The organism is Sphingomonas sp. BL-S-29, from assembly GCF_055521495.1.
Window position 1 is genome coordinate 2,217,629 of sequence record NZ_CM145482.1, and the last position, 228,486, is coordinate 2,446,114.

General features: G+C 65.5%; 202 protein-coding genes, 1 tRNA gene and 3 pseudogenes. 116 read left to right on the forward strand and 90 right to left on the reverse strand.

Going from position 1 to position 228,486, the window contains the following annotated elements; translation table 11 throughout:
- Window positions 1-188: 188 nt before the first annotated feature.
- The gene (locus ACZ1I2_RS10585; RefSeq protein ID WP_465174150.1) at window positions 189-1,502 is read right to left on the reverse strand and encodes a hypothetical protein; all 1,314 of its coding nucleotides are present in this window, start codon (window positions 1,500-1,502) and stop codon (window positions 189-191) included.
- Between the two features lie 268 nt (window positions 1,503-1,770).
- Here ACZ1I2_RS10585 and ACZ1I2_RS10590 point away from each other — a divergent pair, with 268 nt between their 5' ends.
- The 6 genes from ACZ1I2_RS10590 (at window position 1,771) to ACZ1I2_RS10615 (ending at window position 6,592) form a co-directional block, all read left to right on the forward strand.
- Window positions 1,771-2,601 (forward strand): DUF1444 domain-containing protein, encoded by an 831-nt coding sequence (locus tag ACZ1I2_RS10590; protein WP_465169735.1) that lies wholly within the window; start codon window positions 1,771-1,773, stop codon window positions 2,599-2,601.
- Window positions 2,602-2,920: 319 nt separating this feature from the next.
- Window positions 2,921-3,631: a DUF2490 domain-containing protein gene (locus tag ACZ1I2_RS10595; RefSeq protein WP_465169734.1), complete on the forward strand. Its 711-nt coding sequence runs from the start codon at window positions 2,921-2,923 to the stop codon at window positions 3,629-3,631.
- A 128-nt stretch (window positions 3,632-3,759) separates the two neighbouring features.
- The gene (locus ACZ1I2_RS10600) at window positions 3,760-4,395 is read left to right on the forward strand and encodes a 2OG-Fe(II) oxygenase (protein WP_465181635.1); all 636 of its coding nucleotides are present in this window, start codon (window positions 3,760-3,762) and stop codon (window positions 4,393-4,395) included.
- A 145-nt stretch (window positions 4,396-4,540) separates the two neighbouring features.
- Window positions 4,541-4,825 carry a PqqD family protein gene (locus tag ACZ1I2_RS10605; RefSeq protein WP_465174148.1) on the forward strand — a complete coding sequence of 95 codons (285 nt, stop codon included), beginning with the start codon at window positions 4,541-4,543 and terminating at the stop codon, window positions 4,823-4,825.
- Entirely contained in the window at window positions 4,815-5,759 is a 945-nt protein-coding gene (locus ACZ1I2_RS10610) for an HPr kinase/phosphorylase (protein WP_465174147.1), read from the forward strand. The genes ACZ1I2_RS10605 and ACZ1I2_RS10610 overlap by 11 nt, the downstream gene beginning before the upstream one ends.
- The gene (locus tag ACZ1I2_RS10615; protein ID WP_465174146.1) at window positions 5,756-6,592 is read left to right on the forward strand and encodes a sulfotransferase domain-containing protein; all 837 of its coding nucleotides are present in this window, start codon (window positions 5,756-5,758) and stop codon (window positions 6,590-6,592) included. The genes ACZ1I2_RS10610 and ACZ1I2_RS10615 overlap by 4 nt, the downstream gene beginning before the upstream one ends.
- 247 nt (window positions 6,593-6,839) lie before the next feature.
- On the opposite strand, the gene ACZ1I2_RS10620 is transcribed toward ACZ1I2_RS10615, so the two are convergent.
- The 4 genes from ACZ1I2_RS10620 to ACZ1I2_RS10635 all read right to left on the reverse strand — a co-directional run bounded on the left by ACZ1I2_RS10620 (window position 6,840) and on the right by ACZ1I2_RS10635 (window position 12,841).
- A complete protein-coding gene (locus ACZ1I2_RS10620) occupies window positions 6,840-8,690 on the reverse strand; it encodes an asparagine synthetase B family protein (RefSeq protein ID WP_465174145.1) in 1,851 nt (616 codons plus the stop codon).
- A 73-nt stretch (window positions 8,691-8,763) separates the two neighbouring features.
- Entirely contained in the window at window positions 8,764-10,125 is a 1,362-nt protein-coding gene (locus tag ACZ1I2_RS10625; protein ID WP_465174144.1) for a PepSY-associated TM helix domain-containing protein, read from the reverse strand.
- Window positions 10,122-10,697 (reverse strand): hypothetical protein, encoded by a 576-nt coding sequence (locus ACZ1I2_RS10630; protein ID WP_465174143.1) that lies wholly within the window; start codon window positions 10,695-10,697, stop codon window positions 10,122-10,124. Before ACZ1I2_RS10630 ends, ACZ1I2_RS10625 begins: the two co-directional genes overlap by 4 nt.
- Entirely contained in the window at window positions 10,697-12,841 is a 2,145-nt protein-coding gene (locus ACZ1I2_RS10635; protein ID WP_465174142.1) for a TonB-dependent siderophore receptor, read from the reverse strand. Before ACZ1I2_RS10635 ends, ACZ1I2_RS10630 begins: the two co-directional genes overlap by 1 nt.
- Before the next feature lie 219 nt (window positions 12,842-13,060).
- Here ACZ1I2_RS10635 and ACZ1I2_RS10640 point away from each other — a divergent pair, with 219 nt between their 5' ends.
- The 6 genes from ACZ1I2_RS10640 (at window position 13,061) to ACZ1I2_RS10665 (ending at window position 21,092) form a co-directional block, all read left to right on the forward strand.
- Window positions 13,061-14,605 (forward strand): carboxylesterase/lipase family protein, encoded by a 1,545-nt coding sequence (locus ACZ1I2_RS10640; RefSeq protein ID WP_465181636.1) that lies wholly within the window; start codon window positions 13,061-13,063, stop codon window positions 14,603-14,605.
- An 86-nt stretch (window positions 14,606-14,691) separates the two neighbouring features.
- Window positions 14,692-16,044, forward strand: coding sequence for an MFS transporter (locus ACZ1I2_RS10645; RefSeq protein ID WP_465174140.1), 1,353 nt, complete (start codon window positions 14,692-14,694; stop codon window positions 16,042-16,044).
- Window positions 16,045-16,056: 12 nt separating this feature from the next.
- A complete protein-coding gene (locus ACZ1I2_RS10650) occupies window positions 16,057-16,713 on the forward strand; it encodes an ureidoglycolate lyase (RefSeq protein WP_465174139.1) in 657 nt (218 codons plus the stop codon).
- 343 nt (window positions 16,714-17,056) lie between these two features.
- Complete coding sequence (locus tag ACZ1I2_RS10655) at window positions 17,057-18,232, forward strand: alpha/beta hydrolase-fold protein (protein ID WP_465174138.1); 1,176 nt, start codon at window positions 17,057-17,059, stop codon at window positions 18,230-18,232.
- A 126-nt stretch (window positions 18,233-18,358) separates the two neighbouring features.
- Window positions 18,359-20,257 carry an NPCBM/NEW2 domain-containing protein gene (locus ACZ1I2_RS10660; protein WP_465174137.1) on the forward strand — a complete coding sequence of 633 codons (1,899 nt, stop codon included), beginning with the start codon at window positions 18,359-18,361 and terminating at the stop codon, window positions 20,255-20,257.
- A gap of 133 nt (window positions 20,258-20,390) precedes the next feature.
- Window positions 20,391-21,092 (forward strand): HPP family protein, encoded by a 702-nt coding sequence (locus ACZ1I2_RS10665; protein ID WP_465177152.1) that lies wholly within the window; start codon window positions 20,391-20,393, stop codon window positions 21,090-21,092.
- Window positions 21,093-21,249: 157 nt separating this feature from the next.
- Here the strand turns inward: ACZ1I2_RS10665 and ACZ1I2_RS10670 are convergent, their stop codons facing one another.
- Both ACZ1I2_RS10670 and ACZ1I2_RS10675 read right to left on the reverse strand, forming a co-directional pair.
- The gene (locus ACZ1I2_RS10670; RefSeq protein ID WP_465174136.1) at window positions 21,250-22,959 is read right to left on the reverse strand and encodes an alpha-keto acid decarboxylase family protein; all 1,710 of its coding nucleotides are present in this window, start codon (window positions 22,957-22,959) and stop codon (window positions 21,250-21,252) included.
- A gap of 1 nt (window position 22,960) precedes the next feature.
- Complete coding sequence (locus tag ACZ1I2_RS10675; protein WP_465174135.1) at window positions 22,961-24,715, reverse strand: flavin monoamine oxidase family protein; 1,755 nt, start codon at window positions 24,713-24,715, stop codon at window positions 22,961-22,963.
- A 316-nt stretch (window positions 24,716-25,031) separates the two neighbouring features.
- Here ACZ1I2_RS10675 and ACZ1I2_RS10680 point away from each other — a divergent pair, with 316 nt between their 5' ends.
- Window positions 25,032-27,653, forward strand: a complete 2,622-nt coding sequence (locus ACZ1I2_RS10680) for a glycoside hydrolase family 3 protein (protein ID WP_465174134.1) — start codon at window positions 25,032-25,034, stop codon at window positions 27,651-27,653.
- A 171-nt stretch (window positions 27,654-27,824) separates the two neighbouring features.
- Here the strand turns inward: ACZ1I2_RS10680 and ACZ1I2_RS10685 are convergent, their stop codons facing one another.
- On the reverse strand, window positions 27,825-28,802 hold the full coding sequence (locus ACZ1I2_RS10685; protein WP_465174133.1) for an MBL fold metallo-hydrolase: 978 nt from the start codon (window positions 28,800-28,802) through the stop codon (window positions 27,825-27,827).
- Window positions 28,803-28,940: 138 nt separating this feature from the next.
- Here ACZ1I2_RS10685 and ACZ1I2_RS10690 point away from each other — a divergent pair, with 138 nt between their 5' ends.
- Window positions 28,941-31,079: a TonB-dependent siderophore receptor gene (locus tag ACZ1I2_RS10690; RefSeq protein ID WP_465174132.1), complete on the forward strand. Its 2,139-nt coding sequence runs from the start codon at window positions 28,941-28,943 to the stop codon at window positions 31,077-31,079.
- Here ACZ1I2_RS10690 and ACZ1I2_RS10695 read toward each other — a convergent pair.
- The 8 genes from ACZ1I2_RS10695 to ACZ1I2_RS10730 form a co-directional block, all read right to left on the reverse strand.
- Window positions 31,073-32,980, reverse strand: a complete 1,908-nt coding sequence (locus ACZ1I2_RS10695; RefSeq protein ID WP_465174131.1) for an asparagine synthetase B family protein — start codon at window positions 32,978-32,980, stop codon at window positions 31,073-31,075. The two genes, ACZ1I2_RS10690 and ACZ1I2_RS10695, sit on opposite strands and share 7 nt — an antisense overlap.
- A gap of 214 nt (window positions 32,981-33,194) precedes the next feature.
- Window positions 33,195-33,899 (reverse strand): phosphocholine cytidylyltransferase family protein, encoded by a 705-nt coding sequence (locus ACZ1I2_RS10700; RefSeq protein WP_465174130.1) that lies wholly within the window; start codon window positions 33,897-33,899, stop codon window positions 33,195-33,197.
- Window positions 33,896-34,984, reverse strand: a complete 1,089-nt coding sequence (locus ACZ1I2_RS10705) for an inositol-3-phosphate synthase (protein ID WP_465169713.1) — start codon at window positions 34,982-34,984, stop codon at window positions 33,896-33,898. The genes ACZ1I2_RS10700 and ACZ1I2_RS10705 overlap by 4 nt, the downstream gene beginning before the upstream one ends.
- Window positions 34,981-35,865 (reverse strand): CDP-alcohol phosphatidyltransferase family protein, encoded by an 885-nt coding sequence (locus ACZ1I2_RS10710; protein ID WP_465174129.1) that lies wholly within the window; start codon window positions 35,863-35,865, stop codon window positions 34,981-34,983. The genes ACZ1I2_RS10705 and ACZ1I2_RS10710 overlap by 4 nt, the downstream gene beginning before the upstream one ends.
- Window positions 35,866-36,091: 226 nt before the next feature.
- Window positions 36,092-36,742, reverse strand: a complete 651-nt coding sequence (locus ACZ1I2_RS10715) for a DsbA family oxidoreductase (RefSeq protein WP_465174128.1) — start codon at window positions 36,740-36,742, stop codon at window positions 36,092-36,094.
- 80 nt (window positions 36,743-36,822) lie between these two features.
- A complete protein-coding gene (locus ACZ1I2_RS10720; protein WP_465174127.1) occupies window positions 36,823-38,163 on the reverse strand; it encodes a c-type cytochrome in 1,341 nt (446 codons plus the stop codon).
- Entirely contained in the window at window positions 38,160-40,331 is a 2,172-nt protein-coding gene (locus ACZ1I2_RS10725; protein ID WP_465174126.1) for a xanthine dehydrogenase family protein molybdopterin-binding subunit, read from the reverse strand. The genes ACZ1I2_RS10720 and ACZ1I2_RS10725 overlap by 4 nt, the downstream gene beginning before the upstream one ends.
- A 44-nt stretch (window positions 40,332-40,375) precedes the next feature.
- Entirely contained in the window at window positions 40,376-40,831 is a 456-nt protein-coding gene (locus tag ACZ1I2_RS10730) for a (2Fe-2S)-binding protein (RefSeq protein WP_465177151.1), read from the reverse strand.
- Window positions 40,832-41,098: 267 nt separating this feature from the next.
- On the opposite strand from ACZ1I2_RS10730, the gene ACZ1I2_RS10735 reads away from it, so the two are divergent.
- Window positions 41,099-44,446 carry a glycosyltransferase gene (locus ACZ1I2_RS10735; RefSeq protein ID WP_465174125.1) on the forward strand — a complete coding sequence of 1,116 codons (3,348 nt, stop codon included), beginning with the start codon at window positions 41,099-41,101 and terminating at the stop codon, window positions 44,444-44,446.
- Between the two features lie 379 nt (window positions 44,447-44,825).
- On the opposite strand, the gene ACZ1I2_RS10740 is transcribed toward ACZ1I2_RS10735, so the two are convergent.
- Window positions 44,826-46,148, reverse strand: coding sequence for an alginate export family protein (locus ACZ1I2_RS10740; protein ID WP_465174124.1), 1,323 nt, complete (start codon window positions 46,146-46,148; stop codon window positions 44,826-44,828).
- Window positions 46,149-46,238: 90 nt separating this feature from the next.
- Between ACZ1I2_RS10740 and modA the strand changes: the two genes are divergently transcribed.
- The 4 genes from modA to ACZ1I2_RS10760 all read left to right on the forward strand — a co-directional run bounded on the left by modA (window position 46,239) and on the right by ACZ1I2_RS10760 (window position 49,071).
- Window positions 46,239-47,000 carry a molybdate ABC transporter substrate-binding protein gene (gene modA, locus ACZ1I2_RS10745; protein ID WP_465174123.1) on the forward strand — a complete coding sequence of 254 codons (762 nt, stop codon included), beginning with the start codon at window positions 46,239-46,241 and terminating at the stop codon, window positions 46,998-47,000.
- Between the two features lie 273 nt (window positions 47,001-47,273).
- Window positions 47,274-47,963, forward strand: a complete 690-nt coding sequence (gene modB / locus ACZ1I2_RS10750; RefSeq protein ID WP_465174122.1) for a molybdate ABC transporter permease subunit — start codon at window positions 47,274-47,276, stop codon at window positions 47,961-47,963.
- Window positions 47,953-48,555, forward strand: a complete 603-nt coding sequence (locus ACZ1I2_RS10755) for an ATP-binding cassette domain-containing protein (protein WP_465174121.1) — start codon at window positions 47,953-47,955, stop codon at window positions 48,553-48,555. The genes modB and ACZ1I2_RS10755 overlap by 11 nt, the downstream gene beginning before the upstream one ends.
- A gap of 243 nt (window positions 48,556-48,798) precedes the next feature.
- Window positions 48,799-49,071 carry a hypothetical protein gene (locus tag ACZ1I2_RS10760; RefSeq protein ID WP_465169702.1) on the forward strand — a complete coding sequence of 91 codons (273 nt, stop codon included), beginning with the start codon at window positions 48,799-48,801 and terminating at the stop codon, window positions 49,069-49,071.
- A gap of 185 nt (window positions 49,072-49,256) precedes the next feature.
- On the opposite strand, the gene ACZ1I2_RS10765 is transcribed toward ACZ1I2_RS10760, so the two are convergent.
- Together ACZ1I2_RS10765 and ACZ1I2_RS10770 are read right to left on the reverse strand one after the other, a co-directional pair.
- A complete protein-coding gene (locus ACZ1I2_RS10765; protein WP_465169701.1) occupies window positions 49,257-51,524 on the reverse strand; it encodes a TonB-dependent receptor in 2,268 nt (755 codons plus the stop codon).
- A 137-nt stretch (window positions 51,525-51,661) separates the two neighbouring features.
- Window positions 51,662-52,780 carry a nucleoside hydrolase gene (locus ACZ1I2_RS10770; RefSeq protein WP_465181637.1) on the reverse strand — a complete coding sequence of 373 codons (1,119 nt, stop codon included), beginning with the start codon at window positions 52,778-52,780 and terminating at the stop codon, window positions 51,662-51,664.
- Between the two features lie 290 nt (window positions 52,781-53,070).
- On the opposite strand from ACZ1I2_RS10770, the gene ACZ1I2_RS10775 reads away from it, so the two are divergent.
- The 7 genes from ACZ1I2_RS10775 to ACZ1I2_RS10805 all read left to right on the forward strand — a co-directional run bounded on the left by ACZ1I2_RS10775 (window position 53,071) and on the right by ACZ1I2_RS10805 (window position 62,223).
- The gene (locus ACZ1I2_RS10775) at window positions 53,071-55,497 is read left to right on the forward strand and encodes a TonB-dependent receptor (protein ID WP_465174119.1); all 2,427 of its coding nucleotides are present in this window, start codon (window positions 53,071-53,073) and stop codon (window positions 55,495-55,497) included.
- Between the two features lie 20 nt (window positions 55,498-55,517).
- Window positions 55,518-56,756, forward strand: a complete 1,239-nt coding sequence (locus tag ACZ1I2_RS10780) for a parallel beta-helix domain-containing protein (protein WP_465174118.1) — start codon at window positions 55,518-55,520, stop codon at window positions 56,754-56,756.
- A gap of 10 nt (window positions 56,757-56,766) precedes the next feature.
- On the forward strand, window positions 56,767-57,933 hold the full coding sequence (locus tag ACZ1I2_RS10785) for an SO2930 family diheme c-type cytochrome (protein ID WP_465174117.1): 1,167 nt from the start codon (window positions 56,767-56,769) through the stop codon (window positions 57,931-57,933).
- Entirely contained in the window at window positions 57,930-59,183 is a 1,254-nt protein-coding gene (locus ACZ1I2_RS10790) for a D-arabinono-1,4-lactone oxidase (protein WP_465174116.1), read from the forward strand. The genes ACZ1I2_RS10785 and ACZ1I2_RS10790 overlap by 4 nt, the downstream gene beginning before the upstream one ends.
- A complete protein-coding gene (locus ACZ1I2_RS10795; RefSeq protein WP_465174115.1) occupies window positions 59,183-60,325 on the forward strand; it encodes a DSD1 family PLP-dependent enzyme in 1,143 nt (380 codons plus the stop codon). The genes ACZ1I2_RS10790 and ACZ1I2_RS10795 overlap by 1 nt, the downstream gene beginning before the upstream one ends.
- A gap of 141 nt (window positions 60,326-60,466) precedes the next feature.
- Window positions 60,467-61,591, forward strand: a complete 1,125-nt coding sequence (locus tag ACZ1I2_RS10800; protein ID WP_465169694.1) for a hypothetical protein — start codon at window positions 60,467-60,469, stop codon at window positions 61,589-61,591.
- Window positions 61,588-62,223, forward strand: coding sequence for a TetR/AcrR family transcriptional regulator (locus ACZ1I2_RS10805; RefSeq protein WP_465174114.1), 636 nt, complete (start codon window positions 61,588-61,590; stop codon window positions 62,221-62,223). The genes ACZ1I2_RS10800 and ACZ1I2_RS10805 overlap by 4 nt, the downstream gene beginning before the upstream one ends.
- Before the next feature lie 202 nt (window positions 62,224-62,425).
- Here the strand turns inward: ACZ1I2_RS10805 and rpoC are convergent, their stop codons facing one another.
- Window positions 62,426-66,694 (reverse strand): DNA-directed RNA polymerase subunit beta', encoded by a 4,269-nt coding sequence (gene rpoC / locus ACZ1I2_RS10810; RefSeq protein ID WP_465169692.1) that lies wholly within the window; start codon window positions 66,692-66,694, stop codon window positions 62,426-62,428.
- A 74-nt stretch (window positions 66,695-66,768) separates the two neighbouring features.
- The gene (gene rpoB, locus ACZ1I2_RS10815; RefSeq protein WP_465174113.1) at window positions 66,769-70,920 is read right to left on the reverse strand and encodes a DNA-directed RNA polymerase subunit beta; all 4,152 of its coding nucleotides are present in this window, start codon (window positions 70,918-70,920) and stop codon (window positions 66,769-66,771) included.
- Window positions 70,921-70,950: 30 nt separating this feature from the next.
- On the opposite strand from rpoB, the gene ACZ1I2_RS10820 reads away from it, so the two are divergent.
- The 3 genes from ACZ1I2_RS10820 (at window position 70,951) to ACZ1I2_RS10830 (ending at window position 74,095) form a co-directional block, all read left to right on the forward strand.
- Complete coding sequence (locus ACZ1I2_RS10820; protein ID WP_465181638.1) at window positions 70,951-71,208, forward strand: hypothetical protein; 258 nt, start codon at window positions 70,951-70,953, stop codon at window positions 71,206-71,208.
- Between the two features lie 38 nt (window positions 71,209-71,246).
- On the forward strand, window positions 71,247-72,533 hold the full coding sequence (locus ACZ1I2_RS10825; protein ID WP_465174111.1) for a hypothetical protein: 1,287 nt from the start codon (window positions 71,247-71,249) through the stop codon (window positions 72,531-72,533).
- A 173-nt stretch (window positions 72,534-72,706) separates the two neighbouring features.
- The gene (locus tag ACZ1I2_RS10830; protein ID WP_465174110.1) at window positions 72,707-74,095 is read left to right on the forward strand and encodes a hypothetical protein; all 1,389 of its coding nucleotides are present in this window, start codon (window positions 72,707-72,709) and stop codon (window positions 74,093-74,095) included.
- Between the two features lie 91 nt (window positions 74,096-74,186).
- Here ACZ1I2_RS10830 and ACZ1I2_RS10835 read toward each other — a convergent pair whose 3' ends face one another.
- From ACZ1I2_RS10835 to rplJ, 3 genes are all read right to left on the reverse strand, one after another.
- Window positions 74,187-75,152 (reverse strand): hypothetical protein, encoded by a 966-nt coding sequence (locus tag ACZ1I2_RS10835; RefSeq protein ID WP_465169687.1) that lies wholly within the window; start codon window positions 75,150-75,152, stop codon window positions 74,187-74,189.
- A gap of 307 nt (window positions 75,153-75,459) precedes the next feature.
- Window positions 75,460-75,840, reverse strand: a complete 381-nt coding sequence (gene rplL, locus ACZ1I2_RS10840; RefSeq protein WP_465169686.1) for a 50S ribosomal protein L7/L12 — start codon at window positions 75,838-75,840, stop codon at window positions 75,460-75,462.
- Between the two features lie 63 nt (window positions 75,841-75,903).
- Window positions 75,904-76,425 (reverse strand): 50S ribosomal protein L10, encoded by a 522-nt coding sequence (gene rplJ, locus ACZ1I2_RS10845; protein ID WP_465169685.1) that lies wholly within the window; start codon window positions 76,423-76,425, stop codon window positions 75,904-75,906.
- 439 nt (window positions 76,426-76,864) lie between these two features.
- Between rplJ and ACZ1I2_RS10850 the strand changes: the two genes are divergently transcribed.
- A complete protein-coding gene (locus ACZ1I2_RS10850; protein ID WP_465169684.1) occupies window positions 76,865-79,324 on the forward strand; it encodes a PhoX family protein in 2,460 nt (819 codons plus the stop codon).
- 53 nt (window positions 79,325-79,377) lie between these two features.
- On the opposite strand, the gene ACZ1I2_RS10855 is transcribed toward ACZ1I2_RS10850, so the two are convergent.
- Window positions 79,378-81,102: a VanW family protein gene (locus ACZ1I2_RS10855; RefSeq protein WP_465174109.1), complete on the reverse strand. Its 1,725-nt coding sequence runs from the start codon at window positions 81,100-81,102 to the stop codon at window positions 79,378-79,380.
- A gap of 149 nt (window positions 81,103-81,251) precedes the next feature.
- Here ACZ1I2_RS10855 and ACZ1I2_RS10860 point away from each other — a divergent pair, with 149 nt between their 5' ends.
- Window positions 81,252-81,743, forward strand: a complete 492-nt coding sequence (locus tag ACZ1I2_RS10860; protein WP_465174108.1) for a nuclear transport factor 2 family protein — start codon at window positions 81,252-81,254, stop codon at window positions 81,741-81,743.
- 62 nt (window positions 81,744-81,805) lie between these two features.
- Here ACZ1I2_RS10860 and rplA read toward each other — a convergent pair whose 3' ends face one another.
- The 5 genes from rplA to ACZ1I2_RS10885 form a co-directional block, all read right to left on the reverse strand.
- Window positions 81,806-82,504 carry a 50S ribosomal protein L1 gene (gene rplA, locus ACZ1I2_RS10865; RefSeq protein WP_465169681.1) on the reverse strand — a complete coding sequence of 233 codons (699 nt, stop codon included), beginning with the start codon at window positions 82,502-82,504 and terminating at the stop codon, window positions 81,806-81,808.
- 4 nt (window positions 82,505-82,508) lie between these two features.
- Window positions 82,509-82,940, reverse strand: a complete 432-nt coding sequence (rplK, locus tag ACZ1I2_RS10870) for a 50S ribosomal protein L11 (protein WP_332714652.1) — start codon at window positions 82,938-82,940, stop codon at window positions 82,509-82,511.
- Between the two features lie 123 nt (window positions 82,941-83,063).
- Window positions 83,064-83,600, reverse strand: a complete 537-nt coding sequence (gene nusG, locus ACZ1I2_RS10875; RefSeq protein WP_332714654.1) for a transcription termination/antitermination protein NusG — start codon at window positions 83,598-83,600, stop codon at window positions 83,064-83,066.
- Window positions 83,601-83,615: 15 nt separating this feature from the next.
- Window positions 83,616-83,813, reverse strand: a complete 198-nt coding sequence (gene secE / locus ACZ1I2_RS10880; RefSeq protein ID WP_465169680.1) for a preprotein translocase subunit SecE — start codon at window positions 83,811-83,813, stop codon at window positions 83,616-83,618.
- 163 nt (window positions 83,814-83,976) lie between these two features.
- Entirely contained in the window at window positions 83,977-84,633 is a 657-nt protein-coding gene (locus ACZ1I2_RS10885; RefSeq protein ID WP_465174107.1) for a hypothetical protein, read from the reverse strand.
- 110 nt (window positions 84,634-84,743) lie between these two features.
- On the opposite strand from ACZ1I2_RS10885, the gene ACZ1I2_RS10890 reads away from it, so the two are divergent.
- Window positions 84,744-84,878, forward strand: a complete 135-nt coding sequence (locus ACZ1I2_RS10890; protein ID WP_465169678.1) for a hypothetical protein — start codon at window positions 84,744-84,746, stop codon at window positions 84,876-84,878.
- A gap of 94 nt (window positions 84,879-84,972) precedes the next feature.
- Here ACZ1I2_RS10890 and ACZ1I2_RS10895 read toward each other — a convergent pair whose 3' ends face one another.
- The 6 genes from ACZ1I2_RS10895 to ACZ1I2_RS10920 form a co-directional block, all read right to left on the reverse strand.
- On the reverse strand, window positions 84,973-86,880 hold the full coding sequence (locus tag ACZ1I2_RS10895; protein WP_465169677.1) for a hybrid sensor histidine kinase/response regulator: 1,908 nt from the start codon (window positions 86,878-86,880) through the stop codon (window positions 84,973-84,975).
- Between the two features lie 167 nt (window positions 86,881-87,047).
- Window positions 87,048-87,560 (reverse strand): CinA family protein, encoded by a 513-nt coding sequence (locus ACZ1I2_RS10900; protein WP_465169676.1) that lies wholly within the window; start codon window positions 87,558-87,560, stop codon window positions 87,048-87,050.
- Entirely contained in the window at window positions 87,557-87,760 is a 204-nt protein-coding gene (locus ACZ1I2_RS10905) for a hypothetical protein (protein ID WP_465169675.1), read from the reverse strand. The genes ACZ1I2_RS10900 and ACZ1I2_RS10905 overlap by 4 nt, the downstream gene beginning before the upstream one ends.
- A gap of 390 nt (window positions 87,761-88,150) precedes the next feature.
- Window positions 88,151-89,269, reverse strand: coding sequence for a flavodoxin family protein (locus ACZ1I2_RS10910; RefSeq protein ID WP_465174106.1), 1,119 nt, complete (start codon window positions 89,267-89,269; stop codon window positions 88,151-88,153).
- 82 nt (window positions 89,270-89,351) lie between these two features.
- The gene (gene ligD / locus ACZ1I2_RS10915) at window positions 89,352-91,223 is read right to left on the reverse strand and encodes a DNA ligase D (protein WP_465174105.1); all 1,872 of its coding nucleotides are present in this window, start codon (window positions 91,221-91,223) and stop codon (window positions 89,352-89,354) included.
- Complete coding sequence (locus tag ACZ1I2_RS10920) at window positions 91,220-91,513, reverse strand: plasmid stabilization protein (protein WP_465169672.1); 294 nt, start codon at window positions 91,511-91,513, stop codon at window positions 91,220-91,222. The genes ligD and ACZ1I2_RS10920 overlap by 4 nt, the downstream gene beginning before the upstream one ends.
- 119 nt (window positions 91,514-91,632) lie before the next feature.
- Between ACZ1I2_RS10920 and ACZ1I2_RS10925 the strand changes: the two genes are divergently transcribed.
- The gene (locus tag ACZ1I2_RS10925) at window positions 91,633-92,088 is read left to right on the forward strand and encodes a hypothetical protein (RefSeq protein ID WP_465169671.1); all 456 of its coding nucleotides are present in this window, start codon (window positions 91,633-91,635) and stop codon (window positions 92,086-92,088) included.
- A 5-nt stretch (window positions 92,089-92,093) separates the two neighbouring features.
- Complete coding sequence (locus ACZ1I2_RS10930; RefSeq protein ID WP_465169670.1) at window positions 92,094-92,690, forward strand: alpha-ketoglutarate-dependent dioxygenase AlkB; 597 nt, start codon at window positions 92,094-92,096, stop codon at window positions 92,688-92,690.
- A 37-nt stretch (window positions 92,691-92,727) separates the two neighbouring features.
- Here the strand turns inward: ACZ1I2_RS10930 and ACZ1I2_RS10935 are convergent, their stop codons facing one another.
- Window positions 92,728-93,249: an SOS response-associated peptidase family protein gene (locus tag ACZ1I2_RS10935; RefSeq protein ID WP_465169669.1), complete on the reverse strand. Its 522-nt coding sequence runs from the start codon at window positions 93,247-93,249 to the stop codon at window positions 92,728-92,730.
- 50 nt (window positions 93,250-93,299) lie between these two features.
- On the opposite strand from ACZ1I2_RS10935, the gene ACZ1I2_RS10940 reads away from it, so the two are divergent.
- Window positions 93,300-93,890 carry an SOS response-associated peptidase gene (locus tag ACZ1I2_RS10940; RefSeq protein WP_465169668.1) on the forward strand — a complete coding sequence of 197 codons (591 nt, stop codon included), beginning with the start codon at window positions 93,300-93,302 and terminating at the stop codon, window positions 93,888-93,890.
- A 113-nt stretch (window positions 93,891-94,003) separates the two neighbouring features.
- Here ACZ1I2_RS10940 and ACZ1I2_RS10945 read toward each other — a convergent pair whose 3' ends face one another.
- Window positions 94,004-94,144 (reverse strand): hypothetical protein, encoded by a 141-nt coding sequence (locus tag ACZ1I2_RS10945; RefSeq protein WP_465169667.1) that lies wholly within the window; start codon window positions 94,142-94,144, stop codon window positions 94,004-94,006.
- A 171-nt stretch (window positions 94,145-94,315) separates the two neighbouring features.
- On the opposite strand from ACZ1I2_RS10945, the gene ACZ1I2_RS10950 reads away from it, so the two are divergent.
- Both ACZ1I2_RS10950 and ACZ1I2_RS10955 read left to right on the forward strand, forming a co-directional pair.
- Window positions 94,316-94,675: a hypothetical protein gene (locus tag ACZ1I2_RS10950; RefSeq protein ID WP_465169666.1), complete on the forward strand. Its 360-nt coding sequence runs from the start codon at window positions 94,316-94,318 to the stop codon at window positions 94,673-94,675.
- A 57-nt stretch (window positions 94,676-94,732) separates the two neighbouring features.
- Window positions 94,733-94,978 carry a hypothetical protein gene (locus ACZ1I2_RS10955; protein ID WP_465181639.1) on the forward strand — a complete coding sequence of 82 codons (246 nt, stop codon included), beginning with the start codon at window positions 94,733-94,735 and terminating at the stop codon, window positions 94,976-94,978.
- A 345-nt stretch (window positions 94,979-95,323) separates the two neighbouring features.
- On the opposite strand, the gene ACZ1I2_RS10960 is transcribed toward ACZ1I2_RS10955, so the two are convergent.
- The 3 genes from ACZ1I2_RS10960 to ACZ1I2_RS10970 all read right to left on the reverse strand — a co-directional run bounded on the left by ACZ1I2_RS10960 (window position 95,324) and on the right by ACZ1I2_RS10970 (window position 96,402).
- Complete coding sequence (locus tag ACZ1I2_RS10960; protein ID WP_465169664.1) at window positions 95,324-95,584, reverse strand: hypothetical protein; 261 nt, start codon at window positions 95,582-95,584, stop codon at window positions 95,324-95,326.
- 69 nt (window positions 95,585-95,653) lie between these two features.
- The gene (locus ACZ1I2_RS10965; protein ID WP_465169663.1) at window positions 95,654-95,896 is read right to left on the reverse strand and encodes a DUF6582 domain-containing protein; all 243 of its coding nucleotides are present in this window, start codon (window positions 95,894-95,896) and stop codon (window positions 95,654-95,656) included.
- Complete coding sequence (locus tag ACZ1I2_RS10970) at window positions 95,893-96,402, reverse strand: NUDIX hydrolase (protein WP_465169662.1); 510 nt, start codon at window positions 96,400-96,402, stop codon at window positions 95,893-95,895. The genes ACZ1I2_RS10965 and ACZ1I2_RS10970 overlap by 4 nt, the downstream gene beginning before the upstream one ends.
- 268 nt (window positions 96,403-96,670) lie before the next feature.
- On the opposite strand from ACZ1I2_RS10970, the gene ACZ1I2_RS10975 reads away from it, so the two are divergent.
- Genes ACZ1I2_RS10975 through ACZ1I2_RS10990 form a run of 4 tightly spaced genes read left to right on the forward strand, consistent with a single transcriptional unit; the run spans window position 96,671 to window position 97,734 of the window.
- The gene (locus ACZ1I2_RS10975) at window positions 96,671-96,868 is read left to right on the forward strand and encodes a hypothetical protein (protein WP_465169661.1); all 198 of its coding nucleotides are present in this window, start codon (window positions 96,671-96,673) and stop codon (window positions 96,866-96,868) included.
- Between the two features lie 48 nt (window positions 96,869-96,916).
- Window positions 96,917-97,093, forward strand: a complete 177-nt coding sequence (locus tag ACZ1I2_RS10980; protein ID WP_465169660.1) for a DUF3606 domain-containing protein — start codon at window positions 96,917-96,919, stop codon at window positions 97,091-97,093.
- 48 nt (window positions 97,094-97,141) lie between these two features.
- Window positions 97,142-97,405: a DksA/TraR family C4-type zinc finger protein gene (locus ACZ1I2_RS10985; protein ID WP_465169659.1), complete on the forward strand. Its 264-nt coding sequence runs from the start codon at window positions 97,142-97,144 to the stop codon at window positions 97,403-97,405.
- Window positions 97,405-97,734, forward strand: a complete 330-nt coding sequence (locus ACZ1I2_RS10990; RefSeq protein ID WP_465169658.1) for a hypothetical protein — start codon at window positions 97,405-97,407, stop codon at window positions 97,732-97,734. The genes ACZ1I2_RS10985 and ACZ1I2_RS10990 overlap by 1 nt, the downstream gene beginning before the upstream one ends.
- Window positions 97,735-97,896: 162 nt before the next feature.
- On the opposite strand, the gene ACZ1I2_RS10995 is transcribed toward ACZ1I2_RS10990, so the two are convergent.
- The gene (locus ACZ1I2_RS10995; protein WP_465169657.1) at window positions 97,897-98,670 is read right to left on the reverse strand and encodes an alpha/beta fold hydrolase; all 774 of its coding nucleotides are present in this window, start codon (window positions 98,668-98,670) and stop codon (window positions 97,897-97,899) included.
- An 85-nt stretch (window positions 98,671-98,755) separates the two neighbouring features.
- Here ACZ1I2_RS10995 and ACZ1I2_RS11000 point away from each other — a divergent pair, with 85 nt between their 5' ends.
- Entirely contained in the window at window positions 98,756-98,878 is a 123-nt protein-coding gene (locus ACZ1I2_RS11000) for a hypothetical protein (RefSeq protein WP_465169656.1), read from the forward strand.
- Window positions 98,879-99,097: 219 nt separating this feature from the next.
- Here ACZ1I2_RS11000 and ACZ1I2_RS11005 read toward each other — a convergent pair whose 3' ends face one another.
- From ACZ1I2_RS11005 to ACZ1I2_RS11015, 3 genes are read right to left on the reverse strand one after another with little or no spacing between them, the layout of a single operon-like run.
- Window positions 99,098-102,424, reverse strand: coding sequence for an error-prone DNA polymerase (locus ACZ1I2_RS11005; RefSeq protein WP_465169655.1), 3,327 nt, complete (start codon window positions 102,422-102,424; stop codon window positions 99,098-99,100).
- A 31-nt stretch (window positions 102,425-102,455) separates the two neighbouring features.
- Window positions 102,456-104,009, reverse strand: a complete 1,554-nt coding sequence (locus tag ACZ1I2_RS11010; protein WP_465169654.1) for a DUF6504 family protein — start codon at window positions 104,007-104,009, stop codon at window positions 102,456-102,458.
- Window positions 103,930-104,661, reverse strand: a complete 732-nt coding sequence (locus ACZ1I2_RS11015) for an ImuA family protein (protein WP_465169653.1) — start codon at window positions 104,659-104,661, stop codon at window positions 103,930-103,932. The genes ACZ1I2_RS11010 and ACZ1I2_RS11015 overlap by 80 nt, the downstream gene beginning before the upstream one ends.
- A gap of 192 nt (window positions 104,662-104,853) precedes the next feature.
- On the opposite strand from ACZ1I2_RS11015, the gene ACZ1I2_RS11020 reads away from it, so the two are divergent.
- The 6 genes from ACZ1I2_RS11020 to bamA all read left to right on the forward strand — a co-directional run bounded on the left by ACZ1I2_RS11020 (window position 104,854) and on the right by bamA (window position 111,432).
- On the forward strand, window positions 104,854-105,294 hold the full coding sequence (locus tag ACZ1I2_RS11020; protein WP_465173962.1) for a DUF1810 domain-containing protein: 441 nt from the start codon (window positions 104,854-104,856) through the stop codon (window positions 105,292-105,294).
- Window positions 105,295-105,304: 10 nt separating this feature from the next.
- Window positions 105,305-105,694, forward strand: coding sequence for a thermonuclease family protein (locus ACZ1I2_RS11025; protein ID WP_465169652.1), 390 nt, complete (start codon window positions 105,305-105,307; stop codon window positions 105,692-105,694).
- A gap of 103 nt (window positions 105,695-105,797) precedes the next feature.
- On the forward strand, window positions 105,798-106,523 hold the full coding sequence (locus ACZ1I2_RS11030) for a hypothetical protein (RefSeq protein WP_465181640.1): 726 nt from the start codon (window positions 105,798-105,800) through the stop codon (window positions 106,521-106,523).
- 537 nt (window positions 106,524-107,060) lie between these two features.
- Entirely contained in the window at window positions 107,061-107,861 is an 801-nt protein-coding gene (locus tag ACZ1I2_RS11035) for a hypothetical protein (RefSeq protein ID WP_465169649.1), read from the forward strand.
- Window positions 107,858-108,490, forward strand: coding sequence for an RES family NAD+ phosphorylase (locus ACZ1I2_RS11040; protein WP_465169648.1), 633 nt, complete (start codon window positions 107,858-107,860; stop codon window positions 108,488-108,490). Before ACZ1I2_RS11035 ends, ACZ1I2_RS11040 begins: the two co-directional genes overlap by 4 nt.
- A 176-nt stretch (window positions 108,491-108,666) precedes the next feature.
- On the forward strand, window positions 108,667-111,432 hold the full coding sequence (bamA, locus tag ACZ1I2_RS11045) for an outer membrane protein assembly factor BamA (RefSeq protein ID WP_465169647.1): 2,766 nt from the start codon (window positions 108,667-108,669) through the stop codon (window positions 111,430-111,432).
- 290 nt (window positions 111,433-111,722) lie between these two features.
- On the opposite strand, the gene ACZ1I2_RS11050 is transcribed toward bamA, so the two are convergent.
- Both ACZ1I2_RS11050 and ACZ1I2_RS11055 read right to left on the reverse strand, forming a co-directional pair.
- Complete coding sequence (locus ACZ1I2_RS11050; protein WP_465169646.1) at window positions 111,723-112,655, reverse strand: hypothetical protein; 933 nt, start codon at window positions 112,653-112,655, stop codon at window positions 111,723-111,725.
- A gap of 836 nt (window positions 112,656-113,491) precedes the next feature.
- Window positions 113,492-114,082: a hypothetical protein gene (locus ACZ1I2_RS11055; RefSeq protein WP_465174103.1), complete on the reverse strand. Its 591-nt coding sequence runs from the start codon at window positions 114,080-114,082 to the stop codon at window positions 113,492-113,494.
- A 243-nt stretch (window positions 114,083-114,325) separates the two neighbouring features.
- Here ACZ1I2_RS11055 and ACZ1I2_RS11060 point away from each other — a divergent pair, with 243 nt between their 5' ends.
- The 7 genes from ACZ1I2_RS11060 to tdh all read left to right on the forward strand — a co-directional run bounded on the left by ACZ1I2_RS11060 (window position 114,326) and on the right by tdh (window position 121,083).
- Entirely contained in the window at window positions 114,326-114,574 is a 249-nt protein-coding gene (locus ACZ1I2_RS11060; protein WP_465169644.1) for a hypothetical protein, read from the forward strand.
- Window positions 114,575-114,624: 50 nt separating this feature from the next.
- Window positions 114,625-115,983: a His-Xaa-Ser system radical SAM maturase HxsB gene (gene hxsB, locus ACZ1I2_RS11065; protein WP_465181641.1), complete on the forward strand. Its 1,359-nt coding sequence runs from the start codon at window positions 114,625-114,627 to the stop codon at window positions 115,981-115,983.
- The gene (gene hxsC, locus ACZ1I2_RS11070; protein ID WP_465169642.1) at window positions 115,980-117,065 is read left to right on the forward strand and encodes a His-Xaa-Ser system radical SAM maturase HxsC; all 1,086 of its coding nucleotides are present in this window, start codon (window positions 115,980-115,982) and stop codon (window positions 117,063-117,065) included. The genes hxsB and hxsC overlap by 4 nt, the downstream gene beginning before the upstream one ends.
- A complete protein-coding gene (locus ACZ1I2_RS11075) occupies window positions 117,062-117,685 on the forward strand; it encodes a peptidoglycan-binding protein (RefSeq protein ID WP_465169641.1) in 624 nt (207 codons plus the stop codon). Before hxsC ends, ACZ1I2_RS11075 begins: the two co-directional genes overlap by 4 nt.
- 473 nt (window positions 117,686-118,158) lie before the next feature.
- On the forward strand, window positions 118,159-118,722 hold the full coding sequence (locus ACZ1I2_RS11080) for a helix-turn-helix domain-containing protein (RefSeq protein ID WP_465169640.1): 564 nt from the start codon (window positions 118,159-118,161) through the stop codon (window positions 118,720-118,722).
- Window positions 118,723-118,801: 79 nt separating this feature from the next.
- Window positions 118,802-120,013 carry a glycine C-acetyltransferase gene (locus ACZ1I2_RS11085; protein WP_465169639.1) on the forward strand — a complete coding sequence of 404 codons (1,212 nt, stop codon included), beginning with the start codon at window positions 118,802-118,804 and terminating at the stop codon, window positions 120,011-120,013.
- Between the two features lie 2 nt (window positions 120,014-120,015).
- Window positions 120,016-121,083, forward strand: coding sequence for an L-threonine 3-dehydrogenase (tdh, locus tag ACZ1I2_RS11090; protein ID WP_465173961.1), 1,068 nt, complete (start codon window positions 120,016-120,018; stop codon window positions 121,081-121,083).
- Between the two features lie 358 nt (window positions 121,084-121,441).
- Here the strand turns inward: tdh and ACZ1I2_RS11095 are convergent, their stop codons facing one another.
- The 4 genes from ACZ1I2_RS11095 to ACZ1I2_RS11110 form a co-directional block, all read right to left on the reverse strand.
- Window positions 121,442-124,834, reverse strand: coding sequence for an indolepyruvate ferredoxin oxidoreductase family protein (locus ACZ1I2_RS11095; protein WP_465169638.1), 3,393 nt, complete (start codon window positions 124,832-124,834; stop codon window positions 121,442-121,444).
- A 214-nt stretch (window positions 124,835-125,048) separates the two neighbouring features.
- Window positions 125,049-126,632, reverse strand: coding sequence for a serine hydrolase (locus ACZ1I2_RS11100; RefSeq protein ID WP_465169637.1), 1,584 nt, complete (start codon window positions 126,630-126,632; stop codon window positions 125,049-125,051).
- An 8-nt stretch (window positions 126,633-126,640) separates the two neighbouring features.
- Window positions 126,641-127,780, reverse strand: coding sequence for an aminotransferase class I/II-fold pyridoxal phosphate-dependent enzyme (locus tag ACZ1I2_RS11105; protein ID WP_465174102.1), 1,140 nt, complete (start codon window positions 127,778-127,780; stop codon window positions 126,641-126,643).
- Between the two features lie 124 nt (window positions 127,781-127,904).
- A complete protein-coding gene (locus ACZ1I2_RS11110; protein WP_465169635.1) occupies window positions 127,905-128,879 on the reverse strand; it encodes a LysR family transcriptional regulator in 975 nt (324 codons plus the stop codon).
- A gap of 203 nt (window positions 128,880-129,082) precedes the next feature.
- Here ACZ1I2_RS11110 and ACZ1I2_RS11115 point away from each other — a divergent pair, with 203 nt between their 5' ends.
- The 9 genes from ACZ1I2_RS11115 (at window position 129,083) to ACZ1I2_RS11155 (ending at window position 139,424) form a co-directional block, all read left to right on the forward strand.
- Window positions 129,083-130,096 (forward strand): DUF1611 domain-containing protein, encoded by a 1,014-nt coding sequence (locus tag ACZ1I2_RS11115; protein ID WP_465169634.1) that lies wholly within the window; start codon window positions 129,083-129,085, stop codon window positions 130,094-130,096.
- Window positions 130,093-131,082: a dipeptide epimerase gene (locus ACZ1I2_RS11120; RefSeq protein WP_465169633.1), complete on the forward strand. Its 990-nt coding sequence runs from the start codon at window positions 130,093-130,095 to the stop codon at window positions 131,080-131,082. Before ACZ1I2_RS11115 ends, ACZ1I2_RS11120 begins: the two co-directional genes overlap by 4 nt.
- Window positions 131,082-132,374, forward strand: coding sequence for a peptide MFS transporter (locus ACZ1I2_RS11125; RefSeq protein WP_465169632.1), 1,293 nt, complete (start codon window positions 131,082-131,084; stop codon window positions 132,372-132,374). The genes ACZ1I2_RS11120 and ACZ1I2_RS11125 overlap by 1 nt, the downstream gene beginning before the upstream one ends.
- Window positions 132,371-133,261, forward strand: coding sequence for a M15 family metallopeptidase (locus tag ACZ1I2_RS11130; RefSeq protein WP_465181642.1), 891 nt, complete (start codon window positions 132,371-132,373; stop codon window positions 133,259-133,261). The genes ACZ1I2_RS11125 and ACZ1I2_RS11130 overlap by 4 nt, the downstream gene beginning before the upstream one ends.
- A 56-nt stretch (window positions 133,262-133,317) precedes the next feature.
- Window positions 133,318-134,163: a M55 family metallopeptidase gene (locus ACZ1I2_RS11135; RefSeq protein WP_465174100.1), complete on the forward strand. Its 846-nt coding sequence runs from the start codon at window positions 133,318-133,320 to the stop codon at window positions 134,161-134,163.
- The gene (locus ACZ1I2_RS11140; protein ID WP_465174099.1) at window positions 134,160-135,518 is read left to right on the forward strand and encodes a peptide MFS transporter; all 1,359 of its coding nucleotides are present in this window, start codon (window positions 134,160-134,162) and stop codon (window positions 135,516-135,518) included. Before ACZ1I2_RS11135 ends, ACZ1I2_RS11140 begins: the two co-directional genes overlap by 4 nt.
- Window positions 135,515-135,931, forward strand: a complete 417-nt coding sequence (locus ACZ1I2_RS11145; RefSeq protein ID WP_465169628.1) for a DUF3830 family protein — start codon at window positions 135,515-135,517, stop codon at window positions 135,929-135,931. The genes ACZ1I2_RS11140 and ACZ1I2_RS11145 overlap by 4 nt, the downstream gene beginning before the upstream one ends.
- A gap of 125 nt (window positions 135,932-136,056) precedes the next feature.
- On the forward strand, window positions 136,057-138,330 hold the full coding sequence (locus ACZ1I2_RS11150) for a TonB-dependent receptor (RefSeq protein WP_465169627.1): 2,274 nt from the start codon (window positions 136,057-136,059) through the stop codon (window positions 138,328-138,330).
- Window positions 138,331-138,371: 41 nt separating this feature from the next.
- Complete coding sequence (locus tag ACZ1I2_RS11155) at window positions 138,372-139,424, forward strand: amidohydrolase family protein (protein WP_465169626.1); 1,053 nt, start codon at window positions 138,372-138,374, stop codon at window positions 139,422-139,424.
- A 511-nt stretch (window positions 139,425-139,935) separates the two neighbouring features.
- On the opposite strand, the gene ACZ1I2_RS11160 is transcribed toward ACZ1I2_RS11155, so the two are convergent.
- Window positions 139,936-140,208 carry a PadR family transcriptional regulator gene (locus ACZ1I2_RS11160; RefSeq protein WP_465169625.1) on the reverse strand — a complete coding sequence of 91 codons (273 nt, stop codon included), beginning with the start codon at window positions 140,206-140,208 and terminating at the stop codon, window positions 139,936-139,938.
- A gap of 524 nt (window positions 140,209-140,732) precedes the next feature.
- Here ACZ1I2_RS11160 and ACZ1I2_RS11165 point away from each other — a divergent pair.
- Genes ACZ1I2_RS11165 through ACZ1I2_RS11180 form a run of 4 tightly spaced genes read left to right on the forward strand, consistent with a single transcriptional unit; the run spans window position 140,733 to window position 143,607 of the window.
- A complete protein-coding gene (locus ACZ1I2_RS11165; RefSeq protein ID WP_465169624.1) occupies window positions 140,733-140,936 on the forward strand; it encodes a helix-turn-helix transcriptional regulator in 204 nt (67 codons plus the stop codon).
- On the forward strand, window positions 140,914-141,336 hold the full coding sequence (locus ACZ1I2_RS11170; RefSeq protein ID WP_465169623.1) for a hypothetical protein: 423 nt from the start codon (window positions 140,914-140,916) through the stop codon (window positions 141,334-141,336). The genes ACZ1I2_RS11165 and ACZ1I2_RS11170 overlap by 23 nt, the downstream gene beginning before the upstream one ends.
- Before the next feature lie 46 nt (window positions 141,337-141,382).
- Window positions 141,383-143,158 (forward strand): alpha/beta hydrolase family protein, encoded by a 1,776-nt coding sequence (locus tag ACZ1I2_RS11175; protein ID WP_465169622.1) that lies wholly within the window; start codon window positions 141,383-141,385, stop codon window positions 143,156-143,158.
- Between the two features lie 53 nt (window positions 143,159-143,211).
- Complete coding sequence (locus tag ACZ1I2_RS11180) at window positions 143,212-143,607, forward strand: hypothetical protein (protein WP_465169621.1); 396 nt, start codon at window positions 143,212-143,214, stop codon at window positions 143,605-143,607.
- A 187-nt stretch (window positions 143,608-143,794) separates the two neighbouring features.
- Here ACZ1I2_RS11180 and ACZ1I2_RS11185 read toward each other — a convergent pair whose 3' ends face one another.
- Both ACZ1I2_RS11185 and ACZ1I2_RS11190 read right to left on the reverse strand, forming a co-directional pair.
- A complete protein-coding gene (locus ACZ1I2_RS11185) occupies window positions 143,795-144,514 on the reverse strand; it encodes a hypothetical protein (protein WP_465169620.1) in 720 nt (239 codons plus the stop codon).
- Window positions 144,515-144,706: 192 nt separating this feature from the next.
- Window positions 144,707-145,540, reverse strand: a complete 834-nt coding sequence (locus tag ACZ1I2_RS11190) for a helix-turn-helix transcriptional regulator (protein ID WP_465169619.1) — start codon at window positions 145,538-145,540, stop codon at window positions 144,707-144,709.
- Between the two features lie 97 nt (window positions 145,541-145,637).
- Here ACZ1I2_RS11190 and ACZ1I2_RS11195 point away from each other — a divergent pair, with 97 nt between their 5' ends.
- The 7 genes from ACZ1I2_RS11195 to ACZ1I2_RS11225 all read left to right on the forward strand — a co-directional run bounded on the left by ACZ1I2_RS11195 (window position 145,638) and on the right by ACZ1I2_RS11225 (window position 156,596).
- Window positions 145,638-146,540: an SDR family oxidoreductase gene (locus ACZ1I2_RS11195; RefSeq protein ID WP_465174098.1), complete on the forward strand. Its 903-nt coding sequence runs from the start codon at window positions 145,638-145,640 to the stop codon at window positions 146,538-146,540.
- A 221-nt stretch (window positions 146,541-146,761) separates the two neighbouring features.
- Complete coding sequence (locus ACZ1I2_RS11200; RefSeq protein WP_465169617.1) at window positions 146,762-147,070, forward strand: DUF3601 domain-containing protein; 309 nt, start codon at window positions 146,762-146,764, stop codon at window positions 147,068-147,070.
- An 84-nt stretch (window positions 147,071-147,154) separates the two neighbouring features.
- Complete coding sequence (locus ACZ1I2_RS11205) at window positions 147,155-148,531, forward strand: transposase (RefSeq protein ID WP_465174097.1); 1,377 nt, start codon at window positions 147,155-147,157, stop codon at window positions 148,529-148,531.
- Between the two features lie 1,261 nt (window positions 148,532-149,792).
- Window positions 149,793-150,383 carry an RNA polymerase sigma factor gene (locus tag ACZ1I2_RS11210; RefSeq protein WP_465169615.1) on the forward strand — a complete coding sequence of 197 codons (591 nt, stop codon included), beginning with the start codon at window positions 149,793-149,795 and terminating at the stop codon, window positions 150,381-150,383.
- Window positions 150,383-151,405, forward strand: a complete 1,023-nt coding sequence (locus tag ACZ1I2_RS11215; RefSeq protein WP_465169614.1) for a FecR family protein — start codon at window positions 150,383-150,385, stop codon at window positions 151,403-151,405. The genes ACZ1I2_RS11210 and ACZ1I2_RS11215 overlap by 1 nt, the downstream gene beginning before the upstream one ends.
- A gap of 164 nt (window positions 151,406-151,569) precedes the next feature.
- Entirely contained in the window at window positions 151,570-154,485 is a 2,916-nt protein-coding gene (locus ACZ1I2_RS11220; RefSeq protein WP_465169613.1) for a TonB-dependent receptor domain-containing protein, read from the forward strand.
- Window positions 154,479-156,596, forward strand: coding sequence for an Atxe2 family lasso peptide isopeptidase (locus ACZ1I2_RS11225; RefSeq protein ID WP_465169612.1), 2,118 nt, complete (start codon window positions 154,479-154,481; stop codon window positions 156,594-156,596). The genes ACZ1I2_RS11220 and ACZ1I2_RS11225 overlap by 7 nt, the downstream gene beginning before the upstream one ends.
- Here ACZ1I2_RS11225 and ACZ1I2_RS11230 read toward each other — a convergent pair.
- The 7 genes from ACZ1I2_RS11230 to ACZ1I2_RS11260 form a co-directional block, all read right to left on the reverse strand.
- Window positions 156,567-158,312, reverse strand: coding sequence for an asparagine synthase-related protein (locus ACZ1I2_RS11230; protein ID WP_465169611.1), 1,746 nt, complete (start codon window positions 158,310-158,312; stop codon window positions 156,567-156,569). The genes ACZ1I2_RS11225 and ACZ1I2_RS11230 overlap by 30 nt on opposite strands.
- Window positions 158,309-158,908 carry a lasso peptide biosynthesis B2 protein gene (locus ACZ1I2_RS11235; protein WP_465174096.1) on the reverse strand — a complete coding sequence of 200 codons (600 nt, stop codon included), beginning with the start codon at window positions 158,906-158,908 and terminating at the stop codon, window positions 158,309-158,311. Before ACZ1I2_RS11235 ends, ACZ1I2_RS11230 begins: the two co-directional genes overlap by 4 nt.
- Window positions 158,909-159,007: 99 nt before the next feature.
- Window positions 159,008-159,124 carry a hypothetical protein gene (locus tag ACZ1I2_RS11240; protein WP_465169609.1) on the reverse strand — a complete coding sequence of 39 codons (117 nt, stop codon included), beginning with the start codon at window positions 159,122-159,124 and terminating at the stop codon, window positions 159,008-159,010.
- Window positions 159,125-159,245: 121 nt separating this feature from the next.
- A complete protein-coding gene (locus ACZ1I2_RS11245; RefSeq protein ID WP_465169608.1) occupies window positions 159,246-159,839 on the reverse strand; it encodes a GntR family transcriptional regulator in 594 nt (197 codons plus the stop codon).
- A gap of 5 nt (window positions 159,840-159,844) precedes the next feature.
- Window positions 159,845-160,750 (reverse strand): phytanoyl-CoA dioxygenase family protein, encoded by a 906-nt coding sequence (locus ACZ1I2_RS11250; protein WP_465169607.1) that lies wholly within the window; start codon window positions 160,748-160,750, stop codon window positions 159,845-159,847.
- 22 nt (window positions 160,751-160,772) lie between these two features.
- Window positions 160,773-161,393 (reverse strand): acyl-homoserine-lactone synthase, encoded by a 621-nt coding sequence (locus ACZ1I2_RS11255; RefSeq protein ID WP_465169606.1) that lies wholly within the window; start codon window positions 161,391-161,393, stop codon window positions 160,773-160,775.
- A 78-nt stretch (window positions 161,394-161,471) separates the two neighbouring features.
- Complete coding sequence (locus tag ACZ1I2_RS11260; protein ID WP_465169605.1) at window positions 161,472-162,215, reverse strand: helix-turn-helix transcriptional regulator; 744 nt, start codon at window positions 162,213-162,215, stop codon at window positions 161,472-161,474.
- A 376-nt stretch (window positions 162,216-162,591) separates the two neighbouring features.
- On the opposite strand from ACZ1I2_RS11260, the pseudogene ACZ1I2_RS11265 reads away from it, so the two are divergent.
- Together ACZ1I2_RS11265 and ACZ1I2_RS11270 are read left to right on the forward strand one after the other, a co-directional pair.
- A pseudogene (locus ACZ1I2_RS11265) lies at window positions 162,592-162,651 on the forward strand (hypothetical protein); the annotation flags it as partial.
- A 106-nt stretch (window positions 162,652-162,757) separates the two neighbouring features.
- Window positions 162,758-163,363 (forward strand): DNA -binding domain-containing protein, encoded by a 606-nt coding sequence (locus ACZ1I2_RS11270; RefSeq protein ID WP_465169604.1) that lies wholly within the window; start codon window positions 162,758-162,760, stop codon window positions 163,361-163,363.
- A gap of 114 nt (window positions 163,364-163,477) precedes the next feature.
- Here the strand turns inward: ACZ1I2_RS11270 and ACZ1I2_RS11275 are convergent, their stop codons facing one another.
- Window positions 163,478-163,888 (reverse strand): response regulator, encoded by a 411-nt coding sequence (locus ACZ1I2_RS11275; protein WP_465169603.1) that lies wholly within the window; start codon window positions 163,886-163,888, stop codon window positions 163,478-163,480.
- Between the two features lie 385 nt (window positions 163,889-164,273).
- The gene (locus ACZ1I2_RS11280; RefSeq protein ID WP_465169602.1) at window positions 164,274-165,176 is read right to left on the reverse strand and encodes an endonuclease/exonuclease/phosphatase family protein; all 903 of its coding nucleotides are present in this window, start codon (window positions 165,174-165,176) and stop codon (window positions 164,274-164,276) included.
- Between the two features lie 416 nt (window positions 165,177-165,592).
- Between ACZ1I2_RS11280 and ACZ1I2_RS11285 the strand changes: the two genes are divergently transcribed.
- The 11 genes from ACZ1I2_RS11285 (at window position 165,593) to rlxS (ending at window position 175,034) form a co-directional block, all read left to right on the forward strand.
- Window positions 165,593-166,549, forward strand: coding sequence for an ArdC family protein (locus ACZ1I2_RS11285; RefSeq protein ID WP_465169601.1), 957 nt, complete (start codon window positions 165,593-165,595; stop codon window positions 166,547-166,549).
- On the forward strand, window positions 166,546-166,965 hold the full coding sequence (locus ACZ1I2_RS11290) for a DUF2958 domain-containing protein (RefSeq protein ID WP_465174095.1): 420 nt from the start codon (window positions 166,546-166,548) through the stop codon (window positions 166,963-166,965). The genes ACZ1I2_RS11285 and ACZ1I2_RS11290 overlap by 4 nt, the downstream gene beginning before the upstream one ends.
- A 61-nt stretch (window positions 166,966-167,026) precedes the next feature.
- Entirely contained in the window at window positions 167,027-168,496 is a 1,470-nt protein-coding gene (locus ACZ1I2_RS11295) for a ParB/RepB/Spo0J family partition protein (protein ID WP_465169599.1), read from the forward strand.
- Window positions 168,454-168,792, forward strand: coding sequence for a hypothetical protein (locus ACZ1I2_RS11300; RefSeq protein WP_465169598.1), 339 nt, complete (start codon window positions 168,454-168,456; stop codon window positions 168,790-168,792). Before ACZ1I2_RS11295 ends, ACZ1I2_RS11300 begins: the two co-directional genes overlap by 43 nt.
- A gap of 252 nt (window positions 168,793-169,044) precedes the next feature.
- Complete coding sequence (locus ACZ1I2_RS11305; protein ID WP_465169597.1) at window positions 169,045-170,061, forward strand: LLM class flavin-dependent oxidoreductase; 1,017 nt, start codon at window positions 169,045-169,047, stop codon at window positions 170,059-170,061.
- A gap of 335 nt (window positions 170,062-170,396) precedes the next feature.
- Window positions 170,397-170,699 carry a DUF736 domain-containing protein gene (locus ACZ1I2_RS11310; protein WP_465169596.1) on the forward strand — a complete coding sequence of 101 codons (303 nt, stop codon included), beginning with the start codon at window positions 170,397-170,399 and terminating at the stop codon, window positions 170,697-170,699.
- Between the two features lie 163 nt (window positions 170,700-170,862).
- On the forward strand, window positions 170,863-171,096 hold the full coding sequence (locus ACZ1I2_RS11315; RefSeq protein ID WP_465169595.1) for a helix-turn-helix domain-containing protein: 234 nt from the start codon (window positions 170,863-170,865) through the stop codon (window positions 171,094-171,096).
- On the forward strand, window positions 171,093-171,620 hold the full coding sequence (locus ACZ1I2_RS11320) for a S26 family signal peptidase (protein WP_465169594.1): 528 nt from the start codon (window positions 171,093-171,095) through the stop codon (window positions 171,618-171,620). Before ACZ1I2_RS11315 ends, ACZ1I2_RS11320 begins: the two co-directional genes overlap by 4 nt.
- On the forward strand, window positions 171,608-172,216 hold the full coding sequence (locus ACZ1I2_RS11325) for a lytic transglycosylase domain-containing protein (RefSeq protein WP_465169593.1): 609 nt from the start codon (window positions 171,608-171,610) through the stop codon (window positions 172,214-172,216). Before ACZ1I2_RS11320 ends, ACZ1I2_RS11325 begins: the two co-directional genes overlap by 13 nt.
- Window positions 172,217-172,437: 221 nt before the next feature.
- Entirely contained in the window at window positions 172,438-172,794 is a 357-nt protein-coding gene (locus ACZ1I2_RS11330) for a hypothetical protein (RefSeq protein ID WP_465169592.1), read from the forward strand.
- A 263-nt stretch (window positions 172,795-173,057) separates the two neighbouring features.
- Window positions 173,058-175,034 carry a relaxase/mobilization nuclease RlxS gene (gene rlxS / locus ACZ1I2_RS11335; RefSeq protein ID WP_465169591.1) on the forward strand — a complete coding sequence of 659 codons (1,977 nt, stop codon included), beginning with the start codon at window positions 173,058-173,060 and terminating at the stop codon, window positions 175,032-175,034.
- Between the two features lie 181 nt (window positions 175,035-175,215).
- Here the strand turns inward: rlxS and ACZ1I2_RS11340 are convergent, their stop codons facing one another.
- The 3 genes from ACZ1I2_RS11340 to ACZ1I2_RS11350 all read right to left on the reverse strand — a co-directional run bounded on the left by ACZ1I2_RS11340 (window position 175,216) and on the right by ACZ1I2_RS11350 (window position 178,472).
- Window positions 175,216-176,964, reverse strand: a complete 1,749-nt coding sequence (locus tag ACZ1I2_RS11340; protein ID WP_465169590.1) for a putative bifunctional diguanylate cyclase/phosphodiesterase — start codon at window positions 176,962-176,964, stop codon at window positions 175,216-175,218.
- Between the two features lie 41 nt (window positions 176,965-177,005).
- Entirely contained in the window at window positions 177,006-177,371 is a 366-nt protein-coding gene (locus tag ACZ1I2_RS11345) for a LuxR C-terminal-related transcriptional regulator (protein ID WP_465169589.1), read from the reverse strand.
- Window positions 177,372-177,473: 102 nt separating this feature from the next.
- Entirely contained in the window at window positions 177,474-178,472 is a 999-nt protein-coding gene (locus ACZ1I2_RS11350; protein WP_465174094.1) for a GlxA family transcriptional regulator, read from the reverse strand.
- A gap of 149 nt (window positions 178,473-178,621) precedes the next feature.
- Here ACZ1I2_RS11350 and ACZ1I2_RS11355 point away from each other — a divergent pair, with 149 nt between their 5' ends.
- Complete coding sequence (locus ACZ1I2_RS11355; protein ID WP_465169587.1) at window positions 178,622-179,386, forward strand: TMEM175 family protein; 765 nt, start codon at window positions 178,622-178,624, stop codon at window positions 179,384-179,386.
- 114 nt (window positions 179,387-179,500) lie between these two features.
- Here the strand turns inward: ACZ1I2_RS11355 and ACZ1I2_RS11360 are convergent, their stop codons facing one another.
- Window positions 179,501-180,412 carry a YfdX family protein gene (locus ACZ1I2_RS11360; protein WP_465174092.1) on the reverse strand — a complete coding sequence of 304 codons (912 nt, stop codon included), beginning with the start codon at window positions 180,410-180,412 and terminating at the stop codon, window positions 179,501-179,503.
- Window positions 180,413-180,594: 182 nt separating this feature from the next.
- Between ACZ1I2_RS11360 and ACZ1I2_RS11365 the strand changes: the two genes are divergently transcribed.
- Window positions 180,595-180,753, forward strand: coding sequence for a hypothetical protein (locus ACZ1I2_RS11365; RefSeq protein ID WP_465181643.1), 159 nt, complete (start codon window positions 180,595-180,597; stop codon window positions 180,751-180,753).
- Window positions 180,754-181,240: 487 nt separating this feature from the next.
- Here the strand turns inward: ACZ1I2_RS11365 and groL are convergent, their stop codons facing one another.
- Window positions 181,241-182,860 (reverse strand): chaperonin GroEL, encoded by a 1,620-nt coding sequence (groL, locus tag ACZ1I2_RS11370; protein ID WP_465169585.1) that lies wholly within the window; start codon window positions 182,858-182,860, stop codon window positions 181,241-181,243.
- A gap of 51 nt (window positions 182,861-182,911) precedes the next feature.
- On the reverse strand, window positions 182,912-183,226 hold the full coding sequence (gene groES, locus ACZ1I2_RS11375; protein ID WP_465169584.1) for a co-chaperone GroES: 315 nt from the start codon (window positions 183,224-183,226) through the stop codon (window positions 182,912-182,914).
- Between the two features lie 265 nt (window positions 183,227-183,491).
- Here groES and ACZ1I2_RS11380 point away from each other — a divergent pair, with 265 nt between their 5' ends.
- Genes ACZ1I2_RS11380 through ACZ1I2_RS11390 form a run of 3 tightly spaced genes read left to right on the forward strand, consistent with a single transcriptional unit; the run spans window position 183,492 to window position 184,368 of the window.
- On the forward strand, window positions 183,492-183,728 hold the full coding sequence (locus ACZ1I2_RS11380; RefSeq protein WP_465169583.1) for a hypothetical protein: 237 nt from the start codon (window positions 183,492-183,494) through the stop codon (window positions 183,726-183,728).
- Entirely contained in the window at window positions 183,725-183,994 is a 270-nt protein-coding gene (locus ACZ1I2_RS11385; RefSeq protein WP_465169582.1) for an usg protein, read from the forward strand. Before ACZ1I2_RS11380 ends, ACZ1I2_RS11385 begins: the two co-directional genes overlap by 4 nt.
- The gene (locus tag ACZ1I2_RS11390; RefSeq protein WP_465174091.1) at window positions 183,991-184,368 is read left to right on the forward strand and encodes a hypothetical protein; all 378 of its coding nucleotides are present in this window, start codon (window positions 183,991-183,993) and stop codon (window positions 184,366-184,368) included. The genes ACZ1I2_RS11385 and ACZ1I2_RS11390 overlap by 4 nt, the downstream gene beginning before the upstream one ends.
- A gap of 17 nt (window positions 184,369-184,385) precedes the next feature.
- Here the strand turns inward: ACZ1I2_RS11390 and ACZ1I2_RS11395 are convergent, their stop codons facing one another.
- The 5 genes from ACZ1I2_RS11395 to ACZ1I2_RS11415 form a co-directional block, all read right to left on the reverse strand.
- Entirely contained in the window at window positions 184,386-185,018 is a 633-nt protein-coding gene (locus ACZ1I2_RS11395; protein WP_465169580.1) for a MarC family protein, read from the reverse strand.
- Window positions 185,019-185,131: 113 nt separating this feature from the next.
- Window positions 185,132-185,710, reverse strand: coding sequence for a hypothetical protein (locus ACZ1I2_RS11400; RefSeq protein ID WP_465169579.1), 579 nt, complete (start codon window positions 185,708-185,710; stop codon window positions 185,132-185,134).
- Between the two features lie 101 nt (window positions 185,711-185,811).
- Complete coding sequence (locus ACZ1I2_RS11405; protein ID WP_465169578.1) at window positions 185,812-186,321, reverse strand: Hsp20/alpha crystallin family protein; 510 nt, start codon at window positions 186,319-186,321, stop codon at window positions 185,812-185,814.
- A 77-nt stretch (window positions 186,322-186,398) separates the two neighbouring features.
- Window positions 186,399-186,875, reverse strand: coding sequence for an Hsp20 family protein (locus tag ACZ1I2_RS11410; protein WP_465169577.1), 477 nt, complete (start codon window positions 186,873-186,875; stop codon window positions 186,399-186,401).
- A 62-nt stretch (window positions 186,876-186,937) separates the two neighbouring features.
- A complete protein-coding gene (locus ACZ1I2_RS11415; RefSeq protein WP_465169576.1) occupies window positions 186,938-187,228 on the reverse strand; it encodes a hypothetical protein in 291 nt (96 codons plus the stop codon).
- A 407-nt stretch (window positions 187,229-187,635) separates the two neighbouring features.
- Between ACZ1I2_RS11415 and ACZ1I2_RS11420 the strand changes: the two genes are divergently transcribed.
- Entirely contained in the window at window positions 187,636-188,043 is a 408-nt protein-coding gene (locus ACZ1I2_RS11420) for a response regulator (RefSeq protein ID WP_465169575.1), read from the forward strand.
- A 344-nt stretch (window positions 188,044-188,387) separates the two neighbouring features.
- On the opposite strand, the gene ACZ1I2_RS11425 is transcribed toward ACZ1I2_RS11420, so the two are convergent.
- From ACZ1I2_RS11425 to ACZ1I2_RS11440, 4 genes are all read right to left on the reverse strand, one after another.
- A complete protein-coding gene (locus ACZ1I2_RS11425; RefSeq protein WP_465174090.1) occupies window positions 188,388-189,155 on the reverse strand; it encodes an alpha/beta hydrolase in 768 nt (255 codons plus the stop codon).
- Between the two features lie 444 nt (window positions 189,156-189,599).
- The gene (locus ACZ1I2_RS11430; protein ID WP_465169573.1) at window positions 189,600-190,709 is read right to left on the reverse strand and encodes a S41 family peptidase; all 1,110 of its coding nucleotides are present in this window, start codon (window positions 190,707-190,709) and stop codon (window positions 189,600-189,602) included.
- Window positions 190,710-190,785: 76 nt separating this feature from the next.
- Window positions 190,786-191,451 carry a response regulator gene (locus tag ACZ1I2_RS11435; RefSeq protein ID WP_465169572.1) on the reverse strand — a complete coding sequence of 222 codons (666 nt, stop codon included), beginning with the start codon at window positions 191,449-191,451 and terminating at the stop codon, window positions 190,786-190,788.
- Entirely contained in the window at window positions 191,448-192,860 is a 1,413-nt protein-coding gene (locus tag ACZ1I2_RS11440; protein ID WP_465174089.1) for an ATP-binding protein, read from the reverse strand. The genes ACZ1I2_RS11435 and ACZ1I2_RS11440 overlap by 4 nt, the downstream gene beginning before the upstream one ends.
- A 283-nt stretch (window positions 192,861-193,143) precedes the next feature.
- Here ACZ1I2_RS11440 and ACZ1I2_RS11445 point away from each other — a divergent pair, with 283 nt between their 5' ends.
- From ACZ1I2_RS11445 to ACZ1I2_RS11510, 14 genes and pseudogenes are all read left to right on the forward strand, one after another.
- Entirely contained in the window at window positions 193,144-195,171 is a 2,028-nt protein-coding gene (locus ACZ1I2_RS11445) for a conjugal transfer protein TraG (protein WP_465169570.1), read from the forward strand.
- Between the two features lie 2 nt (window positions 195,172-195,173).
- Window positions 195,174-195,575, forward strand: coding sequence for a CopG family transcriptional regulator (locus tag ACZ1I2_RS11450; RefSeq protein WP_465169569.1), 402 nt, complete (start codon window positions 195,174-195,176; stop codon window positions 195,573-195,575).
- A complete protein-coding gene (gene trbB / locus ACZ1I2_RS11455) occupies window positions 195,572-196,558 on the forward strand; it encodes a P-type conjugative transfer ATPase TrbB (RefSeq protein ID WP_465169568.1) in 987 nt (328 codons plus the stop codon). Before ACZ1I2_RS11450 ends, trbB begins: the two co-directional genes overlap by 4 nt.
- Window positions 196,555-196,896 (forward strand): TrbC/VirB2 family type IV secretion system protein, encoded by a 342-nt coding sequence (locus ACZ1I2_RS11460; protein WP_465169567.1) that lies wholly within the window; start codon window positions 196,555-196,557, stop codon window positions 196,894-196,896. The genes trbB and ACZ1I2_RS11460 overlap by 4 nt, the downstream gene beginning before the upstream one ends.
- Window positions 196,893-197,165: a VirB3 family type IV secretion system protein gene (locus ACZ1I2_RS11465; protein WP_465169566.1), complete on the forward strand. Its 273-nt coding sequence runs from the start codon at window positions 196,893-196,895 to the stop codon at window positions 197,163-197,165. The genes ACZ1I2_RS11460 and ACZ1I2_RS11465 overlap by 4 nt, the downstream gene beginning before the upstream one ends.
- Window positions 197,159-199,597 (forward strand): conjugal transfer protein TrbE, encoded by a 2,439-nt coding sequence (gene trbE, locus ACZ1I2_RS11470; RefSeq protein ID WP_465169565.1) that lies wholly within the window; start codon window positions 197,159-197,161, stop codon window positions 199,595-199,597. Before ACZ1I2_RS11465 ends, trbE begins: the two co-directional genes overlap by 7 nt.
- A 4-nt stretch (window positions 199,598-199,601) precedes the next feature.
- Window positions 199,602-200,351 carry a P-type conjugative transfer protein TrbJ gene (trbJ, locus tag ACZ1I2_RS11475; protein ID WP_465169564.1) on the forward strand — a complete coding sequence of 250 codons (750 nt, stop codon included), beginning with the start codon at window positions 199,602-199,604 and terminating at the stop codon, window positions 200,349-200,351.
- A gap of 122 nt (window positions 200,352-200,473) precedes the next feature.
- Window positions 200,474-201,778 carry a P-type conjugative transfer protein TrbL gene (gene trbL, locus ACZ1I2_RS11480; RefSeq protein ID WP_465169563.1) on the forward strand — a complete coding sequence of 435 codons (1,305 nt, stop codon included), beginning with the start codon at window positions 200,474-200,476 and terminating at the stop codon, window positions 201,776-201,778.
- Window positions 201,778-202,578 (forward strand): conjugal transfer protein TrbF, encoded by an 801-nt coding sequence (trbF, locus tag ACZ1I2_RS11485; protein WP_465173960.1) that lies wholly within the window; start codon window positions 201,778-201,780, stop codon window positions 202,576-202,578. Before trbL ends, trbF begins: the two co-directional genes overlap by 1 nt.
- Complete coding sequence (gene trbG / locus ACZ1I2_RS11490; RefSeq protein ID WP_465169562.1) at window positions 202,575-203,504, forward strand: P-type conjugative transfer protein TrbG; 930 nt, start codon at window positions 202,575-202,577, stop codon at window positions 203,502-203,504. The genes trbF and trbG overlap by 4 nt, the downstream gene beginning before the upstream one ends.
- Window positions 203,501-204,715: a TraB/TrbI/VirB10 family type IV secretion system protein gene (locus tag ACZ1I2_RS11495; RefSeq protein WP_465169561.1), complete on the forward strand. Its 1,215-nt coding sequence runs from the start codon at window positions 203,501-203,503 to the stop codon at window positions 204,713-204,715. Before trbG ends, ACZ1I2_RS11495 begins: the two co-directional genes overlap by 4 nt.
- 9 nt (window positions 204,716-204,724) lie before the next feature.
- On the forward strand, window positions 204,725-204,952 hold the full coding sequence (locus ACZ1I2_RS11500; RefSeq protein ID WP_465169560.1) for a DUF2274 domain-containing protein: 228 nt from the start codon (window positions 204,725-204,727) through the stop codon (window positions 204,950-204,952).
- A gap of 34 nt (window positions 204,953-204,986) precedes the next feature.
- On the forward strand, window positions 204,987-205,232 hold the full coding sequence (locus tag ACZ1I2_RS11505; RefSeq protein WP_465169559.1) for a hypothetical protein: 246 nt from the start codon (window positions 204,987-204,989) through the stop codon (window positions 205,230-205,232).
- A gap of 94 nt (window positions 205,233-205,326) precedes the next feature.
- A pseudogene (locus tag ACZ1I2_RS11510) lies at window positions 205,327-206,298 on the forward strand (recombinase family protein); the annotation flags it as partial.
- Between the two features lie 567 nt (window positions 206,299-206,865).
- Here ACZ1I2_RS11510 and ACZ1I2_RS11515 read toward each other — a convergent pair.
- Window positions 206,866-206,942: transfer RNA gene (locus ACZ1I2_RS11515), tRNA-Trp, on the reverse strand.
- Between the two features lie 45 nt (window positions 206,943-206,987).
- Window positions 206,988-209,345 carry a putative bifunctional diguanylate cyclase/phosphodiesterase gene (locus tag ACZ1I2_RS11520; RefSeq protein ID WP_465169558.1) on the reverse strand — a complete coding sequence of 786 codons (2,358 nt, stop codon included), beginning with the start codon at window positions 209,343-209,345 and terminating at the stop codon, window positions 206,988-206,990.
- Window positions 209,346-209,687: 342 nt separating this feature from the next.
- Between ACZ1I2_RS11520 and ACZ1I2_RS11525 the strand changes: the two genes are divergently transcribed.
- On the forward strand, window positions 209,688-212,690 hold the full coding sequence (locus ACZ1I2_RS11525; RefSeq protein ID WP_465174088.1) for a TonB-dependent receptor plug domain-containing protein: 3,003 nt from the start codon (window positions 209,688-209,690) through the stop codon (window positions 212,688-212,690).
- A gap of 305 nt (window positions 212,691-212,995) precedes the next feature.
- Window positions 212,996-213,250, forward strand: coding sequence for a hypothetical protein (locus ACZ1I2_RS11530; RefSeq protein ID WP_465174087.1), 255 nt, complete (start codon window positions 212,996-212,998; stop codon window positions 213,248-213,250).
- A 42-nt stretch (window positions 213,251-213,292) separates the two neighbouring features.
- Here ACZ1I2_RS11530 and ACZ1I2_RS11535 read toward each other — a convergent pair whose 3' ends face one another.
- The 4 genes from ACZ1I2_RS11535 to ACZ1I2_RS11550 form a co-directional block, all read right to left on the reverse strand.
- Window positions 213,293-214,291, reverse strand: a complete 999-nt coding sequence (locus ACZ1I2_RS11535; protein ID WP_465174086.1) for an alpha/beta fold hydrolase — start codon at window positions 214,289-214,291, stop codon at window positions 213,293-213,295.
- A 161-nt stretch (window positions 214,292-214,452) separates the two neighbouring features.
- The gene (locus ACZ1I2_RS11540) at window positions 214,453-215,136 is read right to left on the reverse strand and encodes an ATP-binding protein (protein WP_465174085.1); all 684 of its coding nucleotides are present in this window, start codon (window positions 215,134-215,136) and stop codon (window positions 214,453-214,455) included.
- 155 nt (window positions 215,137-215,291) lie between these two features.
- Complete coding sequence (locus ACZ1I2_RS11545) at window positions 215,292-215,939, reverse strand: response regulator transcription factor (RefSeq protein ID WP_465169553.1); 648 nt, start codon at window positions 215,937-215,939, stop codon at window positions 215,292-215,294.
- On the reverse strand, window positions 215,936-218,347 hold the full coding sequence (locus ACZ1I2_RS11550; RefSeq protein WP_465169552.1) for a PAS domain-containing sensor histidine kinase: 2,412 nt from the start codon (window positions 218,345-218,347) through the stop codon (window positions 215,936-215,938). Before ACZ1I2_RS11550 ends, ACZ1I2_RS11545 begins: the two co-directional genes overlap by 4 nt.
- Before the next feature lie 410 nt (window positions 218,348-218,757).
- Between ACZ1I2_RS11550 and ACZ1I2_RS11555 the strand changes: the two genes are divergently transcribed.
- Window positions 218,758-219,510 (forward strand): winged helix-turn-helix domain-containing protein, encoded by a 753-nt coding sequence (locus tag ACZ1I2_RS11555; RefSeq protein ID WP_465169551.1) that lies wholly within the window; start codon window positions 218,758-218,760, stop codon window positions 219,508-219,510.
- A gap of 209 nt (window positions 219,511-219,719) precedes the next feature.
- Here ACZ1I2_RS11555 and ACZ1I2_RS11560 read toward each other — a convergent pair whose 3' ends face one another.
- Window positions 219,720-221,489 (reverse strand): fatty acyl-AMP ligase, encoded by a 1,770-nt coding sequence (locus ACZ1I2_RS11560; RefSeq protein ID WP_465169550.1) that lies wholly within the window; start codon window positions 221,487-221,489, stop codon window positions 219,720-219,722.
- Between the two features lie 118 nt (window positions 221,490-221,607).
- Here ACZ1I2_RS11560 and ACZ1I2_RS11565 point away from each other — a divergent pair, with 118 nt between their 5' ends.
- The 5 genes and pseudogenes from ACZ1I2_RS11565 to ACZ1I2_RS11585 all read left to right on the forward strand — a co-directional run.
- Window positions 221,608-222,147, forward strand: a complete 540-nt coding sequence (locus ACZ1I2_RS11565) for a regulatory protein RecX (RefSeq protein WP_465169549.1) — start codon at window positions 221,608-221,610, stop codon at window positions 222,145-222,147.
- 71 nt (window positions 222,148-222,218) lie between these two features.
- Window positions 222,219-222,809 (forward strand): cold-shock protein, encoded by a 591-nt coding sequence (locus ACZ1I2_RS11570; protein ID WP_465169548.1) that lies wholly within the window; start codon window positions 222,219-222,221, stop codon window positions 222,807-222,809.
- A gap of 10 nt (window positions 222,810-222,819) precedes the next feature.
- Window positions 222,820-223,317 carry a DUF192 domain-containing protein gene (locus tag ACZ1I2_RS11575; RefSeq protein ID WP_465177150.1) on the forward strand — a complete coding sequence of 166 codons (498 nt, stop codon included), beginning with the start codon at window positions 222,820-222,822 and terminating at the stop codon, window positions 223,315-223,317.
- A gap of 60 nt (window positions 223,318-223,377) precedes the next feature.
- Entirely contained in the window at window positions 223,378-223,767 is a 390-nt protein-coding gene (locus ACZ1I2_RS11580; protein ID WP_465169547.1) for an NADH:ubiquinone oxidoreductase subunit NDUFA12, read from the forward strand.
- Between the two features lie 185 nt (window positions 223,768-223,952).
- Window positions 223,953-224,186: pseudogene (locus ACZ1I2_RS11585) on the forward strand (DUF2155 domain-containing protein); the annotation flags it as partial.
- Between the two features lie 35 nt (window positions 224,187-224,221).
- Here the strand turns inward: ACZ1I2_RS11585 and aat are convergent.
- The 5 genes from aat to ACZ1I2_RS11610 form a co-directional block, all read right to left on the reverse strand.
- The gene (gene aat, locus ACZ1I2_RS11590) at window positions 224,222-224,893 is read right to left on the reverse strand and encodes a leucyl/phenylalanyl-tRNA--protein transferase (protein ID WP_465181661.1); all 672 of its coding nucleotides are present in this window, start codon (window positions 224,891-224,893) and stop codon (window positions 224,222-224,224) included.
- Between the two features lie 86 nt (window positions 224,894-224,979).
- The gene (locus ACZ1I2_RS11595) at window positions 224,980-225,696 is read right to left on the reverse strand and encodes a ParA family protein (protein WP_465169545.1); all 717 of its coding nucleotides are present in this window, start codon (window positions 225,694-225,696) and stop codon (window positions 224,980-224,982) included.
- Between the two features lie 103 nt (window positions 225,697-225,799).
- Window positions 225,800-226,180: a hypothetical protein gene (locus ACZ1I2_RS11600; RefSeq protein ID WP_465173958.1), complete on the reverse strand. Its 381-nt coding sequence runs from the start codon at window positions 226,178-226,180 to the stop codon at window positions 225,800-225,802.
- A gap of 126 nt (window positions 226,181-226,306) precedes the next feature.
- Entirely contained in the window at window positions 226,307-227,608 is a 1,302-nt protein-coding gene (locus tag ACZ1I2_RS11605; RefSeq protein WP_465174084.1) for a Y-family DNA polymerase, read from the reverse strand.
- Window positions 227,609-227,793: 185 nt separating this feature from the next.
- Window positions 227,794-228,285, reverse strand: a complete 492-nt coding sequence (locus tag ACZ1I2_RS11610; protein ID WP_465169543.1) for a DNA-deoxyinosine glycosylase — start codon at window positions 228,283-228,285, stop codon at window positions 227,794-227,796.
- Window positions 228,286-228,486: the final 201 nt, after the last annotated feature.

Here is a 228,486-nt window from a genome sequence, read left to right on the forward strand (position 1 = left end):
ACGTCTCCGGGGGGGCCATCGTGAACTCGTTTTCGTGAGTCGCAAACCACAAGGAAAGTCACGATGAGCGAGCGGCGTCACGCCACGCGACTTGGCAGCGCCCCGCGACGATCGCGTTAGAATTACTCCGCGGGTTCCGGTGACAGACCACTCAATTGACCGAAGCGCGCGGTCGTGCTTGCACGCTCTTAGATACCTGCGCCGCCACCGGCATTCGCAGCCGCGCGCCGATCGCCCAAAGTCCGCGCGATCAGCACCGCCAGCACCGGAATGAGCACCGCGTAGATATATTGCGTCCGCGAGACCCCGATGCCGAACGGAAACCAGATGCCCGGCACGCCGATCGGGTCCAGCAACTCGCCGCCGAAGAAGGCGAGGGTGGTCAATGCCAGAGCGATGATGGCGTGACTCCGCATCGGCCCGCGCAGGGCGATGCGCGCGCCGATGACGACGAAGAGCGCGATCGATCCGAGGCGGCTGGCGCTTGTCACGCTCGTCGCGTGCGTCACGGCAGCGACGATCTGGGCGGCCGCGAGCGCGAGCGCCGTCACATCGATGATGCGCCATGGACGCTCGCACCAGCGATTCCACGCCAGCGCCCAGGCGGCCACCGTCGGTATCCACATGAACGTCGCCAGCCACGCGTAGGTGGGCAGGTCCATCAGGTCGGTCCAGGCAGTGATCGCGTTATTGAGGCGGCGGACCCCCGCCAGTGCAAGCGCGATGGCGGCAAAGATCAGGAAACCCCGGAAACTGCTGCGCGTCCGGCACCAGAGCGCCAGAGCGGCGAGCAGGAACATCGCCAGCGGCTCGATCGCGTCGACGATATAACCGGCGATCGTCCGCTCCCATTGCGCGCGGTGAAGCCCGTCGCTGACCGGTCGGGGCGCGAGGATGGGCGGGCTGTGCAGGCCGCCGGCTTCGGCACTGGGCGTGGAGCCGGGCAGCATGAGGGTGCGGACGGCGAGTACGCCGCGCGTGCCTGCCGCATCGGCCGGAAGGGCAAAGCGCATCGGTCGCGTGCCGACGACCCTCGGAGGCGGGCCGAGCCTGCCCGAGCCGCCCAGCAGCTTGCCGTTCCAATAAAGTTCGTATCCGTCCTCGACGAGCGTCGGCCCGAGCATGTCCCATGAGGCGCGCCCGGCCGGCACCGTCACCACGCGCCGGTACCAGGCGTAGCCGGTATAGCCCGGATGGCCGTGCGCCATCCAGCCGCCGACATAGTCGGGCAGGCCGACATCGCCGTCATGGCTGCCGGGCGTGGCGGTCAGGTCGATCGTTTCCCAATCGCTGTCGTCCGTTTTGGCGTCTGCCCAGTGCGGATCGCCACCGATGTGGAATCGCCAGGAGCCGTCGAGCAGCGTTGCCGCAGCGCGCAGCGACGGCGGATCGGGCCGGCCGCCGCGCGCCAGATCGGCGATCACGACGGCCCAGGCCAGCAGGGTCGCCAGGGCGATCCAGACGAACAGCGTGCGTCGCGTGGCGTCGATCGGTCTTTGCATGGCGCGGGCAGGTTAGGGCCGGAACGGCCGGAGACGCAACCGGTGCGGGACGAGCGGACCGTTTGGGCATTCGAGCGTCGGGCACGCCTGTCCCAGCTACCCCATCGAAGGGACCGCCACCGAGTTCGGTGGCGTCAAAGCGCTTCGTATCGACCTGTGCCGGCAGTAGAACCGATTGCTTACCGGCAGATGAGTCGTCGGGTAGGGCGATCATGTCGGTACGGGGGCGAGCATGCGGACAATCGGAACGGCAACGTTATTCGCGATCGTGACGCTGGCAAGTGCCTCCGCGACCGCTGCAAAGGCCCAAACCCTGCGCGACGAAACGATCGCCACGATCAAGGCCGCGTTGCCGAGCGCTGAAATAACGACGCCCGACCCGCTGACCATCAAGATCAAACCGCCCGCCGGCGAAGAGATGCAGATCAACCTCGATCGCATCCAGCACTTTTGCGACATCAACAGCGCTGCGGACTGCGCGATGGAGAAACAGCATTTCCTGGGCGGGATCGCCGAGGCCCTGACGATGGAGGAGGCGATCAAGCCGGCGCAGCTCCGGTTGCTCATTCGCTCCAGTGACTATGCCGCGGCCTATGCCAGGGAAATCGGCGATGCCGCAGAAGGGACCAGCGGCAAGGCGGACCCACCTATTGCCAGACCCTTTGCCGAGGGCGTCTCGGTGATTCTCGGCGCGGATTACCCGAATACGACCAAGATCTCCGGTCATGCCCAGTTGAAGGAACTTGGGCTCGGCGAGGACGACGCCATCGCCCTGGCCACGCGACAGGTGCTGGCAACCCTGCCCAAGCTGCCCGAGCCCGGCGAGGTCGAGGGCAAGCTGCTGGTGGTGGCGGGAATCGACTATGGGGCGAGCATGATGCTCGAACCCGAGCGGTGGCGGGCGCTGGCGCTTGCCACCGGCGGACGGCTGTTCGTCGCCATTCCGTCCGACGACAATGTGCTGATCGGCACCGTCGCGCCGGGCAAGGACCTGCGGAAGATCGAAAAATTGGTGGCGGAGAGCTTCGCCACGGCGGGGCGGGGGATATCGCCCTATGTGTACCGGTGGTCGCCGCAGGGGTGGGTGGTGGCAAAGTAAGGGGTAATTTTACGCGTAGCGCCGGCGTGTCAGGCCTGTTGGAAGCGCGTCAGATGGGAAGCCGTGACGCGCCTGCTTCCGGCAACCGCCGGTATCCACCCCGCTCGCGGGAGCACCGGCGGATGACAGGCGGATGGGGTGCGGCTAGTGTCCCGAACCGGCGGTTCGTTTACCTGCCGTCATGCTGAACGCGTTTCAGCATCCAACGCTCCACAAGCGGCGGCATTGGTCGTTGCGCCTTGGATGCTGAAACCAGTTCAGCATGACGGACTTACATATGTATCGAACGGCCTTCGGATTCAGGACATCAGGATCGTTTATGCCCAGCCGTTCCCGACGCCCGGCCCTGCGCCGCCTGCTTCCCGCTTTGCCGCTCGCGCTGGCCTCGACGCCGGCGCGCGCGCAGCAGGAGGACGAGCAGGTCTGGCTGCAGGTCAACACCAATGTGCCGCTCGCGAACCGGGTGCGCGTCACGCTCGAGCAGATCGCGCGGTTCAGCGACCGGCAGGATGGGTTGTACCAGACCGAATTCGGCGCCCTGCTCGGCTATCGCGTGTCGAAGAAGATCGAGCTGGGGTTCGGCTATCGCTGGGTCGGGGCGCATAACGGCAATAGCGGTGCTGACGAGAACCGGTTGCGCCAGCAGATGGTGGGGACGTTCGGGCCGGTCACCACGCGTTTCCGCGTCGACGAGCGGTTCAACCCGCGGGGTAGCGAGGTGGGTTTCCGCATCCGTCCGCTGATCCGCTACAATCACGAGGTCGGCGACAAGGGCGTCGCGCTGTTCGCCAGCCATGAGAGCTTCTTCCTGCCCAACAGCACCAGCTGGGGGCAGCGCAGCGGTTATGAGCGGATGCGCAATATCGTGGGGGTCACCCTGCCGCTGGGGCGGGCGGTGACGACCGATATCGGGTATCTCAACCAATATCGTCCGGGCCGCAGCGGCGCCCGCGCGCAGATGGACCATGCGCTGAACCTGCAGCTGACGATCAACCTGCGCGGTTTTGCCGGGGCGCACATCAACGACTGACGGGCGCGCGCGACATTATTTCGGCCGACGTGACGCTTGTGGAGCGTTGGGTGCTGAAACGAGTTCAGCATGACGGCAGTTTTGTAGTGGAAGACCTTCAGTTCCAGGCCGCTAACGGCTAGGGGCATGTGCCTGTGTTCGCGTCCAATCCCCTTCAGGACATTCCGCCGCATCGCCGGGTGGCGCGGTTTTTCGGCGAGGCGGTCGTCGAGCGGCTGCTCGCGCATGTCGCGGCGCGGGAAGGCGATTTCGAGACGACCCGGCTGAGCGAGCAACGCGTCGACCGGTCGATCCGCGCGTCGCGCCTGTTGCGCGATTTCGGCGATCTCCGGGCCGAGGTGGAGGCGCGTTTCCGGGGCCTCCTGGAAGAGGCGGTGCGCGACCTGGCCTTGCCGCCGATCCGGCTGGATTCGCTGGAGCTGGAGCTGGTGCAGCATGGCGACGGCGCCTTTTACCGCGAGCATATCGACACCGCGACCGACCGGCCCGGATCGGCGACGGCACGCGTGCTGGCGGCGGTCCATTATTTCCACCGCCGGCCACAGGGCTTTTCGGGCGGCGCGCTGCGGCTGCATGCCATGGCGCCGGGCCCGGACGGGCGGCGCGCCTTTGCCGATATCGCGCCCGATCGCGACCTGCTGCTGCTGTTTCCGGCCTGGGCACCGCATGAGGTGCGGCCGGTATCCTGCCCGTCCGGCGCGTTCCTCGACAGCCGTTTCGCGATCAATTGCTGGTATCGCCATCGCTGGGAGAATGGTCGCTGACGCGCAGGTCGCCTGACCCGTCGCGCGTCGTGTCGCCCGAAAAATCCGTGCCTTGGGTTGCCATCGCGGGAGAAGTATTTGATTGCGCGGGACAAGCCCCGTCGCGGGTTGTTCCTGTACCCCGACGAGCGAGGTCCCGATCCAGATGTCCGATGTTCTGAAGCTCACCGACCGGGTGGCGCAGGGGCGCAAGCAGCTGGCGACCGAGGCGGGCGGCACCATCCTGATGATGAGCGTCGACAATGGCGTCTATTGCGGGCTCGACGCGATCGGCAGCGACATCTGGCGCCGTCTCGACCAGCCCATGACGATCGACGCGCTGTGCGACGCGCTGGCCGCCGATTATCGCGCCGATCGCGCCCTGATCGCCGCCGATGTCCTCGAATTGCTGTCGTCGCTGCACGCCCGGGGGCTGATCGATGTCGTCTGACGTCGGGGCGATGCCGGCCGACAGGTTCCTGTGCGGCTGGCGCGTGCGCACCCGCATCGCCATGCCCGAGCTCGCGCCCTGGACGGGAGACGATCGCCAGCCCGACCTGCTGATCCATAGCGGGACGATCCCGCCGCGGCTGGCGGAGGCTGAGGACGTCTCGCCCCTGCTGCAGGTCAATGCCGAGCGGCAGGCGCGCCTCTCGATCGAGGGAGTCGCGACCTATTGGCTGCGCAGCGATCATGAGATCGTGATCGATCCCGACATCGACGTGGACAGCCCCGATGTGCGGACCTTTCTGTTCGGCACGATGCTGGGTCTGTTGTGCCACCGCCGCGGCCTGTTCCCGCTGCACGCGTCGTGCGTGGTCGTCGCGGGCAGGGCGATCGCGATCTCGGGCGTCTCCGGCGCGGGCAAATCGACGCTTGCCGCCGCCCTGGTCCGGCGCGGGCACCGGCTCGTCTCCGACGATGTCTGCGCGATCGATGCCGGCGCGGCGGGCGGGCCGGTGGTGCGCCCCGCCTTTCCGCGCGTGAAATTGTGGCAGGATTCGCTCGAGGCGATGCGCGTCGCCGCCGACGGGCTCCACGCCAACCGCTTCGGGCAGAACAAATATTATCTGCGGTTCAGCGATCCGGCGGACTTCCAGGCGACCCCGGTCCCGCTGGAATCGGTCTATCTGCTCCAGACGCTCGCCGCGCCGATCGCCGGCCGGGCGGAGATCATGCGCCTGGCGGTCCCGCAAGCGGCGATGGCGCTGCACGAACAGGTCTATCGCAAGCGGACGGCGCTGCGCTGGGGGCGCGCGGCCGAGCTGTTCACCGCGGTCGGGCAGATCGTCGGCGCGACCGCCGTCCACCGCCTGACGCGCGGCCCCGATCTGACTGGGCTCGACCCGCTGGTGCGGCGGATCGAGGCGCATGTCGCGGCATGAGCGGGGTCGGCCTGATCGCGTCCTATCCGCGATCGGGCAATACCTGGGTGCGCGCGGTGCTGACGGCGCTGGTGCGCGGGGACGACGCGCTCGATCTCAACGCCCTTGAAGGCCCGATCGCGGCCGACCGCGCGTTCATCGACGATGCGCTGGAGATCGAGACCTCGGACCTGCTTCCCGACGAGGAACGGCGTCTGCGCCCAATCGCGTACCGGGCCGGGCTTCCCGCGGGCAGGCGCGCCTTTCCGATCAAGACTCACGACGCCTGGCTGCCGGCGGCGGGCGCGGCGGAACCGCCCTTTCCCCGCGAGCGGATCGACCGGGTCGTCCTGATCGTGCGCGATCCGCGCGACGTGGTGGTGTCGTTCGCGCGCTATTTCGGGTTCACGATCGACGAGGCGATCGATGCGATGGCTCATCCGCGCTTTTCGCTCGGCACGAGCAGGACGGGACTGCGGCCGCAGGTCTCGCAGCTCGTGTCGAGCTGGAGCGGGCACGCGGCGAGCTGGCTCGGTTCCGGCCTGCCGCTCACGCTCATCCGCTATGAGGATCTGGTCGCCGCGCCGGTTAAGGGGTTCGCGGCGATTGCCGGGGCGTTCGGCCATGCGGCCGACCCGGCGCGTCTGGCGGGGGCGATCGACGCGGCCAGGCTCGACCGGCTCGCCGCCGCCGAGGCGCGCATGGGGTTTCGCGAATCCTCGCCGCATGCGCCCAACCGCTTCTTCGGCCCGGGCACGCCGGGCGGGTGGTCCGGCACGCTGACCCCCGCCCAGGCGGCGCGGATCGTCCGTGATCACGGCGCGATGATGCGCGAATTGCGGTTTATCCATTGAAAACGGGCGTTAACGCCGCGGACACGGCTGTACAGCATGCGACACGTCCGCTACCGGTGACGAGCATCGGAAGATACAGGGGTAAAGCGTGCAGAAACCTCAAGAAGCAGCAGAGACGAAGCCCGCTGCGGCGGAAGCCCCACTCAGCGACTGGCACAAGCCCGTCGCCACCTTCGTTGAGGCCAGCAGCGCCGAAAACGCCCCAGGTTCCACCCCGGACGCGGGCGTGGATTACTCCTGATCCGGATCAGTCGTTTCCGCCTTCGAATTGGCGCAGGAAACGGCCCGTCGCCACGCCGCGCATGAGCGCCAGCCGGTAGCTGCGCATGACGTGCAGGCTATGCCAGCCAGTCTCGGGCCAGCTGTCCAGCAGGCCGCGCAGGCGCGGCAGATCGAGACTGGCGCTGGCCAGCGGGCTGCGCTCCAGCCTGTCGAGTTCGGCCGCGATCTGAGCCCGTTCCGCATTGAGCGTCAGCGCCCAGTCGGCGCCCTGCAATCCCCGGCGGCGTTCGAGCCGGATCTGATCGGGCAGAATCCCCGCCATCGCGCGCCGGACGAGCGAGCGGCTTTCGCCGTGCAGCAGATATTGCTCGGGCGGGATGGCTAGGCAGAATTCGACGAGCCGGCGATCCGCCATCGGATCGCGCTGGACGAAGCCGAAGCGCCGCCGCTCCGCGCGGAACAGCATGCCCGGATCGACCCGGCCGAGCACGGCCATGCGCGCCGCCCGGCTGGTGGCGTCATGGCCGACATTGCCGGCGACCCTCTCGGCTTCGTCGAGTACGCCCAGATCGTCGGCGAAGCTGGTGCGCAGCGCCGAGAAATCGCGCAGCCGCTCCTCCGGCCGGCCGATCAGCCGCCGGGTTCGCTGGCGCAGCCGCCGGGGCAGCGCGGGCAGGATCACGCGACCGGCGAGCGTGCGCCAGCCATGGCCGGCGCGGTGCAGCGCTGCCATGTGCCGCCCGAGCGCGATCCACCGGCCGCGCCGCGCGAGATCCGTGAGCGATCCGAAGCCGTCATAGCTGATCGACATATTGCCCTTGCCGGCGCTCAGCATCACGGTGACGCCGCGCTGCTTTGCCGCATGGCCGATCGCTTCGACCCAGGCCTGGTTGACCGGCACCAGCGGCGGCATGCCCGCGGTGCCGGAGACGCGATCGAAGGTGTCGAACAGCGGTCCGGTCCGGTTGGGCACCAGGACATGATCGATATTGGGACAGGCCCGGGCGAGGCGCGCCGCGAGCGGCCCTTCGTTCCAGAGGTGATCGCGATCGGAGCCGCCGTCGAATCCGGCAACGGGCACCGCGGTGAAGCTGGTCAGCCTGAGTCCCCGTTCGGCCAGCTGGCGCGCTGCGAGCGCGGTGACGCTCGAACTGTCGAGGCCCGCGCTCAACTGACTGCCCACCGTGTCGACCCCGGCGATCCGGCACCGGATCGCCTCGTCCAGCAGCGCGCGGGCGGCTTCGGCATAATCGGCATCGCGCGCCAGCCTGACGGGCGGCAGTTCCTCCGGCTTCCACGTCCGGACCTGCCGGACCGCAACCTCGTCGAGGATCGCGACATGGCCGGGCAGCACGCGATCGATGCCGCGATAGGCGGTGCCGGGCTCGTCCTGCGGCAGCAGCGCCAGCCAGCGCGCGACCCAGCGCCGGTCGATCTCCCGCGCCACCTCGGGTAGCGCCAGCAGGCCCTGCGGTTCGGTCGCGAACAGGATGGAACGCCCGTCGCGCCAGAAATGCAGCGGCTCCGCGCCGAACGGATCGCGCGCGAGCAGCAGGCGCCGCGTCGCGCCGTCCCAGATCGCGCAGGCGAAATCGCCGATCAGCTGTGCCGGAAAGTCAGCGCCCCAGCGCCGATAGGCCTGGATCGCGATCGCGGCGGCGGCGCGGCCCTGGAGACCATCCGCCTGATCGAGACGGCCCTGGAAGAGCGCGACGACAGGGCCCTCGACCGCGATCTCGCCATCGTCACACGCGCCGAGAAGGATATCGGTCTCGCGGTGGAGACGGGGTTTGCCGGGGCCCAGCGCCATTGCCCGAAGCGACCGGGCGATATCGGGCATGTCGCCGACGAAATGGAGTGCGCCGGCAATCGTCACGACAAAGCCTCTGGATGAGCGGCCGCGGCTAGCATGGCGGCCCGGGCCGGTCACTAAAGATTGCGCGGCGCGATCAGGCGGCGGTGACGAAGCCCGCGACCGCCAGCCCCGAGCCCAGCAGCAGTGCCGCCGCGAGCGACCGGCTGAGCAGCTTCTCCAGCTTCCCCGGCGCGGGCATGAACCAGGCCGAGACGAGCAGCGCGGCGGTGGCGAGCCAATAGGTCGCGACGAGCGGCACGCCGTTGCCGGCGAGCTTGCGCAGGATGAAGGTGGCGGTGAGGATCAGCGGCGAGCCCCAGACCACGGCATCCCACATCGTGCGCAGGCGCGGTTCGTCGATGCCGCGGCGGCGGCGCTTGCCGAGCCAGATATAGCTGCCGGTCGCGCAGATGCCGGTCAGGGCGAGGCCGAGGATGAAATAGACGATCTTGACCGGCAGGCCGCCGAAATTGCCGAAATGGAGATTATAGGTCGACGCCGAGGCCTGCTGGCCGAGCGCGCCGTCGGACAGGCCCGCGGTGCCGAGGAAGCGGCCGTGCCCGTCGAAGTTGTAATATTCGCCGAAGACCAGCCGGCGCTCGGGCGTGCCGAGGATCTGGATATGCTGACCCGCGGTCATCGGATCGTGCAGGGTGACATAGGTGAGGCGCAGACCGGGATGATGCGTCTTCATATAGCCGAGCGCGGTCGCGACATCGGGCACGGGCGCGGCCTTCTTGTCGGGCTTGCCTTCGGCGCCGAAGATCGGGGCGTAGACGGCGAGGAGATCGCCGCGATAGCTGAGCTGCGCCACGCCATAAGCGGTGACGCTGGCCAGGCCGATCAGCGCGCCGGTGAGCGCGATCGCGACGGTGAAGGGCAGAGTCCAGACGCTCAGCCGGTTGTGCCAGTCGGCGAGGCCGAGGCCGTTCGCGTCGCGGGCGCGCAGGCGAAAGGCGTCGCGGAAGATGCGCGGATGGGCGATCACGCCGGACAGCGCCAGCGCGAGCATCATCACGCCGAGGATGCCGACGATGGTGATGCCGATGACGCCGGGAATGTTGAGGATATAGTGGAGCTCGACGAGGAAATCGGACCAGGCGATCTCCTCCTTGCCCGCGACCTTGCCATTGGCATCGAGATGCACGGCCTGGCTGTCGGTGGTGATGGTGGCACGGGGCAGGGATTCGACCGGCAGATGGACATAGAGATGCGTGGTGCGGGGCTTGCCCGCTTCGCTCGCCAGCACTGCCGCGACGCCGCGCTGGACGGCGTGGGGATCGATCGCGGCCATTTCCGGCGCGTTGGGCTGCTCGATGCGCTGCCATTCCTCGTAGAAGACGGCGACGGTGCCGGTGAGGCTGACGATATAGAGCAGCATGCCGGCGAGCAGGCCGATCGCGGCATGCGCCGACAGGGCGCGCTTGACCGTGGAGCTTTCGGGGGCGACCGTCATGTCGCCACTCCGGCGACGACGGCCAGCAGGCCGGGGACGGCGCACAGCGCAAGCAGACGCCATTGCCGGGCGCGGCGCTCCTCCATCAGCAGCGCGAAGGCGAGCAGGGTCCAGGCAAGCGGCATGACGAAGAAGCTCGCGACATTGGCATTGGCGTCGCCCGCGCCGGACCAGGCGATAAGCCCACGCGCCGCGACGGCGAGGCCGACCGAGACGATCATCGCGACGAGGACGACGATCGCGAAGGTGCCGATCCGGCGCCCGATCCGCCAGGGCTCGCCGCCTTCGGGCAGCGCGCCGGCGCGGCGGTTGGAGGCTTTGGCGGTTGTGGCCGGCGCAGTGGCGGCTGCGTAGGCGAGGAACAGCAAAGCCGCGCTCATGCCGAACAGCGACGCGACGGCCGCGCCCCAGGCGCCGGCGCTGAGCCAGCCCAGCACCGCGCCGAGCGCGAACAGGCCCCAGCCCAGGCTGTTCCAGGCGCGCGAGCGCCGGGGCAGGGACCATGCGAAGCGCAGCGTGGCGCTGCCGCCCGCCGCGCTGGCACTCGCCGCGATGAGGAGCGCGTCGGTCATCAGAAGCGGTAGGTTGCGCCGAGGGTGAAGCTGCGCGGCGCGCCATAGCGATACTGGCTGTAGAAGCCGATCTGACTGTAATAGGTCTTGTCGAGCAGGTTCTCGATATTGGCCTGGAGCTGCAGCTTCTCGGTGAGCGCGTAGCGCGCCATCAGGCTGACCAGCGCATAGCCGTCCTGCTGGAAGCGGAAGGCCGCGTTGGTGACCGGGTTGGCGCCGGTCGAATAGGCCTTGCTGCGATAATTGACGCCGCCGCCGACCGTCAGGCCACTCAGCGCGCCTGGCAGGGTGTAGGTGGTGAACAGCTTGACCAGGGTGCGTGGCTGATCGGTGTTGATCGGGCCGCCATTCTCGTCCTCGATCTTGAAATGGCTGAGGCCGAAATTGACGTTCCAGCCGGGTAGCGGCTTGCCGGTGACTTCGAGTTCGAAGCCCTGGCTGACCGTATTGTCGGCGGCGCGATATTGGCTCACCGGCAGCCCACCGCCGGGCGGTATGACGGGGTCGCCCGGGAGCAGCACCGCCAGATTGTCCTGCTCGATGCGGAACAGCGCGAGCGAGGTTTGCAGCGCTTCGTTGAAGAAGGCGCTCTTCAGGCCGATTTCATAGGCCTTGCCGTCGAGCGGGGCGAGCTGGCGGAAACTGGTGTCCACGGCGTTCTGCGGCTGGAAGATCTTGGTGTAGCTCGCATAGAGCCGGTGGTTCGAAGTCACGTCATAGAGCGCGCCGACATAGGGGATGAAGACATTGTCGTCACCGTAATTGCTGGTGATGCCGAAGGAGAAGCCGGTCTGTTTCCAGCTCGACAGGCGGCCGCCGCCGATCAGCTTGAGCCGCTCGCTGACGTTGAGGCGCAGCGCGCCATAATAGCCGGTCTGCTCGACGCGTTCCTTGACGTCCAGCGAGCCGGTGGTCGAGAAACCGGGATAAGGATAGGCGCTGCCGCCGAGCGTGGCGAAATCCGTGCCGGGCAGGAAGGCGAGCGCCGAATAGGTCGTGTCGTCGCGGTTCTGCACGCTGTGCAGCGCGCCCAGCACCAGCTCATGATCGCGGCCGAACAGGCTGATCCGGCCCTTCACCTGCGCGTCGAAGCTGTTCTGGATGCTCTTGCCCTTGTCCTTGTAGGGATAGCCGTATTGGATATCGCCGGTCGCCTTGTCGACCAGGCCGGAGAGGTAGAGCAGCTCGGTGGACTGCGAATTCTTGATCCGGTTGTAATTGGCGGTGACGCTCCAGCCGCCGCCGAAATCATGGCTCAGGGTGGCGAAGATGTTCTGGTTGACGGTGTCCCAGAAGGTCCAGGGCGCCGCGGGCGTATGCGAGCGCGGCCATACCGCGAAGCTGCCATCGGTGTAGAAGCTGGGCAGGGCGCCCCAGGTCGGCGCATCCGGCCGGCCTTCCTGGTGGCTGATGCCGGCGCGCAGCAAGGTGTTGTCGGTGATGTCGGCATCGACCACGCCGTAGAGGACGAATTTCTGGTTCTTGTAGAGATCGATATAGCTTTCGCCCTCTTCGTAGCGGCCGACCGCGCGGACGCGGATGCGGCCGTCCGAAGTGAGCGCGCCGCCGACATCGCCCGAGACGCGCCAGGTATTCCAGCTGCCATAGCTGGCATTGGCATAGCCGGTCCAATCGGTGCCGTCGGCATGCTTGCGGACCAGGTTGACCGAGGCGGACGGGTCGCCCGCGCCGCTGAGCAGCCCGGTCGCGCCGCGGACGATCTCGACGCGGTCGTAGATCGACACATCGGCCATGGTCTCGCCCGCGCCACCGGCGAGCGTCCAGGCGGTCGGCACGCCATCGACCTGATAGTTCCGGATCTCGAAGCCGCGCGCGTAGAAGCTGTTGCGGACATCGTCGACTTCATTGACCGTCACGCCGACGCCGTTCTGGATCACGTCGGCGACGGTGGTCAGATTCTGGTCGAGGATGCGCTGCGCGGTGATGATGCTGACCGATTGCGGCGTCTCCCGCACCGTCAGGCCGAGGCCGGTCGCCGTGTCGATCTTGTCGGGCAGCGTATAGGTGCCGGTGACGACGATATCGTCGCCTGACTCCACCTTTTCCTCCGCGGTCTGCGCGGCCGCCGGAAAGGCCAGTGCGAGCAAGGAGCCGCCGAGAAGCAGTGATGCGGTGCGTGTCAAACCATGTCCCCAATATATGCGCGCGAACCCGGCGCGGCGCCGCGGTTCGTTCGACCCTCGAATCACGGAGTTGCTAGTGCAACTGAGAAGCGGTCGCAATAACAATCGTGCCGGTGCGGGAGGTGGCTGCGATCGCGATAATAAGGGGACCGTCGCCGCGCGCCGGACAAAGCGTCACATATCTCGCATAAGGCTCGCCGGGCATTCGGGGAGACGGTGATGGCGATATGGCGGACCTTCATGACGGCCCTGGCCCTTTGCGCCGGTGCCGTCATCGCCAGCCCGGCGATGGCCCATGCTGCCACGGCGCCGACGATGGTCGCGACAAAGGCCGGCCGCGTCGAGGGTGTGGCGGTCGAGAACGGCATCCTCGCCTTCAAGGGCATTCCCTTCGCCCAGCCGCCGCTCGGCGCGTTGCGCTGGCGTGCGCCGCTGCCGGCGCTGCCGTGGCGGGGTGTGCGAAAGGCGGCCGCGCCCGGCCCCGCCTGTCCGCAGCACAATCCGGAAACGGGTGGCTATGGCCCCGATCCGGTGCAGAGCGAGGATTGCCTGACCCTCAATATCTGGAAGCCGCGCGCCGCCGCCGGTCCCCTTCCGGTGATGGTGTGGATCTATGGCGGGTCCTTCGTGCGCGGCGATGGCGCCAATGCCATGGTCGACGGCGCGAGGCTGGCCGGCAACGGCGTGATCGTGGTGACGTTCAACTACCGGCTCGGGCGGCTGGGATGGTTCGCTCATCCGGCATTGACCCGCGAGGCGGCCGTCACCGGCAATTTTGGGATGATGGACCAGATCGCCGCGCTGACGTGGGTGCGCGACAATATTGCCGCCTTTGGGGGCGATCCCGCCAATGTCACCATTTTTGGTGAATCCGCCGGCGCCATGTCGGTGAACCTGCTGATGGTCTCGCCGTCGGCGCGGGGCCTGTTCGCCAAGGCGATCACCCAGTCCGGGCTCGGGCGAATCGACGCCAAATCGCTCGCCGCCGCCGAAACGCAGGGCGACGCCTTTGCCAGGGCAACGGGCGCGGCGGACATGGCCGCGCTCCGCGCGCTGCCGCTCGAGACGATATTGGCAGGACAATCCGCGCCGACCGCGAGCGACGCCAGGCCGGGGCCGATCGTCGACGGCGTGCTGGTTCCGGGGAATGTCGACCGCGCCTTTGCCGAGGGCAGGCAGGCCCCGGTTCCCTGGCTGATCGGCTCCAACGATTATGAGGCTGATCTCTTCCCGGCGCTGCTCGAGCATCCGGACGTCACGGTCTTTCCGCTGATCCCCGAACCGGCGCGCCCGCTGGCGATGAGTCTGTTCGATCCGGGCAGGACCGGGGACGAAAAGGTCGTCGCCGCCAATCTGATGACCGATTATGTCTTCACCGAGCCGGCCCGCTTTCTCGCCGCCGCGCAGGCGCGGCTGGGCCAGCCGGTCTATCGCTATTTCTTCACCTATGTGCCGCACGATTATCGCAGCGCCACGCCGGGCGCGGGGCACGGCGCGGAGATCCAGTTCGTGTTCGGCAATCTGGGGACCTTCCCCTGGTCCAGCAGCACCTATGTGCCGTTCGACCGGCGCATCGCCGCGGACATGGGCCGGTACTGGACCAATTTCGCTAGGACCGGGAATCCCGGTGGGCAGGGCCTCGCGGCCTGGCCGATGGACCGGGGCGACCAGGTGCTGGTGGTCGACGCAGCGGGCGAGCATGCCGAAACAGGGCTGCGCAAGCCGCGCCTCGACCTGCTGGCGGCGGGCGCGAGCGTGAAATAGCGGCGTTCGGCGGAAAGCCCCCCTGCGAAAATCCGCTGACCGTCACATATCCATTACGGAGTCGTTCTATTGCGCCAGGAGCGGGCATGCCGCCGGCGATGATGGGTGATGTGAATGACCGCAGGATCATGACGACGACCATCGAGTCCGTGACGCTGAACAAGGTCGGCGCGCGCGTGATCCCCTTCCTTGCCCTGCTCTATTTCGCCGCGTTCATCGATCGTTCGAACGTCAGTTTCGCGGCCGAGGGCATGAACCGCGATCTGGGCTTCTCGGCCTATGTCTATGGGCTGGGCGCCGGCATATTCTTCATCGGCTATGTCCTGTTCGAGGTGCCCAGCAACCTGATCCTGCACCGGGTCGGGGCGCGACGCTGGATCGCCCGGATCGCGATCACCTGGGCGCTCGTCGCCGTCGCCATGGTCTTCGTGAAAAGCGCGACGAGCTTCTACATCGTCCGATTCCTGCTGGGCGTGGCGGAAGCGGGATTTTTCCCCGGCGTCATCTATTACCTCACGCAGTGGGTGCCAGCGTCGCAACGGGCGCGGCTGATCGGCCTGTTCATGACCGCTATTCCGATCTCGACCGCGCTGGGCGGGCCGATTTCCGGCGCCATCCTCAGCCTGGACGGCGCCTTTGGGCTGGCCGGATGGCAGTGGCTGTTCCTGCTGGAGACGATTCCGTCGCTGCTGCTGGGCGTCGCGACGCTTTTCTATCTGACGGACGCGCCGGCGCAGGCAACCTGGCTCAACGCCGAGGAGAAGGAATGGCTCGTCCGCACCCTCGCGGCCGAGGCATCCGAGCGTGAGGCGCGCTACGGCTCCGGCTTCCTGCGCATGCTGACCGACCCGCGCACGCTCCTTTTGTGCCTCGCCTATTTCGGGGTCGAGATCGGGCTGTACGGCGTCATCCTCTGGCTCCCCCAGATCTTTCGGTCGACCGGCATTCCCGTGTCGATGGTGGGTTATGCCGTGGCCATTCCCTATGGGCTCGCCGCGATCGGCATGGTGCTGTGGTGCCGTCATTCCGACCGGACCAACGAGCGGGTACTGCATATCGCGGCGGCGTCGGTCGTCGGTTTCCTCGGCCTCGCGGCAAGTGCCTTCCTTCCCGACGCGCCGCTCCTGTCGGTGGCGGCCATCACCGTCGGCGCCGTCGGCACGCTCGCGATCCTGCCGATTTTCTGGACCTTGCCAGCGGCGCGGCTGAGCGGCCCGGCGGCGGCGGGCGGTATCGCCCTGATCAACGCCGTCGGCAATATCGGCGGCTTTGCCGGCCCCTTCGTAATCGGCTGGATCAGGGACTCGACCGGGGACTTCACCTATGGCCTGCTGGTGGTCGCGGGCGGCGTGCTGCTGACCGGGATCGTCATATGGCTGATGGGCCATGATTCAGCGGCGGAACGGGCGGGCGCCGAGCCCGCCGCCGCCGCGGCATAGACAGGAGGCGAGATGAACTTCGACCCGGGCGAGATCGCCTATGTTCCGACCACGGGCGTCCGAAAGGTCCATGAGACGCCGCTGCTGATGGCCACCGACGAAAGCCTGCAGGGTTATGGCTGCCTGGTCGACGAGCCCGCAAGCTTTCCCATCGAGATCGTGCGCTGGCCGGCCCAGGGCTGGCGGCCGGTGGACGCGAATTCGGGCGACCAGGGCGGCGTCACCGAGGGACTGTTCGAATTCTGGTGGAAGGGCGAAACGCTCTACGCCCGCAACAATGCGGTGGGCGACAGCTATCTTTTCGGCTGGAGCAACTGGCCCGAAGAGGCGACGTCGGAGGGCACGGGCGGCGCGCGCGACCGGGCGCTCATCTGGCGCGCCAACTATCATCCCGATGGCGGGCAGCTTTTCTATCCCCTGAACGGACAGAGCTTCGTGGTGCCGCTTGCCCTGCCCGGCGACGATGTCACGCCGGACAAGTTCACCACCTTCCGCTCGGACGGGCGGGGCCTCTATATCCATCCGGGCGTCTGGCACGGCGCCTTCGTGCCGATCGACGATCATGGCGAATTCCTGGACCGCCAGGGCCGGGTCCATGCCCGTGTCTCGGTCGATTTCGTGAAGGAATTCGGTTGCTATCTGTCCGCTCCGCTGACGAGCCCGCGCTGACGGGCGGCCGCCGGAGGGGCGGTCAGGCCGAGCCGGGGATGTTCGCGGTGGCCGCACGAGGTGTGATGGTCGCATATGGATCGGCGAAGGTCATGGCGATCGAGCCCGAGGGTGTCGATCAATAGGCTCGCTGACCGTTTATCGGCCTTCGCTCGCCCCTGTGAACGACAGGCAAGCGACCATTTGATTGCGCCGCGATAAGTCTGACAAGTTGGCAGCAGCGTCGCTGGATCGGCCGTATTTCGGCTGCGCGGCCTCTTGCAGCGTTGCCGATGTCTTGCAATAAGTCCGAGTAATAAGAGCAACGCGGGCCTCAAGACCGCGACATTCCTGGGAGGATCGTTTGAAAAGAGCTGCAGCCATATTGTTTGCCGCGATTGCCGCCGTCGGATCGGCGTCGGCGCAAACCGCCGCGCCGGCGATCGTCGAGGATTTCAAGCCGTCTTCCGTAAACCAGCCGGGGCAACAATATCCGCAGGTCAATTCGCAGGGTTATGTCCGCTTTCGCGTCACGGCGCCCGATGCACAGGCCGTCAAGGTGAGCCTAGGGCTGGGCGGCCGCGGCGGCACCGTGCTGACCAAGGGCGCCGACGGCACCTGGACCGGCACCACCGAGGGGCCGCTCGACGAGGGATTCCATTATTATCATCTGACTGTCGACGGCGGTACGTTCAACGACCCGGGGACGCTGAACTTCTACGGCTCGACGCGGTGGGAGAGCGGCGTGGAGGTTCCGGCGCACGACGCGGATTTCTATGCGCTGAAGGACGTGCCGCACGGCCGGGTGGAGCAGGTGCTGTTTCCGTCCGCCAGTACCGGCACGCAACGCCGCGCCTTTGTCTACACCCCGCCGGGATATGACCAGAACCAGCGCGCGCGCTATCCGGTCTTGTATCTGCAGCATGGCTGGGGTGAGGACGAGACCGCCTGGTCCAACCAGGGCCATGCCAATCTGATCATGGATAATCTGATCGCCGCCGGCAAGGCGAAGCCGTTCATCATCGTGATGACCTATGGCATGACCAACAACGTGCGCCCGGGCAGCCCCGGCGGTCTCGCCAGTTTCGACATCAAGCCGTTCCAGACGGTCCTGGTCAAGGAACTGATCCCCTATGTCGATACGCACTTCCGCACGGTGGCCGATCAGCGCCAGCGCGCGATGGCGGGCCTGTCGATGGGCGGTTTCGAAACCAAGCTGATCGCGCCGAAGAATCTCGATACATTCGCCTATATCGGCCTGCTGAGCGGTGGGACGGTCTCGGTCGACGACGTCAACAGCACCCCGGGGTACAAGGACAAGATCAAGCTGACCTTCGTCAGCTTCGGCAGCCGCGAACTCGAAGGCCGGGGTATGGCCGGGCCTCCGGGTGCGCCCCGCGCCGACCCGCGGGCGAACGCAGAGGCGCTGAAGGCCGCCGGGATCAACAGCGTCTTCTATGTGTCGCCCAATACGGGACACGAATTCCTGTCCTGGCGGCGCAGCCTGTACGAAATGGCCCCGCTGCTGTTCCGGAACTGAAAGAGCGGGCCGGCCGTGAGCCCATAGGCGCGGCACCTGCCGCGGCCTGGTTGGGCGGTTTCGGCCGGCCCTGATGATCCCTGCGCGCGGTTCAATACGCCGGACGCGAACGAGATGGAGAGCGCGATGAAGAAACTGCTGACCGCGGGGCTGATGGCCGCGCTCTCCGGATCGTCGCTGTCCGCGGCTCCGCCCGATCCGCTGGCGCCGACCGGGCGCTGGTCGGCCTATACCGCCGGGCGTGCCGCGACGCCGCCGATGGGGTGGAGCACCTGGAACGCCTTCGCCACCGCCATCGACGAGGACAAGATCATCGGGTCGGCGCAGCAGATCGTCGATAGCGGGCTGGCGGCCAAGGGCTATCGCTACATCAATATCGACGATGGCTGGGCGCTGAAGCGTCGGATGCCCGATGGCCATATGATCATCCGCACCGACAAGTTTCCGTCGGCGCGGGCGGGCGGCGACACCCCCAGTTTCAGGCCGTTTACCGATCGGCTCCATGCGATGGGCCTGAAGGCGGGCATCTATTCCGATCTGGGCCGGAACACCTGTTCCGAAGCCTGGTCGCCGACCGACGACGATCTGCCCAAGGGCAATGTCCTGGAACGCGAGGTCGGTCTTTACGGGCGCATCGATCAGGATATCGCGCTCTATTTCGCCAAATGGGGCTTCGACTTCATCAAGGTCGATGGCTGCGGCCTGCGCGATTATGCGCCCGACAATGACCGGGTGCGCTCCGGCAAGTTCCGGGCGCTGGGGCCGATCCTGGATTCCGGCGCGGTGACGCGCACCGACATTCCCGCGATTCAGGCACTGTTCCGGCAGATCAACGCAGCGCTGTCACGCGAGAATCCGGACGGCGACTATCTGTTGTCGCTGTGCATCTGGGGCGCCGCGAACGTGCGCGCCTGGGGCAAGGATTATGGCGGGATTTCGCGCACCAGCGACGACATCTCGCCGGCCTGGGGAAGGCTGCTGGTCAATTACGACACGGCGGTGACGCGGTCGCTCTATGCCCATCCCGGATCCTGGAACGATCCCGACATGCTGCACATCGGCGCGGGCGACTTCGACGCGGATCACCTGACCGAGGCGCGATCGCATTTCGCGCTCTGGGCGATGCTCAACGCCCCGCTGATGATCGGCACCGACCTGCGCAAGACGCCCAAGGCGCTGCTCGACATCTTCGGCAATGCCGACATCATCGCGCTCGATCAGGACCCCGCCGGCAACCAGGCGACGCTGGCCTATGATTCCAGCGACCTGCAGATCCTGGTGAAGACGCTGGCGTCGGGCGACAAGGCGCTCGCGATCTTCAACCGAGGCTCGGGCGACTATGACGTCGATCTGAGCGCGGCGCATCTCAGGTTCAGCGACGCAGCGCCGGTCGAACTGACCGATTTGTGGAGCAAGCGGCGGACCAGCTTCACCGGCAAGACCAGGCTGCGCGTCAAACCGCGCGAGACGCTGATCTTCCGCGCCAAGGGCCTTCGTACACTGCAGGGGGGCTATTATCTGTCGGAACAGCCGGGCAGCGTGAACCCGGCGATCGACGGCGTCGTCCGCCCGACCGTCGACCCCACGATCTTCCGCACGGCGGCGGGATGGGCGGGCACCAACGGCGCCGGCGACAGGCCCACCTATGCCGGCTGGGGCGGCGCGCGCGCCGACAGCGCGCCTTATGGGCAGGTGCTCCACGTCGCGGGAAAGCCGTTCGACGCAGGCATCGGGGTTCTCGCAAACTCACGGCTGGAGGTGCGGAATAGCCGCGCGCGGCGCTTCACCGCGATGGTCGGCGTGGACGATAGCGCGACGGACAAGACCCACCTCGTCACCTTCGCCGTCTATGGCGACGGCAAGCTGCTCGCCACCAGCCAGCCGCTGAAATGGGGCACGGCGGCGCGGCCGCTCTCGGTGCCGGTTGTCGGCGTGAAGCTGATCGAACTGGTCGCGCGCAGCAGCGGCGCGGACAACCAGCGGCTGCCCGTCACCTGGGGAGAAGCGGCGCTGATGGAGCGCTGACACGACGGGCGTGCCGGCGTGGGGGGGAGGGTACCTGTCGTCGCGGTGCACCCGGATAGAATATCTGCGTAGCAAAATCGCGCGCCGTCGAGGAGAGAGCGCCCGTCCTGCCGCATTCGGAGCGTCGATGAGTATCAGTTTTTTCAGGCCGTTGCTGGCGGGCGCCCGTCTTGGCGACAGGGTCGTCGCCAGTGTCGGCGCAACCATCTGCATCGCCCTGACGATCGTCGTCTGTGCGCAGTTTCCGATGGCGCCCCACAATCTGCCGATCATCCTGGCGCCGCTCGGCGCATCCGCGGTGCTGGTGTTTGCGGTTCCGTCCAGCCCGCTCGCCCAGCCCTGGCCGGTGGCGGGCGGCAACACGCTCTCGGCACTGGTCGGGGTGGCCGCGTTCCACGCCATTCCGGAGCCGACGATCGCCGCCGGCGTCGCGGTCGGCGCGGCGATCCTGGCCATGTCGCTGTGCCGCTGCCTCCACCCGCCGGGCGGCGCCGTGGCGCTGACCGCCGTCATCGGCACGCAGGACATTCATGCGGCGGGGCTGGCGTTCGCCTTCGCGCCCGTGGCGCTCAATTCGATCGCGCTGGTTTCGCTCGGGATGTTCTTCCATCGCGTGTCCGGCCACAGCTATCCGCACGTCGCTCTCCCGATCGGGCCGCCGCTTCAGGCGTCGGGGCTTCATCTCGAGGATATCGACCGGGCACTGGCCGACCTTCCCGACAGCTTCGACATCGGCCGCGAGGATCTCGACGTGCTTCTCTCCTGCGCCGAAGTCCATGCGATCGAGCGCCGGAGCGGGCGGGGCGCGTCTGTTCCGGGGAAGCTATCCCGTTAGAGCGTTTTCGAGCTGAATTGATCCAACGCCGTTCGGCCCCGGACTTGATCCGGGGTTGTCGAAGCCCTGCTCTTTTCTTCCGCAAAAGAAAGAACAGCCCTTCGACAAGCTCAGGGCGAACGGGAGGGGAAGTTCCAGTAGCTAAGTTTCGCTGCCCTTATTCCTCCAGGCTATGATATTTCCGCAGGACCGGCGGCGGCGCGGCCAGTCGGGCGAGCTGCGGCGCGAGGTCCTTGGGCGGGATCACCACCTCGACCAGCGCGGGCACGTCCGTCAGCCCGCCGATCTCGGCCAGCGCGGTGGCGAGCTGGTCCGTGGTCTTCACGCGGTAGCCTTTGGCACCGAACGCCTTGGCCAGCGCGAGATAGTCCCAGTCGGGCAGCACGTCGAAGGGCGCGAACTCGCCTTCCGGCGTGAAGGCCTTGATGTCGACGAATGCCTGTTCGATCGCATAGCCCTGGTTGCTCATCACGAACACCACGGCGGGGACCTTGGCCCGGGCGAGGCTCGATATCTCCTGGCAGATCATCATGAAGCCGCCGTCGCCGGCGATCACCCAGGGGCGCTTGCCCGAGGCCAGCGCCACGCCGAGCGCGCAGCCGGTTTCGTGGCCGAGCGAGCCCCAGGCGGCCTGCGCGACGAAGCTGTCGCGCGGCAGGCCCATGAGGTTGCCCCAGACATAGAGCGAGGTGCTCTCGCCCAGGATGAGCACGCTCTCGTCGATCAGCTTCTCGTGTTTCAGCCAGTGGGAGAACTGGCGGTAGAAGACATTGTAGGTAAGGCCGTGGCCGGCGCCCTTCTCCGCGGTCTCGTCGGTGTCTTCGGGGACGTCGGGCGCCTCGAAGCTGCGCGGGAAGGCGTCGTCTTCCTCGAAGCGGGCGACCAAAGCCGCCAGGAAATCGGCCAGCGTGATCTGCGCGAAATAATCGATGCCGACGCGGGTATCCTCGTCGTTGCACGACACCATGTCGGCATAGCGCGCGGCCATGATGTCGAGATAATCGTCGGTGATGATCGCCCCCAGCGCGACCGGGCAATCGCAGGCGCCCATGATCGTGCGGGTGAGCGCGGGCGAGGCGGGGCCGGCATAGGTGCCGATGAACTGGGCCTGCGCCTCGTCCAGCACGGTCTTGCCGAGGCTGGTGGTGGTGAAGGGCAGGCCGCTGACATCGACCAGCTTCTGCGCGAGCTCCTGCAGGCCGAAGCGCTGGATCTCGACGCCGAACCACAAAACCGGCTGTTCGGCGCTGAGGATGCGGCCCCAGGTCGCGGCGATCGCCTTGGCCAGATAGGTCGCGTTGCTGGTCTGCGGCACCGGGGCGAGCGTGCCGACCGGATCGGCGCAGGCCTGAGTCCAGACATTCTGCAGCACCTCGAGATAGATCGGGCGGCGGAAGGTGAGCATCGCGGTGATCGCGCGGTCGATCTGGGCCGGGGCGAAATCGGGATCGACGACGATCTCCGACGCGACCGTGACATGGGCGAACAGCTTCGCGTTGACCTCCAAATCCCCGGTCGAATGATGGAACAGGATCTGCTGCTGGCGTTCGGGCAGCCGGTTGTTGTTCGATGGTGCGGCGGAGATGATCGCGACCGGCACACGCTCCACCCAGGAGCCGGCGGCGCAGTTGAGCGCGCTCATCGTGCCCACCCCGTACTGCACGCAGGCGGCACCGATGCCCTTGAACCGGGCATAGCCGTCCGCCGCATAGCCCGAGCCGAGCTCGTTGATGTTGGGCACGCGCTCGATCGCGGGATCGTCGTCGAGCGCGTCGAGAAAGGGCGAGGCGTAATCGCCGGGGACAGCGAAGACATGGCTGAGGCCGGCCTGTTTCAGGCGCTCGAGGATATAGTCGGCGACGTTCATTTCAGCCCTCCTCGACGGCGCACAGGCAATTGGGGGTGATCGACGAGAGCATCGTCCCGCAATCGAAACAGGGCAGGCAGGCGTCCAGATCGGTACCGCAGCCGACACAGGGATCGCCGGGCGGGCAGGGATTGGGCATCAACGCATAGCTCGGGTCGAGCCAGGTCGGCGGCGTCATGCCGAAGAAATCCTGCAGGGTGGATTCAGCGATGTCGAGCGCCCCCTCGACCCAGCCCTGGCCGAGCGAATAAGCCTCGCCGACGATATGGATGTCGTATTTCGCGACGGGCTTGCGCATCTGGCACATGATCTGGTCGAGGCGGAAATTGGCCTTCCATTCGTGCCAGCCGCCGCCATAGGGATCCTCGTTCCAGGTGTGATAGACCGCGGCATAGGGATCGGGGATCTGCGGCAGGGCATGGACCTGCGCGACCTGGCGGTTGGCGACGTCGACCATTTCCGCGGTGGCGCGGAAACCGGTCTTGGGCCCGAGCGGGAGGACGTTCTCGACGCCGCCTTCGAGGCAGGCGGGGCGATAGCCCTCATAGGCCTTGCCGCGCTCGAGGCCCTTCCAGAAGGGCACCGTGCCGAGATCGTTGTAGCTCGCCATGAGCAGCGAGTTGAGGAAGGGCTCGCCGCTTGGTTGCTCGCCCTCGGTGCCGAAATAATAGACCTGGCGGACGGGAAGGTCGGTGACCGAGCGGCCGGCGACGAGGCCCTGCGAGCGCCACCACGGGGTTTCGTACGCGAGCAGCAGCTTGAACGCGCTCTGGATGAGGACCGAGGGGATGTTCTTCTTCAGCCAGGGATCGTCGAAGAAATCGCTCTTGATCAGTTCCAGGCTGCGGCGGGGCATGGCGAGGATCAGCTTCTTGCAGCGGACCTTGATCGTCTTGTCAGTGTCGACATCGCGGGTCTGCTTCTCGTCATCGGTATGCGTCTGGCGGAAGATGAGGGTGTAGGGCCAGTCGCCGGTGCCGAGGATGATCTCCTCCAGCCGGTGGTTCATGAAGACGCGCTTGCCCTTGGCGGTCTTGCCGGGGAATGTGTCGTTGAATTCCCTGGCGAGCTGGATGGGGAGCTGGTCATAGCCTTCCGCGAGCGTGAGGAACTGAGTCTCGTCGCTATATTCGGTGGCGGGGAGCTGGGTGACGGCGCAGGCATTGGCGACGTTCGCCTCGTAACCGCCGGCGTCGCGCATGAACTGATAGCCCTCGTTGGAAAGCACGCGGAACATCAGGTCCCAGAAGCCGTATTTCCACATCGGCTTGCCGAACACCTTGACCTGCATCTGCTGGCACAGGCTGAGATTGGCGAAGCCGGGATAGAGGTTGTTCATCACCTGCACCTGCAGGTTGGTCGGGCCGAGGCCGCGTTCGGACCAGGCGAGGTTGTAGGGGACCTTGTCCGGATCATCGAGCTCGTGCAGCCGCAGATGCTTCCCGCGCAGATAGAAGAGGTTGCAGTTGGAGCCCACGGGTGCGGGCGCGCCCATCGGGAAGTCCTTGGTCTGCAGATTGAGGTGCTTGACCAGGTCGGCGACCATGATGTGCTGGGTCGGGATGTAGCGCATGCCGCCCAGTTCGGCCTTGACGTTGGGCAGGCCGGGCAGGGTGGTGGTGTAGAGCCGGCCGCCGATGCGGTCCGAATATTCGAACAGGCCGATCGCCTGCTTGTCGCCGCGATCCTGCTGGAGCCGCCACGCGCTGTACGCGCCGGACACGCCGCCGCCGACTATCGCTACATCGAGATCCATGCTGCCCTCCCCATTTCAGACACAGCGCGGCACGCACCATCGACGGATGTCGAGCCGCTGATTTTTCCAAAAGATGGTCTGTGCCGAACGAAGGGAGACGCTAGCGCTGGGGGTCCGGGGTGTAAATCTGGCCGGGGTGGGAGACGAAACCGAAACTGGGGCTAGTTGACGTCGCGCGGGTCTGGAGGGGGCAGGTCGTCTAGGGGAGATCGAGGTTCATGCTCCCGCTCCTTTGCGACGTGCGATATCCCCACCGAGGGGCTGGTACCGCTACCATTTTTTGATTAGACCGCTCAAAAAGCCGGAGAGGGATCTCATGAAATTCAAGTTATTGGCCGCGGCCGCGACGATGTCGTTCCTCGTTTCGGGTGCCGCGAGCGCGCAGGATGTGCCGGCGACCCGGGTTGCGGGCGGCAATGTCGAGCAGCGCGCGGCGGCGATCGTCGCGAAGATGACCCTGGAGGAGAAGGCGGCGCAGCTGGGCAATGTCGCGCCCGCTATCCCGCGGCTCGGCGTACCCGCGTATAACTGGTGGAACGAAGGGCTGCATGGCGTCGCGCGCGCCGGGATCGCGACGGTTTTCCCCCAGGCGATCGGCATGGCCGCGAGCTGGGACACCAATCTTATGGGCAAGGTGGCCGACACGATTGGCACCGAATTCCGCGCCAAATATGTTGAGCGCGTCCATCCCGACGGCAGCACCGATTTCTATCGCGGGCTGACCGTGTGGTCGCCCAACATCAACATCTTCCGCGATCCGCGCTGGGGCCGGGGGCAGGAGACGTATGGCGAGGATCCGTTCCTGACCGGGCGCATCGGCACTGCCTTCATCAAGGGCCTGCAGGGCACCGACCCCGATTATTACAAGACGATCGCCACCTCGAAGCATTTCGCGGTGCATAGCGGGCCGGAATCGAACCGGCACCGCGAGGACGTTCACCCGAGCGCGCACGACCTGGAGGACACCTATCTCCCCGCGTTCCGCACGACGGTGACCCAGGGCAAGGTCCAGTCGATCATGTGCGTCTACAACGCGATCGACGGCGTGCCGGGCTGTGCCAATGATTTCCTGATGAACCAGCGTCTGCGCAAGGACTGGGGCTTCAACGGTTATGTCGTGTCGGATTGCGGCGCGGCGGCGAACATCTATCGACCGGACAGCCTGCATTACCGCAAGACGCCGGCCGAGGGTGTCGCGGTCGGGTTCCAGGCGGGCATGGACGTGATCTGCGGCGATTATCGCAACCATATGACGACGGACGCGGATTCGATCGTCGAGGCCGTGAACAAGGGACTGTTGCCGATCGCGACGGTCGACCGGTCGCTGGTGCGGCTGTTCTCGGCGCGCATCCGGCTCGGGCTGGTCGACACGCCTGTCCGGCCCTTCGCCACCATCACCGCGGCGGATAACGACACCGACGCCCACCGCGCGCTCTCCCGCAATATGGCCGAGGCGTCGCTGGTGCTGCTGAAGAACCAGGGCAATCTGCTGCCGCTGGCGGGCGTGCCGAAGACCATCGCGGTGATCGGGCCGAACGCGGATTCGATGGATACGCTGGTCGGCAATTATTACGGCACGCCGTCGCGACCGGTGACGGTGCTCGACGGCATCCGCGCACGCTTCCCGCAATCGACGATCGTCTTTGCCGAGGGCACCGGGCTGGTCGGCCCGGCCGAGCCGGCAGTGCCCGACAGCGTGTTGTGCGTCGATGCCGAGTGCAGGACGCCGGGGCTGAAGGCGGAATATTTCGCTGGCACCAATCTGGAGGGTGCGCCGGTCGAGACAAAGACTCAGGCCAACGCCATCATCGAATGGAATGGCGACAAGGCGGCCTCGGCGCGCTGGACCGGCACGCTGGTGGCGCCGGAGAGCGGTGAATATCGCTTCCGCTTCGCGAGCGAGAATGGCTACCGCGTATATGTCGGCGACAAGATCGTCGTGGACGAATGGGGCGTGGGCGACGCGCCCTCGATCCTGTCGGGCGCGATCACGCTCGAAAAGGGCAGGAAATATCCGATCCGGGTCGAGGGCTTCCAGCGCGGCGCGCGGGGCGAGCAGCATCTCGTGTGGAGCCCGCCGAGCCAGAATGGCGACGATGCGGTCGCGGCGGCCAAGTCGGTCGATCTGGTGGTGTTCGTCGGGGGTCTTTCGGCGCGGATCGAGGGCGAGGAGATGAAGATCAAGGCGCCGGGCTTTGCCGGCGGCGATCGTACCAGCCTCGACCTCCCGGCACCGCAGGAGGCCTTGTTGAAGCGCGTGCAGGCAGTCGGCAAGCCGACCGTGCTGGTGCTGATGAACGGCAGCGCGCTGAGCATCAACTGGGCGGATGCGAACGTGCCCGCGATCGTCGAGGCCTGGTATCCGGGCGAGGAGGGCGGAAACGCCGTTGCCGGGCTGCTGGCGGGTGATTTCAGCCCGGCCGGGCGGCTCCCCGTCACCTTCTACAGGAGCGCCGAGCAGCTTCCGCCGTTCGAGGATTATGCGATGGCGGGGCGGACCTATCGTTACTTCAAGGGCGAGGTGCTGTATCCGTTCGGCCATGGGCTGAGCTACACCAGCTTCGGCTATGCCAATCCGCGGGTGCAGACGAAGGGCGTCGTCACCGTGTCGGTCGACGTGACCAATAGCGGCGCGCGCGATGGTGACGAGGTGGTGCAGCTGTACCTGTCGCATCCGGGGGTTGTCGGCGCGCCGGTGCGGGCGCTTGAGGGCTTCCAGCGCGTGCATCTGTCTAAGGGCGAGACGCGCAGCGTGACCTTCACGCTCGACGACCGGACGCTGAGCGTGGTCGACGACAAGGGCGTGCGCAAGGTCGTGCCGGGCATGGTGGATGTCTGGGTCGGCGGCGGTCAGCCGGTGTCGCGGCCCGGCATGGCGCAGGCGGCCGGCGTGAAGACCAGCTTCAAGGTAACCAGGTCGGCGGTGCTGCCCAAATAAGGATATCTGGCGCAGCTCTGGAAAAGGGGTTTGCCGCGGCGTGTGAGCCGATGCGCCGCGGCAAACCCCATGCAACCCCGCTATCGCCGGAAAGGATTTACCCGAGCGCCACGGAGCCGGGAAACGACCGTCGACGGAGATGCGACGGGTGCGATGAAGGTGCTGCTTACCTCAGAACCGGTAGACGCCGCCCGCCTCCGCCGCGACGAAGTGCGCGGCCGCTATCGCGGCGGCTTCCAATGCCGCCGCCAGCCCTTCGACCGGGGCATCGCGCGGTTCGTCGGTGAGCTGAAAGGTACCCCAATGAATGCCGAGCGCACGGGCCGCGCCGACGTCCTGCAGGATCGCCACTGCCTCGGCCGGATTGACATGCTGGTCGGCCATGAACCAGCGCGGCTCATAGGCGCCGATCGGGATCAGCGCGACGTCGGGCGCGCCGTGGCGGTCGCGGATGTCGCGGAAGATCGCGCCATCGCCATAACCCGTGTCGCCGGCGAACCACACAGAGCCGGCCGGGGTGTCGATCCAATGGCCCGCCCATAACGCCATGCGCCGGTCGCCCGGGCCGCGCGCCGACCAGTGGTTGGCGCGAGTCAGGGTCGTGGCCAGTCCGGGGGCGAGCTCGATCCGGTCGTGCCAGTCGCCGACCGTGATCCGGGCATCGGGTACCGCGCGCCGGACGATCGCATCATTGCCGAGCGGCATCACCATCAGCGGCGCATGCGCGGCGTGAAGCCGGCGAAGCGTGGCGAGATCGAGATGGTCATAATGGTTGTGGCTGAGCAGCACGGCGTGGATCGGCGGCAGATGCTCGAACGCGACGCCCGGCGCGGTCACGCGTTTCGGGCCGACATTGGAAAAAGGGCTCGCCCGCTCCGACCAGACCGGATCGGTCAGCAGGTTCACCCCACCGGCCTGGATCAGCAGCGTCGCGTGGCCGATCATGGTGATCGTCAGCCGTTCCGGCGCGGGGTCGGGGCGTGCCTGCTCGACCGGCACCCTCTTCGGCCAGCGGGCCGGGCGTTCGCCGAGCTTCCAGCGGAGTATCTGCGACAGGGCGCGATCGGTGGCGGGCTGGCCTGGATTGAAGAAGCGGACGCCGTCGAAATGGTCGCTAGGCGGCGCGGTGAGATAGCGGTTCTTCGGCATCGCCGCGGTTCTGACGCATCGCGGCTTGCAGCGCCAGCGTCGCTTTCAGGCGCGGTATCGTTAATGATAATGCGATTGACTCGCATTATAACTATCCCCTAGCGGCCGGCGCATCACGTCAGCAAAGGATCCGCCGAAATGAAACCGTCCGTGCGACATGCATTGCTTGCGACCGTCTTCAGCCTGTTGCTGCCGGGCACCGCGCTGGCCGCCGGGCCGGGGGACGAGGATGTCCAGGACCGGGGGGACATCATCGTCACCGGCACGCTCGACACGCCGAGCGCGGCGGCCACCGGCCTGACGCTCACGCCGCGCGAAACGCCGCAATCGGTGACGATCATCGACCGGACGCGGATCAGCGATTTCGCGCTGACCAACGTCAACGATCTGCTGAACCAAGTGGTCGGCATCAATGTCGAGCGGGTCGAGACCGATCGGACCTATTTCAATGCGCGCGGCTTCGACATCACCAATTTCCAGGTCGACGGGATCGGCCTGCCGCTGCTGTGGGGCATCCAGTTCGGCGATCTCGACACCGCGCTGTTCGAGCGGGTCGAGGCAGTGCGCGGCGCCAACGCGATCATGACCGGCATCGGCAACCCGTCCGCGACGATCAACTATGTCCGCAAGCGCCCGACCGACACGCTTCAGGCCAATCTGTCGGCGCAGCTCGGTTCCTGGGACCAGAAGCGCGTGGAAGCCGATGTCTCGGTGCCGATCACCGATACGCTCTCGGTCCGGGGAATCGTCGCACATGAGGACCGCGATTCCTATCTCGATTACAATCATGTCGACCGGAACGTGTACGGCGCGCTGCTCAGCTGGGAAGCGACGCCGCGGCTGAAGGCGACGGTCGGGTACAGCCGGCAGGACAATCGCGCGGACGGCGTGTTGTGGGGCGCGTTGCCGCTGACCTATACCGACGGCAGCCGGATCGATTTCCCCGTCTCCGCTTCGACCTCGGCCGACTGGACCTATTGGGACACGCACGACCAGAGTGTCTTCGGCGAGCTCGCCTACAGCTTCGCCGGCGGCTGGTCGGCCAAGGGCGTGTTCACCTACAAGCGCTTTACCGAGGAATCGAAGCTGCTCTACGCCTATGGCTATCCGGACAAGGCGACCGGGCTCGGCGTCGGCGGCATGTCGGGCATCTATCCGTCAACCTATGACCAGTATCTCGGCGACTTCACCGCCTCGGGGCCGATCAAGCTGTTCGGGCGCGAGCATGAGCTTGCATTCGGCGTATCGACCGCGCGATCGGATGGGCTGGAATATGAGAATTTCTCCTCCGATCCGATCGACTTCCCGGCGGTGCAGGACTGGGGCCGGGTGCAGGTCGCGGAGCCGGTCTATCCCGGAGCCTATCTCGCGGCGGATTATGGCGACCGGCTGACCCGCGTCTATGGCGCGGCGCATCTCAACGTCGCGGACAATCTCAAGGCTGTGGTCGGCGCCAGCGCGATGTGGCTGACATCGACCGGCACCTCCTATGGCACCGATCAGTCGCGCGACGACAGCGCGGTCAGCCCCTATGTCGGCGCGGTCTTCGATCTCACGAAGAACGTCTCGCTCTATGCGAGCTATACCGACATCTTCAATCCGCAGGCCGAGACCGGCATCGACAACCGCAAGCTCGATCCCGCGGCGGGCAGCAGCATCGAAGGCGGCATCAAGAGCGAATGGTTCGGCGGTCGGCTCTACGCCACCGCATCGCTGTTCCGCGCCAGGCAGAAGGGCCTCGCCTCGGCGATCGGCACCTATGGCGATCCGGACGGCCCATGTCCGGAAGGCCCGATCGGCGACACCTGCTATGCCGGGGTCGATACGACATCGAAAGGATTCGAGATCGAGGTCGCCGGGCGGATCACCGATCGCTGGAGCGTGAGCGGCGGCTATACCGGGCTGAAGATCGAAGATCAGGCGGGCAACAGGGTACGCACCTATCTGCCCACCAAAACGCTGAAGCTCGCCACCAATTATGTCCTGCCTGAGTTCAACGATCTGAGGTTCGGCGCGCAACTGCGCTGGCAGAATGCGATCAGTTATGCCGATGCCGGCGTACAGGCCTACGGCGTGGTCAACGGCGACGTGATCCTGAAGCAGGAAGCTTATGCGGTGGTCGACCTGATGGCGGGCATTCGCCTGATCGACCGGGTGCGCGCGACGGTGAATGTGCGCAACGTGACGGACAGGAAATATCTCGGCAGCCTGATGTGGGGCCAGGCCTTTTACGCTGCGCCGCGCAGCGCGAGCGTCACGTTGAGCTTCGCCTATTGATCCGGTGACGCACCGGCCTTGCGCATGAAATGACCGCCGGAGAGGCCGCGGAGCAGGGCGAGGCGGTATTTCGCGTGGATCTCGGGCGCGTTCCAGTTCCCGCTCGGCCAGTCGGCGATCAGGGTGCGCAGCATCGCCAGGTCGAGCGGACCCGCGCTGTCGACCGCGGCGGCGATCCGGTCGAGTTCCGCCGCTGCCTCGTCCCGGGCTCCGGCGAGGCCTTCGTGCCAGTCGGCTGCCTGGAGCCCCTTGCGCTGCGCATTCAGCACGGCGGCGGGCAGGCGATCGGTGAAGGCGTTGCGGGCGATCGCGCGGGGGCGGCCGTCACGCAGATATTCGGTCGCAGGGATGGACAGGCACAGCTCGATCAGGCGGCGGTCGGCGCTGGGGTCGCGCGTGTCGACGCCCCAGCCGGCGAGATAGCCCTTGTTGTAATTGCCGAGGTCAGCGCGCTGCAGCGCATGGACTCGCGCCGCGACGGGGTCGCGCGGCGGATGGTAGCTGAAATCGGCATCCGCCCGCCTGGCGCGCGCCGGGTTCACTGCGCTGTGGTCACGCAGATCGAGACGCCGGCCGCGGGTGCGGTCGAGCAGGCGCCACAGGCCGGCGGGAAGCCATGGCCCGAGCGTATGCGCGGCGCTGTTGCGCAGGGACACGCCGTTGCTCCGCAAGTCCCGGAGATGGCTTGCGAGCTGGATCAGGCGACCGCGGGCGAGAAGATCGGGCAAGGCGGAGAAACCGGTGAAGCTGAAGCTCATATTGCCCATCTGGCCGGTGAGCATGACCGTGACGCCCCGCCCCTTTGCCGCGTCCATGATCGCGTCCATCCAGGTGCCGTTGCACAGGTTGAGCACCGGACGGTCGAACAGCAGGACGTTGCGGTCGAGCGCGGCGAGCGGAGACCGGCCGCCGGTACGGACCAGCACATGCGCCATGTTCGGATAGAGCGCGGCGACGGCGGCGGCCATGGGGCCTTCATCGGCGACATGGTTGCGCGGGACGGCGCCGTCATAGCCGGCGCGGGGCACGGCGGTGAAGGCGGCGAGCCGGCCGTCGGGGGCGAGCAGCCGCGCGGCGGTTGCGGCGACGGCGCCGCTGTCCAGCCCGCCGCTGAGATGCGTGCCGGTGAGCCCGCTTATGCTCCTGAGTCGCGCGGCGACGGCGCGGTCGAGCTGTTCGCGGACCGCCTCGTCATAATCGGCGGCAGTGCGGAGCCGGAGGAGTGGCGGCGCGGGGTTCCAGTAACGACGGGTCGAGAGGCCGGCCGGGGTGACCGCGACGACATGGCCCGCCGGCACGCGCTCGACGCCCTCGTAGAAGCTGCGTCCGCCGGTCTCGGGGAGAAGCGCGAGGAATTCGGCGACCATGTCCTGGTCGGGCCGGGGTGGGACATCGGGCAAGGCGTGCAGGCCCCTGGGCATCGAGGCGAAGGCAAGGAAATCGCGCCCGCGATGATAATGGAGCGGGCGCTGGCCGAGGAAATCGCGCGCGAGCAACAGGCGGCGATTGGTGCGGTCCCAGAAGGCGAAGGCGAAATCACCGGCGAGGCGGTCGACCGCGGCCTCGCCCCAGCGGACGAGGGCGGCCATCAGGACGGCGGCGTCCGACTGACGGTTCAGGTCGTGCGGCGGGAAGTCGAGGTCGCGCCAGAGATCCTCGCGATTGTCGAGGCGGAGATCGGCGACCAGGGCGAAGCGGCCGTGATCGATCACCACCGGGCCGGTGTCGAAATCGTCTTCCGGCAACGTCGCGTGGAGATCGCGCCCCATCGCCAACATATCGTCAGCCCAGCAGACGGGCTTGCCGCTGCCGTAGAGGCGCTGTGCGCCGAGCATCCGGCCGCAGGCGCCGGACAGGTCCGGACGGCCGGCAAAGCTCAGCATGCCGGCGAGGGCGGTCATCGGACGGTGTCGGGCGTGGAAGGCAGGCGCATCGGGAGAACGGTAGCGGCGTCTGGGCGAACCCGGAAGCTCTCGCAAACAGGCATTTCCAACCCTTCTCCGTTCGCCCTGAGCTTGTCGAAGGGCTGTTCTTCCCTTTTGCCGCGAGAAAGGAAGAACGGGGCTTCGACAAGCTCAGCCCGAACGGGAGAGGGGTGGCGGGCTCCCGCCCCCGCTACGCCGCTTGCGAGACCCACCGCTCCGCCAGCACATGCGCCTTGGGATCGTCCACGTCGATCCAGCTAATGCCCGTGCAATCCGCCACATGGGCGAGGCCCTGGCCGGCAAGATAGCCAACCCCCGCACTGAGCGATGGCGCCTCGAAGCGCTTCAGCGCGTCGAACAGGGCAGGGCCGATCGCGAAGACGCCGGTGTCGAAGCAATCGAACACATCTATGCCCTTGCCGATCGCGACGATGGCGTCACCGTCGGTTGCGACCCGAGTGACGTCGTCCATGTCGACCGCTTCCTGCTCGAGCAGCCGGTCGATGCCGAGGGTCAGCCCGCCCTGCGCGCCGATTTCGGCGAGCCGCCGGTAGAGCGCCGGATCGACCAGGTGATCGCACATCGCGAGCAGCGCGTCGCCACCCCGCGCCGCCGCTTCCGCCGCAAGCACGGAGACGCCGTTCGGTTTGCGATAGTCCTCGGACATCACGGTCTCGACCGTCACCGGCCAGTCGCGTGCGCCAAGCGCGGCGGTGATCGCCTCCGCGCCATAGCCGAGCACGACGATGACGCGGGTGATGCCCGCGGCCGCGAAGCCGGTGATGGCGTGTTCGAGCAGGGTCTTGCCGCCCACGACGCAGAGCGGCTTGTAGGGTGCCAGCGCCCGCAACCGGCTGCCTTCGCCGGCTGCGAGCAGGATCGCGGTGTCGATCACGCCGCGATGAATTCCTCGACGGCGATCTGGGCGAGGTCGTCGGTCATCTGCGTGCGTGGATGCTTGCAGAAATAGGCCGAAGCGCCGTCGATCGGGCCGCCCAGGCCGCGGTCGAGCGCGAGCTTGGCGCAGCGGATCATGTCGATCGCGACGCCTGCGGAGTTCGGGCTGTCCTCGACCGAGAGGCGCAGCTCCAGGTTCATCGGCACGCCGCCGAACAGCTGGCCTTCCATACGCAGGAAGCAGATCTTGTTGTCGTTCTGCCACGCGACATAGTCGGACGGGCCGACATGGATGTTCTCGTCTTCCAGGCGCTCGGCCGCGACCGACTGGACGGCTTCGGTCTTCGAAACCTTCTTCGAGGCCAGGCGCTTGCGGTTCGACATGTTGAGGAAGTCGGTATTGCCGCCGGTGTTGAGCTGATAGGTGCGATCCAGCTTCACGCCGCGCTTGGCGAACAGGTCGGTCAGCACGCGGTGGACGATGGTCGCGCCGAGCTGCGCCTTGATGTCGTCGCCGATGATCGGCACGTTCGCATCGCTGAAGCGCTTGGCCCATTCGGGGTTGCTGGCGATGAACACCGGGATGTTGTTGACGAAGGCGACGCCTGCTTCGAGCGCGCATTCGGCGTAGAACTCGCTCGCTTCCTGCGAGCCCACCGGCAGATAGTTCATCAGCACGTCGGTGCCAGATGCCTTCAGCTCGGCGACCACTTCATCCTTGGTCGGCTCGGCCAGGTCGGCGACCAGGAAGGTGCGATCGTCGGCATAATTCTCCATATGCTCGGCGACGCCATCCAGGATCTTGCCCATCTTCACCTTGGTGCCGGTCGGCTTGACGACCGGCGAGAAGATCGCGGTGCAATTCGGCTTGGCAAAGATCGCCTCCGCCACGTCCTTGCCGACCTTGCGCCTGTCGACGTCCCAGGCAGCGACGACCTGGATATCGCTCGGACGGTAGCCGCCGAGTTCCCAGTGCATCAGGCCGACATTGTCATTGGCGCCGTCCCGGTAATGCTCCAGGCCCTGCACCAGCGAGCTTGCGCAGTTGCCTACGCCCACCAGGGCGATCCGAATGCTGTTCATGGTCGATTGATATCCTTGGAGTGAATAGAAAAAGAAGGTGTGGCACCCACGGGTGCGGTTGCCGAGAACTGACGCAACAAAACGGCCTCGATATGGCGGTGCCAGCCGATGGCGATGGCGGTGACGAGAAACAGGGGCACGAGCTCGAACCACCAGAACCAGCGCGGATCGCCGGAAAGGCAGGCGAGAAAGATCGCATAGACGCGAACATTGGCCGTCAACAGGATCATCAGGCGCATCGGCCCCGCCGCTCGTGCCGAATAGGCCGTGGCGAGCCGGGGGGCGATGGCGCGGTCCTCGAACAGGGCGTCGAAGCGAGTCGAGGCGCGATCGATCGAGGTGGCGATCCAGTCATAGGCCCGGACCACCAGATTGCCCGATCCGGCAACCACCGGTCCGCGCGCCAGCCCACGCGCGCGGCGGTGGAAACGGGCGCGTTCGCCCTCATACAGGCTGGACTGGACGATATGGGCGCCCCCGGCACCCAAGGCCCAGGCCCAGCCTTCGCCGGTGCCGATCGAGGTGGCGATGACGACGTAGATCAGGATGAACACGCCGTGATCGCACACGCCGTCCAGAATCCGGCCGATCGCGCTGGCGGTGTTGGTCGCGCGGGCGACCATGCCGTCGAGTCCGTCGGCGATCAGCCAGCAGATCGAGAGAGCGAGACCGACCACAGCGAAGCGCCAGTCATGCCATTGGGCATAAGCGGCGGCGGCTATGATTCCGAAACCGAGCCCCATCACGGAGACCAGATTGGCGGAGACGCGGTGCTCCACCGCCCAGGGCAAAAGGGCGCGCCCGGCAGGGTGAATGATCCAGAGGTTGGTAGGATCCTCTATCCGGCGATCCCGCGACCCGTCCGGTGGAGGCGTTGTCATGCGGACGTCATATATTCTTCACCACGCCGAAGTCCAAAGAATGTTAATGTAGCACAGGAAATTCGCGCCAGACCGTTAGCCCGGAATGTCCCGGAACGGGAGGAGAAAGCGGTAACAAGCCGTGATTCGCGCCAGAATGGCGGTGTCGATCCTGCAACACGCGTTGCGCCGCGCCCATGTCCCACCAACGCATTCCCCCATTGTTGTCACCGCGACTCGGTGGCGTTCACGCCGTCTCGGCCGCGATCCTGCGCAATGCCTGTTCGAAGGCCTCGGGCGGCTGGCCGCCGGAGATGAGATAACGATCGTCGATGACGATGGCCGGCACGGCGCTGATGCCGCGCGATTGCCAGAGCTGTTCGGTGCGGCGAACCTCCTCGGCATATTGGCCGGTCGCGAGAACCTCGCGCGCCGCCGCCGGATCGAGGCCGGCCTTCTCCGCCGCCGCGACCAGCACATCATGGTCGGACGGGTCCTGCTGGTCGGTGAAATAGGCATCGAACAGCGCGTGCTTGAGCGCGGCTTGATGGCCCTCGATCTCGGCCCAGTGGAGCAGGCGGTGCGCGTCGAACGTGTTGTAGATGCGGCTCTGGTCGGTGCCGCGCATGGTGAAGCCGAGCTCGGCCGCGCGGGCGCGGATCATCTCGCGATTGGCGGCCGACTGCTCCGGCGTGGAGCCATATTTCTCTGCGACATGCTCGACGATGTTCTGGCCCTCCGGCGGCATCGCCGGATTGAGCTCGAACGGCTGGAAAATGATGTGCGCATCGACCACGTCACTGGTCTTCGCCAGCGCCTCCTCCAGTCCGCGCAGCCCGATGATGCACCAGGGACAGGACACGTCGGAGACGAAATCGATCTTCATCGGGCGGGGCATGGGGAATCCTTCGCGAGCGGTGCGCCCCTCATATGAGGAGTGCTGAGCACGATTTCCAATGGAGGGCGAGAAGTTCCCGGTCAGCTCGCCTTGCGCAACGCCGCAACCTGTTTCGGCGTCACGCTGGACGGCTTCGATCCGAAGCGGGCGGTGACATAATTCGCCACGGCGGCGATCTCCGCGTCGCTATAGGCATGACCAAAGGCCGGCATGACCATGTCGCCCTGCGCCGTGTGCCGCCGCGCGCCGAGGATCACCACCTGCGCGACATTGGTCGCCTCCGGATCATTGACCGCGCGCGATCCGTTGAGCGTGGCGAGGCCGGTCAGCGCGCCATTGCCGTTCCAGGCATGGCAGCCGATGCATGCGCCCTCGAAGATCTTCTTGCCGAGCGGCGCAGCCTCGTCCGCGGCGGCCAGACGGTGGCCGACCGGTGCGGGGCCGGGGGCCGGGCGGGGCTGGTCGGACGTCGAGACGGCGGGGACGCTGCGCAGATAAGTGACCATCGCCGCGATGTCCGACGGCGTCAGGTAGCGCAGGCTGAGGTCGACCGCTTCGCCCATGGGGCCGGTGGCGGTGCCGCGGCCGGGCGCATGGCCTTGCGAGAGATATTGGGCGAGCTCGCCATCGCCCCAGTCGCCGACGCCGGTCGCCTTGTCGGCGGTGATGTTGAACGCCCGCCAGCCGGCGGTCACCGCGCCGGCATATTTGCGGCGATTGTCGAGCGCCTGCATCAGGTTGCGCGGCGTGTGGCACTCGCCGCAATGCGCCAGCGCTTCGCTGAGATAGGCGCCGCGATTCCATTCGGGGCTGCGGTCGGTGTTCGGCTCGAAGCGGCGGTTCGGGTTGAACAGGCCGCCCCAGACCGACATCAGCCACCGCTGGTTGAACGGGAAGGAAAAGGTCAGCATCGGTCGCTCGAAGCGCGCCGGGGGCAGGGTGGCGAGATAGGCGCGGATCGCCAGGGCATCCGCATCCGTCATCCAGGTGTAGGCGCTGTACGGCATCGCCGGGTAGAGATGGCCCTTCGGCCCCTTGCCTTCGCGCAATGCGGCGAGGAACTGCGCATCCGTCCAGCCGCCGATGCCGGTTGCCCTGTCTGGGGTGATGTTGGGCGACCAGATCGTGCCGAAGGGCAGCTTGAACGGCAGGCCGCCCGCAAAGGGCACGCCGCCCTTGGCGGTGTGGCAGGCCTGGCAATCCGCGGCGAGCGTCAGATATTTGCCCCGCGCGACCGGATCGGCCGAGGCGAAGTCGGCGGGTACGCCAGTGACGTTGGGGCCGCGATATTTCGCCAGCGACACGCGGTGCCCGCCGGCGAAATCCATCGCGCCCGGCCCGAAGGCGATCCAGGCCAGGGCTCCGGCGCCGGCCACGACGATGGCGGCGATGACGCTTGCGATGATGCGACGGCGGCTCATGCTTCCTTCCTCCCGGCCAGCACATCGCGGTCGATCGGCAGGCGGCGCAGCCGCTTGCCGGTCGCAGCGAAGATCGCGTTGGCGAGCGGTGCCATCGAAATCGAGGTGCCGGCTTCGCCGATGCCGCCCGGCGCTTCGCGGCTGCGCATGATGTGCACTTCGATCGGCGGCGTCTCGTTCATGCGGAGCATGCGGTAGTCGTGGAAATTGCTCTGCTGCACCCGGCCCTTCTCGATCGTGATCTCGCCGTGGAGCGCCGCGGTCATGCCGAAGATGATGCCGCCCTGGAGCTGCGCGATGATCGTGTCGGGGTTCACCGCAATGCCGGTATCGACGACGCAGACCACACGGCGCAACGTGACCTCGCCGTCTTCGGACACGCCGACCTCGGTGACGGTGGCGATCCAGCTGGCAAAGGCGGGCTGCACCGCGACGCCCCGGCCGACGCGCGGGGGCAGCGGACTGCCCCAGCCCGATTTCCGCGCGGCGACGCGGAGCGCCGCCTGGAGCCGGGGCGCCTTGCCCAGCATGTTCAGGCGGAACTGCACCGGGTCGATACCCGCCTTGTGCGCCAGCTCGTCGATGAAGCTTTCGATGACGAAGACATTGTGCGCCGGGCCGACGCCGCGCCAGAAGCCGGTCGGCACGGCGGGTGGCTCCTCGCGCACGAAATCGACCCGGAAATTGGGGATGTCGTACGGCATGTCCTGTGCGCAATCGACCGCGTCGAAATCCTGGCCGTTGACGAAGGCAGGCGGCAGCCAGCGCGCCAGCACCGACGATCCGGTGATGACATGATGCCAGGCGCTGATCTTGCCGTCCTCGAGCGTCGCGCTGAAGCGGTCGTGCCAGGACGGGCGATAAACGTCGTGCTGGATATCCTCCTCGCGGCTCCACACGACCTTTACCGGCGCGTCGACCTGCTGTGCGATGCGCACGGCCTTTTCGACCTGGTCGACCTCGAGCCGCCGGCCGAAGCCGCCGCCGAGCAGATGATTGTGCACTATGACCTTGTCGAGCGGCAGGCCGGTGACCTTGGCGGCCACCGCCTGGGCGCGGCTCATCACCTGGATGCCAGTCCAGATCTCGCACCCACCGGGCGTGATGTGCACGGTGCAGTTCATCGGCTCCATCGGCGCATGGGCGAGGAACGGCACGTCATAGGTGGCCTGGATCGGATCCTTGCCGAGTGCCTTGGCGACGTCGCCGATATTCTTGGCGTTGACGCCGGGGCGCTGGCTGGCCTTGACCAGATTGGCGCGGATCTGGGCGGTGTCGACGCCGGCGTTGCTCCCCTCGTTCCAGGTGATGTTGAGCGCGGCGAGACCCTGAAGTGCTGCCCACATATGATCGCCGACCACCGCGACCAGATCGTCCAGCACGACAACCTGCCGGAAGCCGGGCACCAGCTTCGCGGCGCTGTCGTCGACATGGCCGACCTTGCCGCCGAATACGGGGGAATGGGCGAGGGTCGCGAACTTCACGCCCGGGGGCATGGCGTCGATGCCGTATTTGGCCTGGCCGTTGACCTTTTCCGGCGTGTCGAGCCGGCGGAGCGGCTTGCCGATCAGGCGGAAATCCTTCGGGTCCTTGATCTGCGGTTCGGCCGGCGGCTTCAGCCCCGCCGCACGGCCGGTGAGCGCGCCATAGCCGATGCGGCGACCGGTCGCGTCATGGATCACTTCGCTCGCTTCGGTGCGGCAGCTCGCGGGATCGACCTTCCAGCCGGCAGCGGCGGCCTGGATCAGGATCGCGCGGGTGCCCGCGGCGGCCTTGCGCAGGGGCAGCCAGAAAGCGCGGATCGAGTTGGAATTGCCCGTCGCCTGCAGGCCGAACACGGGGTTGGCGTAGAGTGCGTCGCTCGGCGGGGCATGCTCATAGGCCACCCGGTGCCAGTCCGCGTCGAGTTCCTCGGCGAGGATCATCGAGATCGAGGTGTAGGTGCCCTGGCCCATCTCGACCTGGGGCATCACCAGGGTGACCTTGCCGGCCGGGTCGATGCGGATGAAGGCGTTGGGCGCGAAACCCGGCGTCGCGGCGTCGGCCGCCATGATGCCCGGCGCGACGAAGCCGATGAGCAGGCCACCGCCCACCGCCGCGCCGACCTGAAGCAGGCTGCGGCGGGAAAGGATGGGGCCAGTCGGCGAAGGATCGGTCAGGACGGACATGGGCAGGGACCTTGAAGAAGCGGGAGCGCGAAGGTCGGCTGATGTCAGGGCGTCGCCGCGGCCTTGATCGCCTGGCGGATGCGGACATAGGTGCCGCAGCGGCAGATATTGCCCGACATGGCGGCATCGATATCGGCATCGTCGGGCGCGGGCGTGCCGGCGAGCAGGGCGGTCGCCGCCATGATCTGGCCCGACTGGCAATAGCCGCACTGAATGACTTCATGATCGAGCCAGGCGCGCTGAATGCGGGCGCCGGCCGGCGTCTCGCCGATCGCTTCGATCGTGGTGACCGCACGAGTGCCGAGGGTCCCGACGGGAAGTTGGCAGGAGCGAAGCGGTGCGCCATCGACATGCACGGTGCAGGCGCCGCATTGCGCGATGCCGCAGCCGAACTTGGTGCCGGTCAGGCCGAGCAGATCGCGCAACACCCAGAGCAGGGGCATGTCCGCAGGGGCATCCACCTCATGCACGGCGCCGTTGACAGTCAGCTTGAGCACGATGCCCCCCTTGTCCCCGGTCGAAACCGGCCATGGTTGCCACCCGCGATACGCCGGGCGACACGTTCCAACGTCACGCTACGCCTGCGTTCCGGGCCGCGTCCATCATACCATTGGATGGGTGCGGAAAATAGCGCATGCTGCGTCCCTGGTGCCAAACCTTTGCATGATGGCGCCTGGATGACAGATTTGTCATGTAATCGAGCGAGCAATGCCATCCCGTGAATGAAATAGGCGACATCCGATACTGACGATTGCACCGGGAACCCCATGAACCTCACGCCGATCTTCTATGACGCTTCCGGCCGCCGACGGCGGCGCTTCGCGTTTGCGGTCGGGGCGTTTGTTGCACTGGTCCTGCTGTCCTTCGCTGCATTGGCGCTGTCGATCGGTGCGGTGCCGAGGGCGCCGCTGCTTCCGGTCGATGCCGAACATCCCGCGCTGACTCGCTTGCCGCCGCCGCACGAGCCGCTGCTAAAGCGGGCACGGCACGGCCTGACGCATTATGCCCGGCTGCTGACCGGTCGCCCGGCGCGCGGCGTGCGCGAGAATGCGCCGATCGCGATCGGCTTCCACGTACCCTGGGACGAATCGAGCGCCGCGTCGCTGCGCCGGCATATCGAGGACCTCGACTGGCTGATTCCCGGCTGGGTCTCAGTGACGGGCGCCGACCACCGCATCACCGTGTTCCGCGACCAGGCGGGGCGGGCGATCCTCAATCGCGCACCGCACCGGCCGCTGTTGCTGCCGATGATCCAGAATGCTCTCCAGGGAAATTGGGACGGCAAGGGCATGGCGGCGCTGCTCGACAGCCCGATGCAGCGCCGGGCATTGCTCGACAAGCTCGAACCTTGGCTGGCCGCCAACCAGGCGGGCGGCGCCTTTTTCGATTTCGAGGAACTGCCGCCCAGCGCGCAGCCCGATTACCGCGCGTTCCTGCGCGAAGCGAAGGCGCGGTTCGGGCGGCATGGCTGGATCGTCGCGATCGCGGTGCCGGTCGGCGAGGATTCGGGCTGGGATGTCAAATCCTATGCCGCGATCGTCGATCGGGTGTTCCTGATGGCCTATGACGAGCATGAGCTGGGCGGCGAGGCCGGGCCGATCGCATCGCAGGCCTGGTTCGAACAGGCGGTCGAGCGCGCGTCGCGCGGCGTGGCGCCGTCCAAGCTGGTCGTGGCGATCGGCAATTACGGCTATGACTGGCACGGCAAGGGCGGCGATCCGCTGGCGATCGACGAAGGCTGGCAGGCAGCGCGGGAATCGAGCGCCATGCCGGTGTTCGACAAGGCGAGCGGCAATAGCGGCTTCGCTTATGAAGAAGGCACCGAACGCCATGTCGTGTGGATGCTCGACGCGGCCTCGGCCTATAACCAGATGCGATTCCTGTCGCGCGCCGGGATCGGCGCGGTCGCGGTGTGGCGGCTCGGCTCCGAGGATCCGGGCCTGTGGTCGATCTTCGGTCGCACGCACCGCACCTTGCCGGCGCCATCGGCGATCAACGCAATCCCGGCGGGTACCGATGTCGATATCGAGGGCAGCGGCGAGATCTTGAAGATCGCCGGCGTGCCGGTGGAAGGCGTGCGGCACGCGGTCGCGGCCAAGGACGGATCGCTTGCGTCAGTCGACTTCGTCCGGCTGCCATCACCCTATGTCGTGGCGCGGACCGGATACAAACCGGGCGAGGTGGCGCTGACCTTCGACGACGGGCCCGACCCGGAATGGACGCCGCGCATCCTCGACATATTGAAGCGCGAGCATGTGCCCGCGACCTTCTTCATCATCGGCGAGAATGCGCTGACCGAGCGGCCCTTGCTCGAGCGGATGGTGCGTGAAGGGCATGAGGTGGGCAGCCACACTTACACCCATCCCAATCTCGCCGGCGCGACCGACAGCGAGACGGCGTTCCAGCTCAACACCACGCAGCGGCTGTTCCAGGCCTTTACCGGGCGATCGCTGCGACTGTTCCGCGCACCCTATTTCGGGGATGCCGAGCCGACCACGGCCGACGAAATCGAGCCGGCGCTGCAGGCGCAGAACCGGGGCTATACCTCGGTCGGCCTGCACGTCGATCCGGGCGACTGGAAGCGGCCGGGCGTGCAGACGATCATCGACGAGACGATCAAGGGCGTCGAGGCGTCCAATGTCGAGCGCAGCGGCAATATCGTGCTGCTGCACGATGCGGGCGGCAACCGCGCGCAGACGGTCGCGGCGCTGCCGGTGATCATCGAGACGCTGCGCGCCAAGGGATATCGGTTCGTGCCCGTCTCGACCCTCGCGGGGATCCCACGCGACGTGGCGATGCCGGTGATTTCCGAGAGCGACCGGGTCGCTGCGGAGACTGACCTGTTCATCTTCGGCGCGATCGGCGCGACGATCACGGCGCTGGGCTGGATATTCCTTTTCGCGATCAGCATCGGCATCGCCCGAGCGATCACGCTGTCGGCGCTGGCGCTGATCCAGGCGCGGCGCGAGGGGCGGACGATTTTCCCGGCGATCGACCCCAACCGCTTCGTCACGGTGATGATCCCGGCGTTCAACGAGGAGACGGTGATCGTGCGCGCGGTGCACGGCGTGCTCGCGAGCGTCGATGTGCGGATCGAAGTGATCGTGATCGACGACGGCTCCAGCGACCGCACCAGCGCCGTAGTGACCGAAGCCTTTGCCGACGAGCCGCGCGTGCGGCTGCTGACCTTGCAGAATGGCGGCAAGGCGCGGGCGCTCAACGAAGGGCTGAAGCTGGCGACGGGCGAGATCGTCATCGCGCTCGATGCCGATACGCAGTTCGAGCCGCAGACGATCGCGCGGCTGGCGCGCTGGTTCGTCGATCCGGCGCTGGGCGCGGTGGCGGGCAATGCCAAGGTCGGCAACCGGGTGAACCTTGTCACGAAGTGGCAAGCGCTCGAATATATCACAGCGCAGAATCTGGAACGGCGTGCGCTGGCCCGGCTGGATGCGATGACGGTGGTGCCCGGCGCGGTCGGCGCGTGGCGGCTGTCGGCGATCCAGAGCGTCGGGGGCTATCCCGACGATACGCTGGCCGAGGACCAGGACCTGACCATCGCGATCCAGCGGGCCGGCTGGAAGGTGACCTACGATCAATATGCCGTCGCCTGGACCGAGAGCCCGGAGAGTTTCGCCGGGCTGGCGAAACAACGCTTCCGCTGGGCCTATGGCACGTTGCAATGCCTGTGGAAGCATCGCGCGGTGATGGCGCATGGCAAGCCGAAGGGGCTGGCGCGGGTCGGCCTGCCCCAGGCGATCGTCTTCCAGATCGTGCTGGCCGCGATCTCGCCGATCATCGATCTCGCGCTGATCCTCAGCTTCGTCATGACCTGGATCTCGGTCGAGGCGCATGGCTGGGCGCAGACTCAGCACGATGTCGAGAAGATGCTGATCTATTGGCTGGTGTTCACCGCGATCGACATGCTCGCGGCGGTGATCGCCTTCGCGCTGGAGCGGCGGGAGAAATGGAGCCTGTTGTGGCTGCTGATCCCGCAGCGCATCGGCTACCGGCAGGTAATGTATTATGTCGTGCTGAAGGCGATCGCCCAGGCGCTGCGCGGCCCGCGGGTCGGATGGGGCAAGCTGGCGCGAACGGGGCGGGTGACGGCGAACTGACCTGTTCGTTTCGTACCCGTTCCGATCCACTTTTTTTCTTCCGCTGTTATGTTGGATTTCAGCGGTATTTTTCGCGTTCGATGCCAATGGCTTGAGGCAGGTTTTCCCTGTTACTGAATAACAGCGGAAAAACATGCTCCAATCGCGCAGTTTTACCGCTGATCCGCAGCAAAAATGCCCCTCTTATTCAACCGACAATGAGAAGGAGGGGGGCGGCGCACCGAAGGCGCCGCGGGGCGCCTACTCAGCATTGTTCGTGTTACTATTGAATCGAAGGACAGATTCCGCGCGACAACCTGTCCTTCGATACGGGCTCTCGATACGCCTTCGGCTACTCGATCCCTACTCAGGACGAACGGGTGGGGTAACGCTCGCCGCCCTAGAAGAAGACGGTCGCGTCCATGAAGCCATAACGAGTGTTGCCCGTTTGCGGGGCGTTGGGCGCGTCTTTCATGAAGCGGCCCTTGAACAGGATCGCGCCGCCGGCGCCGAGCTGCAGCCGGTCGGGGATCAGCCAGTAGCGCACCCGCGTATCGAGATGCGTGCCGACATAATGGCCGGCCGCGCCGGAAGGGTCGCGCACGCCCGAATTGCCGAAGCTGTCGGTTGCGGTGGCGAGCCAGATCGGGCGCAGGTTGAGATGCAGGTCGAGCCGCGCGCTCGGCTTTGCCTCGATCCGTGCCGAGACGGTCGCGATGTTCGAGCGGATGATCAGCGAATAGAGGCCGGACGGGGTGAACTCATAGGCCGGGTCGCCGATCAGCCCATCAAAGCGGCTGAAGCTGCCGCCGGGCTTGTCGCCGGTCATGTAGTCGGCGTTGAACGACAGGCGCGGCGACCAGGCGACCTTGAAGCTCCAGCCCAAGGCGCCGTGGAACATCCAGGCCGAGACGCGGTGATCGACGAGGTCGCCCACAGCCGGGCTGAGTCGGGTAGTGCCGGTCTGCCATGCACCTTCCATGTCGTAGTCGAGCCTATTCGCCTTCGGTGCGCGCGACAGGCGGATGCCCGAGGTCAGCAGGCGGCGATTGCGGGTGGCGAAGCCGGGCGCATCGGTCTCGACGAAGCGATAACTGTAAAGCTCGGCCGTGCCGCCCATCACGCCGGCCTTGGTGCCGATCGCGCCGAACAGCTGGCGCTCGATCCGTTCCTCGTCCAGTTCGAAGCGGTTGCTGTGCACACCCGCCGAATCCTCCGGCACGCGGGTTTGCGGCATCGTCCAGAAGCCGGTCAGCTTGTCGCCCGCCTTGTTCTTCCAGTCGAGCCGGACGCCAGTGAAGCTGTTGAAGTCGTTGCGGTTGATCGGCCGCGCGACGAGCCGCCGCGAGCCGAGGTCCATGGTGAAACGCCCGGCCTGCATGCTGACGCCGGAACCGAGATCGGCCGCGACATAGGCCTGGATCGGTTCGAGTGCATCGACTTCGTTGGCGCTGATCGAGCTGTGCTTGCGCTCGAAATAGACGCGCGAGTCGAGGATCTCGAGGCCGAACCTGATGGGCCCCCTCGTGTAGGTGGCGGAGATGTCGGTGCGGAACAGCAGCGCGGCGTCATCGGCGGGAAGGCCGGCGCGATACTGGCCGTCGATCGCCTCGGCGCGTGCCCGAACGCTGCCTTCGATCGCGACCTTGCCGTCTTCGGCACGCACCGTCGAAGCACTGCCCAGCGCCATCATGGCCGCCAGGCAGCCGATCCTCTTCCGCACAGGCTCCCCCAGCCAATGGTTTCGGCCGTGCGCTAGGCTATAGAAGGGTAAATCGCCAGAGAAATTGTATACAATGACGGGACGCGTTGGATGAAACACCTGGTTAGGATGCTTGCTGCGTTGCTGGTGCTGACGGCCGGGCCGGTATGGGCCGCGCCGGCCCGTGCGCCGTTGGTGCTGGCGGCTGCCTCGTTGCAGGAATCGATGACGGCCGCGGCCGATGCCTGGGCGCGCAAGGGGCATCCGAAACCGGTGATCTCGTTTGCCGCTTCCTCGGCGCTGGCGCGGCAGGTCGAGGCGGGGGCGGCGGCGGATCTGTTCGTGTCGGCCGATGAGGAATGGATGAATGCGTTGGCGGCGAAAGGGCTGATCGTGCCGGCGACGCGGGGCGATTTTCTCGGCAACCGGCTGGTGATCGTGGCGCTGGCCGGGAACCGGGTGAAGATCCCACTGGCGCGGGGACCATTGGCGCGCGTGCTCGGCGCGGGGCCGCTGGCGATGGCGGATACGGAGAGCGTGCCGGCGGGGAAATATGGCAAGGCGGCGCTGACGAAACTCGGCGTGTGGGACGCGGTCAGCGCGAAGGTGGTGCGGGCGGAGAATGTGCGCGCAGCGCTGGCGCTGGTCGAGCGCGGCGCGGCGCCGCTGGGGATCGTCTATGCGACTGATGCCAGGGCGTCGGCAAAGGTGCGGATCGCGGGGGTGTTCCCGGCGGCGTCGCATCCGCCGATCACCTATCCGATCGCGCGGTTGAAGGCCTCGGCCAATCCGGAAGGGGAGGCGTTCCGGCGCTTCCTGGTGTCGCGTGAGGGCAAGGCGATTTTCGTGCGCTACGGTTTTTCGGCGCGATGAAGCTCGTCCGTCATGCCGGACGTGTTCCGGCATCCATGTCACCGCAGGCGGCAGTGCCTGTGGATCGATGGACCGCGGAACAAGTCGGCGATTATCGCCGTCGGACAAGAGGCCATTGTGTCCCCGCGAAGGCGGGGACCCAGTCTGGGTTCCCGCCTTCGCGGGAGCACAAGGAGGCAGGTGGCGCCGTTTCAGTAATTTCGCTTGCTTGGCTGAAAAGGATAATCACCGAACAAGTCCGGGGTAACGCAGTGGGTGGGGGATGGCACGCTCATGCTCAGCCCTGACGAATGGACCATCGTGCTGCTGTCGCTGAAGGTCGGGGCAGTGGCGATAGTAGTGACCTTGCCGATCGCCTTCGCGTTTGCCTGGGTGCTGGCGCGGTGGCGCTTTCCGGGAAAGGTGCTGCTCGATGCGTTGATCCATTTGCCGCTGGTCGTGCCGCCGGTAGTGACCGGCTGGCTGCTGCTGATCGCCTTCGCGCCGGGCGGGCCGATCGGCAGCTGGCTGATGGACTGGTTCGGCGTCTCGGTGCTGTTCCGCTGGACCGGCGCCGCGATCGCCGCGGGGGTGATGGCGCTGCCGCTGATGGTGCGCGCGATGCGGCTGTCGATCGAGGCGGTCGACCGGCGGCTCGAGGGCGCAGCACGGACGCTCGGCGCCGGGCCGGGCAGGGTGTTCCGCACGATTACCCTGCCGCTCAGCGTGCCCGGAATCCTCGCCGGCGCCGTGCTCGGTTTCGCGCGGTCGATCGGTGAGTTCGGGGCGACGATCACTTTTGTCTCCAACGTGCCGGGCCAGACCCAGACCCTGCCGCTCGCCATTTATTCGGCGCTCCAGCAACCGGGCGGCGAGGCGATGGTGTGGCGGCTGTCGGCGATCTCGGTCGCGTTGTCGCTCGCTGCGCTGATCGCGTCGGAATTGCTGGCGCGCCGGGCGGGGAGGGGGCTGCATGTCCTTTGACGTCTCGCTGACGAAGCGGCTCGGCGACACCGAGATCTCCGCCGAATTCGCCGCAGGCGAGGGGGCGACCGTGTTGTTCGGGCCCTCGGGCGTGGGCAAGACGAGCGTGCTCAACATGATCGCGGGGCTGCTCGTGCCCGATGCCGGACATGTCCGCGTCGATGGCGAAACGCTGTTCGATGGTGCCGCCGGGATCGACCTGCCGCCGGAGCGCCGGCGCGGCGGCTATGTGTTTCAGGAACCGCGGCTGTTTCCGCATCTCAAGGTACGGGCCAACCTGCTGTACGGGGCGCCGGGCGGAACGGCGATCGGCGACACCCTGGCGTTCCTTGGCATCGACGCCCTGCTCGATCGCTGGCCCCGCAGCCTGTCCGGCGGCGAGGCACGACGGGTGGCGATCGGCCGGGCATTGCTGAGCGCCCCGCGTTTCCTGCTGCTCGACGAGCCGCTCTCGTCGCTCGACCGGCCACGGCGCGAGGAAGTGATGCGGACGATCGAGCATATTCGGGACGGGATGAAGATACCGATCCTGATGGTGACTCACGACCCGGAAGAGGCCGAGCGGATCGGCACCCGGATCGTCCGGCTGTAGCGCCGTCCGATAGCGGACAGCGACTGTCCGCCACCGATCATTCCTGTCCGAATCCTGAATGGGAAGGCGCGCCCATGATTGGTGAAAATAGCCAATCTCTTGCAATTTCTGGTTCGTATCGTACCATTAAATCAAGCTAAGTCATTGATTATACGTAACGGTACCTGTTTGGCATGGGTAATGCAGTAGTACAGGTGCGGGTAGCAAATCCCGCCTGTGTTACCGCCAAGGAGGACCCCTGAGATGACCCGTTCGACCCTGACCCGCCCCGCTTTCGCCATTGCCGCCTTCGCGATGCTCGCCACCGCCGCCGTCCCTTCGATGGCAAGCGCGCGCGGCAATGCCAACACCAACGGCAACGCCCAGCCGACGACGACCGAGCAGGCGCCCAAGAAGATTTGCCTCTCGCCGACCGTGACCGGCGACCCCTCGGTGACTGGTTCGATCCTCGCCAAGCGTTCCTGCCGCACCAAGGCGGAATGGGAAGCCAAGGGCGTCATCTTCCAGTCGAAGTAAGCGCTCCGGTCCGCAAGGGCTGAGCCAAACCAAGAGCCGCCGCCCGGTCGACCGGACGGCGGCTCTTTCGTGTTTGTAGCGATGGCGGCGCTCGCCGCGATCCTGGTGTCCTGAATCTGAAGCTCGTTCCCTTACAAACCTGACGGAATTCAAATACCTATCGAGCGAACTTCAGTTCCACGCCACTAGAAGCTGAACTTCACCTCGCCGCCGATGATGCGGGGCTCGTTGATCATGCCGGTCAGGTTGTTGAAGTCGATCGCGCTGATGCTGCGGATCTGGTTGGTGATGTTGCGCGCGAAGGCGCCCACTTCGAACCCGCTATCCGTCTTGTAGGCGATCTTCAGGCCGCCTTCGAGCAGCGCGCGGCCGCGGAACTCGACCGCTTCGTAGAGGAAGTAGTTGATGGTGCTGCGATACGCCCAGTCGGTATAGACATAAACCTCGCCATTGCCGACCGGCACGCCGTAGCGCGCGGTGACGTTGGCGACCCAGCGCGGGGCCTGGGGCAGGTCGTTGCCGTCGATCTTCGCCAGGCCGCCGACGATCGGATCGATCATCGTGCAGAGCGAGCCGCACGGCCCGACGCCGATCGAGGGATCCCGGATCTCGGTGAAATTATAGCTGCCACTGGCAGTCAGGCTCAGCTCGGGCACGGGCCGCGCCTCGAATTCCGCCTCGACGCCGTAGCCGATCGCGTGATCGGCATTGAGCAGCCGTGCCGAATTGGTGCCGCCGCCCACCGCAGTGAGCTGCAGGTCGTTGGTGCGCGACCAATAGGCATCCAGCGCGAAGCGCACCGCGTTGTTGAGCAGCGCACCCTTGATGCCGCCCTCGCCGGAGATCGTGGTCTGTTTCTTCGCGCTCGTCTGCTTGCTGCCGAAGGTCACGCGATCCTGGATGGCCGGCCCCTGATAGCCCGTCGCCACCCGCGCATAGAGACTGACGTCCGGGTCGATGGCGTAGGTCGCGCTCAGATCCCAGGTGAAGGCGCCGTCCTTGACCGCGAGGCGCGACGGCAAGACGGTGCCGAACAGGTTGGGCGAATAGCCCGAGATACGATCATCGCGCTTGTCGTGCGAATAGCGGCCGCCGGCGCGCAGGGTCAGCGCGTCGGTCGCCTTGTATTCGACCGAGGCGAAGATGCCGTAATTCTCGTTGGTGTTGTTGTGGAAGATGTCCTGGTTGTTGTCCGCCGTGCGCGATCCGGTCGCGGCCGCGTAATTATATTCGTGGTAGCGCAGCTTCTGGTGGAAATAATAGACGCCGCCCTGAGCGCTGAAGCCGCCGAAATTCTCCGTCGCGAAGCGCAGTTCCTGGCTGAATTCCTCCGGCCGGGTGACGCCGCCCGTGTTGGACGGGAACAGCGCATTGTTCAGGCCCAGCGCGGGGAAGACATAATTATTGCCGCCGTCGATGTCGCCGGTGCTCTCGACCTTGGCCTTTTCGAACGCCGTGACCGAGTAGAGCGTGCCGACGCCGTCGAAATGATAATCGAGATGGAGGTTGGTGCCCCATTGGCTCATCGACTGGCTGGTATAGCCGTCGAGCGCGACCTTGCTCTTGTCGAAACCGGGCGAGAAATCATTGCTGCCCTGCTTGAACAGGCCGGCGCGGAAGATGCGCGGCGTGCCCTCGAGATCGCGCACGTGGAGATTGACCAGCGCGTTGAAATCCCCGCTCGAATAGCCGAGCAGGAAGCGTGCCGCGGCATCGCGATAGCCTTCGAGCTTCTTGTCGGCGACACCGGTGGTCGAGGTGTTTGTCACCCAGTCGTCGCGCCGCTGGAGCAGGCCGGCGGCGCGGAACGAGAAGCCCCCGCCGAGCGGGCCGCCAACCGCTGCCTCCGCGTTGACCGTGTTATAGGTCGCCCAGGAAGCGCTGGCATAGCCGGAGAAAACGTCGCCTGGCTTGGTCGATTCAAGCTTCACGACGCCGGCCGGCGTGTTGCGACCGAACAGCGTGCCCTGCGGACCGCGCAGCACCTGGACGTTCGCCAGATCGAACACCGGGAAGGATTTGAGCATCGGGCTTTCCAGCGCGACGTCGTCATAGACGACCGACACCGGTTGCGCCGCGTTGGGATCGAAATCGGTGTTGCCGAGGCCACGGATATAGAAGCGCGGGAAAGTGCGGCCGAACGAGGATTCGATCTGAAGGCTGGGCGTGCGGGACGACAGGAAGCGGACGTCCTGGCCGCCGGAATTGAGCACATCGAGCTTCTCCCCGCTGATCGCGGTGACGGCGACCGGCACGTCCTTGCTCGATTCAGCGCGGCGGGTCGCGGTGACGACGATGTCGGGCACGCCCTGCGTATCGGCCGCCTGGGCCGGTTCGTCAGCGGGAGGCGCCGTTTCGGCAAAGGCGGGTGCGGCCAGGGCCATGGCGAGAAGCGAGGCGCCCGCCGCGAGCGAGCGGACGGAAGCGTTGACGCGAGAGGCGTTGGAAAACATCGATATCCCCTATTTTATGGGGCACCCGCTCCCTGCGATCCCGCGAGTCCCGGAATTCACGCGAAATCGTAACATGGCTGCAATGGTCATCAAGGGGAGCTGCGACCGATCCGGCACTTCTTGGCCGGGGCGTTGCTTCAATGTCGCAGTGGCCGCCGGTACAGGGCGCGCATCGCCGCCTCCATCGCGGTCCTGTCCACCGACAGGACGACCTTCTGGGCCTGCTCGCCGAGATGCGGGCGATAGGCATCGGTCCACGACAGGGTGTCGCCATAGCTCGCCCCCTGGCCGGTGTCGAAATCGACATAGAGCGTATCGGCGCGCGTCACGATCTCCGGGTTGAGCCAGACCATCGCGGCGATCTCGTCCCACATCGGATAACTGGGTTCGAGCCCGGTCTGGAGAATGTCGGTGAGCGGCGTCTTCGCGTCCTTCAGGCTGGTCAGGAAGTCCCGCGTCCATTCAGTGCCGGTCGAGGGATCGACCGGGATCATCGTGATCCTCGGCCAGGGCGCATGGGCAACGATCCGCGCCGCTTCCGGGTCCCAGCGGATGTTGAACTCACGGCGGGGCGTGTTGACGAACTCCCGGGCGAACTGCTCGGCGGAGGGGCCGGTGAGCACCTGATGGGGCAGCAAGCTGCCGCCCATATAGACCAGCTCCTTCACATTCGCGGCGAAGCCCGGATCGAGGCTTTGGGCGATCGCGATATTGGTCATCGGCCCGGTCGCGAACAGGGTGATCTGGTGCGGATGGGCGCGGACCATGCGGACGAGGAAAGCGGCGGCGATCTCGGAAGAGGCCCTGGTGGTCGGGTTGCCGATCGGGAGCGCCGGCACGACCTCGGGCGAGGCATTGCCCGGATGGCTCTGCACCGTGTCGCCGGGCCAGTAATCGGTCCAGGGGCCCTTGAAGACGAGGCGGCCGTACAACCCCTCCCAGCGCTTCGTCGCCTCCTGGGTGTTGAGCAAAGGATAGGTCGCGCCGGGGACGATGGGGATGTCGGTGCGGTGGAGGATCTCCAGCGTGCGCAACCCATAAGCGGTCGCCGTGTCGCGCCACACCGAGCCGCTGGTGGTGGTGATGCCGAGCACGTCGACGTCAGGCGCCTGGAGCAGGAGGGTGGGCACGCCGTTCAGGCCGATCAGGTCGTCGTCGATCAGGACGAGGCGTTTCGCCGGGGCGGACTGGGCAAGCGCCGGGGCGGCTGGAAGCAGGGCGAGGGCGGCAAGGCAGAGAGTGAGAAGGCGGCGCACGGCAAGGCCCCTGATGCGAGAGTGGCGATGTCTCTCCCGGTCCGGCGCCTGTCGCGCTTCTGGCATCAAGCATCGCCGGACACGCGTGCGACGTCAACGCGGTGTGGCGGATCGGCCGTTTTCGGAACTTGGGTATGGTGCGTCAGCGGTGCCGCAATCCGGCGGCCATATCCCGATCTTGCAAATTAGTGTTGATTATCAGTCAGATAATATGAGCTGAAAAAACGATAGCGTTCGCTACAAAGTAGCGATAGCTTCCGAGTCGTTATCGCGTTCGGGGAGAGCAGTTGATGACGGCATTGCGCAAGACGGCGTTGCTGGTGGGCGTGGCTGCAATCTGGGCAGTGCCCGCGGCCGCTCAGGTCACGCCGGAAAATCCCACGCCCCCTGCCCAGGCGGAAGGCCCGCAGGTCGAGGACATCGTCGTCACCGCGCAGCGCCGCGAGCAATCGCTGCAGAAAGTCCCGATCAGCGTCACCGCGTTCAGCGCGGCGACCATCGCCTCGCTCAGCGCGGAATCGATCGGTGATCTCGACAGCTTCACGCCCGGCCTGGCGATCAACGACACCTCGGTGACTCAGCCGAGCTTCGCGATCCGCGGCGTGCAGACCGACGATTTCGGCATCGGCACCGAGCCGTCGGTCGGCATCTTCGTCGACGGCATCTATTCGGGACGGTCGGGATCGTCGCTGATCTTCTTCAACGACATCCAGCGCGTCGAGGTGCTGAAGGGGCCGCAGGGCACCTTGTTCGGGCGCAACACCTCGGGCGGTGCGATCTCGATCATCACCAACAAGCCGAGCCCCAACCGCGAGCTGGTCGGCACGCTGCAGGTCGGCAATTACAACAAGGTGCGCGCCGATGTGACGGTGAACATCCCGCTGACCGATACGCTCTTTCTGCGGCTCAACGGCGTCTCCAATTATCGCAAGGGCTATCTGACCGACGCGCTGACGGGCGAGAAGCGCGAGGGCGAGAACAACAAGTCGGGGCGCGCCGCGCTGCGCTGGGCACCGACCAGCGACACTGATTTCGTGCTGACGTACGATCATGACGACACCAACAAGGATGGGCCGTTCGCGATCGGGATCAGCAAGAATGCGCTGAGCACTGATCCCGCGGGCCCCTATGCGAACGATGTGATCGGCGACAAGGAAACCCGAGTCCTGAACGCCGTGTCGTTCACGGCGACACATCACGCCGGGCCGTTGACCTTCACCAGCATCAGTTCGTTCAAGCATTTCGAGACGCACAACCGCGAGGACGAGGACGGCACGGCCGACCCGACGCGTTATTTCGATACCGAGAATATCGAGAAGAACAGCAGCCTCTACCAGGAATTCCGCGTCGGTTTCGACAATGACCGGCTGAGCGCGATCGCCGGCGTGAGCTATTTCCACGAGCGCGGGCGGCAGACCAGCGCGGCGACGCTGCTGACGGATTCGCTCGATCGGCTCCTCGACGGCGCGGCCGGCTTCCCGGTGTTTTCGCTGCTGAATTTCTATGGCGGCCTGCCGGTGTTCGGGCTGCAATATCGCGAGGACATGAACAACCGGGCGGCGAACGATTCCTATGCCGCGTTCGGCGACGCGACCTACAAGGTCACCGACCGGCTGAGCCTGACCGCCGGTATCCGCTATACGCACGACCTGAAGAAATTCACCTGGTCCAACGGGACCTTCATTGCCCCGGGCCTCGACGCGATCTCGGCACCCGGATCGCTCTACAATGCGATCATCGGCGTCGACGCCTTCCCGGATGTGCCGATCAGCGTGGGTGACTTCTACCGCACGGTGATCGGACCCAATGGCGTGATCTTCGACGTGGGGGCGCTGGAGGGCGTGCCCTTCACCCGGCGCGCCGCGTTCAGCGACGTCAGCCCGCGCTTCGTGGTGCAATATGACGCGACCGACGACGTGCATCTCTATGCCTCGGCCTCGCGCGGCTACAAGGCGGGTGGGTTCAATTCGACCGAAGTGAATTCCTTCTTCGAGCCGGAAAAGGTGTGGAATTTCGAAGGCGGCTTCAAATCGGAGCTGTTCGATCGGCGGGTGCGGTTCAACCTTTCGGGCTATTATTTCAAGTACAAGAACCGCCAGTCGATCAGCCTGGAGCCGAACACCAACCCCAATTGCCTGCTGAATCCGATCCCGGCGGGAACGGTGTGCCTGCCGCAATATGTGACGCGATCCGGCGACTCCGAGGCCTATGGCGTGGATCTGGAGAGCCAGTTCGTGCTGTCGAACGACTTCCGGATCGGCGTGACGGCGGGCCTGATCGAGTCGAAATGGGTGACGCGGATCGAGCAGGGCGTCGACATTTCGGGCCAGCCGACCGGCGAGCCGGCATTCCGGGGCATCGTCAGTGCGCATTACGACCATGACATGGGCGATGGATCGATCTTCGCCGATGCGAGCTACAGCTATACCTCGCACCAGCGGCTGAACGATGCGCAGCGCGCGATCGACGCCGCGATCGCCCCGTTCGTCGACTGGTCGAAGCTCGGCGCGCTGCGCTCGTCGCGCAATATCGTCAACGCGAAGATCGGCTGGCGTTCGCCCGACGATCATGTCTCGGTCGCGGTCTATGCCGAGAACCTGCTCGACAAACGCTATTACCGCACGCTCAATACGATTTCGGCGGATATATTCCAGACGCCCTATGTCCGTGCCGACCGGCCCGGCTTCTACGGGGTCGAACTTGGCTTCAAGTTCTAGAAAAATAGGGAGAGGGAATGATGGCGAACAGGATCGCGTTTCTCGGCTGCGTCGCGGCGCTGGCTTTGGTGGGCGGCTGCAGCGGCGGGCCGAAGACCGATGCGCAGGGTTTCGTGATCGATCCCGATTTCGAGAAGAACCTGCAGCAGAAGCTGCTCGACGCAAAGCCCGGGGCGGTGATCGAGATTCCGGCGGGCAAATATGCGCTGAGCCGTAGTCTCAGCCTGACCGCCAATGGCGTGACGGTGAAGGGCGCGGGCATGGACAAGACGATCCTGTCCTTCGCCAAGCAGACATCGGGTGCCGAGGGCATGCTCGTCACCGGTGACGATTTCACCATCCAGGATCTCGCCTTCGAGGATTCGAAGGGCGATGCGCTGAAGGTCAATGGCGTGAAGAACACGGTGATCCGCCGCGTGCGCGCGGAATGGACCGGGGGCGGCAAGACATCGAACGGCGCCTATGGCCTCTATCCCGTGCAGGTGACCAATGTGCTGATCGAGGGCGCGGTGGTGAAGGGCGCGTCCGACGCCGGCATCTATGTCGGCCAGTCGAACAACATCATCGTCCGCGACAACCGCGCCGAAGGCAATGTGGCCGGCATCGAGATCGAGAATTCGAACAATGCCGACGTCTATGGCAACACCGCGACGGGCAATACCGGCGGCATCCTGGTGTTCAACATGCCGAACCTGCCGGTTCCGGGCAGCAAGACGCGCGTCTACAGGAACAATGTCGTGGCCAACAACCACGCCAATTTCGGCGCCAAGGGCAGCGCGGTCAGCTCGGTGCCGCCGGGATCGGGCGTGATCGTCAATTCGAACGACGAGGTCGAGATCTTCGACAATGACGTGAAGGACAACAAGACCGCCAACGTCATCATCTCCAGCTATTATTCGACCGGCTTCGACACGACGCGGGGCATCGCCGCGGCCTATGATCCCTTCCCGGAGAATATCTATGTCGCGGGGAACCGCTTCTCCGGCGGCGGCGACGATCCCAGTGGCCGTTTCACGCCGATGAAGGCGCTGGGCGGCGGCAGGCTGCCGGACGTGCTGTGGGACGGCTTCGTCAATCCCAAGCTGAAGACGCCCGGGATCTGCGTGCAGAATGGCGAGGCCAAGCTGCTCAACGTCGACGGCCCGGGCAAGTTCGCCAAGCCGCGGATCGAGACCAATGTGGATTGTGCGCCTGCCAGCCGCCTGCCCGAGATCAAGCTGCCCGAAGCGATGACGAAGGACAGCGGCCAGCCATCGTGATCGGCCTGACATGACCTTGCGTTTCCTCGCCGTCCTGCTTGCGGCGCTGTTGCTGAATGCGTGCGGCGGGCGGCCCGATGCGGTGACTTTCCACGCCGAGGGCAATCCGGAAAAACTGTCCGACTGGGGGCTGTTTACCGTGGCGGGCGGGCGCATCGCCGCCCGTCCCGGCATGGTGACCTATGAGCTGCAGACGCCGTTGTTCAGCGACTATGCGCAGAAATGGCGGACGGTCTGGATGCCGAAGGGCGTGCACGCGACCTATGATCCCGATCGCTGGTTCGACTTTCCGGTCGGCACCATCGTCACCAAGACCTTCTATTTCTCTACGCCCGCCGGTGCCGCCGCGCCGCAGACCAGCGGCGAGGTGCTGAAGGTGACGCCCGCGACCTATCAGACGGGGGTGGACGGGCTCGATCTGGGGCATGTCCGGCTGATCGAGACGCGGCTGCTGGTGCGGCGCGAAAGCGGCTGGGTGGCGCTGCCCTATGTGTGGAATGCCGAGGGTACCGATGCGATTCTGGAGCGGACCGGCGCCGATGTGCCGCTCACCCTGGTCGATGGCGGGACGCGCACGCCGTTCGATTACAGCGTGCCCAACCAGAATCAGTGCGGCGGGTGCCATGTGCAGGATTTCCGCACGCGTGCGATCGACCCGATCGGCCTGAAGGCGCGCCATCTCGACCGGGCCTTCCCGGGCGAGGGCGGCGAGATCAACCAGCTCAAGCGGCTGGTGGCGAAGGGTTATCTCACCGGCGTGCCGGGAGGCGCCTTGCCGCGGAACGCCAATTGGCAGGACGAGACGGCAAGCGTGGATGCGCGGGGGCGGGCCTATCTCGATATCAATTGCAGCCATTGCCACAACCGCGTCGGCGCCGCGCGGACCTCGGGGCTGTGGCTCGATGCCGCGACGAACGATGCGCGGCTGCTCGGCATGTGCAAGCCGCCGGTCGCGGCGGGGCGCGGCACGGGCGACCGTCCGTTCGACGTGGTGCCGGGCAAGCCCGATGACTCGATCCTGCCCTTCCGCCTGGCCAGCACCGACCCGGGCGTGATGATGCCCGAGCTTGGCCGGAGCCTGTCGCACAAAGAGGGGGTCGAGCTCGTGACGCGTTACATCACGGCGCTGAAGGGCGACTGCACCGAAGATACTGGCCCGAAAGAGGATGCGCGATGAGCTGGGCGAACTGGTCCGGCAGCGTCACGGCGAGCGCGCCGGTGCTGCGGCCAAAGACCGAGGCCGAGCTGGCGGTTGTGGTGCGGGGGGCGTGCAGCGTGCGGGCGGTTGGGGCAGGGCACTCGTTCATGCCGCTCGTCCAGTCGGACGGGGTGATCCTGTGCCTGGAGGACATGGCGGGCACGATGACCGTCGCGCCCGATCGCAAAACCGCGCGCATTCCCGCCGGCTGGAGCATCAAGCGGCTGACCGCGGCCTTGTGGGACGAAGGGCTGGCACTCGCCAACCAGGGCGATGTGAACCCGCAATCGCTGGCCGGGGCGATGGGCACCGGCACGCATGGCACGGGCCGCGACCTCGGCAATCTCTCGACCTTCGCGCGCGGTTTCCGGCTGATCGGCGCGGACGGCGAAGCCGTGTGGTGCGATGCGACGACCAGCCCGGACCTGTTCCAGGCGCAGCGCCTCTCGCTCGGCCTGTTCGGCATCGCGACGGAGATCGAGGTCGGGGTGGTGCCCACCTTCCACCTTGCCGAGCGGATCGCGAAACGGCCCTGGGGCGAGATCCGCGAGCGTTTCGACGAGCTGGTCGAGCAGGAGCGGCATGTCGAGTTCTGGCTGTTCCCGCACGCCGACAGCGTGATCCTGAAGACGCTCCGGACCTGCGACCCGTGCGATCCGCCTGCCTCGACGAGCGACATCGAGGAAGCGACCTTCCGGCGCCTGCTCGATCTCGGCGCCTGGGTGCCGCGGCTGATTCCGACGCTGCAGCGGGTGATGATGAGGACCAACATGGACGGCGGCCGGCGCGGGCCGGCGCATGCCATCTTCCCGTCCGACCGCACGATCCGGTTCGAGGAGATGGAATATGAGATGCCCCGCGCGGTCGGGCTCGAGACGCTCGACGAAGTCGTGAAGTGGATCCGCCGCAAGAAGCTGCCCGTGGCCTTCCCGTTCGAGTTCCGGGTCGTCGCGGCCGACGATATCTGGATGAGCCCGATGAACCAGGGCCCGGTCGCGGCGATCTCGATGCATCAATATGCGAAGATGCCGTGGCGCGGCCTGTTCGCCGATGCGGAGGCGATCTTCCGCGATCATGGCGGCCGGCCGCACTGGGCCAAGCGCCACACGCTGACGCGCGCCGACGTGGACCTGCTCTATCCGATGGCCGAGCGGTATCGCGAGGTGCGACGTTCAGTCGATCCGGCGGGCAAGTTCCTGAACGCGCATATGACGGAGCTGTTTTCCTGATGGACGATCTCGCCCTACACGCGCACCTGATCGGCCAGCAGGGCTCGCGCAGCGCGCTTAACACGCCGGTGCTGGTGCTCGATATCGAGAAGCTCGACCGCAATATCGCGACGATGCAGGCCTTTGCCGACGCGAAGGGCGTGGCGCTCCGGCCGCACGCCAAGACTCACAAGAGCGTCGATATCGGCCGGCGCCAGATCACGGCAGGCGCGGTCGGCCTGTGCTGTGCCAAGATCGGCGAGGCGGAGGTGCTGGCCGATGGCGGGATCACCGGGCTGCTCATCACCTCGCCGATCAGCGCGCCGGCCGCGATCGAGCGGCTGTCGGCACTGGCGAAGCGCGGGATCGGCCTGATGGCGGCGATCGACAATCCCGAGATGGTGAAAAGGTGGGACGATGCGCTGACCTCGGTCGGGGCGATGCTGGAGGTGGTGATCGATGTCGACCCCGGCATCAGGCGCACCGGCGTCGCCTCGCCCGAGGCAGCCGTCGCGGTGGCCGAAGCGATCGCGCGATCCTCGAACATGACCTTTCGCGGCGTCCAATATTATTGCGGCATGCAGCAGCATATCGAGGATTATGCCGTGCGCCGTGCCGCGATCATTGACCGCACCGATTATCTGCAGAGCGTGATCGCCGCGCTGACCGAGGCGGGATATCAGCCCGAGATCGTCACCGGATCGGGCACCGGCACGCATCATATCGATCTCGAGTTCGGCCTGTTCACCGAGCTTCAGACCGGGTCCTATGTCTTCATGGACAAGCAATATCTCGATTGCGATCTGGCCGATGGGCCGTTGCCGCCGTTCGAGACGTCGCTCTCGGTCGATGCGCGGGTGGTGAGCGCGAACCATGACGCGCTGGTCACCATCGATGCCGGCTTCAAGTCGCTGTCGACCGATGGGGGCGCGGCGCAGGTTCAGCGCGGGGCGGCGCCCGAGACGATGTTCCTGTTCATGGGCGACGAACATGCCGCACTGATCGCGCCCGATATCGGCACGCGGCTGCGCCCGGGCGACCCGGTGAGCCTGACCGTGCCGCATTGCGACCCGACGGTGAACCTGTACGATTATTACCATGTCGTCCGGGGCGACACGCTGGTGGAGATGTGGCCGGTCAGCGCAAGAGGCCGGGCGCGGTGAATCCGTGAATATCCGGCACGAAACCATTGTGTCCCCGCAAAGGCGGGGACCCAGTCTGGGCTCCCGCCTTCGCGGGAGCACAAGGAGGCGGGCGATGCCGCTTCATCCATTGTCCCTGACCTCAACCGGGCCAAGTTCCTGATGAATCTCTCCGCCGATCGCGTGCTGGCGATTTTCGTCGTCGGTGTGATCGGTGTGCTGATCCCGGGGTTGCAGCCGCAACTACTCGGCGCGCTGGCAGCGGAGGGCCGGCTGTCGGTCGCGGCGCTCGGCATCCTCGCCACGGTCGAACTGCTGGCGATGGGGATCGCGGCCGGTGCAGCAGGTTTCGTGCTCTCCGTGACCAGGCTGCGCACGATTGCGGCGACGGCCCTGCTGGTCACCGCCGCCGCGGATCTGCTGACTCCGTTGCTCGGCACCGGGCCCCTGTTCGCGGCGCGGATCGTGGCGGGGCTGGGGGAGGGAGTGCTGATCTGGATCGTGATCGGCTTCATCATCCGTACCGACCGGCCCGAGCGCTGGTCGGGCATCTATCTCGCGGTGCAGACGCTGGCGCAGTTCGCGCTGGCCAGCGCGATCGGCTATGTCGCGGCCACCAGTGCAGGCGGGTTTACCGCCCTGGGGACGGTCACCCTGGCCGGGCTGCTGGCATTGCCCTGGCTGCCGGGTGCCTATCCGCCGCTGACGGCCAGCGACGACACCGGCGGCCTCCCGCCGGCGCGTGGGCTTGTCGCGCTGGGCGGCGTCGTCCTCTATCTCGCCTTCATCGTCGCGGTCTGGGTCTATGTCGAGCCGCTCGGGCTCGAGCGGGGGATATCCCAGGCGACGATCCATCTCGTCGCGCCGCTGTCGCTTGGCATGCAGGTGCTGGGCGCGGGCGCGGCGACGCTTCTTGCCGGGCGGTTGCCGGCGCGCGGAACGATCGTGACCGTGGGCCTGATCAATCTCGGCCTGTTGGCGATCATGGGGGCGCCGCCCTCGGCTACTGCATTCGTCTTCGCCACGGCAGCGTTCGGTTTCCTGTGGTTGTTCGCCCTGCCGTTCCAGATCCCGATCGTCATTGCCGCCGACCCCAGCCGGCGCGCGGCCTTGCTGATCGGCGGGGCGCAATTGACGGGATCGAGCCTGGGGCCGTTGCTTGCGGGCGTGTTGATCGGCGACAGGGATGTGGCGCATGTGTTGTGGTTCGGCGCGGTTTGCGCGATTGCGGGAATAACGGCGCTGATCGGCGCCGTCGCAATGCAGAGGAAAACGGGAGAGGCGTGACGATATCGGGGCTTGCCACTGACAAGCGCCCGCTCCCCAAACAGGAGCGGGCCCAGCAGACCTATGAGCTGCTGCTGGACGTTGCCGGGAATCTGCTTGCCGAAGTCGGCATCGACCGCATCTCGACCAACATGATCTGTTCGCGCGCCGGGCTCACGCCGCCCGCGCTGTATCGGTACTTCAAGGACAAATATGATGTGCTGGAGGCGCTTGGTCTGCGCCTGATGGCGCGCCAGAACATCGTGCTCGAGCAATGGATCGCGCGCCACGCCGACGAGGGGATCGACGCGCTGCGCGGCGGCATCGAAGAATTGCTGCGCGATACCGCCGCCGTGACGCAGAGCGAGCCGGGCGCGGTGTGGATCCTGCGCGCGCTGCACGCCTCGCCGCGGCTGGTGCATGTCCGCCTGGAATCGCACCGCTACGTCACCGACAAGCTGGTCGAGGCCTATATGCGGTGGCTGCCCGACGCCGATCGCGATGCGCTATGGCAGGAGGTGCGGCTATCGGTCGAACTCGGCTTCGCGGCGGACGAGATGCTGCAGGAGGAGACGCGCGTTTCAGCCGACGCGGTGTTCAGCCGGGTCGCCCGTATCCTGCAGGCCGACAGCGCGGTCCGGCCCGCGGAGTAGACATTTCTCTCCGTTCGTTTCGAGCGAAGTCGAGAAACATTGATCGGGCGCCAAGCACGGTTTCTCGACTTCGCTCGAAACGAACGGATGGGGTGGCTCTGATTTTACGCTCGATGCGCTAGCGCGACCTCAACGCATAAAGAAAAACCGCCGCCCGGGTGGCCCGGACGGCGGTGATTCATGTGAGCACTGAACCAGTGGATTACTTGTTCAGATACTCGCCGGCATCCGCGTCGGTGCCGGTGCCCGAGGTCGTGACCGAGGCCAGGGCATCGCTGCCCGTGTCGTCCGCGACGTCGCGCAGCTTCTCGGCCGCACGCTCTTCCGCCGCCGAATTAGGGGCGATGAGCACTTCCTGCAGGCGACGCTGCTGGACGCGAAGAGCTGCGTCGCGGCTGGAGGCCGCGACCCGCAGGCGGTTCATGCCCGCGCCGGTACCCGCCGGGATGAGCCGGCCGACAATGACGTTCTCCTTGAGGCCGATCAGCGTGTCCTGCTTGCCCTGGACCGCTGCCTCGGTGAGGACGCGGGTGGTCTCCTGGAACGACGCCGCCGAGATGAAGCTGCGGGTCTGCAGCGACGCCTTGGTGATGCCGAGCAGGACGGGCTTGCCCTGTGCCGGGGTCTGCTTCTTGTCGATCTTCGAGTTGATGTCGTCCATCTCGTCGCGATCGACCTGCTCTCCGGCGAGCAGCGTGGTGTCGCCGCCATCGGTGATCTCGACCTTCTGCAGCATCTGGCGAACGATCACCTCGATGTGCTTGTCGTTGATCTTCACGCCCTGGAGACGATAGACCTCCTGGATTTCCGACACGAGATATTCAGCGAGCGGCTCGATGCCGAGCACTTCGAGAATGTCGTGCGGATCGGGCGAGCCGCCGATCAGATTGTCGCCGCGCTTGACGTAGTCGCCTTCCTGGACGTCGATCACCTTCGACTTCGGCACCAGATACTCCACGACCTCGCTGCCGTCCTCGGGCTGGATGCCGATCTTGCGCTTGGCCTTGTAGTCCTTGCCGAACACGACGCGGCCCGAGACCTTCGCGATGATCGCGTTTTCCTTGGGCTTGCGTGCCTCGAACAGCTCCGCAACGCGGGGCAGACCGCCGGTGATGTCACGCGTCTTCGCGGCTTCGCGGGAGACACGAGCCAGAACGTCGCCGCCCTGGACCTGTGCACCGTCCTCGACCGAGAGCGTAGCGCCCGGTGCGAGCATGTAACGGCCGGCCTCGCCCGAACCTTCGTCGAGCAGGGTCAGGCGCGGACGCAGATCCTCCTTCGACTTGGTCGCGGCACGATATTCGGTGACGACGCGCTGCGAGATGCCGGTCGCTTCGTCAGCCTGCTCGGTGAGCGTCTTGCCCTCGATCAGATCGACATATTTCACGATGCCGGGGTTCTCGGTGATCACCGGCATGGTGAACGGATCCCATTCCGCCATCCGGTCGCCCTTGGTGACGATATGGCCGTCATCGAACAGGACATAGGCACCGTAGGGGATGCGATGCACCGCCCGCTCGCGCCCGTCCATGTCGACGATCGCGACTTCGCCCGAACGGCTCAGCACGACGCGACGGCCGCGCTGGTCCAGGATGATGCGAAGGTCGCGATACTCCATCGTCCCATCGGCAACTGCCTCGAGGTTCGACTGCTCGTTGAGCTGCGCCGCACCGCCGATGTGGAAGGTCCGCATCGTCAGCTGGGTGCCCGGCTCGCCGATCGACTGAGCGGCGATGACGCCGACAGCCTCGCCGATGTTCACCGGCGTACCGCGGGCGAGATCGCGCCCGTAGCACTTGCCGCAAACGCCGATCTTCGTCTCGCAGACCAGCGGGCTGCGGATCTTGCAGGACTGAGTGCCGATCGCCTCGATCTGCACGATCATCGGCTCGTCGAGCAGCGTGCCCGAGGGGATGATGACCTCACCGGTCTTGGTGTCGACGATGTCCTCCGCGGTCGTGCGACCGAGGATGCGCTCGCCGAGCGACGCGATGGTCGAACCGCCCTGGACGATCGCACGCATTTCCAGCGCACGCTCGGTGCCGCAATCATTCTCGATGATGACGCAATCCTGCGACACATCGACCAGACGGCGGGTCAGGTAACCCGAGTTCGCGGTCTTCAACGCCGTGTCCGCGAGACCCTTGCGGGCGCCGTGGGTGGAGTTGAAATACTCGAGGACGGTCAGGCCTTCCTTGAAGTTCGAGATAATCGGCGTTTCGATGATCTCGCCCGACGGCTTGGCCATGAGGCCGCGCATACCGGCAAGCTGCTTGATCTGCGCCTGCGAACCGCGGGCGCCGGAGTGGGCCATCATGTAGATCGAGTTGATCGGGGCTTCGCGGCCGTTCGGCAGCTTTTTCACCGACTTGATCTCGTCCATCATGGCGTTCGCCACCTGGTCGCCGCAACGGCTCCAGGCGTCGATCACCTTGTTGTACTTCTCCTGCTGCGTGATCAGGCCGTCCTGATATTGCTGCTCGAAGTCCTTCACCAGGGCGCGGGTCTCATCGACCAGCGGAACCTTGGCGTCAGGAATGATCATGTCGTCCTTGCCGAACGAGATGCCCGCCTTGAACGCGTGCTTGAAGCCCAATGCCATGATCGCGTCGGCGAACAGCACGGTCTCCTTCTGGCCGGTGTGACGATAGACCTCGTCGATCACGTCGCCCACGTCCTTCTTGGTGAGGAGGCGGTTGACGGTGTCGAACGGCACCTTCGAGCTCTTCGGGAGGCACTCGCCGAGCAGCATGCGGCCCGGGGTGGTCTCGTAGCGCTTGAGATACTGGTTGCCCGCTTCGTCGGTCTGCGGAACGCGGCTGATGATCTTGGTGTGGAGCGTCACCGCGCCGGCCTCGATCGCCTGATGGACCTCCTGCATGTCGGAGATCATCATGCCCTGGCCGGGCTCGTCCTCCTTCATCATCGACAGATAATAGAGACCGAGCACCATGTCCTGCGACGGCACGATGATCGGCTTGCCGTTCGCCGGCGACAGGATGTTGTTGGTCGACATCATCAGGACGCGCGCTTCGAGCTGGGCCTCGAGGCTCAGCGGGACGTGCACGGCCATCTGGTCACCGTCGAAGTCGGCGTTGAAGGCCGAGCAGACCAGCGGGTGAAGCTGGATCGCCTTACCCTCGATCAGCACGGGCTCGAACGCCTGAATGCCGAGACGGTGAAGCGTCGGCGCGCGGTTGAGCATGACCGGGTGCTCACGAATGACTTCGTCGAGGATGTCCCAGACTTCCTTGCGCTCCTTCTCGACCCACTTCTTGGCCTGCTTCAGGGTCATGGAAAGACCCTTGGCGTCCAGACGGGCGTAGATGAAGGGCTTGAACAGCTCGAGCGCCATCTTCTTCGGCAGGCCGCACTGGTGCAGCTTGAGCTCCGGACCGGTCACGATGACCGAACGGCCCGAATAGTCGACGCGCTTGCCGAGCAGGTTCTGACGGAAGCGGCCCTGCTTGCCCTTGAGCATGTCGGACAGCGACTTCAGCGGACGCTTGTTGGCGCCGGTGATCGTGCGGCCGCGGCGGCCGTTGTCGAACAGGGCGTCGACGGCTTCCTGCAGCATGCGCTTTTCGTTGCGGACGATGATGTCCGGCGCACGCAGCTCCATCAGGCGCTTCAGGCGGTTGTTGCGGTTGATCACGCGGCGATACAGATCGTTCAGATCCGACGTCGCGAAGCGACCGCCGTCCAGCGGCACCAGCGGGCGCAGCTCGGGCGGGATGACCGGAACGACTTCGAGGATCATCCATTCCGGGCGGTTGCCCGAATCGATGAAGCTCTCGACGACCTTCAGACGCTTGATGATCTTCTTCGGCTTCAGCTCGGACTTGGTGACGGCCAGCTCTTCCAGCAGGTCCTTGCGCTCGCCCTCGAGATCCAGGCTCTCGAGCATGATGCGGACTGCCTCGGCGCCGATGCCGGCCGAGAACGCGTCCTCGCCATATTCATCCTGCGCGTCGAGCAACTCGTCCTCGGTGAGGAGCTGATACTTCTCGAGCGGGGTGAGGCCCGGCTCGATCACGATGTACGCCTCGAAGTACAGCACGCGCTCGAGCTGCTTGAGCTGCATGTCGAGCAGCAGGCCGATGCGCGACGGCAGCGACTTCAGGAACCAGATGTGCGCGACCGGGGCGGCCAGCTCGATATGGCCCATGCGCTCGCGGCGGACCTTCGAGACGGTGACCTCGACGCCGCACTTCTCGCAGACGATGCCCTTGTACTTCATGCGCTTGTACTTGCCGCACAGGCACTCGTAGTCCTTGATCGGACCGAAGATGCGCGCGCAGAACAGGCCGTCACGCTCGGGCTTGAACGTGCGATAGTTGATGGTTTCCGGCTTCTTGATCTCGCCGAACGACCAGGACCGGATGCGCTCTGGCGAAGCGATCCCGATCTGGATCTGGTCGAAGGTTTCCGGCTTGGCCACCGGATTGGCGAAGTTGGTCAGTTCGTTCATGTCTCAATTCCCTCCAGGGAAAAATTCTGTGCGGACGGGGGAGGGGGCGCTGCCCGACGGCAGCGCCCGATCCGTCATGCCGCCGCGATCGCGACGCCGTCCGAGTCGAACTGCTCGACGCTCTTCAGCTCGACGTTCAGACCCAGCGACCGCATTTCCTTGACCAGCACGTTGAAGCTCTCCGGAATACCGGCCTCGAACGTGTCGTCACCCTTGACGATCGCTTCATAGACCTTGGTGCGGCCGACCACGTCGTCGGACTTCACCGTCAGCATTTCCTGCAGCGTATAGGCAGCGCCATACGCCTGGAGTGCCCAGACCTCCATCTCACCGAAGCGCTGACCGCCGAACTGGGCCTTGCCGCCCAGCGGCTGCTGGGTGACGAGGCTGTACGGGCCGATCGACCGCGCGTGGATCTTGTCGTCCACGAGATGGTGCAGCTTCAGCATGTAGATGTAGCCCACCGTCACCTTGCGATCGAACTGATCACCGGTGCGGCCATCGAACAGGTCCGACTGACCCGAGGTGTCGAGCCCGGCGAGCGTGAGCATCGCCGAAACGTCAGCCTCACGGGCACCGTCGAACACCGGCGTCGCCATCGGCACGCCGCCGCGCAGATTCTGCGCCAGTTCGATGATCTCGGCGCTCGAACGGGCGTCGATCTCGGCATGATATTGCTCGCCATAGACGGTCTTGAGGCGATCCTTGACCACTTCGGGCATGGCGCCTGCGGTGGGGTTCGGATTGGCCTCGCGCCAGTCTTCCAGGGCCTGCGAGATCTGCCCGCCCAGGCCGCGCGCGGCCCAGCCGAGATGAGTCTCGAAGATCTGACCGACGTTCATGCGCGACGGCACGCCCAGCGGGTTCAGCACGAGATCGACCGGCGTACCGTCGGCGAGGAACGGCATGTCCTCCGCCGGCAGGATGCGGCTGATGACGCCCTTGTTGCCGTGACGGCCGGCCATCTTGTCGCCCGGCTGCAGCTTGCGCTTCACCGCGACGAACACCTTGACCATCTTGAGCACGCCCGGGGGCAGCTCGTCGCCACGCTCCAGCTTCTCGCGACGATCATGGAACTTGTCCGTGATCAGCTTCACTGCATCGTCATACTGCGCCTTGACCGCTTCCAGATCGCTCTGGGTCTTGTCGTCGGCAACGGCGAACTTCCACCACTCGTGGCGATCGACGCTGTCGAGCAGGTCGGCGTCGATCTCGGCGCCCTTCTTCAGGCCCTTCGGCGTGGCGGTCGCGGTCTGGCCGAGCAGCATCTCGCGAAGGCGCGACCAGGTCGCGCGGTTCACGATGGAGCGTTCGTCGTCCGAGTCCTTCTTCAGGCGCTCGATTTCCTCGCGCTCGATCGCCATCGCGCGCTCGTCCTTGTCGATGCCGTGGCGGTTGAACACCCGGACCTCGACGACGGTACCGGCAACGCCTGGCGGCAGGCGGAGCGACGTATCGCGCACGTCCGATGCCTTTTCACCGAAGATGGCGCGGAGGAGCTTTTCCTCCGGCGTCATCGGCGATTCACCCTTGGGGGTGATCTTGCCGGCCAGGATGTCGCCCGGCTCCACTTCGGCGCCGATATAGACGATGCCTGCTTCGTCGAGGTTGCGGAGCGCTTCCTCGCCGACGTTCGGGATATCGCGCGTGATGTCTTCCGGCCCGAGCTTGGTGTCGCGTGCCATGACTTCGAATTCCTCGATATGGATCGAGGTGAAGACGTCGTCCTTCACGATACGCTCGGAGATGAGGATCGAATCCTCATAGTTGTAGCCGTTCCAGGGCATGAACGCGACGAGCGCGTTGCGGCCCAGCGCCAGCTCGCCGAACTCGGTCGACGGGCCGTCGGCGATCACGTCGCCGACATTGACCACGTCGCCCACCTTCACCAGCGGACGCTGGTTGATGCAGGTGTTCTGGTTGGAGCGCTGGAACTTCATCAGCGTGTAGATGTCGACGCCCGACTGGCCGGCTTCGACTTCGCCCGTGGCGCGAACCACGATACGCGCCGCGTCGACCTGGTCGACGATGCCCGAGCGCTTGGCCGAGATCGCGGCGCCCGAATCGCGCGCCACGGTCTCTTCCATGCCGGTGCCGACGAACGGCGCCTCGGCGCGCACCAGCGGCACGGCCTGGCGTTGCATGTTGGAGCCCATCAGCGCGCGGTTGGCGTCATCGTTTTCCAGGAACGGAATGAGCGATGCGGCGACCGAGACGAGCTGCTTCGGCGATACGTCCATCAGGGTGATGTTGTCCGGGATCGCCATCAGGAATTCGCCTGCCTGACGCGACGACACCAGGTCCTCGACGAAGCCCTTGGTCGAATCGAGCTCGGCGTTGGCCTGCGCGATCGTGTGCTTGGCTTCTTCCATCGCCGACAGATAGACGACATCGTCGGTGACCTTGTGGTCGACGACCTTGCGGTACGGCGTCTCGATGAAGCCGTACTTGTTGACGCGGCTGAAGCTGGCGAGCGAGTTGATCAGGCCGATGTTCGGGCCTTCCGGCGTCTCGATCGGGCAGATGCGGCCATAATGCGTCGGATGAACGTCGCGGACTTCGAAACCGGCGCGCTCACGGGTGAGACCACCCGGCCCAAGTGCCGAAACACGACGCTTGTGCGTCACTTCGGAGAGCGGGTTGGTCTGATCCATGAACTGCGACAGCTGCGACGAGCCGAAGAACTCGCGCACCGCGGCGACCGCGGGCTTGGCGTTGATCAGGTCGTTCGGCATGACGGTCGACACATCGACCGAGGACATGCGCTCCTTCACGGCGCGCTCCATGCGGAGCAGGCCGACGCGGTACTGGTTCTCGAGCAGCTCGCCCACCGAGCGCACGCGGCGGTTGCCGAGATTGTCGATGTCGTCGATCTCGCCCTTGCCGTCCTTCAGGTCGACCAGCGTCTTCACGACCGCGAGGATGTCCTCGGTACGCAGCGTGGTGACCGTGTCCTCGGCGTCGAGGTCGAGACGCATGTTCAGCTTCACGCGGCCGACGGCCGACAGGTCGTAGCGGTCCGGATCGAAGAACAGGCCGCTGAACAGCGACTCAGCGGTTTCGAGCGTCGGCGGCTCGCCGGGGCGCATCACGCGGTAGATGTCGGACAGCGCCTGCTCGCGCTCCTCGGCCTTGTCGGCCTTGAGCGTGTTGCGGATCCACGGACCGGTCGCGACATGGTCGATGTCGAGCAGCTCGATCCGGTCGATGCCGGCCTTGTCGAGCAGTTCGAGATTCTCGGCGGTCACTTCGTCGCCGGCTTCGATGTAGATCTCGCCGGTCGCTTCGTTGATCAGGTCATAGGCCGAATAGCGGCCGAAGATCTCTTCGGTCGGGATCAGCAGGTCGACGAGACCGTCCTTGGCGGCCTTGTTGGCAGCGCGCGGGGAAATCTTCTGGCCCGAGGCAAACACGACTTCGCCGGTCTTCGCATCGATGATGTCGAACATCGGCTTCTGGCCGCGCCAGTTCTCGGCCTGGAACGGGATGATCCAGCCGCCCTGGCCGCGAACGAAGGTCACGCGGTTGTAGAAATAGTTGAGGATTTCCTCGGAGTTCAGGCCGAGCGCATACAGCAGCGCCGTGACCGGCAGCTTGCGCTTGCGGTCGATACGGACGTTGACGATGTCCTTCGCGTCGAACTCGAAATCGAGCCACGAACCGCGATACGGAATCACGCGCGCGGCGAACAGATACTTGCCCGAGGCGTGAGTCTTGCCGCGGTCATGATCGAACAGGACGCCCGGCGAGCGGTGCATCTGACTGACGATCACGCGCTCGGTGCCGTTGATGATGAAAGTGCCGTTCTGCGTCATGAGCGGCATGTCGCCCATGTACACGTCCTGCTCCTTGATATCGAGGACCGACCGGGCCTCGGTATCGGCGTCCACCTCGAACACGATCAGGCGCAGGGTAACGCGCATCGGCGCCGCATAGGTGATGCCGCGCTGGCGGCACTCGTCGGTGTCGAACTTGGGGGGCTCGAGCTCGTAGTTCACGAAGTCGAGTTCGGCGGTGCCGGCGAAATCGCGGATCGGGAAGACCGAGCGCAGGGTCTTTTCCAGGCCCGACACATAGCCGATCGAGGGATCCGACCGCAGGAACTGTTCGTAGGATTCGCGCTGAACCTCGATCAGGTTCGGCATCTGCACCACTTCGTGGATGTTGCCGAACACCTTGCGGATGCGGCGCTTAAGCGTGCCGCCCTCGATTGCTTTGGTCGCCATGGAGTTTTTTGCCCTACCAGCCAGAATGTCATGCCCGGAATCCACCGGGCGGGCACGCATGAAGACGCAAAAAGCCGCTCGTTTTCGAAATGTCGAAAACAGCAGCTCCTGGCGTCTTATGAACCCATAGCCTCCAATTCGATCGACATGCTGCGCGACGGCACATCATTTCCCGAAAGCTGTGGTGAGGAGCGCGATATAGGGAGCGTGTTGGAAACTGTCAAACGCCGCGCAAAAAATCGCTTCGTCGGCAGTCAGGAACGGCTCGGCGTGATTTCGGTATTTTAGCGGGTCCGATTGCGGGTTCCCTTCATTGAGTATGCGTCATGAAAAACAAACCCGCAACCCGCCGCGCGTTCGCCGCGCTTGTCCCCGCCACCTTGTTGCTGGCCGTTCCGGGCTATGCACAGGAGATCCAGCCCGCCGCGCCAGCGGCCCCGCCGGTGCAGCAGACGGTAGCGCCGCCGCCAGTGGTCCCGACGATCGCGCCGCCTGCCGCTGCGGTCGCGCCGCCGCTCGTCACCGCCGCGCCGACTGTGACCACTGAAACGGAAACGCCGGCGCAGGCCGCGACTGCCCGCACCACGCGGACCGTCACCCGCTCGACTCGTGTGGTCCGTGCCCCGGCGCCCGCGCCGGTTCGCGCGGCTCCCGCACCGGTCGCGGCGGCGCCCGTTTCGACGCCGGCGGAAGTCACGCCGGCACCGGTAACGCCGGCACCGGTCGAAGCGGCCGCCCCGGCACCTGCGCCCACGCAGGAGGCCGTCACGCAGAGCACCACCGCGACTCAGGGCGCCCCGATCTGGCCGTGGCTCGCCGCGGGCCTGGTCGCACTGATCGCCGTGGCCGGTTTCCTCGTCATGCGCCGCCGCCGGGTCGAGGATGATGAATTCTATTACGAAGAACCGTATGTCGACGAGCATGCAATCGAGGCCGCGCCGATCCGCAGCGAACCTGCGCCGTTTGCGCCCGACACCGAGCCGGAGTTCCTGCGTACCGCGCCGCTGGCCGCAGCCGCCGTCCTGAGCGACGAACCGGCGCCGGTCGCGGCGGAGGACGCGACGCTGGTCAAGCCCGAGGCAGGGGAAGTCGCCTCGCTGACAGAGGGCGAGGCGCCGGTTGCCGATCGCCCATGGCTCGAAATGTCGCTGCGCCCGGTGCGGGCCGGCACCAATGTCGATGAGGCGCTGGTAGAGATCGAGCTGACCGTCGGCAATTCGGGCTCGGTCGCGGCCGAGCACGTCCGTATCTCCACCTTCATGTTCGCGTCGCAGCCGGCCAATGGCAGCGATATGGAGCGTATGCTGATCGAGCGCGGCAACGATGGCGTGCCGCTGGTGACGATCCGTCCAGGCGAGGGCACCCGCGTCGATGCGACCTTGGCGCTGTCCAAGGCCGAGTTGATCGAGAGCACCAATGGCTCGATCCTGCCGATCATCGTTGCCGATGCACGCTACACGCTGCCGGACGGTAGCGAAGGACGCACCTCCGCCTCGTTCACCATCGGCGTGAGCGAAGAGGGTGGCCCGGAAATGGCGCCGATCCAGCTGAGCGAGCGTGCGATGCACGACGATGTCGAGGCCAGGTTGCACGGGGTTCCCGAACACGCCTGACACCCGATCGATGAGAATGCCGGGCCTGCCTTCCGATCCGGAGGGCAGGCCCGGTCGCATTCGCTGAACGATTTGCCGCAGGGGAAGAAGCTGTCGTATCGCGTTCAGAAATGCCGGGCTAAGGCAGTGACGTGGGGATAATGTTCAAGTTCGCCGCCCGCCATGTTCGGGCCATGACGCTTCCGTTGACGATGTCGGCTGGTGTGATCGCGCCGGCCTTTGCGCAGAGCGCGCCCGCTCCGACACCGGTGCCGACGCCCCACCTCATTCCGGGACTGGAGAAGTTCAGCCTGACGCCGAGCCCCGGCTCGACGGTGACTCAGCCGGCGACGCCGCCGCCTTTCGTCCGGACTCTGCCGACGCCCGTGCCGTCGCCGACACCGGCTCGGCCGGTAACGGCGTCACAGGCCCAGGCGAGCGGGACTCCGCTGCGTCGGCTTCCGCCGAAGGCCGTGCCCCTCCCGACGGCGCAGCGCCCTCTGGTCGCCACACCGACATCAGCCCCGCTTCCGGCAACCACGGCGGCGCCCCTCCCCGAAGGGGCAGAGACCGCCGCGGCAGTGACTCCTGCCCCGGTCGCAAGCGTGACGGCGGCGCCAGCGCCCGTTGTCGCGGCAGGAGAGGATGGCCCTTCGTGGCCGCTCCTGGGTGGAGCGGGAGCGATCGTCCTGCTTATCGGCGGGCTGGGTTTCTGGCTCCTGCAGCGGCGGGAGCGATTCGAGGACGATGACGCGCCTGCGTCCGAGAATGGGAAACACGCGCATTTCGACCTGATCGCGGACAGGCCGGACTCGCCACCCGCAACCGCACCACGCGCTCGCGATGTGGCGGCGGCCGCCTTTGCTCCTCCGCCGGTCGCCCTCGATATCGGCACGCCGCCAAAGCGAGGGGCACACGCGATATTCGATCTTGGAGCTGTCGCGCCCGAGCCGGCCACGCCAGAAGCCTCCCGGATCGCGGAAGATGAGGCTCACGCGGAAGCGGAGGACCCCGTGCCGAAGCCGGCGCCGGTTGAGGCGGTGCCGTCGCCGGTCGCGCCGCCTGCAACCGTCACGGTGCCGGTCCGTGCCAGGCTCGACATCGAACTTTATGCGAAGCGCGCCGGTACCAATTTATTGAGCGCCGCGGTCGAGTACGACATTGTCATCAGCAATATCGGCGAAGCGATCGCGCGGGCGATCCAGGTCGATGTGCGGTTGCTGAGCGCCGGGACCGAACAGGATGGCTGGATCGGGACGCTGTTCTCCAGCCCGATCGAGCGGCCGACCACGGCACCCTTCGATTTGCCGCAACGCGGCTCGATCGAGCTGACTGGCATGGCGATGATGCCGAAGGAGATGGTCAGCGTGATGGCGGTGCAGGATCGCCAGCTGTTCGTGCCGGTGCTGACGATCAACCTGCTGTACGATTGGGACGGCGGCACGGGTCAGACCGCGACATCCTATGTGGTCGGGGTTGATCGGGGCGAGGGGACCAAGCTGGCGCCGTTCAGGCTCGATGGCACGCCGCGCATGCATGAGGGCGTCAGTACCTTGCCCTACACCATTTCAGTGCGGCGCTAGCGCCGCCCTGTCGGGCCGTCCATTCCGAACGGCGAGTCAATCAAGGGAAGCCCGGCCGGATCTGCTACACCATTCCGGCCGGGCTCCGCGATTACTTCAGGGTAACGGTCGAGGTCGGCAGGCCCGGGCTCGCCGTATCCGGGCCGAGCCGATTGTTGCCGAACGACTGGACGGTTGCGACACCGGTCGTCTTGATGCCGAACAGGTTGTCGTAAAGCCCGACGTTCGACAGGCGGATTGTCGTTCCGTTGGTCGCAAATACGCCCGCATCCAGGCTGCCAGCGATCGTCACAGTGTCCAGAGACGCCGTCGCTGCGCCCGAAGCGGTCCACACGCCGCGGCCGTTGTTCGACAGGTTGCTGTTGGCGATGGTCGCGACACCGCCGGCTTCGACCTTGACGGCGATTGCGGCTTGCGAAACCGTGACGTTGTTCAGGAATGCGGCAACCGCGACGCCGTTGACCGATTTCACGCTAACGCCAATGTGGATGACGTTGATGATGTCCACATCCGTCATATGGAGCGTTGCGCCGACGCTGCCTGCTTGCGGTTCGAAGCTGATCGCCGGAACCGATCCGGTGCCCTGGTTCGAGATGCTGACATTTTGCAGCGTGAGCGATTTGCCGCCCAGGAAGCGAACGGCATAGGTGCCGACAGTCACGCCCGCACCGTTGATCGTGAGGTTGCGCAGAACGACCTTGATGGTCGGCGCGGTCCCGCCGTTCGGGTCGTTGATGATGACGCCGGGAACGCCCGAGTTCAGGATACCGCCGGCCCCGCCGTCAGTGCCCTCGGCACAATCGAGCGTGATCGACTTAGTGATGGTGACCGAGCCGAAGCCGCCCGGATCGAGGCAATCGATCTCGCCGCCGCTGGCGGTCTTGGAGATCGCGCCGGCCCAGGTCTTGCACGGTGCAGTGCGGCTGCACGGATTGGCATCGTCGCCGACACCTGAAATCCAGGTACGGGTGGCCTGGGCGCTGGCCGGCGCGGCGAAGCACAGGCCAAACAGCATCGCCGTTACGGCGAGACCGATCGTCTTGATCAAACGAGTCATGGAACCCCTCCCCAAATGCGCATCATGCGCGACTTAGCCGGCGCGACGTCGCTGCCCGGTCCGGCGTGAAGAACGACGGCGCGAGCGGCGCTTAACGGCCTGTCACGGAGCGCTTTAACCCAATTCCGCCTGCAAAAGCTATTGGAAAGGATTCGACCTTCTTCAGTACCTTCCCAGCATTACGTGCTTGAGAAGCGCAGGTTTTCGTCATGTGTTGGGACCAAAAAAGGGCGGCCCCTTGCGGAGCCGCCCTTCTTTTGTCTCTGATTCCGGATTGATCCGGAATGACTTACGCCGAAGCGAAAGATTACTTGACTTCGACGGTCGCGCCAGCGGCTTCGAGCTGGGCCTTGATCTTCGCGGCCTCGTCCTTCGAAACGCCTTCCTTGACGGCCTTGGGAGCCGACTCGACCAGCGTCTTGGCTTCGGTCAGGCCGAGCGAGGTGATCGCGCGGACTTCCTTGATGACGTTGATCTTCTTGCCACCGTCGCCGGTGAGGATCACGTCGAACTCGGTCTGCTCTTCAGCAGCCGGGGCGGCGCCGGCGCCACCAGCGGCCGGGCCGGCAACGGCAACGGCAGCGGCGGCGGAAACGCCCCACTTCTCTTCGAGCAGCTTCGAAAGCTCAGCGGCTTCGAGGACGGTCAGTTCGCTCAGCTGGTCAACCAGCGCGTTCAGGTCTGCCATGTTCATTCTCCGTATCGGGGCAGGTGCCCCATTGGGTTCAGTTCAAAAAGTATCGGTGCCTTTTCAGGCAGCTTCCTTGTCCTTGTCGGCGTAAGCCGCGAACACGCGTGCGAGCTGCGCCGCAGGAGCCTGGGTGACGGTCGCGAGCTTGGTTGCGGGTGCAACCAGGAGGCCCACTATCTTGGCACGCAGTTCATCCAGCGAGGGCAGCGTTGCGAGCGCCTTCACGCCTTCGACGTCGAGGACGGTCGCGCCCATCGATCCGCCCACGATTTCGAACTTGTCGTTCGTCTTCGCGAAATCGACCGCAACCTTGGCTGCGGCGACGGGATCGATCGAGGTGGCAAGGCCTACCGGCCCGGTGAGCATGTCGCCCAGCGAGAGATAGTCGGTGCCGTCGAGCGCGATCTTGGCAAGCTTGTTCTTCGAGACCTTGTAGGTCGCGCCGGCGTCACGCATCTTGTTGCGCAGCACCGTCGACTGAGCGACGGTGAGGCCGAGATTGCGGGTGACGACCACCACGCCGACCTCGGAAAAGGTGCGGTTCAGTTCGGCGACGAGCTCGGTCTTTTGAGCACGATCCATGCCATTCTCCACGTGTCTGACCCGCTGGCCGAAGCCGCCGGGCCGGTTGAACCGGAGACGCGGAAAACCCGCGCTTCCGGGGTGTCCGTCGATTGGGGCATGGGAACTGATCGCAAATGCGGCAGCAGACCGGCCGCGCTGACGCGCGAGCGGAAAAATTCCATTCCCCGTCTAGGCGGGAAATTAAGGCCGGAGGATTCCGGCCACCCACTGTCTCGGACGGTAGCTTGCCGGGTGCGAACACCTGGCGAGCGAGCGCGGGTCCTTAGCGACATCTCCGCGGAAGTCAACAAATGCGTGGACCATTGTCGCTGTCCCTGAATGGACGCCGATCTGTCACGGAATCGTCAAGGAATATCCATCACGCCGTCAGGTGGGCCGCACAAGAGGAACCGGACAGCGAATCCGAACCGGATCGCGATCCACCGGGGGTATCCTTATGACTGACTCGACCACCGTCACGTTCGGCTATGACGACGGCGACATCGACACCAATCGCAGCGGCGGCGTTTCGCTGAACGACATGGTCGAGCGTCGCTATTCGCGGCGCGACGCCCTGCGCGGTGGTGTGTCGGCGGCGGCGTTCGCGGTGTTCGGCGGCGCCGTGCTGGCGGCATGCAGCGACAAGGATGCGGCGGCCGACCCCGCCCCCACGGTGACCGCGGGCTCGTCGGGCACGACCAGCTCGGGCCGGGTCGTGACCCTGACCGGCATCGCCGCCGATAATGGCGGGATCGCGTCGCAGAGCTTCACCCAGGTTTCGGGGCCTGCCGTCACGCTGACCAACGCGGGCAGCGGCGCTGCGACCTTCGTCGCGCCCAGCGTGAGCGCCAGCACGCCGCTCGTCTTCCGTTATGCCGCGGTCGACTCGACGGGCCAGACCTCGTCGGTCGAGACCACCGTGACCGTGACGCCGGCGACCCTGGGCTTCACCCCGGTCGCCAAGAACCGGCTCGACAAGGTCAGCGTGCCCGACGGCTACAGTGTGTCGATCCTGTATCGCCTGGGCGATCCGATCGCCTCGGGCACTGCGGCCTACAAGAATGACGGCACCGACACCGATTTCGCCAATCGCGCGGGCGACCATGGCGACGCACTCTACTGGTTCGGCCTCGCTGCCGCAGGCAACGCCCGCGAGGACACCAGCAGCACGCGCGGCCTGCTCGTCATGAACCATGAGAACATCAACCAGCCCTATCTCCACGTCGCCGGCGCCACCACCGTGGCAGGCGCGCGGCCCGAAGCCGAAGCCCTCAAGGAAATGGAGTGCCACGGGCTCAGCATCGTCGAAGTGTCGAAGGCCGGTGCCGCCTGGAGCTACAATCAGGCCGGCGCGCTCAATCGCCGCATCACGCCGCTGACGCCGACCGTGTTCAACGGCCCGGTGCGCGGCGCCGCTCAGCTCCGCACGGTCTTCTCGCCGACCGGCGTCGCCGGTCGCGGCACGATCAACAATTGCGCCAACGGCTATACGCCCTGGGGCACCGACCTGACCTGCGAAGAGAATTGGGCCGGCTATTTCCGCCGCCCGACCGCCGCCGACAATCCCCGCCGCACCCCGAAGGAAGTGGTTGCGCTCACCCGCTATGCCGTCACCAGCGCGACCGGCAATTTCGGCTGGGCGACCGTCGTTCCGGCAGATCCGGCGAGCACCATCTACCGCCGCTGGGACGCGCAGGCGACCGGCGCCGACGCACTCTCCGACTTCCGCAACGAAGCCAACCAGTTCGGCTGGGTCGTCGAGATCGACCCGTACGACAAGACCGCCGCGCCGCGGAAGCGCACCGCGCTTGGCCGCATGAACCATGAGGGCTGCTGGCCGTCCAACTTCGTCCCCGGCCGCAAGCCCGCCTTCTACATGGGCGACGATGCGGTGAACGAATATCTCTACAAGTTCGTCTCGGCGACCGCATGGTCGGCCGCCGATGCGAGCTCGGCGGACCGCCTCGCCATCGGCGACAAATATCTCGACAATGGCACGCTCTATGTCGCCAAGTTCAACGCCTCGGGCAGCGGCGAGTGGCTGCCGCTGATTTTCGGCACCGGGCCGCTCACATCGGGCAACGCGACCTATGCCTATGCCGACCAGGCGGACGTGCTGACTCACGCCCGTCTCGCCGCCGACGCGCTCGGGGCGACCAGAATGGATCGTCCGGAGTGGACCGCGGTCAACCCGGTGACTGGCGAAGTCTATCTGACCCTGACCAACAACTCGACGCGCACCCCGGCCAACACCGACGCGGCCAACCCGCGCGCCTATATCGATCCGCCGAGCACCTCGGTCTCCAATCGCAACGGCCATATCATCCGCCTGCGCGAGACGGGCGACACCTCGGAAGCGCTCAACTTCTCCTGGGACATCTATCTGTTCGGCGCCGGATCGGATCTCGACGCGACCAACATCAACGTGTCGGGCCTGGATGCGACCAATGATTTCTCCAGTCCGGACGGCCTGTGGTTCGGCCGCCCGTCCAACGCCTCGGGCCTGGTCAAGCCGGTGCTCTGGATCCAGACCGACGATAGCGCCTATACCGACGTCACCAACTGCATGATGCTTGCGGCGATGCCGGGCAGCGTCAACGATGGCGGGGTCAAGACGATCACCAATACCCCGACCGGCGGCGCCGGCATCGCCCAGGCCACGCGCGTCGGCGCGGCGCCGGGCACCTTGCTGCGGCGTTTCCTCGTCGGTCCGCTGGAGGCGGAAATCACCGGCGTCGACTCGACGCCGGACGGCAAGACGCTGTTCGTCAACATCCAGCACCCGGGCGAGAACGGCAACACCGGCAACATCACCAGCAACTGGCCGGCGAGCCAGGCCGCTCCGGCCCCGGGCAACCGCCCACGCTCGGCCACGGTGGTGATTACCAAGAACGACGGCGGCGTGGTCGCGCTGTAAGCGACTATTGGGCAAAAGAAGGAAAGGGCCGGGGTCATTCCCGGCCCTCTTTGTCAGGCGAGCAGCGCAACCAGAGCGGCGCGCAGCGCCTGCGGATCGTCGGGCGCGACGAAGGTCAGACCTGGTTGCGGCGGCAGACCGCAGGCCCGGGTCGCGATCACTGGCAGGCCAGCTGCCAGCGCGCGAAGCAGCGTGTGCGGGCGATGCTCGACAATGGCCGGGAGCACCACGGCTGCCAGCGTCGGGCGTTCGCCCGGCGCCAGGTGCCGGACGTTCAGCCCGCGCCAGAAGTCCGGGCCTTCTGCCGCGCTGCGTTCGATGAGCAGTTCGATCTCCAGACCCGCCATGGCCTCCCGCATGGCATGAGTGCCCTTGCGCGCGAGGCCAGGGCCGGCGAACAGGACGCTGCGGCCCCCGCGCATCGCTCCGAGTGGCGGGGCAGGGGCCCAGTCGATCAGATCGACCCGGCCAGCGGGGAAAAGCTCGGCGACGGCATGATGCGCGGTGACAAGACGGGTTGCCGCACCCAGCGCCTCGCGCTCTGCAGCGACGATCGATGGCGGCGCCCGGAAATCGCCCAGCGTGGAGTTGTCCGGGTGACGGGTGAATGCCACGTCGAGAATGCGATGGAGCGCCTCCAGGGGAAGCCGCTCCATCAGTACCTCGAAGCTCCGGCCTTGCAGAGCGCCGAGCCGCCAGAGATGGGGGAGCAGCGACTGAGCCACGACGAGATGGGTGTGGTCCGGTGACAGGCGGCGGGCATGGGCGGCAGCGAACCGCGCGTCTGCGGCCAGCATCACGCGCGCCAGTGGCATGGTCGCCCGCGCCCTGAGCGCAACGGCACGGTAGAGAGCGGTGATATCGGCGGTTCGCTCCTGGCCGAGGCCAGGCCAGGCATGTGCCGCCTTGCCGAAGCGGCGCGTCGAAAGATGCAGCATGTCGCCCGGAGTCGCGCGCGCCGTGTACAGGGCGGTGAATTCGGGCGTCGCCGCATCGACCAGCCAGGCGGTGGGTAGCGACGCCGCCTCCCCATCGGGATCGTGCCGGTGACAGGCGATCTGGCCGCAGCGCAGACAGTCATGCGCCGCGATGCCGGGGGCGAAGGCGAGCATCGGTGGCTCGGCCTCGGCGCCATGGCCGCGAATGGTCAATTCGAGTTCGTCGGCGGTCAGCCGGGCTTCGATCCGGAACGGACGACGGCCGCGCAGTCGGAGGTCGAGATAGTTCCAGAACACCGTGGCGTCACGCCCGGCCGCCGCGCGCGATCCGGGCACGATGCGCGTATGCGCATGGCGCTCGACGATCTCGAGCCCCGCCTGCAGGCCCGCATCATACAGTGCGTTCGACAACTGGCAGAGTCCGCCGCCGATCGTCGCGATCATGCAGCCCTCGCGCAATTCCCGCCCGGCGACGTAGCCACGCCGGCGGATCGGGCGGCCGACCTGCCGCCAGAAGCTCAGGGTCCGCCCGGCCTCGACTTCGATCCCGTCAAGGCCGCGCAGCGCGCAGCGCAGATTCTGGATCTTCCCGGCATTGAGCGCGCGGTCTTTCTCGCCACCTGCATTGGTCCAGAGTGGCGTGCGGACGGTCGCCAGGATTGGCGCCTCGATCAGTGCGTTACCATGGCGGTGACGCATCGGCGCGAGGCCGGGCATGACGTCCTGGACGGTACGACGGGCGCGGAGCAGGCTGGCCTTGGCGGCGAAGACGAGCGCGCTGATACGGGTCGGCACACCCGAACGGGGCATCGCCGCTGCCGCCATGAGCCGGTCGTTCATTCTGCGCCTTCCTCGAAGAAGCGCAGGATTCCCGTTCCCGGGCTCGCCGTCAATCATGCGGTGCCGGTGTTGAACGCAAGAAGCGGGATGCCGCTCGACGCACCGGCGCTAGCCTCGACAGCCTTGACCCCGTTCAGGAGAGATGAACCATGGCGACGTCACCCATCGGCCCACGCGAGGCCGTCATGGCCTTTTATCAATCCTATGCGACGCGCGATGCGGATCGGATCGCGGCGTGCTTCACCGAAGACGTCGTCTGGGTCGCGCCGCCGGGCAACGCGACTCAGGTTGCACTGGGGCTGGGCCATCCGGACGAGGCCGGGCCGCCGGATGGATCGAACAACCTCGATCGCGATGCGATCGTCGATTTCATCGCGCATGATTTCGGCCGGCTGTTCGTCAGCGACATCGCCAACGACTTCAAAGGCCTTCACGTGGCGGGCGATCATGTCATCGCCGAGCACCGCATGTCCGCGGCGCTCGCCAATGGCCGTTCCTATGTGAACGACTATTGCTTCGTCTTCCATGTGGTCGACGGCAGGATCGCGGCCGTCCGGGAATATATGGATACGCGCGGCGGCTGGGTTCAGATGTTCGGCGATGCCGAGCCGGGCGCGATCGTACCGCCACGCCGGCCATGATGGCCGCATAAGAAAAGGGCCGGGGTTTCCCCCGACCCTTCGCTTCAGTTCTCAGACCCGGATCAGACCGCGGTGACGTCCGCAGTGTCGACCTTGATGCCGGCGCCCATGGTCGAGCTGATCGCGACCTTGCGGACATATTTGCCCTTGGCGCCCGACGGCTTGGCCTTGACGATCGCATCGACCAGTGCGTCGAAATTGGCGCGCAGGTCTTCGGCCGGGAAGCTCGCCTTGCCGATGCCGGAATGGATGATGCCGGCCTTCTCGACGCGGTACTCGATCTGGCCGCCCTTGGCTGCCTTCACGGCTTCAGCGACGTTCATCGTGACCGTGCCCAGCTTCGGGTTCGGCATCATGCCCTTCGGGCCCAGGATCTTGCCCAGGCGGCCGACGACACCCATCATGTCCGGGGTCGCGATGCAGCGATCGAAATCGATCGTGCCGCCCTGGACGATCTCCATGAGATCCTCGGCACCAACGACGTCGGCGCCAGCCTCACGGGCTTCGTCAGCCTTGGCGCCCTTGGCGAACACGCCGACGCGGACAGTCTTGCCGGTGCCCTTGGGCAGGGTGACGACGCCGCGGACCATCTGGTCGGCATGGCGCGGGTCAACGCCCAGGTTCAGCGCGACTTCGATCGTCTCGTCGAACTTGGAGGTCGCATTGGCACGGGCCAGCGCGATCGCTTCGTCAATGCCGTGCAGCTTCTCGCGATCGATCGCGGTGGCGAGGGTCTTCGCCTTCTTGGTCAGCTTTGCCATTGTATCAGCCCTCCACCACTTCGAGGCCCATCGCGCGGGCGGAGCCTTCGATGATGCGGGTTGCCGCGTCGATATCGTTGGCGTTCAGGTCCTTCATCTTCGTCTCGGCGATCTGGCTCAGCACGGAGCGCTTGATCTTGCCCGCGGTCAGCTTGCCCGGCTCCTTTGAGCCTGACTTCAGGCCAGCCGCCTTCTTGATGAGATAGGACGCCGGCGGCGTCTTCGTCTCGAACGAGAAGGAACGATCCGCATAGACGGTGATGACCGTGGGAAGCGGCGTGCCGACTTCCTGGTCACCGGTCTGCGCGTTGAACGCCTTGCAGAATTCCATGATGTTCACGCCGCGCTGACCCAGGGCTGGGCCGATCGGCGGGCTGGGGTTGGCCTTGCCGGCCGGCACCTGCAGCTTGATGTAACCTGTAATCTTTTTTGCCATGACTCACTCTCTTTCAAGTTTAGCGGTCCAAGCGGCTTTTGACGGCCTCCCGCACTTCACAGTGTCCCCGCGACGGCGGGGACCCAGACTGGGCTCCCGCCTTCGCAGGAGCACAATTTCTTCTTACTTCGCGCGCTCGACCTGTTCGAACTCGAGCTCGACCGGGGTGGCGCGACCGAAGATCGACACCGACACCTTGACGCGGCTGCGATCGAAATCGAGCTCTTCGACGATGCCGTTGAAGCTCGCGAACGGGCCGTCGAGCACCTTCACCGAATCGCCGATCTCGTAATCGACCTTCATCTTCTGCTTCGGCGCGGCGGCTGCTTCCTCCTTCGAGTTGAGCATCCGGGCCGCTTCGGCTTCGCTGATCGGCTGGGGCTTGCCCATCGATCCGAGGAAGCCTGTCACCTTCGGCGTGTTCTTCACCAGGTGATACACGTCGTCGTTCATGTTCAGCTTGGCGAGCACATAGCCCGGCATGAACTTGCGCTCGACCGCGATCTTCTTGCCACGACGGGCTTCGGTGACGGTCTCGGTCGGGACCTCGATCTGCTCGACGAGCGCGTCGAGGCCCATGCGGGTCGCCTCCGCCATGATCGAGTCGCGCACCTTGCCCTCGAACCCGGAATAAGCGTGAATGATGTACCAGCGCGCCATGTTTCTATCCAAAAATCAGTTCGCGAGGCTTAGCAGCAGCTTGACGATCGCCTCGAAGATCGTGTCGATCCCGAAGAAGAAGATCGCCAGCAGCGTCGTCATGATCATGACCATCACGCCGGTCATGATCGTTTCGCGCCGCGTCGGCCAGACGACCTTCTTGGTCTCTGCCTGCACCTGCTTGATGAACTCTAACGGTGTCGTCTTCGCCACGCTGCTCAGCTCGCTTTTCAAAACGCACGAGATCGAGGCATGGAGCCGCTGCCCGGTCCCAAGGAACCGGCGCCGTCCAATCCTCGATTTCGGATTGACCGCGCAGATAACCCCGGCGCGCCGGGAAAGCAAGAGAGGCGGGGTCGTTTGCGGACGTGTCCCGCTATCGGTCTCCTTCCTCGGGCAGGCCCTTGATCTTCCGGCCGAGCACAGAGTCGCCGATCTTCTCCGGCACGCCGAACACTTCGTCCTCGGGGTGGGCGGCCCAATACGCTCTGCCGTTCATGTTGATCACCGTGACCCGACCCAGATTGAGCGGAATGAGCGACTGGGTGAAACTGCGCGGTTTCTTCATCAGCTTTTTGTCCTCGACCACCACGAGGCCTGCCCGCCGTGCTGCCTCGGCGACGAAATGCACGCAGTTCCGGTTATTGAGATTCCAGCGCGACTTTGGTCCGTTCCATTCCGCTATCATCGCCTTGACGGACTCATATTGCGCATCCGTGAGACGAATGGAGAATTGCGCTTCGCTAGCGCGGATGTAGCTTTTGGGAGTAATGTCTACATGAGCCTTCACCGACGCAAATAGCGCCATCGGTGTGGTAGAATTGACCGTAAAGCCATAGCTCGTGTCGACCACCTCGCCACTCGAATCGGCCACACCCTTCAGGGTGACGAAGGCGTGCGGGAAATAGGTGGTGGTATCGTGCGACCAAAAGATCATGCGAACGTCAGCTCGCGCCTCTCCCGAGACGATCGCCATTACCAGCACCAGCCCGGCAAGGCTCCGCCGCAAGCCCGTGGTCAGCTTTTCCAGCATGGTGCCCCCCTTTTTGTGTCGGCTCCTCATTCGCAGAGCCGCGACCGGGGGAGCAAGGGGAAACTGCGGTTGTCCACATCCCGAGCGACGTGACTGGCAAACGCGGGAGGATGGGGAAGTGGCAGGCCATCGTGGATGATATTCGAACTTCTTTCTGGGAAGAAGCGGATGATATCGCCGCGCGGCTGCTCAGTTTACGGTTGGTCGGTGCATTGCTTGTGCCTGACCCCGTCGTCGAGAAATGATAACCGCTAATGGTGGCTTCGATCCGCCGAGAGCCCAGAAAGCGATCTAGATGTCATGTGCGGACGATGTTGCTCGGTATTAGCATCGGCCCGCTCAGCGCGACCGAGCTAACAGGTCCTTTATGCCAGCCGCGAGGGTCTCAAGTTTATAAGGCTTCCTCAAGATGGGGAATTCTCGCTTATCCGCGGGAATGAACTGCTTGCTGCTGTAGCCGCTCGCCAGGAGTACCGGCAGGTCGCCTCGAACCTGCTTGATGCGATGCGCGAGCTCCATGCCATCCATGCCGGGCATCACGATATCGGAGAACACGATATCGAACTGGTGCTCCTTCATTAGCGCCAGAGCCTCGTTGCCATTCGATGCCTCGACCACCGTGCATCCCAGGTCTTCGAGGATCTGGCGAGCGAAGTAGCGGACATGATCCGCATCCTCCACCAGCAGGACCTTCAGGCCGCTTGGGATCGAGAGCACGGCGCGATCGACCTTCTCTTCCAGGAGCTTCTTCGCGGTAGACGGCAAAAACATCTCGACCGTCGTGCCTGTTCCTACCTCCGAGGCGATGCTGACCGACCCTCCTGACTGAGCGGCGAACCCATGAATCTGCGAAAGGCCGAGCCCGGTGCCCTTGCCTGTCGGCTTGGTCGTGAAGAACGGTTCAAAGACGCGCTCCAGCTTTTCAGGCGGGATACCTTCGCCCGTGTCGCTGATCGAAAGGCTGACCATGTCGCCCTCGGGCAGCGAAAGGTTTTTCGTCGACAGGGTGATCTGCCCGCCATTCGGCATGGCGTCCCGCGCGTTCAGAACGGCGTTCAGCAGAGCTGTCTCCAGGCCGGTAGGGTCAAGCTCGACGCGCCATAGTGCCGGGAACAGGTCGAGCTTCAGGTCATACTGGCTACCGAGCGTTCGCTGAAGCATCTCGCCCATCGCATCGAGGCGGACGCTCAAGTCGATAACTTCGGGCTCGAGAGGCTGGCGTCTGGCGAACGCGAGCAATTGCGACGTGAGGCTGGTCGCGCGTTCCGCGGTTTCCAACATCACATGCAGGTAGCGATTGCGTTTTTCGACCGACAGATCCGTCTGCCGCAGGAGAAAGTCGGCTGACCCTTGCATGACGGTCATCAGATTGTTGAAGTCGTGCGCTATTCCACCCGCCAGTTCGCCGAGCGCCTGCAGTTTCTGCGACTGCAGCAGCGCGGATTGTGCCAGCCGTAGCTCGTCCTCGGCGCGTTTTTTCTCAGTGATGTCGCGCGTGATCTTCGCGAAGCCGACATGGTCGCCCACGTCGTTGTAGATCGGATCGATCACGACGTGGGCCCAGAGCAGCGAACCGTCCTTGCGCACCCGCTGTGCTTCCGCTTCGAACTTTCCTTCAAGCAGCGCCGTTGCCAGGGCCGCATCCGGGGCGCCGCGTGCACGGTCTTCGGCAGTATAGAAGCGAGAAAAATGCTGTCCCAGCACTTCCGCTTCCTCATAGCCTTTGATGGCGCGGGCACCGGAGTTCCAGCTGGTAATCCTGCCACTTGGGTCCAGCATATAGATGGCATAGTCCCGGACGCCTTGTACCAGCATCCGAAACTGCAGATCGCTGTCGAAGCTCGCCTGTTCCAGGCGACGCTTCTCAGTGATGTCCCTCGTGATCTTGGCAAACCCAAGAAGCGATCCGTCGTCAGACCGGATCGGATCGATGACGATGTGCGCCCAGAACCGGGTGCCGTCTTTCCTGACCCTCCAGCCTTCCGCCTCGAACCTGTTTTCCTGTGCCGCCGTTTCGAGCGAGCGCTCCGGCAGCCCTGCGTCCCGATCGGCCTCGGTGAAGAAGCGGGAGAAATTCTCGCCGATAATCTCGTCGGGGGAATAGCCCTTGAACCGCTCGGCGCCTGCGTTCCAGGTGACGACCTGGCCGTTTGGGTCGAGCATATAGATCGCATAGTCGGTGACCGACTGGACCAGCAGCTCGAACCGCCGGTTTCCGGCATGGTCATCAAAGGCAGTCGCAGCCATGCTTAATCCCAAGCCTTTTCTGTCTGAGTGCCTTGCGGGCGAACGGCAAGCGAATCAAGCGCGGCGCGAATCGGGACGGGATCGGTTGTGAACTGGACGGTGCAGCGTCGACACTCTCAGGACATAGTCCGGGCGGTGGGCGCGGGCTAGGTCGCGCGAGCGCGAGGTTAGGTGGTACTGTCGATGGCGCTGCGCAACATCTCGACGCTCACGGCGAGACACTGAAGGCGCACCGGTCCGCGTCCGATATTTCCGAAATGCTCCTCGCGATGGCACGTCGGCCGGCTGGAGCGCGCGCAGGCGAAATGAACCAGACCGGGTTCATCCCCCGGGCCTGCCGGCCCAGCGAAGCCCGTTATCGCGATTGCGACATCGCCGTGAGATCGAAGCAATGCGCCCTCCGCCATCGCGATGGCCGTCTCGCGGCTCACTGCGCCGCATCGCTCCACCACCTGCCGGTCAATGGCCAGCAATTCGCATTTGGCCTCATCGGTATAAACGACGAAGCCGCGCTCGAACGCCCGGCTTGCCCCCTCGACATCGGTAAGCAGCGACGCAACGAGCCCGCCGGTGCAACTCTCCGCGGTGACGATCGACAGTCCCTGTGCGCAAGCACTCTCCAACAGGTCGCGCGCCGCCGCTTCGACATCGTCCGGCACGATCGCGAGCAGCTCGCTCATCGCTTCTCCTCATGCTGCTGCACCTGGTAGGAGATCCAGCGCAGGAGCATGCCGGCTGCCGAGGCGAGCATGCCGACAATCAGGCACATCATAAGGATCGGCTGCTCGGACGCTGCTTCCCACGATACGACGCCCAGCAGTACGACGCTGAGTGTCGAGACCAGATAGCCGGTGGTCTTGATCGCATTGGACGAGCGCATCGCCGGGTCAGCTCAGCGCCAGCTGCGACGTCTCGGTAAGTTCCTGCGCTCGTCTGGCATATTCGTCAGCAAGTTTCAGATGCACCAAAGCAACTGCGTTGTCCTCGCAGACGGCGGCCCTGTCCCGCTCTTCTCGCGCGCGCCTGGTGAAATAAGCCCGATTATCGATCATACCTCGCGCCGACATTCTAGCCTCCAAAGACGTGCCCCCACGCTCCGGAACTGTCAAAAATGCACCGAGTCCTTTCGAGGGTCAATATTTCACGAGATGTTGAGCAGTCATCGCTTGCGATCCTTCCGAGCCGATGGCGGAGGCGTCGTGGAGTGCGAGCAAGCCCGTCCTCGACAGGATGCGCCAGCGCTGCCCGTCCTCATGCGCTGCCGTCCTCCCTATTTGGGTCTCGGATCTTTCAGGTCACTGCCCGGTTCGATGAAGCGGCCCGCGCGCTTCGCCAGGACCGCCTCGCGCAATACGCGCGCCGCGTTGCGCACCTCTTCCTGCATTGCGGTATCCCGGTCGAGCGCCTCATGGCTCGTGGCATAAGGCTCCCAATATCCGATATAGCGGTCCAGCTCTCCCTGCGATCCTGCCGACTGGAGGTGCATGAAGCTGAGCCAGTCGCAAATCGCGCGGCGTACATTCTCGGCGCCCTCGACGTCGCCATGCACCACCACCGAAAAGAGCCGGCCCTCCAGATGGCGCGGATAGGGCCAGCCCTTCAGCTCCTCGCGCTTGGCCTGTGCAGCATCCTTGCCGTGCGTCAGCGAGGGATCGGGATTTCCGCCGTCGGCGCAGACCAAGCGGTCCATCATCAGCTTGAGCGGCGACGAGGTCTGGTACCAGTTGACGGGTGTCACGATGAAGATCGCATGCGCTGCGGTCCACATCGGATAAATCTCGTTCATCCAGTCCTGCGTCTGGCCGAGCGAGTGGTTGGGGTAGCAGGAGCAGGGCCAGTGGCAGAGCGCCGCCGCGGTAGAAAAGCACGCCTTGCAGGGATGGATGTTGCGGCCATACTCCGACGCCAGTCGGCTGAGGTCGAGAAAGTCGATGTCGCACAGACCGTCTTCCTCAAGCACCTCGCGGGCCAACTGGACCAGCCGCCACGATTTGGAGAGCTCGCCCGGGCAGGTATGCTCCGAGCGGGACGAGCCGTTGATCAGCAGCACGCGGGGTGGAGCGTCGGGATCGTCATGGCGCCGCTGCGCTTCGGCAATCGCGTCGCGGGCGACGATCCAGTCGACGGAAAGGTCATAGTCAGGATCGGCATAACCCGGGCCTGCCTTGCGGGTATGCGGGCTCTTGCGTTCATGCAGATAGGCGTCCCAGGCGACCGCAGCGATCCGGTCCGGCTCAGGACCGACCGCTGCATAGCCCTGATCCTGAAACTGGCTGAGAAAGCGCTTCCTGAACGCAGCCTCGTCCAGCTTCGGACTTGCCGAGCCCTTGCGGGGCTCAGGCGCGGTGGTTGCCCCGACTACTGCCTTGGCGATTTCTTTCAGCCGCATGGCGATCCTCTCTCCGGTTTCCATGACCTAACTGCCGGAATCCTTCCAAGGTCCCTGCGTCGTCCTGTGGCGGTCGGCGTTGTCAGAGGTCGGGAAGAATCTGGTCGGCCCGGCCCCAGCCGGATAATGCCTTCGACCCGGCACGCTTCACCAGTTCAGCCGCGTCGCCGACATGGAAGTGTGAGGGCCTGTCGATCGTCTCCATCTCCTTCCAGGTGATGGGAGCGGCAACGGGCGCTTCCGGACGGGCGCGAACCGCGTAGGGCATGACGGCTGTCGCGCCGCGCTGGTTGCGCAGATAATCGACGAAGATACGTCCCTTGCGCTGCGCCTTGGGCAAGGCTGCGGTGAAATTCTCGGGGTCGCTCTGGGCCACGGCCTGGGCAAGCCGGTGGGCGAAGTCCTTGACCTCGGGCCATTCGGCCTTGGGTACGAGCGGGGCAATGACATGAATGCCCTTGCCGCCGGTGACCATCGGGAAAGTCTCGAGTCCGATGGACTTCAGGATATCGCGGAAATGGAACGCGGCCTTGCGGACCGCTTCGAAGTCCAGACCCTCGTCCGGGTCCAGGTCGAACACGAGGCGATCGGCCTTCTCGACGTCCTCGATCCGCGCACCCCATCCGTGGAATTCGATCGTGCCCATTTGCACACAGGTCAGCAGGCCGTCGGCGGTGTCGATGAACAGATAGGGTTCCTCGTGGCCGTCCTTTTCCAGGATGCCGACATGCTTGACCGTATCGCCGAAGCTGCCGGCATCGTGCTTCTGGAAAAAGCATTTCTTGGCCCGACCCTGCGGGCAGCGCACCAGACTGATCGGCCGGCTGGCAACCCAGGGCAGCATGATCGGCGCGACGGCAGCGTAATAGTCGGCGAGCTGGCCCTTGGTGATGCCCGATTCCGGAAAGATCACGCGGTCCGGGTTGCTGACCTTTACCTTGCTGACGGCCGGAGCGGCTATCTCCGCGACGGGCGCCTCGGTCTCCAGGACGACGGCCTCCGCCTTCTTGTCCTCGCGCAAGCCAAGATAGCTGGGGTGCCGCAGCGTCCCCTCGTTGGTCATCTCGGTATAGGCGATCTCGGCAACCAGCACGGGCTTCAGCCAATGCGCACCGCGCACCTCGGCGCGCGGTGCCTTGACGGTCGGATCCTTCTGCTCGAGCGGCGCCATGATCTCCATCAGGCGGAACAGCTCGTCATTGTTGAACCCCGTACCGACCTTGCCGGCGTAGCGCAGCACGCCGTCCTCGTGGATGCCCAGGATCAAGGAACGGAATGAGCGCGACTTGTCGGAGGGCGTCCAGCCGACGACGACGAATTCCTGGCGCTTGATGCATTTGGTCTTGAGCCAGCCGCCCGATCGCGATCCGATATAGCGGGCGTCGGCACGCTTGGAGATGACGCCCTCGAGATTGGCGTCGCAGAAGCTGTGGAGGAGCTTCTCGCCGTTGCCGACGATATGTTCGGAGTAGCGGATGCGTGGATCGCCCTCGGGCAGGATTTCGCGCAGCTTTGCCTTACGCTCTAGGAGAGGCAACCGGGTCAGGTCCTCACCGTCGAGCTCGAGCAGGTCGAACGCGAAAAAGTCGATCGTGGCGGGCGCGCCTTTCAGTGCGCCCTGCAGGGCCTGGAAGCTCGACCGTCCATTGGCGTCCATCACCACGGCCTCGCCGTCGAGCAGCGCCGAGCGGACATCAAGCTTCGCGGCCTGCCCGGCAATCTCGGAAAACTTCTCCGACCAGTCGAGACCGGATCGGGTATAGGCACGCGCCTGGCCCCCGCCGACCGCTACTTCCAGTCGATAGCCGTCATATTTCATCTCGTGGAGCCAGCGGTCGCCGGTAGGGACGCTGTCGACGAGCGTGGCAAGCTGGACCGGCCGGAACGGCGGGGGCTTTGACTCGCCTTGGCTGGCGCGGCGCGGCCGTTTCGGTGTGGCCTTCGACGCGGTCACTTCGCCTGGTTCTTGCGGCGCGTGTCCCAACCCTTGCGGGCTGCGGCCGAGCGCTGTTCCGGCGATCCGGACTTATGGGCCTTGCCGCCGCGCGAGGACGACACATGGGTGTCGGGCTTGCCGCGACCCGAGCCCGCCTTGTTGCCGCCGCCGGACTCCTTGTTCACGGTCGCCCACGCGCGTGCTTCCGCTTCGTCCTTCGGGACGCCCCGGTCCTCATATCCTTCCTCGATATGCTGTGCCTTGCGCTTCTGCTTGTCGGTGTAGGCGCCCTTGTCTCCACGCGGCATCGTCCATCTCCGGAACTGGTTCCTGCCTCAACGCAGCAGGGCGGGTAGGGATGCAGGTGTTTGCATGTTCTCTTTCTGTTCTATATATCTCCTGCGACTCATAAACATGGAGGCGCGGCGTGTCCGTCATCGAAAGCATCAAGGACTGGCTGGCGACCGATGCCAGCGAGGAAGAGCGCGCCCGGATCGAGGAACAGGTCAATCCGCCCGGTGGCGCGATCGCAGCAATCAACTCCGTGGCGCTGACCGGACCGCAGCTGCGCGCTGCGATCGAGACGATCCAGCACATCCCCGTCCGCAGCGAGACCGACATGGTCCGCCATGCCAAGCTGCTGAGCGCGTTCGCCGAGGAATACGGGTTCAAGCCGGAATTCTATGCCGGGCCGGCGCTGCACGCGCGTGCGATGGCGCTGGATCGCTGGGGCCATCGCTACGACCCGTGCGGCCTTACCGACAAGGACGCCTTCTTTGAGGCCGGTGCCCGCGCGCCGCTGGTCGAGACGCCGCAGGGGATCGGCTTCGAGCCGGTGGCCTTTGGCGAGCTGGTCGCAGCGCTAGAGGACATGCCTTTCTGACCGCGATGCTGCTCGACCTGTTCGACACGCCCATCATTCCCGGCTTTTCGTCGACCGGGGATTTCCTGAGCGAAGCGGAAGAACGCGACCTGATCGCGCGGATCGAGGGCGAGGGACTGACGCAATTCCGTTTCCACGAATGGACCGGCAAGCGCCTGACCCACAGCTATGGCTGGAAATATGACTTCCAGACCGAGGCGCTCAGCCGGTCGGCGCCCACGCCCTCCTGGCTCGAGCCGGTACGGGATCGCGCGGCGGCGCTTGCAGGTCTCCCGTCCGGGTCGATCGTGCAGGCGCTGCTCATCCGCTACGATGCCGGAGCGGGCATCGGCTGGCACAAGGACCGGCCGATCTACCAGGACGTGATCGGGATATCGCTCGGGAATCCTTCCGCGATGCGCTTCCGGCGCCGGGCCGGTGACGGATGGAAACGGGCATCGGCCCCGCTCGAACCGCGGGCGCTGTACCGGCTCGCGGGCGAGGTGCGTCACGACTGGGAACACAGTATCGCGCCGGTCGACCGGACTCGCTACGCGATCACGCTGCGCACCTTCTCGGAACGTGGCCGGCGTCTCGCGGAGCGTGTCGGAGCGACAGGGTGAACCGACCGCGCGCGAACGGTTGAAAGCCGGTTCGACGTCAGAGCAGCGCCGTCTGTACCGGCCGCTTCGCGCCGATCTCCTCGACGATGAAGGTGCGTGCCGGCGGCGTGACCAGCAGGTCGATCTCGGGCACCGTCCCATCGAGCCACTTCATGACCTCGCGGCGGTGGATGATCGCGCCGTGCCGTTCCTGATAATGGGCGACCTCCGGGTTCGCGGCGACGGTGACGATCCGGTAGGAGAGCGGCCAGTCGCCCATCGCCGGTTCCCAGACGGCGGCCAGGTAGAAGAAATTGCCGCCGTCGAGCGTCACGCGGTAGCGCTTGTCGCCGACCGCGAGCTGGAACTCGGATGCGGCGATGAGGCAGCGATGGGTGGGGAAGGTCTTTCCCTCCGAACGGACGAACCGGTAAGCGACCCCGGCGCTGAACCGCGGGTCGGAACCCCAGGTCGCCTCGATCATCTCAATCTCTTGCGGATCATCGGGGTTTCGCCGGATGATGGCGCGGCGCGCGCCGAGCGGTGCGTCCGAATCGAAAGGCGTGGGCGTCAAGGCCATGGCTGGAACATAATGGGAACGACGCCAAGTCGCAAGGTGGGAGAGGCAGTGTGTGCAACGACTATCGCCTGGAAGTGGACATCGCGTCGATCGTCGAGGATTTCGAGGATCTGAAGATCAAGATCGAATTCTCCGACGGTGTGCCCAATGTCGAGCCGCGCGCCGACATCAAGATCACCGATCCTGGTGTCATCGTACGCACTGCTGAGGCGGGGAGGGGAGTCGGCGATCTCGTTCAGCGGCGATGGAGCTGGCCGGGGCCGGGCGGCAAGCCGGTCTATAATTTCCGCTCGGATGGTCGGGAGTTCACGAGCGGGCGATGCCTGATCGTTGCCGACGGCTTCTACGAGTTCACGACGCCCGAGGATCCGAAGAAGAAGCGCAAGGACAAATGGCTGTTCACGAAGCGCGGCGAGCCGATCTTCTGCATCGCGGGAATCTGGCGCGCCGATCCCAAGGTGGGCGAAGCGTTCACGATGCTGACCATGCCGCCGGGCCCGGACATCGCGCCTTATCATGACCGGCAGATCGCGCTGCTCGATCGAAGCCGTTGGAGTGACTGGCTGGATCCCTCGATTCCTGCGGGCGATGTTCTGCGCGCGTTGCCCGCGGGCAGTCTCGAAGTCGTGCAGGTAGGCTGAGGGCGACGCCGTTCAACGAGGCGGTCAGCCCTGGGCGCTACGCATTCTGGCTGACGTCAAATTCCGACCGCATTCCCCGCTCCCGGCGCCTCGCCGCCGACCCTTTCTGTCCCTTACTTGGGTTTGCCCTTGTTGGGACGTTGCGTAAGCGCTGAACCAGCGGCGGTCTTCGAATCCTTGCCGGTACGTCCGTCCTGCAAGACTTTCGAGGCTGCCTTGCCCGCCTTCGGGCTGGTTTGCTCGTTCTTCGCCATTATTGTGACTCCAAGCCATCACATCATCTTGTGAAGCAATGCCAAGAACGGCCCATTAGTTGATTTGGTTCCCAGTATGTTCTGGGCCGGTCGCAAAGTTCCGCGCGACCGCAGCCGCGGAACCCGCTGGGCGCCGGCAGGCACTTCATCGTTCGGTGCCAACGGCTTAGAATGCGCAATTCATTCGTGACGACCTCCCGCTTCGTCAGCCCGGTCGCGCAGATCAGAACGGCACGCGAAATATCGCTGGTGCCGAGCATGCTGGTCGCGCGTTGGACGCGAGCCGCATCCCGTGGCCTGACGGAGATCCTGATGACCGACGCCATCGCCGACACTATCGCCGATGCTGACACCACTGCTCCTGCCAGCCATGGCAAGACCGGACTGAGCGACGCGCTGCGCGAACATTTCTCTGGCGATGCGCCGCTGACCGAAAAGGCAAAGAGCTTCGCCAAGGCGCGCCCCTGGGCCAGCGCCGCCCTTGTCGGGGTCGCCGCGCTTGCGATCCTCAACACGCTGCGCGGCAAATAGGCCATGCAGGAAGCAAGCTGGGGCGATCGCACGATGTCACCCGACATCGACTGGCGAATGAGTGCGGCATTGGAGAATGTTCCGCGCGGCGACAGTGACCTCGCGGAAGTGACCAGTCTCGCCGGCGCGATCGCCGCGTGGCAGGCGCTCGATCCGGCGCACCGGGCCGGTGCGGTCCTGACCCCTGAACGCGCGCTAGTAATCGACGGGGTGAGCCATGTCTCGCTTGCAGGGGAGGCGATCGCCGCACTCGCCGAGCGGCTGCCCGCGGTCGGCGATGCGGACGGCGCCACGCCAGAGTAAACGGAGGCGCCAGGCCAATGCACCGGGACGATTGCGGTGAACCGTAAGGAGCGCCGCGCGCTCGCTGCCCAAACGCGTCTGCCAGCATCTCGGCAGTGTGCCTGCTGCCTGCCTGCGGGCGGGGGAGAAACGGTGCAGGCGGGCCACCCAGCGCGCCATCGCGATCATCCCGGCATGCCATCCAAGGTTGGCGCCGTTCGCTAACGCTGCGCGCCAGGACATCCCGAGCGCAACCCGCCCGCGCGGCACGGGAAATGCACCTTCCAGCCGATCAGGCGGCCGCGCCGTGGTGAGGTATGCCGGGTTTGTCGGCACCTTGCCCACGCGCTCATGCGGCCACCCGGTTTACGATTCAGACATCGTCTCGTCGTCGATCGCGGCGAGGATCATGCGTTCCCAGACGGCGACGTCGCCGACCGCGGCCATGCGCGCACTGGGCTCGCGCAGCGTCCTGAGCACCGCCAGCGCCGCGCCGGCATGATCGGGCCAAAGCCCGTCGACCGCGTCGCTGGCCGAAACCATGTCGCCTTCGCCATTCCTGCTCAGTTCGTGCCCGGCGAGGACGCGCGCGACGCGCTCGATCGGTGACGTGTTAGCCGTATCCATGTTCAATTCCTCAAATGCTCGTCCGCTGCAATCCTGCCTTCGGCAGCAGCGGCGTTACCGGTTCGGGTTTCAGTCCTTGCCGATCTCGCGCCAACTTTTCTCCGACACCTCGACATCGAACTTCTTCGCTGCCGCCTCGATCCGCTTCCAGGCTGCATCCCGCTCGTCGTCGGTGACGTCCTTCACTTGGTTGAAGCGCGAGATCGCGTTGCGGACATGGCTGGCATTCTCAAGCGGCTCCTTGCGCTGCTTGGGGAAGGCGAAGTCGCCCTTGTCGAGATCATTGCGGTCGTCAGTGCTGAGCTCGGTCATCGTCGTCTCCTTGGGGTCGCGAAATGTGATCCGATATCGGCGATCGCGCCTGCCAGCTTGGCCGCCAGGCGATCGAGCAGCGGCGCCTGGCTCGCCAACATATGGGCTCGCGCGTCGTCCAGGCCGAACCAACGCGCCTGATCGACCTCCGGTACCATGATCTTTCGGCCGCTGCGCGGAGGCCAAGCGATCTCGACCATGTTGCTCACCAGCAAGGCGGGATCAAAGTCCTGCGCAGCCGCAAACCCGACGACGATCTTGCCTGCGGCCTGACGGATTTCTCCGAGCGGCATGAGGGGACCGTTGACCACGATCCCAAGCTCCTCGGCTACCTCCCGGCGGGCCGCGGTATCCTCATCCTCACCCGCTTCGACCATGCCTTTCGGCATCTGCCAGGCGCCGAGATCCTTGTTGCGCCAGAGCGGCCCGCCGGGATGGACCAGCAGCACCTCCAGGGAGCCGAGCGATGTTCGATACAGCAGGATGCCCGCGCTTCGTGCCGCCATTAACCAGGCCGCACTTGGAGAGGGCCCGCGGGACTGATTGCCCGCCATCCCAGCCGCACAGATTTGAAAGAAGCGCGCGTTGCCACGCGCCCTAGACTCATGCCGGGCATGACTCGTTCCGGCAGCTCGTCACCAACGCCGTTTGCTCCGAATGCCCGAGGAGCCTGCGGAAAAGCCTGGCGACTTATTCGTTGTGCAACTCTCCGGCCGGTTCGGCCCGCGGAACGCCGCCGATGCCAGGTCGTTGCAAGGGGAAAGGAGTTTTCCCATGTCCGACACGATCAACGCCACCGACCGGAACATTTCGACCGAGCACCAGAAGGTCGGCGACGCGCAATTGCCGAAGGACACGCTGGACCGCGACCAGGGGCCGGCCGGCGGTCTCGAGCAAGAGGATGTCGAGGACCGTCCGAACGTCAGCACGGTTAAGCCCGAGGATTATCCCAAGGACCAGCCCGACGCCTGAGCGTTGAACCTGCGTCGCCCCAGAGCGGTGCACCATAGGAGAGAGTGGATGGCAGACAGCAAGACCGAGGTCGGATCTCCCGACCGCGACCGGATCAGCCTTTCGGAGGACTATGAGGTCCGCGACTGGGCGAAGAACTTCGGGGTCAGCGAGGAACGGCTACGCGAGGCGGTCCAGGCAGTAGGAAACTCCGCCGACAAGGTACGCGAGTATCTGAAGTCGTGAACCAGACATTCGGCTCCCTCGCACGGGGCCGCTTCGGCGAGACATAAGATGGCCAATGGCTGGGCGCCGGACGGCGCGGTCCAGGATCAGATCGAGGACAGCATCAAGGATGCACTGTCGAGCGCGCGGTCTCGCCTGCCGAGCGGCGAGGGCCTTGATGACTGCGAGGCATGCGGCGACCCGATACCGGACAAACGCCGCGCTGCCCTGCCTGGCGTGCGCACCTGCGTCGCGTGCCAGGCCGCCCGCGACAAGCAGCCGAGCTTTTCGGGCATCAACCGGCGCGGCAGCAAGGATAGCCAGTTGCGCTGATGCCGGTGCAATATCCGGTGACGCCCGATGGCCGCTATTTCGTGGTGCGCGGGCGACTGTGGAGGACGTCCGACCCCGTCCTTGACCCGGAGGAACGCGAACGGCTGGTCCATGATCTCATGGTCGCGCGCCGCGCCGTCGGCATGGCGAAGCGGACGGGCGACGAAGTCGCGAAGGCGGCGGCGCGCCGGGCCGTCGACACGGCAAAGCGAGCGCTTGGCGAGCGCGGTCCGGTGTGGTGGGGCGATGGAGCCCCTGACTTCAACCGCCACATGGCACGCACCACCTGCTATGCGAGGTGGTTCGCGGCTCTCGGCCCGAACCTCTAAGGGTTGCACGTCACGCTCGACAATTCAGAATGGCGCGTGCTTTTACGCCTCGCTGATTTGCCTCTGTGGCCACAACCGCTGATTAACGGCGACGGCACCGCCTGCCCCTTCCGGCGCTCGACCGGTATCGCTGCTACCGTTTGTTCCGACGCGGGAAGCTCGTCACCGGGTTGTAGCGAGGATCACGGCAACCGTGTCGTCTGGCTGGTCCCACATAGGGAAATGTCCACTGGCCTCGAACCAGTGCAGATCGGCGGAGGGGAAGGCGACCATTGCCCGCGCCGCCTGTCTCGGCAGACACAGCCGGTCATGGCGACCCCAACCGATGACGATCCGACGAGAGGGATCGGCTGCTGGACCAGTTTGCTCAGGTCCGCTCGCAAGGTCACGGACCAATGCGTCGAAGGTCGGCGTCGTGCTCAGGCTTTCCAGCTCCGTCGCAACCACGTTCGGATCAAGCGCCCAAGGGCGCGCGGACAGCTGTGCCAGCAACGCAGTGCGTGATGCGGCGTTCTTGCTCAACGTCGGCAAGAGGGGCCGGATTGCCCGAAGCAGCCGCCCTGAAAGTCCTATGGTAGTCTTGAAGAACGTGCGCTCCCAACCGCGCCAAAAGCCGCCGGGATCGAGTGCCACGACGTTGCCGACGCGGCCACGCCGGGCAAGTTCAAGAACGATCCGCGCGCCCATCGAGCTGCCGACGACGTCGATCCCGTCCAGTCCCTTGTCGGCAATATAGCGCTCGACGCTGCCGACAAGACCATCAAAGGTGCCGCTATCATGTTCCGCCGGGGTGGCGCCATGTCCAGGAAGGTCGATCGCTATCACCGCCCGTTCGACGCTGAGGGCTCCCATGACGGCGCTCCACGATTGCCAGCTTCCGCCCAGACCGTGCACAAGTAGAAGCTTGCGGCCGGCGCCGCGTTGGACTTCGTTCATTCAGGAGCACTCTCATTGGTTGAGATCCTGAACGATCGTGCTCAGCTTTCGGGGCCGATAGGCGTCTCTGCATATCGCGCACCACATGTACCAGGAAGAGGGGACGTGGTTCATCGAGCTGTCGGAAAAGGCGCCGGCGGCGGATCAGGCGATGATCACGCAGCGGTATCAGGAGGAATGGTCGCGCTATGTCGGCGCGGATGCCTGACATTCCACGATAAGGTTTCGTACCGCTGATGCAGGGGCCGTCCCGCGAGGGGCGGCTCTTTTCGTTCGGGCGCGTCGGCGGCGCGCGCCTCCACCACTCGCTCACGCGAGCGGTCTCCTCCACCCGATTGCGGACATTCGTGACCGGCCGAATGAACGGCGGCTTGGAGGTGCGCGGGCGTAAGGCCTGAACGACTGAAATTGGGGCGCAAAGCCGCTCTCAGCGGAAGTCCCGCGTCCTGACCTTGATGCCCTCGACCGGCTCGCCCGGAATGATCCCCGAGCCGAGGCGCAGATCGGGGATGTAGATCTCGCACGCCGCCTTGCCCAAGTGCCGCTGGGCGGGGTCGCGCGGATCGGGGCCCATGCCGTGCTTGACCACGTCGGCGCGGCTGACGCGGTAGACGTCAGCCACGTCCTGGCGAGTGCCGACGCTCGCGAGCAGGGCTGAGAGATCGTCGAGCCGCTGCGCAATGACATGGATCACGTCGCCCTCGCGCTGGATCTGCCCGCGCACGCCCATCATCGACGCGCCGAGCACGGTTCGGCGGTTCTTCTCGAACACGTTGGTCCAGACGACCAGGTTGGCGACCTCGGTCTCGTCCTCCAGCGTGATGAACATGACGCCCTTGGCCGAGCCGGGCTTCTGCCGGACGAGCACGATACCTGCTAGCTCGACATAGCGGCCATCCCTGACCTTCTGCAGTTCCGCGCAGCTGATCATGCGCCGTGCCTTGAGTTCGTCGCGCAGGAAGGCGAGGGGGTGCGCGCGGAGCGACAGGCCGGCCGCGCGATAATCCTCGACGACTTCGGCGCCTTCTCCCATCGGCGCGAGCGCCACCTCGGGCTCGACTGCCTCGGCCAGCAGCTTGCCGGCGCGTTCGTCGGCTGCGGCAAACAGCGGCAATGCCTCGTCACCGAGCCCTTTCACGCCCCACAGGCCGGCGCGGCGGCTGAGATCGAGGGATCCGAACCCATCGGCATCGCCGATCCGGTCGAGCGCGCCCCGGCCGACATGGGCCCGGCGCTGGATTTCCTCGACCGAGCTGTAGGGCTGGTCACCGCGCGCCATTGCGATCGCGGCGCCGTCCTCGTTCGAGAGGCTGCGCACCATCCGCAGGCCGAGCCGGACGGCCATGTAGCGGCCGCCGGTCGGCTCAAGGGTGCAGTCCCAGCGGCTGTGATTGACGTCGATCGGGCGAACCTCGACGCCGTGATTGCGCGCATCGCGGACGATCTGCGCGGGCGCATAGAATCCCATCGGCTGGGCGTTGAGCAGCGCGGCACAGAAAGTGTCGGGGTGATGGCACTTCACCCAGGACGAGGCATAGGCGATCAGCGCAAAGCTGGCAGCGTGGCTCTCGGGAAATCCATAGCTGCCGAACCCCTCGATCTGCTTGAAGGTCTTCTCGGCGAACTCGCGTTCGTATCCGCGCGCGACCATGCCATCGATCAGCTTGTCGCGGAAATGGCTGACGCCGCCGGTCAGCTTGAACGTCGCCATCGCACGGCGCAGCAGATCGGCCTCGCTGGGCGAGAACCCTGCGCATTCGATTGCGACGCGCATCGCCTGTTCCTGGAACAACGGTACGCCCAATGTCTTCTCGAGCACGCGGCGGAGCTCGGGGGTGGGATAGGTGACCTGCTCCTGGCCGCTGCGTCGCCGGCGATAGGGATGGACCATGTCGCCCTGGATCGGACCGGGGCGGACGATGGCGACCTGGATGACGAGGTCGTAGAAGGTGCGCGGTGCCATCAGCGGCAGGCTCGCCATCTGCGCGCGGCTCTCGATCTGGAAGACGCCGAGCGTATCGGCCTTGCGGATCATCGCATAGGTGGCCGGATCCTCGGCCGGGATGGTCGCGAGATCGACCTTCACTCCCTTGTCGGCTTCCATGAACTCGAAGGCGCGGCGCATGCAGCTCAGCATGCCGAGCGCGAGGACGTCGACCTTCATGAAGCCGAGCGCGTCGATATCGTCCTTGTCCCATTCGATGACCTGGCGGTCGTCCATCGCCGCGAGTTCGATCGGCACCAGCTCGTCGAGCCGGTCGCGAGTCAGCACGAACCCGCCGGGATGCTGGGAGAGGTGGCGAGGGGTATTGATCAAGGTGCGGGCCAGCTCGAGGGTCAGCGCCAGGCGCTTGTCGCCCAGATCCATGTTGAGCTCCTCGGCATGCTTCGCCTCGACGCCGTCGCGGCTGAAGCTCCAGACCGCACCCGCAAGGCCCGCAGTCATGTCCTCGCTCAGGCCCAAAGCCTTGCCGACCTCGCGTACCGCGCCGCGCGCGCGGTAGCGGGTGACGACGGCAGTCAGCGCGCTCCGGGTTCGGCCATAGGTCTCGTAGATCCACTGGATCACTTCCTCGCGCCGCTCATGCTCGAAATCGACGTCGATGTCGGGCGGTTCGCGGCGCTCCGCGGAGACGAACCGCTCGAAGAGGAGCTCGGTGCGCACGGGATCGATCGAGGTGATGCCGAGCACGTAGCAGACCGCGCTGTTCGCCGCCGAGCCGCGCCCCTGGCACAGGATATCGCGCCTGCGGGCCTCGGCGACGATCGAATGGACGGTCAGGAAATAGGGCGCATAGTCGAGATCGGCGATGAGCTTGAGTTCATGCTCCAGCTGGTCGCGGACCTTGCCGTCCAGGCCTTCCGGATAGCGCTCGGGCGCCTTCTCCCAGGTCAGCCGCTCCAGTTCCTGCTGGGGCGTCCGGCCGGCCTCTCCGATCTCGTCGGGATATTGATATTGGAGCTCGTCGAGGCTGAACGTGCAGCGCGCCGCCAGCTCGAGCGTGCGCGCGACCGGCATACTGTCGTTCAGGTAGCGCAGGAACAGCCGCTCCATTTCCTGGGCGGTCTTCAGGTGCCGGTCGGCGAAGCGCTCACGCCGTTCGCCCAGGTCGTCGATCGTGCATTTCTCGCGAATGCAGGTGACGACATCCTGGAGCAGGCGGCGGTCGGGCGCATGGTAGAGCACATCGTTGGTAGCGATCGTCGGCACGTTCGCAGCCAGCGCCATGGCCGACAGGTCGCGCAACCGGATCGCGTCGCGAGGCCGCCGCCGGATCGACAGCGCCATATAGGCGCGGTCACCGAAAATGCGCGCGGTCCGGGCGAGCGCGGCTTGCGCCATGGTGTCGGCGCGATCGGGCACCAAGACCGCGATCAGTCCCTCGTTCCAGGCCTCGACATCGCTCCAGTCGAGATGGCAGGCGCCCTTGCCGGCGCGGGCCTTGCCGACGCTGAGCAGGCGGCACATGCGTCCATAGGCGGCCCGGTCGGTCGGATAGACGAGCAGCGCCGTGCCATCGATCAGGTCGAGCCGGCACCCGACGATCGCGCGGACGCCGGTGGTCTTCTCCGCGTCCCAGGCCCGAACGATGCCGGCCACAGAGTTGCGGTCGACCACGCCGATCGCGGGGATGCCCAGCAGGGCGGCTGCGGCGAACAATTCTTCCGGCGACGAGGCGCCGCGCAGGAAGCTGAAATGGGTCGTGACCTGAAGCTCGACATAACCGGGTTCGGCGTACGCTTGCCGGGTCACGCCCCGTGCCTCCGTCTGTTTGCAGCGGGCATCATGCAAAGGCGCCGTGGATGAACCAGCGCATCGGGCCGGTGGCGCCGTGCTCGCCATCGCCCAGGCGGAACAGCCAGTAGCGCCCGCCGGTCTCGGTCTCGACCTGATAGTAATCGCGCACCGCAAGCGGCAGCTCGCCCTCGGCACCACCCTCGCGCCACCACTCGCCATGCAGCCGTTCGGGCCCGTCGCCCTGGGTCACGCGGTATCTTTTGCCGCGCCATATGAAGAGGCGCGGTGCCTCGTCGGGCAGCAGCGCGATCACGTCGATCGGCTCCGGCCGCGCCAGCATCCGCGAGGGGCGGGGGAGATCGTCGTGCCAGCTTGTACCGGCCAAGGGATCGAGCGCGGGCACGTTCGATATGGTTCGCTCCGGCATCGCGCTGGCGCGCGGACCCGTGCGGTGCAGGTTGCGATGGCCGAAGCGATTGGCGAGGGCGTCCACCAGCGCGGGAAGGTCCGGTCCCTTGCGACCCAGTCGCTCGAGGCTCTCGCCCTGCGCGGGAGACATCGCTTCGATCAGCGGGGCGACCAGCGTCATCGCCTCGATGCCGAGTCCGGGCTCTATCGTCTCGACCTTTGCCGACAGCAGCTTCGCGAGGTGGCGCGGATCGCGCGATGGCGCGGCGGTGCCGACGCGGATCGCCTGGGTATGACCATCGACGCGGTGGAAATAGCAATCCAGCCGGCGGGCACCCTTGCCGAGCCTTGCCAGCTGGGCGGCGATGTCACCGGCGAGATCGGAAAGGACGCGGGTAAAGGCTTCGGCGGTCGCGATCGGCTCCATGAATCCGCGGCGCACCCTAGGCAGCGCTTCGGGAAAGATCGGCTCGATCGGCTCAGGCAGAAATCCCAGCGCCTGGTCGAGACGGCGATGCAGCTCGCGGCCGAACCTTTTGGCGAGCGGGCCCCGGGGTGCGCCGATCAGTTGCTCGACCCGCTCGAAGCCGAGCTTGCGCAGGCCCTCGACATCGGCGGAGGCAATGCGGAGCGCCGAGATCGGCAGCAGCGCGATCGCCTTGCGGCTGTGGCCGGGCTCGATCGTCACCGGCCGGCCCGCAGGGACATAGCGCGCAACCGCATGCGCGCAGCCGGCGGTATCGGCGACGGCGATCTGCACCGACAGGCCGAACGCCGCGACGCGGCGGTGCAGGTCCTTCAGCAAGGCGCGCTCGGTGCTGAACAGCGATGCGCAGCCGGTGATGTCGATCCACAGGCCGTCGGGCAGGTCGGGGGCAACGACCGGCGAGTATCGCGCACCTGCCCACAGTGCCAAGCGGCGCAGCCCGTCGGCATCGGCCTCGGGCGCGGCATCGACCACCTCAAGGCCCGGCGCGAACGACCGCGCCTGGGTCACCGTCATGCCTTGGCGGATGCCGAGCAGCCGCGCCTGCACGTCGACCCCCGCGACGACGCGGCGGCCATGATCGGGGATCGCCGTCACCAGCGGCGTGCATGCCGTTGCACCGCCGTCAGGCGGCGATTTGCCGGTCTTCCGCCGCAGCCGGTCGGTCGACCAGTGCGGCAGGAAGAGCGATACGACCCGTCGCATCGCACCCCTCCACGATCCAATGATGGGGATTGCCGCCCCGTGCGCGTTCGAGCTCGGCGCGCCAGCGCGGCCGGCCGAGGCTGGGAATGCCGAGATCCTCGCTCGGCGCCGCGGTGATCCGCCAGCGCGTCACCGCGGCCGTGCCCTCTGTGGCATGGTCGGCTCGCGAGGCACGGCGGAAGACGAACGCCGGGACGCCCGATCCTTCGGCGGCAAGCTGGAGGCGCTTCGAGGCCGTCGTCGAATATCTGGTGATCTCGCCAACGACGCCGGCAAGGCCCGGATTGCGCAGGCATTCCTCCATTGCGAGCAGGACGTTCGCGTCGCTGCCGGCCTCGACATGGATCACCCGGTCGGGGTGAAGCCCGGCAAGATGCAGGGCAGGGGCGAACAGGTCGCGCCAGCGCAGGCACCAGAAGACCGGTCCTTCGACCCGGGCGAGAATGCCGGCGAGGAAGATCGTCGCGCTGGCATCGTCGGCGAGGTCGGGACTGCCCGCTATTTCGTGAAGCGCGCCGGTCGCGATGCCGCCGCCCGGCAGCCGCGAATCCATCGCCTCGACGCCGAACGGGATAGTGCCGTGCCGCGCGCCCGCGCCCTCGATCTGCGCGACACGCGCTCGCAGATCCTCGAGGACGATTGATTGGTGCATGGCATCAGCAGACTCACAGGCGGTTGATTCGTTCCTTGTTTGTTCTATCGTCCTGGTTCAAGTCAATCGCCGGGCCCGAAACGATGGCGGGCCGATCAGGACCAAAGCGGTGCAAAAGTGGCAATTTCGGCGGCGAATATTTTTTACGGGCCATCGGATCGGCGGCGTGAATCCGCTATCAACGAGCGTTCGATGACCGATCCGTTCGACCTCGACCGATTCGTGGCCGCCCAGGCCGGAAGCTACGAGACCGCGCTTGCCGAAATCCGGCGGGGCGCCAAGCGCAGTCACTGGATGTGGTATATTTTCCCACAGATCGCAGGGCTCGGCCGGAGCGACATGGCGCGGCGATATGCGATCCGGTCGCTCGACGAGGCTCGCGCCTATCTCGGCCACCCCATCCTCGGCGCACGGCTGCGCGAGTGCGTGGCAGCCCTGCAGGATCTCATCGGGCTGACTGCGGACGGGGTTTTCGGCGATATCGACGCCGTGAAGCTACGATCCTCGCTGACGCTGTTCATCGAAGCCGGCGCCGGCCCGTTATTTGCCGCGGCACTGGATCGCTGGTTCGACAGTGCGAAGGACGAAGCAACCCTCGCGCGGCTCGGCGAGGATCGGGGGACGCCCCCATGAGTGCCGCGCGGTGCTGACTGCTCTGTTGCTATTGCTGGCCGCGCCAGGCGCGGCCGATGTCCGCTGCACCGCAGTTGATGGCGACACGCTTCGCTGCGGTGCCGAGCGCGTCCGTCTTCTCGGCATCGACGCCCCGGAACTGCCGGGTCATTGCCAGCAGGGCAGGCGTTGCGCGCCCGGCGATCCCTATGCTTCGACGCGCTCGCTGCGCGCTGCGGTCGTGCAGGGGCCGATTTTGATCCAGCGCATCGATACCGATCGCTACGGCCGAACGCTTGCGCTGGTGCGGGCGGGCGCGACCGATTTGAGCTGTTGGCAGCTCTCGCAGGGCCAGGCGATCTACAAGCCCTATTGGGACAATGGCGGCGCGCTCGCGCACATCTGCCCCGCAGCGCGTTGAGCTAATCTTCCGGGACCGTCTCCCGCATCGTCAGGCTAGGGGCCTGCACCACGTATGAGTGACGGCAGCATCACGTCGCCGGCTGCGTGGAGGCCCGGCACTGATGGATGCCTGGGCAAAACGATCATCGACGATGCCGCGCGCGCTGCAGAAGAAATTCTACGAGGATCGCGCCACCAAGGGCGTCGCTGCGCCGGGCGAGGGGGCGGACATTTTCAACATCATCCCCGACTGGCATGATCATCTCCGCTTCAGGCGCCTCGCTGACCGCCTGTCGCGCGCGGGCTGGTCGGCGGGTCAGGGCGACAAGGCCCTCGGCGGCAATTTGCTGCGACTTTATGGCGAGACCTTGGCTGAATGTGTCGTCGCGCGCCTTTACAGTTGCGCGCTGGTGCGGAGATTGTGGTTAGCCGTCAGGTCGAAAGCGCCGTTCGTGGGCGTTCGCACCATCGGCGGTCCCGGGAAAAGGTCAAGGCATACGCTGGATCGACCGTCTGTTGTCTTCCATCTTCATTCTCGGCGCGGCGGGGCATACGATCGGCGTATGGACCTTCTATCACGACAAGCCCGACACGCTGTTCTGGTCGCTGGCTGCGACACCGCTCATTCTGCTGCTTGCGGCGATCAATATTCTGCGAATCTACCGCACAATGACCGGGCGCTGGCCTGTATCGCGACAGTTGGGATGGTCGCCTATCTCGCAGTCACCATAGGCTTTGGCAGGCTCATCTACGACATGCTTGATCCGCGTGTCGTCACGTTCGGTGTGGTGTCGCTGGGGCTGATCGCCTTTGGTGTTCGCGATGCGCTGCTTGCCGGGAGCCGCTGAACGGTTTTACTAGCTCAGGCACGGCGGACGAGGTGTGAAAAGCATTCGACGGCCGCTTTACGCAGGTTGATGGTCGGTGACGACCGTGCCGAACGCCAACGAACCACTCTTTTGTTCTGGACGCTAACCAGTCGGACGCACCCGAGCTAAAGGCCAGTCGCCGTCCACGGCCGGCCGGCCCTTCGAAGCTGCATGCGAACTCGGACACCGACACCTTGCAGCGACAAGGCGATGCCATCGCAGGGATTGGCCGCAATCGCAGGCAAGCGTCAGGGCGTCAGGGCCTTGGGCCGGTCCTACAGGGCGGCGTAAGAATCGCCGTGTCATGCAGACCGACGCCACCACCCTATGGGCTGCTCTTCAGCAATGCCGGGAGGATGTCGAAATCTTCCCAAGGGAGGGATCGTCGAGCCGGCGGGACTTATCCGCAGTGGCGGCGGCCGCCCTCCCGGAACCTTTTTTACGTCTCGTTCATTCCTTCTTGATGATATGAGTAATACAAACTAGACATCACTCGAATCATCCAGAGGTGCCATAATGTCAGGGGAACACATCGAATCTGCAGGGGGGAGTGACGGGCCATGGGCAAGCGCCGGGATCATCGGGCTGAACCAGTCGATCGCGGTTATCGAAGGCGCGCGCCTGCGTGAGGTCGTGGCGAATTCGATCCATCTCGCGTTTAAGGCGGAGCGTACGAATCCCGACACCGAGGAGGACGCCGGGCAGGGTGCCTCAGACCGGGTCACCGCACGGGTGATCGAGGAGCTCGGCAAGTTGCTCGCGCAGCCCCAGTCGCGCCCTGAGTTGAAGACCGCCGCTGAACTGTTCGAATACGTCTCGCGGATTGCGAAGGAGGAGCACCAGGCCCTCCAGGACCGTGAGGTCAAGGACCTGGCGCGCGCCATCGCCCAGATCAACCGCAACGAGGATCCGCTCGTCTATTCGCGCGACATGCTGAAAGAAAACGCCCGTCAGCGTGCGCGGCTGCTCGAATCCTGGCCGTCCTATAACAGCCGGGATCTGACCCAACTCGCCGGTCACAAGGCCAAGAATTCGAGTGCGACTGCGAGCAGGTGGCGCCAGGCAAAGCGCGTCTTTGCTATATCGACCGCGGACGGGGTTCTATTTCCGGCGTTCCAGTTCACCGACAGTGAACCGCATCCGGTGGTCGAAGAGGTGCTGGCGGCGCTGCCCAGCCGCATGAGCAACTGGGAGATCGCGTTCTGGTTCACCTCTCCCAACGGCTATCTCGACGGGCTGTGCCCGGCGGAGAGCTTCGAGGACCGCGATGCGATCATTGGCGCGGCCGAATATGAAGCTGAAAGGCTGGCGGGATGACCCTGGTCGTCCCGTCACCCTTCCCGGCGGTCAGGACCTTGCCGCTCAAGGCGGGAACGCCGCTCGACCGGATCCATGACCGCGGGTTCAAGGGCGACGCGTTCAATCCCGGCCTTGGCCGACGGACCCGTTTCGCCCCCCTCCGGAGGCCGACCGGGCCGGTCGGCACGATGTACGGGGCAGATGATCTTGATTGCGCGATCTTCGAGACGCTGCTCCATGACATTCCCACCGGTGCAGGGCCGACAACGATCGGATGGAGCTCGATCGAGCCGCTCGACCACTCCGAACTGGTCGTGAAACGTGGCCTCGTCCTTGCGCAATTGAACGAGCCGGACCTGAAGAAGATGGGGACGTCGAGGGCCCAGCTCATCGATACTCGCCCGCGGCAGTATAAACATACCAGCGCCTGGGCGCTCGCCCTCCATGACGCGCATCAACATATTCAGGGCATGTGCTGGACCTCGTCCAAAGACGATTCCAGCATTTCCTATATTTTCTTCGGTGACCGTATCGATGTCGATCAGGAACTGGAACTCGTCTCGACGACACGTATGCGCGATTGCAGCAAAAGGCTGGACGCAATTCGTCATGCTTGTGATCGAATCGGGTGTTCGGTGATCTGGTAAACAGCTGACATTCGTGTTAGTATGACGGCAACTATGGTCAATACAGGGTTAAATACAAGGTTAGAGGCGACGATCGGGTAACAGTACGATCGAATTGGGGTTCGAAGATGGGCTACGAAGGCTCAGGTCGGGTACCTTTCGAAGACGCAATCATCGATTGCGGACGCTATACCGCTATGATCGACGCTCTTCCGTTGCCGCTTCATGTTCGCGCCTGGCAATTTTTCTACGACATCGAACTGCGCTGTCGCCGCCGGTTTCAGTTAGGCGCTTCGTCCGGCGGGTTCACCGACAAAGTCGGTTATAACGGGTTCTTCGCACGGTTTCGCTATACTGTGAGGCAGGTCGGCGAACGGCTTGTTCCAACGCTCAAATTATTGCTCTTCAGAATTGGGCAGCCTTCCGGCCCATCGTCCGACGGCGACAATGAAACCGTCATCATCGTGCGCGACGGCAAGGAAGTGTCGATCCCCGTGACCGACCGCCCGAAGAAGCGCCGTAATTCCAACCGACTGGTGAATGAGATCGCTCGCCATGCGCTTGCCCCGTCACGCTTTGGCGGCAAGGCGATGGCGCTGCTGCTCGCCGGCACGATGCTCGCCGGCGTGCCGGTCGCGGTCAGCATTCTTGGCAGCGCCCACCAGGAGTCCGTCCAGCAGGCCGCGCCCGCGTCGGTGCACCGTCCGATCCCGGTCGATCAGGTCGTTCGCGCGTTGAGCGTGCGGACCATCCATACGCTGCGCGTCGAAGGCACGCAGCGCGTCGAACCCGAGACGGTGCTGGCTTATACCCGGCTGGGGATTGGGCAGGATGCGACGCACGAACTGCTCGATCAGGCGATCAGGGATCTCTATGCGACCGACCTGTTTGCTGATGTGACGGTCAGCGGCGGCGACACCGGCAACATCGTCGTGCGCGTTCGTGAGAACCCGGTGATCAACCGGGTTGTCTATGAGGGCAACCGGCGCGTGAGCGCACACGACCTGGGCAAGGTCGTGGCGATTGCGCCGCGGCAGATCTTCACCCGCAGCGCCGTCCGCGGCGATGTCGCGCGCATCCTCGAGCTCTATCGTGGTCGGGGGCGGTTCGCGGCGTCGGTTTCACCCAAGTTCGTCGCGCTCGATCACAACCGCGTCGATCTGATCTACGAGATCGCCGAGGGCGCCAAGTCGAAGGTCAGCAGGATCGACACCGTGCGCGGCGGCGCCTCTTCGTCGGGCAAGCTACGCGGGTATGTGGCGACCGGGCCGAGCCGCCTGGTGACCTTGCTCGACGCGACCGCAAGGTTCGACAGTGTCCGCGTGGCCTATAACCAGCAGATGCTGCGCCAATACTACCTGACCCAGGGCTATACCGATGTCCGCTTCACGTCGGCGATGGCCGAACTGACCCCGGACAAGACGGACTTCATCATCACCTATGTGGCGCAGGAAGGTCAGCGCCGTGACTTCAGAGCCACCGCCGTCGACAGCGAGTTTGGTAACGACGACACGATGAAGTTTGCCACCACGTCGCAGGTCAACCGCGTCGTTTGGTACGACACTGCCAAGGGCGCGATCGACAATCGGGCAGAGCCGACTGGCTTGTTCGCCTATGCCTTCACCGAGGTGAACCCCGAGCTCGATCGCAACGGTCAGTCCCCGACCATGGGGAACAATTCACCTACCTCGGACGGCAGGCAAGCTTATGTCGAGCGGATCGACATCAACGGCAACGCCCGGACGCGGGGCAAGGTGATCCGCCGCGCGGTTGGCCCGCGGAAAGGTGACGCGTTCAACAGCTTCCAGGTCAAGCGCTCGCAGGACCGGATCAATTCGCTCGGCTTCTTCCAGGAGAAGTTCGAGGTCAGGAAGACGCAAGGTTCTTCGACCGACCGCGTCGTGCTGACCGGTGACCTCGAAGACAAAACGGCCGGCGAGTTGTCGCTGTCGGCTGGCTATTCGAGCCTCGAGAAGTTCATCATCGGGGCTTCGGTCAAGCAGCACAACTTCCGCGGCAAGGGCCAGGAACTGCGCGCCAGTATCAACTGGTCGGTCTACGCCAAGTCCGCCGAGCTCGGCTTCACCGAGCCCTATCTGTTCGACAAGAATATCGCGATCGGCGGCGATGTGTTCGGGCGCGAGTATGGGGCATTCAGCTATACCGGTGACGCGTGTCAGACGATCTACACGCAGGTAGCGGCCGGTTTCCGGGTCGTTGCCGGTGCGCCCGTGCTCGGCGACCGCCCGTCATCCGGCGGCTCCGGCCTGTCTGGTTGCGACGTTGACCTCGTCAAGCCGGCCGATGGCGCCAAGGCCGTCACTGCGCCCGGCAGCGAGGTGCTCGGCACCCGCATGACCCTATCGAGCGACCGGTACGAGCGCGGCAATAACGCGCTCCTGCTGCTGGTCGGCGCCGAGGCTGCCGCGCTCGCGCATCGTGACGGACCGGACAGCGGCGCGACCAGCGACGCCTATGGTTTCGGTGGTGGCGCGATCGGGCGCCGCAGCACCGACAATCCCGGGGCCGGGCGGTGCGCTGAACGCTACGCATCCGGCGGCGGTGTCCAAGCCGTGGTCACGCGGATCGGCGGCGCGACCGCTTATGCCGACCATGCGTTCGGCGGCCATCTCACCTATCTCGGAAGGTCCGACCTCGAGATGCCGCTCGGCACGCTAGGCGACGAAACCCGCCTGATCCCGGCGATCTCCGTCACGATCCCGCCCGGCACGCTGATTTGCAAGACTGGCTATGCGATGACGCTCGACACTCGCGTGACGCCAGAGCGCGCAGTCTCGATCGGGGGCGCCGCGTCCGGCACCACGATGGCAATCGCCAACCTGATCGGCGTCGGTTCCAAAGGCGCCGGCCTCCCGGTCACTACGGCTCAGGCTAAGGCCACGCCCTCGCCACGCTTGTGGACCGAGATCGCTTTTCACTTGTCCGGCGGGACGCGATCGTGACCAACATAGGGACACAATCCTGCCGACGTGATCGGCTGCCGGCGCAGCATCCGGCTGGTATCGGAAGCGTGTCGCTCACTTGGCGGTCGTTGCCCGATCGTCGCGCAGGTCATTGAAGCCCGGAAACGGTATTCAACGCCTCGGCAGGAACGGTGTCAGCCGCGCGGGGAGCTATCCGCCGCGCGCTTCGGGTCGTTGGCTCAGCGCATTGCCTGGCGTACGGCCGCGTTGACTATTGTTTCACCCGAGGCGGACACCGCCAGGGGTGCGCTCGACCGCCCCATCAGCGATCAGCGGCAGGCTCGGGCAGAGAGAAATGGCTCTGCATCCACATTCAACGCACGCAGCTTTGCGCGCAACAGGGATCTCAGGTCGACGTCGCGCGCGAGCGTTGCGCGAAGGTCATATCCTTCCATCAGCAGGATGGCCTTTGACGGATTCTGCCTGAGCATCGGCACGACGTGCTCGGACCAGCCGCTGATCGACAGAAACAAACCCATGGTCTGCCGTCCCGACCTGTTCACCTGACCGATCAACCCGTCCAGATCGCGAGTATCGGCCGGCTTTTGGCGCCATCGGCATTCGACGAGATAGTGCCAGCCGTCCATTTCGAACGCGCCATCGATCTGCTCGGCGCCGTCGTTGCGGAAAAAGGACTTGGTCACCGGGAAATCGTGCAAATCGAAAAGCCGATTGAGCAAGTCCTGCAATAGGAAGCCGCGTTCGTGCGGTTCCCCGTTTGAGGTGGCGTGGTCGAACTGGCCGAGCAGCAGAGCACTCTGCTGTCTCACCTGCGCCGACTTTTCGGTCGCTGCGTCCTCTGCCGCCTGCCGCGCGCGCGCGGCGGCGACCTCTCGCTCTTGCGCATCCTGCTCGAGCATATGGCCTTTGACCTCGCGGGCCTTTTGCACGGTGCCACGCGCGACATATTCGTCGGCGGCTAGATGGTAAGCGTCCCACTCGGACGCGATCGCGATGAGACGGGAGACGATTTCCTCGTCACCGCCGTCCCGCGCCAGCACGTCGAGCACCATCGTGCCAGCCACGCGCTTCGAAAGACGCTCGTTCGTGGCGGGATCACGGTCCTTCAGGAAGCGCTTGATCAGGTCTTCGGGAACGCCGGCGCGGCGTAGCAGCTGGTCGGCCGCCGACCGTTTGATATTCACCAGGGTCGCGATGATCTCCAGCGCCAGACGGCGGCGGTCCGCAGCCGAGACGGTCACGTTTCTGGTCCAGACGCGCTCGCGTATGAACTCTCAGTCTCGCTCATCTCTGCGTCCGTGAGAGTCCCGAACTCATCGCCGCCCGCGCAATAAAAAGGGCGTCCGCCATTCTCGTTCGGGAATGTGTGCAGCACGTTATACTGACCTGGGGGCATGTTCATGATCCGCTCCACGCCGTGGCCGAAAGTATCGAAGGACGCAAGGAAGCGAACGTCGTCCGGCGGGAGGTGATTGCTGGTTTGCGCGGCACGATCGGGAAGAACGCGGCAGGAGCATGCGCGTCGAAACAGCGATGCCAATCGCCGCTCTCGAGCAGCGCTTCGACATGCTGCCACTCGCCACTAGAATGTAGTTATCCAACCTCACATTGGCCGATGCGGGAAATTGCGATACGATTTCCTGGAGGCAGAAGGGTACGAGACGGCGTATAGAATGCTCTTAGCCGCCGTGGGCCCCGACAATACCTATTCTCGACGTGTCGAAGACTCACTTTCGTCGCTCGGCGATGGCGGGGAGCCCGTCGGGCCGATTTGAGGTGGTGCGCACGGGCCGTCAATTTTCCTACAGGCCTTTGTGCCAGCCGTCGAATTAAACGAGGCTCCCGTGCTACGGTCAGACCAGACTGGCGCCAGCCCACGGCGGAGGGCGCGACGGTAGCCCGGTTCGACGCCGCTGATCCCGCCGCTCTGCCGGGTGCCAGCCTTTGTTGGCGGTTGGCGGCGGCTGCGCCGTCGGTGCAAGCGGACGCCGCTTCGCGGCGGCGTGGTTTGGGCCACTCCCAACAGCGGAAGTGAGCGGCGCTCCGTGCTAGGCCGCCCGCGGTCCGGTGTGGCTGGCTATTGGCTGGGGTCGAGATTGTCGATCGTGTCGTCGGCTCCCTCCAGCCCGCCGCTGCTTTCCTCGGTAGCGGCCGACGCCGTCACATCGACCGCCGCAGCGGGCGGTCCGATCCTGGCTTGGAGAGCGCTAAGCCTGGTGTCGGCTTCGTCCGCCGCTTCGCCTGCGCCTGTCGCCGCGGCCAGATAGCGTCCGGCCGCGACTTCGTTCTGGAAATAGGCGGTTTCCTTCTCAAGCCCCGCCACGTCAGTTTCCGGCAGCGACTGGACCGCAAGCATGTCGAAGGCGCCGCAGATATCGAGCTTGCCCCAGCCAAAGGAGCGGCTGAGCGCATCATAGCAATTCTGGCTGTATATCATCGCGCCGGAGACGCCTTCCGCTGCAAAGGCGAGCCGCTCATGGGCCATGCCGCGCTTGACGCTCTTTCGGCTGAGCGGCTGGACGGGGGGTGGCGTCTGCGCCTTCACTGCGTCGCTCAGGCTTTGCGCCATCGCGGTCGGTGCCGCGCTGCTGTTCTGCGTGCCGGTCGGCGTCGAGCAACGGGAAAGGCTCCAGGCGATGCCGATCACCACGATGATGACGACGGTCATGGTGCAGCCATTGTCAGGCGGCTGCGGGCCGGTGCCGGAAGGGGGCGAGGGTTTCACCATTGCCGCACACGCTCGCGCGCTTGTTCGATCATCCCGCATCCTCCCGAAATATTCGAGCAGTCTAGCCGCGCCGGCGATGCGCGCAATCGTCTGATCTCTCGCACGCGCTCAATATTCGTTCTTGTTGAGGGCAGACGCGCGGCCTAGTCTAGTCATCTGCCGCGCTTTGGGAGGAGCGCCTTTATGCCTGATACTATCCAATGCGACCTGCGGCCCGAGTGCCTTTCCTTGTCGCAGACTGCTTCAGGCTGGGTTCGAGCTTTTTATCCCGACGTGACACTGGAGCTGGAGGGAACAACCGTCAGCCTGTCCTCGACGGTCAGGCGAGGCGGCGAGCTGGCCCTCATCTGGAAGTCGGCGCTCGCCAACGAGCGCCTGCTGGCGCGCGGCGCCGTCGCGCGCAGCGTCGTGCTTGCGCGGTTGCTAGAATGACCTTCCTGCCGATCCGCGCCACGCCTATGCGAGGCGACCGGGCACTCCTCGTGAGCGACACAGGGGGCTTTTGCACCGTTTCCTACGGCTTGCTCGACCGGCTCGCCGAAGATGCATTGTCGAGCGAAGACCTTCATGTCCTTGAACGCCATGGCCTTGCGATCGTCGACGAGGACGCGCTCGGCCATGTCGCGCACGCCTACGGCCTGGCGGAGCGGCTGACCCGTCCGGGACCGCTCGATTATCTCATCCTCGTACCGACGCTCAGGTGCAATCTCAGCTGCTCCTATTGCCAGGTGTCGCGTGCAGGCCTTGCGCAGAAGGGCTATGACTGGAGCGACGCTACGCTTGGCGCGGTTCTTCGCCAGCTTGACGCCCTGCCGACCAAGCGCATCAAGATCGAATTCCAGGGCGGCGAACCGACGTTGCGGCCCGACCTGCTGCGCGCGGTGATCGACGGTTGCGCGCGCTTCGCCAAGCGTCAGTTCGTCATCTGCACCAATCTGCACGCGCTCAGCGACGAGATCCTTGCGATCTTCGATCGGCCTGACGTCTATATCAGCACCTCGCTTGACGGCGACGCCGCCACGCACGGCCACAACCGCACCGGCGATGCCGCGGAGACCAGTCAGTTCCTCCGGAACCTCGACGCCGTCATCGCGCGCTATGGGCCCGAAAAGGTGTCGGCTTTGCCGACGATCAATCCGCTTTCACCGCCCGCGATCGACGACCTGATCGACAGCTATGCAAGCCGCGGCCTCGACAGCCTGTTCCTGCGACCGATCAATTTCCAGGGCTTCGCCAGGAAGCGCCACCGGGACTCGCGCGAACAGGACGCCGCCTGGCGCGATTATTATGAACACTTCGTCCGCCGGATCATCGAGCGCAACTGGGCGGACCGGAGCCGCGTGCTCGAGGAAACGTATCTCAGTATCTGCCTCAGGCGGATCTTCCAGCCCGGGCGCGATCGTCATGTCGATCTGCGCAACCCCAACCCGATGGGCACCGATTATATCGTCGTCGACCATGACGGCACGGTCTATCCTACCGACGAAGCGCGGATGCTGGCCCGGTCGGGCGTGATCGATCTCGCGATCGGCGATATCGCCTCGGGTTGGGACACCGAAAAGCGGGCGTTGCTGAACGCCCACGCGACCAACCAGTTCGATCCGGCCTGCCAGCGCTGCGCCTACCAGCCCTATTGCGGCCGTGACCTTGTCGACGACATCGCACGCTATGGCCGCATCGACGTGCCACGCGCCGAGACCGATTTCTGCCGGCGGCACTTGCACCTGTTCGATTTCATCTTCGAGCTGATCTATTCGAACGACCCGGCGGTGCGCCATTCGCTCAGCCGCTGGCTGCGTCTCCCCGGCACCCCGTCGGAACTCGGCGTGTCAGCCCTATGATCCCGCTCAGTCTCGCAGCGCTTGCCGAGGCGGACCGCCCGTTCGTCACCCGGCTGCGGTCGGACAGGAGTGCCGGGCTCGTCGAGTGGGATTCAGTCCTGGTCGACCACGAGGAACTTGGCGCCTGCTATGCCGGTAAGCACGGCCTGGTCGCGATCGACGGTGCCGCGGCCACCGACCTCGATGGCGATATCATCCTGGTGCAGCCGGGTACAGGCCGCGCCGAGCGCCTTTTGCGCAGCGGGTCCGCCCACAACACGCTCCTGGTAACGGAACGCTGTGACCAGCTTTGCGTCATGTGCTCGCAGCCGCCCAAGAAAACGCACGTCGACCGGTTCGACCTTTTCGAGCAGGCCTGCTTGCTCGCCGAGCCGGGCACGCTGATCGGCATCACTGGCGGCGAGCCGACCCTCTACAAGGAGCAGTTATGCGGTATGATCGAGCGGGTTCTCGCCGCCCGGCCCGATCTCGAATTCCACGTGCTTACCAACGGTCAGCATTTCGCGGACGACGACATCGAGCGGCTGCGCGACCCCCGTTATGCGCGCGTGAGCTGGGGCATCCCGCTTTATGCATCCGACGCAGCGCTCCATGATGAAATCGTCGGCAAGACGGGCGCATTCGTCCGCCTGCAGCAGAGCCTCGCGATTCTGGCGCTCGCCGGCGCGAGGATCGAGCTGCGGACGGTGTTACTCACCACCAACCTCGATGCGCTGCCTGGGCTCGCCCGCCACGTCGCGGTCCGTCTTCGCTTCATCGAGGTCTGGTCGATCATGCAGCTGGAAAATACCGGCTATGCACGCAACCGCTGGGGGAGGCTGTTCGTCAATCACGCAAGCCGGTTCGATCCGATCGCACAAGCGCTCGACCTGACAGCCCTGCACGGCATGGACGCGCAACTGTTCAACTTCCCGAGATGCACCGTGCCGCAGTCCTACCGCCACCTGGCAATTGCCTCGATCTCGGACTGGAAACGCAAGTTCACGCCGGCGTGTGAATCCTGCCGTGAACGCGATGCGTGCAGTGGTTTTTTCGAATGGCACCCCGATGCTGACGCGCTTGCCGGAGTATCGCCACTATGAAGCGAACCCGTTTCCTGATCTCGAGCATGCTGGCCGCTGGCTTCGGCACGCAGGATGCCGCCAACGCCGCGTTCATCAGCGCAACGACCACGGGTGTCGATGATCCCAACAAGGGCACCCTGTTTCGTGTGTTCGGCCAGGATCACCTGATGATCCTCGCCCAGCATCGCAGCCATAGCAGCCACTCAAGCCATTCGAGCCACCGGTCGGGCTATGGCGGCGGGCATTACAGCCATACCAGCCACCGCTCGAGCACGGGCGGCGGTTACGGCGATTCGAGCTATACCGCCCCCGCCTACACGCCGCCGGCACCGAGGCCAACGCCGAGCCCGACGCCTGATCCGGCGCCGCAGCCGCTCGTCGCACTGTCCGAGCGGGCGACGGCACCCGCGGAACCCGCTACCTCGACGCTGTCCGGGCGGACCAAGCGCTTTGCAGCGATCGTCCGCCGGGTCCAGATCGCCCTGCTCGCGCAAGGCTTCTATAATGGACGGATCGACGGGATCGTCGGGCCGGCATTGCGCTCGTCGCTTCGCCGGTTCCAGGCGAGCAGGTCGCTGGCGGTCACCGGGACGATAACGCCCGAGGCCCTCGACGCATTGATGGTGTCGAGCAACTGAGTCCAGCCGGGCGGCGATCTGCCGCAACTCTACCAGGTCGCAGTACGTGCTATTCCTCGACGGCGGCCGGGGTCATTGCCAGAAGGGCAGGCCTTGCGTGCAGCGTCTCATAGTGTCGACCGCCTGGTCCGCGAACGCCAGGGCGCCGGTGACGGCAGCGGTAGCGGCCGCTCAGCGTGGATGGCGTCTCGACTGCATATAAGTTCCTTCTTCCTCGAACTTCGGAGTGTATTGCCCGACTACGCGGCCCAGGCCTTGGTATGCAGTGTGAGCATCAGTGTTGCGCGCCGGTGCCGTCGATGGCTCGCAGGGCGGTTGATCACGCCAACTACGTCGTAGTACGGACCTGAAGGGCTCAACGCTGCTCATGGCGGGCAAGCCGGTCAGGTTTTGGGACCGCTGAGTATAGCAAGCGGATGTCGTTTCGACAGGCTCGAACCTCCGGAATCTTGACCAAGTGTAAGGGAACTGAATTGGCCGAACCAGGCGCACCGCAGATCGGGCCAGAGATCCAACGGCTGCGCAAACAGGAGAGCCTGACGCTCGAGCAACTGGCCAAGCTTTCCGGAGTGTCGCGTTCGATGCTTTCCCAGGTCGAGCGAGGTGAGACCAATCCCACGCTCTCGACGGTGTGGATGCTGGCAGAGGCCCTCAAAATCGATATCTCGGAACTGATTGGCGGTCGCCAGTCGGTTCCGCGCGTTGCGATCGACGTCGCTACCGCGTCCTTCACGCCCCAGATCCGGACGGACGACGAATTGTGCTTGCTGCGCATCCTCAGCCCCGCCGATCGTGCAGGCTCCGTCGAATGGTACGAATTGCGTTTCTTGCCTGGTGGGGCTTTGGTGTCCGCACCGCATGCAAAGGGCATGCGCGAGCACCTGACGGTATTGGATGGGGAGATGGAAGTCGCCGCGGGCGACCAGCGGAGCGTGGTATCAGCAGGCTCAACGGCTCGTTATCCGGCGGATGTCGAGCACGCCATCCGCAATGTCGGGAGGGCCGACGCCAGAGCATTACTGGTCGTAATAGGTTAGAGAGAATTCCTAATTCCATTATATTGGATAATGGTTCCGCCATATCGTAATCATCCGTCATCTTGTGAAGGAAAGCTCGATGGATCTCGGATTTTACGACCGGATAGGTGCCGAACTCGGTGCGATCGCTGAAGCCGGCCTCACCAAGACTGAACGCATCTTATCATCGCCTCAAGGCGCCACCGTACGGGTGGCGACGCGCTCGGGCCCGCGGGAGGTGCTCAATCTGTGCTCCAACAATTATATGGGCCTGGCGGCAGATAGGCGTGTGATTGCGGCGATGCAGGACGCAACCGCGAAGTGGGGCGCGGGCCTCGCTTCGGTCCGGTTCATCTGCGGAACGCAGGATATCCATAAAGACCTGGAAGCGGCCCTTGCCGGCTATCTTGGCTTCGAAGACGCAATCCTTTTCGCTGCTGCATTCGATGCCAATGGCGGCGTATTCGAGCCATTGCTGGGCGAGAAGGACGCGATCGTCTCGGACACGTTGAATCATGCGTCGATCATCGACGGCGTGCGCCTGTCCAGGGCGAAGCGCTATCGCTTCGCTACCAATGACATGGCTGATCTGGAGCGCCAGCTCATCAAGGCCCGATCCGAAGGGGCGCAGTCGATATTGGTTGCAACTGACGGCGTATTCTCGATGGACGGTACGATCGCTGACCTCGTTACGATCACAGACCTCGCCGAGCGCCATGGTGCGCTGACGCTGGTGGACGATTGCCATGCAACCGGCTTCCTCGGGCCCCAAGGGCGGGGCTCGGCTGCTTATCGCGGGGTGGAGGGGAGGATCGATATCCTGACTGGGACCTTTGGAAAGGCACTTGGCGGCGCAATGGGCGGCTATGTTACCGCGCGGCGGTCAGTCGTGGAACTGCTGCGGCAGCGGGCGAGGCCCTATCTGTTCTCTAATGCGCTAGCGCCGGCAATTTGCGGGGCGAGCCTCGCCGCGATCGAGATCGCGAAATCAACCGAAGGCGATGTCGCAAGACGGCGCCTGATGGAGAATGCCCGGCAGTTTCGCGCAGGCCTCACCGGTCTCGGCTTCGAGCTCCTGCCCGGTGAGCATCCGATCATTCCGGTGATGCTGTTCGATGCCGTGAAAGCGGAACGCCTGGCGGCGGCTCTACTCAACCAGGGCGTGTACGTGACCGCCTTCTCGTTCCCCGTCGTGCCGAAGGGGCAAGCGAGGGTCCGGACGCAGGTGTCTGCCGCCCATACGCCCCATAATATCAGCGAAGCCATCTCCGCCTTTGCAGCGGCGGGCCGCGCGGAAGGAATTATCCAGTGACCATGGCCACGACCTTTTGTCCGGACGCCGCTGTCGATACAACCATGTTCGGCCTCGCCAAGCTCGAGGCGAGAGAAGGTGTATGGGCGACGCGCGCGCCGATCCCTTCGCCCGCCGCGGATGAAGTGCTGATCAGGGTCCGCCGCACAGCGATCTGCGGTACCGACATCCATATCTACAATTGGGATGAGTGGGCGGCCCGCACCGTACCGGTACCAATGATCTTCGGCCACGAATTTGCCGGGGAGATCGTCGAAATCGGACGCGCCGTCACCCGGCCGCTGCGCGTCGGCCAGCGGGTATCGGGCGAAGGCCATGTCATCGACCCAGACTCCGTCGCTGCCCGCGCGGGGCGTTTCCATCTCGACCCCAATACGCGCGGTGTCGGCGTCAATCGCCAAGGAGCCTTTGCGGAGTATCTGTGCATTCCGGCCTTCAACGTCGTGTCGCTGCCAGACGAGGTAAGCCTGGATGTCGGGGCGTTGCTCGATCCATTCGGTAACGCGGTGCACACCGCGCAGCAGTTCGATCTACTGGGCGAGGATGTGCTCGTCACCGGTGCGGGGCCGATCGGGATCATGGCTGCGGCGGTCGCTCGCCGGGCTGGAGCGCGGTCGGTCGTTCTTACTGACGTAAACGACTTTCGCCTGAATCTCGCGACAAGACTCGCCGATGTTCGGCCGGTGAACATCGGCCGGGAGGATTTGCGCGACGTGATGGCTCAGGAAGGCATTACGGATGGTTTTGGCGTGGCGCTGGAGATGTCCGGTGCGACGTCCGCAATTCGACAGGCGATCGACGCGCTCGTCATGGGTGGCAAACTCGCGCTGCTTGGTATTCCGGGCAAGGAGATCGATGTTCGGTGGGCAGACATCATCTTGAAAGCGATCACCATCCGCGGGGTCTATGGACGAGAGATGTTCGAGACCTGGCGTAAGATGCTGGGCCTGCTCCGCAACGGCCTGGACCTTGAGCCGTTGATCACCCATCGCCTCGAGGCGCGTAGTTTCCAGGCCGGTTTCGACGCGATGCGCTCCGGAGGGGCCGGCAAGGTCGTGTTGAGTTGGTGAGGTCGAGTGGCTTGTGGCGTTGTATGCGCCCTGCAGTTGGATCGTGGCCGGCACTCCGAATTCTCGGGATCGGTTTCACTCAGCGCAGCGTGCACATGCAGCAGCCCTAATCTCGGCGGCGATGCAAGCGGTGGCCGCAATTGCATTGGCGCGCTTACTTGGTGGAGGAAAGCCCGTCACGCCTTTTCCACTGGAGAACGTGACGCTCACGATGACGCCGAAGGCTTTGACGCGCGCGAGCGGCACGGCCGACCGTTATTTGCTCGAGCCGCGCAGGTGCCGGAGCCTCCGCGTGACTGCGCCGACGGATTTCCGAACCGGAGGCAAGACGGGAAGTGCGGATCCCGGGCTGATCGGCTCAGTTTGCGGCTATACGTTGCAGCTCAGCGAGAAGCGCCGCCGCTGCCGGCATCTTGATATGCCCGAATCCCCGCACGGCGAGCGGCGCACTCGCGACGCGCAACGCGTCGTCCAGAGAGTCGGCCGACAACCGCCAGGAAAGCTGCTCGATCGCTGTCAGATAGGCGTCCCGCAGGTCGCGTTCCAGGCGGCGTTCTGTGGTTCGGCCAAAGGGGTCGAGCACGGTCTCGCGCAATGGTTTTAGCCTGGCCAGGAGGCCCAAAGCCGGGAAAATCCAAGGACCAAAGGTCCGCTTGCGTGGATGGCCTGTGCGTGGATCGATGCCGGAGAGGATCGGCGGCGCGAGATGCACCTTAACCGCGCGCGGGCTGTCGAACTCACTCTCCAGTGCCGCGCGGAAGCGGCCATCCGCGTAGAGGCGCGCGACTTCATACTCGTCCTTATACGCCATCAGCTTGTATGCCGAACGGGCTACCGCCCAGGCAAAGGCCTCGCCGCCGGAGACACCGGCGCTGGCGCTACGTACCTGAACCATCAGGTCGCCGTAGCGCCGAGCGTAGCTGTGGTTCCAGTAGAGTGCGAGATCGTCGCTGCGGCGCCCGATGAAGCTATCGAGCGTTTCCGGCGGTGGCGCGACATCCGCCGCTTCAAGCGCCGCACGCCGGCCCGCGTCAAAGGCGATGATATTGGCCGCGACGGCGCGATTGTTCAGCTCGATCGCCTTGATGATCGCCGCACGCGGCAACGGGATCCGGCCCTGCTGCCAGGCAAAGCCAAGCAGGATCATATTTGATCCGATCGCGTCGCCGAACAGGCGCGTGGCCAGCTGGCTGGCATGCAAGGTGTTGGGACTCAGGCCGGAGGCCGTGGCGAGAGGCGCCAGCAACGTCGCCGGATCGATCGCAGAATCGCGGTTGGCCTGAAAATTGGCGGTGGCGCTGGTGTCGCTGTTGCCGATCACCGGTGTTCCCTCAGCGATTGTGGAAAGCACTTCGGGATGCACTGCGGCGATCAGGTCGCAACCGAGAACGAGATCGGCCTGACCAGGGCCGATCCTGGCCGACACGACGCACGACTCGTCACGGCGCAGCCGGACGTGGCTGAACACAGCGCCACCTTTCTGGCTGAGTCCCGTCATGTCGAACAGATTGGCGTGAAGGCCCTCGATCTGCGCCGCCATCCCCAGCACAGCTCCGATCGTGACCACGCCGGTCCCGCCGATGCCGGCGATGATCATGTCGAACGCCTCCGCTGGCACACGGAAGTCGGGTTCGGGCAATGGGAGGTCGACCTGCGCAAGCTTGGGTGCCGCCTTGCGGAGGCTGCCGCCCTCGACCGTCACGAAAGAGGGGCAGAAGCCCGCGACACAAGAAAAGTCCTTGTTGCAGGCGGACTGATCGATCCTGCGTTTGCGGCCGAGTTCGGTCTCGAGCGGCTGGATCGCCAGGCAGTTCGACGCAGTCGAGCAATCGCCACAGCCTTCGCAGACCAGCGCATTGATGAACGTCCGCCGATCGGGGTCGGGAAACGCGTTGATCTTTCGACGCCGGCGTTTTTCGGCAGCGCAAACCTGATCATAGATCAGCACGGTGACGCCCGGAAGTTCCCGCAGCGCCTTCTGGACGAGGTCAAGCTCGTCGCGATGCCGCAATTCGGTCCCATGCGGCAGCGGCTCGTCGCTAAACCGCCCCGGGTCCTCAGACAGAACGACCACCCGCTCTACGCCCTCTGCCCGGACCTGCTGCACGATCCGGCCCACCGTGAGGTCGCCTTCGACTGGCTGCCCGCCGGTCATCGCCACCGCGTCGTTGAACAGGATCTTGTAGGTGATCGTTGTCCCGGCACGCACGGCAGCGCGAATGGCAAGCGAGCCTGAATGGTTATAGGTTCCGTCGCCGAGATTCTGGAAAATATGCGGCATGTCCATGAAGGTCGACAGGCCGATCCAGTTCGCGCCTTCGGCGCCCATATGACCCATCGGGATCGGATTACGTTCCGGATGGAACATCACCATCGAGTGGCAACCGATACCGGTCGCACCGAACGAGCCTTCGGGAACCTTGGTCGACAGATTGTGGGGGCAACCGGGGCAAAAGGCCGGGCGCCGTGCAGCAACTGGCAGCGACGCGCCCGCGCTCTGTGCACGTGCACGAACCGCTGCCAGAGACGCGGCGAAGTGCGGGGCATGCCGGGCGACCTGATCCATCATGGCCTCGATGCGTGCGCCGAGCGCCAGTGCCACGCTTGTGGGGTCGAGCGGCATATCCTCGGGCAGCAGGGCGCTGCCGTCCGGTGCCCGCTTGCCCGTGATCCGCGGGCGGTTGTCCTTCGCGTAGAACTGAATGATCGCCTGAGCTTCGGCATGGGGCCGCTTTTCCTCGACGAAGAAGATTTCGCGCGCCCGGGTAGCTGCATCTTGCAGGCCAGCCGGATCGAGCGGGTAGATCAGGGCAATCTTGTAGACCCCGATCCCAAGTCGTTCTGCTGCCCCGTCATCCACGCCGAGCAGGGCGAGAGCTGCGATGACATCCGGGAAGGCCTTGCCCGCCGTTGCGATCAACAATTCAGGCTGCAAGGCACCAAACGCCATACGGTCGAGCGCGTTGGCTCTCGCGAAGGTAGCAGCCATGGGCAGCTTGTGGCGTACCAGCCGTGCATCCTGCCGTTGCGTCGCCATGACTTCCGGCCGGATGTGGACACCCCCTTCAACCTCGGGCGCGTCCGGAACGATGAACGGCATGGGGGTCGGCAGGTCGATCGCTTCCGTTGCCTCTGCGGTCTCGTTGACGAGCTTCAGCCCGACCAGAAGCCCCGAGTAGCGTGACATCGCGATCGCAGCGAGCCCCATTTCCAGGATTTCGGCGACGCTGCTCGGATAGAGGGTCGGCACGCCCCAGCTGGCGAGGGTCAGGTCGCTTTGGTGCGCCGTGGTCGACGATTTTCCATTATGGTCGTCGCCATAGATCAGCACCACGCCACCCAGCGGCGATACGCCTTGCAGATTGGCATGCTTGATCGCATCGCCGGAGCGATCGACTCCCGGGCCCTTGCCGTACCAAAGAGCAAAGACGCCATCGACCTTCTTGCCGGGCATGAAATCGATCTGCTGGGTTCCGGCAACCGCGGTCAGCGCCAGATCCTCGTTCACCCCGGGATGAAAGACGATGTCGCTCGCGGCCAGCTCATCGCCAGCCTTCCACAAGGCGTCGTCATATCCGCCCAGCGGCGATCCGCGATAGCCGCTGATATAGCCAGCGGTGTTGAGACCGGCGCGGCGATCCATGTCGCGTTGCACGATCGGCAGGCGCACAAGCGCTTGCGAACCGCTGATCAACGCGCGACGGGCATCGACCCGGTACCGATCCTTCAGGCTTATCGTATCGGTGGGCATGGTGCACGCGTGCCTCTTGTGCAGGGAGTCGGGATCGTCGATCGCACCCGTATTTCTGCTCCGACGCGCATTTCAAACCACCAATTCGTAATGGGGCCATGAGGCCGGGAATTGAGCCGTTACGCGGCCCGCCGAGGGCGGCGGGTTCGGCACGCTATCCACGAAGGTACATGGACGCTGCGCGATCAGCGGGACGAACCGCGTGGGCGCGCTGTCAGTTCGAAACGCGCTTCAGCCTGAGATCGTGATAGTCGAAGCTGAAGTCGGCGAGCGGAGAAAGAGCTCTGAGCGTGACGCCTCCCATGTCTCCGCGCGTCATGTCGAAACAGATCACTGCGTCTTCCCCGGCGCCGCGCTTGAACCGCGTGCGGAAGCAGTCTGGACCAAAGGGCTCTAGCGCACTTTTGAGGGCGGGTGTACGCGTAAAATCGATGAAGAGGTTCGCTCCTCTCCGCGCGATCACAATGTCCCCATACCACGGGTCCCGGTATCGACCGGCATAAAGGTCGAGGGGGCGGCTCGGTCCGCCGGCCGGCGCTTTGAAGTCGCCATTTCCGAGCAGGGCCGCGACCTGCTTCAGCTGTTCGGCGCGGGTGCTGCGGGCGTTAGCCAGCCAGTCATGCGCCGGTGCGGCCAGCAGCAGGTCCATGATGGCGTAGCGAAGGGCCGAGACCGCATCGCTGTCCTCGCAATTGGTATAGACCACGAAGGCGATGCCCTGATCGGGCAGTAACGTCGTCCGCGTCACTTGCCCGGCGAGCCCGCCCGAGTGCGACAGCATCCGGCAACCGCGATAGTCGGCAACGCCCCAACCGAGGGCGTAGGCCGACAGAACCGTCCGCTCGGGGTGATCGGCGCCTGGCCCCGGGCCGCTCGAGATGATCGTGCGCGGCGTCCACATTTCCCTCGCCTGCGCTTCGCTCCACAAGCGAACGCCGCCCGGTATCGCTCCCTTGCCAAGCTGGACCTGCAGCCAGGGCACGGCCCCGGCCACGCTCAGACCGATTCCGCCTGCCGGTCCGATGACCGGCGACTCCGACGGAGGCACAACCTCGATAGTGCCGAGTCCGCGCGTCGGCGGGCCAAGCCTGGCGTGCCGGGCAGCGATGTTCGGGCCCGTCATCAGGCTGGTATTGGTCACCGCGTCATCCATGCCTAGCGGCGCGAAAATCCGTCTGGCGACATAATCGTCCCAGCTGAGGCCGGACACGCGTTGCAGCACGATGCCCGCGACGATGTAGAGGATATTGTCATAGGCATAGGCGGACCGAAATGGCGACGCCGGCTTGAAATGCGGCAGTGCCGCCAGCATGTCCGCGGCGCTGTGATCGGTCGGCGGCACCTGCATCAGATCGCCCGCGCCGAGCGGCAGCCCGCTATTGTGCACCAGCAGGTCGCGCACGGTCATCAGCGTCGTTACGGTGTGATCATACATTCTAAACTCGGGGACGTGCTGCGTGACCCTGTCGTCCCATGACAGTTTCTTCTGATCCACCAGCAGCGCAAGGCTGGCACTCAGAAACGCCTTGCTGTTCGAGGCGATGGCGAACTGGGTGTGCACGTCGACCCGGGCAGGCGCCCCCAGCTTTCGCACACCATAGGGCCGCAGTATCGGGTCGCGACCCGCCTGCACGATTGCGACTGCGACGCCTGGGATGTCGAAGGCGGCCATGAAGCGGGTGACCGTGCTGTCGAGTGCGTCAAGCGCCGGTGACGCGGCACTTCCGGTTGACGGTGCGATCGCCGCGAGAGTGCCAAGTGAGGCCCCTTTCACAAGCGCGCGGCGGCTGATCTGCACGGGGTCCCTCATGCTAGCTGCGCCTGTTGCGGCAGCCAGGCGCGGAGCCGCTCGATCGCTTCCTGCACCAACTCGGTCGACACCGCGAAGCTGAACCGGATGAACTCGCCCCCGCGCTCCGGATCGAAGTCGAGCCCGGGGGCTGCTGCGACGCCGGTCTCGGTCAGCATTTTCTTACAGAAGGCAAGGCTGTCTCCTGTGAGATGCGCGACCGAGGCATAGATGTAGAAGGCGCCGTCGGGCGGGGCAATCTCGCCCAATCCCAGCGCGGGCAAGTTTTCCAGCAGCAACGCCCGGTTGCGGCGATACGTCTCTACATGGCCGTCCAGTTCCTCCCTGCAGTCGAAAGCGGCGAGGGCAGCATGCTGGCTGAGCGACGGCGGCGTGAGGAACATGTTCCCCATCCGCTTGCGGGCTTCCTCGACCATGTCGGCGGGAGCGACCATCCAGCCCAACCGCCACCCGGCCATGCTGAAATATTTGGAGAAGCTATTGATGATGATGGCGTCCTGGGAATGCTGCAGCATGCTCTGTGCCGGCGCGGCGTAGCTGAGCCCGTGATAGATTTCGTCGGAAATAATGCGGATATCCCGTTCCGAGCAAACGCTGGCGATAGCGGCGAGTTCGTCCGGTGCGATGATCGTGCCGGTCGGATTGGCGGGGCTCGCGATGATCACGCCGCGAGGGGCAGGATCAATCGCGGCGATGGCGGCAGCGCTGATCTGAAACCTCTCGGGGGCGCTGCACTCAAGTTCGATCTCGTCCATGTGCAACGCGCGCAGGCAGTTACGATACGCGACATAGCCGGGCCGGGCCAGGGCCACGCGGTCACCGGGCACAAACGCCGTGCTCAACGCGAGGACGAGCGCAGGCGAGGCGCCGCACGTCAGCACGATTCGGCCCGGGGCGACCTCCAGGCCATACCTCTCGTTGTAATGCTGGGAGATACGTTCCTTGAGAGGAATGCTTTCCCAATAGCCCATCGGATCGCTTTCCAGGATCTGCCGGGCTATCGCTATCGCTTTGGCTGGCGCACCGGTTGAAGGTTGGCCGAATTCCATGTGGATGATCGAGCGGCCCTCAAGTCGAAGCTTATGGGCAAGCTGACTGATCGCGATCGCATGAAAGGGTTCGATTCGAGAGTTCAACTGGCTATCCTCGCGGCACTTCAGGCGTCACCGAAAGCGGCGAGCGCACCAAGGCACCATGGGAGGGATCTGTTGGCCATCCCGGAAAACTCTACGACCCATTAGCCAGCGCGATGGATCGAGCTCAGTTTCCGGGCGCGACGAGCGCGAGCATCTGAGATTGCGTCTCCGCCATCGTTCTGGCCCACCAGGCGGCGAATTGCCGCACCGGGGAACGTGCGTCGCCAGGCCGATGGGTCACGATGCGATAGCTCGGACCAGGCACTGGCGCATATGGGGCGGCGGGCACGAGCTCGCCGCGTTGCACAAGGCGCTGAACGATTGCGGCGCGGCCCATGGCGATACCCTGGTCGCACATCGCCGCATGGTAAGCGAGGATCGAGAGGTTGAAGTGGCGATCGATCACCGGCGCGTCAGGCCATGTCGTATTCACGATGCGGCGCCAGTCGCTCCATTCGAGATTGGGCGCTTCGCCAGCGCACGGCACGTCGTCGTGTAGAAGGACGATGGGCGGCGGATCGTCCGACTGAAGGCGCTCAAGATAGGCCCGCGAGCAAACCGGGAAGAGCAATTCGCGCACGGCGGCTAACTCGTGCATGCTCTCCGCGGTCTCCCCGGTGTAATCGATAACCAGGTCGACCCCCTCGTCGTCGAGCCGCTCCGAGGTCCACAGCACGAATTCGGAACGCAGGAAAATCTCGATGCCGGGATGCTCGCGATAGAAACTCTCAAGATGGGCAACCAGCCATTCGGTCGCGAGCGAGGGCACACAGCTCAGAACGATCGCACCGCGCTGATGCTGGTAGATGCGGCTGATGCTGTCATTCAGCTCCCTGGCGACATTCGTCATCGAATTCATCAGCAGCTCCCCCGCATCGGTAAGCGAGATGCGGCTCTTGTTGCGAATGAATAGGGGCGTGTTCAGGCGGGCCTCGAGCCGCAGCACGCGCTGGCTCACGGCCCCCTGGGTAACGCCCAGCTGCCGAGCTGCAGCCGTAATCGAGCCGAAGCGACCTGCCGCGCGAAATACCCAAAGGTCCGACAGCAATTGAGCGTCGAGACGGTGGGCATCCGCCTTCGAGTCTTCGCGGGGTATCATCGTCCGAACCTACCCATACGCCCGCATTTCGCAACAACCCACATGGGGCCGACGACGGAAGGTCGTGCGAGAAGCCTAATGACCGCATTAGCTTTGAGGCTTTGTCCTGCCGTGGGCGCGGTGGTTCCTTGACCCGCGTCATTCAGGAAGGCGCGGCACCATGTCCGCCCCCAGTCACGAGCGTGAGGCGGTGGTAACGAACCATGATACAGCGGCCCTATCTGATCTTTCTCGGCGATGCCAAAGGGGAACCCAATACCAAGACTGCTTTCGGCGTGCGCGACTGGCTGCCTGACGACGTAATCGGGCAGGTTCGCCTGCCGGGCTGCGATGTCGATCTCGGACTGCCGGAACTGTCGATGGCCGAGGGCTTTGAACGGGGGGCGCGGTCGCTGCTGATCGGCGCTGCGCCGGTCGGGGGGCTGCTGCCCGCAAGCTGGACGCCAAGCCTACTTGCAGCGCTCGATGCGGGGCTGGACATCGTCAGCGGACTGCATACGCGGCTCACCGATATCGACGAGGTCAGGCAGCGCGCTTCTGCCCTTGGCCGGACACTGCACGACGTTCGATCGCCGACCCGCCAATTCGCCGTGGCGACCGGCCTAAGGCGCGGCGGCAAACGCATGCTGATGGTGGGAACCGACTGCGCCCTGGGCAAGAAATACGCCGCGCTTGCGATCGAAAGGGCGCTGTCTGCCGCAGGGGTGGATGCTGATTTCCGAGCGACGGGCCAAACCGGGATCATGATCGCCGGCCGGGGAATCGCCATCGACGCCGTGATCGCTGACTTTGTTGCCGGCGCCGCCGAGATGCTTTCACCCGAGGCACCGGACGATCATTGGGACGTGATCGAAGGACAGGGTTCGTTGTTCCATCCAGCTTATGCAGGCGTCACATTGAGCTTGGTGCATGGCTCGCAGGCCGATGCACTCGTGCTGTGCCACCATCCGCTTCGCCAGACGCTGAACGGCTATCCAAGCTATCCCTTGCCCGACCCTGGCGAAGCGATGGACCTGTACCTGCGCGTGGCGCGCCTGACCAACCCTGCGGTTCGCTTTGTTGGTATCAGCCTCAACACGTCTCAGATGGAGGCCGCAGACGCTCAACAGCTCATCGCGGCTTTCGAAGACAAGTACGGCCTTCCCTGCTTCGATCCGCTGCGTTCGGACCTGGGGCCGTTGGTCGATCATGTGCTGGGCGGCAGGGTGCCGGCGTGACGCGGCTCGCCATGCATGTCGAGATCAAGAAATGGCCGATGCGCGAGCCATTTGCGATCTCGCGCGGCGTACAGGATGAGGTGCCTGGCCTTTGCGTGACGCTCACCGATGCCAAGGGTGCGCGCGGCCGCGGCGAGGCTTGCGGCGTCGACTATGCCGGCGAAACGCCCGAGAGCATGTCAAAGCAACTCGAGGGGGCTCGCGCGCCCATCGAGGCTGGACTGAGCCGGGCGGCGCTGCTCGACTTGCTGCCGGCGGGCGGGGCGCGGTTTGCTGTCGACAGCGCGTTATGGGATCTTGAGGCCAAGCAGAGCGGCACGCCGGCCTTCCTGTTGGCCGGCCTCGCAGAGCAGAATCCGGTCGATACCGCGTTTACCATCGGAATTCGCCCAACTGCCGATTATAAGAGCGCGGCGCGGGCGCGGGCCGAACATCGCGTGCTCAAGCTCAAGGTGAACGGCAGCGATCCGATCGGTGCCGTCCGGGCAGCCCGGGCGGGCGCACCGAGCAGCACTTTCATCGTCGACCCGAACCAGTCATGGAGCGTCGAACAACTCAAGCAATTCGCACCCGTGCTGGCCAAACTCGGCGTGGTGTTGGTGGAGCAGCCGATCCCGGTCGGCGCAGAAGCAGGCCTGGACGGGTATCACTGTCCAATCAGGCTCTGTGCCGACGAACTGATAGATAGTGTCGCCGATCTAGGAAAGGCGGTAGGCCGGTTCGACGTGATCAATATCAAACTCGACAAGGCCGGAGGACTCACTGCGGGACTCGCGCTCGCTGCCGCTGCTCGTTCACAAGGACTGGGCCTGATGGTCGGTTGCATGGCGGGTTCTTCGCTGGCGATGGCCCCAGCGACGATCCTGGCCCAGCAGGCCGACTTCGTCGATCTTGACGGCCCCTTGCTCCAGGCAGAAGATTGGCCGGACGCGTTGCGCTACGATCGTGGCCGGGTCCTCCCTCCGACGTCGGCGCTCTGGGGCTAGTGGCCAGCGCCGCCTCCCCGGATTCGGCCATGTGGTTTGGCCAACCACGCGGCCTCACGATCCTGTTCCTGACCGAAATGTGGGAGAAGTTCTCCTATTACGGCATGCGCACGCTGCTGATCTACTACATGGTCAAGCAGCTGATGCTCGGTCAGGCCCACGCGTCGCTGGTCTACGGGCTCTATACGGCATTTGTCTATTTCACACCGATCCTTGGTGGCATCATTTCCGATCGCTGGCTCGGTCGGAGGCGGGCCGTCATCATCGGTGGATCGATCATGGCGGCCGGTCATTTCCTGATGGCGTCAGAACCACTCTTCTACGTTGCGCTCGCGACCATCGCACTCGGCAACGGGCTTTACCTCACAAACCTGCCGAGCCAGATCGCGAGTCTCTATGCGGAGGACGATCCGCGCCGCAACTCGGCCTATAGCGTCTATTATGTCGGCGTGAATCTGGGCGCGCTGCTGGCGCCCATCCTGTGCGGGACCATCGGCGAAATCTATGGCTGGCATTGGGGCTTCGCCCTGGCGGGGATCGGCATGCTGACGGGCCTGCTCATCTATGTGTTTGGCGCACGCTATCTGCCTCCCGAGCCGGCCCGGGCGAGACCAGTCGCGCATGTCGAGGCCGAACCAGGCCGGTGGAACGCGCTCTGGCTCCTGCTGGGCGTCGCCATCGCGGTCGCCGTCCTGCGCGGCGCTTATGAGCAGATCGGCAACACCATCGCGCTCTGGGCGGATGGACAGGTCGATCGCAAACTCGTCGAGGGCATTATCATTCCGATGACATGGTTCCAGGCCCTCAATCCGCTCTTGATCTTCATCATTACCCCATTCCTGATCAGGCGCTGGACCCGTCAGGCGCGGGAGGGACGTGAGCCCAGTTCGACGAGCAAGATGGCAATCGGTGCCGCCGGCATCGGGTTTGCCTATCTCCTGCTGGCCGGCGCCAGCGCTGCGACCACAGCCAGTGGCGGGCAGACGAGCTGGGTGTGGCTGAGCCTGTTCCTCTTGGTGCTGACAGCGGCCGAGCTGTGGGTGCTGCCGATCGGGGTGGGTCTGTTCGCCCGGCTGGCACCGCCCCATATGAGCGCAACGATCATCGCCGCGTGGTTCCTTGCGACGTTCGCCGGCAACCTTCTGGCGGGTTTGCTGGGGACCTTGTGGAGCTCGATGCAACCCGCGCAGTTCTTCGTGGTGATGGGCGGCGTCGCGGCAATCTCGGCGTTCGGCCTCGTGATGCTCAATGGCCCCGTGAGCCGCGCCGAGGCGGCCAGGAGCGGCGCGTGAGAGCACCGCCTCCGCCGCCTGCCGATCTCGCTCCATTAATCGGGCAATATGGCGACCCGGGTGTGTTGCTCGACATATTCGAGGCCGAGGGCGCGCTCTGGGCGATGGGACCCGGATACGCAGCCGACGCCCTCGAGCGGGTCGACTCGACCACGTTCAGGGGAAAGCGCGGGAGGCGGCGGCTGACGTTCGAGGCAAGTGGCGAATGGCTTCTTGCCGACAAGGTGCCGCTGCGCCGCCGCGACGTCCGTGCCGAGCTGGTGTCGGCCTTTCAGAAATCGCTTGACCCCGCGGCATATTCCGCCTCGTCTCAATCGGACGGCCCGCCCTTGGAAGCCCTTGCCTCACTCGACGCCATAGCCGGAGTCCGGCTCGACATCCGCTATGCGACGGCGGACAATTTCATGGGCTTTGCGATCTACGATCGTCCCTACGCTTTTGCCCGTCCGGCGGTCGTGGACGCGCTCACTCGGGTCCAGGGTACCATGGCGCGCCACGGCTATGGCCTGGTCATCCACGACGCTTACCGGCCTTGGTCGGTCACCAAGATGTTCTGGGACGTCGTGCCGCCGGCATCGCGCGCGTTTGTTGCTGACCCAGCGATCGGGTCCAAGCATAATCGCGGCTGCGCGATCGATCTGTCGCTCTGCGACGCGGAAACGGGGTCGCTGTTGGTAATGCCGTCGCACTTCGACGAACCGACCGAGCGCGCGCACAGCCAGTATCGGGGCGGTACGACCCTGGCCCGCTGGAACCGTGACCTGTTGCGCATGGCAATGGAGACGGAGGGGTTCGCGGTTCAGGCCGACGAGTGGTGGCACTTCGACTTTCACGCCTGGCAGGATTACCCGATCGAGAATGTCAGCTTCGCCAACCTGGCGGTCTAATAGCGGCATTAGCTTTCGGCATTTGTCTTTGTCTATCGCATCGGGTGGCTTGGCGCATGCCTCAAAGTCTCTCCGCCAAGCGCTTCTACATCTCCGCCGACATCGAAGGTATCGCAGGTGTCGCGTCACGCGACAATCTGATGCCGGGCCGCTTCGAATATGAGCAGGCGCGCGACTGGATGACGGATGCTGTACTCGCATCCTGCGAAATGCTGACCGAGCTTGGCGCGACCGAAGTGGTGATCAGCGACTCTCATGGCAATGGGCAAAACATCCGGTACGAACGGATGCCCGAATACGCCCGACTGGTCCGTTCCTGGCCCCGGCCGCTGGGAATGATGCAAGGAATCGAGAGCGGCCGATACGACGGCGCGCTCCTGGTCGGCTACCATGCCGGTGCCGGAAATATCGGCGGCACGCTGTCGCACACCGTCAGCGGGCATTTCTTTCAGGAGATACGGCTGAACGGCGTTGCGGCGTCCGAGGCACTGATCAGCGCCGCGATCGCCGGGCATCATAAGATCCCGGTGCTAATGATTGCCGGCGACGATGTGGCGGTGTCGGAGACCAGTGCGCTGCTGCCGGGCATTGCGACTGCCTGCCTCAAAAGCAGCTACGGGTTTCTTTCGACCAACACGCTATCGCCCCGCGCGGCCGGCCTCGCCCTGCGCGAGGGCATCCAGCAGGCAGTGAGCAAGGTCGGCACGATCGAACCCTTTGTCATCGCTGGCCCGATCGACCTCGAGCTCCGCCTGCGTGACCGGTTAATGGCGGAATGGCTGTCCTATCTCCAAGGAGTAGAGCGGGTCGATGCCTTCACGATCCGCCATGGTTGCCCCGATATCGTGGCTGTGTCGCGCTTCCTCCAGTTCCTGACATCGGCAAAGGACGCGCTGGCGTGACGGCGCCGACGTTTCTCGGCCATCCGCGAGGGATCGCCTATCTTGCCTTTTCCGAAGCGTGGGAGCGGTTCTCCTATTACGGGATGCAGGCGCTGCTCGTCCTGTACATGGCGACCGAATTGCTGCTGCCGGGTCATGTCGAGAAGGTCGCAGGCCTGTCGCGGTTGAGAGCCCTGCTGCAGGGAGAGCAAGGGCCCTTGTCCGGCCAGGCGCTTGCATCGGCCATCTTCGGAATGTTCGCCGCTTCCGTCTATCTGACCCCCATCCTGGGCGGACTGCTCGCAGACCGCCTGCTCGGCCGGCGCCGCACGGTGATTCTCGGCGCGGTCCTGATGGCCGCCGGTCATTTCCTGATGGCGTTCGAACAGCCGTTCCTGCTGGCGCTGTTGCTTCTCACGCTCGGCGCCGGCTGTTTCAAGGGTAACATCGCGTCCCAGGTCGGCGGCCTGTACGCACCGGGCGATCAACGCCGGGCCGACGCCTTCCAGATCTTCTACCTCTGTATCAACGCTGGTGCGATCCTTGCTCCGCTTGTCTGCGGAACGCTAGGCGAGATGGTGGGCTGGTCCTGGGGATTCGGTGCGGCTGGTGTCGGCATGCTCGTCGGCCTGGCAATCTACCTGGCCGGCACGCAATATTATCCCGCGGAAGTGCCGCGTGAGGCGGGCCGGGTCGCCTTCGCCCCGATGAACGGGCGCGACTGGCAGGTGATGATGGTATTGCTGGCGATGTTGCCGGTCTCTGCGGTGTTGCTGATTCCCAACCAGCAGGTCGGCAACGCCTATCTGCTCTGGGCAAAAGCGCATGTCGGGCTCCACGCTTTCGGTCACGAACTCCCGGTGACCTGGCTCCTGACACTGGAATCGGTCGCGACGATCATCTGCCTTCCAGGATCCGTGGCGTTCTGGCGGGTCTGGGCACGGCGGCGGCCAGAGCCTGATGAAATGACGAAGATCGTGATCGGCGCTGCCTTTCTCTGCGTCGCCCCGGCAATGCTCGTGCTCGGGTCGATCCGGGCGACTGGAGGCGAGGTCGGCTTGGGCTGGCTCATCTGCTTCGCCTTCCTCAACGAGGTGGGGTTCGCCAACGTCCTCCCGGTGGCGCTCGCCCTTTACGCCCGTGCCGCCCCGCGCCGTTTCGCCTCGACGATCATCGGCATTTATTATCTTCAGTTGGTCGGCGCTAACTTCCTGATGGGCCTGGTCGGCGGGCTGCTCGCCCCGTTGGGACCAACCCACTTCTGGCTCCTCCATGTCGGCCTCGCCGGCGGCGGCCTTGTCGCCCTGCTTCTCATCCGGCTTGTCTCGCGAGCCCTGCTCGCGACCAATCCTCCTTCAACAACGAGTATCTCATGACCAGAATCGCGATCACCGCCGGCTCACTCCGTTTTGTTGCGCGGCTTGAGGAAGAGCGGGCGCCAAAGACCTGTGCGGCGTTTCGATCCATGCTGCCGTACCACGAGAAGGTCGTTCATGTCCGCTGGAGCGGCGAGGGGGTCTGGATCCCGCTCGGCGATCATGACCCCGGATTGCCCTTCGAAAACGCGACCAGCTATCCGGCACCGGGCGAGATCATCTTTTATCCCGGCGGTTACGGCGAGACCGAGATCCTGCTTGCCTATGGCGGTGTGCGTTTTGCGAGCAAGCTTGGCCAGCTCGCCGCGAACCATTTCATGTCGATTGTGGAGGGGCTTGATCAGCTGGCAGAGCTCGGTCGTCGCGCCCTGTGGGAGGGCGCACAGGATATCGCGTTCAAGCTTGCCGACTGATCCGTGCGAGCCTGCGACGCTGCTAATGGACGCATTAGATAAGACGTGTTGTCTCGAAAATGTAAATCAATTCTCCTGCGCCGACGTCAGCAGGTAAATGCCGCGGCGCAGCAAAGGGGTTTTACATGTCCTACCTCCTGACCAACTCGAAAAGCATGCCGCGTCGCGGCGTTGCGGCAACCTGCGCCGCGCTTCTGTGCGGCGTCGCGGTGTCCGGCATGACGGCCTCCGCGGCGAGCGCTCAGGCGCAGACCGGTCCAGTGGCCGATGCCGGGCCAAACGATGACATCGTCGTAACGGCGAACAAGCGGACCGAGCGCCTGCTGGATGTGCCGGCGCCGGTGACCGCCGTCAGCGCTGAGGATCTCGCGCGTACCCATGCCAACAAGCTAGAAGATCTGGCGGCGCACACGGCCGGACTCAACCTGACGACGACGCGCCCAGGCGAGACCCAGATCATTCTGCGCGGCATTACCACCGGTTCGCCGATCAGCTCGACCGTTGCCACCTATATCGACGATACCGCCTTCGGATCGTCGACGACGCAGGCGCTTGCCGGCTATCTCAGCCCCGATCTCGATCCGAGCGATATCAAGCGCATCGAGATCCTGCGCGGCCCGCAGGGCACACTCTACGGCGCGAGTTCGCTCGGCGGCCTCGTCAAATATGTGACGGAAGAGCCGGATCTCGAAAAGGTGAAGGGGCGCGTAGAGGCGGGGGTCAATGGCGTCAGCAAGGGTGGTACGGGCTTTGAATTCCGGGGCATGCTCAATCTCCCCGTGATAACCGACACGCTCGCGCTGAGAGTCAGTGCCTACAAGCGCCGGGACGCCGGTTTCATCGACGATACGCAGCAGGGCATCTCCGACGTCAATCGCACCGATGTCGAGGGAGGGCGAGCTGCGCTGCTCTTCCGGCCGAGCGAGAATTTTTCGATCGATCTGACCGCGACGCTGCAGAATCTCGAAGGACAGGGATCGTCCGACGAGGATGTCGTCGTAACGGGGACCAGCCTTGCGCCACTGCAGGGCGACCTCACCCATGTCCGGTACACGCCCGAGCCGCTCAAGCTGCGCTATCGTCTGTATAGCGGCACCGTGACCTATGATCTCGATTTTGCGCGCCTGGTGTCAGTCACTAGTTATAGTACGCTGCGGCAGTATGCGACCACCGACCAGACGACCCAGCTGGGCCCGACGCTGAGTGGCCTTCTCGGCGTACCAGGGGTGGGGTTCAGTGTCGGTTCGGATCTCAGCCTGAAGAAATGGACCGAAGAAGCGCGGGTTGAATCCCAGGCCAACACCACACTGGAATGGCGCCTGGGCTTTTACTACACGCGCGAGACGACGGCGCGGCTCGAGCCGAGCTCGACATTCCTGTACGCGACGCAGACAAAGATCCTCCCGGACAACGCGGTCTTCTTTGCCAATCTTTATTCGCATTATACCGAATATGCCGGCTTCGGCGACGTGACCTGGCATATCACTCCGCGGCTCGACCTGTCCGGCGGTCTCCGCCACAGCGGCAACACACAGGACTTCAGCGAAACCCATGGCGGTTTCGCGATCGGGCCAACCACCACCGTCGCGGAAACCTCATCCGACAAGAGCACGACCTTCCAGGTCTCCTCCAAATTCAAGCTGGACGCAGACAGCATCCTTTATGCGCGCATCGCCTCCGGCTATCGCCCGGGCGGGCCGAATGCCGTCACGCCGGCGCAGACTGCCGCGGGCGTGCCTTCGCAGTACCAGCCGGACACGCTGACCAGCTATGACATCGGCTATAAGGCAGCGCTGTTCAACCATGCAGTGACGCTCGACCTCTCGGCCTTTTATATCGACTGGCAGGATATCCAGTTGCTCACCCAGTTCGGCGGCTTTACCAGCGCCGGCAATGGCGGCGCGGCCCGCAGTCTCGGCGTCGAGGCGAGCGCGACGTGGAAGCCGGTAACCGGAGTGCGCTTGTCGGGGAACGCGAGCTATACGGACGCCAAGCTGACCGAGGATTCGCCAGGCGTAGCCGGCTTTGACGGCGACCGGCTCCCCAATGTTCCGAAATGGGCTGGCGCTTTGTCGGCGGACTATGACTTCACGCTCTCCGGCGGCGTATCGGCTTATGTCGGTGCCGGCGTGCACGCAGTCGGCGCGCGGCGAGCGGGCTTCATTTCGGGCTCGCCGGCGAGCTATGTGCGTCCGACGCTGCCGGCCTACGCGACCGTCGATCTGCGCGCCGGTGTCGACCTGGAGGCCTTTAGTGTGTCGATCTTCGCGAAGAATGTGGGTGACAAGCGGGGCTTCAACTATATCGCGTCGCTCAACAACGATGCGTATCTGCCGCCCTACTCCGCAAGCGTGATCCAGCCGCGCACCATTGGGGCAACCCTTTCGGCGAAGTTCTGACCATGCGCCGGGTGGGATTTCGCAGACACGAAAGGATTTCGATGAAGGCGTTCCTCACCCGGCTCATGATCGCGGCGGCCTGCATCACGGTCAGCGCGCCCCTGTCGGCGCAGGAGGGCATCCCGGCGGATACGCCTCTGGTCGATCACCACATCCATATCTTCTCGCCTGCTTCGTCGGCAGTGCTGAAAGGAATCTGCAAAGCGGTCGGGCCGGAGCGTTGTCCCGAAGAGATCTCGAAGGAACCCTCGACCGGTGACGACGTCGTCCGCGCGCTGGATGCCGCCGGGATAAGGAAGGGTGTGTTGTTCTCGGGGGCCTATTTCTTCGCCTCGCCGGCCGCGGCAGTGCCGCGAAGCAAGCTGGCGCAGCTGATCCGCGCCGAGAACGAGTTTATCGTTGCCCAGGCAAAAGCGCATTGCGGTCGCTTGATACCGATCATCAGCGTTAATCCGCTCTGGCCCGGAGCCGTTGCGGAAATCGATCATTGGGGGAAAGTGGGCGGCGCGGCCGGCGTGAAAATGCACCTTGGCAATTCCGGCTTCGATTTCCGCGACGCGGCCCAGGTCAAGAAACTCGCCGCTGTATTCGCGGCAGCCGACCGCAATCATCTGGCAATCGTCATCCACCTTCAGACGCAGCTTTCGACCTATGGTCCCGAGGATGCGCGAATTTTTCTGACCAAGGTGCTCCCCGCAGCGCCGCACGTGCCGATCCAGATTGCGCACGTCGGCAGCGGTGGCGGCCTCGACAAGGGCGTGCTTTCGGTGCTCGGCGTGTTCGCCGATGCGATCCATGACGAGCCGGCCCAAACGCGGCATCTGGTATTTGATCTCGCGATGGTGCCCGACCTTTTCTCGAACGCCCGCAAGCTGTCCGCTACCGCGAATGACGACGCTGCGCTCGGCGCCATAATGCGGCGCACCGGACTCGACCGGTTTGTGCCCGGCTCCGATTATACGTCCGGCCTCGATCTGCGCGCCTATTATGCCAATCAAAAGACATCGCTTGCGTTGAGCGAGGCGGACTGGCGGACCGTCGCCTATAATCAAGCCGCGTATGTGAGGGACCGGGCGCCGTGTCGGCGCCGGTGAACGGCGAAGCTGATCGCTTGGCGGACGCACTGGCGTGGTTGCCGGTTCGGAGCCCCGGAGCGTTCGACCTGAGAGTCGATTGCCAGCGTTGCCGATACAGCCACGTTAAACGCAGCCATCTCTGCGGCCGGTGCCCAATTGCGGTCGAGGAGTGACCAAGCAAGTCGCAGGTGCCCGATGCCGAGCAACACCCAAAGCACCAACAGCGATGGTAAAGCAGTGGCTTGCTCGGGAGCTAGAAACGGCATCGCCACCGCAGTTTCGAATTGAAGGAATGCAATGGGCAGCATTAGGCACAGCACAACGGCGTATCTTGCCAGAGCGAAGCGTCCTTCTGCTTGTCTGGGCATTTCCCGCCATGCGGCGAAAAGGCAGCCCATCGCGAAACCCAGGACCTTTCGATCCTCGATCGCTGCGTCCAGCTCACCCCACATCGCGCATGCCCATCCGCGACGATGTTCGCCCAGACTAGCGGTCGCAACCGCAAGGATTGCCCTCGCCAGCCCGGCCGTCATGCGAGCGCCGCTCGTGTCGACGGGCTGGCAGCCGCGACGTCGTTTGTCCGAGCAACAGCGATTCCGGCCGCCGTGATGCGGTAGACGTGGCGCGCGGGTCGGCCGAGCTGAGCCGGCTCACGCCATTCGGCCTCGACAAGGCCCTGCTCACTCATCCGCATCAACAGCGGATAGAGCGTGCCCGACATGAGTCCGGTCTCCTTCATGAGGTCATATCCATGTCGCCACTGCCGCCCTCCCGCGGTCAGCGCTTCCAGGAGGGCGAGCATTTGCTTCGATGGTCGGCGGCTGCGCGGCATCGCATCAGACAACCTATGTAGAGTTCGGAGTCAAGACGTGGCCGGCGTTTGTTGATCGGCTGCAGTCGTCGCTCTCGCCGTGGGAGGGGCTAAAACTGGAGACGACGATCGGCTCGTCTGCGCCCGCTCAGAGGATTGAGATAAATGAATGTCCGAAAGCAGGGATGATCCAGTCCCTCGGGAATGTCCGCAAATGGGTAACCGCAGAACCGGCATGCCGACGGCAGGAGGCGACAAACATACAACCTTCAGAGGCTGGGACGTGAACGGCCCGCTTGCTGTAAACCCGCTATTCGCCTCACCGACACTAGCCTGCCGGCAAGGCGCACAGCAGCCACTCGTAAGCAAACGCCATTTCGTGTAATCAGACCAGCTATCTCGGACGCATTCTTTGGCGCACTGTGTAAGGTAGTGTTGACACCCCGTAACGAGCGAGGTATGTCATGTTATCCTGACATAATGTCAGGGAGATCTGATATGGACAACGAGCCGCGATGAAGAACCGGCTAAGGGTGCTGCGAGCGGAACGCGAATGGAGCCAGCTCGAACTGGGCGGGCGGATCGGTGTTTCGCGCCAGGCGGTGAACGCGATCGAAACGGGGAAACATGATCCTTCGCTTCCGCTTGCTTTCCGTATCGCCCGACTGTTCGGCCTGCGGATCGAGGAGGTTTTCGATGATGAATGCGCGGATGAATGAGGAAGGCGAAGGCGCGCGTGCGGCGCGAGCCCGCATCCGGAGCTACTGGCGCACCGCTGTCTTGTCGCTGCTTGGCGGCGTTGGCATCGCCCTGATAATGTTACTGGGCAAGACCGAGCCGGGGCATCTCCAGCCGGTTTACGCGATTGCGACCGTGGCGGCGATGGCGATCGTGCTGCCGCTGGCCGTGCATTTCAACAATCGCTTGAAGGACGAGCTCGATCGGCTGAATGCGCTCAGGGCGAACAGCTTCGGCCTCTATGTCTGGCTGTTCCTTGGGTGGGGCTGGCTGGTCCTCGCAAATGGCGGGCTAGCGCCTCCGCCCAACATGCTGGCCCTGGTGGTCGTCACTAGCCTGCTCACTATGGCTTGTTACGTAAAGCTCAAGATGGGGCGGTAGCCCCGCCAACGCTCAGCCACCAGATTTCCGCTTCCGGGGAAGGTTCATGCGCATAGTCTTTCACGCCTTTTTGCTGATGACGGTATTGCTAGCAGGCATAGCGCCCGCCCGAGCCGCTCCACTGCCATCCTCGTCCGCGCAGGCCACGGCCGCGGCAATAGACGCCGTTGGCGAGTGGCATGGAACCCTCGTCACACCGGGCGGCGCGCTGACGCTGGTGCTGTTCGTCAGCCGCGCGGAGGACGGATCGCTCAAGGCCGAACTGGAAAGCCCGGACCAGGCGCCCGGGCAGAAGATTCCGGTGTCGAGCATCAAGGCCGAGGGCGACGAACTCTCGCTTGAGATCGCAATGATCCACGCGTCTTTCGAGGGACACTGGGTGGTGGCCGAACAGGCATGGAACGGAACGTTCCGGCAGGGAGCCGAACTGCCGCTCAAGCTGGCGAAGGGACCCCCGCCGGCAAAGCCCGTCGTAGCCGGGCTGGACGGGACCTGGCGTGGCAAGATCAGCCGCAACGGCGTCGATCTGCGGCTGGTGCTCCATATAAAAACCGGAGCCCAGGGAACAGCGGTGCTGTTGGACTCGCCAGACCAGCTCGCCAACGGCGTGCCGATCCAGGGCCTGATGCGGGACGGGCAGAAGGTGCGCTTCAGGCTCGACGTTCGCGGCATGCGCTATGACGGCGTCCTGTCGCCGGACATGCAGCGGATGAGCGGCACATGGCTGGCACCCGACCAACCCGCCGCGCCGGTCGATTTCGTGCGTGGCGATGGCGTTTCCGCCGGGAGCGCCCCTAAGCGGCCGCAGACGCCGCAGGCGCCTTTTCCCTATCGCGCCGAGGAGGTGGCGTTCGAGAATTCGGCAGAAAGCGGGGTCCATCTCGCCGGGACGCTGACGTTGCCGCAGGGCAACGGGCCGTTTGCGGCGGCGATCCTGCTCACCGGCTCAGGCCAGCAGGATCGAGACGAGACGATCCTCGGCCACAAGCCGTTCGCGGTGATCGCGGACTACCTGACCCGGCGCGGCATTGCGGTGCTGCGCGTCGACGATCGCGGTGTCGGCAAGTCGACCGGGGATGCAAGCAAGGCGACTTCGGCGGATTTTGCGACGGATGCAAACGCAGCCTTCGCCTTTCTGCGGACGCGCGGCGAGATCCGGCGCGATGCGATCGGCTTCATCGGCCATAGCGAGGGCGGCATGATCGGCCCGATCGCCATGGCGGCGAACAAGGACGTCGCTTTCCTGATCATGCTGGCCGGGCCGGGGACGGCGACCAGGGCACTGCTGCTTTCGCAGCGTCGCGCGATCGGGCTCAGCACTGGTCAGAGCGAAGCCGAGATCGATCGAGCTGAACCCGTCATGGCTGCCCTGTTCAAGGCGTTGGCAAGCGGCGCAAGTTATGAAGCGGGCGTCGCGGCCGCGCGTGCTTTGCTGACACCAGAGGCAATGACCGCGATCGGCGCGCCCCCTGGCGCGAGCCCCGAGCTGGTCATGGCGCAGTTCAGCAGCCCTTGGTTCCGCTATTTCTTCCAATATGATCCGGCGCCTAATCTGCGCGCGATCCGAGTGCCGGTGCTGGCGCTGAACGGGAGCCTCGACCGTCAGGTCCTTCCAGACGAAAATCTGGCCGCGATCAAGGCGGCCCTCAAGGACGATCACGATGCGACCATCGTCGAGATACCCGGCCTCAACCATCTGTTCCAGACCGCCAAGACGGGCGCCGTCGGCGAGTATGCCGATATAGAGGAGACGGTCGCGCCGGTCGCGCTTGAGCGAATGGCGGACTGGATCAACGCGCGCTTCGGACGCCGTCCAGGTTAATGCGTGGCGTTCCCGATAGCGGCTTTCGGCCCGTTGGTTATGGTGCCGGTCCGATGAGGTACATTGTCATAGCTGCGGCGACGATGTTGTGCGGCATCGCGTTGCCGAGCAAGGCCCTGGTGCCGCGACGTGCTGACCGGAAGATCGATCCCGCCCGGCTTCCGTTCGACGAGTCGAGCGGCTTCCTGAACGGTTACTCCCTCCGCGTCCCGCACCACGGCGACTTTCTGTGGAACGGCGCACCTGTCGGTCAGGTGGTGTTCACGAACTACCTTCGCCAATGGGCGGCTTTGCCCCCTAGCGCGGGCCGCCTCTTCGTAGCCTTCGAGCCGGGGACCCCGAAGGCCCGTGCGGGATGGGTCCGTAAGCAAGTCATCGACAGCGGCCTTTGTAAGCAGCATCGTTGTGCGGAGGTCGGCTGGAATGTGAAAAGGCCGGTTGTGAACTGACGCCTTGTGCTCCGCGCTTCAACGCGGACCGTCGCCCAACCACCAACTCAAGCTGTTCCCGGCCGCCTTCGGACGCCCCAAACCGGCCGTTCGATTGACATGAACGAGTGACCGGAATCGGGAAACCGAAGTTGCGCCGGAACGTCCGCATCTGGGTCAGACACGACCAAGATCAGGGATGCTTAGCCTACCGCTCCGCGTTCTGCGCCGTGGAATGGTGCGGATCGTCGCCAGGGACATAGGTACCCATTCCGCCGCCTCCAAGCGCGCCGCCACCTATACCACCACCACCGCCGCTCCGGCCAGCATCGTCCTTGTTGCTTCCGGCTCTGCCGCCGCCGGACGACGCGGGACGTGTGGGTCCCTGCATCGCTATGGTCAAGTCGGCTGGGATCGGGTCGAGATCGAGCGCATCGCGCACGAACGCACGCAGCGATACAACAAGATCATGCGTGTGGACCGGGTGGCCCGCGACCAGCTCGCGAACCGCCCTGTCCGCCAGCCGGACATGCTCCTCGGTACCGAGCAGGATGATGTCGGAAAGCGCGGCCTCGACCGCGTCGCGGATGCGGCGCGTGCGGTCCGACCGCGCCGCGCCGTCCGCACTGAGGTCCAAAGCGGCCATTGGCTCCTCTGCGACGCCGCCCTGGTCCCGCCGCCGCAGGTCGCGCCGGTGGGCCGGATCGACGGTCAGGTCCCCGGTAAACGATCCGCCGAGGACCTTGTAGGCGGCGATGAGTGTCCTGAGGCGCTCGTTGATCTGCCGGTTCATGCGCTCACGGCGCTGCTGGAACGTCATTTGGGTGAGCAGACGAATGCCAACGCCCAGCAGCGTAACCAGCGCCAGCCCGAGGATGGTGGCGAGCAGGCTCTGCCAAGAGCTGAAATCCAGACCGCGCAAGTGCATTCCCCTAGCTACAGTCTATGGAACGCTCGTCGATCCTGCAGGTGCCGCAGAGCGGCACGACGGCGAAAAGAGCGAGTGCAATCTCGCACTGTTAACGCAGCTCAACGGACGTCCGAAACTGGGAAACCGCAAAGCTACGCTGAATGTTGCCTTCTGGGTCGTATTGACCGGCGTCAGTGGGGCGCGTTCCAATCAGCTCCCGCGAGCGTCTAGCAACATGCGCAATCGTTCTGCATCTGCTGCCGAGGCAGGGTTGTAGACAATCATTCCGAGCTCGGGCCGTCCTTCGACTGCGAACGATGAGAACTCCATAGCGAGCAATCCCGCGTCGGGGTGATGGATCCGTTTTACCCCCTCGCCGTGAGCGACCACGTCGTTGTCCTGCCACAGTGACTGGAATTCAGCGCTGATGTGGGACAGTTCAGTGACCAGTTGGGTGACGGCCGCGCTACTGTTGGCGCCCGCCCGCGCCACGTCTGCACGGAAGGCGCCGACGACGAACCGGGCAACGCCTTCCCAGTCCGCGTTTCGGACACGGATGTGGTCGCTGCCGAACATCATGCGGAGGATGTTGCGTCCTTCACGCGGCAGCTTGGCATAGTCGGTCAGCAGCACCGCCGCCGCGCGGTTCCAGCCGACCACATCCCACATCGCCGTCTTGATGATCGCCGGGCTCATCACCATCCCGTCGAGCACGCGCTGCAGTCGTGGGGAGATGCCGTCTACCGGCTGGTAGCGCGCCTCCGGCGGACGGCCGAGGCCCAGCATGTAAAGATGCTCGCGCTCCGGATCGGTCAGCATCAGGCCCTTGGCGATGCGGTCGAGCACGTCGGCCGACGGCGCGCCGCCTCGACCCTGTTCGAGCCAGGTGTACCAGGTCGGGCTGATGTTCGCGCGGGCAGCCACTTCCTCGCGCCGCAGCCCCGGGGTGCGCTGTCGGCCGCCGAACCCCAGGGCCACCGGATCGAGGCGGGTGCGGCGGTCGCGCAGATAGGCTCCAAACGGGTTAGGCGCTTCGCTGGCCATGATCGATCCTGTTAGGCGTTATACCACGATAAGGTCACTACTTTAACACTGTTGATTCGGTCGCGATATGCCTTCTCAGTAAGAAGGAGGTTTGAATATGCGCGTGTTCCTCACCGGCGCGACCGGCTTCATCGGCTCGCATGTCGTTCCCGAACTCATCGCGCGCGGCCACCAGGTGCTTGGCCTCACCCGCTCCGACGCCGGCGTCCGGCAGCTCGAAGCGGCTGGCGCCGAAGTCCATCGTGGCGATCTGGAGCAGCCCGAGACGCTCGCCAGCGGCGCGGCGGCGGCCGACGCGGTGATCCACTGCGCGTTCGACCATAATTTCGCGACCTTCTTCGAGAATACCAAGAAGGACGAACGCAATATCGCTGCGATGGGCGCTGCGCTCGAGGGGACGCAGAAACCTCTCCTCATCACCTCGGGCGTCGGCATCGGCACGCCGTTGAATGGCGGCCCGGCGACGGAGGACGTGCTCAACCCGCGCCACGCCAACCCGCGCATCGCGACCGAACTTGCCGGCGCGGCGCTGATCGCACGACGCGTCGACGTGCGCACCATCCGGCTGCCGCAAGTCCACGACACCACGAAGGCTGGCCTAATAACGCCGCTGGTCGCCGAGGCGCGTCGAGCTGGTGCGGTGGCGTATGTCGGCGAGGGGCGGACACGCTGGTCCGCAGCGCATGTCAGCGATGTGGCCAAGCTTTACGTCCTGGCACTGGAGAAGGGCGAGCCGGGTGCGCGCTACAATGCGTCGGTAGAGGAGGGCGTCACCGCTCGCGCCATCGCCGAGGCGCTTGGAAAGGGGACCGGGCTGCCGGTCCGCTCGGTCGCAGCCGACGAAGTCGAGCATTATTTCGGCTGGATGGCACCCTTCGCGGCGCTTGAAATGATCGCGTCCAATGCCTGGACACGCGCGCGGCTGGGGTGGGAACCGACGGGACCCGATCTGCTCGCCGACCTCGCCGCGATGAACTATTCGCTGCTCGCCGAAGCCTGATCCGGCAATGCTCGCTGGCGAGCGGAACCGCCGAGCCAGCGATCAACGCAAGATCCGCGTAATAAGGGAGAAGTTGATGGGTCGCGGCGGATGAACGAGCCGCCTGTTGGGAAGCCGCCCGGATGCCCTGAAGGTCATTTTATGGGTTGTCGCTCCCGCAAAGTTGCCGGGCGCGACCCGCCCCACTTTCGGAAATTGTGGCTCGTTCATATAGTGCGGCGATGATTGGGCCATTCGAACCGGGCTACTGGTCCAAGAACGTGGCTCAGCGCTCGTTCGGAGCAATGGTGGCTGGAGGGCGATATGTCGTCGCCGTACCCTTCGCTGATTTCGATGGCGACGTTCATCCTGTTGGCGAAGGATGGACTTTCTTGGGGGCAGCGTTCTTGCCGTACGACGATGGGCAATCGTTATTCGTTTCGCTCGACGGTGAGCGTGAATGGCACATCCGTCTGCAATGGCGGGCCGATGAACAAGCCGAGATCCTCGACCATTTCGATGCGTATGTTCAGCCGGGGATCGGCAGCTAACCACCCGATTGTGTTGAAAAAGGCAGGCTTGAAGTAGTCGCGGACTGGTGATTCAATGTTCCCGCGGGTGCGGGAGACGATCCGATGATGGGCGAGCGGACGGTGGCGCAGGAGGCGCTGTTCTACAGCTTCAACCTGGAGCGTCATGTGCCGGCAGATCATCTGTTGCGCTCGATCGACCGTTTCGTGGACCTTTCGGATATCCGCGAGCAGTTGCGGCCTTTCTACAGCGAGACGGGGCGGCCCTCGATCGATCCGGAGCTGATGATCCGGATGCTCATCATCGGCTACTGCATGGGCATCCGTTCCGAGCGCCGGCTGTGCGACGAGGTGCATCTGAACCTCGCCTATCGCTGGTTCTGTCGGCTGGGGCTGGAGGGCGACGTGCCCGACCACTCGACCTTCTCGAAGAACCGCCACGGGCGCTTCCGCGATTGCGACCTGCTGCGCCGGCTGTTCGAGACCACGGTTGCGCGCTGCATGGCCGAGGGTCTGGTCGGCGGCGAAGGCTTCGCGGTCGACGCCAGCCTGATCCGGGCCGACGCCAGCCGGCAGCACACGGTCGATCGCGACGACGACCTGCCGCCCGGGAGCGGCAGCCATGCTGTGCGCGAGTATCTCGCCGTCCTCGACGATGCCGCGTTCGGGGCGGCCACGCCCGTCGCGCCCAAGCAACTGGCGGTTGCCGACCCGGCCGCACGTTGGACCGCTGCATCGCGGGAGCGGGCGTTCTTCGCCTATTCGACCAACTATCTGATCGATCTCGATCATGCCCTGATCGTCGACGTGGAGGCGACCACGGCAGTGCGCCAGGCCGAGGTTACTGCGCAGCGCCGGATGATCGAGCGCACGCAGGAGCGCTTCGGCCTGTGGCCCGAGCGGCTGGCGGCGGACGCTGGCTATGGCGATGCTCCAAACCTGGCATGGCTGGTTCATGAGCGCGACATCCATCCGCACATCCCGGTGTTCGACAAGTCGGCGCGGCGCGACGGCACCTTCGAGCGTGCCGCCTTCACTTACGATCATGACGATGACAGCTATGTCTGCCCCGGCGGCAAACGCCTGCGCCCGAGAAACCGCAACTTCGCCAACCCTCGCAGCAATGTCGGGCAGGACGGCTTCATCCGCTACCGCGCCCGCCAGCAAGACTGCGCCGGCTGCGACCTGCGGCAGCGCTGCACGCCCAACATGCCGGCGCGCAAGGTCATCCGCTCAATCCACGAAGGCGCCCGCGATCTGGCGCGCGACATCGCCACCACCGACGCCTACGTCACCTCTCGCCGCCAGCGAAAGAAGGTCGAGATGCTGTTCGCGCACCTCAAACGCATCCTCAAGCTGGACCGCCTGCGACTGAGAGGACCAAATGGCGCCAAGAACGAGTTCCTCCTCGCCGCCACCGCCCAGAACCTCCGCAAGCTTGCCAAAATCATCCCGATGCAGACGCCGCCGCTCCCTGCCTGAGGTCCATCGGCCCCCGCGCGCCGCGCTCAAACCAACACTACGCTGCGGCCCAAGGGCGAGTTTTTCAACACAATCCACCCAGTCGCAGACGTTCACTCGAACTTGCATTCGCTCCGGTAGCGGACTGCCTCTGGCCTACTTATGATGCCGGCATGCCAAGGGTTATCGTCCCTCTTTTCGCGATCGCGTTATGCGCCTGTGGCCGATCGCCCAACGTCACGGCCCCGCAACCTGCGGAACAGGAGATCGCACCACTATATCTTCCGTTCGACAACTCCACCGGATTTCTCGACGGCTACTCTCTGAAGGTGACCAACCAAGGCAACCTTTTCTTAGCGTGCCAATAAACGACGCCACCTTGAAGGATTATCTTAGTCGGTGGTCGGAACGCCCGCATGACGCCGGTTGTCTATTTGTCGCATTTGAACCGGGTATCTCCCTGACCCGTGCAGAATGGGTTCGACGGCAAGTGGTCAACAGCGGTCTCCGCGCCCAGCGACGCTGCCGGGAGGTTGGGTGGGACGTAAAGAGGCCCATTGTGAACTGAATGTTTTCAGGCCGGTGGTGAGCGAAAGCGGACTGACCGCTAACCACCCACGCTTGAATATTTTGCGGAACCGCGACGCTCCTGGGACCTGCCGATCAACCCAGATGAACGGGCGTGCATTTTGGGGCGGGATCCCGCGAACGCTGAACGTCCGCAGCTGGGCCTGGTCGGCTCGCACATTGGGCGGAATGACGGCCTGCGGATGATTGAGGCGATCCGCGCATCTGGATAGAACGATGCGACTCGCACGGGTGGCTGCCGCTCTGTCCAGGCTCCGGCTAAAGGCGTCAGCGCGTGTGCTAAGCATGTTCTCAACCGCCCGGCGGGTCACCCCGTTTCCCGCATCGCCAACATCGAAAAGATGGCTGCCCAAGACGGATCATGTATCGATGACATTCGCTACATTCTTGAATCCACTGGAGAATGATCCGTTTCTGAGGCAATTGGCGCTGACCTCTTGCCAATCGGTGGATGCGTAACCTAGCTTCGGCGTGCGCCGCTTTCAGCGCGGCGCCGAGGCGTGAGAACCTCGCTTAGCGACTGACGGATCCGCTTTCGCGGGCCGGGTGGCCTGCGCGCATGTCCAAGCCGTTCGCGGCCAAAGGCGTCGGCGCATGTTTCCTAAGCATGTTCTCATCACCCGGCTTCCGCCGGTCCAGCCTCGCGATGGGAGGCAGGTCGCTTGGAGCGGGTTCTGGAAGTTGGCGAGGGGCGGTGCATCTGCCGTCGTGCCCGGTGCCGCTGAGCCTCGGCAAGCTCGGCGAGGAGGCCCTCGACGACAGCATGGCGGCTTGCGCGGCACCTGCGCCGCCGGTGCCGCTCGATCTCGCGTCGCTCTACCGGTCCCAGCGCTCGCGCCTGTTGCGCTTCTTCCACCGGCGCACCGCCGACCCGCATGAGGCGCAGGACCTCCTGCAGGAAACCTTCGTCCGCGTGATGGGAGTCGAGCATGGGCCGACGTTTCGCAAGCCGGAGGCCTATCTGACGCGCATCGCCCAGAATCTGGTGCGCGACCGCGCCAAGACCCGGGCGCGGCGCTCGGCATCGGCGCATGTCCTTGCCGATGAGACGATTCTCGCCGGAACGGATCAGAATTGCCTGCTCGAAACCCGCGATCTGCTTGACCGGCTGGAGCGCGCCATGCTGGAGCTTCCCCAGTCAACACGGGACGTCTTCATGGCACATCGACTCGAAGGCCTGACCTATGCCGAGATCGCCGCGCGGTCGGGCCTCACGGTCAAGCAGGTCGAATGGGCGATTGCGCGATCGATGGTGGAGCTCGACCGGGCCCTAGGCCCGCGCTGATGGTGCCGCCTCCCATCGATCCGGCGGCCGAGGAGCGACTGCGACAGGAGGCAGGCGAATGGTTCGCGCGGATGCGCGGGCCCGATGCGGAGGGCCATCGCACCGCGTTCGAGGCCTGGATCTCGGCGCATCCTGACCATCTCGCCTTTTACGATCGGATGGTGCTGCGCTGGCAGCAGGCCGGCCTGGTCGGGCACACCGATGTCGGGCAACGCCGCGAAGGGCTGCCGCCGCGGCGCAGGGCGGTGCCGGCCGCGCGCTATTATGCGCTCGCTGCCTCGGTGATCGTTGCGGTCTTGATTGGCTTTTCGGCCTGGCTGTGGTCGCCCGGGCGATCCGGCGGCGGGACTGCGGGGATCGACATCGCGCGCACGGCGGTATCGTCGCCCGTCGGGATACGCCGCGTCCGGCTCGCCGATGGTTCGATCATCACGCTCGACACCCAGACCAGCGTGACGGTGCGCCTGACCCCGTCCGAGCGCCGGATCGTCCTCGTGCGCGGCCGCGCGCGTTTCGAGGTCGCCCATGATATCGGTCGTCCGTTCATCGTGTCGGCCGGCGACGACGAGGTGGTCGCGCTGGGCACGGTGTTCGATGTCAGCCTGGTGTCCGGCCGACCACGGGTCAGCCTGCTGCGCGGGTCGGTAGAGGTGCGGCGTGCGCCGCGTGCCGCGACGGGTCAGGTGCGGACGATCGCCCGGCTGGTCCCGGGCCAGTCCTTTGCATTGGATAGCGACGCGCCCGTCCCGCTGACCGCGCCGCCCGCCGATGCGGCCTGGGCGTCGGGCATGCTGGCGTTCGACGGCGCTCCGCTGAGCGAGGTGCTTGCCGTCGTCAATCGCTACTCCACGCGCGAGGTGACGATCGACGAGCCGGGGCTTGCGACCCTCAAGGTCACCGGCACGTTCAGGGCCGACCGGCCCGACCAGCTCGCCGCGACGTTGGCGGCTGCGTTCGGACTTGAAGCTGCGCCGCGCGGTGATGGGTTCGTTCTGCGCCGCCGGAGACCGGCGCAGCCCTAGCCGACTGCCGTCGCGCCGCGGCTGGTTGTCATTCTCGAAAATTAATTTCGGTCGGCTCCAGGGAAACCCGTTCCGCCGTCGTCAAGGCACCCCAGGCGACCCGCGATTTTAGCGGGCGCATGGGGAGAAGCAGGATGCGCGACCGGAATTTTGGACGGGGTTTCTTGGGGCTGAGTGTTGCGGCCGCAGCGTTCTGCGTGCTGCCGGCAGCAGGCCAGCAGGCAGGCTCGCATCGGTTCGACCTGTCCGAGCAGCCTCTCGGCGCGGCGCTCCGCTCGGTCTCCATCGCGTCCGGCGAGGCGATTGTCGCGCCTACGGAGCTGGTCGCGGGCAAGCGCAGCCGGGAGCTCGCGGGAAACTATTCGACCGAGGATGCGGTGGCCCGGTTGCTCGATGGAAGCGGGCTCATGGCCGTCAGGGTCGGAAACGCGCTGGTGATCCGGCGCCAGTCAGCCGAAAGCGCGCAAGACGCCCAAGGCGAAGGGGAGGGTGCCGGTGACGGCGAGGTCGTCGTGACCGGCACCCGAATCCGCGGGCGGGCGCCGGCGGGCGCGTCGGTGATCACGATCGACCGCAAGGCGATCGAGCAGAGCGGCTACGCGACGACCCAGCAGGTCCTGCAGGCGCTGCCGCAGAATTTCGGGGGCGGCCCGAACGAGACGACGTCGGCGACGGCGCGCGGCAACGCCGATTCCAATACCAGCTATGGTGCCGGTCTCAACCTCCGCGGGCTCGGGGCATCCTCGACCCTGGTGCTGCTGGCTGGCGAGCGACCGCCGATGGCCGGTGTCTCCGGCATCTTCACCGACCTGTCGATGATCCCGGTGAGCGCGATCGAGCGCATCGAAGTGCTGCCCGATGGCGCCTCGGCGCTCTATGGGTCGGACGCGGTGGCGGGCGTGGTCAACATCGTGCCGCGCAGCCGCTTTCGCGGGCTCGAGACGTCGCTGCGCCAAGGTTTCGGTAACGGCATGCACGAATTCCAGGGCAGCGCCATCGCCGGTACCGGCTGGTCGAGCGGGCAGGTGATGCTGTCCTACGAATATTATTTCCGCAGCCGGCTCGCTGCGGCGGACCGCCCCTATGTCAGCGAGGATCTCCGGCGCTACGGTCTTGGCGATTTCCGTGGCGCCGCCGGCGTTCCCGGCACGATCACCGCGGGCGGGCGGCGCTTCGGCATCCCGGCGGGTCAGGACGGCACGGCCTTGCGGGCGGCCGACCTCCTGCCGGGCCAGCTCAACCTGCTCGACCGCTATGCCGGTTCCGACATTCTCCCGCAGCAGGCGCGCCATGCGATCTTCGCCAGCGCGCGCCAGTCGCTCGGTGACCGTCTTGAGCTGCATGCGCAGCTGTTGTTCGGCGATCGCCGCTATGCGGTGCGGCGGCCGACGGCGCGCAATGCACTGACCCTGACCGTGCCGGTGACAAACCCCTTCTATGTGGATCCGATCGGGACGCACCAGCCGGTACAGGTGGCGTATAATTTTCTCAACGACCTCGGCTCGGAGAGCGGTCGCGGTTTCAGTCAAGCGCTCGGCGCGACCTTCGGCGCCGACCTCAGCCTGGGCCGCTGGAACGTGGCGCTTGGTACGACCTATGGACGGCAGGTCGAAGGCCTGACGGTCTATAATCTCGTCAACACCGCGCGCGCGGCGCTCGCGCTGGCGGACACCAGCCCGACAACCGCGCTCAACCTGTTCGGTGACGGCACCGCGAACAATCCCGCGACCCTCGACAAGATCCGCGGCACGCTCACCAGCGGCGGTCGTTACGGTCTCTGGGCGTTCCAGCTGCGCGGCGATGGCCCGCTGTTCGCGCTCCCGGCGGGCGATGTCCGGCTGGCGGTCGGTGCCGAGCACCGTCGCGAGCATTACAGGAGCGACCCGGCAGGCCTCGACATCACCGCGTTGGCTCCCGTCGTATCGACGGCGAGCGCGTTCAGGGGCGCGCGCGAGGTGACCGCCGCCTATGCGGAGCTTGCCCTTCCTTTGTCCGATTTCGACGGGAACGGTTTCGGGATCGGCCGCCTCGACCTGTCGGCCGCGCTGCGCGGCGAGCGGTACGCCAGGATCGGCGATACGCTCAATCCGAAGCTGGGGCTTTCCTGGGTGCCGGTCCGGGCCGTCCGGTTGCGGGGCAGTTTCGGAACCTCGTTTCGCGCGCCGAGTTTCGGCGACCTCAGACAGGATGCCAGCACCACAGCCTATTTCGCCTATCCGGTACCGAACCCATCCGCGCCCGGCGGCGTCACCAATGCCCTGATCGTCCGCGGCAACGATCCCGATCTCGGCCCCGAGCGCGCGACCACCTGGACGGCCGGCATCGACCTGCGCCCGGACGCGCGCTCCGGCCCGCATGGCCAGCTGACTTATTTCGGAATCCGGTATCGCGACCGCATCGTGAACCTGTCTTCCGCGCTGCTCACCTATTTCAGCGACCGCGCGGTCTACGCGCCGATCATCAATATGCAGCCCGATCCCGCGGCGGTCGCGGGCTATTATGCCAGTCCCTATTTCCTCCCGCTGACCGCGATCCCGGCAACCGCGATCAGCGCAGTCGTCGACGCGCGAACCCAGAACCTCGCGTCGCAGCGTATGTCGGGACTCGACTTCGACCTGGGCTATCGGTTCGCGCTGGCCGGCGGGGATGCCGAGCTTGGCGTGAGCGGCAGCTATCTGATCGACTTCCGGCAGCAGCTGACGGCGACCGCGCCGCCTGTCACGCTCGTCGGTACGATCGGCAATCCCCCCGATCTTCGGCTGCGCGGACGCGGGACCCTGGCGCTTGGCGGCTTTGGCGCTGCGCTGTTCGCCAATTATGTCGACGGCTACAGCAACGCCACCAGCGGCACGCCCAAACCGGTGGGGAGCTGGCTGACCTTCGACCTGCAGCTGAGCTATCGCACCGGCGAGGCCAGCATTCTTCCCGGCCTTTCCTTCTCGCTCAGCGCCAATAATCTGTTCGACCGCGATCCGCCGCGTGCGGCCTATCTGCTCGGCACGACCACTATCGGCTATGATGTCGAGAATGCCAGCCCGCTCGGGCGCGTCGTGGCGCTCCAGGTGAGCAAGCGGTGGTAAGGCGGCTGGCGGGGGCGGGCGCTGCATGGCTGATGATGGTGGCGTCTCCGGCGTTAGCGGAGGATTGCCGGGCACGCCTGCTTCCTCCCGCAGCCATTGACGCCGTTCCAAGGCGCGCGATCGACGCCGAGGACCTGATCGAGCTGCGCGACTTCGGGATCGCCATCGACGTGCCGGGTGGCGAGCCGCCATTCTCGCTGTCGCCGGACGGCTCGCGCCTCGCTCTGTTGCTTCGGCGTGCGGACGTGGTGACCAACAGCTATTGTCTGGGGCTGGTCGAGATCGACCTGAAGTCTCGGGCGGCGCGCCTGCTCGATGTCGGCGGCGAGCCGACGCTGATCCTGTACGACATCCACGGCATTGCCGATCAGGGAACCGGCGCGTTCGATGCGTTGCGCCCGCTCTGGTCTCCCGACGGCCGGTGGATCGCCTATCAGCGCCGGATCGGCGGCGTGACCCAGCTCTGGCGCGTGGCTGCCACGGGCGGTCCTGCGGAACAGCTGACGCATGGTCGAAGCGATATACGCCGCTTCGCCTGGGCCGGGGACAGCGACCGTCTTGTCTATGCCGTGCGCGACGGCATTGCCGAGGCCCGCGCGGCCAGTGCGGGGGAGGGCGACAGCGGCTATCTCTACGACGCCCGTTTCTGGCCGCTGTCGGGCGTAGCGCCCGAGCCCAGCGCGACGATCCCGCTCGCCTATTTCACCTATGACGTCTTGAACGGCATGGCGCGCGAAACGAGCGCGGCGGAGCGCGCGGTGCTGCTGCCCGCCGCCGATCCGCGCTATCCTGCCGGCACGCTGCTGCATGCCGAGAGCGGGACGGGCGACCTCGCCTGGGTCGCGCGCGCAGCGGGGCAATATCAGGGTCCGCAATCGCTCGCCGCGCGGGTCTCCGGCACGCTCTATCCCTGCACCGCAGAGGCCTGTGACGATCGCATCATCGGCCTGTGGTGGTGGCGTCCCGACGAAATCCTGTTCCTGCGGGACTGGGGTACGCGACGACTAGGGGAGCTCGAATTCTTCCGGTGGCGTCCGGGGAGCGCGCCGGTGTCCATGTCCCGGACGACCGATCCCCTCAACGGGTGCCTGCGCCAGGACGACACCCTGCTCTGCGGCCGTGAGGCAGCGGGCCAGCCCCGCCGGCTGGTCCGGATCGATCCGGCAGGGGGCAGCGACCTCGTGTTCGATCCCAATCCGGAATTCCAGCGTCTGCGTCTCGGAAAGGCGCAGCGATTTTCCACCGTGGCGGAAGATGGCGCGAAGGCCTTTGGTGATCTCGTGCTGCCGCCCGACCATCGGCCGGGCCAGCGCCATCCGCTTGTCGTGGTCCAGTATAATACGCGCGGCTTTCTGCGCGGCGGGACCGGGGACGAATATCCCGTGCATTTGCTCGCATCGCGGGGCTACGCGGTCCTGAGCTTCCAGCGCCCGCCGAGTGCCGCCTATGGCAAGCCTGTGCCGGATCTCCTTGCCTATCAGAAGACCAACATGGCGGGCTGGGCGGATCGCCGGCGTACCTTTTCGGCGCTCGACAGGCTGGTCGATCGGGTGGTCGCGACCGGCACGATCGACCCAGGCCGCATCGCGATCACCGGCCTGAGCGACGGGACCGCCACGATCCAATGGGCCTTGCTGCACAGCAGCCGGTACCGCACGGCGATCATGAGCACCTGCTGCGAGGATCCGTCGACGGTCTCCATTGCCGCCGGGCCGGCGTTCGCCGCCGAGACTCGCGCCTGGGGCTATCCCCCGGCGGGGCGAGACAATCCGGATTTCTGGCGGGAATATTCGCTCGCCCGTAACGCGGATCGGGTCGAAGCGCCGATCCTCGTCCAGGCTGCCGATCGCGAATATCGCCTGGCGCTGGAGACGGTCGCGGCCATGCGTGAGGCCGGCAAGCCCATCGAGCTCCATGTCTTTCCCGACGAATATCACATCAAATGGCAGCCGCGGCACCGTCGCGCGATCTATGAGCGTGTCCTCGACTGGCTCGATTTCTGGCTGCTCGGCCGCGAGGATCCGCTCCCGGCCAAGTCGGCTCAATATGCCCGCTGGCGCGCCTTACGATCCGGCCAAGGTTCAGCCGAGCCGGCCCGCCCAGGCCCGTAGCCACGCCTCGATCGAAGCCAGTCGGAGCAGGCGGTTGGCGGCCATGTTGGAGATACGCGCCTCGACGGTGAGCAGGGCGCCGATCGCCGGCAGGTCGATCAGCCGCTGCTCGGCGAGGCTCCCGCCGAGCAGCAGGTCGCGGACGACGTCCCGATTGTGGGTGAGGAGCGCATGCGTGAAACCGCCGAACCCGCCCTTGGTGCCGCGGGCCAGCGTGGTGGCGGGAAGCAGGTGTCGGAACGCGGCACGCGCGACCGCGCGGTTCCGCCCGTCGCGGCACCAAAGCCAGCTGGGGATCGAGAGACATGTCTCCACCACCGGTTGGGCGAGGAGGGGGGCGACGACCGGGGCCTGCTCGGCGCGGGCGGCCCATTCGAACTGTCCCTGCATGAGGACGAGCACCCGTACATAGGCCTGAACGCCGGGTAGCGTCCCGCGCGGCGCGGGAAGCCAGGGATGGGCGGGCATCGCCTCGAGCGCCTGGGCTGCCGGTGCCAGGAGAGTGAGGTCGTACGGCCAATGCCGCGGCCGGCGGCGCAGCAATCGGCGCGCCGCGAGCCGCAACGCTTCCGTCCGGGAAGCCCCGGTCATCCAGGCGAGGTCGTTCAGGGTCGCGAGAAAGGCGCCGACACCTTCGCAGCGGAGGCGGTCGAGTGCCGGCGCCACCGTCTGGAAATACCAAAGCACGTTATCGCCGCCGCCGCCCGAGAGGAACGCGTCGCACCCCATCTCAGCGGCAGCGCCGAGGACCGCATGATCCACTGCCTGGCTGAAAGCACGAGCGGTCGGCCGCGGCAGCGCCGCGGCGTCAGAGCGGCGGAGATCGACGGCGCCAACGTCGAGCGTCACGCTGCGCCACGGAAAGCCGAATGCCTGGGCGACCTCATGCGCATAACCGGTCTCGTCGAGATCGGTATCGCTTCCACGCACGGTCACGCAGCGAGCCTCACGCCCGGCGAGGTGAAGCGCAGCGGTCACGATCGAGGAGTCCACGCCGCCTGACAGCTCGCTCAGCGGCCTCTGATAATCGGCGGTGAGTGCTTTCACCGATAGCGCGATCACCTCACGGACGCGGCGCGCCGCCTGGTCGAACGCGGGCGGGTCGCGCCAGCGCTCCGCGTAGCGATAGGGCGACCATAGAGTCTTGGTCTCCCGCCGTTCCGGCGTCACCGTCATCGCCGTGCCCGGGACCAGTTCGGTGAGACCCTCGAGTGCCGTGCGTGCGGTCCGTCGGCCGATGAACTGCAGCTCCGATCGGATCTCCGCCCAGTCGATCGCCAACCCAGTTGCGCCTGCCTCTAGGGCATTTAGCGCATCCGAAGCCACCACCATGCCGGCGTCGCTCGTTCCCATATAGCAGGGCACGGCGCCCGACGGGTCGCGTATCACGATCAAGCGGTCGTCCGCTGCGAGCAGTGCGACATAGCTTCCCCAGAAGCGTTCCATCAGCGCCGTACCGCCCGTCGCGACCCAGTTTTCGGCGGCCTGCCTGGGTACCTCCCGAAGCATCGCCCCGCTGCAATCGAACAGCCGTCCCCAGATGACGCCGAGCCCGTCCGGCAGGATCAACGCGGTCCCCGATGGCGCGCCGTGAAAGCGGATGCCCGGCCGGTGCGCGGTCGCGTCGAGCACTAGACGCGACACCAGGCCGGCTGGCGGCGCCGGTGCGGGGCGTCCCCAATGCGGCAGGACGGCCGTGAACCGATCGTGCCTCATACGACCAGGATCGGTGTGAACGCTCTGACGTGATCTGCGTCGTCGTTCAGAATCTCGGTTGGCGACTGGAGCCAGCAATGCGCTCGAAACGGGTTTGCGATCACGCCGAAGATCGCCCGGGCATCGCTGCCGCGGCGATGCAGGAAATCGAGCATCGCGAAGGAGGCGGGAAGGCAATCGCCTTCGAGAGCGCGCGGGCCGCGCGCAAATTGAAACTGCGACGCGAAGCGCTGTGGCGGCCCTGGATTATCCGGGCGCATCGCTCGCGCGCGGGCGATCAGTCCGTGCAACCCGCCTGTCGCCAGGCGGCGCCGCGTGCGGTGGACGCTGAGGCGCGCGCCGCTCCATGCGCGCAGGGCGCCGAGCGGCGTCGAAGGCGCCGTCGCTCTCGGAAGCGAGTCGATGGGGATCGCCATCTCGACCGGCTGCGGCCGCAGGGTGGCGGCAGAAGCGCGAAGCAGGCCGGCCTCGACCAGCAGCGGCACCGCGGGAGGCGGTAGATCGGGCCTGTCGTCGCCGAGCCATGCGCGAAAGGAGTGCGTCATCCCGCCGGGCAGGGCGAGATACCGGTCGGCCTGCACATCGAGAAAGACCACCGCGTCCGATGCGATGCAGAAGCTGACATGTGGCGGGAGTTCCCAGCCCATGATCCGGGCGCCAGGCGCCGACGGCCAGCGCCGCCGGCGCCCATAGCGTCAGTCCTCGTCGGACAGACCGATTTCCCGCAGGCCGACGCCGACGATGTCGACTTCGGGGATCGGGAAGCCCTGGGTCTCGGCGGTTGCCGCGCCGAGGTCGATCAGCTTGGTCATGTCACGGTCCTTTCAGATTGCCGCAAGGATTTGCGGCATTCCAAGGATCGGACGGGTTTTGGGATACCCGAAGTTTATACGGCAGATATTTGGCGAATGTTTGGATCGCTGCGACGCAGCATCAGGCCGGACCCCGATGAAGCGCGCGGACGAGCTGCGGCACCGCTGCGATTCGCCGGCGGTGATAGGAGCCCAGCAGCGTCCTGAAGGTCCTGAGGTCGGCCCGGATCAGCGCCTCCAGCTCCTCCTGCGTGTCCGGCAGGATCGCCGGTTCGATCAGCCGGATCTTGTACAACCGGTCGTTGATGCCCTTAATCGCCATCGCGTGCTCGCGGTTCGAGGAGCGCTCGGCGATCGCGGTGAACAGATGCTCGACCTGTCCGGCGACTGCATCGGTCGGCTCGCCGGGGCGGTAGCTGAAGCGCGAGGCAAGGCTCGACTGCAGCGCGATCCTGAGCAGTTGCTGGTTCCAGTCATACAGGTCGCGGAGGTCGGGTTCGGTCGCCTTGGGGATGGTGAACCCGTCTGCCCCCGCCTCGACGAGCCGTTCGCCGGCGAGCCGGTGGAGCGCGTCGCGCACCGGCGTGATGCTGGCCACCAGCTGCCCGGCCAGATGCGCGGGATCGAGGCGGTCGCCGGGTGCGGTCCTGCCCTCGCGCAGCAACTGCTTCAGGCCCGCATAGACGCGGTCGAATACGGGCGCCGGGTTCATCATCGCGTTCACCTCTCGGCGCCCGGATCGGCATCGGCCGCGTCGAGGCCGCGCCGGAAGTCCGAGACCATCGCCGCCTGGTCCGGCCGTAGCGCATCCACCGCGCCGATCCGTTCGGGGAGCGCGGCCTCGAGGAGGATCGACGGGCACTGGCCCTCGTAATTGCCGAGATTGGGCCGGTGCTGCCGGTAGCCGACCAGCGCCGCCAGGTCGGCCGGGAAATGGCGCGCGACTGCGGGCGGATAGGCGAGCCATTGATTCTCATACGGCTTGAGCCAGCCCAGGCAGTAGCTGACGATCATGCCGCGCCGGACCTCGTTGCTCCGGTTCCCGCCGGCGCCGTGGAGCGTCGAGCCGAGGAAGAGCAGCGCCGATCCCGGCGGAATCTCGGCCGGCCGGCACGGACCTGGCTCGCCCTGTTCGAGCGCCCGCGCGCCATGGCTGTCGGGATAGATCAGGGTCGCGCCATTCTCCGCCGTGTAGGGCGTGAACGGCCACATCACATTAACGAGATACTCGACCTCGCCCTTCACGCCCTCCCACATGTCCTGGTCGCGGTGCGGCAGCTGGCGCGGGCTGCCTGGATGCAGCTCGATCGCCTGGCTGAGGTTGAGCTGGATGCAGTCGCACCAGGGGCGCAGCACGCGCTCGACGATGTCGATGATGATGGGGTGCTGGATGAAGGCGGCGGCGTGCGCCGATCGCGCGAGCAGACTGCCCAGGCGCTTGGTCCGCTCGCCATAAAAGTCGCCCTGGCAGAACAGGGTTCGTTCGAAATGCGCCTGCAGGTCTGCATCGAGGTCTGCGACCAGCGTCTCCGGCACGAGATCGGGAATAACGCACCAGCCTTGATCGAGCAGCGCTGCCGCCAGGCTGGCGGATTGTTCGGATTCTGCCTTGAGTGCGGTTGCCATGGTTTGTCTCCGGATGGGTGGATCAGGCGGCTTGCTGCCCGGTGCTCGGGTCGATGATCGCGGCGGGTGCGATGCCGGCGCGTGCGAGCAGCGCCGGCGTGTCCGGCGTGATGTCGATCTGCAGCGCGCCGAGCATCGCGCCGCCGACACGGCGCGGCGGCCCGAGCGGTTTGCAGTCCCAGCCAAAGGCGAGGATCTGCTGCAGCCAGCCCATCTCCGCCACGCCGGTATAGGTTTTGATGCCGGCCGAGAGCGCGAACTCGGCCAGTGCGGTGACCAGCGTATCGCGGGTGACGCGGCGCTGCCGGCCGCTCTGTTCGGGGTCCAGGCAAAATCGAGTGATTTCGCGAACCGCCGGGCCGTGCGGGATGGGCAGCTCGCTCAGCTCCGGGAACAGCGTGTCGAGAATATGCGGCCGGTCGGTTTCGAGCAGCCGTGCCGAGCCGAGATGCGCGCCGCTCGCATCGGTCAGCACCAGATAGGTGGCATGGGGATCGTCGAACTGGTCGACCTCATAGTGCCCGGCGAGGACGGGCACGTCCCATTTGAGCAGGTCGATGAAGACACGCTTGCGCGCTGCGAACATCGCCCGCAGCACCGCGTCTTCGCCGGCGCCGCCCGCGGAAACGGTGGATAGAAACACTGGCTTTCTCCCGTCTGGTGATGGACGGGAGCAGACCAAATGCGCCGTTGGCGCGACATCCCCAGTTCTGGGGGGTTGTCAGCGCTTCAAGATGTCCGCGAAGGTGATCAGTCCGTCGAACAGCGCCCAGACCGCCAGCATCGCCTGTTTCGGCACATCGTAGCGCGAGCGTGCCAGCTTGAGATGCTCGATCACGGTTTCCTCGCTGAGGCTGAGGATCTGTGCGATTTCCCAGGCGCTCTTGCCGCGCGCCGCCCACAGCACGCACTCGCGCTGCCGATCCGTCAATACCGGCGGGCGACCCGGCGCGACATCGCGGATCTTGTTCAGGCGCCGCGCAGCCTCGAAGGAGAAGGCGCCGATTGCCTCGATCAGGGGTAAGGTCCGCTCCGGCATCGCGCGGGACGGTTCCACCGCGAACGAGCAGGACCCGCTCATCTCGCCCGGCACATGTGCCGGTACGGTGAAACCATCACCGATGCCTTCGCGCCGAGCCCGCTCGAGCACATGCTCGTCGGCACGGGTAAGCTTGATCATCGCGGGGACGTTCGACCAGATGAAGCCGGCATTGGTGACCTGGCTTGCCCGGTGCACCGGATCGGATACGCTGAGACCGTTGTTATCGAACCACTCGACCCACGGTTCCGGATAATTGTGCAGGCGAATCGCCTGTCCGTCAGTCGAGGCGAAATGCTGGGTCAGTGCGAAATACTGAAATCCCATGCCGCGGCAGGCTTGCTCCAGGGCGTGTTCCAGTTCCTGGTTGGTAACCGCAGACTTGATCAGCTCCAGGAATTCCCGGCAACGTGTCAGTTCAGGCATAGCTCCTTTCGACCTCGGGGGCGTTCCCAATCCGCCTTGTCCCTCGAATCGCCTTGTTCGGGTCGCGATCGCCTGGCCTCATTTTCGGCAACAACGACGTAGCAGTTGCTTGCCTACAAGCATGGCAACAGCAATAAGGCTATTGCGGTTTGCAGTGCAACATCAGCGATTTAACCCCCATTTCTTGGTAAAGCGTAACCTGAGAATTTATGATCGGATTGCCCTCACATTTGTTGTGGGGAAAATTCATGCTCGCTCGGGCAGCACGGGCCCTCAAGTGCTTCTGGTCAACTTGTCGAGGATTCCGCGAAAACATGCTTGCAGCCCCCGCAACCGGGCAGGCTGCTTCTTTGTGACGCGAGGCCCGCACGCCGGCATGCCCGATGGCAGCGATCCGGCGCAGTATCGCTGGCTGGTGAAGCTCGACCGGCCCGGCTGGGCCTGGGAATGGCTGCGCCGTGATACCGCGTATGTCGGTAGCACCCCGTCAAAGGCAATCACAACGGCCGCCGGGCCCCTGTTGCTCGAGGAGGCTCCCGATCTTGCTCGGGGGCTGTTGTTTCGCGGAGAATCCGGCGACGCCTGCGTGGCGCGCACGGATTTTCTTCGATGCCGCGACGGACCCGTCAGTCCTGCCATGCGATGTCGCCGGCGAAGATCCTTCCGGGTTCGATCTGGCTAGCGTCGGCTGCTTCTCTGCGGTGCTGCGCGGCAAGGAGCCCCTGGAGCATGTCCTGCTGACCGACGGTCTGCACCGGCTCAGGCTCGATGTCCGTGGTGGGACAGTGACGAGAGCGCCGGTCCGTCTGCGGTTCGCCTTTGACGGACTGAAATCGATCGATGCCCCGCTGATGACTTTGCGTCGCCTGGTGGCGTTTGACCGCCGCGGTGCCATGCCGCTCGGCCTGTTCGGCACGGAGCGCAGGACCGGCCGCTGGATTGCGGCCCTGCGGGCCGACGACGCCCGGCGTGCCGGTGCCAGCCAGCGCGACGTCGCCGGCCTTCTGTTCGGACCGGATCGCGCTCGAAACGATTGGGTTGAGACGTCTGACTATCTCCGCTCTCAGGTCAGACGCCTCTTGTCCTTTGGTGAGCGCATGCGGTCGGGAGGGTGGCGGGACCTGCTGCTTTCGGGACCGGGCGCCTGAGAGCCGCCTGGTAATAGGGTAGCTGGCGGATGGCAGCTCCCGGCGGCGCAGCGCGTCGGACTTGCTGCCGGGGCCTTTTGGCTTCGAGAGGAAAGCCGGCGATCTTGCGTCCTGCTATTTTGCCAGTTCGGTCCTCACCAGGTCGACGAGCTTGCCGCGCTCAAACGGCTTTCTGAGGAAATGGGTCGCGCCTTCTCCCAGCGCGACGCCGGCTTCGAGATGGCCCGAGGTCAATATCATCGGGAGGGTCGGGAATCGCTGTCTGACGATCCCCAGAAGGTCGAGCCCGTCGACCGAGCCGGGCATGCGAACGTCGCTGAGGATAAGGTCGGCAATCTCCCCCGAGTCGAGTAGGCCCACGGCCTGATCGCCGTTAAAGGCTTCGATGACGACATACCCGGCCTCGCGCAGCGCATCGGCGATGAGCAGACGGATCAGCTGCTCGTCCTCGACCACTAGGATCCGCATGCGGTGCCACGCCGGATTTGTGTCGCATCGTCCATCTGCATTCGTTTCCATCAACATGGCTGTGACCGCTAACGTGGGGCGGGGACGGCAGTTCCGCGCAAGGGACGTCGAAGCCTCGCCTGCGCGATATCGTGCGGTGCCTGGGTGCGCCGGCGGACTGGCCGTGACCGGGGCAAGGTCGGAAGGTTCGGAGCGACATCAGCAATGGTTGGGAAGCCTTCGGCTCCCCCGGGGGGAGCCGAACGCGGGGGATCAAGGGAGCGCGCACTGGCGGCCTTCTTCGAAGCCGCCAGGGGTCGCGCGTTTTTGAGCCCGCGTGGCACACTCGGGAGCGCCTTGGGGGCGCGGCGGCGGCTGGCCCCCAGGCCCGCGCGCACGCCGCCGCGCCAATGGCGGCGCCCCGAGGGTGCGTCTTTTGTTAGGCGCGCCCTGCGGGCGCGCGTCAGCGGTCGAGCGTTACCGTCACCGGGCAATGATCCGAATAATGGGTCGCCGTCGCATAGGGGATTTCCTCGAAGGATTTGAGGTCGCCGGCGGCGCGCCGGTCGAGCGCGACATGGTCGATGAAGTCCTGGTAGCGCCGATCGCAGCGTGGCGTGATGCCCTGGTCGGCGAGGGTCAGGTCCGCATCTGGCGGCGTTGCATCGTCGAGCTCGGCCCAGACCGGATCGCCGGGGGCGGCGAGGCGCCGGTTCCAGTCGCCCAGCACGATGAAGCGCGTCGGGCCGGCTGCGGCCTTGTCGATCCAGCGTTCGAGCTGGGGCACCTGCTGGAGCAGCGTCGCGCAGGCCGGACCCTGAGCGCCGGCGAAGCAGCCCGACTTGAGGTGGATGGCGAGCAGGCGAAGCGGCTGGCTATTGGCCGGACGGATGGTGATGTCGACGCCGGAGCGCAGATTGGGATTGCCGAGCTGGAGATCGGTGACGTCGGGCGCGCGGTCGAAGGCGAGATCCTTCCGGATCGCGAACCCAACCGCCTGGCGGATGAACGGCTGGGTGGGATTGGCGCCGCCGCAGGTGCCGCCGGCCTCGCCGGGGCGCTGTTCCATCACGATCGTGTAGCGCGCGGGGTCGAACACGCGGGCCGCGGCCCTGGGGTTCTCCGCTTCCTGGAAGGCGATCACGTCGGCGCCGAGATTGTCGGCGATCGCGCGCATCGCGGCATAGTCGGCTTGCTTGCGTGGCTGGCAGCCGGTGCCGTCCTTCCCGGCCAGGAATTCGAGGTTCCAGCTGGCGATCCTGAGTCCTGCGGCGGCTTGGGGAGCGCTTTGGGCCGGCGGGCGCGGAAGGACGCTCGTGCAGCTGGCGAGCAGGGCGGCCATGGCCAGGGCGAGGGGGAGACGCATGATCATCCTGCCTGACTAGTCGGTGGGCGACGGGGGCGGCAAGGACAAGGAGCATGTGGCGCCTCGCGCTGCAGGCGCGACCGCGTGCTACGGTGCATCCCCGCCCTTCGGGCGGGTGCACCGCCGAGCCCTTCAGTCTCGGCCATAAGGTGACGCCCGCTGGCGCGTGGTGCGGAGGCTGCTGTCGCAGCCGCGTTGTTGGTTGTGCCTCTCCCGTCGAGCGGGAGGTGGCCGGCGCTCCCGGCTAGGCCCGCCGCGGCCGACGGCAACCCTGCGCTTGGCGCTTCGGGTGCTCCACTTCGTTCCGCTCTGACGATGCCGCCGGCCGCTCGCTGCGGGCCTTCTCCGTCCGCTTCGCCGCCCACCCCCCGCTCTTTGCGGGGAGGCATGGTGATTTTGGCGGCGAGGAGGATGCGATGCGCAAAGCCGCTGGACGTGACGCCAAGCCCGACCGGGCCGATCTGTATGAGGAGGTGACCGCCCGGATCATTACCGAGCTGGAAGCCGGGCGCTTCCCCTGGGTGCAGCCCTGGGGGAGAAAGGGGGCGGGGCCGGGGCTCCCCCACAATGCCGCGACCGCGCGGCCCTATTCGGGGATCAACATCCTGCTGTTGTGGGGGGCGGCGCAGGAGCGCGGCTTTGCCGCGCAGGGCTGGCTGACGTTCCGGCAGGCGCTCGGCGCGGGCGGATCGGTGCGCAAGGGCGAGCAGGGGACGATGGTCTTCTATGCCGACCGGTTCATTCCGGGCGCCGAGAAGGCGAGGGCGGCGGATGCCGGTGAGGACCCCAAGGCGGTGCCGTTCCTCAAGCGCTTCACTGTGTTCAATGTCGAGCAGTGCGATGGCCTCCCCGAGGGGTTGGCGGGCAGCGCGGAGCCGTTGCCGGAATGCGAGCAGGTACCGCTCGCCGAGCAGGTCATCGCCGCGTCGGGCGTACCGTTCCGGATCGGCGGGGCGGAGGCCTATTATGCGCCCGGACCCGATCTGGTGGTGGTGCCGCCGCAGCGCGCGTTCCATGCCCCCATCGATTTCTACCGCACCGCGCTGCATGAGCTGACCCATGCCACCGGCCATGCCAAGCGGCTGGGGCGCAACCTGCTCAACCCGTTCGGCAGCAAGGATTACGCCCGCGAGGAGCTGGTCGCCGAGCTGGGCGCCGCATATCTCTGCGCCGCGCTCGGCATCGAACCGACCGTGCGCCATGCCGATTATCTCGCCTCATGGCTGGAGGTGCTGCGCGACGACGATCACGCGATCTTCCGCGCGGCGAGCCATGCCAGCAAGGCCGCCGACTGGCTGCTGACGCGCCACCGCGAGGCGCAGGCGGCGCAAGCCTCTGTCGCGCTTCCTCAGGCCGAGAGGATCGCCGCATGATCCTGCTCCCGGACGATCTGCGCGCGGCATTGCTGGCCAATGCCGCCGCGCATCAGGCCGCCCAGCGTGACGGTACCGCCGAACCGGACCCCGTACCGGTCTTGAAGCTGTTCAATCCGATGGGCGCCGCAACATGGCTCGCGACCGAGCTCGATACGGACGGCGCCACGCTGTTCGGGCTCGCCGACCTCGGATTCGGCTATCCCGAGCTTGGCTCTTTCAGCCTGTCCGAACTCGCCTCGGTGCGCCTGAGATTCGGGCTCGGCATCGAGCGTGACGCGGATTTCCGAACCGCGTTCGCGCTGTCGGCATGGGCCGACTGGTCGCGCCGCTCGGGCTCGATCCTGTTCGCCGAAACCCTGCTGCGCCGCGTCGCGCTGGGGCGCGGCACCCTCGAGGTTCCCCCCGGACCCTGAGTCCGGCGGAAATGGCGCGCGGCGCGCCTTTCCGCCGCATCCCAAGCAAGGAGTGTAACCCATGAAACTGCAATTCATCGCGCTCGACCGGCTCTCGGTCAGCAAGGCAAACATGCGCCACGGCAAGGCCGTGCCCGATGTCAGCGACATCCTACCCACCGTCCGCAAGCGCGGCGTGATCCAGTCGCTATTGGTCCGGCCGGACGCGGAAGACGGGCATTTCCTGATCGATGCGGGCAGCCGCCGCTTCCATGCGGCGGGGATCGACGCGGCCGAGAAGGAGATTGCGCGCAGTGCCTATCTGCTGCCCTGCGGCATCCTCGAAGACGGCGACGATGCCGCCGCCATCGAGGCCTCGATGATCGAGAACATGGCGCGGCTCGACCCCGACGAGGTCCGGCAATGGGAAGCGTTCACCCGGCTGGTCAAGGAAGGCCATAGCCCCGAGGGCATCGGCCTGACCTTCGGCTTGCCCGAGCTTGCCGTGCGCCGCACGCTCGCGCTCGGCAACCTGCTGCCCCGCATCCGCGACCTGTATCGCCGGGAGAAGATCGACCGGGTGACGATCCGCCATCTGACCATGGCGAGCAAGGCGCAGCAAAAGGACTGGCTCGCTTTGTTCGACGATCCCAAGGCGCATGCCCCGACCGGGCAGCAGGTCAAGGCATGGGCGCTGGGCGGCAGCACCATCCCGACCGGCCACGCGCTGTTCCCGCTCGACGGTTTCGCCGGGCCGATTGTCGCCGACCTGTTCGGCGAGGGCGGCTATTTCGGGGACGCGGATATCTTCTGGACTGCGCAGAATGCCGCGATCGAGGCGCGCCGCGCCGCCTATCTGGAAGCGGGGTGGAGCGAGGTCGCGATCCTCCCGCCGGGTGAGCATTTCTATTCCTATGAATATGAAAAGACGCCCAAGAAGAAGGGCGGGCGCGTCTACATCGCCGTCCGGTCCAATGGCGAGGTGACCTTCCATGAAGGCTATCTCAGCCGCCGCGAGGCAGCGAAGCGGGCCAGGGGAGAAGCACCGGAGGCGGTCGTCAAGATCTTGCGCCCGGAGATCACGTCCGGCATGCAGGCCTATATCGACCTGCACCGCCACGCCGCCGTCCGCGCAGCGATGCTCGCCAAGCCCGGTGTCGCGCTCCGGCTGATGGCGGCGCATGTGATCGGCACCGGCAGCCAGTGGAGTGTCCGGCCCGATGGGCGGAACGCGCCGAGCGACGCCGTCGCCGAAAGCGCCGAAGGCGCCCCCGGCGAGACGGTGTTCGACGCGAAGCGCCGCGCCGCCTTGGCGGTGCTGGGGTTCGGCGAGGACGATGCCAATCTCAGCCATGGCCGGGGCGTCGGGCATGAGGTCAGCGCGGTGTTCGAACGGCTGCTGGACTGCCCGACGCGGTGGTGCTGGAGCTGGTCGCGGTGGCGATGGGCGAGACGCTGGCACGCGGCTCCGCCGAGGTGGAGGCCTTGGGCCTGCATCTGGCGGTCGACATGGCCGACTGGTGGCAGGCGGACACGGCGTTTTTCGATCTGATCCGCGAAAAGGAGGTGCTGGTCGGCATCGTCGGCGAGGTCGCGGGCGAGCGCGTCGCCGAGGCCAATAAGACCGAGAAGGCAAAGACGCTCAAGGCCATCGTCACCGCCCATCTTGAGGGCGCGGACGGGCGCGCGAAGGTCGAGCGCTGGGTGCCGCGCTGGATGGCGTTTCCGCCCGCAGCCTATACCGGGCGGGGCGGCGTCGGCACGATCAGGGCGCATGCCCGCGTGCTGGGCGCGCGGCCCGTCCTGCAGGAGCCCGAACAGCCCGTCGAGCAAAAGCTGGCGGCGTGATGCCGTGGACACGGGCGGCCGGGAGGCCGCCCGTGTCTTCATGGACCCTTGAAATCCGGCCGCGCCGCTCGCCTCTTCGAGGCAAGCGGCGCGGCTTTTCCTTTTGGATGTCGGATAGGCATCCCGCCTGGAAACCCTGTGTTTCCGCACGCTGGCATGACGGGGCGATGCGCCCGGCAGTCCGGCAGCCTATCTCCAGTCGCAGGCGCGGTCCGCGACGACCATGCCGTGATAGCAGCGACGGGAATGTTCATGAAGAAGATCGGCTTTCTCTCCTTCGGCCATTGGTCAGGCTCGCCCCAGTCGGCGACCCGTTCGGCCTCCGACGTGCTGCTGCAGTCGATCGATCTCGCCGTCGCGGCGGAAGAGCTCGGCGCGGACGGCGCCTATTTCCGGGTGCATCATTTCGCGCAGCAATTGGCCTCGCCGTTTCCGCTGCTGGCGGCGATCGGCGCGAAGACGAAGCGGATCGAGATCGGCACCGGCGTGATCGACATGCGCTACGAGAATCCCTTCTACATGGCCGAGGATGCCGGGTCGGCGGACCTGATCAGCCAGGGCCGGCTGCAACTGGGCATCAGCCGCGGCTCTCCCGAGCAGGTGATCGAGGGATGGCGGTATTTCGGCTATGCGCCAGGCACCGGCGAGAGCGATGCCGATATGGGCCGCCGGCACGCCGAGGTGTTTCTCGACCTGCTGAAGGGCGATGGTTTCGCCGAGCCCGCGCCGCGCCCGATGTTCCCCAATCCGCCCGGCCTGCTGCGCCTCGAGCCGCATTCCGCCGGTCTCCGGCGCCGTATCTGGTGGGGCTCGGCGTCCAATGCGACCGCGCTCTGGGCGGCCCGGCAGGGCATGAATTTGCAGAGCTCGACGCTCAAGGCCGACGAGAGCGGCGAGCCGTTCCATGTCCAGCAGGCGAAGCAGATCAGGCTGTATCGCGAGGCGTGGAAGGCGGCGGGCCATGACTGGACACCGCGCGTCTCGGTATCGCGCTCGATCTTCGCGCTGATGGACGATCGCGATCGGGCCTATTTCGGGCGCGGAGACAGCAGCGACCAGATCGGCGTCATCGACGACATGCGCGCGATCTTCGGGCGGTCCTACGCCGCCGAGCCGGACACGCTGATCGAGCAATTGCGGGCCGACGAAGCCCTCGCCGAGGCGGACACCGTGCTGCTGACCGTGCCCAACCAGCTGGGCGTCGACTATAATGCCCATGTCCTGGACGCCGTGATCACGCATGTCGCGCCGGCCCTGGGCTGGCGCTGACCCAGCTCGCTCGGTTGACGGCCGGGGCGTCCGCCCGGCGCCATTGCTGGCCTCGGGGCGCTTGTCCCGGACCTTGATTGGATGCGGTGCGCGTGGTGGGTCCGGCTGCCGCAGGGCGCGCGACCAGTGCCGCACCGACCAGATGTTCCCGTTGCCTCAGCCGCCACGCGGCCTCGAGATGGCTGTCTGGCGGAGCGCGGCCTTCATGCCTGCAACGGCTGCGCCGTCCTCCACTGCGTTCCGGCCCCAAGGGTGCACGCAGGCCGCATGCCCCGCCCGACCGACGCCATCGAGGCCGCAATCGGGCGGCTTCGACCAAGCATCTGGAGGTTATCATGGCACAGATTGGCAGCTTCACCCGCGACGACGCCGGCAATTTCACCGGCACGGTCTGCACCTCGGTTCTCAAGTTCAAGGCGGTGATGAAGCCGTCGCCCAAGGACAGCGACAAGGCGCCCGACTATCGCATCACCGCGAGCAACGGTGCCGAGGTCGGCGCCGGCTGGGTCCGGGCCGCGCGCGAGACCGGTGCCGAATATGTCTCGGTCAAGCTCGACGATCCGGCCTTTCCGGCGCCGATCTACGCGACGCTGGTGCAGGGCGATGCCGGCGAGCACAAGCTGATCTGGTCGCGCTGAGCGGCCGGCTGCGGCGCCCTTCGGGGCGCCGCACTTCTTTGCACGTCCGTCCGGGGGTGTCGTTTTCCGGGGGGTGGCGTTTTCGACACTGCACCCGATCGTGCCGGACCGGCACCTGTCTGCGTCCGGCAGGCCCTGAGCCCGCCAGCAACGGGACGGGCCGATGGACGACGACGAGCATGACCGGGCCGAGAGCGCGAGACGCGGCAGCCCCTATCTGACGACGGCGCAGGCCGCCCATTATCTCGGCATTTCCGAGCGCACGCTGCAGCGGATGCGTGGCGGCAAGCGCAAGGATCCGGGGCCGACCCCGCGCCGTCATGCGCGCATGGTCCAATATCATATCGACGATCTCGACGCCTGGTCGCGCGCCAGCTTCGAGGGGAAGAAATCATGACGCCCGAGGAATCGAAGGACGTTGCCCGCGCCTGGCGCTGGATCCTTTTCGGGCTCGCCTGCTTCTGGGTGACGGTCGTCATGGCGGTGTTTCCGCCGGCGCCGCGCCTGGTCTGGAACGCGAGCGACAGCGCGCCGCGCGGGCTCTACCGCGTCTTTCCCGGCACCCTGCCGGCGCGCGGCGACATGGTGATTGCCTGGGCGCCCGAGCCTTATCGCCGCCTCGCGGCGATGCGCCATTATCTGCCCGCCAATGTGCCGCTGGTGAAGCGCGTCGTGGCGCTCGACGGTGACCGGGTATGCGCGGCCGGTCGCTCGATCCTGGTCAATGGGAAACTCGTCGCGCATCGGCTGGCGGTGGATGGCAAAGGCCGGGCAATGCCGTGGTGGCGCGGCTGCCGGACCCTGACGTCACGTGACTATCTGCTGCTGATGGACGCCCCGGCCTCGTTCGACGGCCGCTATTTCGGGATCAGCCGTACCGACCAGCTGATCGGCAAGGGCAGGCCGCTATGGACGCGCTGAGGCTCGCGCTTGCGCTGCCGTCGCTCGTCCTTGCTGTCCCGGGTAGCGCCGACCCGGTGGCGCGCTGGCAGCCGTTCATCGCCGAGGCGTCGCACCGCTTCAGCATTCCGGAGGAGTGGATCGAGCGGGTCATGCGCGCCGAGAGCGGCGGCGCGACCAGCCGGGACGGGCGGCCGATCCGCTCGTTCAAGGGCGCGATGGGCCTGATGCAGCTGATGCCGGCGACCTGGGCGGACATGCGCGCGCGGCTCGGGCTCGGCGCCGATCCGGACGATCCGCGCGACAATATCCTGGCCGGCACCTGTTATCTCCGGCTGATGTACGACCGGTTCGGCTATCCGGGATTGTTCGGTGCCTATAATGCCGGGCCGGAGCGCTACACCGCCTGGCTCGCGGGCAGGTCGCAGCTCCCCGCCGAGACGATCGCCTATCTCACCGCGGTCGTGCCTGAGGGACGGAGCGCGCCCGCACCGGCTGCGCCGGCGCCGCCGCCGACCCTGTTCGCGGTGCGCCGGGAGGGTGATGCTGAACTGGCTTCCGAGGCTCCCGACCGGCCACGATCCTCGCTGTTCGCGGTGCGGAAGGAGCCGCAATGACGGCGCGTGGGGAAGGGGGCTCGTCGTGGTCGTCCCAGCATGACGGGCGGCGCAGCGGCTATCAAGGCCCGCGGGTGCCCCCCAATTTGCTGCGCAAATCGGTTCCCCCCGCGTCCGCTTCGCGGCGCCTCCGCTATCGCTCCGGCGGCCCTGACAGCCGCTGCGCCACCCGTCGGCGAGGCTGCGTCCTCGATGAGGAGGGCGGCAAGCGGAGACAGTTCATGATCCAATATCAACCCATCTCGGCCGCAGCGGATCGCGTGATCTCGGCACTGGCGGCGGGGCTCGAGCTCGAGTTCGGGCGCGGCGCAGGAGAAGCGTTGGCGCACCGGTTTCTGGCGGCGGAGGATGTCGAATTTCACTGGGATGCGCGGGTCGAGGAGCGCTGGATCGGCGCTTATGAATCCTCAGGCGAGGACGATATCGAGCTCGACCGGGTGCGAATCCTGGGGCGGCTGGACGGCACATGGTTCGTCGCGGTGATGATCGTCGACGGCGATGGCGATGCGCGCGGGATGATGGGCAGGCGCACTTTCAAGCGCCGCGGCGATGCCATTCGGGCGTTCGCTTATGCCTGATCGCACGGCCGGGACGCGGTGCTGAGAGGCACGCGCGTCCCGGCCATTTTTTTTTGCGCCGAGGGAGGGGGGTGGGGCGACTGGAGAAGGAAGAAGGGAATGCAAGAGAAAGGCAATGTCTCGCGGCCATTGCTATGTGGTTGTCTGAACATCGTTTTTTCACGAGACATGGGCGACGGTGCGCGAGACATAGGTAGAAGAACTGGCGGAAATTCGCCATTTCTTGCGCTCGATTGCGAGACTCTCCAGTCCGGACGCTACCGGTGAGCGAGGACGACGACTTCACGCCGCGTCTCGGCAAGATCCGCAATCGGGGCGGCGGCAAGCGCGCCCGGCAATACCTCTCGACCGTCATTGTCGCGGCGGTCCGCTCGGCCGAGAAGGGCGCGATCGGCAGCCGCCGGTTCGACGGCAGCAGGATCGGCCGGGGCGCGAGCTTGGGTCGCCTGCTTTCCAGCCGTGACCGGCTGGCCGCATTCCGCGCGCGGCGCGCGGTCGTCAAGACGCGGTTGGTTCGGCTGGGTGGCAAGGGCCTGTCCGCGGCGCGCGCGCATCTTCGCTATATCCAGCGCGACGGCGTCACCCGAGAGGGCATGCCGGGGGAGCTCTATTCCGCCGAGCACGATACGGCGGACGGCAAGGCGTTCCTCGAACGCTGCGACGGCGACCGGCATCAGTTCCGATTCATCGTCTCCGCCGAGGACGGTTCGGAATATCCCGATCTCAAGCCCTATATCCGCCGGCTGATGACGCAGATGGAAGCCGATCTCGGCACGCACCTCGATTGGGTCGCGGTCGACCATTTCAACACGGCCCATCCTCACACGCACATCATGCTGCGCGGCGTCGATGAGCTGGGCCAGAATCTGGTCATTGCGCGCGAGTATATCTCGCACGGAATCCGCGAGCGCGCGGCTGAGCTGGCGACTCTCGATCTCGGGCCGCGCACCACGGAGGAGATCGAGGCACGCTTGCGCCATGATATCGGCGAGGAGCGGCTGACCGCGATCGACCGCCGGATGCTGCTGACGATGGATGCGGATCGTGTCGTGTCGTCGGCCGATTGCGATCCGTTCCAGCAGTCGCTTCGCGCGGGCCGGCTGCAGAAGCTCGGTACCCTTGGTCTGGCCGAAAATCTGGGCGGTGGACGATGGCAGCTCGCCGACGGCCTGGAGGAGACGCTGCGTGCGATGAGCGAGCGCGGCGACATCATCCGCACGATGCAGCGGGAGCTAAGCGCGCGAAGGCTTGAGCGGCCATGGGTTGGACGAAGCCTGTTTGGAACGGGGGAGGAAACCGAGCCGATCGTCGGCCGGGTGATCGCGCGCGGTCTCTCGGACGAGCACAATGATTGCCACTTCCTGCTGGTCGATGGTGTCGATGGCCATGCGTACTATGTCGATATCGGCCGCGGCGACGCGGTCGGCCCGGTCGCCGAGGGCTCCGTCGTGATGGTCAGCGCGCGAAGCTTGGCAATTCGCGATGCCGACCGGATGGTTGCGGAGGTCGCGGCTGCCAATGGTGGGCGTTACTCGGTCGACCTGCACCTGCGGCACGATCCGACCGCGACACAGGCGTTCGCCGAGGCTCACGTTCGACGCCTGGAGGCGATGCGGCTCGCCCGTACGGGCGTCGAACGGGAGGCTGATGGTAGTTGGCGTATCGAGACCGACCATGTCGATCGGGCGGCCGCCTATGAGGCGCGCCGGCATCGTGACCAACCGGTCGAGGTCGAGATGCTGTCGTCCGTTCCGGTCGAGCAACTGCCCGGCGCGGACGCGTCGACCTGGCTCGACCGCGAGCTTGCGGCGGGTGCGCCGCATGCTGCGCGCGACGCCGGGTTCGGGCGCGAATTGCGCGCTGTGCTCGCCGCGCGCCAGCAATGGCTGATCAAGCAGGAACTGGCGGAAGGGGAGGGCGGTCACTTCCGGCTCCGCGCCAACGCGCTCGCTGTCCTGCAGCGTCGCGAACTGCTGCGGGTCGGTGAGCAGCTGTCGTCAGACCTCGGTAAGGCGTTTGTCGAGACACGGACGGGCATGGAGATCGAGGGTAGGCTCTCACGTCACGTCGATCTGGTGAGCGGTCGCTTCGCCGTGGTGGAAAAGGCCCGGGAATTTACGTTGGTGCCGTGGCGCCCCGTGCTGGCCAGGCAGGTCGGCAACCAGGTTGGCGGGATTATGCGCGACGGTGGCGTCAACTGGATATTCGGGCGGGAAAGGGCAGGGCCGCAAATTGACTAACTGGCAACGCGGTGATCGACCGCTATGCGCCTCAATTGCGGTCGTTCCGACAAGGTTTGGCGCCTCCCTAAAGCCGCCCCTCGCTCATCTGCTGACTGCGAGGTGCCAGAATGTCGAGTCTGAAGCTTGCCTTGCCATTCCAATGGCGGTCCAGAACGACAATTTCCGATAGGAGCTGCTTTCAGACGCCATCCCCATCGAGCATCGTCAACAGTCGCCGCGCATTCCAAGCCTCACGCAGGATCAGACCCTCGTTCAGCAGCTTGCGGAACTCGGATTCGTCCAGTGGCGGAGAAAATAGATACCCTTGGCCCACGGAGCAGCCCAGCGTCCGCATGATTGCACGTTCTGCCTCCGTCTCGATGCCTTCCCCGACGACGCGAATGTCCAGCGCCGCCCCGAGCTTGACGATGCCCTCGACGATGACGCGCTTGGCCACGCTGTGCGCAACATCATGCACGAAACTTCGATCGACCTTGATCTCGCTCAGCGGAAAGCTCTCAAGATAGCGCAGATTGGAATAGCCGGTGCCGAAGTCGTCGATGGAGATGCCGATCCCTAGGCTTCGCAGCTCCTCGAAGGCGCGGCGAATATGCTCCGGCTCCGGGACCATCAGGTCCTCGGTGAGCTCGATCGTCAGCCAGTCGGCATCGCAGCCGGTCTCGTCGAGCGTCTGGCAGACTAGGGTCACCATGTCGCGCTGCATGAATTCCATGACCGATACGTTCAAGGAGAAGCGGATGGGCGTGCGGCGGTTCCGGTTAACCTGCGCCGCATGCGCGGCGAGCGTGCGCAGGCCCCAGGCGCCGATTTCCAGGATCGCGCCGGTTTCCTCCGCGATCCCGATGAAGCGGCTCGGCGGCTGCAGCCCGAACGCGCCATGGTTCCATCGAAGAAGCGCCTCGACGCCGACCAACTCGCCGGTCCCGAGATCCACTTGCGGCTGGTAGTGAAACAGCAACTCCTGATTTGGAACGGCCATCTGGAGCTCGCTCGCTAGGCGGATACGGTTGCGCGCATCGCGCTCGTCCGCGGCGATGAAGGCATGCGGTGGATATCCCGGCGTGGTCTTTGATCGCTGCAACGCCGCACCGGCCTGCCGGACGAGTTGGAGCGTGTCGGTGCCCGCCATCCCCAGGGCGAAGCCCGCGGCAAACTGAACCGCCAGGGACGCCCCCGGAAGGACGAAGCGCGGCTTCAGCAACGCAAGGACATCCTTCGCCACCCTGGCGCCGCCCAAGGGGTGGTCCAGTTCAAATGCGAGTGCGAAGCTGTTGCTGCCCACGCGCGACACGGCGGCGGTCGGCAGCGTCGCCAGTCGCGCGGCAGCTGACCGAAGCAGCGCATCGCCAACGTCATACCCGAAGCCGTTATTGATGTCGTGGAACCGGACGATGTCGACCTTGACCATCAGCAAGGCGGAAGTTGCGGGCGCGTCCGACGCCGACAGTCGGTCGAGCAGGCCATAGCGGTCGAGCAGGCCGGTCAGACGATCGACACCCGTCGCATGGGTCATGTCTCGGATCAGTCCGATGAAATGCGTCACCTCACCGTCGTCGTCGCGAAGCGGCGTGAGGCGCAAGGCGTTGCGGAACATGGCGCCGTCCCGGCGATAGTTGCGCAGCGTCACCGAACAGGAGCGGCCCTCAGCCAGAGCGGCCCGGACCTCGGCGATTTCGGGCTGCAGGCGGTCGCTGCCCTGAAGATAGCGGCAGTTCTTGCCGATCGCCTCCGACGCCGCATAGCCGGTGATCGCTTCGAACGCAGGATTCACTTGGACTATTGGCTGGCCCCGCATGCGCATATCGGCGATCAGGACGCCGTCCGCACATTGCGCCATGGCGAGGGCGGCGGCGGTCGCTGGCAGCGCTTGCACGCCCTCCGGCGCTCCCACGAGCGGGCCCGCGCGCCTGACGCTCCAGAATCTCATGGCCGCTTTCCTTGCATCTCGAATTGCGAGTCGCGGCGCACTCAGCCGTTCCGGAACGACATCGTGTCCAAGGGCGTCAGCCCCGCGACGAAGGCGATATGCAGGGCGTGTGCGAGCGTACCGGCCTTGAGCCGATCCATCATGCCGGCGCGATAGATCTCGATCGTTCGAGAGCTGATTCCCAGGTCGCACGCGATCTGCTTGTTGCTACAGCCGGCGACCGGCCCGGCCGGCACATCGCGCTGGCGCAGGGCCAGGCCATCGACCTTGGAGCGGCACTGCTGCGCTAGAAGCGCGTACGCCGCCTTCCCGTCAGGCGGCGCGGGTGCTGCGTCGGTGACTGGGACTGGGCGCGACTTCGTCCGGTGGCCGGAAGACGCCGGGGCGCGTAGAGTGGCTCTGTCCAATTTCGTTGACGCACGCTCGGCGGGTTTAACTCGCATGTCATGGCCTCCGGTCACGACGATGCGGCCAAGACGTCAGCGTTTCAACGCCGGCCCGGCGGCGCTTCAGGACAAAATGGCGGCACCTACGTCTTCGCTTTGACCTCCCGGCCCCGTGGTCTGGAATCGCAGCCGATACTCAAGGGGCGTGACGCCGATCCCACGCACGAACGCCCGACGGAGCGTGGTCGTCGATCCGAAGCCGGCCGCATAGGCAATGGCCTTGATCGGAGCGGTGCTGTCTTCCAGCAGCTGCCGCGCTATATCGACTCGGGTCAGTTCGACATAGGCAGTCGGGGTCAACCCAAGTTCGGCGCGAAACATCCTGGATAGATGTCGCGGACTGACACCAGCCACTTCAGCAAGCGCTTCCAACTCCAGGGGCTCGCGCGGGTTTTCTAGGATGTGAAGCCTTATCCTGTCGATCGGACTGGCGGCTGCGGTCTGCGCGGTCAAGGCCGCGCTGAACTGGGACTGGCCTCCGGGCCGCTTCAGAAAGACGACCAAACGGCGTGCCACCCATAACGCCAGGGCACGGCCATAATCCTCTTCGATCAGGGAAAGGGCAAGATCGAGTGCGGCGGTCACCCCGGCCGAGCTGAATACCCGCCCGTCGCGCACGAAGATGCGGTCGCGTTCGACCTGGATATCGGGATATTCGGCGGCAAGCCGTTGGGTATATTGCCAATGCGTTGTCACTCGGCACCCCGACAACAGCCCCGCATCGGCCAGGAGGAAGGCGCCCGTACACGTCGAACCGTATCGTCGCGACAAGTCGGCCTGTTCCCGCAACCAGCGCGCGACCTTTTCGCTTGGCGGGGAAGGCACTCCATAGGGTCCAACGACGATCAAAGTGTCCGAAGGCTGCGTCGCTTGCGCGATACCCGCGTTCGGGATGAACATCATGCCCGAGGCGCTCTCCATGGCTGCGCCTCGCTCGGTTACTAGCCTCACCCGATAGGGTTGTCCGGAGCGAGCCTTGCAGTTCGCCTCGAACAGCGCGTCCTGCACGGCGGCGACTTCGAGCAAATGCACGTTGCCAGGGGCATAGATCGTGATGAGCATCGCGCGTCCTGGCTACGCGGCGCCCACGGCACCGGTCGTTCTACTCGGATACGCCTCCTTGTGCTGATTACCTAGAGCGACGGCACCAAGGCTTTGGCATGGGCCGCAATCGTCTTGCGAGGCAAACGTAGAGCACCGAGCCGCAGGGCATGAAATTGAGGGCCTTCGATCTGTCTAACCATCGTCGAAAACCATGGTGGTCAGATCTGGGTAGCGGAAAAGCGAGTGATGTCGTTGACAGTCGTCAATGCGCATCCGTGCGCGAGCGGCCAGAAGCGCAACTTAATTTCATCGAGGTGCTTGCCATGAAGACCGACCGGCTGATGGCCTTCACCGACGCGGTGCTGGCGATCGCCATGACCATCATGGTCCTCGATCTGCGCGTTCCCGCCACCGACAGCTGGCAGGCAGTTCGGCCCGCGATTCCGCTGCTCGTCGCCTATGCGCTTGCCTACATCAATATCGGCATCTTCTGGACCAACCATCACCATATGCTTGCGACTGCCAGCCGAGTGAACGGACGTGCGCTCTGGGCCAATCTGTTCCTCCTCTTCTGGCTCACCTTGATGCCATTCGTGATCCGGTGGATCGGCCTTGCCGGAATCACGCCCCAACCGGTTGCCGCATATGGGGCGGTGACCGTAATGGCGGCTTTCGGGTACATCTGGCTTGAACGCGATCTGATCCTGGCCGAGGGCACGGAGTCGCGCATTAGGGCCGTGGTCGGCTCACGCACAAAGGAATGGGTCACGTTCTCCCTCTACGGCCTCGGCATCCCCGCGGCCTTCATTTCGCCATGGGTCGCCATTACGTTTTATATCACGGTCTCTCTCATGTGGTTGATCCCGGACCGCCGCTTTGAACGCTGGCACAACTTGCAGCAGTCCGCAGCGCATCCCCCGTCGCCGCAGTAGCGGACAACTTCCGCAAGAAGTCGCGCGCGACGAGAACGCACTGATCGAGGCGCAGAGGGCACCGTACTTCTGTTGGTCAGCACGCGCGCGACGGGAGAACTTGCGTTGTGACGATCAAGACTTGGGGCGCGTATTCGGCTGGCGGTTTGCCTGGGAGAACAACGCCTTGATCCGATCGAACAGGCGCTGGCCGCTGCCTTCGCCTTTTGTTTTGCCTTCCATGACCTTGAGCTCGTCCGACAGCGCATCGAGATCCTTCTTCGTCGCGTAACCAAGCGCCTTGGCCAGATCGATCTGCCGCCCCGCATCGGCGAGGAGCTGTTGCAACCGTGCGTTCTCATCGGCGCTGCGTTGCGCCTTTTCGGCGAGGGGTTGCGCCAGACCAAGCGCCGCCCCGGCCCGGGCGAGCGGCAGCGGGACGATCGTGTCCACCACCACCAGCGTCGCGAGCGCGGTTTCGAGCATCACCTTCGCCTCGGCGGTGCTGCCGGCAAGGATGCGCGCCGCTGCCTGCCTTATCGCCGCCGGATAGCTCGCGAGCGGGATGTTGACGGTGCTGATGGCACTTTCGCTGGCGAGCCCCGCGATCAGATGCCGCGCATCCTGCAGGCGTCCGTCCTCAAGAGCCGCCTCGGCAAGGTCGCGCAACGCCTTTACGTCGGCCGGCGTGGCGATGACGTCATGGGTCGTGACGCGGACATCGACCGGAGCAAGGGCGAGGTTGGGATCCGCCGCGAGGACAATGTCGAGCTTGCCGGTGGCGCGCGACAGCGCCTTGACGGCGTCGTCGGTCTTGCCGGCCGTCAGCAGGTCGAGCGCTGTGTAGCTTTCCTGAAGCGCCGACACCGCGTCGGCGATGAGTGTACGGCGCTTCTCGGCGATCTGGCTGCCGACACTGATATCGGACGGCGTCGCGGCGCGAGTGGCGTCGGCAGCGGCGGGGACGGCCGCCGTGCCGCTCTGGGCGTTGCCCGCGCGATTGCTTCCCGGTGAGCAACCCGGCGCCAGCAGGGTCAGGCCGATCAAGGCGACGCCCATAAGAAGGCGGGGCGCGTGCCGGCCGTGGAAAGACGGTGCGGTGGGATGGCGAAGGGCTGACATGGGACATTCTTCCTCGGGTTAAGGGAGGGGCGTTCGATCTGCCGGCGGTCTAGGAGGCCGCCCCGGGCCACTGCCTTGTTCATCCTGTTGGCGAAGGATGGACTTTCTTGGGGGCAGCGTTCTTGCCGTACGACGACGGGCAATCGTTATTCGTTTCGCTCGACGGTGAGCGTGAATGGCACATCCGTCTGCAATGGCGGGCCGATGAACAAGCCGAGATCCTCGACCATTTCGATGCGTATGTTCAGCCGGGGATCGGCAGCTAACCACCAACTCAAGCACTTAACGAGCCGAGCCGATAGGCCCAGGAACTGGCATAAGATAGAGATGAGCGCCTGGATTCGGGGAATGGCACGGGTGTCGCGAATGACCGAGTTTGGGTCTTCCGGCTGCATCAGCTTGCTGAACGAATGGCGGCTATTTCGGACTCGTTACTTGAAAGCAGACAGGCCGCTTTCATGAAGAGTTTCGGATGCCGACAGGCGTACGAAAGTCTTCAGGAGAACGTACCGGCAGCTATTGGGCTTCCGACTGGCGTAAGCGGACCTTCGTTCAGCCCGATCATGATGACAGCTTCGCGCCTCAGAGTCGGTCTATGTTGCTCCACGGATCGTGGTAGCTAAACTAACGCTCGCAACTTGGTGTACTGGAAACGCACTAGGCAAACCCTTGGCGCGTTTTGCTTCCTCCGCCGGCCTCGACGGTAATGCCGGCGAACTGAGGAGCGCAGCGATGCTGCGCTCCTCGACTTCGTCAATAGTCCATCGCCGGCATCGGCGCGGGCTTGTCTTCCTTGGGCAACTCGGCGACGAGCGCCTCGGTGGTGATCAGCAGCGAGGCCACCGAGGCCGCGTCCTGAAGCGCTGTACGCACCACCTTTGCGGGGTCGATCACTCCCGACGCGACCAGGTCCTGATAGTCGCCGGTCGCGGCGTTGAAGCCCCAGTTATAGTCTTCGCTCTCGAGAAGCTTGCCGACGATCCACGCACCGTCCTCGCCGGCATTGTCGGCGATTTGGCGCGCGGGCGCCCGCAGAGCCCGGCGGACGATGTCGATGCCCGACTGCTGGTCGTCGTTGGTGGCCTTGAGGCCCTCCAGCGCCTTCAGCGCGCGCAGCAGCGCGATACCGCCGCCCGGAAGGATGCCTTCCTCGACCGCGGCGCGGGTAGCGTGGAGCGCGTCGTCGACGCGGTCCTTCTTCTCCTTGACCTCGACCTCAGTCGCTCCGCCGACGCGGATCACCGCGACGCCGCCGGCGAGCTTGGCGAGCCGCTCCTGGAGCTTCTCGCGGTCATAATCGCTGGTGGTCGTCTCGATCTGCTGGCGGATCTGCGCGACGCGGCCATCGATGTCGGCCCTGGTGCCGACGCCGTCGATAATCGTGGTGTTGTCCTTGTCGATCACGACCTTCTTGGCGCGGCCCAGCATGGCGACGGTGACGTTCTCGAGCTTGGTGCCGAGCTCCTCGCTCACGACGTTGCCGCCGGTCAGGACCGCGATATCCTCGAGCATCGCCTTGCGACGATCGCCGAAGCCGGGCGCCTTGACTGCCGCCACCTTGAGGCCGCCGCGCAGCTTGTTGACGACGAGCGTGGCCAGCGCCTCGCCCTCGACGTCCTCCGCGATGATCAGCAGCGGCCGGCCGGCCTGCACGACCTTCTCGAGCAGCGGCACCAGCGCCTGGAGGTTCGAGAGCTTCTTCTCGTGGATCAGGATATAGGGGTCGTCGAGCTCGACACGCAGCTTTTCGGTGTTGGTGACGAAATAGGGCGAGAGATAGCCGCGGTCGAACTGCATGCCCTCGACCGTCTCGAGCTCGGTCTCGAGGCTCTTGGCTTCCTCGACGGTGATGACGCCTTCGTTGCCGACCTTCTCCATGGCTTCCGCCAGGATGCGACCGACCTCCTCGTCGCCATTGGCCGAGATGGTCGCGACCTGGGCGATCTCGCTGTTGGCGCTCACCTGCTTGGCATGCGCTTCGAGATCCTGGACCACCGCGTTCACGGCGAGGTCGATGCCGCGCTTGACGTCCATCGGGTTCATGCCCGCGGCGACGGCCTTGGAGCCTTCGCGGACGATCGCCTGGGCCAGCACGGTGGCGGTGGTGGTGCCGTCACCCGCTTTGTCGTTCTGCTTGTTGGCGACCTCGCGCAGCATCTGCGCGCCCATATTCTCGAACTTGTCGGCGAGCTCGATCTCCTTGGCGACGGTGACGCCGTCCTTGGTGATGCGCGGCGCGCCGAAGCTCTTCTCGATCACGACGTTGCGGCCCTTGGGGCCCAGCGTGACCTTCACTGCATTCGCAAGCGTATCCACGCCGCGCAGCATGCGGTCACGCGCGTCCGACGCAAATTTCACTTCCTTGGCAGCCATCTGGCTAACTCCTTTCTCTTGTCCTTCCTGAGATGTTGAGGGATCCGGCGATTACGCCGCCCGCTTGAGCTCGGCCTGCAGCTCGATGACGCCGAGGATGTCGCTCTCCTTCATGATGAGCAGGTCCTCGCCATCGATCTTGACCTCGGTGCCAGACCATTTGCCGAACAGGATGCGGTCGCCGGTCTTCACCGACAGCGCGACGAGCGAACCGCTGTCATCCCGCGTGCCCGGGCCGACAGCAACGACTTCGCCTTCCTGCGGCTTTTCCTTGGCGGTGTCGGGAATGATGATGCCGCCCGAGGTCTTCTCCTCGGCTTCGATGCGGCGGACGACCACACGGTCGTGCAAGGGGCGGAAATGCATGCATAACCTCCAGTTGCATAAGCATAATGACAATGTGCCCGACATTGCCTGGCAACGGCGGGCAGCGGCGAATTAGGAAGCTCGAATTTTCGGTTCAAGACCCGGAACGCAATTTTTGGCACTCGTTGGCCCTAAGTACCAAACGTCGTGATTGAGCGGCCTGGGCGGCGCACCCGACCCCTTGACGAGGCTCGCTGTCCGACCAAATTTGGCACCTGGGCATAGCCCGATGAGAAAGGAGCGACCTGAGGAAAGGAGGACAGCCATGTCGCAGCCAGTCTCCCGTTTTCTGCACCCCTTCGACGTCGCGCATCACCCGAGCCTCGAGCCCGAGGTCAAGCGCGCCATCCTCGCCCGCTGGGCATCCGACCAGTCCGCGGTCCGAGGCAAGCCGGCGCTGCGCAAGCCGCCGGGCGCAGGACAGCCCGTTCCCATCGACGACGTCTTATCCGCATTGCGCGCGCTCGACGGTCAAGCGGGAGCGGGCGAGGCGCGCCGATGAACGACCGCGCGTTCCTCGCCCAGCTCGAGGGGTACGGGCTCACCACTGCCGAGATCCATTATTATCGCCCGGACGCACCGTCCTGGCTCCAGCTGTTCGTCTGGCAGGACTATGACCTAGCGCCCGATTTCCCGGTGCTGTTCGATTTCCTCGACCTGTGGGAGCGCGAGATCGAGGCCGCGCTGCATTCGGTCCGGATCGTCCATGGCCGGCTGATCGGGCCAAGGGAGTGGCGTGCGGTCGACGGCGTCATCACCAGCCAGTGAGCCGCGGTGCGATCCGGCGGTGGCGCGAGCGTGGCGGGCGGATGGTTCGCCTCCTGCTGCCGTTCGACGACATCATGGAGTTCGCGCTGGCGCTGCTATCGGTGACCCCCGCCGAGCTCGAGCTGCTCGGTTGGACCTTTGCCGACCGCAAACGGCTGCTCGATCACTTCCTCGCGTCGGGCAAGGCGGCGCAGGGTGCGCGGCCGAGCGACCTGCCCGGGATGCCGATCGAGCTGGCGGTGCCGCAGCGTGATATCGACCGTCTGCAGCGCTTTGCGCGGCGCGAACTACCCAAGGCCGCCAGCAACGCCGTGATGCTCGACCGCGTGCTCGCGGCGCTGGACGCGGCATCGCACCGTCGCCGCTCCGCCTGAAACGGCAAGCGCCGCTTCTATCCGTGCAGGAACGAGGCCTCGGCCAGGCCGTCGAACACGAACTGCACCGCGAGGCCCGCGAGCAGGATACCCGAGACTCGGCTGACCACATCCGCTCCGGTCCGGCCGAGCACCTCGACCAGCCGCTCGGCCGCTCGCATCGCGCCGAAGGTCAGCAAAAGACAGGCGAGCACCATCGCGATGACGCCTATGGCCTCGGTCCATCCCGCGGTCCGTCCCATCACCAGCACGGCGGCGGAGAGGCTGCCGGGGCCGGCGATCAGCGGGAAGGCGAGCGGGAACACCGCAATATCGCCGGGCTGCTCGGCATCGTGCCTTTCGCTGTCCTTGAGCGACGACAGGCCCGGGCTCGAAAAGGTCAGCGTCAGCGCCTGCAGGAACAGCAGCAGGCCGCCTGCGACGCGAAAGGCCGGAAGCGAGATGTGGAGCAGCGACAGCACCAGCGATCCCGCGATCGCGAAGAGCAGCAGCACGAATCCGGCAATCGCAACCGAGCGCCGCGCCAGGCTGCGGCGCTGGGCGCGGTGAACGCCCGCGGTCAGGTTGGCGAAGACGACCGCCGTCTCCACCGGCCCGATCGTCACGAACAGCGTGACGAAGCTCGACAGGATGCTGGGTGCGATATGCATGACGATGGCGTGGATGAGCTGGACGGCCGGCAGCCGCGATCGCGCCGGCCGTGCGGGGCGATTTTCCCTCGGCAAGCGGATCGGGGAGCGGCCGAGGCCGCCCCCCGAGGGGCTCAGGTGGTTGCGGTGGAAGCGCTGTGAATGTCGGGTGCCGCTTTCGCCGGCGTCACGGCGGACCCGGCGGGCTTTGCCGGGGTTCCGGCATCACAGTCGCCCGAACTGGCCGAGACCAGCTTGGGCTGCTGCCCGGCGCCCTGCGAGGTCCATTGCCAGCTCTGGCTGCAGAAGCGGTTGCCGTCGCTCGTCGAGACGAAGCGATAGCTGACCGTTCCGGCTGGCATGGCGCCGAATGCCGCCACATCGGGTTTGGCGCCCGGGTCGAGCGGCTGCGATCGCAGCGCGCGCACCTGGCGCATCATCGCCGCGGCCTGCCGGTCCATGTCGGCGAAGATCCGGTCCAACCCGGCGAACGGCGCGGCGTCGAACGGATCGACGAACAGAACCGGTTCGAATCGGGTCGTCGGATCGATCCTGACCTTGGGCGCCACGGCGCCCTGATATTCGATTCGCGCGACCGAGCCGTCGGGCAGGTCGACCTTCATCACATGGGTATCGTTGCTCGCCGCCACCGCCGTGCCCGCGACGCAGAGCGCCGCGACCCCGGCCAAGACGGCCGTACGAATTTTTCGCATCAATCGTCCTCCATCCAAGATGTATGGGGGTCAAAATCTACCCGGCGAAGCTGAACGCCGGATGACTCGAGCCTTTCCTTGCGGTCTTCGTAAAGCGCCCCTCAGGCCGCCTTGCTATCGATCGGAATCCGGCGAACATTCTCGTTCGACGCCGCCGACTTGGGCAAGGTGACGGTGAGCACGCCGTTCCGGAATGTCGCGCCCGCCTTGTCCGCCTCGATGCCCTTGGGCAGGGCGATGCGGCGTTCGAAGTGGCCGTAGCTGCGTTCCGAATAGCCGCGGTCCTTGACCTCGGACCGCTTCTCGCCCCGCAAGGTCAGCACACCGTCCTCGAGTGCGAGTTCGACGTCCTTCACGTCCAGCCCGGGCAGCTCCGCGGTGACGTGGATTTCCGTGTCGGTCTCGCCGAACTCGACATGGGGCCACGCGAAGCTGCGCTCGAAGGACCCGAGCGACGGCACGCCGAACCCGCGAAAGACATCGTCGAACAGCCGGTTGACGTCTCGGTGCAGCGATAGCAGCGGATGATCGTCGCGGTCGCGGCCTGCGCCGGACGCGACGGAGAGCCGGTTCTCCTGCCGGCTCCAGGGGATCAGATCACGGATAGCCATGGGTTCCTTTCTCCTTTCCTGGCTGAAGTTGGGATGGCCCACCGGCGCCATGCGCGGCGCCGGTGGGACATTTCGGCTCAGGCCGCCTGGCGAGCCTCTTCGCTGGTCGCTGCGATCCGCTCCTGGGCAGGAGCCCCGCCGATCGCGATCTTGCGCGGCTTCATCGCCTCCGGAACGACACGCTGCAGCGCAATGCTGAGCAGGCCGTTCTGGAAGTCGGCCGACCGGACCTCGACGAAGTCGGCAAGCTGGAAGCGTCGCTCGAAAGGACGCGCGGCAATGCCGCGATGAAGGTACTGGCCCTCGTCCTGGTCCTCGGCGCGCCTGCCGGTGACGGTCAGCTGGTTCTGCTGGGCGACGATCTCGATCTCGTCGGGGCGGAAGCCGGCGACCGCAAGCGTGATCCGGTAGCGATCCTCGCCGTCCCTGGCGATGTCGAACGGCGGATAGCCGTCGCTGCCGTCGCCGCGCATGCCGGTCTCGAGCAGATCAAAAAGACGGTCGAAGCCGACCGTGGAGCGCCGATAGGGCGCGAAGTCGAAATTGGTCCTCATTTTCCAAATCCTCCAAATGAAGCAATCTGGGCATGAGAAGCGCCGGAGAGAGCCGGCGCCCTCTATGTCCACCGGACCCGAACACGGCGCCCGGCGGCAATCAGGTAGGATGCGATTTTTTCGAGTTCAAGGGATCGCGCCATTCCTCGACAGGCCACGATGATTTCTTCGAAGACGGACACATCGCCACCGTCGCGCGCAACGAGCTGCGCTTGCAACGCGCCACGAAGATCGGGCGTGCGCGGCGGTAAATGGCTTTGGGGATCAGTATCGGTGTGATCCGGGGTTCGCACCATCGCAATCAAGCCGCGGCGGCGCGAACCGATGCGTTCAGGCAGGCGACGGGCTGCCATCCTGTCGATCCGAGCACGACTCCGGCGCGGGGTGACGCCCGTAGCAAACGACCGCATCGAGATGCTTACCCTTAAAGTGGCCCCGCTGGTTCCGGCGCAGTGTAAGACGAAGAGAAGTTCCTGTATCAAGGTCCGGTTCCGGGGCACGGACTCGCCGGTCTTAATATCCGCTCGTTGGAGCCGCAAACGGCGGGTGGCTAAGGTTCAGAGGCTGACATGCACGTGCCGAGACGAAACAACTAGGCGGGATGAGCGAATAATCGAACGGCCTTACGCCGCTGGGCGACATCAATTAAGGCCACTGCGGCACTTTCTGCGTTGGTGTCCGTTAGAAGAGGTAATTCTCTCGGCTGGGCTGCCGTTGGGGAAGGAAGGTAAAAATTCCGCTCGCGCCCCGGGGAACGCTCATGGACAATCTTCCGCTTCTCCTGCTTGTGGAGGATGAGCCGGTCATCCGAACTGCATTGGCTGCGGCGCTCGAAGACGGCGGTTACAGGCTGATCGAGGCGGGCAGTGCCGCGGAAGCGATGCAGGCGATTGAGGGTGGCGAGCAATTATTCGGGGTCATAACGGACATCCAGCTTGGTTCTGGAGGCAACGGATGGGAAGTCGCGCGCCACGCTCGCCATCTTTTCCCCAAGCTTGCTGTCGTATACATGACCGGTAACAGCGCCGCTGATTGGGCAGCAGAAGGGGTGCCGAACAGCACTTTGTTGCAGAAGCCATTTGCGACCGCGCAAATGATTACGGCAGTGTCCACGTTGCTGAACGTAGCTGACGTATTCCCGGCGCAGGCCAGTCCTGCCGACGAGTAAGGCAACTTGTTGCTTCCACCAAATCGCTGACATTCAGGCAGTCGCCTCGCACGAAAGCGGCGATACCTTTGAGATGAACGGATGTCCGGTTCGGGAACGTCGTACCGCGCCGCTGAACGTCCGAAACTGGGTCTTCGCGGTCGCGAAGCTATCGGTCAGCAACGCGCCCTGAGTGTCGCCGTTTGCTGCCCTTGTCGATCCGGGAAGCCGTCCTTCGTCATTATGCTCCACTGCTTGCCCGGATCGACTGACGTGGTGACAAAGAGGTCGTCTCGCGACGCTCCACCGAACGACGGTTTGGAGTACTGGGGGGCTCAGCCGACGATTACATGCTCCGCCGACCGTCAGCCGAGCCCCTGGGCCTTTGCCCAGGCAGCGAACATTTCCCTCCAATGCCGTGCTGGCTCTCCCGCCGGGCCCGGCAAGCCAAGGCCATGTTGGCCGGCGGTGAACAGATGGGTCTCCACCTTAACGCCTGCGGCTTTCAAGGCAGCGCGCATCTCGACGCTGTTCTCGACCGAGACCACCGTATCGTCCTCGGCATGGGCCATGAAGACCGGCGGCGTGCCGGCAGCTACGTTGCGGGCGGGGCTGTGCGCGCGCTGCATCTCGGGGGACGCGTTTAGCCCCAGCAGCATCTCGCGCGACCCGCCATGGGCGAGCGGCGCGCTCATCGACTGGACGGCATAGATCGGAGCGGCAATCGCTGGCCGCGCACTCAGCCGGTCCACGGCGTCGATTGGATCATAGACCTTCGCATCGTACCGCGTGGCGAGATCGCCACAGACATGGCCCCCTGCGGAAAAGCCCATCGCTCCAACCTTTTCGGGATCGAAGCCATAATGCGCGGCGCGCGATCGGATCAGCCGCGTGGCGCGCTGCGCATCGACCAGAGGCACATCCGCGCGATTTGCCCAACCTTCTCCTGGCAGGCGATAATACAGGACGAAGACGGTCCAGCCGCGTTCGGCGAGCCAAGGTCCGATCTGATACCCTTCGACATCGATTACGATCACCGAATAGCCGCCGCCCGGGGTCACCAGCAGGGCCGCGCCGTTCGGCTTCGCAGGCCGGAACGCCTTCATGCGCGGACGGGCAATGCCCTTGACCATCCGGCCATGATGGGCCTCCGTGCCCGTCTCTATGACTTGCTCTATTGGCATGACGGCGGGCGCGCCGGGCGGCATAACCGGCCAAAGGTCGATCTCTTCGGCCGGATATGCGGGCCAGGATCCAGTTCGCTGTTCCGCACGCGCTCCCGGACTGAGCAAGGTCGTCGCCAATCCTGCCATCAGCGCTTCACGGCGGTTCAACATGGGCAATCCCTCTCCTCGTCCGCGACCATAATCAGCGGCACGATCCTGAGTGTCAAAGCTCGAAATGCGGCTATCGCGTCGCGAGAGGCTGCGGCGGGGAATAGAATGTGATCCCAGACCCATCAATCCGCTCCCGGCCCACAGCTACCGGTCTGGAATGCCCCCAGTTTCTGTCGTTCAGGCCGATGAGCGCACCTCCCGATAGCCGCCGCCCGTTCATCATCGAATGGCTGCTCTCCCCTAGTCGAGCTCGGCGATCTGGTCCTTCGCCGCCTGCCGCGCGCGCGGGTCGGGATCGGTGGCCATCACTTCCTTATTTACCTCGATCTGCGCGACGTTGAGCGCGCGGTCTTCGGACGAGGGCAAATCGGGTAACACGCCGGTCGCCTGCCAATTGGTGTGCGTCACCGGATTGATCGCCCGGCCGGTCGGCACGAAGATCATGAAGTGCGCGTTGATCCGCCGCGGCTGTCCGGGATGCGCGCCGCCGCCCTGGGTCGGAGTGCCGACGATCGTCGCGCGCCGGTTCGATTTTAGCGCATAGGCGAAGTCCTCGCAGGCCGAGAAGGTCTCCGCCCCGGTCAGCACATAGAGTTTGCGCCTCGATCCATAATTGAGTCCTGCAGCGGCGGGCTGCGTCCAGCGCTGCTCGATACGATTGCCTTCGCGCCACTGGATATCGTTGAGATGCGTCGGCACCTTGAAGAAATAACTCGCCAGCAGCATCACCGTTTCGGGATCGCCGCCGCCGCATTCGCGCAGGTCGATGATTAGCGCCCGGGTATCGCTGAGCACCGCCATCGCCCCGGCGAGCTTCGCCGCCGAAGGACCCGGCCGGCTAAAGGCATGGAGATCAAGATAGCCGATGTTCGACTTGAGCCGCTGCACCGTGCGAACGCCGTAGTTTAGGCGCTTCTGGTTGCTTGCTTCCTCGATCTTTTCCGTGGGGGTTTGGTCCTCGCCCGGCGGCAATTCGGCGATCGGCTTCTCGAAATAGCGCAGCGCGAAATGCGGGTCGCCGGTCTCCTGTTGCAGCACGTCGCTTAGCGACGCCGCCAGTTTCTCGGCGCTGGTGATCGCATCGAAATCGCCCCGCTGGAGCATCTCGCGCAGGTGCTTGGCGATCCCGGGCGCCTTGTCGGCGAAGACATAATAATGCTCGATATCTGCGATCGCGCCCTCGATCACCGCATTCCGCATCGCCGCATCGATCCTCATGTCGGCCTGGAGCGGTGCGAACGGACCCCAACCCATCTCATAGGCGGTAAACCCGGCGATCCCGCCGCCGACACCGAACGTGCCGATCACCACAGCCGAAATCACCAATGCCTTCTTCCACTTGCGCTTCATGCTCATTTGCCTGCCTTTTCCGCCGATTGCCTGCGGCGGGGCTAGGAGCCGAGTGTGGAGGGACTATGGATGCGGGCTAGAGCTCGACGCGATAGCCGACGCCGTACACCGACTGGATGATGTCGGCATCGGGAAGCAACAAAGCGAGCTTGCGGCGCAGATTCTTGATATGGCTGTCGATCGCCCGGTCGGTCACATCGAAATTGTCCACCCCCGCCACGTCGAGCAGGCGCGCGCGCGAATGGATCATGCCCGGCCGCTGCGCCATCGCCGCGAACAGGCGGTATTCGGTCGGGGTGAAATCGAGCAGGCGCGATCCGACGCGGATCGTCTGCTTCTCCGCGTCGATATGGATGCGCGGTGTATCGTCGCGCTCGCCCGAGGTCCTGCGCAGCACCGTCTTGATCCGCGCAACCAGCTCGCGCGGACTGAACGGCTTGCACAGATAGTCGTCGGCGCCGGTCTCCAGCCCGAGCAACCGGTCGATCTCCTCGACCCGCGCCGTCACCATGATGATCGGCACGTCGGATCGTTCGCGAACCGCGCGGCACAGCGCGATGCCGTCGAGTCCGGGGAGCGTCAGGTCGAGCACGATCAAGCGCGGAAGCTGTTGCCGAATGTGGGCCAGCGCCGCCTTGCCGTCCGGCATCACCTGCGCTTCATAGCCGGCCGCGCGCACATATTCGGCGATCAGCGCGGCCAGATCGGGTTCGTCCTCGACGATCAGGATCGTGCCGCTCATGCGGCCACCAGCGTAAGCACGATGCGCACGTGCAGCCCGCCCAGATCGGAGGCGGCGAAGGTGATCCGCCCGCTTTGTGCCTCGACGATGCGCCGCGCCAGCGCCAGCCCGAGACCCGCGCCGCCGTGGCCGCCGGCGCGGGACTGATCGGTGCGGAAGAAGCGCTCGCCGAGCCGGTCCAGCAACGCTTCGGGAACACCCGGCGCCGAATCGTCGATGGTGAACACCAGCGCGCCACCCTCGATCGCGCCGCCGAGGTGAATGCTTCCCCCGGCATCGGTATACCGCACCGCATTCTCGATCAGATTGACCAGCACCTGCCGCATCCGCTCGGCATCGCACAGCACCGTCGAGCGTGGCGGCGCCGCATCGCGCGTGATCGACAGGCCGGCGGCGGCCGCGCGATCCTGGAAACTGTCGGCGACGCCTTCGATCGCCGGCCACAGTGCGACGGGCTGCGTGTCATACCGCAACTCAGCCATGTCCGCCTGTGCGAGAAGATAGAGATCGTCGACGCGCCGGGTCAGCGATCCGACATGGGTCAGCATCAGCCCGAGATTGTCCGGGGTGGCCATGCGAATGCCGTCCTGCAGGCTCTCGATCTGGGCGCGCAGCACGGCAAGCGGCGTGCGCAGTTCGTGCGACGTGTCCGCGACCCACTGCCGCCGCGCCGCTTGGCTGATCTCGAGGCGGGCTGCAAGGTGATTAAAGGTGCCCGCCAGCACGCCCAGTTCGTCGCCGCGGCTGGCGTCCACCCGCATGTCGTAGCGGCCGTCCTCCAGCATCCGCGCCCCCGCCACCAGCTTGGCGATCGGCCGGCGGAAATGCGCTGCCAGCAAGACCGCGAGCGCGAGGGCAAGCACCCCGGCGCCGGTGCCGATGGCGGCGATCCGACCGCCTTGCTGAAGCAGGAATGCCACCGCCAGCGTATCCTCGGCATTGTCCGCACCGGCGACGACGAGATAGCCCACGCGCCGGCCCTCCACCGTCAAGGACATGGATCGCGTATCAATCGAGCCGAACGCGCGCAGGACCGGGCCGGGCGAGACGCCGCTGAGGAGACGGCCGCCTATGTCGACCAGCCCGATCCGGTCGCCGTACGTGCCAATTGTCACCACGGACGTGCCGTTGTCGGCGCTCAGCGTTTGAATCCACAGGGTGCGAAGCCAGCGGCGGCGGTCCTGCGCATCGGACGGCAGGAATGCCCAGTTGCCATGATCTTTGAAGGTGGCTTGCAGTGCGTCGATCAGGCCGCGGCTGTCGGCGTCGATCGCCCGGGATGGCGGCGACTGGTCGCGGAGCAGGCTCCATCGGACGGTGAGAATCGTCGCGCCCCCGAGCGCGCCCAAACAGAGCAAGGTCGCAACGAACAGGCGAGGACCAATCCCGAATTTCACGCTTATCTGCACCCGTTAGGATTGGCTGGCATCGATCGAGGCGCATTGTGCTGATGTTTCGACCCGATAGCCAGCGCCAGGCGATGCGAGCGACTGTAGCGCTGCTGAACCGAATGACAGCTCTCGCCGCTTCAGAGCCGAAAGCGGCCTATCGGCTAGCGGCCCAATTCCGGCCGTTCCTCCCATGCTTGGCGAGATCTGACGAGCACTGACGCGACTGGGCTAGTCCCCCTGGATGTCGTGATGTGAAATTTAGCTCCCGCCCGCGGACACGTGTTCGCGGTCGGAGAGCCAAGTGACCCCGACCAAGCTTCTCATCGGCCAGATCGCCGTCGTGTTCGCGATCGTCATCGGCGGCATCTGGCTGGCAACCCAGTGGGCGGCGGCGCAGCTTGCCTACCAGCCGGAGCTCGGCCCGCCGTGGTTCCACGCGTTCGGCCGCCCCTTCTATCAGCCCTGGGCGCTGTTCGAATGGTGGTATCATTTCGACGCCTATGCACCCGAAGTGTTCGACCGGGCCGGCGGGATCGCGGCAGCGAGCGGCTTTGCCGGCTGTGGGGCGGCGGTTTTCGGCTCGCTCTGGCGTGCGCGTCAGCGCCGCAACATCACCACCTATGGCTCGGCGCGATGGGCCAGTAACGCCGAAATCCGCCGCGCCGGTCTGCTCAATCCCGCCGGTGTCTTCCTCGGCCGGACCGGCGCCGACTATCTTCGTCATGACGGACCCGAGCATGTCATGGCCTTCGCGCCGACCCGCTCGGGCAAGGGCGTGGGGCTTGTCGTGCCGACCTTGCTTGGGTGGACCGGCTCGGCCGTCGTTCACGACATCAAGGGCGAGAACTGGCAGCTGACCGCCGGCTGGCGCGCGCGGTTCTCGCACTGCCTTCTTTTCAATCCGACCGATGCCCGCTCGGCGCGCTACAATCCGCTGCTTGAGGTTCGCCGCGGCGCCGAGGAAGTCCGCGATGTCCAGAACATCGCCGACGTCCTGGTTGACCCGGAGGGAGCGCTGGAGCGTCGCAGCCATTGGGAGAAGACGAGCCACTCGCTCCTGGTCGGGACCATCCTCCATATCCTTTATGCCGAGGAGGAGAAGACCCTCGCGCGCGTCGCCACCTTCCTCTCCGATCCGCAGCGGCCGTTCACCGCGACGCTTCGCCGGATGATGACGACCAATCATCTGGGCACGCCCGACGCGCCGCAGGTCCACCCCGTCGTCGCCTCCGCCGCGCGCGAAGTCCTCAACAAATCCGAGAACGAACGCTCCGGCGTGCTCTCGACGGCAATGTCGTTCCTCGGCCTCTATCGCGATCCGACCGTGGCCGAGGTCACCTGTAGATCCGATTGGCGGATTGCCGATCTGGTCGAGGGCAAGTCGCCGGTCTCGCTGTACCTCGTGGTGCCGCCGTCCGACATCAGCCGCACCAAGCCGCTCGTGCGACTCGTGCTCAATCAGATCGGCCGCCGGCTCACCGAGCATCTCCACGCGCAAAGCCCAGGCGGTCGGCACAGGCTGCTGATGATGCTGGACGAGTTTCCGGCACTCGGCCGGCTGGACTTCTTCGAGACGAGCCTCGCCTTCATGGCCGGGTACGGTGTCCGCGCCTTCCTGATCGCCCAGAGCCTCAACCAGATCGAGAAGGCTTACGGCGACCACAACTCGATCCTCGATAACTGCCATGTTCGCATCGCGTTCGCGACCAATGACGAACGGACGGCCAAACGAATCTCCGATGCGCTTGGAACGGCCACCGAGCAGCGCAGCATGCGCAACTATGCGGGACACCGGCTCGCGCCCTGGCTCGCCCATGTCATGGTCAGCCGCCAGGAGACTGCCCGCGCGCTGCTGACCCCCGGAGAGGTCATGCAGCTGCCGCCGACCGACGAACTCATCCTGATCGCCGGAACCCCACCGATCCGCGCGAAGAAGCTGCGCTATTTCGAGGACGGCAGCTTTACCGCGCGCGTCGTTCCGCCGCCCTTGTTGATGATGGGGGCCTATGCCGACCGTCCCGCCGCGCGCCGCGACGACTGGCAGGGCGTCGTTCGCGGGGTCGATACCAGGCTGAGTGCGGCCGACGAGCAGAACAGCGAACGCAGCAGCGGCGGACTTGAGCAGGCGCGGCATCCAGCGCACGAGGTCGAGAAGCCCGTGGAGCCCGAACCCACGATCGCCGACCCGCTCGGTCTCGGCGACGACGAGGGCGATGCGGCCGGCGACAAGCGGGCGATGGACCAGGCGCGCGCTCTCGGCACTGCCCGGACTGTCTATGCGATCGACGCGGCCGGCGGGCACGCCAACGACCTGCAGCTGGATCTGTGAGGATGGTCGTGAAGGTCCGCCACCAGCTCTTCCTCCCGAAGTCGGTCAGCGACCGGCTTGAAGTGCTCGCCGCGAAGCCGGGCGCGTCCAAGTCCGCGATCCTCGCCGACGCGGTGACCGCCTGGCTGGACCGCCGCGGTCGCTCCGAACTGGAGGACCGGTTCGGGCTGCGGCTTGATCGCTTCACGGCATCGCTCGGCCGGATCGAGCGGGACAATCATGTCCTGCTCGAGACGCTGGCGCTGTTCATTCGGTATGAACTCGCGATCCAGGCGCCCCTGGCCGAGAACGACGCTGCGGGGCGGGCGATCGCCCGGGATCGCTTCGAGGCGTTCGTCGCCCAGGTCGGACGACAGATCGCCGCTGGCCGTCGGACGATCGACGCTCAGGCGGCAGACCGATGAGCGGCGCGGTGACCGCCGACCGCCGCCGGGCGATGCTGCGCACGGCGATGGGGCCGGCGATTGCCGCGGCGATGGCAGACGATCGTGTGATCGAGATCATGGTCAATCCCGACGGCGCGCTTCGCGTCGACATTCTCGGCGAGGGCAGGGTCGATACCGAAATACGGCTCGAGGCCGAACAGATCGAGCGCATCATCCGGCTGGTGGCGAGCCATGCGCGCGCCGAGGTTCATGGCGAAGCTCCGATCGTGTCGGCCGAGCTGCCGCCGCATCTCGAGGGGCGCGCGGGCGAGCGGTTCGAGGGGGTCCTGCCGCCCGTCGCGACCGGGCCGTGCTTCTCGATCCGCAAGCCGGCGACGCGTCTCTACAGCCTCGACGACTATGTGAGCGATGGCCTGATGCACCATGCTGCCGCGGATCGGTTGAAGGCGGCGGTCGTCCAGCGCTTCAACATCCTGATCGCCGGCGGCACCAGCTCGGGGAAGACGACGCTGGCCAATGCGCTTCTCGCCGAAATGGCGTGGATCGACGAGCGGGTGATCCTGATCGAGGACACGCGCGAACTCCAAAGCCCGGCACCGGACACGGTCGCGCTACGCACCCGACCCGGTTTCGTCACCATGGCCGATCTGGTCCGTTCCACGCTCAGGCTGCGCCCGGACCGTATCATCGTCGGCGAAGTTCGCGGGCCTGAGGCGCTCGACATGCTGAAAGCCTGGAACACCGGACACCCCGGCGGCATCGCGACCGTCCATGCCAACAGCGCCGCGTCCGCGCTCTTCCGCATCGAGCAGCTCGTACAGGAAGCCGTCGTCACGGTGCCCCGGCGGCTGATCGCCGAAGCGATCGACCTCGTCGTCTTCATCGCCGGCCGCGGCGTCGATCGCCGCATCGAGACGATCGCCCGCGTCGCCGGCCTCGATCCCGACGGGAATTACGGCCTCATCGACCTCCACAGTCTCGCCAATCCCAAAGGAGAATGAACATGCGCCTCTCACGTACCTCCAACCGCGGAGCAACCTTCCTCGTCGGCGCCGCGCTGGGCCTGGCTCTCACCATCGCCGGCAATGCCGATGCGGCCGGGTCCGGCATGCCGTGGGAGCAGCCGCTTCAGCAGGTGCTCGAGTCCGTCCAGGGACCGGTCGCCAAGATCGTGGCGGTGATGATCATCATCGTGACCGGCCTGACGCTCGCATTCGGCGAGACCGCGGGCGGCTTTCGCAAGCTCATCCAGATCGTCTTCGGCCTGTCGATCGCCTTCGCCGCATCGAGCTTCTTCCTCTCCTTCTTCTCGTTCGGCGGCGGGGCGCTGATCTCGTGACCGGGCATGGCGGCCATATCGAAGGGTTCGAAGCGCCGATCCACGCCAGCCTCGGATCGCCGATCCTGCTGGGCGGCGCGCCGCGGGCGATCGCCATCGTCAACGGCACCGTCGCTGCCGCTGTGGGGCTCGGCCTCCAGCAATGGATCGCCGGCTTCGTGCTCTGGGCGGCGGGGCACAGCCTCGCCGTCTTCGCCGCCCGGCGCGATCCCAATTTTGCGCCGGTGCTGGTTCGCCATCTCCGCCAGAAAGGGCATTTCAGGTGCTGAACCTGTCCGAATACCGCAACCGCGCCGACCGGCTCGCCGATCACCTGCCATGGGCGGCCCTGGTCGCGCCGGGCATCGTGCTGAACAAGGACGGCAGCTTCCAGCGGACGCTCAGGTTCCGCGGCCCCGATCTGGAATCGGCGACCGAAGGCGAACTGCTTTCGGCATGCGCTCGGGCGAACAATGTCCTCAAGCGCTTCGGTACCGGCTGGGCCCTGTTTTTCGAAGCCGAGCGCCGCGAGGCCGTAGCCTATCCGGACAGCGTGTTTCCAGATCCCGCTTCCTGGCTGGTCGATCGGGAAAGGCGCGCGGGGTTTCTTGCCGAGGGCGAGCATTTCGAGAGCATCTACCATCTGACCCTGACCTGGCTGCCGCCGGTGGACAGCGCCGATGCGGCGGGGCGCTCGCTTGTCGACCGGCCAGAGGCCGAGAAGGGAAGGGACTGGCGCGGCAGTCTCGCCGGTTTCGTGGCCGAGACCGACCGCGCACTCGATCTCTTCAGCGGGTTCATGCCGGAGGTGCGCGCGCTCGACGACGCCGAGACGCTGACCTTCCTGCACGGCGCGATTTCGGCGCGCCGCCATCCTGTGCTGCCGCCCGAGACGCCGATCTATCTCGATGCGCTGCTCGCAGACACGCCGCTGGTCGGCGGTCTCGAGCCGATGCTTGGCGACCGACATGTCCGTACCCTGACCATTCTCGGATTTCCGGGCATGAGCCGTCCCGGAATCCTCGACGCGCTCAATCATCAGGATTTCGCGTACCGCTGGGTCACGCGCTTCATCGCGCTCGACAAGAGCGACGCGACCAAGGTGCTGACCAAGCTCCGGCGCCAATGGTTCAACAAGCGCAAGTCGATCACCGCGCTGCTGCGCGAGGTGATCTACAACCAGCCGGTCCAGCTGCTCGACAGCGACGCGGACAACAAGGTCGTCGATGCCGACCTCGCCCTCCAGGCGCTGGGCGGCGATCATGTCGCCTTCGGCTATCTGACCTCGACGATCACCGTGACCGACCCGGACCGCGCGAAGGTCGAGGACAAGGTCCGGCACGTCGAGCGGATCGTCAACGGATTGGGCTTCACGACGATTCGCGAAGGCGTGAACGCGGTCGAGGCGTGGCTGTCGTCGTTGCCCGGGCACGCCTACGCGAATGTACGGCAGCCCTTGGTTCATACCCTGAACCTGGCGCACCTCATGCCGCTATCGAGCGTCTGGGCGGGGCCTGCATGCAATGCGCATCTCGATGGGCCGCCGCTGCTCCATGCCGGCACTGCCGGATCGACGCCGTTCCGCCTGTCTACCCATGTCGGCGATGTCGGGCACATGCTGGTCGTCGGGCCAACCGGCGCGGGCAAGTCGGTGCTGCTCGCCCTGATTGCCCTCCAGTTCCGGCGCTACGTCGGCGCGCAAGTCTTTATCTTCGACAAGGGTTTCTCGGCGCGTGCCGCGGTGCTGGCGATGGGCGGGGCGCACCATGCGCTCGGTCTCGGTGCCGATGCCGGCAGGACGCTGGCCTTCCAGCCACTTCGCCGGATCGATGATGCGACCGAGCGGAGCTGGGCCGCGGAATGGGTGGCGGCACTTCTGGAGCATGAGAAGGTCGCGGTTACGCCGGCCGTCAAGGATGCGCTCTGGTCGGCGCTCGGTAGCCTGGCATCCGCGCCGCCCGAAGAACGGACACTGACCGGCCTGGCGCTCCTGCTGCAATCCAACGTACTGCGGGTCGCGCTCGGCGCCTACACCCTGGACGGCCCATATGGCCGGCTCCTCGATGCGGCCGAGCCGCCCCTCGCATTTGAAGACGTGCAGTGTTTCGAGACCGAGGCGCTGATGGGCCAGGCAGGAGTGGTCGCGCCGGTGCTCACCTATCTCTTCCATCGGCTCGAGGAACGGTTCGATGGACGACCGACGCTGCTCGTGCTCGACGAGGCCTGGATCTTCCTCGATCATCCCCTGTTCGCGGCACGCATCCGCGAGTGGCTGAAGGTGCTTCGCAAGAAGAATGTCGCTGTGCTGTTCGCCACGCAGAGCCTTGCGGACATCGCGTCGAGTTCGATCGCACCCGCGATCATCGAAAGCTGTCCGCAGCGCATCCTCCTACCCAACGATCGCGCGATCGAGCCGCAGGGGCGGGATGCCTATGCGCGCTTCGGTCTCAACGATCGCCAGATCGAACTGATCAGCCGGGCAACGCCGAAGCGGCAATATTACCTCCAGTCCGCCCGCGGCAATCGCCTGTTCGAACTCGGCCTCGGTCCGATCGCGCTCGCGCTTTGTGGTGCCTCCGATCCCGCGACGCAGCAGCGGATCGACGCCTTGCTCGCCGAGCACGGCGCCTCCGAATTTACCCCCGCTTTCCTCAGCAGTGCCGGTCTCGATTGGGCGGCGGCGCTGCTTGCGGATTTCCCCGCCGCCCAGATCCAGGAGTAATTAAATGCGTACCCGCTTCTCCGCCAGGAAGACGCTGACCGCGGCCCTGCTCGGGCTCTGCTCGGCAGGATCGCTCGGCATGGCCTTGTTCACCTGCACGCCCGCGCGGGCGCAGCTCACGGTGTTCGATCCGACCAATTATTCGCAGACGCTGCTGACCGCGGCGCGGTCGCTTCAGCAGATCAACAACCAGATCCAGTCGCTGCAGAACGAAGCGACGATGCTGCTCAACCAGGCGAAGAACCTGGCCCGTATCGATTTTCCCCAGCTTCAGCAGATCACCCAGACCCTGCAGCAGATCGATCGGTTGATGGGGCAGGCGCAGGGCATCGGTTTTCGCATCGACGGGATCGACGAGCAGTATCGCAAGCTGTTCCCCCAGGAATTCGACGCGGCGTTGAACCGCGACGGGCGGGTCGTCGCCGCGAAGGCGCGTCTCGACGCATCAATGGGATCATTCCGCCAGGCAATGAGCATCCAGGCGCAGGTGGTGACCAATGTCCAGGCCGATGCCCTGACGCTCAGCGATCTGGTCGGCAACAGCCAAGGTGCCGAAGGCGCGTTGCAGGTCGGCCAGGCGACCAACCAGCTTCTCGCGCTGAGTGCGAAGCAGCAGTTCCAGATCCAGAACCTGATGGCCGCGCAATACCGCGCACAGGCGACCGAGGAGGCGCGCCGCGCCCAAGCTGAGATCGACGGTCGCGCAGCCACCAGGAAGTTCCTCGGGTCCGGCGCGGCCTACACCCCCCGATAGGCCGCAACCGAACGACGGTGGCGCTGCCTTGCCGCCTCCGTCGCCGCGGGGCGTGGTGGTCAGCTCCCCCCCAAACGCCACGCCTCGCGGCACCCTCTCAAGCGAAGCGAAAGTCGACGCCCGTGAACGACCTCAACGTCATCGACCGCTTCATGCAGGACTTCATCCGCTACATCGACAGCGGGTTCGGCTTGCTGGGGCCGGACGTCGGGTTTCTGACGGCGACGCTGATCGGCATCGACATCACCCTGGCGGGGCTGTTCTGGGCGCTGGGCGGCGATGACAATGTGCTCGGCCGCTTCATCAAGAAGATCCTCTATATCGGCGCGTTCGCGTTCATCCTGAACAGCTTCTCGACGCTTGCCGACATCATCTTCCGTTCCTTCGCTCAGGCAGGACTGACCGCGGGCGGGGGCACCTTGTCGGCGGCCGACCTGCTCAAGCCCGGGCGCCTCGCTGGAACCGGGTTCTCCGCCGCATGGCCGCTGCTCGAGCAGGTTTCGGAACTGATGGGCTTCGTCAGCTTCTTCGAGAATTTCCTGACGATCGCGGTGCTGCTGTTCGCCTGGGCGATCGTGATCCTGACCTTCTTCATCCTCGCGGTGCAGATGTTCGTGACGATCATCGAGTTCAAGCTGACGTCGCTTGCCGGGTTCATCCTCGTGCCGTTCGCACTGTGGAACCGGACCAGCTTCCTCGCCGAGCGCGTGCTCGGGAACGTCGTGTCCTCCGGCATCAAGGTCATGGTGCTCGCCGTCATCGTCGGCATCGGCTCCAATTTCTTCGCCGACTTCACCAGCGCGCTCGAGGGCCAGGAACCAGATATCGGCCAGGCCCTCAGCTTGATGCTCGCATCGCTGACCCTGTTCGGGCTTGGTATCTTCGGCCCCGGCATTGCTTCCGGGCTCGTCTCGGGCGCACCCCAACTCGGGGCGGGCGCAGCGCTCGGGACGGTCGCCGGGGCAGCCGGCGTCACGATGCTTGCGGGCGGTGCGGCCATGGGAACGGCGCGCGCGATCGGTGGCGGCGCGCTCGGCGCCATCCGTGCCGGCACGTCGATGGGGTCGGCTGCATCCACTGCGTACACGCTCGGCAAGGAGACTGCCGCGACCCCCACCGTCGGCGCGGGACTCGGCGGCGTCGCCCAGGCTGCCGGCAATGCGATGCGTGATCGCGCTTCCAGCGCGCTCGGTCTCGGCGAGGCCGCGAGCAGCGGGCGAACCGCCGCCTGGAACGCCCTCAATCGCTCTGGCCAAGGCGGCTCGGCCCCGCAGGGACAGGAAGGTGACGGCGCGCCGGCCTGGGCGAAGGCGATGCGCGCCGAGCAGACCGGCCGTCATCACCGTCAGGTCGCTGCCCACGCGCTCCAGCAGGGCGATCGCGGCGGCGCTTCCGCCACCCCCGACATCAAGGAAAGGGACGAATGATGATCTTCAAGCGAAGCGTCCAGCGCTACGGGCGTACCCCCGAGCCGGAAACGCCCTACCAACGGGCCGGTCAGCAATGGGACGAGCGGATCGGCTCTGCGCGCGTCCAGGCGCGCAACTGGCGGCTCATGGCATTCGGCTGTTTCGGCCTGGCTTGCAGCCTGTCGGGCGGGCTGATCTGGCAATCGATGCAGAGCCGAGTGACACCCTATGTGGTCGAGGTCGACCAGCTGGGCGAGGCGAGGGCGGTGACCCCGGCCGAAGCTGCCTTCGAACCGTCCGATCCGCAGATTGCCTGGCACCTCTCCCGGTTCATCACCGACATTCGCTCGATCTCGCTGGACCCCGTGCTGATGCGGCGCGGATGGCTCGAGGCCTATGACTTCGCGACCAGGCGCGGCGCGCAGTTCCTCGGCGATTATGCGCGCGCCGCAAATCCCTTTGCGCGCATCGGCGAGCGGACCGTGTCGGTGCAGGTGACCAGCGTCGTTCGAGCCTCGGAACGGTCGTTCCAGGTAAAATGGACTGAGACCGCCTTCGAGCGTGGGTCGCAGGTCGGCGCCTCTCGCTGGACGGCGATCGTCACTGTCGTGCGCAAGCTCCCCGCTTCCGCGGACACGCTGCGCAAGAATCCGTTGGGGATCTATGTCGACGCGATCGACTGGAGTCGCGAGCTGGAGCCGACGACACCTGCCGCCGCCCGGCCAGCCGTCGCGGCGCCCGCGAACCTGCCGCTGGGCTCACCCCTAGATCCCAGCCTCGCGAACACCTCACAGTCCCCAACGGAGATCCAGCCATGAAGCTCTTCATTGCAGCGTCGATGGTCGCGCTGTGCATCGTCACCGCGAGCGCCCAAACATCAACGCCGTCTAGACCCGTCGCGTCGATCGCTTCGCCCCAGAAAGTTGTAGCCGGCCCGCGTCACCAGAGCGCTCGCCACCGCAAGCCGAGGGTTGCTCCCGCGGTCGCACGCGTAGCCGCTGCGAACCGCGACGCAACTCGCGCGCCGGCGTCGGAAGGGTTCATCAACGCGGCTCAGATCTATCCTTTCAGCGAGGGCGCGATCTACCAGGTGTTCACCACACCGGGCGTCGTCACCGACATCGCCCTGCAGCCGGGCGAGAATCTGGTGGCGGTGGCCGCGGGCGACACCGTCCGCTGGGTCATCGGCGATACCAGCAGCGGAAGCGGCCCGGACAAGCGAACCCACGTGCTCGTCAAGCCATTCGCATCTGGCCTTGCCACCAATCTCGTCATCACCACCGACCGGCGCAGCTATCATCTCCAGCTCAACGCGACCGCCCGGACCGCTTTGGCCGCCTTGTCCTGGAGCTATCCCGCCGATGCCCTGATCGCGGTGCGCCGCGCCGCCGCCGCAGCCGAGGTTGCCGCCCCCGTGGCGCAGGGCCTGACGGTGGAGAATCTCCGGTTCAACTATGCCGTCAGCGGGGACCACCCCGCTTGGAAACCGGTCCGGGCGTTCGACGACGGCCGCCAGACCTTTGTCGAGTTTCCGGAGACGCTGACAGTGGGTGAGGCGCCGCCGCTGTTCGTCATCGGCATCACGGGCGAAGCCGAACTCGTCAATTATCGCGTGCGCGGCCGCTTCTATGTCGTCGACCGCATCTTCGACAATGCCGAGCTCCGGCTCGGCACGAAGAAGCAGCAGGTCGTGCGCATCAGCCGCGTTGCCGAGCCCGCTCCGCGCAAGGGGAAGAAGTCGTGACCGAAGTGGTCTCTGCCCCGCTGCCCAAGGTCGATCCAGAAACACTGGTGATCCGGGCGAAGCCGCAACGCGCCATCCGCTTCCGGCGCGGTGTCATCATAGGCATCGCCGCTCTGGGATCGGTGAGCCTGGTGACGGTCGCCTGGGTCGCGCTGAAGCCGCAGGTGTTCCGGCATGCCGCCAGCCAGGAGGACCTGTCGCAGCCGAGCACCCGGCCAGCAGCCGAAGCGCTGAGCGGCGTTCCCGCAAGCTATGGCGATGCCCCGAGACTCGGCCCGCCGCTTCCGGGCGATCTCGGCAGGCCGATCCTCGAACATCAGCGTGCGATGGCGGTCGAGACTAGACCAAGTGGCCCGGATGCCGGTGTCCAGGCCGAACAGGCTGAGCGATCTCGACGAGTTGCCGAACGTAAGGCTGCGCTGGAATCGGCCGTCATCGTCTCAAGCAAAGTCGGCACCGCAATCACGACCGAGGGGCAATCGCCGATGCAAACGCCACCGGCGACGGGCGTGGCCGCGCCCGCATCCGATGCGGGAAAGATTGCGATCGATCCGGCTCGTGATCCGAACGCTCAGCAACGCAAGAGCGACTTCATGGGCGTGCTTGACCCGCGCGCGGACATCAACCCGCATCGGCTCGAAGGCGCCCCCTCGCCCTATGTGCTTTCCGCCGGGAGCGTCATTGCTGCCAGTCTCATCACCGGCCTTCGCTCTGACTTGCCTGGGCTGGTAACCGCGCAGGTGACCGAGCGTGTCTATGACAGCCCGACCGGCCGCCTCCTTCTGATCCCACAGGGTGCCCGTCTCGTCGGGAGCTACGATAGCGTCGTCGCATTCGGCCAAAAGCGGGCGTTGGTCGTCTGGCAGCGCATCATGCTTCCGGATGGAAGCTCGCTTCGGATCGACAATGTCCCCGCGACCGATCCATCGGGGTATGCTGGACTGCAAGACAGGGTGGATTTCCATACCTGGACCCTGCTCAAGGGCGTGGTGCTCTCGACGCTGTTGGGTGTCGGGTCGGAGATGGCGTTCACCGGTGACGGCGATCTCGTCCAGGCACTGCGACGTTCGACCCAGGACAACGTCTCGCGCGCAGGTGACCAGATCACCCAACGCAACCTCAATATCCAGCCGACAATCACGATCCGCCCAGGAGCCATGATACGCCTTGTAGTTCACAAGGATCTGATCCTCGCGCCGTGGCGCGAATAGGAGGGCCCGGTGGCTGAGCTGAAACTAGGCAAACTACCTGATCGCACACCGGTCAGGCTGGCTATCTCCCTCACACCGGAACTCCATCAGGCATTGACGGAGTACGCGGCGCTGTACGCTGAGGCCTACGGCAAGGAGGAGGCGGTGTCCGAACTTGCACCGGCGATGCTGGCTGCATTCCTGGAGGGTGATCGCGAATTCAACAAGCGTAGGCGGACTCCTCCGGCACCAGGCTGATATCATGAAACACCAGCGATCATGTCGGAATCGGATGGACGCGATCCCCGCGGACCATGCGGCGCGTCCGCTGTCTGGCTCGGTGCGTCGGTACTCGCGGGAGCTTGTCGAAGAGACGATCAGGGTCTGGCAGCCTTACTATGATGCGCCTCTGACCGAGGCGGACGCCCGGGAGATTATCAGCAACATGACGACATTTGCAGCCGTGCTGCTGGATCTCAGTCCTCCGGATCGTGTTCCGGCTGGATCATTGTCCAATTCGGATGCGTCTCGCTCTTGACGGGTTGCTATCGGAGGATCGGTCGTCAGACTGGTGTTAGTCAGCTGGTTCTTCTGTGATGCGCGGCTGACGAAATGTCAGCGAGAGAGCGTATATGAACAGGCCTAGATCGGATCGTCGCCAGCCCGCGCGAAAGTCACAACGTGCGGTTCTTTATGCACGGGTATCGTCCAAGGAGCAGGAACGAGAGGGCTTTTCGATCGATTCTCAGGTCAAGCTCCTCAAGGCCTACGCGGAGGACGCCGGCCTTCAGATCGTCCGCGAATATATCGACATCGAAACTGCCAAGACCAGCGGCAGGACTCACTTCGGCGAGATGGTCGCCTACCTGCGAAGCCATCCCGCCGTGGACACGGTCTTGGTCGAGAAAACCGATCGGCTGTACCGAAACCTGCGGGACTGGGTGACTGTCGACGAGCTCGATCTCAGCATCCACTTTGTGAAGGAGAATATCGTTCTCGCTCCGGACTCGCGATCCTCGGAGAAGTTTCTGCACGGCATCAAGGTGCTGATGGCGAAGAACTATATCGACAATCTCTCCGAAGAGGTCCGCAAGGGTATGCTGGAGAAGGCGGAGCAGGGGATTTGGCCCTCGGCCGCACCCACCGGTTATCGCAATGTCATCGGGCCGAACGGCAAGCGCGTCATTGAGGTTGATCCGGATAGCGGCGCCCACGTGACGCGCCTCTTCGAATGGTACTCGACGGGCATGTATTCGCTTAAGCAGGCGGCGGCCCGCGCACGTTCCGAAGGCATGACGTTCAGGGGTAGCGTAAAGCCGATCAGCTTGAGCAGCGTTCACAAAATCCTTCGTTCGCGCATCTATACCGGCGAGTTCGAGTGGATCGGCAAACGCTATCAGGGCTCACACGAACCGCTGGTTTCGGTCGAAACCTGGGAGCGAGTCCAGGGCGTGCTCGATGGTCGTCACACCGCTCGTGTCCGAGGCGTCGAGAAGGACTTCCTGTTCACAGGTATGATCGCTTGCGGGCATTGCGGTTGCGCGTTGGTGGGGGACATCAAGAAGGAGAAATATGTCTATTACCGTTGCAGTCACGCGAAGGTGAAATGTGCCGAGCCCTATGTGCGCGAGGAGGTGTTGCTCGAGCAGTTCGGCGAGATGCTCGACCGCATCTCCATCTCCAGCGAGATGTTCCAGTGGCTGACCCACGCACTTCGAGAGAGCCTGTCGGTGATGCAGAAAGACCACGACGCTGCGGTCACGCGGCTTCAGAAGGAGCGTGAGAGGCTGCGGGATCGCATGAAGCAGATCTACATTGATAACATCGATGACAAGATCGACGATTCGATCTTCAACGCGCTAACGGCGCAATTTCGGGAGCAGGAGCGCCGAGTATCGCGCGAACTGGAACTCTGCCACGATGCTGATCTCAGTCATATGGATGACGGCATCGCTCTTCTGACGATCGCCCGCGATTCGAAGCGTCGGTTCTTGGATGCCGAACTACCGGTCAAAAAACACGTGCTTTCCGTGGTACTTTCGAACTGTTCGTTTCGGGATCGAAAGCTTTCCGCCGCGTACCGTAAGCCCTTTGATATCCTTATGGAAAACCTCCCCCAGGCGAGACGGGACGGAAGGGCTCAGAAGGGCAAAAACTGCGAAAGTGCGAAATGGCAGGGGAGCTCGGACTCGAACCGAGGGCCTTCGGTTTTGGAGACCGACGCTCTAACCAACTGAGCTACACCCCTGTGCGGATGCGGGCTTTAGCGTGACGTTGGGCGGGGGGCAAGCGCTCAGGCGGCCGCTGACGCGCCCCAGTCGCGATCGGCAACCGCGCGCGCTTCCTCGACCGGCAGCGGGCGTCCGAAATAATAACCCTGGACCCTGGTGCAGCCGAGATCCTGCACCATGCGGTGTTCCTGTTCGGTCTCGACGCCTTCCGCGGTGGTTGCCATGCCCAGGCTTTGCGCGAGCGCGACGACGGCACGGATGATCGCGATCGCCTCGGGCACTTTCCGCGAGGCGCCCTGCACGAAGCTGCGGTCGATCTTGATCGAGGAGAATTTGGTGCGGCTGAGATAGCCGAGCGAGGAATAGCCCGTCCCGAAATCGTCGAGGCTGAGCCGCACGCCCAGATCCATGATGCGTTCCAGCACCTTGGTCGCGCCCGTGCCCTCGCGCATGAACACGCTTTCGGTCACCTCCAGCTCGAGCCGTTCCGGCGTCAGGCCGCTATTGGCCAGCGCCGAGGCGACGATCGAGACGAAGGCGGGGTTGTGGAGCTGGTCGGGCGAGACGTTCACCGCCACGCGCACCGGCGATTTCCAGCGCGCCGCTTCCTCGCAGGCGGTGCGCAGCACCCACTCGCCGATCGGGGCGATCAGCCGGGCGTCTTCGGCGAGCGGGATGAACTTCACGGGCGAGACCGTGCCGAACTGCGGATGAGTCCAGCGCAACAGAGCCTCGAATCCGGTCAGCGCGCCCGTTATGGCATCGACCACCGGCTGGTAGTTCAGGTGCATCTCGTCATTCTGCACGGCCTTGCGCAGTGCCACTTCGAGAACCCGGCGCTCCTCCGCCTCGACATGCAGTTGCGGCTCGTAGATGCGCACGACCCCACCGCCGGCATCCTTGGAGCGGTACAGCGCGAGGTCGGCGGAACGGATCAGCATTTCGGCGTTGCGACCATCGCGCGGACCGGTCGCCACACCGACGCTGGCGCCCGTGTACAGCGTATGCTGGTCGAGCTCATAGGGGCGCGACAATACTTCGATGATGGTGTGGGCCAGCTGCTCGATGCGGGCCGAATCGCCGGCGTCGCGCACGACGACGGCGAATTCGTCGCCACCCAGGCGCCCGACCACCTCGTTGTCGGTCATCAACTGGCTCAGCCGTTCGGAGACCCGGCCGAGCAGGCGGTCGCCGATCGGATGGCCGAGTGTGTCGTTGACGGCCTTGAAGCGATCGAGATCGATCATCATGAAGGCGCAGCGGCTGCCCCATTTCTCCGCATCGGCCAGGGCGTGGACGAGCGCCTCGTTGACCAGCAGGCGATTGGGCAGGCCGGTCAGCGTGTCGAAACGCGCCATGCGGTTGATCTTGTCGGCCGAGGCGCGCTGCTCGGTGACGTCGGAGCCGACGCCGCGGAAGCCGATAAAGGCGCCGTGATCGTCCAGCCGGGGATTGGCGGCGATCTCCCACCAGCGTTCCTCGCCATTGACCTCGACCGGCAGCAGCAGGTCGCGGAAGCTTTCGCGACCCTTCAGCTTCGCTGCCAGCGTGCGCAGGCCGGCGGAGAAATTGCCGGACTCCCAGGCGGAGCCGGCCAGCACCTGGAGGAACGGCATCCCGTTGACCGAGAGGGGATCAAGCCCGACCGAATGCGCGAAGCGGGGCGAGGCGCGGACGATGCGGCGATTGGCATCGGTCTCCCATAGCCAGTCGGCGCTATGCTCGGCGAACTCGCGGAGCAGCAGGCTGACGGTCTCGTCGCGCTCGGCCAGCGCGATCTCGCCCGCGCGGATCACGACCAGCGCCTTGCCGCGCCCGAAACAAACCAGCATCAGCAGCACGGTAAAGACGATCGCGGTCGAGGCGAACAGCGATCCGCCGACGAAATAGAGCATCACCGCGACGGCGGCGCCCAGGATGCCGAGGAAGCTGAGCGTCGCCATGGGCAGGGCCGCCATGGCCACGGCCGATGCCGTCATCAGCAGCGCGACGACGATCCACAGGCCGAAGGCGGTCGTCGGGTCAGCGCTGATGCCGAAGACCAAAGGCGGCACTGACCAGACCGTGGCCAGCGCGATCCCTTCGATCACGGTATGGCGGACGTCGCGCAACGTCGCGGTCTGCGCGGTGCGATGACGGAAGGAAAGGCGGCGGAACGTGATGGTCACGGCGACCGTCGCCACCGCGGCGCCCCAGCTCGCCAGCGCCCAGAGCGGCGCGATCGGCTGGAGCACCATGGCGACCAGCATCGCGCCGACCACATTGGCCGCCAGCAGGAACAGGGCGAGCTTGCTGCCCGCATTGACCTGGGCGGCACGAATCGGCGCCCAATCAGTGGTGTCGGCCGGGTCGTACAGGCCGAGCAGCGCGCGGCCATCGATACGCGGGCGGGCGAATTGGGAGGCGGGACGAGTGCTCACGCCGCTATCGCTACACCAGCGTTGGTTAGCGGATGGTTAGGCGAGGAACCGATTCGGAGGTTTTATTTTAGTACGATGTCGTGTCCATATGCGGGCCACTGCCGCAACACCTGCCGAAGGGCGGTCACGATTACTTCTACAGGTCCGGCGTACGGTTCTAGCGCGGGCATAGCGGGACTGTGTTGCACAATTGTAACACGGTGGCTGGAAAGCTCCGCACCGGACCTTATCCAATTTACAAAAATTGCTCTGCAAGACACGTAGGCTCCATCGGGCGTCCAAAGCGCCCGGCTCGGCTCATTCGGCCGATGCACATAACCATAAATATCGGGGGCTTCATCAATGCGTTCATTTCATCGCCTTAACGCCACGCGTCTGTGTGCCAGTGCCGCGCCGCTCGCCCTTCTGCTGGGCCTGAGCAGCCCTGCCTTCGCGCAGGACGCGCCGGCCAGCGCCACGCCTGCCGACCAGGCGGCCGAAGGTGAATCGGCGGACATCGTCGTCACCGGCTCGCTGTTCCGCCGCACCGATACCGAAACGCCGTCGCCGGTCACCGTGCTGACCGCGGACAGCCTGGCCAAGGCGGGCATCACCACGGCTGCCGAAGCGATTCGCTCGGTCTCGGCCGATAGCGGCGGCTCGATCGGCGTCGGCTTCCAGAGCGGCTTCTCGGCCGGTGGCGTCGCCGTCTCGCTGCGCGGCCTCGGCGTCTCGTCGACCCTGGTTCTGGTCGATGGTCTGCGTTCGACCAACTTCCCGATCAACGACGATGGGCATAACGCCTATGTCGATCTCAATTCGATTCCGTTCAGCCTGATCGACCGTATCGAAGTGTTGAAGGACGGTGCGTCCTCCACTTACGGTGCCGATGCGATCGGCGGCGTGGTCAACCTGATCATGAAGAAGCAGTTTGTCGGCGTCGCCGGCACGGTCGAGGCCGGCGCCAGTGAGAAGGGCGACGCGGGTCACCAACGCGCCAACCTGACGGTCGGTTATGGCGATTATGCGGAAAAGGGCTTCAACGTCTATCTGAACGGCGAATTCCAGCAGGACGGTCGCGTCACCGCGCACAGCCGCGGCTTCCCGTACAATAACCGCGATCTGACTTCGATCGGCGGCGCGGACAATAACGGTGCCGACAACTCGCTGACCACCGCGACGCCGAACGCGGTCGTCGTGCGCACGACTCAGAGCAATCTGAACAATCCGCTGAGCGGCGGCACGGCGGTGCTGACGACCCAGTATCAGTCGCTCAACCTCAACTGCGCGGCCGGCACCTATACGCAGGTCAGCGCGGCGGTGAACGGCGTTGGCTGCAAGCACAATATCGAAGACGAATATTTCCAGCTTGCTCCGCTGCAGCGCAAATATTCGGTCAACGGTCGCATCAGCCTGCGCCTGGCCGACAATGTGGAAGCCTATGTCACTGGCAGCTATTCCAACAGCTATGTCAGCATTCTCAACGCCCCGCGCGCCCTGCGCAACACCCAACCTTATGGCGGCGCGCCGTCGCTGGCGTCGAGCAACCCCGGCATCGTCCTGCCGGTCTATATCTGCACCTCTGGCGTCAATTGCGCGACGCCGGGCACGCCCGGGCGTGCGCTCAACCCGAACAATCCCTATGCGGCTGCCTTTGCCGCCGATCCTGCCAATGGCGCAGCGCGCATCTACTATCTGTTCGGCGACATCAAAGCCGGCAGCGACCGCACCAACGAAGTCTATCGCTTCGCCGCGGGCCTGAACGGCAGCTTCGGCGACGACTGGACCTGGAAGATCGACGGCGTCTATGCCCGCGACAATCTCGAGATCGTCCAGCACGGCTATCTGAACATCGCCGCCACGCTCAACGCGATCAACACCGGCAGCTATAATTTCGTCAATCCGTCGCTGAACTCTCAGGCGGTGCGCGATGCCATCGCACCGGACAAGATCACGCCGTCGCATTCGGAAATGTATTCGGTCGACGCCGCGATCACCAAGCGGCTGATCGAGCTGCCCGGTGGCCCGCTCATGGTGGCCATCGGTGGCCAGGTGCGCCGCGAATCGCTGGAGAACAACAACCAGAATGCCGCGCTCGATACCTATAGCCTGACGACCTCGTCGGCGTTCGGCCAGCACACGGTCTCGGCCGGCTATTTCGAAATCGCGGCACCGGTGCTCGATATCCTCGAGATCAACGGTTCGGGTCGCTACGACCATTATTCGGAAGGTTTTGGCCGCTTCTCGCCCAAGATCGGCTTCAAGTTCACCCCGATCAAGCAGCTGGCGGTCCGTGGTACCTATTCGCAAGGCTTCCGCGCGCCGACCTTCGCTGAATCCGGACCGCGCTCGCAATATGCCGGCTTCGTCACCACCACGCCGTCGTGCCTCTTCATTCTGGCGCACAACGGCACCGGCAACACCACGACCTGCTCGGCCAATGGCAATCCGTACAACCTGGCCTATTCGGTGGGCCGCGGCTTCGTCGGCAACCCGAACCTGAAGCCGGAAACGTCGCGCAGCTTCACCGCCGGCGCGATCTTCGAGCCGGTGCCGTGGCTCAGCATGACGGTCGACTATTATAACGTGAAGAAGTCGAACCTGATCGCCAACGGTCCGGATGCGGGTAAGGCCATCACTGCCTATTATTCGCAGTCGACACTGGCAGCCGCCACGGCGGCCGTTGCGGCGGTAGGCCCGGGCTATTCGGTCAACACGATCGACGGTGTCGATCCGGCGGCGCCCAACGCACTGCCGCGGTTGCTGATCATCAACGCGCCGTTCGTCAACGTGAACTACGATCTGACCTCGGGTCTCGACTTCTCGGCGACCGCTCGTATCCCGCTCGGCGACGGCATCCGCTTCACCAGCCGCGCCGAGGCGACTTATGTCATTCAGTATGACCGCCACACCGCGTCGGGTGTGCAGAAGTTTGCCGGTACGCTCGGGCCGTACGATCTGTCCTCGGGCAACGGCACGCCGAGCATTCGCGGCAACTGGCAGAACACGCTGGAAGTCGGGAAGTTCTCGCTGAGCGCAACCGCCTATTATGTCGGCAGGATCAAGGAGGTCGCGACCGACCAGGGCAATCTGTCCACGGCGTGCGCGGCGAACCTGTACAAGACGCCGACTGACGGCACCGGCAACAGCTTCTGCTATGTGAACAGCTTCATCACCGTCGACATGAACGCGACGGTCCGCGTGAACGACCAGTTCAGCTTCTTCGCGAATGTCGGAAACGTGCTCGGTGCCCGCGCACCGATCGCGCCGGCGTCCTATGCGAGCTCGCCGAACTTCCTGACCACCTGGCACTATGCCGGTCTGATCGGGCGCACGTTCAAGGCAGGCGCAAGCTTCAAGTTCTGATCGTACCACCGTCGAAAAACTGGGGCGGCTCCGCAAGGAGCCGCCCATTTTTCATCACCTAGAGTAGCTTGCATTACATCAGAGCCACCACCACCCGTTCGTCCTGAGTAGCCATCGAGTAGCCGCGCCTTCGGCTACTCGATCCCTACTCAGGACGAACGGATCAGATTTAACGCTCGCCGCTCTAGTCGAGCTTGGTCTCGAGCGTCGTCCAGGTGTTGAGCTGCGTCCCCAGGCCTTTGCGCGCTTCGTTGGCCTGGCCGACCAGCGCGCCGATCGACGATGCCACCTGCCCAAGCGCCAGGATGAGCGCATCCGCGGCGTCGAGTTCCTACATTCTTCTTTTGGATCTCGGCCATTTTTTGCGTTCTGCTCCCCGGGGTAAAGGTCACCATGCCGGCAATGCCCGCCCCGACGCCGACGAGCGCCACCACGCCCACGACGATCGGCGCCGCCGCGCCGCCGGTGGCGAGGGTGAAGCCGATCGCCGCCACCAGAACGAACAGGCTGACGCCGAGCGCGATGCCCGACGCCGTCGCCTTGGGTGCTCGCCACTCTGACCTCGGCCTGGCTCAGATTGCCGCCCCAGCCCGTTCATGAGCTCAGGGCTTCGCCAGTTTTCGATCAAGAAAGTCGTTGATGAGCGGTGCCATCTCGTCGAGCTTGTCCTCGAGCGCGAAATGACCTGAGTCGAGGAGGTGGAATTCGGCATCCGGCAAATCGCGGCGATAAGGATAGGCGCCTTCCGCGGGGAAGATCGTGTCGTTCTTGCCCCAGACGATGAGCGTCGGCGGACGGCGCGTCCGGAAGAAGTTCTGGAATTGGGGATAGAGCGGAACATTGGTGCGATAGTCGTAGAGCATGTCGAGCTGGATCTCCCTGTTCCCCGGCCGATCCAGCAGCGCCTGGTCCTGCACCCAATTGTCAGGCGCGATCCGCGCGACGTCGCTCATGCCGTCGGTGTACTGGAACTTGGTGATGTCGAGGGTCACGAGGCGACCCAGGGCGTCGCGGTGCTGCGTTGATCCGTCGGCCCAATAGGCCTTGATCGGATCCCAGAAGGCGCGAAGCCCCTCCTCATAGGCATTGCCGTTCTGGACAATGAGCGCGCTGACCCGTTCGGGATGCTTGAGCGCGAGGCGATAGCCGACGGGTGCGCCGTAATCCATCACGTACATCGCGTATTTCCGCGCGCCGAGCTGCCCGAGCAGCGAGTCCATCATGTCGGCATAATGGGCAAAGCTGTAGGTGAAATGCGCGCGATCCGGCGCATCGCTCTGGCCGTAACCCGGATAGTCCGGCGCAATGACGCGATACCGGTCGGCGAGGAGAGGGATCAGGTTGCGGAACATGTGCGACGAGGTCGGGAAGCCGTGCAGCAGCAGCACGACCGGTGCGTCCGCCGGCCCGGCCTCGCGATAAAAGACCTTCACGCCGTCGATCGTCGCATATCGATGGAAGATCGGGACCGGGGCGCGGGGCTCAACCGCCGCGGGGGCGCCGGAGGCAGCGAATGCCTGGGGCGCGGGCGCCGTGCCGGCGATGGCAAGCAACAGGGGCAAGGTCAGTCGGCTGATCTTGGGGATTTTTACATTGCTCATGACGTCCTCCATTGCTTCGCCGTGTTGGGTGAGCGGCGGATCGACTTCTACAGTCCTGGAAAATCGATGGGCGTTAGCACTGGTGAATTCCGGTAATTTGTACGTGCGGCAGCGGCCGCCCGGGCCGGCGCGCCCAGGGCGGGCGCGATCGAAGGATTGCGTCAGGGGCGGGCATCGTCGCCCGCGACCACCACGCCGGATGTCTCGATCGTCATGCGCAGGTCGAACGCGGTGCCGGAGCGGCACCTGCGCGCCGTCATCCGGATTCCGGCTGCGCGCGCCAACTCGGCAATGATCGCCGTCCCGGCCCGCGGCGTCACGCTCGTCGGCTGCATGCCGATGCCGTCATCGCGCACGGCACAGTGGATTTCGCCGTCGTGGCTCGCCAGGTCGACATGGATCAAACCGCCCGGGCCCTGAAAGGCGTGCCGCGCCGCGTTCGTCAGGAGTTCGGCGACGATCATCAGCAATGGCCAGCCGCGCGCGGCATCGATGCGGATCTCGGCCGAGCGACAGTGCACGAACGCGGCCTGTCCAGCGAACCGCGCCTGAGCCTGATAACGACAAAGCGCGCAGAGCTTGTCGGCAAGATCCATCACGTCCTCGCGCGGTGGCTGGAGGAGGCGCTGGATCGCCGCCAGGGCATGCAGCCGCTCGATCGCCGTCGTCAGCTGGTCCCGGACTCGGTCGAGCGTCGTTCCGCCTGCGGCGATACGCACCTCGGCGCAGGCAACGGTGAAGTCATTCGCCGAGCGGTGGATGAATTCCGCCAGAAGCAACGTGCTTGCGAGCTCTACGTCGCTCGGGTCCGTTGCATGACGGGACCAACTGGTGTCCGGTTGCATATCGGCCTTCCCCTGGAGGGCATCGGCGCAGTGCGCCGTCTTGCGCTGCGGCCGCTCGGGGCCCGCAACAGGACTTATCGGACAAGCCAGGCGACTGCCCGTAAATTGAGGTTAAGCTGCGCGGGGCCGAGCGCTGGGGCAGGGGCGGGCGACCGTCAACTTCCTTGCGTGCCGTCCCGAATACCCAGCGCGTCCGCCATCCTCACCAGCTTGGGGACCGAGTCCGCCCCCATCTTGCGCATCACATGGCCGCGATGGAGTTTGACCGTCGCTTCGGTGAGATCCACCTCGGCTGCGACCTGCTTGTTGAGCCTTCCGGTCGCGACGAGCGCCATGATCTGGCGCTCCCGCTCGGTAAGCGTCGCATATCTCGACTGCAGCTCCAGGCGTTCGCGCGCCTCGCTGCGGTGCAGCCTGTCCTGCGCGATGCCGCGATTGACTGCCTCGAGCAGGTCCTGCTCGTGAACGGGCTTGGTCAGCACATCGACCGCGCCGGCCTTCATTGCCCGCACCGCCATGGGAACGTCGACATGGGCGCTGATCAGCACGGTCGGCCAGGACGCGTCGCCCTTTGCCATCGCTTCCTGGAATTCGAGGCCGCTTTGGCCGGGCAAGCGGATGTCGAGGACGATACAGCATGGTCCGCCGGGCGCCTCGTCGCTTTGAAACGCCTGAACTGAACCATAGGTCGCAGTGAGGAGCCCGACAGACTCGAACAGACCGCGCAATGCCTCGCGCACGCTTGCGTCGTCGTCGATCACGACGACGATCGGCTCTTCATCGTCACCGCGCTCGACCGTCACTGGCTTCTCCCCGGCGCCATGGGCACGGTGAAGCTGAAAGCACTGCCCCGCGGCGCATTGTTCGACGCAGAGATCGAACCGCCATGCGCTTCGATGATCGACCGGCAAATCGACAGGCCCATCCCGATTCCGTCAGGCTTGGTGCTGAAAAAGGCCTCGAAGATCTGGTCCACTAGCTCGGCCTTGAGGCCCAAGCCCGTATCCGTGACGCTGATCCTGGCGAACCCATCGCCATCGGCCGCAGTGCATATCGTCAGACGCCGTCGCGCGCCGTCGGTTTCCGCCATCGCCTCCACGCCGTTCATCACCAGATTCAGCACGACCTGCTGCAACTGGGTGCGATCGCCCAGCACGATCAGCGGCTTTCGCGCGGCATCGAAGCTCGCGGTGACGCCGCGGCGCCGGAACTCGCCGTTCAACACCAGCAACACGTCGCGGATCGCCTCCTGTACGTCCATCGGCTCCATGCGGACGGGCGCCTTGCGCGCCAGCGCCCGAATACTCGCGATGATCTCCCCGGCGCGATGTCCGTCCCGGATCACGCGTTCGGCTGCCTGCCGCGCCTGGACGGGGTCGAATTGCGTCTCATCGAGCCACCGGAGGCACGTCCCGGCGTTGGTGACGATCGCCATCAACGGCTGGTTGACTTCATGCGCGATCGAGACCGCCAGTTCACCCAGGGTCGTCATGCGTGCGACGCGCGCGAGTTCGCTCTGACTCTGTCGCAACTCCTCCTCGGCGCGCTTGCGATCCTCAATTTCGATGAGCGCGCCGTACCATTTGGCCACATCGCCATTGTCGTCGAGCAGGGGAGCCTGTCGCAAGTTGAACCATCGATATTCGCCATCCGCACGGCGAATGCGTCCATCGACTTCCTCGCCGCGCTTTGCCGCTCGCACCCGGTCCCAGCTGCACCGCATCGTTTCCAGGTCATCGGGGTGGAAGATGCGATAAAAGCCTTCTTCCATGATGTCCTCGAACCGAAGACCGCAAAAGTCGAGCAGGTTCTTGTTCCAGAAATCGACCTTTCCATCGGCGTTGGCTGACCAGGCCATGGCGGGTATCGTATCGATGATCAGTTTCAGCCGCTGCTCGCTCGCCTTGAGCGCATCCTCCGCACGCTGCAGATCTTCGAAGTCGATATTGGCGCCGACCCATCGAACCACGCCGTTCGCGTCCGTTATCTTCTGCCCGGCGAAGTAGAACCAGCGATATTCTCCATCGAACCGTCGGATTCGCCCTTTCAGGCTCATCCGGTCTTTCGTGGCGAGGCAATCCTTCCAGGTCTCCACCATGTCGGCCACGTCGTCCGGATGGTAGAAATTGAGGAAGCCCCATTCCAGAATCGTCTCGGCGTCGACGCCGGCATATTCCGCCCATCGCTGGTTGACGAAATCTGCGCCCCCGTCCGGGCGGGCGACCCAGGCGAGAACCGGGAGTGAATCGATGATGAGACGGAGATTCTGCTCGCTCGCCGCAAGAGCGGACTTGGTGTCCTTCAAGGCATTTTCGGCGCGCTTGCGATCCTCGATATCGAGGACCACCCCATACCATTTGATGACGTTTCCCTTCGTGTCCAACAACGGCTTCTGCCGCAGCGTGCACCACCGATAGTCGCCGTCGGCACGCCTGATTCTGCCATCTACCTCGCGACTGCGCTTCGACGCCATGATCTCCTGCCAGGCGGATAGAAGATGAGGCGTGTCGTCGGGGTGGAAGATGCGGTAGAAATTGAGCCCGCCGATCTCCTCGAACGGCCCTCCGATAAAATCCAGGAAATGCTGATTGCCGAAGTCGAGCATTCCGTCCGGCGTCGCCGACCAGGCCATGGCCGGGATGGTATTGATGATGAGGTTCAGCCGCCACTCGCTTTCCGCCAGCGCCTCTCCTGTCGGCTTTTCCGGGCGCATGTCGGTGGGGGGCGCGCGGTCGCTGAGCTCGCGTACCTCGCGGATGGCGAGGCTTGCCTCGCTTGCCGCGATCCGCAACTTCAGCAATTCGTCGGGCCGGGGAAACCCGTCCCGTCGCGACACCGCGATGAGCTGCCCCATGCTGGAGATGGCGCCGAGCGGAAGCGACACGGCGAACAGTTGATCGCCCCCGATCGAGAGCATGGCCGACGACGATTGCGGATCGCTCTTGAGCCAGGTTTGCACGGCGGCGAGCATGGGCTCGAGCCCATTGGCATCGGCGGCGCGCCGGAAGATGTGCGGGGTTTCGCTGAAGCGAAGGCCGACGAAATCCAGCCCGAGCATGTCGAGCAGCGTTTCCAGAACGTGCTCGGCGATGAAGGTAGGGTCGACGCCTTTCCACGCCGCCGGCAGCCGGCTCAACCGGTCGATATCGTCGCGGCATTGCTGCAACTCTCTTGCCTCGCCTGGCGCGACAGACCTCGTGTGTCCGCTCACTACAGCTCCCGCCCAACATCATTCACCGCGGGCCGTGGGGGCGTTCACGGCAACCGAAATCCGACGTTCACCCTAGCGCACGCGAAAGGCCGCTACCACTCGACTAACGTCGATCGCGACACGACCATGCGCTAGGCATTCAAGAAATAATGGGGGTTCCCGCCCCTTTTGTGGGCGCGATGCCGCACCTTGGTTGATAGGGCGGCGGCGCTTCACGCTTGTGTGATCCGGCCTAGACCAAAGTCGAGCGAAGCAGGACTCACATCCAATGATCGACGACCAAGTTGAATTTGAGGGCTCGTTACGAGCGAGCTACGATCCGATCGACAGCAGCGGAGACATGATCGCATTTCCAGCAATTCGTTTGAACGCGGCTGTTGTTCAGGCGAGCCAAAACAGGGGTGGATCACATGAGCGAAGCAAGGATTTTCTATTTTGGACCGTTCCTGCTCGCGCCCGAGCGCCAATTGCTCACGCGCGGCGACGCCCGGGTGCAGATCGGTGGACGTGCCCTCGATCTGTTGACCGCGCTCGTGGAGCGGCCAGGAGAACTCCTGTCCAAGAAAGATCTCATGGTCCGGGTCTGGCCCACGACGACGGTCGATGAAAGCAACCTCAAGGTCAACATCGCCGCGCTGCGGCGCGCGCTGGGCGACGATGTGGGCGCCGTCAAATATATCGCGACCATGCCGGGGCGAGGGTATCGCTTCATTGCTCCGGTCGAAACGCGGGCGGCTTTTGGCCAACCCCGGGAAGCGCCCGCGGGCGAAGGGAGCCTACAACCGCCCGAGAGGGAGAGTGTCGGCTGGACCGAGCATGATGGCGACCTATGCGTTCCGACAGATGCCTCGATGCTTGATGTTTCGGATCAATGGACAGGCATGCGAGTGGCCAATGTCCCCTCGATCCAACAACCCAGGGCTGGCCTGTCGCCGCTGCACGACCTGTTTGAACGTGCCGGATACGGGATTGTCATCGATGGGGAGATGACGCTCTGGTTCGATGAAACCGTGGTGTTGCTCAAGCCCGGCAGCGTGGTGACACGACGCGGCTCCAATCATCCGATCGAGACCCTTTCGGCCGGGCCCTGTCGCATGCTCTGTGTCCTGGTCCCCCGCGACCGCGACGTCTCCATTGTTTCGGAGCTGTGCAGCGATATTTAATCAAGTAGTTGATTAATAAAATAATTGCCAAAGGCGCATCATTTAGAATGTCAGTGAACTGCATGACATTCTGAGCAACCCGCCTCGATTCAAACTATCCGTCGCTGCCGCTATTTCCGGCACCGTGATTTATGAACCCGACTTCGCCGATCAGGCCCACCATGAGCCGTTGAGAGCGACCGACGAAGAGTGGCCAGCCGAGCCGCGCCTTACGCCGCGATGTCGTAGGGCTTGATCTCGCCATTGAGATACAGATTGCGCGCCTTGGCGCGGCTGAGCTTGCCCGAGCTGGTGCGGGGCAGGGTGCGCGGCGGGATCAGCTCGATCACGCAGTTCATGCCGGTCACCGACCGGACGCGCTCGCGGATTTCCTCGCGCAGCCGCACGCGCTCGGCATCGTCGGAGCTGCGGCACTGCACCAGCACGGCGGGGGTCTCTTCACCGCCCGGCGTGGTGATGGCGAAGGCGGCGATGTCGCCGGCCTTGAAACCGGGCAGCTGCTCGACTGCCCATTCGATGTCCTGCGGCCAGTGATTGCGGCCGTTGATGATGATCATGTCCTTCGCCCGGCCGACGATATAGACATAGCCATCCGACATGTACCCCATGTCGCCGGTGTCGAGCCAGCCACCGACCATGCAGGCGTCGGTCGAGGCCTGGTCGCGGAAGTATCCGACCATCACCGACGGGCCCGAGCACCAGACCTTGCCGATCGCGCGCTCGGGAAGCGGCGTGCCGTCTTCTTCGCGGATCTCTACCTTCATGTCGCGCACCGGCTTGCCGCAATTGACGATCGCACGGTAGCGCTGCGGCCGGTCCTGCCCCGCGGCGACGCCGGAGAGCTGGGTTTCCTCGACCAGCTCGACCCGAATGCCCTGGCCCGGCGGCATGATCGACACGGCCAGGGTCGCTTCGGCGAGGCCATAGCTCGGCAGGAAGGCGGAGGCCTTGAAGCCGGCATCGGCGAACGCGTCGACGAAGCTCTGCATCACGTCCGGGCGGATCATGTCCGCGCCGTTACCCGCGACGCGCCAGCGCGACAGGTCGAAGCGGTCGCTCGCCTTGGTCTGGCTCGACATGCGGCGCGCGCAGATGTCGTAGCCGAAGGTCGGCGAATAGGAGAGGGTGGTGCCCTTGTTGCGGCTGATCATGTCGAGCCAGGCGAGCGGGCGCCGCGCGAAATCCTCGGTCTTGATGTAATCGGTCGAAACCTGGTTCGCGACCGGCGACAGGAAGCAGCCGACCAGGCCCATGTCGTGATACCAGGGCAGCCACGAGACGCAGCGGTCGCTCGGCTGCAATTCCATGCCGTGGCCGTGCGCCGCGAGATTGTTGAGCAGTGCGTGGTGGGTGATCGCCACGCCGTGCGGAAAGCGGGTCGATCCGCTGGAATATTGCAGATAGGCGATATCGTCGCCCTTGGCCGAGGGCAAAGCGACGTCGGGTACGGGACGCGCGACCAGCTCCGACCAGTCGACGCCCTCGAGCCTGGCGAGGCGGGCCGCTTCGCCGGCCATCTGGGCCAGTTCGGGCGGGTAGATCAGCATGGTCGGATCGCAGCTCGAAAGTTGAACGCGGAGCTGCTCGATATAGGAATCGCGGCCGCCGAACGAGGTTGGCAGCGGCAGCGGCACCGGCCATGCGCCGGCATAGACCACGCCGAAGAACAGCGCGGCGAAATCCGGACTGGTCTCGGCGACCAGTGCGATACGGTCCTCCGGCTTGACGCCGGCCGCGATCAGCCGGCGCGCCATCGCCAGCGCATCCTCGCGCAGCTCGGAGAACGGATAGGGCCGGACGAGACCACCACGGGCATCGTGGAAGTTGAGGCCGCGAACGCCGCTAGCCGCGAAATCGAGCGCTTCCCCAAGCGTTTCGAAATCCGCGAAGCGCCGCGCGAGCGAATCTTCGGTGGGCGTCGAGGTCACCGTGGCGCGCTCCGCCAACAGCTCTTCCGATCCCGGAACGTCACTAACCATTATTCCTTGCGCCCTTGAATGCGGCCTTTCCCCAAAAGCCGCTCCACTATGAAAGCCTGCATCTCTGCCGCTTCCAAGCGTTCAAAATCCGTTCCGAGTGTGGCACAATGATGGCGTGATGCCGCAAGCCCGCCCCAGCCGAGAGCGCCGCCCGCCGCCGCCGCTCGATGCGGGGGCGCTGGAAAGGCTGGCCTTGCGCTATGTCGAACGCTTCGCGACGACCCGGGGACGCCTGACATCCTATCTGATGCGCAAGATCCGCGAACGGGGCTGGGAGGGCGAGCGCGGCGACCCGGCGGCCCTTGCCGAGAAGCTCGCCCAGCTGGGCTATATCGATGACCGGGCGTTCGGCGAGGCGCGCGCCAGCGCGATGGCGCGGCGCGGGCTGGGCAAGCGCCGCGTGGGCGGTGTGCTGCGCCAGGCCGGGATCGGTGAGGAGGATGCCGAGGCGTTGGCCCCGGCGATCGAGGCGCGACGTGTCGAGGCAGCGCTGACCTTTGCCCGCAAGCGGCGGATCGGCCCGTTCGCTGTGGTTGCGCCGGATCGGCCGCAGCGCGAGAAGCAGATCGCAGCGATGATCCGCGGCGGTCACGACTTCGCGCTGGCGCGCCGGATCGTCTCGATGGCGCCCGGTGAGGATATCGATCAATTCGAGTGAATTCGGTTGAATTGTCGTTTTTGTCCTAGCGATGATCCGTGCTAATATAGGATCCGGGGGATTAGTTGGTCATGCGTAACGATCCGCAACCGGCGTTCGGGGGCCGGGCCTGGGATGAGTCGATCGACGAGGCGTCGCCCGTCGCGTTTTCGGCTGCGCCGCTGGTCTCGGGCACGCTCAAATGGTTCGACGTCACCCGGGGCTTCGGCTTTATCGTCGCCGACGATCCTTCGATCGGGGATGTCCTGATCCACTTTTCCGTCCTTCAGCCGCACGGTCGCCGCAGCTTGCCCGAGGGCGCGCGCGTCGATTGCCATGCGGTACGGCGCGAGCGCGGCTTCCAGGCGAGCGAGATCATCTCGATCGACCTGACCAACGCGATCGAGCCGCCGGTCAGGCTCAGGCAGGGCGAGGACCGGATCGATCCCGCGGCGCTGGTCGAGGATGCGGGGCCGTTCGAGGCAGTAACGGTCAAGTGGTTCAATCGCCTGAAAGGCTATGGATTCCTCGTGCGCGATGCGGATTCAGCCGATATATTCGTCCATATGGAAACGCTGCGGCGTGCCGGCATCGCCGAAGTCGAGCCCGATCGGCGCCTTCGGGCGCGCATCGTCGAGGGCCGCAAGGGCCCGCTCGCGGTAGTGGTCGAAGAGGAAGGCTGAGTCTGTCATGATGCTGAAGAATTTCGCGGCGGCGTTTGCGCTGGCCGCGCTGACGCTTACCGCCTGTTCCAGCGATGGCGCGACGGCCGCCTCCGGCGCCGCGGAAACGCCCGCGACGACGATCGCGCTGACCATCGCCAGCGCCAACGGCACGCACGACTTCACCGTCGAGACGGCGAAGACCGAGCAGGAACAGCAGCACGGCCTGATGTTCCGCACCGGCATCGCGCCCAACGCCGGCATGCTGTTCGCACCCTATCCGCCCAATGGCAGCGGGCCGAAGGAAGCGAGCTTCTGGATGAAGAACACGCCGAGTCCGCTCGACATCATCTTCATCCGCGCCGACGGCACGATCGCGACGATCGCCGAGAACACCGTCCCCTTTTCGGAGACTCCGATCCCTTCGGGCGAGCCGGTCGCGGCGGTGCTGGAGATCAACGGCGGTCGCTCGGCGGAGCTTGGCATCGCCGAGGGTGACAAGGTGACCTGGGCCGGTCACGGCAAGTGATGAGGCGGACCTGCGAGAGGGCAGTTGCCCGCGTGGCGAGCAACGGGTAAGCGGCGGCGCATGGGCATCAACCTCAATCCATTCACCTGGTGGAACGGCGCCTCCTGGGGCACCATGATCGGCCTGCGCGGCAAGACGCAGGTCGGCGAGGACCATCTCGGCAATGTTTATTATCAGGGCGGTACCGACCCCAACGGCATCCCGCGCCGATGGGTGATCTATGCCGGCGCCAATGATGCGAGCCGCGTCTCGCCCGAATGGTTCGGCTGGCTGCACCACCAGGTCGACGACCTGCCCGATCGTGCGCTGCCCGCGCCGCGCATGTGGGAGAAGCCCGCGGTGCCGAACATGACCGGCACCGCGCTCGCCTATCGCCCGCCCGGGGCGCTGGAAAAGGGCGGTCATCGCGCCGCCGCCACCGGCGATTACGAAGCCTGGACTCCGGAGTGATGCGTCGACTGCTGGGCGGCGCGGCGATCCTTGCGCTGCTCGCGACCGGCGCGTGCGACCGGAAAGCCGCCACGTCCGGCTCCAAGGCGACGACGAAGACGGCGCTCGACGAGGATCAGCCGCCGTCCGGCGTGGTGACGGTCGATGTGCCGGCCGGCGCGGATCCGTCGTTCGGCGCCACGCCGATGGCGCAGCGCGTCGCGGTGATCGGGCTGCTCAACAAGCGCAATGGCGTCGCGCGCGACGTGACGCTAAAGCCGGGCCAGGCGGTGCGGGTGGGGGATGTGATCATCCGGCTGCGTGCCTGCGAGCAGACCGCGCCCTGGGAGCAGGACCATTATACCGGGGCGTTTGTCCAGCTCGACGTGCAGCAGCTCGACCGGACCTGGAAGCGGGCATTCTCGGGCTGGCTGTACAAGGAGCGCCCGGCGCTGAACGTCGTCCAGCACCCGATCTACGATGTCTGGACCAAGAGCTGCGCGATGACCTTCCCTGCCGGCGGCCCCGAGTCGGTGCCGGTCGGCAGCGATGAGGGCACGCCGCGGTCTAGCGCGAAGAAGTCGCCCGCCGAGGCAGCGCCCGCCGCCGAGGCGCCGGTGCCGACCACCCCGTCGACCGCCGCGGACAGCAACCCGACATAGGTGCTGCGCGGAATCTCGACCGCCCCCAGCGAGGCGAGATGATCCGTCATGAACTGGCAGTCGAGCAGGGTGAAACCGCCGATACGCAGCCGCGCGACCAGCCAGGCGATCGCCACCTTCGACGCGTCGCGCGCGCGGCTGACCATGGATTCCCCGAAGAACGCCCGGCCCAGCGCGATGCCGTAGAGCCCGCCGACCAACTGGTCGCCGTCCCACACTTCGACCGAATGGGCGAAACCCAGGCGATGCAGCTCGATCGAGGCCTGCTCGATCTGCGGGTTGATCCAGGTGTCGGGGCGATCGGCGGCCGATTCGGCGCAGAGCGCGATCACGCGTTCGAAGGCAGCATCGCCAGTGACGCGAAAGCGGTCCGAGGCGATGGTCTTGCGCAGCGAATGCGAGAGATGGAAGCCGTCGAGCGGCAGGATCGCGCGGAATTTTGGCTCTACCCAATAGACCCCGTCGGCGTCGCGGGCATCGGCCATGGGGAAAACGCCGATCGCATAGGCGCCGAGCACCAGCTGCGGATCGAGCGGCGTGAACGCAGCCGCCGGATCGGGCGGCCCAGCCTTCACTGTACCAGCCGCCGTTCGATCGCCTGCCAGAGCTGGGCAAAGGCCTGGCCGCCCGGCGACTTCGCAGCATAGGCGCCGACCGGCGCGCGGCGCACCGCCATCGACTCGACGATGCTGGCCATGGGCACGACCGGCCAGTCGGGGTTGCGCGCCAGCGCCGCGGCATGGAGCTTGCGGCGGCGGTCGACCATCGAATGGACGGGCATGATTTGTGCCTTGCTGCCGAGATGCTTGACCACCTCGGCATAAGCCCGCTCGGAGAGGGGCGAGGGGATGACGGGCACCACGATCAGGTCCGCGGCGCGCATCACCTGGTCGCTCGTCTCGGTGAGGCCGGGGGGGCAATCGAGCAGGATGCGGTCATAGGATTTGCGGAGGCCCGTAAGCAGTTTTTGCAGGCGTTTCTTCTTGTCGAGCTCGTGGAAGAGCAGGTCGAGCCCGCGCAGCGACGAGTCGGCGCTGATCAGGTCTAACCGATCGATGCCGGTGGGTTGAATCAACCTGGACGGCTCGACGTCCTTCGAGAAGATCGACTGGGCCTGATCCCTGGTCTTGCCGCCCGACGAGAGCAGGAAGCTGCTCGCGGCTTGCGGGTCGAGATCCCATAACAGAGTGCGGCGGGCCGAGAGGGTCGCGGCGCACCAGGCGAGGTTGACCGCCAGCGTGGTCTTTCCGACGCCGCCCTTGAGGCTGTAGATCGCGATGGTCGCCATAGCGGCATCGTGCCCGACCCGCTGGAACCGCGCAACCGTTCGGCACATGAAAAAGGCCGGCGGATCGCTCCGCCGGCCTGTTGGAAGTCGATGAACCCGTGCCTTACTGGTGGCAGGTGGTCGAGCCCTTGCCCGGCGCGGTCAGGCTGATGCTCTTGGGCGTGCCGGTGAGCGAATAGCCCTCGGCCTTGAGCGGATCGCCGGCCTTTTCGGCCTTCAGCGTCGTCGCCGGGCCGTCCTTGGCCAGCTTGACCACCGCCATCTTGTCGCCTTCGAAGAAGGTGACGTAGACGAGGCTGTTGTCCTTGCAGCGCATGGTCGCTTCCGCCTTCATCGCGGGCGGCAGTTCGACCGGCGCGCGGTTGGCGATTTCGGCCGCCTGCGGATCCGGCGCGGTCAAGGTGACCGTCTCCGGCTTGTCGTTGTTACAGGCCGAAAGCGCGAGAAGCGCGACGGCGGCGAGGGGGATGAAGCGGCTCGTCATGTCGGAGGCTGCTTTGCTCACAGAATCGGGTGCGTCAATAGCTTATTAGTGCATCGTATAGGATTCTCCGACCCATTCCGGGCGGTCACAAAATCGTAATATCAAAAAGCATTGGCAAGTGTCGGACTATTCGTGGAACTCGCTCAATTCCGGGATTCTTCCAAAGGCGATCTTGGTGCCGACCCGGTCCAATCTGCCGCCATGAAGCGGGCCGACACTGACCGCGTTCCGGCCGAATCGCTGGTTGATTCGGTCCATCGCGCGGCTGAGCGAGAGCGTGCGAGTCTCGCGTGCCAGCGGGTCGTCCGGATCGAGCAGCGCGAACAGCGAGTCCTGCTCCCCCGCGACCGGCTCGATCTCGGCGAGGGTGACGCCGACCATGCGGATCTGGAAGTCGCCCGGACGGGCGCGGCCGACCGCGACCAGCCGCGGGTAGAGTGCCTCGAGCCCGGCCAGCACCGCGAAACTGTCCTGCGTGGCGGGCAGCTTGATGCTGGCGCGCCAGGTCGACTTGTCATCCTCGAACCGGGCGTGGAGCACGAGCAGGCGGCTGCGACAGGATTTGCGCCGCAGCCGGCTCGCCGCCTTGAGCGCGAGGCGGCGCGCGGTGAGACGGACCGGCTCGACGCCGCGCTTGCCGGGCGAGAGGACATGGCTGTGGCCGATCGAGCGGCTCTGCGTCGCTTTCTCGGGCAGGTCGACGCCGTGGAGCAGGTACCAGAGGCGGTCGCCATTGGTGCCGCCCCAGGCCGTGCCGGCATCGCGCGGGCGGCGTTCGCACAGCTGACGGATGTCGTTGATGCCGTCCTGCGCGAGGCGCCGCTCCATCTTTGCGCCGATGCCGGCGATGTCGCGCAGCGGCATGTCGAACAGGCGCTGGGGAAGCTGGTCTGCGGAGAGCACGACCAGGCCGTCGGGCTTCATCATGTCCGAGGCGAGCTTGGCGAGCAGGCGGTTGGGCGCGATGCCGACCGAGCTGGTCATGCACTCGCCGATATTGGCGCGGATGCCGGCCTTGATGCGGTGCGCCAGCGCGATCGCGGCCTCGGGGCTGTTCTCATTGTCGAGCAGGCGGCAGGCGACCTCGTCGATCGAGCAGACGCGGGTGACGGGGACGTGTTTCCAGATCTCCTCGATGATGGCGTCGTGGAACTCGACATATTTCTCGTGCCGGGCGGGCGTGATGATGAGGTCGCGGCAGAGGCGTTTCGCTTCCCAGACGGGCGTGCCGGCGGAGATGCCGTAGCGCTTCGCCTCGACCGAGGCGGCGATGGCGACGGTGGTGTCGCTGTCGACCGGCGCGACGAGGACGGGCTTGCCGCGCAGCTCGGGCTGGAGCTGCTGCTCCACGCTCGCGAAATAACTGTTCAGGTCGAGGAACAGCCAGCGCAGCGGGCGTGGGGGCAGGAGGGGCGAGTCGTCCGGCACGATGGGAACATAGCATGAACGGCGGGATTTGTTGAATCGGATTCGGGACTTCCTTTTACCTTCCCCGGCGGAGGCCGGGGCCCAGTAGGGGAAGGGTTCGTGACTAGCGCGCCGACCGTTTCCAAGCGTCTCCCAACTGGGCCCCGGCCTTCGCCGGGGAAGCAAGAAGGGGGAGGGGGTTGTGGTTAGGCCAGGTACTTCCGCAGCGCGTTCCATGCGGGTTGTTTCGCCGCTGCGCCGACGGTGTGGAGGGGGCTGCTGGAGGGGAGGGCGACCAGTGCGAGGCCGGGCGCCGCGCCGAGCTGCTTCGACCCGTGGCGGAAGGAAGTTGCGCCGTTGAAGCCGATCGCGCGGAGATCGGGCAGGGTGGCAACCAGCCCGGCGAGATCGTTGCCGACGAGATCGCGGATCGCGGCGTCGCTGCTGCCGTCGCGGCTGGCGCTGGCGACGACATCCCACAGGCCGACATGGGCGGCGAGCAGGGCGGCGAGGCGGTCTTCATAAGCGAGCGCGGTCAGATCGCGATCGATGACGCCGGACATGAGCCGCCAGAACTGGTTCTGCGGATGCGCGTAATAACGCTGTACGGCGAGCGAGCGATCACCGGGGAGGCTGCCGAGCACGAGCAGGCGGACCTGCGGGTTCACGACCGGGGGGAAGGAGCGTTTCGCGACCATTTGCGTGCTTTACCGGTCGCGAGGCGCTTGTCGAAGCGCTGCGTGGGAAGGGGTTGGACGATGAAAAGAGCGGTGTGGGCTATGTCTGCGGCCGGAATAGAGGAGGGTGGGGGACGGTTGAATCAATCATGCGCCTTTCGCCGGCGGGTGTTGGAGCGGCGGGATAATAGTCACGAAGAATTCGCGGCATGCTTTGCGCGG

Bases quoted from the DNA above. Each gene is read 5' to 3' on its own strand.
- ACZ1I2_RS10995 (WP_465169657.1), bottom strand. From the start codon at position 98,670: ATGAACGAAGTCCAACGCGGCGCCGGCCGCAAGCTTCTACTTGTGCAC.
- ACZ1I2_RS11075 (WP_465169641.1), top strand. From the start codon at position 117,062: ATGAAGCGAACCCGTTTCCTGATCTCGAGCATGCTGGCCGCTGGCTTC.
- groES (WP_465169584.1), bottom strand. From the start codon at position 183,226: ATGCATTTCCGCCCCTTGCACGACCGTGTGGTCGTCCGCCGCATCGAA.
- ACZ1I2_RS10990 (WP_465169658.1), top strand. From the start codon at position 97,405: ATGCCGGTGCAATATCCGGTGACGCCCGATGGCCGCTATTTCGTGGTG.
- ACZ1I2_RS10860 (WP_465174108.1), top strand. From the start codon at position 81,252: ATGGCGACGTCACCCATCGGCCCACGCGAGGCCGTCATGGCCTTTTAT.
- ACZ1I2_RS11040 (WP_465169648.1), top strand. From the start codon at position 107,858: ATGACCCTGGTCGTCCCGTCACCCTTCCCGGCGGTCAGGACCTTGCCG.
- ACZ1I2_RS10595 (WP_465169734.1), top strand. From the start codon at position 2,921: ATGCCCAGCCGTTCCCGACGCCCGGCCCTGCGCCGCCTGCTTCCCGCT.
- ACZ1I2_RS11415 (WP_465169576.1), bottom strand. From the start codon at position 187,228: ATGGCAGCCCGTCGCCTGCCTGAACGCATCGGTTCGCGCCGCCGCGGC.
- ACZ1I2_RS11565 (WP_465169549.1), top strand. From the start codon at position 221,608: ATGCCGCAAGCCCGCCCCAGCCGAGAGCGCCGCCCGCCGCCGCCGCTC.
- ACZ1I2_RS11290 (WP_465174095.1), top strand. From the start codon at position 166,546: ATGATCCTGCTCCCGGACGATCTGCGCGCGGCATTGCTGGCCAATGCC.
- ACZ1I2_RS11145 (WP_465169628.1), top strand. From the start codon at position 135,515: ATGACCAGAATCGCGATCACCGCCGGCTCACTCCGTTTTGTTGCGCGG.
- ACZ1I2_RS10830 (WP_465174110.1), top strand. From the start codon at position 72,707: ATGACGCTTCCGTTGACGATGTCGGCTGGTGTGATCGCGCCGGCCTTT.
- ACZ1I2_RS10675 (WP_465174135.1), bottom strand. From the start codon at position 24,715: ATGGATCTCGATGTAGCGATAGTCGGCGGCGGCGTGTCCGGCGCGTAC.
- ACZ1I2_RS10920 (WP_465169672.1), bottom strand. From the start codon at position 91,513: ATGCCGCGTGGAGACAAGGGCGCCTACACCGACAAGCAGAAGCGCAAG.
- rplA (WP_465169681.1), bottom strand. From the start codon at position 82,504: ATGGCAAAGCTGACCAAGAAGGCGAAGACCCTCGCCACCGCGATCGAT.
- ACZ1I2_RS10630 (WP_465174143.1), bottom strand. From the start codon at position 10,697: ATGACCGACGCGCTCCTCATCGCGGCGAGTGCCAGCGCGGCGGGCGGC.
- trbJ (WP_465169564.1), top strand. From the start codon at position 199,602: ATGCGTACCCGCTTCTCCGCCAGGAAGACGCTGACCGCGGCCCTGCTC.
- trbF (WP_465173960.1), top strand. From the start codon at position 201,778: ATGATCTTCAAGCGAAGCGTCCAGCGCTACGGGCGTACCCCCGAGCCG.
- ACZ1I2_RS10710 (WP_465174129.1), bottom strand. From the start codon at position 35,865: ATGACAACGCCTCCACCGGACGGGTCGCGGGATCGCCGGATAGAGGAT.
- ACZ1I2_RS11115 (WP_465169634.1), top strand. From the start codon at position 129,083: ATGATACAGCGGCCCTATCTGATCTTTCTCGGCGATGCCAAAGGGGAA.
- ACZ1I2_RS10610 (WP_465174147.1), top strand. From the start codon at position 4,815: ATGTCGTCTGACGTCGGGGCGATGCCGGCCGACAGGTTCCTGTGCGGC.
- ACZ1I2_RS11260 (WP_465169605.1), bottom strand. From the start codon at position 162,215: ATGCCTGAACTGACACGTTGCCGGGAATTCCTGGAGCTGATCAAGTCT.
- ACZ1I2_RS11380 (WP_465169583.1), top strand. From the start codon at position 183,492: ATGTCGCAGCCAGTCTCCCGTTTTCTGCACCCCTTCGACGTCGCGCAT.
- ACZ1I2_RS11560 (WP_465169550.1), bottom strand. From the start codon at position 221,489: ATGGTTAGTGACGTTCCGGGATCGGAAGAGCTGTTGGCGGAGCGCGCC.
- ACZ1I2_RS10895 (WP_465169677.1), bottom strand. From the start codon at position 86,880: ATGGCTGCGACTGCCTTTGATGACCATGCCGGAAACCGGCGGTTCGAG.
- ACZ1I2_RS11610 (WP_465169543.1), bottom strand. From the start codon at position 228,285: ATGGTCGCGAAACGCTCCTTCCCCCCGGTCGTGAACCCGCAGGTCCGC.
- ACZ1I2_RS10890 (WP_465169678.1), top strand. From the start codon at position 84,744: ATGGGGAAGTGGCAGGCCATCGTGGATGATATTCGAACTTCTTTCTGG.
- ACZ1I2_RS10760 (WP_465169702.1), top strand. From the start codon at position 48,799: ATGACCCGTTCGACCCTGACCCGCCCCGCTTTCGCCATTGCCGCCTTC.
- ACZ1I2_RS10985 (WP_465169659.1), top strand. From the start codon at position 97,142: ATGGCCAATGGCTGGGCGCCGGACGGCGCGGTCCAGGATCAGATCGAG.
- ACZ1I2_RS10905 (WP_465169675.1), bottom strand. From the start codon at position 87,760: ATGCGCTCGTCCAATGCGATCAAGACCACCGGCTATCTGGTCTCGACA.
- ACZ1I2_RS11230 (WP_465169611.1), bottom strand. From the start codon at position 158,312: ATGAGGCACGATCGGTTCACGGCCGTCCTGCCGCATTGGGGACGCCCC.
- ACZ1I2_RS11055 (WP_465174103.1), bottom strand. From the start codon at position 114,082: ATGACCGTCGTCATCATCGTGGTGATCGGCATCGCCTGGAGCCTTTCC.
- bamA (WP_465169647.1), top strand. From the start codon at position 108,667: ATGATCGACGCTCTTCCGTTGCCGCTTCATGTTCGCGCCTGGCAATTT.
- ACZ1I2_RS11330 (WP_465169592.1), top strand. From the start codon at position 172,438: ATGATCCAATATCAACCCATCTCGGCCGCAGCGGATCGCGTGATCTCG.
- ACZ1I2_RS11410 (WP_465169577.1), bottom strand. From the start codon at position 186,875: ATGAGGACCAATTTCGACTTCGCGCCCTATCGGCGCTCCACGGTCGGC.
- ACZ1I2_RS11165 (WP_465169624.1), top strand. From the start codon at position 140,733: ATGAAGAACCGGCTAAGGGTGCTGCGAGCGGAACGCGAATGGAGCCAG.
- rplJ (WP_465169685.1), bottom strand. From the start codon at position 76,425: ATGGATCGTGCTCAAAAGACCGAGCTCGTCGCCGAACTGAACCGCACC.
- ACZ1I2_RS11580 (WP_465169547.1), top strand. From the start codon at position 223,378: ATGGGCATCAACCTCAATCCATTCACCTGGTGGAACGGCGCCTCCTGG.
- modB (WP_465174122.1), top strand. From the start codon at position 47,274: ATGCTCAGCCCTGACGAATGGACCATCGTGCTGCTGTCGCTGAAGGTC.
- ACZ1I2_RS10625 (WP_465174144.1), bottom strand. From the start codon at position 10,125: ATGACGGTCGCCCCCGAAAGCTCCACGGTCAAGCGCGCCCTGTCGGCG.
- ACZ1I2_RS11015 (WP_465169653.1), bottom strand. From the start codon at position 104,661: ATGCACCAATCAATCGTCCTCGAGGATCTGCGAGCGCGTGTCGCGCAG.
- ACZ1I2_RS11295 (WP_465169599.1), top strand. From the start codon at position 167,027: ATGAAACTGCAATTCATCGCGCTCGACCGGCTCTCGGTCAGCAAGGCA.
- ACZ1I2_RS10950 (WP_465169666.1), top strand. From the start codon at position 94,316: ATGCGCAATTCATTCGTGACGACCTCCCGCTTCGTCAGCCCGGTCGCG.
- ACZ1I2_RS11450 (WP_465169569.1), top strand. From the start codon at position 195,174: ATGGTCGTGAAGGTCCGCCACCAGCTCTTCCTCCCGAAGTCGGTCAGC.
- ACZ1I2_RS11575 (WP_465177150.1), top strand. From the start codon at position 222,820: ATGCTGAAGAATTTCGCGGCGGCGTTTGCGCTGGCCGCGCTGACGCTT.
- ACZ1I2_RS11425 (WP_465174090.1), bottom strand. From the start codon at position 189,155: ATGGTCAAGGGCATTGCCCGTCCGCGCATGAAGGCGTTCCGGCCTGCG.
- ACZ1I2_RS11460 (WP_465169567.1), top strand. From the start codon at position 196,555: ATGAACATGCGCCTCTCACGTACCTCCAACCGCGGAGCAACCTTCCTC.
- ACZ1I2_RS10835 (WP_465169687.1), bottom strand. From the start codon at position 75,152: ATGACTCGTTTGATCAAGACGATCGGTCTCGCCGTAACGGCGATGCTG.
- ACZ1I2_RS11155 (WP_465169626.1), top strand. From the start codon at position 138,372: ATGAAGGCGTTCCTCACCCGGCTCATGATCGCGGCGGCCTGCATCACG.
- ACZ1I2_RS10795 (WP_465174115.1), top strand. From the start codon at position 59,183: ATGGACGATCTCGCCCTACACGCGCACCTGATCGGCCAGCAGGGCTCG.
- ACZ1I2_RS11010 (WP_465169654.1), bottom strand. From the start codon at position 104,009: ATGCGACGGGTCGTATCGCTCTTCCTGCCGCACTGGTCGACCGACCGG.
- ACZ1I2_RS11405 (WP_465169578.1), bottom strand. From the start codon at position 186,321: ATGGCTATCCGTGATCTGATCCCCTGGAGCCGGCAGGAGAACCGGCTC.
- hxsC (WP_465169642.1), top strand. From the start codon at position 115,980: ATGATCCCGCTCAGTCTCGCAGCGCTTGCCGAGGCGGACCGCCCGTTC.
- ACZ1I2_RS11060 (WP_465169644.1), top strand. From the start codon at position 114,326: ATGCCTGATACTATCCAATGCGACCTGCGGCCCGAGTGCCTTTCCTTG.
- ACZ1I2_RS11180 (WP_465169621.1), top strand. From the start codon at position 143,212: ATGAGGTACATTGTCATAGCTGCGGCGACGATGTTGTGCGGCATCGCG.
- ACZ1I2_RS11135 (WP_465174100.1), top strand. From the start codon at position 133,318: ATGCCTCAAAGTCTCTCCGCCAAGCGCTTCTACATCTCCGCCGACATC.
- ACZ1I2_RS11325 (WP_465169593.1), top strand. From the start codon at position 171,608: ATGGACGCGCTGAGGCTCGCGCTTGCGCTGCCGTCGCTCGTCCTTGCT.
- ACZ1I2_RS11305 (WP_465169597.1), top strand. From the start codon at position 169,045: ATGAAGAAGATCGGCTTTCTCTCCTTCGGCCATTGGTCAGGCTCGCCC.
- ACZ1I2_RS10975 (WP_465169661.1), top strand. From the start codon at position 96,671: ATGTCCGACACGATCAACGCCACCGACCGGAACATTTCGACCGAGCAC.
- ACZ1I2_RS10955 (WP_465181639.1), top strand. From the start codon at position 94,733: ATGAGTGCGGCATTGGAGAATGTTCCGCGCGGCGACAGTGACCTCGCG.
- ACZ1I2_RS10885 (WP_465174107.1), bottom strand. From the start codon at position 84,633: ATGCTGGAAAAGCTGACCACGGGCTTGCGGCGGAGCCTTGCCGGGCTG.
- ACZ1I2_RS11110 (WP_465169635.1), bottom strand. From the start codon at position 128,879: ATGATACCCCGCGAAGACTCGAAGGCGGATGCCCACCGTCTCGACGCT.
- ACZ1I2_RS11185 (WP_465169620.1), bottom strand. From the start codon at position 144,514: ATGCACTTGCGCGGTCTGGATTTCAGCTCTTGGCAGAGCCTGCTCGCC.
- ACZ1I2_RS11395 (WP_465169580.1), bottom strand. From the start codon at position 185,018: ATGCATATCGCACCCAGCATCCTGTCGAGCTTCGTCACGCTGTTCGTG.
- ACZ1I2_RS11430 (WP_465169573.1), bottom strand. From the start codon at position 190,709: ATGAAGCGCAAGTGGAAGAAGGCATTGGTGATTTCGGCTGTGGTGATC.
- ACZ1I2_RS11555 (WP_465169551.1), top strand. From the start codon at position 218,758: ATGAGCGAAGCAAGGATTTTCTATTTTGGACCGTTCCTGCTCGCGCCC.
- ACZ1I2_RS10785 (WP_465174117.1), top strand. From the start codon at position 56,767: ATGACCTTGCGTTTCCTCGCCGTCCTGCTTGCGGCGCTGTTGCTGAAT.
- ACZ1I2_RS11340 (WP_465169590.1), bottom strand. From the start codon at position 176,964: ATGAGATTCTGGAGCGTCAGGCGCGCGGGCCCGCTCGTGGGAGCGCCG.
- ACZ1I2_RS10820 (WP_465181638.1), top strand. From the start codon at position 70,951: ATGCCCGGAATCCACCGGGCGGGCACGCATGAAGACGCAAAAAGCCGC.
- ACZ1I2_RS10965 (WP_465169663.1), bottom strand. From the start codon at position 95,896: ATGACCGAGCTCAGCACTGACGACCGCAATGATCTCGACAAGGGCGAC.
- ACZ1I2_RS10715 (WP_465174128.1), bottom strand. From the start codon at position 36,742: ATGCCCCGCCCGATGAAGATCGATTTCGTCTCCGACGTGTCCTGTCCC.
- ACZ1I2_RS11570 (WP_465169548.1), top strand. From the start codon at position 222,219: ATGCGTAACGATCCGCAACCGGCGTTCGGGGGCCGGGCCTGGGATGAG.
- ACZ1I2_RS11035 (WP_465169649.1), top strand. From the start codon at position 107,061: ATGTCAGGGGAACACATCGAATCTGCAGGGGGGAGTGACGGGCCATGG.
- ACZ1I2_RS10790 (WP_465174116.1), top strand. From the start codon at position 57,930: ATGAGCTGGGCGAACTGGTCCGGCAGCGTCACGGCGAGCGCGCCGGTG.
- ACZ1I2_RS10690 (WP_465174132.1), top strand. From the start codon at position 28,941: ATGAAACCGTCCGTGCGACATGCATTGCTTGCGACCGTCTTCAGCCTG.
- ACZ1I2_RS10755 (WP_465174121.1), top strand. From the start codon at position 47,953: ATGTCCTTTGACGTCTCGCTGACGAAGCGGCTCGGCGACACCGAGATC.
- ACZ1I2_RS11600 (WP_465173958.1), bottom strand. From the start codon at position 226,180: ATGACGAGCCGCTTCATCCCCCTCGCCGCCGTCGCGCTTCTCGCGCTT.
- ACZ1I2_RS10640 (WP_465181636.1), top strand. From the start codon at position 13,061: ATGGCGATATGGCGGACCTTCATGACGGCCCTGGCCCTTTGCGCCGGT.
- ACZ1I2_RS11285 (WP_465169601.1), top strand. From the start codon at position 165,593: ATGCGCAAAGCCGCTGGACGTGACGCCAAGCCCGACCGGGCCGATCTG.
- ACZ1I2_RS11160 (WP_465169625.1), bottom strand. From the start codon at position 140,208: ATGCTCGCCCTCCTGGAAGCGCTGACCGCGGGAGGGCGGCAGTGGCGA.
- ACZ1I2_RS10825 (WP_465174111.1), top strand. From the start codon at position 71,247: ATGAAAAACAAACCCGCAACCCGCCGCGCGTTCGCCGCGCTTGTCCCC.
- ACZ1I2_RS11150 (WP_465169627.1), top strand. From the start codon at position 136,057: ATGTCCTACCTCCTGACCAACTCGAAAAGCATGCCGCGTCGCGGCGTT.
- ACZ1I2_RS11175 (WP_465169622.1), top strand. From the start codon at position 141,383: ATGCGCATAGTCTTTCACGCCTTTTTGCTGATGACGGTATTGCTAGCA.
- trbG (WP_465169562.1), top strand. From the start codon at position 202,575: ATGAAGCTCTTCATTGCAGCGTCGATGGTCGCGCTGTGCATCGTCACC.
- ACZ1I2_RS11310 (WP_465169596.1), top strand. From the start codon at position 170,397: ATGGCACAGATTGGCAGCTTCACCCGCGACGACGCCGGCAATTTCACC.
- ACZ1I2_RS11250 (WP_465169607.1), bottom strand. From the start codon at position 160,750: ATGGCAACCGCACTCAAGGCAGAATCCGAACAATCCGCCAGCCTGGCG.
- ACZ1I2_RS10775 (WP_465174119.1), top strand. From the start codon at position 53,071: ATGACGGCATTGCGCAAGACGGCGTTGCTGGTGGGCGTGGCTGCAATC.
- ACZ1I2_RS10960 (WP_465169664.1), bottom strand. From the start codon at position 95,584: ATGGATACGGCTAACACGTCACCGATCGAGCGCGTCGCGCGCGTCCTC.
- ACZ1I2_RS11420 (WP_465169575.1), top strand. From the start codon at position 187,636: ATGGACAATCTTCCGCTTCTCCTGCTTGTGGAGGATGAGCCGGTCATC.
- ACZ1I2_RS11215 (WP_465169614.1), top strand. From the start codon at position 150,383: ATGGTGCCGCCTCCCATCGATCCGGCGGCCGAGGAGCGACTGCGACAG.
- ACZ1I2_RS10980 (WP_465169660.1), top strand. From the start codon at position 96,917: ATGGCAGACAGCAAGACCGAGGTCGGATCTCCCGACCGCGACCGGATC.
- ACZ1I2_RS10670 (WP_465174136.1), bottom strand. From the start codon at position 22,959: ATGAACGTCGCCGACTATATCCTCGAGCGCCTGAAACAGGCCGGCCTC.
- ACZ1I2_RS11400 (WP_465169579.1), bottom strand. From the start codon at position 185,710: ATGCGAAAAATTCGTACGGCCGTCTTGGCCGGGGTCGCGGCGCTCTGC.
- ACZ1I2_RS10910 (WP_465174106.1), bottom strand. From the start codon at position 89,269: ATGCGGCTGAAAGAAATCGCCAAGGCAGTAGTCGGGGCAACCACCGCG.
- ACZ1I2_RS10855 (WP_465174109.1), bottom strand. From the start codon at position 81,102: ATGAACGACCGGCTCATGGCGGCAGCGGCGATGCCCCGTTCGGGTGTG.
- tdh (WP_465173961.1), top strand. From the start codon at position 120,016: ATGGCCACGACCTTTTGTCCGGACGCCGCTGTCGATACAACCATGTTC.
- ACZ1I2_RS10680 (WP_465174134.1), top strand. From the start codon at position 25,032: ATGAAATTCAAGTTATTGGCCGCGGCCGCGACGATGTCGTTCCTCGTT.
- ACZ1I2_RS11540 (WP_465174085.1), bottom strand. From the start codon at position 215,136: ATGCAACCGGACACCAGTTGGTCCCGTCATGCAACGGACCCGAGCGAC.
- ACZ1I2_RS10705 (WP_465169713.1), bottom strand. From the start codon at position 34,984: ATGAACAGCATTCGGATCGCCCTGGTGGGCGTAGGCAACTGCGCAAGC.
- ACZ1I2_RS10970 (WP_465169662.1), bottom strand. From the start codon at position 96,402: ATGGCGGCACGAAGCGCGGGCATCCTGCTGTATCGAACATCGCTCGGC.
- ACZ1I2_RS11315 (WP_465169595.1), top strand. From the start codon at position 170,863: ATGGACGACGACGAGCATGACCGGGCCGAGAGCGCGAGACGCGGCAGC.
- ACZ1I2_RS11525 (WP_465174088.1), top strand. From the start codon at position 209,688: ATGCGTTCATTTCATCGCCTTAACGCCACGCGTCTGTGTGCCAGTGCC.
- ACZ1I2_RS10900 (WP_465169676.1), bottom strand. From the start codon at position 87,560: ATGAGCGAGCTGCTCGCGATCGTGCCGGACGATGTCGAAGCGGCGGCG.
- modA (WP_465174123.1), top strand. From the start codon at position 46,239: ATGAAACACCTGGTTAGGATGCTTGCTGCGTTGCTGGTGCTGACGGCC.
- rplL (WP_465169686.1), bottom strand. From the start codon at position 75,840: ATGGCAGACCTGAACGCGCTGGTTGACCAGCTGAGCGAACTGACCGTC.
- ACZ1I2_RS10605 (WP_465174148.1), top strand. From the start codon at position 4,541: ATGTCCGATGTTCTGAAGCTCACCGACCGGGTGGCGCAGGGGCGCAAG.
- ACZ1I2_RS10725 (WP_465174126.1), bottom strand. From the start codon at position 40,331: ATGTCCGTCCTGACCGATCCTTCGCCGACTGGCCCCATCCTTTCCCGC.
- ACZ1I2_RS11095 (WP_465169638.1), bottom strand. From the start codon at position 124,834: ATGCCCACCGATACGATAAGCCTGAAGGATCGGTACCGGGTCGATGCC.
- ACZ1I2_RS10930 (WP_465169670.1), top strand. From the start codon at position 92,094: ATGCTGCTCGACCTGTTCGACACGCCCATCATTCCCGGCTTTTCGTCG.
- ACZ1I2_RS11320 (WP_465169594.1), top strand. From the start codon at position 171,093: ATGACGCCCGAGGAATCGAAGGACGTTGCCCGCGCCTGGCGCTGGATC.
- ACZ1I2_RS10800 (WP_465169694.1), top strand. From the start codon at position 60,467: ATGAATCTCTCCGCCGATCGCGTGCTGGCGATTTTCGTCGTCGGTGTG.
- ACZ1I2_RS10695 (WP_465174131.1), bottom strand. From the start codon at position 32,980: ATGACCGCCCTCGCCGGCATGCTGAGCTTTGCCGGCCGTCCGGACCTG.
- ACZ1I2_RS11435 (WP_465169572.1), bottom strand. From the start codon at position 191,451: ATGAGCGGCACGATCCTGATCGTCGAGGACGAACCCGATCTGGCCGCG.
- ACZ1I2_RS11170 (WP_465169623.1), top strand. From the start codon at position 140,914: ATGATGAATGCGCGGATGAATGAGGAAGGCGAAGGCGCGCGTGCGGCG.
- ACZ1I2_RS11275 (WP_465169603.1), bottom strand. From the start codon at position 163,888: ATGTTGATGGAAACGAATGCAGATGGACGATGCGACACAAATCCGGCG.
- rpoC (WP_465169692.1), bottom strand. From the start codon at position 66,694: ATGAACGAACTGACCAACTTCGCCAATCCGGTGGCCAAGCCGGAAACC.
- ACZ1I2_RS11195 (WP_465174098.1), top strand. From the start codon at position 145,638: ATGCGCGTGTTCCTCACCGGCGCGACCGGCTTCATCGGCTCGCATGTC.
- ACZ1I2_RS11020 (WP_465173962.1), top strand. From the start codon at position 104,854: ATGACCGATCCGTTCGACCTCGACCGATTCGTGGCCGCCCAGGCCGGA.
- ACZ1I2_RS11030 (WP_465181640.1), top strand. From the start codon at position 105,798: ATGGATGCCTGGGCAAAACGATCATCGACGATGCCGCGCGCGCTGCAG.
- ACZ1I2_RS10850 (WP_465169684.1), top strand. From the start codon at position 76,865: ATGACTGACTCGACCACCGTCACGTTCGGCTATGACGACGGCGACATC.
- ACZ1I2_RS11505 (WP_465169559.1), top strand. From the start codon at position 204,987: ATGGACGCGATCCCCGCGGACCATGCGGCGCGTCCGCTGTCTGGCTCG.
- ACZ1I2_RS11535 (WP_465174086.1), bottom strand. From the start codon at position 214,291: ATGAGCAATGTAAAAATCCCCAAGATCAGCCGACTGACCTTGCCCCTG.
- aat (WP_465181661.1), bottom strand. From the start codon at position 224,893: ATGGCCGATGCCCGCGACGCCGACGGGGTCTATTGGGTAGAGCCAAAA.
- ACZ1I2_RS10585 (WP_465174150.1), bottom strand. From the start codon at position 1,502: ATGCAAAGACCGATCGACGCCACGCGACGCACGCTGTTCGTCTGGATC.
- ACZ1I2_RS11085 (WP_465169639.1), top strand. From the start codon at position 118,802: ATGGATCTCGGATTTTACGACCGGATAGGTGCCGAACTCGGTGCGATC.
- ACZ1I2_RS11200 (WP_465169617.1), top strand. From the start codon at position 146,762: ATGATTGGGCCATTCGAACCGGGCTACTGGTCCAAGAACGTGGCTCAG.
- ACZ1I2_RS10615 (WP_465174146.1), top strand. From the start codon at position 5,756: ATGAGCGGGGTCGGCCTGATCGCGTCCTATCCGCGATCGGGCAATACC.
- ACZ1I2_RS10935 (WP_465169669.1), bottom strand. From the start codon at position 93,249: ATGGCCTTGACGCCCACGCCTTTCGATTCGGACGCACCGCTCGGCGCG.
- ACZ1I2_RS11245 (WP_465169608.1), bottom strand. From the start codon at position 159,839: ATGATGAACCCGGCGCCCGTATTCGACCGCGTCTATGCGGGCCTGAAG.
- ACZ1I2_RS10645 (WP_465174140.1), top strand. From the start codon at position 14,692: ATGCCGCCGGCGATGATGGGTGATGTGAATGACCGCAGGATCATGACG.
- ACZ1I2_RS10660 (WP_465174137.1), top strand. From the start codon at position 18,359: ATGAAGAAACTGCTGACCGCGGGGCTGATGGCCGCGCTCTCCGGATCG.
- ACZ1I2_RS11280 (WP_465169602.1), bottom strand. From the start codon at position 165,176: ATGCGTCTCCCCCTCGCCCTGGCCATGGCCGCCCTGCTCGCCAGCTGC.
- rpoB (WP_465174113.1), bottom strand. From the start codon at position 70,920: ATGGCGACCAAAGCAATCGAGGGCGGCACGCTTAAGCGCCGCATCCGC.
- ACZ1I2_RS10765 (WP_465169701.1), bottom strand. From the start codon at position 51,524: ATGTTTTCCAACGCCTCTCGCGTCAACGCTTCCGTCCGCTCGCTCGCG.
- ACZ1I2_RS11190 (WP_465169619.1), bottom strand. From the start codon at position 145,540: ATGGCCAGCGAAGCGCCTAACCCGTTTGGAGCCTATCTGCGCGACCGC.
- ACZ1I2_RS11300 (WP_465169598.1), top strand. From the start codon at position 168,454: ATGGCCGACTGGTGGCAGGCGGACACGGCGTTTTTCGATCTGATCCGC.
- ACZ1I2_RS11000 (WP_465169656.1), top strand. From the start codon at position 98,756: ATGTACCAGGAAGAGGGGACGTGGTTCATCGAGCTGTCGGAAAAGGCG.
- ACZ1I2_RS10945 (WP_465169667.1), bottom strand. From the start codon at position 94,144: ATGGCGAAGAACGAGCAAACCAGCCCGAAGGCGGGCAAGGCAGCCTCG.
- ACZ1I2_RS11240 (WP_465169609.1), bottom strand. From the start codon at position 159,124: ATGACCAAGCTGATCGACCTCGGCGCGGCAACCGCCGAGACCCAGGGC.
- ACZ1I2_RS10780 (WP_465174118.1), top strand. From the start codon at position 55,518: ATGGCGAACAGGATCGCGTTTCTCGGCTGCGTCGCGGCGCTGGCTTTG.
- nusG (WP_332714654.1), bottom strand. From the start codon at position 83,600: ATGGCGCGCTGGTACATCATTCACGCTTATTCCGGGTTCGAGGGCAAG.
- rplK (WP_332714652.1), bottom strand. From the start codon at position 82,940: ATGGCAAAAAAGATTACAGGTTACATCAAGCTGCAGGTGCCGGCCGGC.
- ACZ1I2_RS10650 (WP_465174139.1), top strand. From the start codon at position 16,057: ATGAACTTCGACCCGGGCGAGATCGCCTATGTTCCGACCACGGGCGTC.
- ACZ1I2_RS11205 (WP_465174097.1), top strand. From the start codon at position 147,155: ATGATGGGCGAGCGGACGGTGGCGCAGGAGGCGCTGTTCTACAGCTTC.
- trbB (WP_465169568.1), top strand. From the start codon at position 195,572: ATGAGCGGCGCGGTGACCGCCGACCGCCGCCGGGCGATGCTGCGCACG.
- ACZ1I2_RS10685 (WP_465174133.1), bottom strand. From the start codon at position 28,802: ATGCCGAAGAACCGCTATCTCACCGCGCCGCCTAGCGACCATTTCGAC.
- ACZ1I2_RS10720 (WP_465174127.1), bottom strand. From the start codon at position 38,163: ATGAGCCGCCGTCGCATCATCGCAAGCGTCATCGCCGCCATCGTCGTG.
- ACZ1I2_RS10735 (WP_465174125.1), top strand. From the start codon at position 41,099: ATGAACCTCACGCCGATCTTCTATGACGCTTCCGGCCGCCGACGGCGG.
- ACZ1I2_RS11530 (WP_465174087.1), top strand. From the start codon at position 212,996: ATGAGCGCATCCGCGGCGTCGAGTTCCTACATTCTTCTTTTGGATCTC.
- ACZ1I2_RS11385 (WP_465169582.1), top strand. From the start codon at position 183,725: ATGAACGACCGCGCGTTCCTCGCCCAGCTCGAGGGGTACGGGCTCACC.
- ACZ1I2_RS11350 (WP_465174094.1), bottom strand. From the start codon at position 178,472: ATGCTCATCACGATCTATGCCCCTGGCAACGTGCATTTGCTCGAAGTC.
- ACZ1I2_RS11595 (WP_465169545.1), bottom strand. From the start codon at position 225,696: ATGGCGACCATCGCGATCTACAGCCTCAAGGGCGGCGTCGGAAAGACC.
- ACZ1I2_RS11355 (WP_465169587.1), top strand. From the start codon at position 178,622: ATGAAATTGAGGGCCTTCGATCTGTCTAACCATCGTCGAAAACCATGG.
- groL (WP_465169585.1), bottom strand. From the start codon at position 182,860: ATGGCTGCCAAGGAAGTGAAATTTGCGTCGGACGCGCGTGACCGCATG.